209 protein-coding genes, 1 tRNA gene and 8 pseudogenes are annotated in these 230,686 nt (G+C 41.1%); 176 read left to right on the forward strand and 42 right to left on the reverse strand.

Annotation, left to right across the window (positions count from 1 at the left end; genetic code table 11):
* Positions 1–87: 87 nt before the first annotated feature.
* Positions 88–633 (reverse strand): DinB family protein, encoded by a 546-nt coding sequence (locus DESMER_RS09100; RefSeq protein ID WP_014902753.1) that lies wholly within the window; start codon positions 631–633, stop codon positions 88–90.
* A gap of 76 nt (positions 634–709) precedes the next feature.
* Positions 710–1,591 (reverse strand): M23 family metallopeptidase, encoded by an 882-nt coding sequence (locus DESMER_RS09105; protein WP_014902754.1) that lies wholly within the window; start codon positions 1,589–1,591, stop codon positions 710–712.
* Positions 1,592–1,968: 377 nt separating this feature from the next.
* Here DESMER_RS09105 and DESMER_RS09110 point away from each other — a divergent pair, with 377 nt between their 5' ends.
* Positions 1,969–3,729 carry a sigma-54 interaction domain-containing protein gene (locus DESMER_RS09110; protein ID WP_014902755.1) on the forward strand — a complete coding sequence of 587 codons (1,761 nt, stop codon included), beginning with the start codon at positions 1,969–1,971 and terminating at the stop codon, positions 3,727–3,729.
* A 137-nt stretch (positions 3,730–3,866) separates the two neighbouring features.
* Positions 3,867–4,261 (forward strand): annotated as a pseudogene (locus tag DESMER_RS22990) (undecaprenyl-diphosphate phosphatase).
* A 159-nt stretch (positions 4,262–4,420) separates the two neighbouring features.
* Here the strand turns inward: DESMER_RS22990 and DESMER_RS09115 are convergent.
* A complete protein-coding gene (locus DESMER_RS09115; protein ID WP_014902756.1) occupies positions 4,421–6,460 on the reverse strand; it encodes a heterodisulfide reductase-related iron-sulfur binding cluster in 2,040 nt (679 codons plus the stop codon).
* Between the two features lie 649 nt (positions 6,461–7,109).
* Between DESMER_RS09115 and DESMER_RS09120 the strand changes: the two genes are divergently transcribed.
* Positions 7,110–7,295, forward strand: a complete 186-nt coding sequence (locus tag DESMER_RS09120) for a hypothetical protein (protein ID WP_014902757.1) — start codon at positions 7,110–7,112, stop codon at positions 7,293–7,295.
* 380 nt (positions 7,296–7,675) lie between these two features.
* On the opposite strand, the gene DESMER_RS09125 is transcribed toward DESMER_RS09120, so the two are convergent.
* Both DESMER_RS09125 and DESMER_RS09130 read right to left on the reverse strand, forming a co-directional pair.
* On the reverse strand, positions 7,676–7,915 hold the full coding sequence (locus DESMER_RS09125) for a DUF2922 domain-containing protein (protein WP_014902759.1): 240 nt from the start codon (positions 7,913–7,915) through the stop codon (positions 7,676–7,678).
* Positions 7,916–7,957: 42 nt separating this feature from the next.
* Positions 7,958–8,182 (reverse strand): DUF1659 domain-containing protein, encoded by a 225-nt coding sequence (locus DESMER_RS09130; protein WP_014902760.1) that lies wholly within the window; start codon positions 8,180–8,182, stop codon positions 7,958–7,960.
* Between the two features lie 283 nt (positions 8,183–8,465).
* Between DESMER_RS09130 and DESMER_RS09135 the strand changes: the two genes are divergently transcribed.
* Positions 8,466–9,284 carry a DUF3102 domain-containing protein gene (locus DESMER_RS09135; RefSeq protein ID WP_014902761.1) on the forward strand — a complete coding sequence of 273 codons (819 nt, stop codon included), beginning with the start codon at positions 8,466–8,468 and terminating at the stop codon, positions 9,282–9,284.
* Here DESMER_RS09135 and DESMER_RS09140 read toward each other — a convergent pair.
* Complete coding sequence (locus DESMER_RS09140) at positions 9,253–9,672, reverse strand: LytR/AlgR family response regulator transcription factor (RefSeq protein ID WP_042333586.1); 420 nt, start codon at positions 9,670–9,672, stop codon at positions 9,253–9,255. The genes DESMER_RS09135 and DESMER_RS09140 overlap by 32 nt on opposite strands.
* Positions 9,673–9,777: 105 nt before the next feature.
* Between DESMER_RS09140 and DESMER_RS09145 the strand changes: the two genes are divergently transcribed.
* Positions 9,778–9,990: a helix-turn-helix domain-containing protein gene (locus DESMER_RS09145; protein ID WP_174278174.1), complete on the forward strand. Its 213-nt coding sequence runs from the start codon at positions 9,778–9,780 to the stop codon at positions 9,988–9,990.
* 251 nt (positions 9,991–10,241) lie between these two features.
* Here the strand turns inward: DESMER_RS09145 and DESMER_RS09155 are convergent, their stop codons facing one another.
* Complete coding sequence (locus DESMER_RS09155) at positions 10,242–10,841, reverse strand: hypothetical protein (RefSeq protein WP_014902765.1); 600 nt, start codon at positions 10,839–10,841, stop codon at positions 10,242–10,244.
* Between the two features lie 616 nt (positions 10,842–11,457).
* Between DESMER_RS09155 and DESMER_RS09160 the strand changes: the two genes are divergently transcribed.
* The 10 genes from DESMER_RS09160 to DESMER_RS09205 all read left to right on the forward strand — a co-directional run bounded on the left by DESMER_RS09160 (position 11,458) and on the right by DESMER_RS09205 (position 36,271).
* Entirely contained in the window at positions 11,458–12,468 is a 1,011-nt protein-coding gene (locus DESMER_RS09160; protein WP_014902767.1) for an AAA family ATPase, read from the forward strand.
* On the forward strand, positions 12,468–15,056 hold the full coding sequence (locus DESMER_RS09165) for a S8 family peptidase (protein WP_014902768.1): 2,589 nt from the start codon (positions 12,468–12,470) through the stop codon (positions 15,054–15,056). Before DESMER_RS09160 ends, DESMER_RS09165 begins: the two co-directional genes overlap by 1 nt.
* 115 nt (positions 15,057–15,171) lie before the next feature.
* The gene (locus DESMER_RS09170) at positions 15,172–16,212 is read left to right on the forward strand and encodes a ComEC/Rec2 family competence protein (RefSeq protein ID WP_014902769.1); all 1,041 of its coding nucleotides are present in this window, start codon (positions 15,172–15,174) and stop codon (positions 16,210–16,212) included.
* Positions 16,193–20,440: a hypothetical protein gene (locus DESMER_RS09175; RefSeq protein ID WP_014902770.1), complete on the forward strand. Its 4,248-nt coding sequence runs from the start codon at positions 16,193–16,195 to the stop codon at positions 20,438–20,440. Before DESMER_RS09170 ends, DESMER_RS09175 begins: the two co-directional genes overlap by 20 nt.
* Positions 20,441–21,911: 1,471 nt before the next feature.
* Entirely contained in the window at positions 21,912–26,009 is a 4,098-nt protein-coding gene (locus DESMER_RS09180) for a hypothetical protein (RefSeq protein ID WP_014902772.1), read from the forward strand.
* 206 nt (positions 26,010–26,215) lie between these two features.
* Positions 26,216–27,289 (forward strand): Wadjet anti-phage system protein JetD domain-containing protein, encoded by a 1,074-nt coding sequence (locus DESMER_RS09185; RefSeq protein WP_014902773.1) that lies wholly within the window; start codon positions 26,216–26,218, stop codon positions 27,287–27,289.
* A complete protein-coding gene (locus tag DESMER_RS09190; RefSeq protein ID WP_014902774.1) occupies positions 27,282–28,847 on the forward strand; it encodes a hypothetical protein in 1,566 nt (521 codons plus the stop codon). The genes DESMER_RS09185 and DESMER_RS09190 overlap by 8 nt, the downstream gene beginning before the upstream one ends.
* Positions 28,834–29,580, forward strand: a complete 747-nt coding sequence (locus DESMER_RS09195; RefSeq protein WP_014902775.1) for a DUF6063 family protein — start codon at positions 28,834–28,836, stop codon at positions 29,578–29,580. The genes DESMER_RS09190 and DESMER_RS09195 overlap by 14 nt, the downstream gene beginning before the upstream one ends.
* Before the next feature lies 1 nt (position 29,581).
* Entirely contained in the window at positions 29,582–33,958 is a 4,377-nt protein-coding gene (locus tag DESMER_RS09200) for a coiled-coil domain-containing protein (RefSeq protein WP_014902776.1), read from the forward strand.
* Between the two features lie 426 nt (positions 33,959–34,384).
* A complete protein-coding gene (locus DESMER_RS09205) occupies positions 34,385–36,271 on the forward strand; it encodes an aryl-sulfate sulfotransferase (protein ID WP_014902777.1) in 1,887 nt (628 codons plus the stop codon).
* Positions 36,272–36,437: 166 nt separating this feature from the next.
* Here DESMER_RS09205 and DESMER_RS22995 read toward each other — a convergent pair whose 3' ends face one another.
* Complete coding sequence (locus tag DESMER_RS22995; protein ID WP_282433072.1) at positions 36,438–36,599, reverse strand: DMT family transporter; 162 nt, start codon at positions 36,597–36,599, stop codon at positions 36,438–36,440.
* Between the two features lie 177 nt (positions 36,600–36,776).
* Positions 36,777–37,640, reverse strand: coding sequence for a DUF4085 family protein (locus tag DESMER_RS09210; RefSeq protein ID WP_014902778.1), 864 nt, complete (start codon positions 37,638–37,640; stop codon positions 36,777–36,779).
* A 365-nt stretch (positions 37,641–38,005) separates the two neighbouring features.
* Here DESMER_RS09210 and DESMER_RS09215 point away from each other — a divergent pair, with 365 nt between their 5' ends.
* The 18 genes from DESMER_RS09215 (at position 38,006) to lpdA (ending at position 57,654) form a co-directional block, all read left to right on the forward strand.
* Positions 38,006–38,845, forward strand: coding sequence for a pirin family protein (locus tag DESMER_RS09215; protein ID WP_014902779.1), 840 nt, complete (start codon positions 38,006–38,008; stop codon positions 38,843–38,845).
* Between the two features lie 287 nt (positions 38,846–39,132).
* Positions 39,133–40,086 carry a LysR family transcriptional regulator gene (locus DESMER_RS09220; RefSeq protein ID WP_014902780.1) on the forward strand — a complete coding sequence of 318 codons (954 nt, stop codon included), beginning with the start codon at positions 39,133–39,135 and terminating at the stop codon, positions 40,084–40,086.
* Positions 40,067–40,990 carry a LysR family transcriptional regulator gene (locus tag DESMER_RS09225; RefSeq protein ID WP_014902781.1) on the forward strand — a complete coding sequence of 308 codons (924 nt, stop codon included), beginning with the start codon at positions 40,067–40,069 and terminating at the stop codon, positions 40,988–40,990. The genes DESMER_RS09220 and DESMER_RS09225 overlap by 20 nt, the downstream gene beginning before the upstream one ends.
* A gap of 281 nt (positions 40,991–41,271) precedes the next feature.
* Entirely contained in the window at positions 41,272–42,717 is a 1,446-nt protein-coding gene (locus tag DESMER_RS09230) for an SLC13 family permease (protein ID WP_014902782.1), read from the forward strand.
* A gap of 118 nt (positions 42,718–42,835) precedes the next feature.
* The gene (locus DESMER_RS09235) at positions 42,836–44,260 is read left to right on the forward strand and encodes an aryl-sulfate sulfotransferase (protein ID WP_014902783.1); all 1,425 of its coding nucleotides are present in this window, start codon (positions 42,836–42,838) and stop codon (positions 44,258–44,260) included.
* A gap of 270 nt (positions 44,261–44,530) precedes the next feature.
* Entirely contained in the window at positions 44,531–44,854 is a 324-nt protein-coding gene (locus DESMER_RS09240) for a thioredoxin family protein (protein WP_014902784.1), read from the forward strand.
* A gap of 66 nt (positions 44,855–44,920) precedes the next feature.
* A complete protein-coding gene (locus DESMER_RS09245) occupies positions 44,921–46,141 on the forward strand; it encodes an FAD-dependent oxidoreductase (protein WP_014902785.1) in 1,221 nt (406 codons plus the stop codon).
* A 127-nt stretch (positions 46,142–46,268) separates the two neighbouring features.
* On the forward strand, positions 46,269–46,544 hold the full coding sequence (locus DESMER_RS09250) for a hypothetical protein (RefSeq protein ID WP_014902786.1): 276 nt from the start codon (positions 46,269–46,271) through the stop codon (positions 46,542–46,544).
* Positions 46,545–46,617: 73 nt separating this feature from the next.
* Positions 46,618–46,797, forward strand: a complete 180-nt coding sequence (locus DESMER_RS09255; RefSeq protein ID WP_014902787.1) for a hypothetical protein — start codon at positions 46,618–46,620, stop codon at positions 46,795–46,797.
* A gap of 290 nt (positions 46,798–47,087) precedes the next feature.
* Positions 47,088–47,834 carry an SDR family NAD(P)-dependent oxidoreductase gene (locus DESMER_RS09260; RefSeq protein ID WP_014902788.1) on the forward strand — a complete coding sequence of 249 codons (747 nt, stop codon included), beginning with the start codon at positions 47,088–47,090 and terminating at the stop codon, positions 47,832–47,834.
* A gap of 47 nt (positions 47,835–47,881) precedes the next feature.
* Positions 47,882–48,841, forward strand: coding sequence for a methylmalonyl Co-A mutase-associated GTPase MeaB (gene meaB / locus DESMER_RS09265; RefSeq protein WP_014902789.1), 960 nt, complete (start codon positions 47,882–47,884; stop codon positions 48,839–48,841).
* 2 nt (positions 48,842–48,843) lie between these two features.
* Positions 48,844–50,604, forward strand: a complete 1,761-nt coding sequence (locus tag DESMER_RS09270; RefSeq protein WP_014902790.1) for an acyl-CoA mutase large subunit family protein — start codon at positions 48,844–48,846, stop codon at positions 50,602–50,604.
* 19 nt (positions 50,605–50,623) lie between these two features.
* Positions 50,624–51,028: a cobalamin B12-binding domain-containing protein gene (locus tag DESMER_RS09275; protein WP_242831075.1), complete on the forward strand. Its 405-nt coding sequence runs from the start codon at positions 50,624–50,626 to the stop codon at positions 51,026–51,028.
* A 302-nt stretch (positions 51,029–51,330) separates the two neighbouring features.
* Positions 51,331–51,696: a glycine cleavage system protein GcvH gene (gene gcvH, locus DESMER_RS09280; protein ID WP_014902792.1), complete on the forward strand. Its 366-nt coding sequence runs from the start codon at positions 51,331–51,333 to the stop codon at positions 51,694–51,696.
* A 124-nt stretch (positions 51,697–51,820) separates the two neighbouring features.
* Positions 51,821–53,569: a sigma 54-interacting transcriptional regulator gene (locus DESMER_RS09285; protein WP_014902793.1), complete on the forward strand. Its 1,749-nt coding sequence runs from the start codon at positions 51,821–51,823 to the stop codon at positions 53,567–53,569.
* 402 nt (positions 53,570–53,971) lie between these two features.
* Entirely contained in the window at positions 53,972–54,409 is a 438-nt protein-coding gene (locus DESMER_RS09290) for an OsmC family protein (protein WP_014902794.1), read from the forward strand.
* A gap of 55 nt (positions 54,410–54,464) precedes the next feature.
* Positions 54,465–56,093: a sodium:solute symporter family protein gene (locus tag DESMER_RS09295; protein WP_014902795.1), complete on the forward strand. Its 1,629-nt coding sequence runs from the start codon at positions 54,465–54,467 to the stop codon at positions 56,091–56,093.
* Between the two features lie 163 nt (positions 56,094–56,256).
* On the forward strand, positions 56,257–57,654 hold the full coding sequence (gene lpdA / locus DESMER_RS09300) for a dihydrolipoyl dehydrogenase (RefSeq protein WP_014902796.1): 1,398 nt from the start codon (positions 56,257–56,259) through the stop codon (positions 57,652–57,654).
* A gap of 361 nt (positions 57,655–58,015) precedes the next feature.
* Here the strand turns inward: lpdA and DESMER_RS09305 are convergent, their stop codons facing one another.
* Positions 58,016–58,573 (reverse strand): GNAT family N-acetyltransferase, encoded by a 558-nt coding sequence (locus DESMER_RS09305; protein WP_014902797.1) that lies wholly within the window; start codon positions 58,571–58,573, stop codon positions 58,016–58,018.
* A gap of 444 nt (positions 58,574–59,017) precedes the next feature.
* On the opposite strand from DESMER_RS09305, the gene DESMER_RS09310 reads away from it, so the two are divergent.
* Positions 59,018–59,209 carry a hypothetical protein gene (locus DESMER_RS09310; protein ID WP_014902798.1) on the forward strand — a complete coding sequence of 64 codons (192 nt, stop codon included), beginning with the start codon at positions 59,018–59,020 and terminating at the stop codon, positions 59,207–59,209.
* A 380-nt stretch (positions 59,210–59,589) separates the two neighbouring features.
* On the forward strand, positions 59,590–61,041 hold the full coding sequence (locus DESMER_RS09320; RefSeq protein WP_014902799.1) for an SMI1/KNR4 family protein: 1,452 nt from the start codon (positions 59,590–59,592) through the stop codon (positions 61,039–61,041).
* 356 nt (positions 61,042–61,397) lie between these two features.
* Here the strand turns inward: DESMER_RS09320 and DESMER_RS09325 are convergent, their stop codons facing one another.
* Complete coding sequence (locus tag DESMER_RS09325) at positions 61,398–62,564, reverse strand: IS91 family transposase (protein WP_014902800.1); 1,167 nt, start codon at positions 62,562–62,564, stop codon at positions 61,398–61,400.
* Positions 62,557–63,420 carry a tyrosine-type recombinase/integrase gene (locus tag DESMER_RS09330; protein WP_014902801.1) on the reverse strand — a complete coding sequence of 288 codons (864 nt, stop codon included), beginning with the start codon at positions 63,418–63,420 and terminating at the stop codon, positions 62,557–62,559. Before DESMER_RS09330 ends, DESMER_RS09325 begins: the two co-directional genes overlap by 8 nt.
* A gap of 282 nt (positions 63,421–63,702) precedes the next feature.
* Here DESMER_RS09330 and DESMER_RS09335 point away from each other — a divergent pair, with 282 nt between their 5' ends.
* From DESMER_RS09335 to nudC, 13 genes are all read left to right on the forward strand, one after another.
* Complete coding sequence (locus tag DESMER_RS09335; RefSeq protein ID WP_014902802.1) at positions 63,703–64,521, forward strand: hypothetical protein; 819 nt, start codon at positions 63,703–63,705, stop codon at positions 64,519–64,521.
* A 109-nt stretch (positions 64,522–64,630) separates the two neighbouring features.
* Positions 64,631–64,975 carry a hypothetical protein gene (locus DESMER_RS09340; protein WP_014902803.1) on the forward strand — a complete coding sequence of 115 codons (345 nt, stop codon included), beginning with the start codon at positions 64,631–64,633 and terminating at the stop codon, positions 64,973–64,975.
* Positions 64,976–65,421: 446 nt separating this feature from the next.
* On the forward strand, positions 65,422–65,625 hold the full coding sequence (locus tag DESMER_RS09345) for a DNA-directed RNA polymerase subunit alpha C-terminal domain-containing protein (protein WP_042333594.1): 204 nt from the start codon (positions 65,422–65,424) through the stop codon (positions 65,623–65,625).
* Positions 65,626–65,963: 338 nt separating this feature from the next.
* Positions 65,964–67,451: a spore germination protein gene (locus DESMER_RS09350; RefSeq protein WP_007787644.1), complete on the forward strand. Its 1,488-nt coding sequence runs from the start codon at positions 65,964–65,966 to the stop codon at positions 67,449–67,451.
* 4 nt (positions 67,452–67,455) lie between these two features.
* Complete coding sequence (locus tag DESMER_RS09355) at positions 67,456–68,577, forward strand: GerAB/ArcD/ProY family transporter (protein WP_014902804.1); 1,122 nt, start codon at positions 67,456–67,458, stop codon at positions 68,575–68,577.
* Positions 68,574–69,662: a Ger(x)C family spore germination protein gene (locus DESMER_RS09360; protein ID WP_014902805.1), complete on the forward strand. Its 1,089-nt coding sequence runs from the start codon at positions 68,574–68,576 to the stop codon at positions 69,660–69,662. Before DESMER_RS09355 ends, DESMER_RS09360 begins: the two co-directional genes overlap by 4 nt.
* 162 nt (positions 69,663–69,824) lie before the next feature.
* Positions 69,825–70,130, forward strand: a complete 306-nt coding sequence (locus DESMER_RS09365; RefSeq protein ID WP_042333596.1) for a hypothetical protein — start codon at positions 69,825–69,827, stop codon at positions 70,128–70,130.
* Positions 70,131–70,529: 399 nt separating this feature from the next.
* Positions 70,530–71,138 carry a hypothetical protein gene (locus tag DESMER_RS09370; protein ID WP_014902806.1) on the forward strand — a complete coding sequence of 203 codons (609 nt, stop codon included), beginning with the start codon at positions 70,530–70,532 and terminating at the stop codon, positions 71,136–71,138.
* A gap of 317 nt (positions 71,139–71,455) precedes the next feature.
* Entirely contained in the window at positions 71,456–72,652 is a 1,197-nt protein-coding gene (locus DESMER_RS09375) for a TIGR04053 family radical SAM/SPASM domain-containing protein (protein ID WP_014902807.1), read from the forward strand.
* Between the two features lie 89 nt (positions 72,653–72,741).
* Positions 72,742–72,909 (forward strand): hypothetical protein, encoded by a 168-nt coding sequence (locus DESMER_RS23755; protein ID WP_158405962.1) that lies wholly within the window; start codon positions 72,742–72,744, stop codon positions 72,907–72,909.
* A 360-nt stretch (positions 72,910–73,269) separates the two neighbouring features.
* The gene (locus DESMER_RS09385) at positions 73,270–73,758 is read left to right on the forward strand and encodes an RNA polymerase sigma factor (protein ID WP_014902808.1); all 489 of its coding nucleotides are present in this window, start codon (positions 73,270–73,272) and stop codon (positions 73,756–73,758) included.
* The gene (locus DESMER_RS09390) at positions 73,755–74,207 is read left to right on the forward strand and encodes a zf-HC2 domain-containing protein (RefSeq protein WP_014902809.1); all 453 of its coding nucleotides are present in this window, start codon (positions 73,755–73,757) and stop codon (positions 74,205–74,207) included. The genes DESMER_RS09385 and DESMER_RS09390 overlap by 4 nt, the downstream gene beginning before the upstream one ends.
* 511 nt (positions 74,208–74,718) lie before the next feature.
* On the forward strand, positions 74,719–75,522 hold the full coding sequence (gene nudC, locus DESMER_RS09395; protein ID WP_014902810.1) for an NAD(+) diphosphatase: 804 nt from the start codon (positions 74,719–74,721) through the stop codon (positions 75,520–75,522).
* Positions 75,523–75,624: 102 nt separating this feature from the next.
* On the opposite strand, the gene DESMER_RS09400 is transcribed toward nudC, so the two are convergent.
* A complete protein-coding gene (locus tag DESMER_RS09400; protein ID WP_014902811.1) occupies positions 75,625–76,170 on the reverse strand; it encodes a MerR family transcriptional regulator in 546 nt (181 codons plus the stop codon).
* A gap of 140 nt (positions 76,171–76,310) precedes the next feature.
* Here DESMER_RS09400 and DESMER_RS09405 point away from each other — a divergent pair, with 140 nt between their 5' ends.
* The 3 genes from DESMER_RS09405 (at position 76,311) to DESMER_RS09415 (ending at position 78,935) form a co-directional block, all read left to right on the forward strand.
* Positions 76,311–76,790 carry a flavodoxin family protein gene (locus DESMER_RS09405; RefSeq protein WP_014902812.1) on the forward strand — a complete coding sequence of 160 codons (480 nt, stop codon included), beginning with the start codon at positions 76,311–76,313 and terminating at the stop codon, positions 76,788–76,790.
* 310 nt (positions 76,791–77,100) lie between these two features.
* Positions 77,101–77,577: a DUF6323 family protein gene (locus tag DESMER_RS09410; protein ID WP_014902813.1), complete on the forward strand. Its 477-nt coding sequence runs from the start codon at positions 77,101–77,103 to the stop codon at positions 77,575–77,577.
* Positions 77,574–78,935 (forward strand): DUF6179 domain-containing protein, encoded by a 1,362-nt coding sequence (locus DESMER_RS09415; protein ID WP_014902814.1) that lies wholly within the window; start codon positions 77,574–77,576, stop codon positions 78,933–78,935. The genes DESMER_RS09410 and DESMER_RS09415 overlap by 4 nt, the downstream gene beginning before the upstream one ends.
* Before the next feature lie 126 nt (positions 78,936–79,061).
* Here DESMER_RS09415 and DESMER_RS09420 read toward each other — a convergent pair.
* The 3 genes from DESMER_RS09420 to DESMER_RS09430 form a co-directional block, all read right to left on the reverse strand.
* Positions 79,062–79,135 (reverse strand) — tRNA-Thr (locus DESMER_RS09420).
* Positions 79,136–79,287: 152 nt separating this feature from the next.
* On the reverse strand, positions 79,288–79,674 hold the full coding sequence (locus DESMER_RS09425) for a response regulator (protein WP_014902815.1): 387 nt from the start codon (positions 79,672–79,674) through the stop codon (positions 79,288–79,290).
* 169 nt (positions 79,675–79,843) lie between these two features.
* Complete coding sequence (locus DESMER_RS09430; protein WP_014902816.1) at positions 79,844–82,531, reverse strand: LytS/YhcK type 5TM receptor domain-containing protein; 2,688 nt, start codon at positions 82,529–82,531, stop codon at positions 79,844–79,846.
* Positions 82,532–83,326: 795 nt separating this feature from the next.
* Here DESMER_RS09430 and DESMER_RS09440 point away from each other — a divergent pair.
* The 4 genes from DESMER_RS09440 (at position 83,327) to DESMER_RS09455 (ending at position 85,961) form a co-directional block, all read left to right on the forward strand.
* Entirely contained in the window at positions 83,327–83,515 is a 189-nt protein-coding gene (locus DESMER_RS09440) for a hypothetical protein (RefSeq protein ID WP_014902817.1), read from the forward strand.
* Between the two features lie 34 nt (positions 83,516–83,549).
* On the forward strand, positions 83,550–83,960 hold the full coding sequence (locus DESMER_RS09445; RefSeq protein WP_042333602.1) for a response regulator: 411 nt from the start codon (positions 83,550–83,552) through the stop codon (positions 83,958–83,960).
* 137 nt (positions 83,961–84,097) lie between these two features.
* Positions 84,098–84,571: a MarR family transcriptional regulator gene (locus tag DESMER_RS09450; protein ID WP_014902819.1), complete on the forward strand. Its 474-nt coding sequence runs from the start codon at positions 84,098–84,100 to the stop codon at positions 84,569–84,571.
* Between the two features lie 154 nt (positions 84,572–84,725).
* Positions 84,726–85,961 (forward strand): MFS transporter, encoded by a 1,236-nt coding sequence (locus DESMER_RS09455; RefSeq protein WP_014902820.1) that lies wholly within the window; start codon positions 84,726–84,728, stop codon positions 85,959–85,961.
* An 80-nt stretch (positions 85,962–86,041) separates the two neighbouring features.
* Here the strand turns inward: DESMER_RS09455 and DESMER_RS09460 are convergent, their stop codons facing one another.
* The 4 genes from DESMER_RS09460 to DESMER_RS09475 form a co-directional block, all read right to left on the reverse strand.
* On the reverse strand, positions 86,042–87,430 hold the full coding sequence (locus tag DESMER_RS09460; protein ID WP_014902821.1) for an MATE family efflux transporter: 1,389 nt from the start codon (positions 87,428–87,430) through the stop codon (positions 86,042–86,044).
* A 3-nt stretch (positions 87,431–87,433) separates the two neighbouring features.
* Positions 87,434–88,036, reverse strand: coding sequence for a class I SAM-dependent methyltransferase (locus DESMER_RS09465; RefSeq protein WP_014902822.1), 603 nt, complete (start codon positions 88,034–88,036; stop codon positions 87,434–87,436).
* Between the two features lie 94 nt (positions 88,037–88,130).
* Complete coding sequence (locus DESMER_RS09470) at positions 88,131–88,511, reverse strand: RrF2 family transcriptional regulator (protein ID WP_014902823.1); 381 nt, start codon at positions 88,509–88,511, stop codon at positions 88,131–88,133.
* A 212-nt stretch (positions 88,512–88,723) separates the two neighbouring features.
* Complete coding sequence (locus DESMER_RS09475) at positions 88,724–89,596, reverse strand: PhzF family phenazine biosynthesis protein (RefSeq protein WP_014902824.1); 873 nt, start codon at positions 89,594–89,596, stop codon at positions 88,724–88,726.
* 389 nt (positions 89,597–89,985) lie between these two features.
* Here DESMER_RS09475 and DESMER_RS09480 point away from each other — a divergent pair, with 389 nt between their 5' ends.
* The gene (locus tag DESMER_RS09480) at positions 89,986–90,399 is read left to right on the forward strand and encodes a MarR family winged helix-turn-helix transcriptional regulator (RefSeq protein ID WP_014902825.1); all 414 of its coding nucleotides are present in this window, start codon (positions 89,986–89,988) and stop codon (positions 90,397–90,399) included.
* 304 nt (positions 90,400–90,703) lie between these two features.
* Entirely contained in the window at positions 90,704–92,566 is a 1,863-nt protein-coding gene (locus DESMER_RS09485) for a heavy metal translocating P-type ATPase (protein ID WP_014902826.1), read from the forward strand.
* 267 nt (positions 92,567–92,833) lie between these two features.
* Here the strand turns inward: DESMER_RS09485 and DESMER_RS09490 are convergent, their stop codons facing one another.
* Positions 92,834–93,241, reverse strand: a complete 408-nt coding sequence (locus DESMER_RS09490; protein ID WP_042333604.1) for a LytR/AlgR family response regulator transcription factor — start codon at positions 93,239–93,241, stop codon at positions 92,834–92,836.
* A 152-nt stretch (positions 93,242–93,393) separates the two neighbouring features.
* Here DESMER_RS09490 and DESMER_RS09495 point away from each other — a divergent pair, with 152 nt between their 5' ends.
* A complete protein-coding gene (locus DESMER_RS09495; RefSeq protein WP_014902828.1) occupies positions 93,394–93,723 on the forward strand; it encodes a helix-turn-helix domain-containing protein in 330 nt (109 codons plus the stop codon).
* 493 nt (positions 93,724–94,216) lie between these two features.
* On the opposite strand, the gene acs is transcribed toward DESMER_RS09495, so the two are convergent.
* The 3 genes from acs to DESMER_RS09510 all read right to left on the reverse strand — a co-directional run bounded on the left by acs (position 94,217) and on the right by DESMER_RS09510 (position 97,000).
* Positions 94,217–96,538, reverse strand: a complete 2,322-nt coding sequence (gene acs / locus DESMER_RS09500) for an acetate--CoA ligase (RefSeq protein ID WP_014902829.1) — start codon at positions 96,536–96,538, stop codon at positions 94,217–94,219.
* Positions 96,539–96,714: 176 nt separating this feature from the next.
* A complete protein-coding gene (locus tag DESMER_RS24685) occupies positions 96,715–96,840 on the reverse strand; it encodes a hypothetical protein (protein WP_014902830.1) in 126 nt (41 codons plus the stop codon).
* Positions 96,827–97,000, reverse strand: coding sequence for a helix-turn-helix transcriptional regulator (locus DESMER_RS09510; protein ID WP_014902831.1), 174 nt, complete (start codon positions 96,998–97,000; stop codon positions 96,827–96,829). Before DESMER_RS09510 ends, DESMER_RS24685 begins: the two co-directional genes overlap by 14 nt.
* A 242-nt stretch (positions 97,001–97,242) precedes the next feature.
* Here DESMER_RS09510 and DESMER_RS09515 point away from each other — a divergent pair, with 242 nt between their 5' ends.
* The 10 genes from DESMER_RS09515 (at position 97,243) to DESMER_RS09560 (ending at position 106,695) form a co-directional block, all read left to right on the forward strand.
* On the forward strand, positions 97,243–98,115 hold the full coding sequence (locus tag DESMER_RS09515) for a radical SAM protein (RefSeq protein ID WP_014902832.1): 873 nt from the start codon (positions 97,243–97,245) through the stop codon (positions 98,113–98,115).
* A gap of 232 nt (positions 98,116–98,347) precedes the next feature.
* Positions 98,348–100,270 (forward strand): OPT/YSL family transporter, encoded by a 1,923-nt coding sequence (locus DESMER_RS09520; protein ID WP_014902833.1) that lies wholly within the window; start codon positions 98,348–98,350, stop codon positions 100,268–100,270.
* Between the two features lie 131 nt (positions 100,271–100,401).
* Positions 100,402–100,764, forward strand: coding sequence for a VOC family protein (locus DESMER_RS09525; protein ID WP_014902834.1), 363 nt, complete (start codon positions 100,402–100,404; stop codon positions 100,762–100,764).
* 351 nt (positions 100,765–101,115) lie between these two features.
* Positions 101,116–101,943: a hypothetical protein gene (locus tag DESMER_RS09530; RefSeq protein WP_014902835.1), complete on the forward strand. Its 828-nt coding sequence runs from the start codon at positions 101,116–101,118 to the stop codon at positions 101,941–101,943.
* A 481-nt stretch (positions 101,944–102,424) separates the two neighbouring features.
* A complete protein-coding gene (locus DESMER_RS09535; protein WP_014902836.1) occupies positions 102,425–102,868 on the forward strand; it encodes a hypothetical protein in 444 nt (147 codons plus the stop codon).
* Positions 102,840–103,334, forward strand: a complete 495-nt coding sequence (locus DESMER_RS09540; RefSeq protein WP_158405978.1) for a hypothetical protein — start codon at positions 102,840–102,842, stop codon at positions 103,332–103,334. Before DESMER_RS09535 ends, DESMER_RS09540 begins: the two co-directional genes overlap by 29 nt.
* A 300-nt stretch (positions 103,335–103,634) precedes the next feature.
* The gene (locus DESMER_RS09545; protein ID WP_042333607.1) at positions 103,635–104,291 is read left to right on the forward strand and encodes an RHS repeat-associated core domain-containing protein; all 657 of its coding nucleotides are present in this window, start codon (positions 103,635–103,637) and stop codon (positions 104,289–104,291) included.
* 37 nt (positions 104,292–104,328) lie between these two features.
* Complete coding sequence (locus tag DESMER_RS23760; protein ID WP_158405963.1) at positions 104,329–104,514, forward strand: hypothetical protein; 186 nt, start codon at positions 104,329–104,331, stop codon at positions 104,512–104,514.
* A gap of 157 nt (positions 104,515–104,671) precedes the next feature.
* Positions 104,672–104,953, forward strand: coding sequence for a hypothetical protein (locus tag DESMER_RS09550; protein ID WP_014902838.1), 282 nt, complete (start codon positions 104,672–104,674; stop codon positions 104,951–104,953).
* An 833-nt stretch (positions 104,954–105,786) separates the two neighbouring features.
* The gene (locus DESMER_RS09560; RefSeq protein ID WP_014902839.1) at positions 105,787–106,695 is read left to right on the forward strand and encodes a DMT family transporter; all 909 of its coding nucleotides are present in this window, start codon (positions 105,787–105,789) and stop codon (positions 106,693–106,695) included.
* 44 nt (positions 106,696–106,739) lie between these two features.
* Here DESMER_RS09560 and DESMER_RS23950 read toward each other — a convergent pair whose 3' ends face one another.
* Positions 106,740–106,877 (reverse strand): hypothetical protein, encoded by a 138-nt coding sequence (locus DESMER_RS23950; protein WP_014902840.1) that lies wholly within the window; start codon positions 106,875–106,877, stop codon positions 106,740–106,742.
* Between the two features lie 25 nt (positions 106,878–106,902).
* Complete coding sequence (locus DESMER_RS24690; protein WP_014902841.1) at positions 106,903–107,025, reverse strand: hypothetical protein; 123 nt, start codon at positions 107,023–107,025, stop codon at positions 106,903–106,905.
* A gap of 267 nt (positions 107,026–107,292) precedes the next feature.
* Here DESMER_RS24690 and DESMER_RS09570 point away from each other — a divergent pair, with 267 nt between their 5' ends.
* From DESMER_RS09570 to DESMER_RS09590, 5 genes are all read left to right on the forward strand, one after another.
* Complete coding sequence (locus DESMER_RS09570) at positions 107,293–107,577, forward strand: LysM peptidoglycan-binding domain-containing protein (RefSeq protein ID WP_014902842.1); 285 nt, start codon at positions 107,293–107,295, stop codon at positions 107,575–107,577.
* Positions 107,578–107,877: 300 nt separating this feature from the next.
* Positions 107,878–108,555, forward strand: coding sequence for a response regulator transcription factor (locus tag DESMER_RS09575; protein WP_014902843.1), 678 nt, complete (start codon positions 107,878–107,880; stop codon positions 108,553–108,555).
* Positions 108,552–109,589, forward strand: a complete 1,038-nt coding sequence (locus DESMER_RS09580; protein WP_014902844.1) for a sensor histidine kinase — start codon at positions 108,552–108,554, stop codon at positions 109,587–109,589. The genes DESMER_RS09575 and DESMER_RS09580 overlap by 4 nt, the downstream gene beginning before the upstream one ends.
* A gap of 256 nt (positions 109,590–109,845) precedes the next feature.
* Complete coding sequence (locus DESMER_RS09585) at positions 109,846–111,003, forward strand: efflux RND transporter periplasmic adaptor subunit (protein WP_014902845.1); 1,158 nt, start codon at positions 109,846–109,848, stop codon at positions 111,001–111,003.
* Positions 111,004–111,014: 11 nt separating this feature from the next.
* Positions 111,015–114,071 carry an efflux RND transporter permease subunit gene (locus DESMER_RS09590; protein WP_014902846.1) on the forward strand — a complete coding sequence of 1,019 codons (3,057 nt, stop codon included), beginning with the start codon at positions 111,015–111,017 and terminating at the stop codon, positions 114,069–114,071.
* A 71-nt stretch (positions 114,072–114,142) separates the two neighbouring features.
* On the opposite strand, the gene DESMER_RS23955 is transcribed toward DESMER_RS09590, so the two are convergent.
* Both DESMER_RS23955 and DESMER_RS24695 read right to left on the reverse strand, forming a co-directional pair.
* Positions 114,143–114,286 carry a hypothetical protein gene (locus DESMER_RS23955; protein ID WP_014902847.1) on the reverse strand — a complete coding sequence of 48 codons (144 nt, stop codon included), beginning with the start codon at positions 114,284–114,286 and terminating at the stop codon, positions 114,143–114,145.
* A 26-nt stretch (positions 114,287–114,312) separates the two neighbouring features.
* Positions 114,313–114,435 carry a hypothetical protein gene (locus DESMER_RS24695; protein WP_014902848.1) on the reverse strand — a complete coding sequence of 41 codons (123 nt, stop codon included), beginning with the start codon at positions 114,433–114,435 and terminating at the stop codon, positions 114,313–114,315.
* Between the two features lie 265 nt (positions 114,436–114,700).
* Here DESMER_RS24695 and DESMER_RS09600 point away from each other — a divergent pair, with 265 nt between their 5' ends.
* The 6 genes from DESMER_RS09600 (at position 114,701) to DESMER_RS09625 (ending at position 120,034) form a co-directional block, all read left to right on the forward strand.
* Positions 114,701–115,183: a MarR family winged helix-turn-helix transcriptional regulator gene (locus DESMER_RS09600; protein ID WP_014902849.1), complete on the forward strand. Its 483-nt coding sequence runs from the start codon at positions 114,701–114,703 to the stop codon at positions 115,181–115,183.
* Between the two features lie 185 nt (positions 115,184–115,368).
* A complete protein-coding gene (locus DESMER_RS09605; RefSeq protein WP_014902850.1) occupies positions 115,369–116,544 on the forward strand; it encodes an ArsA family ATPase in 1,176 nt (391 codons plus the stop codon).
* Positions 116,537–116,752 carry a hypothetical protein gene (locus DESMER_RS09610; protein ID WP_014902851.1) on the forward strand — a complete coding sequence of 72 codons (216 nt, stop codon included), beginning with the start codon at positions 116,537–116,539 and terminating at the stop codon, positions 116,750–116,752. Before DESMER_RS09605 ends, DESMER_RS09610 begins: the two co-directional genes overlap by 8 nt.
* A 376-nt stretch (positions 116,753–117,128) precedes the next feature.
* Positions 117,129–117,800: a TetR/AcrR family transcriptional regulator gene (locus tag DESMER_RS09615; protein WP_014902852.1), complete on the forward strand. Its 672-nt coding sequence runs from the start codon at positions 117,129–117,131 to the stop codon at positions 117,798–117,800.
* A complete protein-coding gene (locus tag DESMER_RS09620) occupies positions 117,797–118,834 on the forward strand; it encodes an HlyD family secretion protein (protein WP_014902853.1) in 1,038 nt (345 codons plus the stop codon). The genes DESMER_RS09615 and DESMER_RS09620 overlap by 4 nt, the downstream gene beginning before the upstream one ends.
* 18 nt (positions 118,835–118,852) lie before the next feature.
* Positions 118,853–120,034, forward strand: coding sequence for an ABC transporter permease (locus DESMER_RS09625; protein ID WP_014902854.1), 1,182 nt, complete (start codon positions 118,853–118,855; stop codon positions 120,032–120,034).
* 325 nt (positions 120,035–120,359) lie between these two features.
* Here the strand turns inward: DESMER_RS09625 and DESMER_RS09630 are convergent, their stop codons facing one another.
* Positions 120,360–120,944, reverse strand: a complete 585-nt coding sequence (locus tag DESMER_RS09630; RefSeq protein WP_014902855.1) for a Uma2 family endonuclease — start codon at positions 120,942–120,944, stop codon at positions 120,360–120,362.
* Between the two features lie 312 nt (positions 120,945–121,256).
* Here DESMER_RS09630 and DESMER_RS09635 point away from each other — a divergent pair, with 312 nt between their 5' ends.
* The 17 genes and pseudogenes from DESMER_RS09635 to DESMER_RS09715 all read left to right on the forward strand — a co-directional run bounded on the left by DESMER_RS09635 (position 121,257) and on the right by DESMER_RS09715 (position 136,805).
* The gene (locus tag DESMER_RS09635; protein WP_014902856.1) at positions 121,257–122,018 is read left to right on the forward strand and encodes a threonine/serine exporter family protein; all 762 of its coding nucleotides are present in this window, start codon (positions 121,257–121,259) and stop codon (positions 122,016–122,018) included.
* A complete protein-coding gene (locus DESMER_RS09640; RefSeq protein WP_014902857.1) occupies positions 122,015–122,470 on the forward strand; it encodes a threonine/serine exporter family protein in 456 nt (151 codons plus the stop codon). Before DESMER_RS09635 ends, DESMER_RS09640 begins: the two co-directional genes overlap by 4 nt.
* 225 nt (positions 122,471–122,695) lie before the next feature.
* A complete protein-coding gene (locus tag DESMER_RS24920) occupies positions 122,696–123,094 on the forward strand; it encodes a DUF1659 domain-containing protein (RefSeq protein WP_427854274.1) in 399 nt (132 codons plus the stop codon).
* A gap of 39 nt (positions 123,095–123,133) precedes the next feature.
* On the forward strand, positions 123,134–123,373 hold the full coding sequence (locus DESMER_RS09650) for a DUF2922 domain-containing protein (RefSeq protein ID WP_014902860.1): 240 nt from the start codon (positions 123,134–123,136) through the stop codon (positions 123,371–123,373).
* 209 nt (positions 123,374–123,582) lie between these two features.
* Entirely contained in the window at positions 123,583–124,659 is a 1,077-nt protein-coding gene (locus DESMER_RS09655) for a DUF3102 domain-containing protein (protein WP_014902861.1), read from the forward strand.
* Between the two features lie 419 nt (positions 124,660–125,078).
* Complete coding sequence (locus DESMER_RS09660) at positions 125,079–126,518, forward strand: MDR family MFS transporter (protein WP_014902862.1); 1,440 nt, start codon at positions 125,079–125,081, stop codon at positions 126,516–126,518.
* A gap of 355 nt (positions 126,519–126,873) precedes the next feature.
* Positions 126,874–127,278, forward strand: coding sequence for a hypothetical protein (locus DESMER_RS09665; protein ID WP_148275271.1), 405 nt, complete (start codon positions 126,874–126,876; stop codon positions 127,276–127,278).
* Positions 127,279–127,641: 363 nt separating this feature from the next.
* A pseudogene (locus DESMER_RS09670) lies at positions 127,642–128,456 on the forward strand (MerR family transcriptional regulator).
* Between the two features lie 124 nt (positions 128,457–128,580).
* The gene (locus tag DESMER_RS09675) at positions 128,581–129,057 is read left to right on the forward strand and encodes an SAM-dependent methyltransferase (RefSeq protein ID WP_014902865.1); all 477 of its coding nucleotides are present in this window, start codon (positions 128,581–128,583) and stop codon (positions 129,055–129,057) included.
* A 241-nt stretch (positions 129,058–129,298) separates the two neighbouring features.
* Positions 129,299–129,873: pseudogene (locus DESMER_RS09680) on the forward strand (Uma2 family endonuclease).
* Positions 129,874–130,392: 519 nt separating this feature from the next.
* The gene (locus tag DESMER_RS09685; protein WP_148275272.1) at positions 130,393–130,689 is read left to right on the forward strand and encodes a hypothetical protein; all 297 of its coding nucleotides are present in this window, start codon (positions 130,393–130,395) and stop codon (positions 130,687–130,689) included.
* A 306-nt stretch (positions 130,690–130,995) separates the two neighbouring features.
* Positions 130,996–131,553 carry a sigma-70 family RNA polymerase sigma factor gene (locus tag DESMER_RS09690; protein ID WP_014902868.1) on the forward strand — a complete coding sequence of 186 codons (558 nt, stop codon included), beginning with the start codon at positions 130,996–130,998 and terminating at the stop codon, positions 131,551–131,553.
* On the forward strand, positions 131,553–132,965 hold the full coding sequence (locus DESMER_RS09695; protein ID WP_014902869.1) for a DUF4179 domain-containing protein: 1,413 nt from the start codon (positions 131,553–131,555) through the stop codon (positions 132,963–132,965). Before DESMER_RS09690 ends, DESMER_RS09695 begins: the two co-directional genes overlap by 1 nt.
* A 133-nt stretch (positions 132,966–133,098) precedes the next feature.
* The gene (locus tag DESMER_RS09700; protein ID WP_014902870.1) at positions 133,099–133,773 is read left to right on the forward strand and encodes a response regulator transcription factor; all 675 of its coding nucleotides are present in this window, start codon (positions 133,099–133,101) and stop codon (positions 133,771–133,773) included.
* On the forward strand, positions 133,770–134,819 hold the full coding sequence (locus DESMER_RS09705; protein WP_014902871.1) for a HAMP domain-containing sensor histidine kinase: 1,050 nt from the start codon (positions 133,770–133,772) through the stop codon (positions 134,817–134,819). The genes DESMER_RS09700 and DESMER_RS09705 overlap by 4 nt, the downstream gene beginning before the upstream one ends.
* 322 nt (positions 134,820–135,141) lie before the next feature.
* Positions 135,142–136,092 (forward strand): ABC transporter ATP-binding protein, encoded by a 951-nt coding sequence (locus DESMER_RS09710; RefSeq protein WP_014902872.1) that lies wholly within the window; start codon positions 135,142–135,144, stop codon positions 136,090–136,092.
* Positions 136,092–136,805 (forward strand): ABC transporter permease, encoded by a 714-nt coding sequence (locus DESMER_RS09715; RefSeq protein WP_014902873.1) that lies wholly within the window; start codon positions 136,092–136,094, stop codon positions 136,803–136,805. The genes DESMER_RS09710 and DESMER_RS09715 overlap by 1 nt, the downstream gene beginning before the upstream one ends.
* Positions 136,806–137,039: 234 nt before the next feature.
* On the opposite strand, the gene DESMER_RS24845 is transcribed toward DESMER_RS09715, so the two are convergent.
* Both DESMER_RS24845 and DESMER_RS09725 read right to left on the reverse strand, forming a co-directional pair.
* Positions 137,040–137,198 (reverse strand): hypothetical protein, encoded by a 159-nt coding sequence (locus DESMER_RS24845; RefSeq protein ID WP_345787940.1) that lies wholly within the window; start codon positions 137,196–137,198, stop codon positions 137,040–137,042.
* A gap of 217 nt (positions 137,199–137,415) precedes the next feature.
* Entirely contained in the window at positions 137,416–137,619 is a 204-nt protein-coding gene (locus tag DESMER_RS09725) for a hypothetical protein (RefSeq protein ID WP_014902875.1), read from the reverse strand.
* A gap of 283 nt (positions 137,620–137,902) precedes the next feature.
* On the opposite strand from DESMER_RS09725, the gene DESMER_RS09730 reads away from it, so the two are divergent.
* Positions 137,903–139,009, forward strand: coding sequence for an NADH:flavin oxidoreductase (locus DESMER_RS09730; RefSeq protein WP_014902876.1), 1,107 nt, complete (start codon positions 137,903–137,905; stop codon positions 139,007–139,009).
* A gap of 75 nt (positions 139,010–139,084) precedes the next feature.
* Here the strand turns inward: DESMER_RS09730 and DESMER_RS09735 are convergent, their stop codons facing one another.
* Both DESMER_RS09735 and DESMER_RS09740 read right to left on the reverse strand, forming a co-directional pair.
* On the reverse strand, positions 139,085–140,095 hold the full coding sequence (locus tag DESMER_RS09735) for a uroporphyrinogen decarboxylase/cobalamine-independent methonine synthase family protein (RefSeq protein WP_042334427.1): 1,011 nt from the start codon (positions 140,093–140,095) through the stop codon (positions 139,085–139,087).
* A 346-nt stretch (positions 140,096–140,441) separates the two neighbouring features.
* Positions 140,442–141,092, reverse strand: coding sequence for a hypothetical protein (locus DESMER_RS09740; protein WP_014902878.1), 651 nt, complete (start codon positions 141,090–141,092; stop codon positions 140,442–140,444).
* Positions 141,093–141,533: 441 nt separating this feature from the next.
* Here DESMER_RS09740 and DESMER_RS09745 point away from each other — a divergent pair, with 441 nt between their 5' ends.
* The 6 genes from DESMER_RS09745 (at position 141,534) to DESMER_RS09775 (ending at position 147,987) form a co-directional block, all read left to right on the forward strand.
* Positions 141,534–142,448, forward strand: a complete 915-nt coding sequence (locus DESMER_RS09745; RefSeq protein WP_014902879.1) for a polyprenyl synthetase family protein — start codon at positions 141,534–141,536, stop codon at positions 142,446–142,448.
* Between the two features lie 107 nt (positions 142,449–142,555).
* Positions 142,556–142,720, forward strand: a complete 165-nt coding sequence (gene comX, locus DESMER_RS09750; protein WP_014902880.1) for a competence pheromone ComX — start codon at positions 142,556–142,558, stop codon at positions 142,718–142,720.
* A gap of 58 nt (positions 142,721–142,778) precedes the next feature.
* The gene (locus tag DESMER_RS09755; protein WP_014902881.1) at positions 142,779–145,118 is read left to right on the forward strand and encodes an ATP-binding protein; all 2,340 of its coding nucleotides are present in this window, start codon (positions 142,779–142,781) and stop codon (positions 145,116–145,118) included.
* A gap of 15 nt (positions 145,119–145,133) precedes the next feature.
* Entirely contained in the window at positions 145,134–145,790 is a 657-nt protein-coding gene (locus tag DESMER_RS09760; RefSeq protein WP_014902882.1) for a response regulator transcription factor, read from the forward strand.
* Between the two features lie 868 nt (positions 145,791–146,658).
* Complete coding sequence (locus tag DESMER_RS09770; RefSeq protein WP_042333625.1) at positions 146,659–147,414, forward strand: hypothetical protein; 756 nt, start codon at positions 146,659–146,661, stop codon at positions 147,412–147,414.
* 153 nt (positions 147,415–147,567) lie between these two features.
* The gene (locus DESMER_RS09775) at positions 147,568–147,987 is read left to right on the forward strand and encodes a hypothetical protein (RefSeq protein WP_014902884.1); all 420 of its coding nucleotides are present in this window, start codon (positions 147,568–147,570) and stop codon (positions 147,985–147,987) included.
* Positions 147,988–148,159: 172 nt separating this feature from the next.
* Here DESMER_RS09775 and DESMER_RS09780 read toward each other — a convergent pair whose 3' ends face one another.
* Positions 148,160–149,287, reverse strand: a complete 1,128-nt coding sequence (locus DESMER_RS09780; RefSeq protein WP_014902885.1) for a hypothetical protein — start codon at positions 149,285–149,287, stop codon at positions 148,160–148,162.
* Positions 149,288–149,876: 589 nt separating this feature from the next.
* Here DESMER_RS09780 and DESMER_RS23580 point away from each other — a divergent pair.
* From DESMER_RS23580 to DESMER_RS09835, 12 genes and pseudogenes are all read left to right on the forward strand, one after another.
* Positions 149,877–149,966, forward strand: a pseudogene (locus DESMER_RS23580) (GGGtGRT protein); the annotation flags it as partial.
* A gap of 493 nt (positions 149,967–150,459) precedes the next feature.
* Positions 150,460–150,774, forward strand: a complete 315-nt coding sequence (locus DESMER_RS09785; protein ID WP_014902887.1) for a hypothetical protein — start codon at positions 150,460–150,462, stop codon at positions 150,772–150,774.
* A gap of 70 nt (positions 150,775–150,844) precedes the next feature.
* The gene (locus DESMER_RS09790) at positions 150,845–151,303 is read left to right on the forward strand and encodes a hypothetical protein (RefSeq protein WP_014902888.1); all 459 of its coding nucleotides are present in this window, start codon (positions 150,845–150,847) and stop codon (positions 151,301–151,303) included.
* Positions 151,304–151,556: 253 nt separating this feature from the next.
* Positions 151,557–151,853, forward strand: coding sequence for a DUF4275 family protein (locus tag DESMER_RS09795; protein ID WP_052314842.1), 297 nt, complete (start codon positions 151,557–151,559; stop codon positions 151,851–151,853).
* Between the two features lie 750 nt (positions 151,854–152,603).
* Positions 152,604–155,039, forward strand: a complete 2,436-nt coding sequence (locus DESMER_RS09805; protein ID WP_014902889.1) for a phosphodiester glycosidase family protein — start codon at positions 152,604–152,606, stop codon at positions 155,037–155,039.
* 236 nt (positions 155,040–155,275) lie between these two features.
* Positions 155,276–155,653 carry a BlaI/MecI/CopY family transcriptional regulator gene (locus DESMER_RS09810; RefSeq protein ID WP_014902890.1) on the forward strand — a complete coding sequence of 126 codons (378 nt, stop codon included), beginning with the start codon at positions 155,276–155,278 and terminating at the stop codon, positions 155,651–155,653.
* A gap of 4 nt (positions 155,654–155,657) precedes the next feature.
* Positions 155,658–156,605 (forward strand): annotated as a pseudogene (locus tag DESMER_RS24405) (M56 family metallopeptidase); the annotation flags it as partial.
* A 222-nt stretch (positions 156,606–156,827) separates the two neighbouring features.
* A pseudogene (locus DESMER_RS24410) lies at positions 156,828–157,526 on the forward strand (phosphodiester glycosidase family protein); the annotation flags it as partial.
* A 38-nt stretch (positions 157,527–157,564) separates the two neighbouring features.
* Positions 157,565–158,521, forward strand: coding sequence for a phosphodiester glycosidase family protein (locus DESMER_RS09820; RefSeq protein ID WP_014902892.1), 957 nt, complete (start codon positions 157,565–157,567; stop codon positions 158,519–158,521).
* Between the two features lie 77 nt (positions 158,522–158,598).
* Complete coding sequence (locus tag DESMER_RS09825) at positions 158,599–159,864, forward strand: hypothetical protein (RefSeq protein ID WP_014902893.1); 1,266 nt, start codon at positions 158,599–158,601, stop codon at positions 159,862–159,864.
* Positions 159,865–159,983: 119 nt separating this feature from the next.
* Complete coding sequence (locus tag DESMER_RS09830) at positions 159,984–160,436, forward strand: DinB family protein (protein ID WP_014902894.1); 453 nt, start codon at positions 159,984–159,986, stop codon at positions 160,434–160,436.
* A gap of 138 nt (positions 160,437–160,574) precedes the next feature.
* Positions 160,575–161,051 carry a VanZ family protein gene (locus DESMER_RS09835; protein WP_014902895.1) on the forward strand — a complete coding sequence of 159 codons (477 nt, stop codon included), beginning with the start codon at positions 160,575–160,577 and terminating at the stop codon, positions 161,049–161,051.
* A 108-nt stretch (positions 161,052–161,159) separates the two neighbouring features.
* On the opposite strand, the gene DESMER_RS09840 is transcribed toward DESMER_RS09835, so the two are convergent.
* On the reverse strand, positions 161,160–161,579 hold the full coding sequence (locus tag DESMER_RS09840; protein WP_014902896.1) for a hypothetical protein: 420 nt from the start codon (positions 161,577–161,579) through the stop codon (positions 161,160–161,162).
* Positions 161,566–161,778 carry a helix-turn-helix transcriptional regulator gene (locus tag DESMER_RS09845; RefSeq protein WP_014902897.1) on the reverse strand — a complete coding sequence of 71 codons (213 nt, stop codon included), beginning with the start codon at positions 161,776–161,778 and terminating at the stop codon, positions 161,566–161,568. The genes DESMER_RS09840 and DESMER_RS09845 overlap by 14 nt, the downstream gene beginning before the upstream one ends.
* Positions 161,779–162,009: 231 nt before the next feature.
* On the opposite strand from DESMER_RS09845, the gene DESMER_RS09850 reads away from it, so the two are divergent.
* From DESMER_RS09850 to DESMER_RS09945, 21 genes and pseudogenes are all read left to right on the forward strand, one after another.
* Complete coding sequence (locus DESMER_RS09850) at positions 162,010–162,585, forward strand: sigma-70 family RNA polymerase sigma factor (RefSeq protein WP_014902898.1); 576 nt, start codon at positions 162,010–162,012, stop codon at positions 162,583–162,585.
* Positions 162,586–162,587: 2 nt separating this feature from the next.
* A complete protein-coding gene (locus DESMER_RS09855; RefSeq protein ID WP_014902899.1) occupies positions 162,588–163,739 on the forward strand; it encodes a DUF4179 domain-containing protein in 1,152 nt (383 codons plus the stop codon).
* 543 nt (positions 163,740–164,282) lie between these two features.
* On the forward strand, positions 164,283–165,449 hold the full coding sequence (locus tag DESMER_RS09860) for a UDP-N-acetylglucosamine--LPS N-acetylglucosamine transferase (protein ID WP_014902900.1): 1,167 nt from the start codon (positions 164,283–164,285) through the stop codon (positions 165,447–165,449).
* 8 nt (positions 165,450–165,457) lie between these two features.
* On the forward strand, positions 165,458–166,120 hold the full coding sequence (locus DESMER_RS09865) for a TVP38/TMEM64 family protein (RefSeq protein ID WP_014902901.1): 663 nt from the start codon (positions 165,458–165,460) through the stop codon (positions 166,118–166,120).
* 27 nt (positions 166,121–166,147) lie between these two features.
* Positions 166,148–167,395 (forward strand): polysaccharide deacetylase family protein, encoded by a 1,248-nt coding sequence (locus tag DESMER_RS09870; RefSeq protein WP_014902902.1) that lies wholly within the window; start codon positions 166,148–166,150, stop codon positions 167,393–167,395.
* A 337-nt stretch (positions 167,396–167,732) separates the two neighbouring features.
* Positions 167,733–168,143, forward strand: a complete 411-nt coding sequence (locus DESMER_RS09875) for a hypothetical protein (protein ID WP_014902903.1) — start codon at positions 167,733–167,735, stop codon at positions 168,141–168,143.
* Between the two features lie 538 nt (positions 168,144–168,681).
* Positions 168,682–168,861 (forward strand): annotated as a pseudogene (locus tag DESMER_RS09880) ((Fe-S)-binding protein); the annotation flags it as partial.
* A 64-nt stretch (positions 168,862–168,925) separates the two neighbouring features.
* A complete protein-coding gene (locus tag DESMER_RS09885; protein ID WP_042333633.1) occupies positions 168,926–170,860 on the forward strand; it encodes a DNRLRE domain-containing protein in 1,935 nt (644 codons plus the stop codon).
* Between the two features lie 24 nt (positions 170,861–170,884).
* The gene (locus DESMER_RS09890) at positions 170,885–174,457 is read left to right on the forward strand and encodes an RHS repeat-associated core domain-containing protein (protein WP_042333635.1); all 3,573 of its coding nucleotides are present in this window, start codon (positions 170,885–170,887) and stop codon (positions 174,455–174,457) included.
* Positions 174,458–174,471: 14 nt separating this feature from the next.
* The gene (locus tag DESMER_RS09895; protein WP_014902905.1) at positions 174,472–175,023 is read left to right on the forward strand and encodes a hypothetical protein; all 552 of its coding nucleotides are present in this window, start codon (positions 174,472–174,474) and stop codon (positions 175,021–175,023) included.
* Between the two features lie 308 nt (positions 175,024–175,331).
* On the forward strand, positions 175,332–175,904 hold the full coding sequence (locus DESMER_RS09900) for an RHS repeat-associated core domain-containing protein (RefSeq protein WP_052314843.1): 573 nt from the start codon (positions 175,332–175,334) through the stop codon (positions 175,902–175,904).
* Positions 175,905–176,085: 181 nt separating this feature from the next.
* Positions 176,086–176,247 carry a hypothetical protein gene (locus tag DESMER_RS23765; RefSeq protein ID WP_014902906.1) on the forward strand — a complete coding sequence of 54 codons (162 nt, stop codon included), beginning with the start codon at positions 176,086–176,088 and terminating at the stop codon, positions 176,245–176,247.
* A 1,047-nt stretch (positions 176,248–177,294) separates the two neighbouring features.
* Entirely contained in the window at positions 177,295–177,708 is a 414-nt protein-coding gene (locus DESMER_RS09905) for a hypothetical protein (RefSeq protein ID WP_042333636.1), read from the forward strand.
* Between the two features lie 183 nt (positions 177,709–177,891).
* The gene (locus DESMER_RS09910) at positions 177,892–178,509 is read left to right on the forward strand and encodes a hypothetical protein (RefSeq protein WP_014902908.1); all 618 of its coding nucleotides are present in this window, start codon (positions 177,892–177,894) and stop codon (positions 178,507–178,509) included.
* A complete protein-coding gene (locus tag DESMER_RS09915; RefSeq protein WP_014902909.1) occupies positions 178,500–181,325 on the forward strand; it encodes an RHS repeat domain-containing protein in 2,826 nt (941 codons plus the stop codon). The genes DESMER_RS09910 and DESMER_RS09915 overlap by 10 nt, the downstream gene beginning before the upstream one ends.
* 14 nt (positions 181,326–181,339) lie before the next feature.
* On the forward strand, positions 181,340–181,738 hold the full coding sequence (locus DESMER_RS09920; protein ID WP_014902910.1) for a hypothetical protein: 399 nt from the start codon (positions 181,340–181,342) through the stop codon (positions 181,736–181,738).
* A gap of 33 nt (positions 181,739–181,771) precedes the next feature.
* Positions 181,772–182,032 carry a hypothetical protein gene (locus DESMER_RS09925; protein ID WP_014902911.1) on the forward strand — a complete coding sequence of 87 codons (261 nt, stop codon included), beginning with the start codon at positions 181,772–181,774 and terminating at the stop codon, positions 182,030–182,032.
* Between the two features lie 419 nt (positions 182,033–182,451).
* A complete protein-coding gene (locus DESMER_RS23770; protein ID WP_158405964.1) occupies positions 182,452–182,613 on the forward strand; it encodes a hypothetical protein in 162 nt (53 codons plus the stop codon).
* A 284-nt stretch (positions 182,614–182,897) separates the two neighbouring features.
* Positions 182,898–183,605, forward strand: coding sequence for an RHS repeat-associated core domain-containing protein (locus DESMER_RS22575; protein ID WP_014902912.1), 708 nt, complete (start codon positions 182,898–182,900; stop codon positions 183,603–183,605).
* 125 nt (positions 183,606–183,730) lie between these two features.
* Positions 183,731–184,081, forward strand: coding sequence for a hypothetical protein (locus DESMER_RS09940; protein WP_014902913.1), 351 nt, complete (start codon positions 183,731–183,733; stop codon positions 184,079–184,081).
* A 440-nt stretch (positions 184,082–184,521) separates the two neighbouring features.
* A pseudogene (locus DESMER_RS09945) lies at positions 184,522–184,704 on the forward strand (DUF3102 domain-containing protein); the annotation flags it as partial.
* 63 nt (positions 184,705–184,767) lie between these two features.
* On the opposite strand, the gene DESMER_RS09950 reads toward DESMER_RS09945, so the two are convergent.
* Positions 184,768–185,301 carry a LysM peptidoglycan-binding domain-containing protein gene (locus DESMER_RS09950; RefSeq protein ID WP_014902915.1) on the reverse strand — a complete coding sequence of 178 codons (534 nt, stop codon included), beginning with the start codon at positions 185,299–185,301 and terminating at the stop codon, positions 184,768–184,770.
* 213 nt (positions 185,302–185,514) lie between these two features.
* Here DESMER_RS09950 and DESMER_RS09955 point away from each other — a divergent pair, with 213 nt between their 5' ends.
* From DESMER_RS09955 to DESMER_RS10055, 22 genes are all read left to right on the forward strand, one after another.
* A complete protein-coding gene (locus DESMER_RS09955) occupies positions 185,515–186,714 on the forward strand; it encodes a saccharopine dehydrogenase family protein (RefSeq protein ID WP_014902916.1) in 1,200 nt (399 codons plus the stop codon).
* A 9-nt stretch (positions 186,715–186,723) separates the two neighbouring features.
* Complete coding sequence (gene nspC, locus DESMER_RS09960) at positions 186,724–187,863, forward strand: carboxynorspermidine decarboxylase (RefSeq protein ID WP_014902917.1); 1,140 nt, start codon at positions 186,724–186,726, stop codon at positions 187,861–187,863.
* Positions 187,864–187,902: 39 nt separating this feature from the next.
* A complete protein-coding gene (locus DESMER_RS09965; RefSeq protein WP_014902918.1) occupies positions 187,903–188,175 on the forward strand; it encodes a hypothetical protein in 273 nt (90 codons plus the stop codon).
* A gap of 291 nt (positions 188,176–188,466) precedes the next feature.
* Positions 188,467–189,477, forward strand: coding sequence for a type I glyceraldehyde-3-phosphate dehydrogenase (gene gap / locus DESMER_RS09970; RefSeq protein WP_014902919.1), 1,011 nt, complete (start codon positions 188,467–188,469; stop codon positions 189,475–189,477).
* 15 nt (positions 189,478–189,492) lie between these two features.
* On the forward strand, positions 189,493–191,229 hold the full coding sequence (pyk, locus tag DESMER_RS09975) for a pyruvate kinase (protein ID WP_014902920.1): 1,737 nt from the start codon (positions 189,493–189,495) through the stop codon (positions 191,227–191,229).
* A 325-nt stretch (positions 191,230–191,554) separates the two neighbouring features.
* Positions 191,555–192,073, forward strand: a complete 519-nt coding sequence (locus tag DESMER_RS09980; protein ID WP_202949405.1) for a Uma2 family endonuclease — start codon at positions 191,555–191,557, stop codon at positions 192,071–192,073.
* A gap of 156 nt (positions 192,074–192,229) precedes the next feature.
* Positions 192,230–193,294 (forward strand): dual-specificity RNA methyltransferase RlmN, encoded by a 1,065-nt coding sequence (gene rlmN, locus DESMER_RS09985; protein WP_014902922.1) that lies wholly within the window; start codon positions 192,230–192,232, stop codon positions 193,292–193,294.
* A gap of 42 nt (positions 193,295–193,336) precedes the next feature.
* On the forward strand, positions 193,337–194,368 hold the full coding sequence (locus DESMER_RS09990; RefSeq protein WP_014902923.1) for a threonine aldolase family protein: 1,032 nt from the start codon (positions 193,337–193,339) through the stop codon (positions 194,366–194,368).
* A 172-nt stretch (positions 194,369–194,540) separates the two neighbouring features.
* A complete protein-coding gene (locus tag DESMER_RS09995; protein WP_014902924.1) occupies positions 194,541–194,813 on the forward strand; it encodes an autorepressor SdpR family transcription factor in 273 nt (90 codons plus the stop codon).
* Complete coding sequence (locus DESMER_RS10000; RefSeq protein ID WP_014902925.1) at positions 194,810–195,463, forward strand: SdpI family protein; 654 nt, start codon at positions 194,810–194,812, stop codon at positions 195,461–195,463. Before DESMER_RS09995 ends, DESMER_RS10000 begins: the two co-directional genes overlap by 4 nt.
* Before the next feature lie 242 nt (positions 195,464–195,705).
* Positions 195,706–197,079 (forward strand): hypothetical protein, encoded by a 1,374-nt coding sequence (locus tag DESMER_RS10005; protein WP_014902926.1) that lies wholly within the window; start codon positions 195,706–195,708, stop codon positions 197,077–197,079.
* 112 nt (positions 197,080–197,191) lie between these two features.
* Positions 197,192–197,557, forward strand: coding sequence for a hypothetical protein (locus DESMER_RS10010; protein ID WP_014902927.1), 366 nt, complete (start codon positions 197,192–197,194; stop codon positions 197,555–197,557).
* 586 nt (positions 197,558–198,143) lie between these two features.
* A complete protein-coding gene (hcp, locus tag DESMER_RS10015) occupies positions 198,144–199,787 on the forward strand; it encodes a hydroxylamine reductase (RefSeq protein WP_014902928.1) in 1,644 nt (547 codons plus the stop codon).
* Between the two features lie 119 nt (positions 199,788–199,906).
* Entirely contained in the window at positions 199,907–202,477 is a 2,571-nt protein-coding gene (locus DESMER_RS10020; RefSeq protein WP_014902929.1) for a molybdopterin-dependent oxidoreductase, read from the forward strand.
* Positions 202,474–203,160 carry a 4Fe-4S dicluster domain-containing protein gene (locus DESMER_RS10025; protein WP_014902930.1) on the forward strand — a complete coding sequence of 229 codons (687 nt, stop codon included), beginning with the start codon at positions 202,474–202,476 and terminating at the stop codon, positions 203,158–203,160. The genes DESMER_RS10020 and DESMER_RS10025 overlap by 4 nt, the downstream gene beginning before the upstream one ends.
* A gap of 15 nt (positions 203,161–203,175) precedes the next feature.
* A complete protein-coding gene (gene nrfD, locus DESMER_RS10030) occupies positions 203,176–204,420 on the forward strand; it encodes an NrfD/PsrC family molybdoenzyme membrane anchor subunit (protein WP_014902931.1) in 1,245 nt (414 codons plus the stop codon).
* Positions 204,421–204,491: 71 nt separating this feature from the next.
* Positions 204,492–204,665: a hypothetical protein gene (locus tag DESMER_RS23780; protein WP_158405966.1), complete on the forward strand. Its 174-nt coding sequence runs from the start codon at positions 204,492–204,494 to the stop codon at positions 204,663–204,665.
* Between the two features lie 63 nt (positions 204,666–204,728).
* Entirely contained in the window at positions 204,729–204,998 is a 270-nt protein-coding gene (locus tag DESMER_RS10035) for a hypothetical protein (protein WP_148275274.1), read from the forward strand.
* 24 nt (positions 204,999–205,022) lie between these two features.
* Positions 205,023–205,673: a superoxide dismutase gene (locus tag DESMER_RS10040; protein WP_014902932.1), complete on the forward strand. Its 651-nt coding sequence runs from the start codon at positions 205,023–205,025 to the stop codon at positions 205,671–205,673.
* A 229-nt stretch (positions 205,674–205,902) separates the two neighbouring features.
* Positions 205,903–206,082 carry a hypothetical protein gene (locus DESMER_RS10045; RefSeq protein WP_014902933.1) on the forward strand — a complete coding sequence of 60 codons (180 nt, stop codon included), beginning with the start codon at positions 205,903–205,905 and terminating at the stop codon, positions 206,080–206,082.
* A 104-nt stretch (positions 206,083–206,186) separates the two neighbouring features.
* The gene (locus tag DESMER_RS10050) at positions 206,187–206,474 is read left to right on the forward strand and encodes a transposase (protein WP_014902934.1); all 288 of its coding nucleotides are present in this window, start codon (positions 206,187–206,189) and stop codon (positions 206,472–206,474) included.
* A gap of 38 nt (positions 206,475–206,512) precedes the next feature.
* Positions 206,513–207,373, forward strand: a complete 861-nt coding sequence (locus tag DESMER_RS10055) for an IS3 family transposase (protein WP_083856473.1) — start codon at positions 206,513–206,515, stop codon at positions 207,371–207,373.
* 524 nt (positions 207,374–207,897) lie between these two features.
* Here the strand turns inward: DESMER_RS10055 and DESMER_RS10060 are convergent.
* Both DESMER_RS10060 and DESMER_RS10065 read right to left on the reverse strand, forming a co-directional pair.
* Complete coding sequence (locus tag DESMER_RS10060) at positions 207,898–209,649, reverse strand: aldehyde ferredoxin oxidoreductase C-terminal domain-containing protein (protein ID WP_014902935.1); 1,752 nt, start codon at positions 209,647–209,649, stop codon at positions 207,898–207,900.
* Positions 209,649–210,062 (reverse strand): 4Fe-4S binding protein, encoded by a 414-nt coding sequence (locus tag DESMER_RS10065; RefSeq protein WP_242831076.1) that lies wholly within the window; start codon positions 210,060–210,062, stop codon positions 209,649–209,651. The genes DESMER_RS10060 and DESMER_RS10065 overlap by 1 nt, the downstream gene beginning before the upstream one ends.
* 183 nt (positions 210,063–210,245) lie before the next feature.
* On the opposite strand from DESMER_RS10065, the gene DESMER_RS10070 reads away from it, so the two are divergent.
* The 4 genes from DESMER_RS10070 to DESMER_RS10085 all read left to right on the forward strand — a co-directional run bounded on the left by DESMER_RS10070 (position 210,246) and on the right by DESMER_RS10085 (position 212,780).
* Positions 210,246–210,566: a heavy metal-binding domain-containing protein gene (locus tag DESMER_RS10070; RefSeq protein WP_014902937.1), complete on the forward strand. Its 321-nt coding sequence runs from the start codon at positions 210,246–210,248 to the stop codon at positions 210,564–210,566.
* Positions 210,567–210,835: 269 nt separating this feature from the next.
* A complete protein-coding gene (locus tag DESMER_RS10075; protein WP_014902938.1) occupies positions 210,836–211,378 on the forward strand; it encodes an SGNH/GDSL hydrolase family protein in 543 nt (180 codons plus the stop codon).
* A gap of 94 nt (positions 211,379–211,472) precedes the next feature.
* Positions 211,473–212,378 carry an Fpg/Nei family DNA glycosylase gene (locus tag DESMER_RS10080; RefSeq protein ID WP_014902939.1) on the forward strand — a complete coding sequence of 302 codons (906 nt, stop codon included), beginning with the start codon at positions 211,473–211,475 and terminating at the stop codon, positions 212,376–212,378.
* Between the two features lie 60 nt (positions 212,379–212,438).
* Entirely contained in the window at positions 212,439–212,780 is a 342-nt protein-coding gene (locus tag DESMER_RS10085; RefSeq protein ID WP_014902940.1) for a cupin domain-containing protein, read from the forward strand.
* Between the two features lie 345 nt (positions 212,781–213,125).
* On the opposite strand, the gene DESMER_RS10090 is transcribed toward DESMER_RS10085, so the two are convergent.
* Positions 213,126–213,419 (reverse strand): LapA family protein, encoded by a 294-nt coding sequence (locus tag DESMER_RS10090; RefSeq protein WP_014902941.1) that lies wholly within the window; start codon positions 213,417–213,419, stop codon positions 213,126–213,128.
* A 224-nt stretch (positions 213,420–213,643) separates the two neighbouring features.
* On the opposite strand from DESMER_RS10090, the gene DESMER_RS10095 reads away from it, so the two are divergent.
* The 10 genes from DESMER_RS10095 (at position 213,644) to DESMER_RS10140 (ending at position 225,371) form a co-directional block, all read left to right on the forward strand.
* The gene (locus DESMER_RS10095; RefSeq protein ID WP_014902942.1) at positions 213,644–214,699 is read left to right on the forward strand and encodes a GerMN domain-containing protein; all 1,056 of its coding nucleotides are present in this window, start codon (positions 213,644–213,646) and stop codon (positions 214,697–214,699) included.
* Between the two features lie 31 nt (positions 214,700–214,730).
* A complete protein-coding gene (locus DESMER_RS10100; protein WP_014902943.1) occupies positions 214,731–215,891 on the forward strand; it encodes a metallophosphoesterase family protein in 1,161 nt (386 codons plus the stop codon).
* On the forward strand, positions 215,881–218,310 hold the full coding sequence (locus DESMER_RS10105; RefSeq protein ID WP_014902944.1) for a hypothetical protein: 2,430 nt from the start codon (positions 215,881–215,883) through the stop codon (positions 218,308–218,310). The genes DESMER_RS10100 and DESMER_RS10105 overlap by 11 nt, the downstream gene beginning before the upstream one ends.
* A 136-nt stretch (positions 218,311–218,446) precedes the next feature.
* Entirely contained in the window at positions 218,447–219,874 is a 1,428-nt protein-coding gene (locus tag DESMER_RS10110) for a M23 family metallopeptidase (protein WP_014902945.1), read from the forward strand.
* A gap of 316 nt (positions 219,875–220,190) precedes the next feature.
* Positions 220,191–221,078, forward strand: coding sequence for an ectoine/hydroxyectoine ABC transporter substrate-binding protein EhuB (gene ehuB / locus DESMER_RS10115; RefSeq protein WP_014902946.1), 888 nt, complete (start codon positions 220,191–220,193; stop codon positions 221,076–221,078).
* A 61-nt stretch (positions 221,079–221,139) separates the two neighbouring features.
* On the forward strand, positions 221,140–221,781 hold the full coding sequence (gene ehuC, locus DESMER_RS10120) for an ectoine/hydroxyectoine ABC transporter permease subunit EhuC (protein ID WP_014902947.1): 642 nt from the start codon (positions 221,140–221,142) through the stop codon (positions 221,779–221,781).
* Positions 221,782–221,783: 2 nt separating this feature from the next.
* Positions 221,784–222,434 (forward strand): ectoine/hydroxyectoine ABC transporter permease subunit EhuD, encoded by a 651-nt coding sequence (gene ehuD, locus DESMER_RS10125; RefSeq protein WP_014902948.1) that lies wholly within the window; start codon positions 221,784–221,786, stop codon positions 222,432–222,434.
* A gap of 85 nt (positions 222,435–222,519) precedes the next feature.
* Positions 222,520–223,317, forward strand: coding sequence for an ectoine/hydroxyectoine ABC transporter ATP-binding protein EhuA (gene ehuA / locus DESMER_RS10130; protein ID WP_427854281.1), 798 nt, complete (start codon positions 222,520–222,522; stop codon positions 223,315–223,317).
* 220 nt (positions 223,318–223,537) lie between these two features.
* On the forward strand, positions 223,538–224,626 hold the full coding sequence (locus DESMER_RS10135) for a 4Fe-4S dicluster domain-containing protein (RefSeq protein WP_014902950.1): 1,089 nt from the start codon (positions 223,538–223,540) through the stop codon (positions 224,624–224,626).
* Positions 224,607–225,371, forward strand: coding sequence for a formate dehydrogenase subunit gamma (locus DESMER_RS10140; protein ID WP_014902951.1), 765 nt, complete (start codon positions 224,607–224,609; stop codon positions 225,369–225,371). Before DESMER_RS10135 ends, DESMER_RS10140 begins: the two co-directional genes overlap by 20 nt.
* A 132-nt stretch (positions 225,372–225,503) precedes the next feature.
* Here DESMER_RS10140 and DESMER_RS10145 read toward each other — a convergent pair whose 3' ends face one another.
* On the reverse strand, positions 225,504–226,286 hold the full coding sequence (locus tag DESMER_RS10145) for an enoyl-CoA hydratase/isomerase family protein (protein WP_014902952.1): 783 nt from the start codon (positions 226,284–226,286) through the stop codon (positions 225,504–225,506).
* A 363-nt stretch (positions 226,287–226,649) separates the two neighbouring features.
* Between DESMER_RS10145 and DESMER_RS10150 the strand changes: the two genes are divergently transcribed.
* The 3 genes from DESMER_RS10150 (at position 226,650) to DESMER_RS10160 (ending at position 228,568) form a co-directional block, all read left to right on the forward strand.
* Positions 226,650–226,991 (forward strand): toprim domain-containing protein, encoded by a 342-nt coding sequence (locus DESMER_RS10150; RefSeq protein WP_202949406.1) that lies wholly within the window; start codon positions 226,650–226,652, stop codon positions 226,989–226,991.
* A 120-nt stretch (positions 226,992–227,111) separates the two neighbouring features.
* Entirely contained in the window at positions 227,112–227,561 is a 450-nt protein-coding gene (locus tag DESMER_RS10155) for a C-GCAxxG-C-C family (seleno)protein (protein WP_014902954.1), read from the forward strand.
* A gap of 284 nt (positions 227,562–227,845) precedes the next feature.
* Positions 227,846–228,568, forward strand: coding sequence for a nickel/cobalt transporter (locus tag DESMER_RS10160; RefSeq protein WP_242831109.1), 723 nt, complete (start codon positions 227,846–227,848; stop codon positions 228,566–228,568).
* 7 nt (positions 228,569–228,575) lie between these two features.
* Here DESMER_RS10160 and DESMER_RS10165 read toward each other — a convergent pair whose 3' ends face one another.
* Positions 228,576–229,058, reverse strand: a complete 483-nt coding sequence (locus DESMER_RS10165) for a cytochrome c3 family protein (protein ID WP_014902956.1) — start codon at positions 229,056–229,058, stop codon at positions 228,576–228,578.
* Between the two features lie 872 nt (positions 229,059–229,930).
* Here DESMER_RS10165 and DESMER_RS10170 point away from each other — a divergent pair.
* On the forward strand, positions 229,931–230,683 hold the full coding sequence (locus tag DESMER_RS10170) for a carbonic anhydrase (RefSeq protein ID WP_014902957.1): 753 nt from the start codon (positions 229,931–229,933) through the stop codon (positions 230,681–230,683).
* Positions 230,684–230,686 lie beyond the last annotated feature (3 nt).

Below are 230,686 nucleotides of genomic sequence, written 5' to 3' on the forward strand. Positions count from 1 at the left end.
CCGACAGCAACTCGTATCTGAGTGGTGTCGGCTTGAGTTATAAGTTTCCTTGGACGCAGTATGTAATTCAATTATTAAATTTCAGACTTATTGTTTTCGAGTAGCATATAGGAAACGACAGTAACCGATCTCTGCAGCATTCTTCATAAGTTCGAGATTAAGCCACCCCGCCAGGTCATAGAATGGTTTGTCTGTAAAAGGCCACCTTGTTCGTTCGCAGGAAAGGAAATCATCATCTGACAAAGATTCCACTGAACTTCTCCAAACATCTCTTAGCTGAATGATTCGTTCCTTTGTTGCTGTCATGTTACCAGGCCAAAGGATATTCTCACGACTTAGAGTTCCCTTGCTAAAAGAAAAATCAAGAACCATTGACCACCAAAATATAATATGCCATGTTATCCAAGCTAAACTAGCTGGTCCAATATCATAAGCCTCTGAATCTGGCCAATCTGCATGCCATGTTCCGGATTCATTGACAACATGAAGACCCTTTGTAGCAGGCCGCCATAGACTCTCTTCGGTTCCAAGATTGTTGAGGTGATATTCTAACATTTGCCATGAAATATCAAACTGAAAGTTTAATGATTTACGAATGCTTTCTGCTGAACTGACTATAATTTTGTCCGTCATATTTGCATGCTCCTTTTGTACATTGTTATAAGCATCTGGTCATCGACGAAATGCAGGATTACACGCCGATTGGATTCTACATTGAACTTTCCATATTCACCACGCAAGAGCCGCGTTGAATCGTTGATGTATCCCTTTCCTTTTGCTCATATACCTGACGCGGATCAAATTTTGCATAGTTTTCAGCGGGCTTCGTCTCAATTCCCGCAAAGGAAATGGGCAATCCTGCCGAGGCAAGGAAGCTTTGGCCATCCTGAATTTGAAAATGGATGTGCGGCTCAGTTGTATTGCCGGAGTTGCCGCATTGCGCGATGGGCTCGCCGCGCTTTACCTGCCGGCCCGCCTGGACCTTAATGCTGTGGGGCAGAAGGTGAGCCAGCAAGCTATACTCTTTTGCCGCGTGCCTGATTACGATGTAATTGCCACGAATATCTTTAGCGGCATGATCTACAGAACCGTTGCCATAGGTGCGGGAATCAGGGTATTTGTCGATTGCTTTTACAACAACTCCGTCAGCCGGAGCTAAGACATCCCTGCCGTAGCAATAGTAGTTAGGCAAAAGGGTTTTGTCGCTGGAACAGCTTTGACCGTTGTCATCCAAGATCAAAAAGTCATAGGCGTAGCGCTGGGTTAAAATGCTCCAGGAATGAGAGGTTTCCTTGTCCGGTCCACCATTGACCACTGTCCATTCCCCGCTGAATGGCAGGGAATAGCGTATGGCAGGCTGATAGTTATTTGGATCCGGCAGTCGGAAGCCATGGAAAAGATAGATATAGGGTATAGCAATCAATTGCTGTAAGGACTGCACAAAAATTGAGAGAGAGGCGAAAATCTCCACAAAAGCAAACAGCCAGAATAACCAAAGGTATTTCCAGATCGGCGCATCCGAAAAAAACATTGGCAGGCCCAAAAGACCTATATATTTTAGTTTGCCGGATATAGAAACAATTCGGTTCATATAAACCTCCCGATTGTATACTTTCTTTTCCAGTATAGCATAAGTTTGTGAATTTAGAGGCTGAATCGAGGCCAAAATGCCAGTGGCAATTGGTGTGCGCGGCGCGGTGCCTTGGCTGGCGTCCTTACCGTGCCGGCTTTTTGAACTAGGATTTACGGTTAACGTCGGTGTTTCCTCAAACAAGTTCCTGGCTAAAATGGGTTCTGCACACCCAGTATGTCAATTTCATGATAGAATAGTATCGTGAAAAGGAAAGGACTGCTTCATGAATGCTCGGAGTATGGAGCAGAACTGCGAACTGACCATGAACCTGATCTGAATTGAGCTGTTTTACAAGTTAACAGGGATTCCAGACTTTAGGATTGGGGGGACCTTTAATGGGCTATGAAAGTACAGAGAGCCAGAAGCCAGGAATTCTTATGAATGAACTTCGAGCTGTGCTTGACTCAATCTACAGTGGAATTATCGCTGTTGATATCAATGGAAAAATAACCTATATCAACGAAACTGCCAAGAAGTTTATGGTCTGCGGTGAAGAAATTATTGGGCGTGATGTTAATGAACTTATTCCTTTGTCTAGGATCAAAGATGTTTTACATAGTGCTAAGCCCCAATATGGGGTTAAGCTGCAGATTGGAGATAGAACAGTCTTAACCAATCGTACTCCCATTATAATTAATCGGCAAATAACCGGAGCAGTAAGTTCTTTTTTAGATATTACTGACCTGGAATTGGTCTCTCACCAAATACATTCTGTTCAAGAACTGAATAGCGAACTCAGCGCCTTGATCGATTCTTCGGCAGATGGTTTAGTAATTTCAGATGGTCAAGGCTGCATAATCCGCATGAACAAGGCCTACCGCTTAATGCTGGGTATTCCCCTGGACGAGAATTTCACAGGACTACCTGTCACGGAACTTGTCACAAGAGGTTACTTATCAGAACTTGTCACATCTAAAGTCCTCCAAACCCTTAACTCTGCTACTATGATTCAAGAAATTAAGGGCAGAGAAATTCTGTTCACAGGAACCCCCGTTTTTAATACTAAGGGAAAGGTAGTACGTGTCATTGCCAATATACGAGACCTCACTGAACTAAATTCCCTAAGACGAAGTCTTCATAGGTTTTCTCAAGAGATGGATAACTATCGCTCTGAACTATCCCGCTTAAAGATAAAAGCCCTGGAGGACGGCTTTATCTTTAATAGTCCTGAAATCCGAAAAGTTGTGGAATTATCCATTCGTGTGGCGCGAGTGGATACAAATGTACTAATCACTGGGGAATCTGGCGTAGGCAAGGAAATTATAACTCGGATGATTCGCGAAGCAAGCAACCGATCTACCGGACCTTTTATTAAGATTAATTGTGGAGCTCTCTCCCCGAGTCTGATAGAGTCTGAACTATTTGGCTATGAGGAAGGAGCCTTTACCGGGGCAGCCAAGAAGGGGAAGCCTGGAATCTTTGAACTTGCTTTAAAGGGAACCTTATTCCTCGATGAAGTGGGTGAACTTCCTCTTGACCTTCAAGTCAAGTTACTAAGAGTGATTCAAGAAAAGGAGATTACCCGCCTGGGTGGGACGCAGAGTATTTCTGTCGATGTACGCTTGATTACAGCGACAAATCGAAATTTAGAGCAAATGGTTAAAGAGGGGACGTTTCGCCAGGATCTTTTTTATCGCTTAAATGTTGTCAATATTTATGTCCCGCCTCTCCGTGAACGTGTAATCGATATTCCAATATTAGTGGAGTACTTCATGCGAAAATTCTCTAAGAAATATAACCTTAATCGCAAAATTTCTCCGGAAATCATGCAAGCCTTTACGGAACACGATTGGCCGGGAAACATTCGTGAACTCGAAAATACAATTGAACGAATGGTAATTTTAAGCCCTGATGAAGGGATCGATCCTTCTTTATTTAAGGGCAATGGCTCAAAAGAAACAACTGCGGATCCGCCTCGACTTTTAAAAGATGCCTTAGCTGAAACAGAGAAGAAAATGATCTTACAAGCCTATCATTTGACCCAAAGTACCAGGAAAGCTGCTTCAATGTTAGGCATTAATCAATCTACCGTAGTGCGCAAGCTGAAGCTTTATGGAAAGGAGACTTTAGTGATGCCAAGAAGCATCACTGATTAACTGGAGCATCAGGGATTGCCTGCAAAATGACCTAAAGCGATGCAGTGGATCAGATTCTCCAATCCTAGAAATGAAGAATATTCAATAAAGCAGTTAAAAAAACCGGCGGTTTTGTGTATTGCTAATCTGGATTAGTCATATCAAGAACGCCTATTTATGGTTCAACCAAGTCAGAATGGCTCCCCATCAGCAGCACAGGCCATATGCTTTTGGTTGATGAGTTTTTACAACTTAATATGAGGGAATCATTTAAAGAAATGTTTTTTGTTGTAATTCAGCTTGGTGCAATTTTAGCGGTGGTAGAGACATTCTGGAACAGAATGATTCCTATTACATTCAAAGAAAAAAGACAGTTTGGTTGTCTATAAGGATATTCTTGGTGATTGGAATGGCGGTAGCATTCTTCGTATCATTACTTGTAATCAAGTTTTTAATGAATTATATCAAAAAGCATAACTTTAATATATTTTGCTGGTATCGCATTGCACTTGGTATCCTTGTCTTAATCTACTTTTCTATTGAAAGAGGTTAGCATAAATTGATATCAAATCGATTATTGGGACAATTTGATTCCGATTTTTCACCCAGGCAGAATTGAGCAGGTTAAATGAGGAGATTAAAAGAGCAAGAAGCCCATTTGTTAGAGGGCTTCTTGCTCTTGAGAAATCTTACTCCGTCTTACAGATCGATATTATATACAACCTTCTAAAATTTCGGAAATATCGAGGGCTTTTAAGGCTTCTCCCGCTTCACGAGACGCTATTCCGTCGACAATCATGGTTAAGCAGAAAGGACATGCGGTTCCTACATAATCTGTCTTAGCGGCAATTGCTTCGTCGGTACGCATGACATTGATGCGGTTGCCTTCATGTTCTTCAAGCCACATTCGACCGCCACCGGCCCCGCAGCAGAAGCTTTTTTCACCTGTATGAGCCATTTCTTTGATTTCAAGGCCAACAACTTTGAGCAACTCACGGGGTTGAGCATAGATCTGATTATAGCGGCCTAAATAGCAAGAATCATGATAGGTAATTGATTTTCCGGAAATATTGTTCAGCTTAAGTTTTCCGGATTTCACCAGCTCAAGCAAGAAGGTTGAATGGTGCACAACTTCGAAATTCCCGTCTAATTGAGGATACTCATTTTTAAGAATGTTGAAGCAGTGAGGACATTGAGTGATAATTTTCTTAACCCCATATCCCTTCATGACTTCGATATTTTCGGAGGCCAATGTATAAAACAAGTATTCATTTCCTAATTTACGGGCAGAGTCACCACAGCATTTTTCTTCGTTGCCTAAGATTGCAAAATGAACACCAGCCCTTTGTAACAGTTTGACTAAGGCAGCGGAGACTTTCTGGTTACGTGCATCAAAGGCACCTGAACAGCCAGGCCAATATAAATATTCAGCTGCAGGATCTTCTGCAAAGGTTTTTACGCCTAACCCTTTTAAATAGTCGGCCCGTGTTGTCCAGCCGATGCCCCAGGGATTCCCGTTATTCTCCATATTTCTGAAGGCTAGCTGAGCCTCAGCAGGGAACCTGCTTTCCATTAAGACTAAATGTCGTCTCAGATCAATGGTTTTATCAACATGCTCGACGAAAACTGGGCATTGCTGTTCACAAGCACGGCAGGTAGTACAGGACCATAAGTCTTCCTCAGGAATAACTTCACCTATGAGAGAACGTACCGGCAGTTCGACGGTCTCTTCGGTTGCTGCAGTTTCAGCTTCCGCTGTTTGCTTGGCTAAAGCGTCTTTCTGTACGGCTTTAAGGGCCGTACCTGCTTCTTCCATCAAAACCCGCATATCCTGAATGATCTTTTTGGGATTTAAGTGTTTGCCGCTTAAATAAGCCGGACAATTATCCTGGCAGCGTCCGCAACGCAAGCATGCATCCGTGTTGAATAACATTTTCCAAGAAAACTCGCGCAGCTGACTTTTACCAAATGATTCCAGACTTTCATCTTCGAAATTTATAAGCTCCGGGATTCCCATGGGTCCTCTGTTACGGAAAAAAATATTTAATGGACCCAATAGCACATGGAACAGCTTCGAATAAGGGAAGTAAGCGATGAACATCATTGCCAAGAGCAGATGGAACCACCATAAAAATCTATGCAATGAAAGTAACTGGGCCTGGTTGAGATAGGCTTTGAGGGGAATTGATATCCATTGGCCAATAAATCCCCATCCCGCCCAGGGATCAGGTGCTGCCGCAATCCGAGCTCCTTCAATTAGGAAGCCGGTTAGCAGGATTACAAATATTAAGCCTAGTGTGATTGCATCATCCGTTTTATTGTCCAGGCGGTCGGGTCTTTGGATATAGCGACGATATGCTGCTATTAGGATACCGAGGATTGCCGCCAAGCCAAAGAGATTTGCTGTCAGCTTTATAAACAGATAAAGCCAGCCGCGGAATATTTGTAAGCCAAAATCAGCTTGCAAAGTAATTATTGCTGTGGCAAAGGCTAAGAATACAAAGCCCCAAAAAATACAAAGGTGCATGATTCCCGGATAAGAATCTTTGAGGATTCGCTTATGCCCGAATCCATAGACAATAATATCTTTTAGGCCTGGCCATAGATTCTTCCAGCGGTTCTCAGGCTGACCTAATTTCCAAAGTGACACTCGTTTGTACACTCCGTAGCCGAAGACAATAAGGGCAATGATGAAGAACAAATAGAGCCAATGCTCTCCTTCAATGTTCCAATACACTTGACGTGTGGCCATGTTCATCTCTCCTTATTTGATCTGCCCGCACCTGAATAAGTGCTTTGCCGATCGAATTTATGGTTTAGAAGCTTCTGTTTTTTGTTATAGCTAGGGTAAACATTTATTAAAATGATCACAAACGACTGAGATTTAGAGGGTATACTTTCCAATAGATGCTCCAGTGCTATTAATATTTCTGGGGAGTAAAACCATTGACGATGCGCTTATTTTCTTAATTTAACAACTCCTCTTCATAAATATTAGCTATGGTGATGACTACGCTTTTTACTTAACAACTATTAACTTTTTGAAAAATAGACGAAAAAAACCGCTGGCAAGCCCTGTTTCAAAGGATCATCCTACAATGAACTGATTATTCTAATAATTCATACTAGTTTTACTGCTCTTATTATACTCTTAGGCATAATAAACTTCAATGGTGTTTGGGGTTTTTGGAAAGATTCTACAAACGAAAATCCGTATTTGAATATTAAGAATACTAATAGCCATCGAGCATTGCTAAAGCTATTTGAGACGAAATTTATCGCATTGTATCCCCTCGGATGCTTTCAGCATGGGTGCACTATTAATTATAGAAGCCAACAAAAAAACAAACAATTCATAAGGTATACTGTAACATGAGAAGCAGACGGGGAGGAGGTATTCAATGAAACATTGCACAGTATTGGATAACCTTGGGTTTGGTCTGCATTTGCCCCAAACTATGCAAGATTTAAAATATAGTGGAAATTTTAATGTCTTATGTACCGATTATACCGCTTACATGTTTTATCTATCTGAGAAAGAAAAAATCATCAGCAAAGGAGGAAGTCAGGAAGAAATGGCTGATTGATGAAGAAAAATATGTTTCAGTGTTTTGCCATTGCCCGTATCCATTCTAATGATGAAAATGCCGAGATGGAATTGGAACACGTAAAACAAATGTATTTCAAAATTTGAAACCATTGGAGTTGTAGGAGATAACACTTATTACTTTGCCTATAATGATGACTGCTCCGCACTTGTCTTATCAGACACGGATAAAGCCAATATCAATAAGATTCTTTCGGAACGGGAGATGCAGAAAAGCGAGAAATATGGTTGGTAAACCACAGATTGGCGTTCCGGGCAGAGGAGAAAATGTTGCGCAGAATTATCTGCAGATGACAGTGATGGAATAAATACTGCCGGCAGCTCTGACCCTGCCGGCAGTTTCCTTTTCCCTTTGAAACGTTAAGCTTGGGGAGGGTCATAAAGATCATTTGTCGTCGTGTCGATGACCTTTATATCCCGTACTCCCGTCAGGGCTCCACTGGGAGTTAGAAATATATCACTTGAGATAAGGGAATTCATAGCAGCCATAGCCTCAGTCAGCTGCAGGTTCTCTTTGGGATTATCAATAGTAATGGCAAAGGTTTTGCCCCCTGCAGTAGTAAAGGTTAACCTGACAACCTTGGTTGATGATAGAGCCATTCTGTCCCAGCCTCCTTTTTTATTGATTTAGTTTCTGCCGCTTTATTCCTCAATCAGCTCGAAGGTCTTCCGATTGAGTACTTCGATCACCGGATTCTGGGACAAGCCGAATAAAGTATGAGCTGCATCGTGAAGAGCCTGATCCGAAGCGTCGAACCTCAGATAATTCAGGCTTTTTTGTTTTTTGATCGGTGCGCCCAAGGCCGTGAGTCCGGCCTGGTAGACAACAACCAGGGCCGAATTCGAAGGAATTGATTGAACTGACATTATACTCTTCTCCTTTCTCAAGATCGATAGGATGTCTGAAGTATGACCATTCTGTATAATGTATGAGTTGTCCTGTCAAATGGTTACACAAGCCTCTTGCTTGTCATGTCATAGATTAGGACTGGACTTGTTGGTATCCTGGGGGGGCGTAACAGGCAGGGCTTGTACCAAGAATCGTACGCGCGTACGATTCTTGGTACAAGCCCAGGAGAAGACGTTTCACCCTTAAGGGGATAATCCCATATTATGTCATAAATACAGAGAAAGGATCCGGTGAAATAAGATGGGGGAGATTATCCCGGAGCGTACGTCGTTAATCGCGGCTGAAATTAATATCATCAAACACCAGACGGAGAAAATGGTGCTTAACAACTTTATCGAAATCGGCCGGCGGCTGGCAGAGGCTAAGGGTCTGATCAAGTATGGGGAATGGGGCAAGTGGCTGAAAGAGGAAGTGGGCTTTTCCCAGAACCGGGCTGAAAAATTGATGCGTCTCTACGAAGAGTTTGGGAGAGAACAGTCCCCTTTAGGAGATGCCGGAGCCTTGGGCCGGGAACTGCCGAATGTGAGCTATACTCACGCCCTGATTCTGCTGGGGGTGCCGGAAGAGGACCGGGCGCAATTCATCCGTGACATAGATATTGAAAGTATGACCACCCGTGAGCTGGAGCAGGCAGTTAATGAGGTGAAACAGTCTCAGAAGGAAAAGACAGGTCTCCAGGAAGCCCTGGCTGAGGAAAAGGAGAAAAGCACCCGGCTGGCCCAGGAGCGGGATAACCTGAAAAAAGAAGCCGGAGATTTGCGGAAGTCTAAGCAAGAACTGAAGCAGGATGTTGAGAAAAAGATCCTGGAGATTAAGAAGCTGGCGGAAAATTCTAATTTTAAGAGCTACCAAAGGGTGAGCAATGAGCTGGCGGCTGCCCAGATCAAGCTGCTCACGTCAAAAATCGCTTTTCGCTTCGAAGGCTTGGAGAAAGCGTTTAAGGAACTGAGTTATGAGATGGATTTGCTGGCAAAGGTTGATGAACAGGTGTATGGGGAGTATGCGAAAAAGCTGAATGGGTTTTTGGTTAAGACGATGGAGGAGAGGATGAGGAAGTAGAGAGGGGGTTGGCCAGAACCTTCTCTAAGATAGCTTCAATGTATTCCTGGGTACAGGGTTTGCATAGGATTTGTAAAGGTTTGACCGTCATGAATTGATCGTGATCCTCTGCGAATGTCACAAATACTATATTGCAGGCTGACATGGAGGACTTAGATTGCCGTATTTGTCTGGCGGTTTCAAGACCGGTCAGCTTTTTCATGCTGTTGTCAAGAAAGAGGAGGTCAAAAACTAAGCCCTGTTTTTCGATTTCTGCGAGAAGCTCCTCGCCGCTGCTGAATTCGTAAATATTAAATAAAACATCTTTTCCTTCTTCATATAGATGAATTAATGCCTCTAATAAGCGACGGGACAACAGCCTGTCGTCGCAAATGCCGATAGTTAGCAAAACATCTCCTCCAACATTAGGGGTTTGTTGAATAATTTTAGGACAAATAGTCCAATATGTCAATAGGACTAAACGTCCTAAGATATACTTGCTTTGGTGATGATGATGCGCTTAAAAATACGTGATGTTCGAGAAGATCATGATTTAACTCAGCAGCAAGTTGCACAATATCTGATGTGTGATCAATCCTTGTACTCTAAATATGAGCGGGGAGAGCGTGATGTTCCGCTTAATATTATGATTAAACTCGCGAAGTATTATAAGACCAGTATTGACTATTTGGTGGGGTTGACCGAGAATAAGAAGCCATATAGGTGAGTGAGTGCTGAAGTTTGGTGAATCTGTGATAGGTGGCAAAGTTGGTCTCAGCATAGTGAATTTTTGGACCAACAAATGTGGAAAATGTTTGCTGATTTGCCGATAAATCAAGGATTTAAGCAACAAAAAGCTATTCATGGATTATTACCAACGGAAATTTTTGATATTGCAAACACATTTTTTCGTAGTAAAGCCCGGATGAGTTATGTTCATCCGGGCTTTGCCGTCTCAATATATATTTCAGGGTAGTATTATCCACTTAATTTATTTTTTAAAGAAATAAGCTTTAATTTAAACCATGCCGCAATATTATTTTTACCGAGTTTTCCCCATACGTATTCTATATAAATTGGTTTATTTTTAATTTCGTCTGCGTTAATGATTTTAATATATGTTTGTTTCTTTTTTATAAAATTATCGCTTATAATTACTGAATTACTTAAACGTGATTCGAAGATATATTGTCTGGTGGCTCCATTTTCTTCAGTTATAAAAAAAAATTTTTTATAGAATAGAAAACTAATAAGGAATGCTATCATAAAAGATAAAACAAAACAAATTACCATTACAATACCGGAAAGGATGCAAATGCCGAATAAGAATTCGGTAAGATTTATAGTTTTTGGATTTGTTTCTGACAAAAATAATAATGCAAAAAGTGCACAGTACATAAGGAAACTAATAAAAAATACACTAATTATCGAAAGGATTCTTTTTTCTTCAGAAATAAATAGACGTTCGAAAGAATTAAACCTAGTAAGAGAAATTGCTTTTATTATGATACCTAATAGCGGGATCATAATAAGGTAAGTATTATAAGAACTGTTTAAAAAATCTTTAATTTCCGCCATATACTATTCTCCTCTTTGTTTTCTATAAGGATACCAGAGTTAAGTGGCGAAATATGTCATGATATGTTATGTTTGGCAGCTATACATTTTAACTCAAAATATAGCCCCACGCTCTGCGTGGGAGAACTAAACAGGAAGTACTGTGAGGTTGTGATGTTAACCAGTCCTCCTTACTATAAGGAGAACTGGTTTCGCCAGCCGAGGGCATTATTTTCTAATATGCATATTGTGATTAGTAATTTGCCAAACGTTCAAATTTATAGAAGGTTTTCAAAAGTTTGTGGTGAATTATTGAATATATGGCTGTGCTACCATAAAGCGAAAAAGGAGTCGGCATTTAAGTATGAACTTCGAGGTTTTGTTCAATCCTTCGGAATATGAAGAACTGAATATGGCAGTTTGTTATATTTTGCCTCTATAAATGTTTATACTTTAATATGCTGTAGATTTTGAATTTTAGATGTCAACTTTGAGACAGCAGCAATGGCACAATTTTTGATTATAAGCTAGTCGAAAGGTAACCGGCAGTAAATGATGAAAAAATATCATGTATCGAGAGTAATTGTCAATTGATAGATATCAACTAATATCCTGGGCGAGAAAAGGTGTGTTAAAGATGGCAAGAGCAGATCTGCTCTATGAATTAATCAAATATGGTCTTAGCAACGACAACTTGAATTTTCGAAAAGTAGCAGAGACTATTTGTGCGGAAGAACGCGCAAAGCAACATGGAGTGTTGGCCAATAAGATTGAAGAGATACTTAAAACCTCAAATAGATCCTTGGCCCGGGATAATTCAATTCCTTCTGTCAGAAATGGTAATGGGGGACAGAATCTTTTCATTGAGAAAATCCCTGAAAGAAAATTAGATCAATTGCTGCTCCCACAGTCAGTATTGGTCAGCTGCCGGGACTTAATCGAAGAACAATCACGAGCTGATTTACTGCATTCCTATGGCTTAGAACCCCGCAATAAAATCCTTCTGGTGGGGCCTCCCGGAAATGGTAAAACCTCGTTGGCTGAAGCACTGGCCGAAGAGCTGATGCTTCCTTTTCTGACGGTAAAATATGAAAGCATTGTTGGCGCTTATCTCGGAGAGACGGCTTCACGGCTTGGAAAGCTATTTGATTACGCTAAGACAAGACAATGTGTCTTGTTCTTCGATGAGTTTGAAACTCTCGGCAAAGAGCGTGGCGATACCCATGAAACCGGGGAAATAAAAAGGGTTGTTAGTTCTTTACTGCTGCAAATTGACGCTTTGCCAAGTTATGTCATCGTCATTGCGGCAACGAATCACGATGCGCTGCTGGACAGAGCTGCTTGGAGGCGTTTTCAATTGCGCTTATCCCTGCCCCAACCTTCCCGCCGGGAGCTGGAAATGTGGTTTGTCCAGTTTAAAAAACGTACCGGCTTTGATTTTGGTTTAGAACCCTCTACCTTGGCCAAAAAATTTCTGGGCAAAAGTTATGCTGAAGCTGAGGAATTCGCTTTATCCGTTTACCGAAAGTATATTCTCAGAAGTCCGGAGGGCAATGCCAAGAATATTACGCAGGTTGAACTAAAACTTTATTTATCGGGACTCCAGGAAAATAGAGATAATAGCCAGGGAGGAGAAGGTGATGAATAATGTCCGAAAGACCGGAAAGGCCGATTATTTTATTTGGCACCCCCAACCCAGCCAACAGAAACACCAAAGGAGGCGGTGCGCCTAAAATAAGCTTTCCCTCACATCCCAGACAGGTTGCCCGTCTTGAACCTAAACTGGCAGCTCTTCAAGATGCAATCGATCATAATAGAATCCTGATTCAGCAGTCGCCCACAGGAATTCAGCCGGAGAAAACCCTAGTCTTTGAAGTTTCCGGTGATTTAACGTCATTTTATACGGCGGTTAAAAATCTTGGTGATGATGTGGAGTGGATATTTGATTCGTCAGCGGATATAGCTGTATCGGATGATTTTTTTGTTTATAAGGAAGATAAAAAGACAAAGAAGAGTTCCAGGGATGACAGGAAAACCGCTTTTTCCGGCAAGGTATATTGTGTATTGGCCAATAACCGCGCCCTTGAGGAAATGGTATCATTATGGAAGCAATTTGCCAAAAATCCCAATATGAGTTTCCCTAAAGGTAAAACTGGTTTTAAGGATGTTTTTAAGCAGCTGATCGATATCCACTTTTGGGGTTATAAAGAGCGTATCGAAGAAACCGGAATTTTAGAAGCCTGGCAGGATGATTTGCAGTTAGAGCCAGAATTAAGCACAGTAAAATGTGAAATTGAACTGTTTTACCGGAAATCAAAGGAAATCCAGACGCAACGCGAAGATAATTTGATTGCACTTATCCGTGAAGCAGGCGGCAGTATATTGGGACGCAGTGTGATTGACGGGATTCATTATCATGCACTATTGGCATCACTGCCGCGGCAAATCGTTGAGGACATTGTTGCCAGGCGTGAGGTAGCAGTTGCTGCCGCTGAACAAATTATGTTCTTTCAGGCTGTCGGACAAAGTGTGATTATCTCAGACGATAATATTAGAGACAGCACTCTGCAGGTTAACATGCCTGCCTCGATTAATGATGAACCGATGATTGCCTTATTTGACGGATTGCCTCAAGAAAACCATCCTTACCTGAACGGCTTATTGAACGTTGACGATCCTGACAATTTTGCTGCCCATTATACTGTATCGGCCCGAAAACACGGAACCTCTATGGCTTCGCTGATTGCCCATGGGGATCTGAATAATATACGTCATCAAGTTACCCATAAGATTTATGTTCGTCCCATTATGAAATCCGTTAATGCAGGCGGCGGAATTTGGGAAGAAATCCCCGGAGATATATTAATTGTAGATAAAATTCATGAAGCTGTACGTAGGCTTTTTGAACCACTTGCAGGGCGTGTCGCTCCCAGCGTGAGGGTTATCAATCTTTCCATCGGTTTTCCGAGCAAAATATTTGACAGATTGATGAGTCCTTTAGCTCGCCTGCTGGACTGGTTAAGCTATCAATACAGAGTCCTGTTTATCGTCAGCGCAGGAAATCATTTAGAGGACATCGATGTTTCAATGTCCTTTGCTGATTTTTCTGGCCTTTCAGAGGAAGAGCGGGATGCTGTTATCGTCCGGCATTTAAATGACAACGCTCGCATACACCGCTTGTTGGCACCGGCAGAAAGCGTCAATGCTTTAACTGTGGGCGCGGCCTTTGCTGATGAATCGTCTTTCACGCCGCCTGCCCGGCAAGTTCTTCCCTGCTCAGCCGGGATGGTCAGTCCCATCAGCGCCCTAGGCCGCGGTTTAAATAATTCAATTAAGCCTGACATCATTTTTGATGGGGGAAGAAATACCCTGCTTCAACCTCCCTTAGACGGAACAAAACTGCCGTGGCGGGGCTCGTTAACAAGAGCGCCGGGCACTGTTTCGGCAGCTCCCTTTAATATAGCAGGCGGCTCTGAAAAAATCATGTATTCCTATGGGACAAGCAATGCTGCCGCACTAACCTCTCATGAATCATCCCGCTGTTACGATACATTAGTGGATGTTTTTGATGGAGCGGGCGAATCATTGCCTCATGATTATGCCGCTTTGTTAATCAATGCCATGTTGGTGCATGGGGCGGAGTGGGGTGATTTATTTGAAAAATTCAATACGGCCCTCGGCGACCCTCCCAGGGCTACGGATTATATGTACAGATTTTTCGGATACGGAAAACCAAATATTGAAAAGGCAGTTGAGTGCGCCAAGAATCGTATCACATTGATCGGCTATGGCGAACTAAAGGATGGGCAGGCTCACCTTTTCGATTTACCGCTGCCATTCGAAGAATTCAGCCGCGAGAAAATATTGCGCCGCATGACGGCGACAATGGCGAGTTTTTGTCCAATCACGCCTGCGCGCCAGGCTTATCGTGCCGCCCAATTGTGGTTTTCGCTAGAAAGTGCCAAAAAGCACTTGATTGACAAACGCATTAATGCTGATTGGACAGCGGTAAGAAGAGGAAGTTTGCAGCATGAGATTTTTGAAAATGATCAGATCGTTGTTTGGGGCGATGAAGATAGAATTCAGCTTAAAGTGAATTGCGCCAATGCTGCTGATGATAATTTCACCGGTTCTGTTCCGTATGGATTGATGGTTTCCTTTGAAATTGACAATGCTGTTGATATTGATGTTTATACCCGAGTTGCGACAATGATTAGTCCGAAGGTTACTGCATAATTAAGCGTCAAGAAAGGAACGGAATGGTAAAAGCAAAAAAGAAGGGTGAAGAACAATCCGTCGAATTGACCCATACCCGGTTTGTCGGAATTTCCATCGGCAAAGGAGGCTGAACATGCCGCTACGGATTAGATTGTGCAAAGCACAAAATGGGGACTGCATTATTTTAGAATATGGCACGCAGTTGGAACATGCCATTTTAGTAGACGGTGGGATTGGGGCAAAATGTCAAAGACAGCTTCGGACATTCTTCCAACAGCGCATGAAGGAAAAAAGGAAGATTGATCTGCTAATTTTAACGCATGTTGATTCTGATCATATTTCAGGGATTCTGTCGCTTTTTTCGTGGGAATCATTTGATCCTTTGGGGATAAAAGAAATGTGGTTCAATTATAGAAACGGATTAATTGAGAAGTGGGAGGCAAAGGCTGAAGATCAAAATTGTACATACATAAGTATGAAGCAGGGAAACATGCTGAACCAGCTGTTACAGGAAAACTGTATCAAGTGGAAAAACAAAGTGTTATTTGGAGAAGCCTTTCAGAGCGAAAAGTTAATACTTCAGGTCTTATCTCCAGATTCAGAAATATGGGAAGAGTTTCTGAAAAAAGGGGAGGAAGAAACCCCAAAAAGCAGTAAAATTATCAGAAGCAACGATTATGCTCTGTCGGTGGAATATTTAGATGCATTAGATTTTAAAGGAAACGTTACGTTGGAAAATAAAAGCAGTATTGCTGTGTTGCTTGAATATGAGGGGGACAACGCTCTACTTCTTGGAGATGCATCGGCAGATACCATTGCGACGGCGTTAACGAAACGGGGATATAATAAAGCAAATCCGTTGGAAGCCGTTTGCTGTAAAATTGCTCATCATGCGAGTAAACATAACACGAGTGCAGAGTTGATCGAACTGATAAGATGTCATAACTATCTGATTAGTACAAATATGACTGCTTCTGGCAGACCAAGCAAGGAATGTCTTAGCCGAATTGTCTGTCATTCAGTGCCGCCGACTAATTTTTATTGCAATTATGAAATCAAAGCGGAACAGATTTTTTCAAGAGAGGAAATTGAAACATATCCGATTCGCTTTATCACCATGAAAGAAACAGGAATAGAACTAGGAGAGTTACGGAATGCTGGAAGAACAGATTGATGATTTGGTAGTTCAAATTGAATACGAAAGAAGAAAAGGATCGGGTGTGCTTTACCAACCGGATACAAAAGTATATTCCTACTTGATTACTGCCGCGCACTGTCTCTACGGAGATAAGTTGAAGGATCAGGAAATAGAGTTTTCAAATATCCGGGTTTATCGGCAGAAAACTGGAAAGATGGAAGAGGTAGCGGTTACAGTTTTGCAGGTGCTGCCTGTTTTGGAACGGGATTTGGTTCTACTGAAACTGAAATATCTTGCTGGAATTGCACCGTATGCAATCGAAACGGGAAGAAACGGCACAAGGGTGACAATGTTTGGATTTCCAAAAGCGTTTGAAGGGATAGAATGCCCTTATAAACGTTATAAATTAAACGGACTTCTAAATGAATGCCCTCAACCGGGCGTGATGCAGATTAATACAGAATCACCAATAGAAACAAATGAGACTGGGGCAGTTGATCTTATATCCGGAATGTCAGGAAGCGGTATTTTTGTTATAAAAGAGCCTGCTTTTTTGCTACTTGGAATCCTATCAGAGCTTTCTTCTAGAGATGGTGCATTCGCTGGATTGCTAGGAAACAGTGTTTTAGTTTTGCAAGAAAAATTAAAAGAAGGGGAGCTTTGTGGATTAAGAGTAGTATCAGGGCTAAAAGAAAAGCCACCAGAAAGCGGATTGTTTTCAATATCTTATACAATTTCAGATGAAATCATATCAAGTATTAAAGCTGTGGAATGTACGCTGACTTACCGTGAATGTGCCGAATGGATGGAACGGAAAGCAGTTTCCTGTATTCAGATTTTAGGAGAAGGAGGAACTGGAAAAACGTCGTTTCTGTTAAGACTTGCTGCATATCTGGAAGAGCAAGAAGGAAAAACTGCAATCTATATCCGGTTAAACGACTTGAACGATTTGCAACCAGATGAAAAAGAAACGTTTTTAGAAACCGAAATTAGGCGGCAGAACGCAGATAATCTATTGGAAGATAAGAGCATTTTTCTGCTGCTGGACGGGTTTAACGAAGTAAAAAATGAAGAAAAGCTGGGACTTTCCAATCAAATGAAAAAACTCCTAATTCCGGGAAAGGTGAAAATGATCCTGGCATCGAGACGAAAAATAGACGGCACGGTGGGAATTTACGGAATCAGCACCTTTACAATGGAGCATCTGCGAGAGGAACAAATAGAGAATTATTTAAAACGTCAGAATATTGAAGGAAAACAGGCAGAACCGTTTTGGGATCTGTTGAGAAACCCGATGATGCTGACCGTTTATACCAAAACTTGTGAAGAGTTAAATCATCATCAAGATATAGAGTATTTCAGATTTAATGAGGATTATCAGACCAAAGCCGAATTGATGAGCAACTATCTCGAAAGTCTTGCAGCAAAGCGTTTTAATCAAGTGATGGGGGGAACAGAAAGACAAAAAGAATTGACACAAGTGCTTTATGTAATTCACTTTGTTCTACCTTATCTCGCATACCGGATGGAGAGTCGAAACGAATTTGCAGTAGGATCAGACAAGGTTTATCAGGAAATCGAACAGTTGTTAATTTCTGAACATACAAACTCTCTTTATTTAAAAAACTGGTTTGGAAGGCGGGGGATTTCTGATGTTCAGTACTTAAACAGGCTGGATACCGTTGAGATCATTGAGTACCTTAAGAATTTTCCAACCGTGTTTTGTCAAGAAAAAAGCTGGCATTATACGCACCATCATTTTCGCGATGAGTTGTCGGCGCAGTTTTTGATCTCAGAGTGTGAAAAGGGAGTTTGGAAAAATGAGATTCCGCAGGTGCTTCATCATGTGTGGAGGGAAGAAATCATAGAGTTTGTCGGAGAATTATTGGGTGTGTATAGGAAGGATTGTGCAGGAAGAATGGAGGATGTCCTCCATCAGATACTCAATCTGCTACGGGGAAAATCAGCTGAAGAAATCAGGATACCGCTCTACAACATTCTCCAGGTCTGGAAGAGTGCTAAGGGAAATTTGGCGGGGGAAAATTTCAACGGTCTGGATTTAAAGGGGCAGATTTTAGAACCCTATTTAAACGGTAATGGAGGTATCCTCAAAACCGATTTTACGGATACAGTAGTCTATCCTGAAAACCTGCTTCCAGTCGGCCATAAAGGAGTGGTGTGTCAAGTCTGTTATTCGTCTGATGGACGATTGTTAGCAACTCTAGGGGATGAAGGAGATGTTTGTCTGTGGGATGCATCGATCGGTCAGTTGATCCGCAGAATGAAAATGGAACGACATTCGTTTGGATCTGGATTAGAATTTTCTGGAGATTGTCAGCTTCTGGCAGCCGCGTCTTTTGAAAATACCGTTGTCTGGGAGGTTGAAAGTGGAGAGCGGAAGTATTGTTTTGAAGGACATAACGGGTACATAGTAAGTCATATTGCGTTTCATCCGTCAGGAATGGAACTAGCTTCTGGTGGGCAAGATGGAAGAATTTGTGTTTGGGACATCAGGACTGGAATACAATGTTTATGTCTGGAAAACAGAGATCAAGAGTATATGGAGTATCATGGAAGAAATGAAATGTCTTTTTGTTATTCACCCGATGGAACATATCTGGCGGCAGGGTTTGAAAATGGCACGATGCAAGTATGGGAAGCACAGACCGGGCGTGAGGTTTACAATATCAAAGCACATCAGGGCGAAATACGGGACATCAAATTCAGTCCTGACGGTAAATATTTGGGAACTGCTAGCAGAGATAAGACTGCGGCAATCTGGGATGCTGGAACTGGCAGCAGAGTATCAAAATTAAAGGAACATTCGAGAGATCTTTTTGAACTGGATTTTAGTCCTGATAGTTCAAAAGTGGCGACGGCAGCTATGGACAATAGCGCTTGCATCTATGACGTAAAGACTGGAAAGTGTTTGAACTATTTGACGGGACATCATGACTTTGTTCAGCGAGTCAGATTTCATCCGGGAGGAGAATATCTGGCCACTGCTGCTTGCGATGGAACCTCTATTATCTGGGAAACCGATACTGGAAGAATACGGCATATGCTAAAAAAACATCGCGACATCGTAAGTTCAATTTCTTTCAGCTCGGACGGACGGTATCTTGCGACCTCTTCAGTGGATGAAAATGTTTATATCTGGAATACGGCGTCAGGAAAAATCTTGTATTCTTTGAAAAACAACGGAAAACGGATAGGTGAGTTTTGGATGGCATCAGAAACCAAATTGTTCACGATGGATTATCCGGAAAATAATGCAAGAATATGGGATGTTTGTTCTGGAAAGATTCTCTGGGAAAAAGAAAATACCGACGATAGGTCTAACTTCCATCCCAAAGGAACACAATTTTTAGACTGGGTTGAATACAAGCGGTTTGAGGTCTGGGATATCAGAAAGAATACGCTGCTTTGGGAGAAAAGTTCAGAGGATGGAATTAAAAAACTTTTGTACAGTCCGAATGGAGAACATGTCATCTGTGTGTTGAAAGATGGAACGACAGAAATTTTTGATTCCAAAGATGGCAGTGCAAGGGCGGTATTGAGTGAAAAAATAGATCATGTTACGTTTCGGTCAGATGGGGCGTATCTTGTCGGAGAGACGAAAAACGAGATATTTATCTGGGACTGTGAGTATTGGGAGCTGGTTGCAGCATATCAAAAAAGTGAGGAAAGGTTTTCATCACCTCGGTTTGTGTATGATGATCATTTTTTAGCGGTAGATGAATGGAACTACGGAATTTATTTTTTAGACTTGGAGTCTGACCGAGTTGTAAGAGCAAAAAGTAAGGAAAGAGAGCAGATCTTATCGCAGAAGGAGGATTTCTTTGTAACGATTTCTGAACAAAACGACTTAAAAACGTGGAACTATGAAACTGGAGAAGTGAAACAAAGCATCAAACTGCCTTCCGGTGAGATTAAAAAACTGACCTGCCATCTGCAATGCGGACTGGCAGCTGCGCTGTTTCGGAACGGTGAAATTGTGATAGTACATATCCCATCCGAACAGATTCTTGCACAGATTTCGGCAATAGATGAAAATATTTGGAATCTAAAGTTTTCACTGGACGGGACAAAATTGTTTGTAACGTCGGGGCCAATCTTATACGGTCTGGAATGGAAAACAAAGCAATGGAAAACTGTAATCGATCAGAGATATGAAGAACGACTGAAAGGGTGTAACTTGCAGAATGCCCGGTTTGATGAGGCATTGGCACTGACAGATATTGCATTATTGAAAAGATACTAATATCTGAATGACGTGATGAAAAAAGGCTGTCCTAGAAATTGATTTGTTAATACTTGACTTCCATTAGGCAGTAATATCAAGCACTCAACTAACCAATTGTTAGGTGATGGTAAAAAAATATTTGATCTGTTCGGTGATACTTAAGTTCAGGATATTCGCTAATTGTTATGAAACGGAAATTAGGAGCTAACCCAAAGTGGCATGTTTAATTCTAATTCAATATCATAAATGCTGGTATTCAGTTGAAATCAAGCCAAAAATAAATGAGGTAGCGGATCTTTTTAATGTTTCAAGGTTATCATTTGTGGAGACTACTCTTTGCATACGGAGCATAGCTCTATTGGTGGAGTATTGTGTATATATTTAAATGTCATTCCAATTATGAGACAAACAAGAAAGGAATACCAAAGCCGTGGTATTTCAAAGAGTAGCGGTTGAGTTTGTAGATGGAGATAACTCGAGGCTCTTTTGCCTCGAAGGAAATTGAAATCCAACCACCTTTTTCAAATTACTCAATTTTGACGGTTTTTTAGATATTCATAAGACTTTCGAAGATAAGTAAAAACTTTCCGGATGTAGTTCTTCTAATTGAAAATAGAAGCGGGACTCAGGTGGAGATTTTAGCATATCATATCCAGCATTGATCAACTAAAGGAGCTCTTATGGGCTATAGAACAATGCAATTTTACTTAAGAATCATAATGGACATTCCACAACCTTTTTACAACTCATCAAATTAGAAAACCAAGCAGGGGGTTAATGACAACTCTCTTTAAAGAGATTAAAATTATAAGGAATAACATCTTAGGGATTCGTCGGTGGGGAAAGTGTTCTACCAAACCATTTTGTCCAAAAGTTGACGGTGTAATATGACCTTAATTTGACGAAATACTTGTCCAAAGCCATGTTTATGCGCTTGTTGGCATATAATTTGACAAACTAAAATATCCCACGTTTTCACGTTTTCACGTTTTGGGACAAAAATGGCGTTGACGGACTGATTTGGCCATTTTGCTATACAATTCGGACATTGACGGTCGTCTTGCCGCAAGGAGCTATAGTCCCAAAACACAGCTATAACACATGCCACTATTCGGCGGAAAACTTTGAAGTTGTCATTTATTGTCGTTCCGCGTCGGGTCCAGGAACCTTTGCGGCGCGACAAGTTCAGCCGAGTAGTGTTAGGGTTACATACTTATTTTGCAAGTGTAAACCAAGAGTTTTTGAGACCAAATATTGGTTGAGGGTTGACCTGAACATATGTTTGGTCTAATAATATGTTGTGACATTAATTGACAAAAAGTTGTTTATAAATCGTATATTAAAAAATGCTTAGAGCCAAACGGTATAGAGAAGAGCTTTGCTTACTTTGAATTTAACAAATGTATGAATTTCTTGGATTAAATCGATTACGAAAATTAATATCGTGTTATAGAGATATTGAATAAGGGAAGGGCGAGGTAAATTATATATGCTCTTTATTAAATCAGATCTCGGTGCACAATCAGCTTGGAAGGGTTATTCGTCTCAGACCCTATATATTGCTTCAAGGATAATGGAGGATACAGCCAATGACGAGTACTATCCGGAACACCTTGAAGATCTGTTGATTAAACGTGATGGACAAGTTGTTGAAGCTGTACAGGTGAAAAACCTATCCGACCCTCTTGCTATCTCTGATTTAGCTTCAACCAAGGAGTCCAGGAGTGGAGAAGGTTTTTTTAAGAGGACATCAAGTTTACGCAATTCCGAACGTATGCTTCAAACACTACGAATTGTATATTTCGGGGAATTGGGACAGGAGTTGCAGGAACTTTCTAATGGGGATATTTTAACTCATAATAAAATCAAAGATAAACTCATAAACAAACATGGACTATCAAATGAGGATGCTTTATGGATTTTAGCCAAAATCCGTTTTCAAAAGGCTGATATTCAATTGTTGGAAGAACAAATACTTAGCCAGCTTCAATCTTATGTTCCCACGATGGCAGCTCCGGAACTGGCCCGCACTCTTTTAATTCAATATATCTCCGATCTGTCTAAAACCAAAGGTTATACCTCGTTGGCCCTGTGGAAGGAAAAAATATATAAAATCGGTACGGATATAGCTGCCATGGACGGATATTACAAAGAATATCAAAAATCCCTAATCCGGCTGTGCGACATGATCTCGGAAAAGCCACTGGAGATACTTAAGCAAGAATTTTCACAGGGTATTTCTACCCATCCTGCGCATATTCGGAATAATTTAGACTTTGTTCGTAAAGAATGGCTAGACAAACTCGACGCGGCACTGAGCAATTATAAAGCCGTAATTATCAAAGGGGTGTCTGGGCAGGGAAAAACCGCCTTATGTCATAGATTTCTTTTGAATAAGTATCCTGAACAGCTTGTGTTTTGCATCAGACATGTACAGTCGCCTCGCCAGGCTGAAAATCTGGTAAGTGCCATGCAAGGCATTCTTAAACATGCCCGGGATATTATTTTATATATTGATGTCAATCCGGGAGAGGTCAATTGGACCCTATTGCTTCAGGAACTGCAGGCGAGAGGGGTTTCGGTTCCGGTCTTGGTATCCATCCGGGAAGAAGATTTTAAATTAGCTAAAGCGGATGAAAGCGTTATCTCAATCGATGTGATCGAATTGCATTTTTCCAAGATAGAGGCGGAAAATATTTTTACGGCTTTTACATTGGAGAACCCGCATCCGATTTTCCGAAGCTTTGAGGAAACATGGCGGCAGTTTGGGGAAGAAGGTCCGTTCTTAGAATTTATTTATCTTCTCAACAATAATCAGACCTTGCGGCAGCGGCTGCTTATACAGATAGAACGCTTAATCAGCGAGAAGAATCCTGACTCCTGGCTTATGCTCCTGAATTTGGTTTGTTATGCCGGGAAGATAGGTTGTCCTGTTCTACATGAGGATGTTAAACGTGAATCTAACTGCGACACGGCCATTGCCGCTTTGGATAGAATGAGTAAGGAATATTTACTAAAAAGTTCCGATGACGGCCGATTTATTGAAGCGCTTCATCCTTTACGGGCGGCTATTCTTTACAATATCCTTCAGGAGAAAATTGCTTATAGTCCTGCCGAGCTGCTTATTACAGCGATAAAATGTGTCGAAGGCCACTATCCACAAATCATGTTAATGGATTATTTTACACATAATCCATTTAATCCGTCAGTAATAAGTGCGCTTACTGCTGTTTCATGCCGTGACTGGACTATGTACGCTTGTATACTGAAGACAATGCTTTGGCTTGACGTAAAATTGTATGCCGAACGCAATCAAGAGGTATATGACCAGCTTATCGCTGAAAAGGGCAATGGCTGGCTCGTTTTTTCACCCCTTGATATTTCCGGTCAATTTAGGCCAAATATATTTATCGCAGAAGGCATGGCGGATAATTTCCCTGAAAAGGCGGAAGCGATACGAAACAATATCGAATGGATGAAAAATTCACTGACCAGTACGGTTATTACTTATGAGACAGTAGATCTTTGGGTGAAAAATGCGAACGTCCCGCTCAACGCGCCTAAAGCGGATGCTGAATGCTCTGATTTTGGTTACGCTTTATTTTGGTTAGCCAAAAGAGGACAAATAATTCAATTGCCATTTCCACATGAGATACTCCAAGAAACGGCTAAAGACGGTGACATCCAGGCTAAGGCGGATATGGCGGCCGGCCTTTATTTTCAGGAGAAACAGGATGATTATGCGCTTTGCGTAGCGATTTTAAGAGCCCGTATTATACAACACTTTCGTGTAATTAAAATGACAGTCATGAAATCGGAAGTATGCTATGAGTTTGTCCCGCCATACTTTGCTGATGATGAGAATAGTCATTTGCCCAAGAATTTCAATCATTACTGGGTCATGAATATGGTGGATATCTTAAGCAAGCTATATCCGGATAAAGAATTTATCGGCGCCAAACTGATTGGGGTTGATTTGTTTCGTGATTTAGGGATACAAACAATGGATTATCAGAAACGAATTAATCGATCCGATTTACCGTATGAGTGGATAACAGAAATAAATTCTTGGTTTATAACTCGTATAAATTACGGAAAAAGACCTGCAGACTGGAAAGAATATGTTAAGCGGGTAGACACCATACGCCGGAATGCTTTGGATTTGATTTATATTGTTATTGAAACACTAGATTACCTCTATAAAAAATGTTCTATTGATCAAGCACGAATTGATAAATTGCTAAAAGCAATCGACCTATTTAAAAGCCTTATACACGATGAATTCCTTCTTCCTAAAAATGCAGTTGATTCCTATTGTTTGTATCGAGAGGGTATGTCTTCAAGCGATAATGAAAATGAAAAAAATAAGTTGATGAAAACAAAGCGAGCCCCTGTCTTTTCTGGATTTTCTTTGCATTTTTATCAGGATCTTAGAAAGAATTTTCATGATGTATATCAAAGTTTAGATAATTTCATAAATAATGGCTTTCCAAATATACTGGCTTCACGAATTAAAAGAGAAGAAATTGATCAATCGAAAAATCCAAGGCTCACACTTATTAACTTGTGCGATGCTTCTAAAGCGCTTTTGCGAATGCAGCAAGAATTTAACAGACTATTTTTTACCTATGTGGCAAAAGACTATCCTGCATTCGAACAAAATGAACAAGAAGAAATGCTTACGCTGCTGAATCTATGGCATCATGTATTAAGCAATCCACCCCGTGGATTTACACTGAGATATGAAGCCAGACAATATTACCGGAAAACAGGTAAGTTTGTTAAAGACGGCTTTGAAAAAGCTGTCTCCGCAACAGGAAGAGTTGTTATTATGGATAAATCAGCGGTTGAAGACAAAAAAACGGTATATTTGTTACAGGATTACGATCCTTTTCAGCAAATACCAATTGAAAACATGCTTAAGGATATATACTTAAATTTACGCAAGCAATGGAAAGACGCCGCAGAATTTCAGAGTATGCGATGGTACTTGGAGACCCAGTGGCCCAAGATGGTTTTCGTACCCTTGTACCAAGGATTGCCTATATTTGGCGGGTTCCAAATGCCCTTGTATAAAATTTTGGATACTGATGAGGATCAGCTTGTCACCTCTTTATTTGCGGCAGAAATTCCGGTGGAAATTTTTAATCAATTGGATATTGAGTATTTTAGAATAGAAACCTGGCAAAAGGCTGTCGGCAATATGGGGAAATTAAGACTGTTACTCATTCAGTATAACGATGTAGTAAAGCATATATCAGGTGAATCTGATGTTTGTGAACAAGGTCTTGTGATTTATTTGCAGGCATTGTTCAACGATATTGCCGAAACTATGATGAATATCATAAAGCTTATTGAACCGGGAACCAATATTCTAGCCAGTACAGGAGATGCTGACGTAGAGGAACTCTTTGCTCTCATGACTGCCCCTTTGAAAAAGGCTGAAGACATTGAAGACATCGTGAAGTCGCTTTGTCCCTTTGATGAATTGCCGGAGCAACTAAATAATGCGGTGCTTGCCATGGTGCTCTTAACGCCTTGGCTCATAAAGAACCGAAAAGCTTCTACACATAAAGATTTCTATTAAGCCAGGAGTTCTTAGACTTATTAAAACTTGAAATACCTTGAGTATGAGGTTTTTAGAAGGAACAAGACCGTCTATTTGAATCGGATTTTGACAAGTTTATCAAGCAAACCCTGGGGCCTGACCCAGGGGACTCCGGTACATAAGATGTTCCATGGACCAAGAGGATCAGACCTTCTCTGAGTTTGATAAGCAAAGGGGTGAAATCGGTGCAGATTTATCCAATACTATTAGGTTACGTGAAAAGCGAACAGCGCAGCGGAAAAGCGGTAATGAAACTTGAAGATATGATCAGTTTCATTAAACAGAATCATCCGGAGTTTAAAATAAAAATAGATCAACCGGATGGGTACAGGGAATTGTATGATGCCATTAACCGGTTAATTAATGAAGATATCCTCAAAAAGATGAGCCCCCGTAAAACTACGGTCGAGCAGCCTCCTTTGGCACTGAAATACAGAATTTGCAAAGAGGATGATGAAGATTCAACTGGGTTAAAAAAGGAAATTCTCAAGTTAAATCGTGCTTTCAGTTTAGAGTATTATCTCTCTAACCCCAAACAGTATCTTCAAGATAAACAGTATATTCAAATCCTTGGGGATTATCTTCATCAAGAAGAGAAACCTCTATTAAGCATTAATGAACTATCTTATCAGCTTTTTAATGACGAAAAGTTCTTTAAAGGAACAGATGAATCGCATGGGGAAGCAATATTAAGAAACTTAGGTCTTACTTACGCCGATTTGAATTGTTACTATGCCTATGAGCCCTTTATTTATCATCTTTTTTCACAAACCAACCAGACAAGAAAAACCGGACTGATTATCGAAAATAAAGACACATACTGGTCATTCGTCCAGTTGTTGTCTAACCACGCGGTATCCTTAGATATTGATTTTTTGATTTACGGTGAGGGTAAAAAAATTATCAGCAGCTTGCGCTATCTGGAATTTTTAAAGATTGATTTAGATTACCTTTGGTATTTTGGCGACATTGACCGAGAGGGGGTCCATATCTACTTTAATTTAAGGGAAGCTTATCCACGGCTTAATATCAAACCCTTTATTTCAGGCTACGAGAAGCTGGTCAATCATACTTTTGATAGAATATTGAATAGGACGCCTAAAGCACAGGCTTACAGAAAAGAGGATGCCAAAGACTTTTGTGACCATTTTTCGTCTCTTTACAGGGACAGAATTCGGAATGTTTTGGATAAAGGTCTCTATATCCCCCAGGAAGGGTTATCTCTCGCCGGTTTGATTCAGGAGTATGCCTATGTTTGATCTGATGGAGCATCTCAAAGATCTGGATACCCGAATCGATAATATTAAGAGCTATAACGCCTTTTTTGCAATTGCAAATTCGATCAGCAAGGACAAATGTCCTTATGATCCTTATGTAATGGTTTTCGGGTTACTCACTTTTTTATTCTATGAAGGAAAACTGGCTCTGAAAAAAATTGATGTTAGCAGTATTATTGATTTTTACAGGAAACTTATCGCTGAAACCATGGATGCTGAGCTAAGCCTTGACGATGCCCGGGACTTGACCTATTACCTCTTAGAAAAAATGCAAAACAAAGGCTCGGGATTTGATCTGAAGTTTTATAGCCTTAAATATAAAAGTGAACGAGAAAAGAAAACTAAGTTAATCGATATGAAACTGGATGAAAAAGCGGATAAAATTTATTACTATATCACCAATGAGGGATTAGATTTCTATTTAAAGACCAAAGAGTTTATTGATGAAAGCCAGGTAACCACCAGTCTATTGATCTTCCGAGCGCAAATCAGAAGCGGCTCGTTCGGTAATGCGCTTGAGACGGTCAGAGAACTTAAAATCCGCGTCCATCGCCGCCTTGACCAAAAGAATGAACTGTTGGATCTGCTTTTATATGGCCAAGGGGAAGAGAGCGAGAAGTACAGGAAGTATCATAACGAAGTCAGTCTTTTGTTTGATGAGGAAGCGGCGCTTTTTAATGATGTCAGTGAGCTGTTAACGAAAGTTCGGGAAGAGTATCTGGATAAAATAAACAAAAAAATGCTGACCAGAAAAGATGAGGATTCCCTGACAACACTGACGAAAATTGACCAGGAAATGAAAGAAACCGTATTTCTTCATAAAACATTGCTTAACGAAGCTGCAAGCCTTCCACGCGAAAAGGAAAGAATCCGTTTAATGCGTCTGAACTCCGCCTTTTCAGTCCGCTTTGGCTTTGAGCAAGAACTGGAAAAGCTGATCTCCCAAAACACTAATCCTGAAGGGCTGAAGTTCTTTTTTGAACCGCTGCTTATGCCCAATGTAAAAAAAACATTTAATATCCTCAAAGTTTTTGCCTCTCAGAAAGTTACAGCCGCCACAGAGGACGCTGATGATGAAATCGAAGACCTTGAAGAAAAACCCTATACAGAAAAATTTGATGATGTGGTCAATGCGAGAGTAGGAAGCAACTTTACGTTCTATGTGATGTCGCTTCTGAACCTTCTTGCAGAAACCTCTCACTTCGATTTAAACGACTGGGCGTTAAACCTGCATGAAATTCAGGGACCGGAAGCTGTGAAAAACGCGGACTTTATATCTTTTATCATTCAGCTTAACCAGTTCGAAAAACAAGGAAAAGAACGCGTCATTAATTTAAATGCTGTCAGGCTTAAGTCTAAAAGCGAAACCATTGAGGAGAAGTTTGACAACGCTTACCTAGAATCCCTGCTGAGTCAACTTGCCCCCCGAAGCTTGGCAGAGATCCGGATCCTGCCCGAGCCTGAGAATGATATTGAGTTGGGATATGGCATCAAGGTCACGAATCTGCTGTTTAGAGGTGTAAGCAATGATTACGAATAAAGCGACGCTCGAAAAGGCCCTGGAACTGCTCAAAACCTTGCTGACCAAGCAGGAAATCAGCAGGGAAGACGACAGGGATTTGTATGAGGATTATCTTTATAACAGCGAAGTTGAAGAAATTCTGAATTTAGTGGCCGAAAAACTGGAGCTAGATATCTATAGCTACAACGAAAAAATATTCCTGACACCCGGGATAAACAATAAATTATTTGGCTATACCCATGAAGACTTAAGAAAAGCGCTTCCTTATGTGACGCGGAATTCGGAACTTTTTATGGCCTATTTCATTATTCTGGTCGTCATTACCTTATTTTACAAACAATCCGGCGCGGACACCAACAGAGGATACGTCAATATGACCGAAATTGTGGAATCCACAACCCAAAAATTAGACGCCCTGGTTGAAGTGGAAAATTTAGAGGCTGTCAGCTCGGAGTATTCTTTTAACTTTGCCGATATTGCCAAACTTTGGGAGAACAAGTCTTTTGCCAAACAGACCAGGTTCGGGGAAATCAGCAATCTCGCTTCCACCACTAAAATGGGATTTGTCCATGGAGTCTGTAATTTTCTCCAGGGTCATAAGCTCATCAAAGTAGTTGATGAGCAGGGCCTGATCGTGCCAACCAACCGCTTTAAGGGGATCATCTATAACTTCTTTGAAGATAAAGAGAACAAATCCAAATTATTAACCTTCGTTGAAAACCTGGGACTGGTCAATAGGGAAGGGGAATAAGATGACACAGATTAACAGAATGAGGGTCGTCAATGTTGCGTTCAACGGGAACAGGTCTCATTTTAAAGACTTCAGGTTAAGTTATTTCGGAAAGTCAGGGACCTATGATTTATATAACGGCGGCGGAAAATCGGTATTGCTGCTGATGCTTCTGCAACCGACCCGCCCAGGCTCAACCCTCGACAAAGAACAGCCCTTGCGCAATATATTTATCAATACCGGTTCCAACCACACTTCTCACTCCCTGATTGAATGGGTCCTTGATGAAGGAAGCGCTTATAAATATCTTCTGACCGGTTTTTGCATCCGGGCGACCAAAGACACTAGCGGTAATTCTGCAGATCATGAAGATCCCAGCAGTGATATCGTTGGTGTGGATTATTTTAATTACTATCACCTTTACAATAATCCGAATGAATTTGATATTAATAACATTGAACTTGTCAGGGAAGCAGAGAATAAAACCACCTATATCGGCTTTGATTCTCTCAGAGATCTACTGGAAGAAAAACAGAAAACCAAAAACATCGACATTTACCCCATGAGAAAAACAAAGGACTACAAAAGATTCCTGCGCCACTATGGCATTTATGAAGCCGAGTGGAAAATGATCATGGACCTGAATCAGGATGAAAATTTTGTAGCCCGATATTTCCGTTCCAACAATACCTCGAGAAAACTGATCGAAAACCTGCTCATTATGTTTATCGAAAATATGGAACACAATACCCTTCAAAATGTTAGGGATTCTCAAACCTCCGGCATGCTGCTGGCCAAAGGGCTGATAGAAATCCGGGAAAATTTAGAACGACTGCATAAAGACAAACTGCAAATCAACGACTTTAAAAAGATTCGGGGTTATTATGAACAAGTAAAAGATCTGACTAAGACCTTAAGCCAGGACTTTGCGGATTATGAAGCGCTGCAAAAACAGTTTGTGATGGTAGCCAATAAGATCAACAGTGTTATTGATGAACTGGAATTGGAGGCCTCCCTTATTGGCCTGGATATTTCCGAAACTGACCAAAAACTACAAGCGCTTTATTATAAAAAAGACTGCTTGGAAGTGCAGGCCAAAGGATTGGCAAAAGAAAAGGTGGATTTTGAGATCAGTTTGCTTCTTGACGTTATAGAAGATTTCAAGAGAAAGATCGAAGATGCGGAACAGAAAATAAACGAGTCAATGGCTCAGAATAGTTATTGTGATTACAAAGATGTGGAAAGTGACATTGCAGTCGCGGAAACTGATCTGGAAAACTTAACGAAATCTGGGGAGGAAATCGATCAGGAGTGGAATAGTGCCGGCTATAACTATAAAAGAGAAGTTGAAAAACAAATCCAGGCCTTTAGCCTGAACCTAGAGGACGAAAACCATCAATTGAGTTCTCTGCTAAAAAAAGAAAAGGGCTTACGGGATGAGAAAGGGGGTCTTGCAGAATCACGAGCCAAAATAAGCAGTGATATCGAGAATAAGGAGTCGCAGTTGGAAGACATAAATAAAGAGCTGGCCAAAATAACGGCCTTTCTTAACGAAAGCGGCCGGATAAGTCAATTATTGCAGCCTTCGGAAGGAATCCGCAAACTATCTGGGGAAATCACGGACTGCCAGTTTGCACTAACAACAGCTGCGGACAATATCAGTGATTTTAACCTGGAGCTGGAAAAAATCAAAGACCTTTTGACAGAATCAAAGCACCAAGTCGCAATGATTGATCTTGAAATAGTCCCTTTTCAGAAGAAATTTGACGAGATTATCCAAAAAACCTCAGCGTATCAAGGAATAGCGCTGACGCATAGTTTTAAAGGAGAGCCTCCGGATCTTCAGCCTCTTCTTGAAAGAAACAAGGCAGAATTGGAAAGTCGAAAATATGATTTGAAAGCGCAAATAGAAATAACGGCTCAAAAACAGCACTTGTTAGCGGAGAAAGGTTACTATGTTCCCAACCAGGAAGTGATTCGTTTACAGGAGTATGTAAAGGCTAAATTGGGAGATGCCTTTCTGGGAGCCGAATGGCTGAGTGATGTGGAAGATAAAGAAGAACTTTTGCAGCAAAATCCGCTGCTTCCTTATTCGGTATTAGTCACGAATAAGGTATTTGAAAAGCTTAAGACAAACCTCGCAACCTATGGTGAGAGATTCGGAGATTATGCTATCCCTATCCAAAACCTTGATGCTGTAAGAAAAGGACAGGTCTCACCAAATGGAAACATGATTTTTAGTTCCGGGCGGACCGAACTCTACACGGATAAAAGCAAATTTACAGCTTATACCCATTCTTTAGCCCAGGAACAGGCTAAATTGGAACAAGAATTAAAAACAATCGTCGGTGATATTTCCATTCTTAAGGCTAGCCTGAAGTTTTTAGAAACCTATATTCCTCTGTTGAATCAAAAAGAGGAACTTGAAACTATATTAACAGCAAAAGAAGAGGAAAAGGAGCGGGTTGAGGCTTCGATCAAAGAGAACTCATGGCGGATGAAAGACCAAGAAAGGCTGCTTGGAAGAGAACAGAGAACCGAAAAGAAGTTGGAAGCCGATCTGGACCATCTTTTGAAAGTGATCCGGCGATTGGAAACTTATCAAGAAAAAGATGAACAGGCTTCCTTACTCCAGAAGGATATTAAATCTTTACGAGACCGGTTGTCAGACATTAATCAGGATATAGAATGGAAAGATCATGAGATAAATGAAATTGCCGCCAAAATAGAAACGAGCAGGCAGGCACTGCAGGATATACATCTTCAGTGGACTTTGTCGAGTTTGGAGCAGAAATCTTTGGCGCATTTTGAGTCTGGAATTTTCCTGGATTACGGATATGAGCAGGCCAAAAGCAGATTTGAAAGCCTAAATGCCAGAAAAAGCGGAATGGTTCAGCAGAGGGAAACTATCGAAAAAAAATTAAAGATTTGCCGGGGCAGAAAAGAAAACTTTGAAGATACGCTTCGAAATTTTGGCTTTGAAGCCGGCTATTTTCGTGGGCTTGAAGATGCCGGCCATCCTGTTAAGCGGATCAGTAACGAATCTATGGCTTTGCTCAAAAAACAAAAAGATGATCTTAACAGGGAGTTAAAGAAACAGGATAAATCTCAAAAGGAACTGGAAAAGAAAAGCATTGCGCTTGAGACCTCAATCAATGAAAAAATGGAGAGAATTTATGCATCCTACCGCCGAGCGTTTGAACCGGATGAGTCTCTGGGCCTAGAAGAAGAGATTGATCTAAAAATCAAAGAAACTCAAAATGCCATTGATGGGAATGAAATTCGAAAAAAAGAGTGTGTAACAAAGCAAAACTTGGCTATAGAAAAAAAGAATCGCCATCAGCAAGAATTCTTCAAATTCTCTGTACCAATTAGGGAATTTGGAATCGTAACCGATGAAATAGCCTCTGAGATTTTGGATTTTGAAGAACTGAACGGTCAGTATATTGGCAATAAAGATCGCATTAAACGCCATGGCGATCTGCTCATTACCAAGATTAAGATATTTATTGAAGATGCCAAAAATATGTCAGTCCAATATGCCGAGCCCCTCCAAAAGTTCAGGTTTCCCGGAAAACTGTCGGAGTCAGAGAAACAACTTGAGGAAATCGATTATTGTGTTGGGATTATCAGTGATAAAATCAGCGAAATTGATGAAGAGATAAGCACCTTGAAGGGGTATAAGGAAAACCATGTTAATCTGTGTTTGCAAAGAGCAGAGGAAATTATCCTTGAGTTAAAGAAAATCAATACCCTGCCCGCTATTCAAATCAATGGCCAGCTTGAGAACATGGTGAAAATTGAGTTTAAAGATTTTTCCGAAGAGGACAAGCGGGGGAGAATGGGTGAATATATCACAACCCTTGCGCAGCAGGAGTTTGAGATCAAAGCTTTAAGCCAGAAATTAGCGGCTAAATATCTTGTCGATCGGATTACGGATCTGGACCGGGCGAAGGTTAAACTTTTTAAAGTGGAAGCGGACTCAGAAGAATCCCGGTATCTCGAGTGGAAGAATGCCGTAGGTTCAACCGGTCAAAAATCCTCCTTATATATTGTCTTTTTGATTTCTTTGATTTCATTTATCCGGCTTATTGGAAACCAGGCCGATTTTGGGAAATCGAGCAAAGTTCTCTTTCTGGATAATCCTTTTGCAACGTTTGCCTCACCTTATCTTTGGGATCCCATCTTTAAAATACTTAAAGAAAACAATGTTCAGTTAATTGCTTTCGCGCATCAGATCAACAGCCGAATTGTCTCCGGTTTTGACATTAACTATATCCTGGGAGAAGAAATAGCGGCCAACAGGAAGAAAATAATCGTTAAAGAAGTTAAAACCGAGGTTGACATGCAACAAATGGACTTTGAAAGACTAAACTATGTACAAGAAACCTTTTATTAAAGAGATTGGTCAATAGAGCTCGGCTTGGTCTGAGGTCAATCATGTTTCGTAGTTTGCCAAACATTCAAATATGCAGAAGGAGACTGCCGTCAGCTGGGATGCCGCCGGAAGTCTCTTCTTTTAGTTGAGCACTTAGCCTTGGAGAGAGGCCCAAAGCTCATTGCTTGTACCAAGAATCTTACGCGCGTAAGATTCTTGGTACAAGCCCGGGAGCTGGCTCCCAACCATCCGACACCCGCTATCAAGAAGTAAAATAGTATTTTTCGCATATCAGCTATTACAAAACCTATATTACATCTTGTGAGTAGTTTTAGGCTACTATTGTAATAGCAGATAAAATGCACAGTTGTGATCCAATTGTAGGTCTTCCGCTCATCAAGGGGAAGTGGAACCGCGTATTAGCTTAAGTTTGAAAGGAGTTAAAACATGACAAAGCAGATTAAACACGAACAGATTGCGCATATTATCACAAAACAAAACAGCCTAGAGCAAGCAATGCTGGCGGAATTCGCAGCAGGCACTTATACCATTGCTAACCCTCTGGTTAAATTAAATCCCTATGGGGTTTGTCCTTTAACGGCTATGGTCTTATTTGAAACTCCGGTCATGACGGAAGCGACTATCGTTGTTAAAGGAAAAGAACACCCTGGAGATATTCGCCATACCTTCCCTGCCGGCACTAAGCATATCCTGCCTGTGTATGGCCTTTATGCTGATTATGAAAATACCGTTGAAATTGTCATGGCCAATGGTCAGAAAAACACAATTCATATTCAAACAGCTCCTATCCACCCCGATGTACCCTTACCAACCTCGATTAAGACAACACCTGAGTATATGGGACATAATCTGATGTTCCTGACAGCTGCTATGCGATCGATGCCTGTAGGCTATGACTATGCAGGGGATGTTCGCTGGTATTCTAATGAGAATTTTGCCTTCGATCTGAAGCGTATACCTAATGGACATATTTTAATTGGCACTGAGCGCTTGGTTAAAATGCCTTATTTTACAACCGGACTTTACGAAATGGCCTTTAGCGGTAAGATCTTTAAAGAATACCGTACACCCAGTGGTTATCACCACGACCAATTTGTTATGGAAGATGGCAATATCTTAGTGCTGTCCTTTGATTTTTATTCCGGGACCGTTGAAGACATGTGCTTACTCATCGATCCTAACACAGGGGAAGTCTTAAAGTCTTGGGATTACAAAAACGTCCTGCCTCAGAATGTGGCGGGATCGGGCAGCCAGGACGAGCATGACTGGTTCCATAATAATGCCGTCTGGTATGATAAGAAAACCCACAGCCTGACGTTCTCCGGACGTCATCAGGACGCCGTGATTAACCTTGATTTTGAAACCGGAAAGTTGAATTGGATCCTTGGTGACCCAGAGGGCTGGCCTCAGGAAATGGTTGATAAGTATTTCTTTACCCCCGTTGGCGATGGAGAGTTTGACTGGCAATATGAACAGCATGCCAGTGTTGTTTTGCCGGATGGGGATATTATGCTTTTTGACAACGGCCATTTCAGAGCAAAGAATAAGAAGAACTACTTGGCCAACAGCAAAAACTTCTCCCGTGGCGTCCGCTATCGCCTTGATACGGAGAAAATGACCATCCAACAAATTTGGCAATACGGTAAAGAGCGGGGGGCTGAATTCTTCTCTCCTTATATCTGTAATGTCGAGTACTATAATGAAGGACATTACATGGTTCATTCCGGAGGCATCGGCTACGAGAATGGTGAGACCTGCGAGGGAATGGCCGTAATGAAAGTCATGCAGCCGGAATTTAAGGATAGTATTACCTTCAACTCCATCACCTGTGAACTTAAAGATGATGTCCTGATGTATGAATTACAGGTACCCGCCAATTGCTATCGTGCAGAAAAGCTGCCCCTTTACTATGCTCATGAGACCGCTGAATTAGGTGCCGGAAAACTTCTCGGCAATTTAATTGAGACCGAAACTACGAAAATGAAGATCAAAGCTCAAGAAACCGGTGAATTAGTACCCGAACATTATGAGGCATCCATCATCGAGGAAGAGGACCGCCTGACCTTTAACGCCATTTTTGAAACCGGCGAAATGGCCCAATTGCTCTTAGTAGATGAGGCGGGTGAGGTAAGACGTTATCCTATAAATACCGTCGCTCAGAATTTCCAGGCTATGTGTGTAGGTACTTTCCAAAAGGCTGATCCTCGCAATGTTGACGTATTCATCAATAAAACCGGTCTATCCGGAAACTATCAAGTTATGCTGGTTGCCGAAGAAAAACTTTACGAAACCGGCGTAACGATCTCCGCCTAGGGTTTGGAGGGTGGCCGTTGTTGTGCGGTCAGTGCAGGGAAAGTCTTAAATCAGCTGAGTTGCCAGGATGCCTTTTGCTTGGCAGGAAAAAATCATATATTAGTGAAGGCAACTGTCGGCAGCTTTGACCCTGCCGGCAGTTGCCTTTTCCCTTCTTTGTCCAATATTAATGTGTCGTACCCTTCAAATTAAGTAGGGCAACGCCGATAATAATTAACACGATACCTAAGCCGTTATAGAGATTGAGTTGTTCTTTCCAATAGAGAATGCCGATCACGGCCGTTAACGCAGTTCCTACCCCGGCCCAAATCGCGTAGGCTATACTCAAAGGAATGAGTGAATGAGTCGGATTTTATCGATCCATATCCAAAGTATGGAAGACTGTATCGTGTTTGGGGAGTTATAGGTGATTTTGCAGATGTGAACTTTTTTTACTTATATGAAGATAGTGACGGATGGAAGGTTGATAAATGCGGAACAGGGCCTTAATAACGACTAATTCTCTTCATACTTTCTCAACAATGATATCCTGACAGCGGATAATCAGCTCAGGCATACCTTCCCTGCCAAACAGCATATGGGCTTCATAACCCTTTTCCCTGCGATACAGCTCCTGATAAAGCCAAGTGCTCCCTATAATAGGCTCTTCCCGCCTGATCATTTCAGCGGCGGTAAAGGTAATCCTGTTATAATCCGTGAATCCGCCCTGCGTGTCGAGATACATGATAACATCTTGATCAACGCTAAACGCTGTTACCAAGCAATCGTGAAAAGCGAATCTTTCCCGGATGATTTGAGGGATGTCCTCCACCTGCTGGGCCTTGGAATACTCGTTTGAAACCCGCTGTACAGTCATTCTGTTTTCTTCACTCAGGCTTTTTAATTGCTGCAGAATGTCTTTAGTGCAATAACCCAGGGAGAACACCCGCATATCGGCTATTTGCTCCAAAAGCTCGCGGGGAAGCCGGTGGGAGGTTTCTTTTCGGAATGTCTCCTGGAAAATGGGAAATTCCTCCTGGCATTGACGCATGTCGAAGGACGGGCGGGCATCGTAATCCGCTATCAGCTGTTGGATGCGCTCTTTTTCTTCGGGCGGCATAACGTGAACAATTTTATCTTCTTCTTTAATCCCTTCTCCGTTCATAAATTTAGCAGCCGGCACGAGGGTGCACCCGTCTTGCTTCAACATAAAACGAGGGTCAACATCGTAAACTTCGCGCCGACTTTTGATGAATTCTTGCTCTTTTCTTTTATAGAGCTCCAAATAGAGTGCTTCGTCATAAACAGCTGCGCCGTTGTGTACGCTCATGCCAAAATGCAGCCCTGTACGCTGGCACAACTCGTACCATTCCTTTGTAAGATACTTCATATGAACTCCTCTCGGCAAATACATGTGCGGCAGTTAGCCGCAATTACTTTGATAAATTCCATATTACATTTAGTTCGATGGTGTTCCAAAATATCCTTCTAAAGTCTCAATTCTACTACTGATGGATTAAGAAACTACAATTTGATTAGTCCACGCAAGGTGGCAGCACTATGGCAAGGGGAGAATCCCTGGGAATCTGGTACAGCAATCAGTGATAAAATGTGTGGACTCTTAACAATTTGCAAAGACTATTCTAGAATGTATATAAGTTGGAATTTATGAGAGGATTAACTGTAATATGCCCATATCAAAACAGAAATAGAGAAGGTACAGGCTGGGCTTGATTATTCTAGGGAGGAAAACAAATGAAAAGAAAAGTCAGTCAACAGGTTAGAGGTTATAGAACAAAGGACGGAGCCGGAGTGAGTTTGGTCAGGGTATTGGGAAACGGGACGGTTCAGGAATATGATCCGATTTTGATGCTCGATTCCTTTGACAGCACAAATCCGGAGGACTACACAGCGGGATTTCCAATGCATCCCCACAGAGGTATTGAAACAATTAGTTATGTGTACCGTGGATTTATGACTCATAAGGACAGCTTAGGAAATGAGGATACAATAGGTGATGGAGAAGTCCAATGGATGACAGCGGGTTCCGGGATTATGCATGAAGAAAAATTGCCGGCTGCCAAGCGGATGCTTGGTGTGCAGCTTTGGCTGAACCTTCCCGCTAAGAACAAAATGGCACCGCCAGCTTATCACTGTATTAAAAACTCCGAAATTGAGGAAATCAAGTTTGCTTGGGGCAAGCTTAGATTGTTGGCGGGCGAATTTGAGGGAAGAAAAGGATATATGGGCAAATATCTTCCGCTTAACTATTACGATTTGCACCTCAACTCCAATGCAGCGATTGTTTTGAATACAGAAAGTGAGCGCTCTGTCATGGTGTTTACTCTTTTAGGGGACGCCTATATCGGAGGTGCTCTGGTAAAGGAAAAGACGGCAGTAAAGCTTACTGCTGGAGATGAGGTAGAGATCAAGGCTACAGATGAAAAAGCCCAAGTTTTATTTATAAGTTCAAAGCGACTGGCTGAACCGGTGGCTTGGGGCGGTCCTATCGTAATGAACACAAAAGAAGAATTAAATGCAGCGTTCGCTGAATTAAGAAAAGGCACATTTATCCAAAATAAAATCTCTTACTGACAGTGTAATTGATAACCCTGCCGGGTAAACATCCGGCAGGGTATTTAATGTACTTGCCGTTTTAACAAACACCTCTGTCCGTTTAACAACAGCGAGTAATTAGCAGAAGCCAACAAGCTTTGTTTAATTCCATAGTATAAGCGAGAACTCTATCATAAATAGCAGACAAGTGAAAATTAAATAGGATGGCTGACTTCAATTGTAATCTGACTTATAATGGGTACAGATACAAAAGAATTTTGCAATCAATAACACAAAAAATTCAATAGAAATGTTTGAGGTGGGCAATGCGCATAGAACAGCTCCAGCATGTTATAGAAATTGACAACAAAAAATCCATATCTAAAGCGGCTAAAACCTTCTTTATGAGCCAGCCCCAGCTCAGTCACTCGGTTAAGACACTGGAAACGGAGCTGGGTTATAAAATTTTCCGGCGCAATAAAGAGGGTCTTATTCCTACCGCTCAAGGAAAAGAAGTTTTGAAATTAGCTCGGGAAATCATCAATAATGTGGAAGAAATGAAAACCATCGGCAGCAGGGAAGGAGACCTGGCGGGGAATTTGAGCTTGACACTTGAACCCGCTGTTTTTAATGCCTTTGCTTCTCAACTCGTTAAACGCTTTTATAATATGTATCACAATGCCAACCTGATGATTACCGAAGATATGCCTCTCTCAGTGATTGAGAACGTGGCAAACGGGACTTGCGCCTTGGGGGTTACCGGCTGGCCCGATGAACAGGATGAGACCAGGAAGCAGCTCCTCGATGCTCAAAATATTGCCTATCATGACGTGTTGAAGGACTATTTTGGCTTAATGGTCGGGGACAGGCATCCTTTATCCCAAAAAGAGGTCATCACCTTAAGGGATCTTGAAGATATGACCTTTGTGGATTATAACGGCTTCACGGAAAGCTATTTAAGAATGTTTGGGATAAAACCCAAGAAGCCATCCATTATTGTTTATAACCGTGAAGTTTTAAAATCAGTCATTGCTGCCAATGAAGGAATTGCTATTTTTCCGCGTTGCTTTTCATTTAATGATATTTATTTCCAGCAGGGATTAATTAAAATACGAGGGATAGAAAAGGTTACGGACCAGGTAAAAATGACCATGTATCTCCTCTATTACCGGGCCGGCCACTTATCCCCTTTAACCAAGCAGCTGATTAGAATGATTATTGAGATAACTCGAGAAAATATACTAAGGAGCCTGGCCTATCATGCGCATAGAACAGTTTAAACAAATTGTTAAGATTCAGGAGCAGCAATCCATCTCCAAAGCGGCCAGCGACCTGTTTATCAGCCAGCCTTCCTTAAGTATATCTGTCAATAACCTGGAAGAGGAACTGGGTCTGAAAATATTTGAACGAAGCAAAGCTGGAGTTGCCGCCACGGAACAAGGGAAAGAGATATTAAAGCTGGCAGAAAATATTCTCAACTTAAGTGACAAGATCATTGGAATCATGGAGGAGACTAATGTCTCTATCAGGAATCTGCAGATGGCACTACCGGCTGCCTTTGCCAATGTTATAGTGCCGGGACTCCTCAGGCAGTTCCGAGAACTCTACCCTAATGTAAACCTGCATATTCATGAGACGACTTATTATGAAATAGTCGATTTGATGGATAAAGGCATCTATTCCATAGGCATCGTCAGCTTCGGGAATGGTATGGAATACAATTTCTTTAACCAGCTCAAGGAGAAAAACATTGCCTGGGAAAAGGTTCCCGGTGGAGAGCATTTAAAACTTTCCCTTTTTATCAGCAGCAATAATCCTTTGGCTGAGCGGGAATGGGTCAGTGCTGCTGAGCTGAAGAACATACGGATGATTTCTTACAAAGAAAACTACGCCAGGATGTCCAAAGACCTGGAACGTTCACTCTACAAACCGGTAGTCGTCAGAGATATTGAACTGTTAAAGAAACTGATCAGCGATGACTTTGGTTTTTCGATTTTTCCGGAGACCCTGGCAGTTAATGATCTCTACGTAAAAAGCGGGAGAATCAAGGTTATTCCTATTAAAGGCATAGAGTTAAACGAACAAGCCAATATTTATATCCTCTACTCCAACAGGGAATCCTTATCCTTTATCGAACGGGAATTAATGGCAATTGTCAAAGAGTTGATTGCAGATCAGTTGTAACTAATCTTTGAGCTTATCTTATGTCTAAATATACTCCCAGGATGAATACCTGGAAGTATATTTTTTTTGACATATTAACTATAAGAAAACCTATATTATTCAATTTACTCATTTTAATCTACAATAAAAAATGATAAAGCTAACTATTAGTTTTGCTTATCGTTTTTGCGCAATTGTGCACAATCATGATTGGAAGTCACTAAATTGCAAGTTAAAGCAAAGGAAGGAAGGTCATCAGGCTAAATCACTCAGGTAAAATTAAATAGCTGGAGGGTTTTGACATGGCAGAAGAATTGGATGGCAACAAAGAATTACTCAAAGTCTTTGGATATCTTGTAATTGTTGGCTTAGGCTGGATTTTACCTGCTCCGGAACCAATTACTCCCATAGGAGTTAAAGTGTTTTTTGTTTTTCTGGCAGTGGTTTACGGCTGGACGGTAACCGGCCAGGTCTGGCCCAGCTTGCTGAGCTGTATAATGTTCCCGCTGACGGGTGTGGTTACAATGAAGGAATTTATCGCCATGGGCTGGGGCTCGGATGCTTTCTATTTCATGGTACTGGCCTTTGTTTTAATCAAGTTTCTGGAACAAGTGGGGGTAAGCCAATTCCTGGCTGCCTGGCTGATGAGCCGCAAGTTTATCCAGGGACATCCCTGGCGCTTGATTTTCATGATTATGCTGACAGCTTATGTTATATGCAGTTTAGTTAACATCTTTATTGGCATTTTCTTAGTTTGGGAAATTGTCTACAACATTACCAAGATTGTTAAGCTAAAACCTATGGATAAATTCCCAACCTTGATGGTCTTTGGGGTCGCTATGATGGGAGCTCTCAGCCTTTCGGCCATGCCCTGGGGCAGCAATGCCATTGTCAACTTGGCAGTTTACGCCAATTTGGCGGGCGAACCCGGCAACATGATCCGCTATATTATTTATACAGTACCGGTGGGTATCCTATCGATATTTGCTTATCTTGTCCTCTGTAAATATGTTTTCGGGCTGGATATAACTCCTCTCAAAGAAATAACCGGGGCCATGATTGACCCAAAAGATCTGGACATGACCAAGTCGAAAAAAATAGCCTTTCTCGCTCTAAGTGTCTTTATTGCTCTCTTACTTATCCCAAGTTTATTGCCTAAAGCCACGCTCATCTATCAGGTGCTCAATAATCTGGGGGTAGTCGGAGTTATTGTCTTCGTCTTTGCCGCTCTGTCCCTGATCAAGGTTGACGGTGAGAATATATTTGATTTTGCTGCTCTCGCCAGGGGGGGAGTACCCTGGAACATGGTGGTTATGACTGTGATTATTTTAGCCATCGGTGGTTGTTTAATGAACCCGGCTACGGGGATCAACGCTTATCTTCAGCAGAATCTGACCCCGCTGCTCACCAGTTTGTCCCCCTTTGTGTTCGTTATTGCTATCACAATAATCACCTTTGTCCTGACCAACTTCATGATTAACATGGTGGTTGTGGCGCTGCTTTTGCCCGTAGTGATCAATATGTCCTCAGTGCTGGGCATCCATCCGGAACAAATCTCTTACCTGATTATGGTGGTTAGTACTAATGCCATCTTAACCCCTGTCGCCTCAGCCGCTTCGGTGATCTTGTTCCCGAATACTAAGTGGATCCGAACCAAGGATATTTATCAGTACGGTGTGATCACGGCTATGGTCATCACAGTCATCGCCTTTGCCGTCAGCTACCTCTTCATGGGTATCTTCTATTAAACGATGCAATTCTGAAGCAGAAACTTGCTCATTATTCTCGATTAGGTGAAAGAATTCCCTTTCTCATAATCAGGAGATGAAGTTTAGTTAAAAATTAATTTTAAGGGAGGTTTTTTCAATGGGTCATCCATCAGTCCATCCAACAGGGGTTACAATTTATAATCCGGAAAAGTGTTTCAACGGTTATACTATTTTCCCGGCGAACGAGCATGGGGCAACCTTAATCGATATGAACGGCGGTGTAGTCAGCTTCTGGAAGGATCTCCAAGGCTTCCCCAGCAAGCTGTTAAAAGGCGGCTATGTCATGGGCAGTCTGGGAGAACGAACAATGTTATGTGGTTTCCAGGATCAGCTTGATTTGGTTCAAGTAGATTGGGACGGCAATATCGTCTGGAAATTTGACCGTTTAGAGTACATCGAAGATCCGGGCGAAGAGCCTCAATGGATGGCCAGACAGCATCACGATTATCAGAGGGAAGGCAATCCCGTCGGCTACTATGTACCGGGTATGGAATGCCAAACTGACAGCGGCAACACCTTGATTTTATGTCACCGCAACTTATACAATCACAAGATTACGGATAAAAAGCTCCACGATGATACGATTGTCGAAGTGGACTGGCAAGGAAATATTGTCTGGGAATGGGCCCTTAATGAGCATTTTGATGAACTTGGCTTTAATAATGCCGCTAAAAGCGCCTTATTCAGAGACCCGAACATGACAGCGGCCGGGGCAGACTGGATGCACGTCAACAGCATGAGCACTCTCGGTCCCAATAAATTCTACGATGCCGGGGACGAGCGCTTCCATCCGGATAACATCATCATTGACGGCCGGGAAACCAATATCATCGCCATTATTGCCAAAGAAACCGGTAAGATCGTCTGGAAACTCGGTCCTAATTATGATGAAAATGAACAAATCCGTAAGATCGGAGTGATCATCGGTCAGCACCACGCCCACATGATCCCTGCCGGTTTGCCTGGGGCAGGCAATATCCTGATCTTTGACAACGGCGGCTGGGCCGGCTATGACAACCCCAGCCAGATCACCGCCACAGGAAATAAAGCTGTGCGCAGGGATTATTCCCGGGTTTTAGAAATCGATCCTACAACCATGGAGATCGTCTGGCAGTTTTCCCCGGCGGAAATGGGGCATGGTATGCCTTTCCACGCCTCCCATTTCTACAGCCCCTTTATCAGCAGTGCCCAGAGGCTGCCTAACGGCAACACCCTGATTACGGAAGGTTCCGATGGCCGTTTAATTGAAGTTACCAGCGAGCATGAAGTCGTTTGGGAGTATATTTCTCCCTATTGGGGCTCAGAGGGGGGGATTCCTATCAATATGATCTACCGTGCCTACCGTTATCCTTATGATTATGTGCCCCAATTGGCAAAACCTGAAGAAGTAGCCATTGAGCGAATTGACAATAAGGACTACAGACTGCCGGGAGCCAAAGGTAAGGAACCCCAAAGAACCGTTGAAGTGGCGGGAACAAAGGGGTATGGAGAATCTGCCGGTTTCTGTGTGCAAAAAGAGTAGGGGCTCGCGAACCGTCCCTCTCTCTACCCAAGAGGCTTTTTCAGAGTTGTAGTAAAAGGTCGTTGCTGACGAACTGAATAAATCGTCAGCAACGGCCTCATTTTTTTATAGCTATACCGGCCTCCGAATACATTAATTTCATTTATAAGGAAAGTCGTCACCAATAAGGAATAGTATTTTTCACATATCAGCTATAACAAAACCTGTATTATGCCGGGCAGGGGTTTTGGAGCTAAAATAAAGGATAGAAGCACTGAAAGGGGTTTAATTATGTCTTTAAAGCAATTAAAAGCTACCGGTTTTGAAGAAGTTGTCTATCATAACGGCGAATCATGTCTGGTTATCTTCTCCAGGAAAGATTGTCACGTTTGTAAAGAAGTTGTTCCGGTCTTAGAACAGCTGCAGCCACAATATGAGAAAAAGTTCGGTTTTTATTATGTAGACGTTGAAGAAGATAAGGCCTTATTCCAACGGTTTTCTTTAAAAGGGGTACCCCAGATCCTCTACTTTAAGGGCGGTCAATACCAGGGAAAGCAAGCCGGTAAGGTTGAGGATGACCAAGTTGAAGAAAAAATAGCCGACATCCTGAAGTAAGGGGTCAGCGCTGAACCCAGGTAAGTACCCAGGGTAATTCTGATTTAAAAAAGGAATGTGAATCACATGGCAAACAGCTATGATTTAATAATCATTGGCGGCGGACCTGCCGGACTCTCTGCTGCCGTCTATGGCGGCAGGGCAAAACTCAAGACCTTGGTTATCGACAAGGGAGAGGTTGGCGGCTTAGTCAACACTACCCGGGAAATCGTCAATTATCCCGGCTACCCACAGATCAGCGGACCGGATCTCATGAAGGAGTTCAAGAAACATGCCGAAACCTTTGGGGTGGAATTTTTAAAAGGTGAGGTGGTCCGGACGGATTTTTCCCAGGCAGAGAAGAAAGTAGTGCTGAAAAAGGGCCGGGAGCTTTTCGGGAAAGCGGTGATCTTAGCCTGTGGCAGCGAGCCGAGGCTGCTGAATATTCCCGGGGAAAAACGGCTGCGGGGTATGGGCGTAGCCTATTGTGCCACCTGTGATGCGGAGTTCTTCGAAGGGGACGAGGTGGTGGTTGTGGGCAGCGGTGACCAGGCCATTGAAGAAGGCATGTTCATCGCCAAGTTCGCTCGTAAAGTAACGGTCATCGTTTTGCATGACGAGGGTATTCTTGACTGCAATAAAGTCAGTGCTGAACGGGCCTTTAATCACGAAAAAATGGCATTCATCTGGAATTCAACCGTCGAAGAAGTCCTGGGAGAAGAGAATGTTGAGGCAGTAAAAATCAGGAATTTGAAAACCGGTTTGACTTCAGAGCTTAGTTGTCAGGGCGTCTTTTTCTTTGTAGGAATGGTTCCCTCCACGGGCTATCTTCAAGACAGCGGTCTGGAGATGGATAAACGGGGGTATATCCCTGTTACAGAGCAAATGGAAACTAACTTGGCTGGGATTTATGCGGTGGGGGACAACCGGGTAAAATATCTCCGGCAAGTTGTCTCGGCTACCGGGGACGGGGCAACGGCGGCTGTTGCAGCCGAGCGGTATATCGAAGAACTGGATGCCTTTAACAGCAATGTGCTGCAAAGTGAGAAAAAAGTCCTGTTGCTATTCTTTAATGCTCAAGACAATGCCAGCCTGAGTTATCGCACAGTGTTAGAGGAAATAAACCGGAAAGACGGTCTGGACTGCAAAATCGTCAGCTTGGATACAGCAACGAAAAAAAATCTTGCTGAGAAATATGCGGTAAAGAATGTTCCCACAGTTCTGGTGCTGGATAAGGGGAGGGAAATCCACCGGCTTGAGGGCATGGAGGTCTTGACGTCCGCACACTGGAAAGTAATGGTGGGATAGTTTTAGCCTCTTTGAGACGGCGCGGTGTTGACCAGATGGTTCTGACGATTCTACGATCTTAGACAAAATAATGTTTGATGACTGTGTTATACTTAAAATTATAAAAAGGGTGGTGGGGGGTGGGCTGATGGATAATGAGAAGTTTCAAGAGTTAGTCTTAAAACATTTAGAAGACAACGCTAAACGTTTAGAGGGAATTAGTGAAAAGCTCGTTGAGCATGGTAGGCGCTTTGATGGCTATGATGAACGTTTTGATGGCTATGATAAACGTTTCGATAACCTTGAAACCTTGGGCAAACAGCATCACGATGAACTCGAAAAGGTCGCTTCTCAAGTGGAAAAATTAATTCGAAATGAAGACGAAATAACCGATTTCTTGCTCAAAAGACGTAGAAGGATATAGGCCAGCATTTATTATTTTTGTTCCCCCGACTAATTTTAGGGGGAACTTTTTTGTACTAATCAGCGGGAAGACAATGTCTGCAGGAAGAGTAATCCGTGTGCGAAAACAGTGTCTTCGTGTGAAACACCAGCCGGGTTTTCTGGAAGGAATGAATGTTATCATCGCCCTGAACCATACCCTGGAGGGGGGAAGGATATGGATAGAAATCGGCATCGAAGCTTTATGGAAAAGAAACTTTGGTGATGCCAAGTAGCATCACTGATTAACTGGAGCATCAGGGATTGCCTGCAAAATAACCTAAAGCGATGCAATAGAGCATCGCTTATTTTTATTGAGCTATAATTGTCTGAAAATCTCAATGAAAATGCCTCTTTTATTATCTGAATATTAAAAATATACTGGCATATGTTTTGCATTAAATCTAGATGAGCCCTCTAAAGGTCTAAAGGTCTAAAGCAACAGGCAGACTCGTAGCAGCAAGGTTGCAGTTGAAAATCCGCCAGCAGAGGGGATTTAAAGATCAGGACGAAAGGAAGGTAAGCCATGAAAATTAAAGACAGAGTTGCTCTGGTAACAGGCAGCGGTCAGGGATTAGGTAAAGCAATTGCTTTCGCCTTAGCCAATGAGGGGGCTAAACTGGCAATTAACGATCTCTCCCTGAATGAAGTAAAAGCCCGGGAGACCGTCTCAGAACTTCGTAAAATAGGAACAGAGGCTGAGGTTTTTCTGGCAGACGTGACTCAAGAAAGTGAAGTCAATAAGATGGTTGAGGAAATCCTGGCACGTTTCAGTCGTATCGATATCCTTGTTAACAATGCCGGTATTAATCGTGACGGTTTGATCCATAAAGGCAATTTACAGAATTGGAATGCGGTAATGAATGTAAATCTTACTGGGCCTTTCATCTGTACAAAAGCTGTATTGCCTGGTATGAGACAAAATAATTATGGCCGAATTGTCAATATCTCATCTCTTACGGCTAGACTAGGGGTCTCTGGGACAGGGTATTATGCGTCAACAAAATCGGGTTTAATCGGCTTAACTAAAGTTACAGCGGTTGAGAATATGGCCAAAGGAATTACCTGTAATGCCCTGGCCCCCGGTTATATTAAAACGGATATGATGATGAGATATCCTGAAGAACAACTTCAGGCACTCATTGCCAAGATTCCTGCCGGCCGTTTGGCAGAACCGGCTGAAATCGCCGATGTCGTGGTGTTTGTCGCGGCTGATTCTGCAGCCTACATGACAGGTGCGGTGATCGATATCAATGGAGGGTATTTTATTTAGAGATCATGCAAAAGCATATTTACAAAGTTGCTATTGGAGATGCAGAGATGGAAAAACTTATCGAAGGCTTAATCCAAAAAGATCGCATAGCTCTTAGTAAGCTAATCACGATGATCGAGAATGATAGCCCTAAATCCCTGGATATTATGAAGGCAATCTATCTCCTGACAGGTAAAGCATATGTTCTCGGGGTTACCGGTCCTCCCGGTGCCGGAAAAAGTACTTTAGTTGATAAGTTGATTCGTAATTTCAGAAGTAAAGATTATAGTGTCGGTGTGCTCTGTGTAGACCCCAGCAGTATTTTTAGCGGGGGAGCTTTTCTGGGTGATCGGGTGCGAATGGAGTGGGCTTATCAAGATGACGGTGTTTATTTGCGAAGTTTAGCCACCCGTGGTGCGCTGGGGGGGTTGGCTCCTAGGTTAAGTGAAATTATTAAACTGATGGATGCCTTTGGGCAAGAGGTTATCATCGTCGAAACCGTAGGAGTAGGTCAAATGGAAGCGGATATCATTCGTTATGCTGATACAAAAATTGTTGTATCTGTTCCGGGGTTGGGGGATCAAATGCAGGCCTTAAAAGCCGGGATCTTAGAAATTGCCGATGTATTAGTGGTCAATAAAGCTGATCTTCCAGGTGCTCGAGAGGTTGTTGATGACCTGCAAATGATGCTCTATTTGAGGAAAGACAGTGACTGGACTCCGGAAATTGTCTTGACGGAAGCCCTTAATGACCGAGGGATCTCAGACCTTGATGAAGCCATTCAAAGGCACAGAACATTTTTAGGTCAAGCGGGATTAAAAGAACGCCAGACCCGTCTGCAGCGTGAACATGCCTGCTATGGTGCTCTAGAAGAAAGATTGAAGATTTACTTGCGGGAAAGCTTTTTAGAAGTTGAGGAAGTTAAAAATATTTTAGTAAGAGTTCAAGAGGAGGGTTTAAATCCTTATCAGGCCGCGGATGAAATTCTGCAATTGTTTTTTACCAAGACACATGAGGAAGGTGACTAATTATGCAAATTGAGCAACAGCCAACAACCTTAGAGATACTTCAAGAGACTATGAAGAAAACTGAAAATTGTCAAGTCTATGACCCAACTTATCTGGCCAAAGTTCAAGAAGGGCTTAAGCAATGGAAAAAGGAAAGGGTTAAACCCCAGAATCTCGCCAATTGGGAAAATATTCCCCTAACAGTTCTGGGTTCTGAAATTCCCCGGGAAATGATCTATACGCCCTTAAATATTGCCGATACGGATTACTGTGATCAACTGGGAAATCCAGGCGAAGCTCCCTTTACTCGGGGAATTCATAGTAATATGTATCGCGGCCGTACCTTTACCCAACGTCAATTGGTGGGTTTTGGCGGTCCGGAGGACACGAACCTGCGCATAAAGTATTTGCTGAATCACGGAGCTACAGGAATTAATCTCCTTTTTGATATGCCAACGATTCAAATGTATGATTGTGACGACCCAATGGCCCAAGGTTCTGTCGGATCCTGCGGAGTCAGTGTCAACCATGTTCCTGACTGGGAATTGCTTTATGAAGGGATTGATCTTGCTAAAGAAACTTCTTCCATCGTTACCCACTACCCTTCCAATACTGCCTGTCTCTTTCCCATGTATTTGGTTATGGCCGAAAGAAGAGGGGTACCTTGGGATCAACTTAAAGGCAGTTCCCAAAATGATATGACCCTTGAAGAACTGGTTCGTAATTCTTCTGAATATATTCCACCTAAAGACTGTTTCCGGATTGAGTGTGACAATATTGAATTCATCCGCAAGAATGTGCCCAAATGGAATTTCATTACGCTTAATGGTTATAATTTCCGGGAATTTGGGACTTCCGGTGTCACAGAGATGGCTGTAGCAGCAACTCACGGGATGGCCATCCTGGATGAAATGATTCGTCGAGGTTACGAAGTGGATTGGGTCGCTGAGAGATTAGCCTTCTTCTGGTCCGGAGGGATGGATATCTTCGAGGAGGTCTCCAGACTGCGGGCCATGAGGAGACTTTGGTACAGAATCCTTAAGTATAAGTATAAGGCTAAGAAGGATCGGTCAACCTGGATGAGATGTCATCTTCAGACTTCCGGTATCAGCTTAGTAAGGGAAGAACCCTATAACAATGCTATTCGCTCGGCTTTTGAGGCGCTGGCTGCTGTTTTGGGCGGGGTTCAGTCTTTGCATGTCGATTCCTATGACGAGGCAATTTCGGTTCCTTCGGAGGAAGCATCCTTGCTTTCTTTACGGACCCAACAAATTATTGAACATGAAACAGGAGTTACCGCTGTTGTTGATCCCTTGGGTGGTTCTTATTACATTGAGGCTTTGACCAATCAGATGGAAGAGAAAATCTTAGCAGAGATTACCGAGATTGAGAACCAAGGGGGCTATGTGGAAGCTATTGCCAACGGTTATCTCAGCCGGAAAATATACAATTATATGTATAAAGAACAAATGCGGATTGAAAAAGGTGAAATTAAAATTGTCGGTCATAATTACCAAAAAAGTGGTGAAGGAAAAGATTTTGAAGCCTTCCATTATCCTGAGGAATGTGAGGCCAGACAATTACAACGCCTTGAGGATCACAGAACGACTAGAAATAGTGCCGAGGTTGAAAAAGCACTTAATGAATTACGAATAGCTTGCAGAGAGGGTAAGAACGTCATGGAATATACGGTGAATTGTGCTCGAGCAGGTTGTACGGTGGGTGAACAATGGAAGATTTTTAAAGAAGTTTTTGGGCTTTGGAAACGGCCGGGTGTATTTTAAAGGAAAGGGGTGGGCAACATTGGAAAATAGAAGAATTAAAGTTTTAATGTGTTGTCTCGGACCCGAGACACATAATCGCGGAATCATCGTCGTGAGTACTATTTTAAAAGAAGAAGGTATGGAAGTTGTCTATATGGGCAACACCACTGCAGAAAATGCCCTCAAAGCAGCCATGGAAGAAGACGTCCAAATTATTGGCGTCAGCTCACTATCAGGAGCTCATTTGCGTACAGGCAAACACCTTTTGGAATTAGCCAGAGAAAAAGGCCTTGATCAAAGTATGGCCTTTCTCATTGGCGGAGTCATTCCGCCCCAGGATGTTAAAATTCTTAAGGAAATGGGTTTTTATGATGTTTGCGTTAGCGGCACGAAAAGGGATGAATTAGTAACGGTGATAAAAAATGCCGCTAATATTTTATACTGATCCAGCCATTACAGATGTAAAGCAGTGTTTATATGAGCTTGGCGGGTGAAAAGGGAGGGGCTTTCATTTTTCAGGCTTTAATTTTTGACTCAATTGACGTGATTCATGGACAATTAACCTTCGGGCAGCGGACTTATTTACCATCTGTTTAGGTCAATTTATCTGGCCCATGCCGCTTGCTCCATATGCAAATTTTGCCTTAATTATAAGTTGTCCGTTGAATTGCTAGCTCCTGGAATGATAATTGCATTAGCAGTAATTGCAAAAGAAATTAATTTATCAAGAAGGGAAGAGCTAGAGTTATGAAAAAGTATAGCAGAGAACATCAATGGGTTGAGTCAAAGGGGGAGAAAGCTTATCTGGGGATAACAGAGTTTGCTGCCAAGCAACTAGGGGATATCGTCTTTGTAGAACTGCCGGCGATAAATGATCAATTTGCAGTTGGAGAAGTAATTGCAAGAGTTGAATCAGTCAAGTCTTCATCTGAAATATATTGTCCAGTGTCCGGAGAAGTATTGGCGATTAAGGAAGAACTGGAGGATGCTCCGGAAATGTTAAACGCTGACCCTGAGGGAGAGGTTTGGATTGCAGAAATACGGCTTGAAAACCCCAAGGAACTCGATGAATTGATGACCAAAGAAGAATATATAGCCGGCCTCTCCAACTAGCAAGCTCTAAGGGGCCCTGTGAGATAAGATCACAGGGCATTTTTAATGGACATATTTTTTGCCTTGGGTGAGATTGGGTATTATAATAATTAAGATTGTCGGATTTTACATTGGGGGAGACATCATGAAAGTTAAGCAAATAATGTTAGAGAATCCTCGGACTTTGCATTATAGTCAAACTATAAGGGATGCTTGTCATCTTTACAGGCAAACCAAGGTTAACTGTGCTCCGATTGTGAATGACCAGAATACCGTTGTGGGAATTCTAACAGTCTTTCGCTTACTTGAAGCAATTGAAGAGGGGGCAACGTTTGCCACCACTGTTGACCAGATAATGGAGAAACATTTACAAATAATTGATGAAAATACGGCTTTCCATGATATCCGGGAACAAACCATGGACCGCCTGCTGATTTATAACAACGAGCAGAAGCTTACTGGGGTATTAACTCGCATTGATCTAATAAATAAGGTACACGGGGCTCTGATGAACTCTGAGGACAGACTGGCTGAAGCCCATGAGATTAACAAGGAACTAAGAAGTGTTATTGAAGCATCTTATGATGGGATCATAGTTGTTGATAGTCAAGGCTCAGTGCAAATGGTCAATAAGAGCTTTTTCAGAGTACAAGGTTCTGACCACGACCCCATGGGAGGACCAATCGAGCAACTAACCATAGTATGCCGGGAATCTCTTATTCAGGTGTATCAGCGTGTTATGGCAGAGGGCAAGGTGATGTTTGAGCGGTATACTGGCAAACATTTAACTGAGTTAGTTATTACGGGAAGTCCTGTCTTTGATGAATTAGACGAGCTTGTTCGGGTAGTTATCAGTATTCGGGATTTAACCCAACTTAATCAATTAAAACTCCAGACTGAGCAATACTCTCATGAGCTGAAATCACTTAGGGTAAAAGAACAGAAAGATCTTATTTATCATAGTGCTGCTATGGAGCGTGTTGTCAACGAGGCTTTGCGAGTATCGGGAGTGGACTCCACCGTGCTGATTGTAGGCGAATCGGGAGTGGGGAAGGAAGTAATAGCTAAAACTATTCATCAAAATAGTCCCCGGGTAGAGGGGCCGTTTATACAAATAAACAGTGGAGCGATACCGGAAAATCTTCTGGAATCCGAGTTGTTCGGCTATGAGAGAGGATCCTTTACTGGGGCTAATAAAGAAGGCAAGCCTGGAATGATGGAACTGGCCAACGGGGGTACCTTGTTGTTGGATGAGGTTGGGGATATGCCCCTGAATCTTCAGGTGAAATTACTGCGGGCAATCCAAGAGCAGGAGATATACCGTATCGGCGGCCGTGTACCTATTAAGCTTAACATTCGCATTCTGTCAGCCACCAATAAAAATTTAGAGAAATTAGTTAAAGAAAGGAAATTTCGCGAAGATCTATTTTACCGTCTTAATGTTGTTTCCATTAAAGTTCCTGCGCTGCGGGAACGGAAAAGTGATATTTTACCCTTGGCTAAGCATTTCTTGAATAAGGTTAATGAACGGTATAAGATGCGAAAGTATTTTTCCTACGAGGTCTATAAATTCCTTGAAGAACATAATTGGCCCGGAAATATCAGAGAACTGGCTAATTTGGTGGAACGTCTGGTCATCATGTCCGAACAGGATACCATCTTCCCGGATCAGTTGCCCGAGGAGTTCTCGGTCAATCAGTCTTCAACTCCTCTCCGGGTAACGGTTGATCAGATTGTTCCGTTAAAAGAGGCCAGAGATATAGTGGAGACGGAGTTGATTATTAAGGCTTTAAAGGAATATAATAGCCTGCGTCGTGCCGGAGAGGTCTTAGGAGTAGCCCATTCTACGCTATTGAGGAAGGCTAGAGGATTAGGTATTTCTTACGCTGACTAAGAAGTGGTGCAAAAATGGAAAACGCGGTGCAAAAATAGAACGGGACGAAAAAGCCCTGTTGACTAGAGTGTTTTTCTCAAGTCATAGAGGAATGATTATTACGTGGTGCATTTAGACACCACGTTTTTTCTTGTTAAGCGCAAGGATAGTTTTCCAGTGCCTGCCTTCTAAAGCGTGCAGCCAGGGCAGCTGCCCATGCGGGCCAACTTTCCTGATAGGTCTTATATAAAAATTTTATAGCTTAGCTGATATGGCATGGTCCTTGCAATTGTAATCACAAGGACAAGGACATTGCGTGCTTAAAAAGGTGGTGAGAGTTAAAGACGAGGGTCGTGACAAAACTTAAATCGGCGGTCATCTGAATAGAGCTGCGAAGTAATTCATCAAAAGGAGAGATTAGTTATGTCGAAAGTAAACATTACCTGGGAAGGAAATATGAAATTTGTAGGGACAGATGAAGGTGGATTTAAGGTGCCTATGGATGCTTCCTCAATTTATGGCGGTAAAAATGAAGGTGTAAGGCCGATGGAACTAATGCTGATGTCCCTGGGCGGGTGCACAGGTATCGAGCTGGGTCACATTCTCAATAAAATGAGAGTCTGCTACGACCGCTTAGACATTGAAGTCAGCGGCAATAGAGCAGAAGAGCATCCCAAAGTGTTCAGCGATATTCAGGTTGTCTATCGGTTAAGTGGAGAGAATATCCCCGTAGAAAAGGTGAATAAAGCTCTGCAAATGGCCGAACAGGTCTATTGTTCAGCGTCGAATATGATTAAAAACGTTGCGGAAATTACCTATTCCATAGAAATTAACGGCACGATCCATCCCTACGAAGCTTAGTGCTATTCATTAGGGAATAAGATTCTTGATTAGGTAACATGAAGGAGGAGGGCTAATGAATTCATTCGGAGCTTGGATTGTAGGATTGTGGCTGACCTATACCGTTGTCCTTATAGTACTGAGCAGATATGCCAAAAAGAAAGCGGAATCCGGCGGCGGTGACAGCTTTTGGGTCGGAGGACGCAGCTTTAAACCCTGGATGGTCTTCGTATGCATTACGGGCTTATTTTCGGGATCGTCGTTCATTTCGGTTTTGGAATTATCCTATAAAGTAGGTATTTCGGCAGCTTGGTACGGTATAGCGGAAATGGTTCACGTCTTAATCATTGCGCTATTGTTAATTGCTAATTTGCGCAGACTGAAAATGGTGACGGTTTCCGGCTTAATCGGGGATAAATTCGGGCGTCTGGCCCTGGGTGTGAGCGGCGCGATTACTGCTTTTACCTTTCCCATGTGGTCCGTGGCAACCGCCCTTGCTTTTGCATCGGGCCTTCACGTTTATACCTCCTTATCCCTGCCTGTGTCTATCGCCATTACAAGTATAACCCTGCTGATTTTTCTGCAGTCAGGCGGAATGTGGTCCATTGTTGTGACTCAAACAGCGAATAGCTTAGCTTTCGCAGCCATGTTTATCGTGGGCGGTATTGCCTTCTTTATCGAACCGGGTTTTGACGGGTTAGTTCAATTAGCAGCCGTCAAACCCGCCATGTTTTCTGCAACCAATGCTGGTTTGCAGGTGATCATTGCCTGGTTTGCTACCTTTTTGATCAATGTGTTTGTAGCTCAGGCAGCTTTTCAGATGGCCTTATCCTGCCGTACTCCTGAGGAGGGCAGAAAAGGCTTGCTGATGGCTTTTGGGGCAAATGTTTTTTTCATTGTTTTCGGTGTATTATTTGGTTTGTCAGCTGCTATCGTGGTACCCGGCGGAGCCCGGGGGATGATTGCCATACCTCAATATTTGGCTCAAGTGCTGCCTGCCCCATTGGTAGGTGTGTTCTTTCTGGGAATTTGGGCTGCGGCCCTGGGCTGGGGTGCCCCTTGCCAGTTTTCCGGGGCCACAAGTCTTGGCCGTGACGTAATGGGTGCCATTAACCCGTCCTTAAGTGATCAACGCAAAGTCACTTACACCAAATATGCTTTGGCAGCCCTCACCGTTGAGATGATCTTATTAGGCCTCATGAGAAGTGAAAACGCTTCCTGGTGGAATGTACTGGCCTGGACTTTACGGAACGGATCGACCTTCGCCCCGGTACTTGTGGCCCTGGCATGGCCCTTGGCAACCCGGCGCGGGGCGATAGCTGCCCTGGTCGGAGGATTCATTTCTGGATTAACCTGGTATGCCTTGGGTGGTTGGGACCCGGTTAAGTTTTTCTATAATATACATCCGGTGTTTATTGGTATGACCTTTAATATCTTACTCATGGTACTGGTTTCCATGGCGGAGAAAGCCGGACAGTGGAAATTCAAATTTGATCAGTCCTCCGGCAGAAAGACTTTAGGGATTGTGTCAACAGCTGCCTTGGTTATATTTGTAATTACTGCGTTAACCCAATTTAACTGGCTCTTCCAGAAAGGCTTAATTGGCTTAAATCTCTTCTTGATTGTAACGGCAATCTTTGTGAATGTGATGGTCTTTATTGTTCCCATAAAATCAGAGACGGCCGCTGCCGAACAAGCAGCTTGAATTTCAAATAGAGAAACACCTTTGCACTCGGGAATTTGTGAGTAACTATGAATAATTTATTGTTTTAGGTGTCCCAGGGGTAAGCTGGCAATGGTTCAGGGCGTTGCCAGCTTAATTTTTTTAAAAAGATAGTTGTAGGATATAAAAGGAGGATCAAATTTTTATGCAAAATGAAAGGTTTGATGTTATTGTCATTGGCGGTGGACCCGGAGGATATACGGCCGCTGCCAAAGCCAGTGCTTTAGGTGGCAAGGTAGCGGTTGTGGAAAGAAGCGCTTTGGGGGGAACCTGCCTGAATCTGGGATGTATACCCACCAAAACCTTGCTGAAGTCCACTGAAGTACTGGAAAGCGTTAAAAAAGCCAAGGATTTTGGCGTGGATATCAGCGAAGCGACGGTGTCTCTGGAAAAGATCCTCAACCGGAAAGAGGGGATTATTAAACGTCTCAATACCGGTGTTGAATTTTTGATGAAGAGTAATAACATCACAATTATTCGGGGAGAAGGGAAAGTTACCGGAATCGATGAAGTAACGGTAACGACACCCTCCGAAGAAATTGTTCTGAAAACGCGAAACATTATTGTAGCCACCGGTTCACGGCCCGCTGCAATACCCGGCCTGGAGCCGGACGGACATTGGATTATGAACAGCGACCAGGCCTTAATGTTAGCAAGCATTCCCGAAAGACTCTTGATCATCGGCGGAGGGGCAATCGGTGTTGAATTCGCTAGCATCTACCAGAAACTTGGAGCGAAGGTTACCTTAGTTGAAGCAATGGACAGAATCTTACCCTTTTCGGACAGAGAGGTCAGCGATGCTTTAAAACAGTTAATGGCACGGGAGAAGATCGTTGTTTTAACGGAATCTAAGGTGGCCGGAATTCAAAAATCGGCAGAGGGTTTACTGGTTAAGGTAGAGACCCCTAAAGGATCTAAAGAGATTCAGACGGATAAAGTGTTGGTAGCAGTTGGCCGGTGTCCGGAATATGAAAATTTGGGTTTGCCGGAAATAGGCGTCACGGTGGAAAAGGGGAAGATCGCAGTTAATTCCAAGATGGAAACAAACATCCCCAACATTTATGCCATAGGGGACGTAATTGGGGGAATTTTGCTGGCCCATGTCGCATCCGCCGAAGGGACAGTGGCGGCAATAAATGCCATGGGCGGCCAAAAACACATGAATTATAGGGTTATACCCAGCTGTATTTATACCTCGCCGGAATTGGCCAGCGTAGGTCTTACGGAAGAAGAGGCTGTCAGCCGGGGCCTGAAGATTGTTGTCGGAAAGTCTCAATTCACAGGGAGCGGTAAAGCCCTGGCCATGGGAGAAAATAAAGGATTAGTTAAAATTGTTGCCGAGGCAGTGAGCGGCAAAATACTGGGCGTGCATATCCTTGGGCCCCAAGCAACAAGCCTGATCTCTGAGGCAGCATTGGCCATTAATTTGGGAGCTGTGGTTAACGATATTGCAGACACAATTCATGCCCACCCCTCACTTCCGGAAACTCTGTTGGAGGCAGCTGAAGAAGCAGTGAGATTAATTGAGAGCGGAAAAGAATGAGGCCTGGGAGGGAGCTATGGATAGATGTGGCCCGTGTCACTAAAGGAATGTATAAGTGATTTGTAAGTTTGTGCGAAGGCACCCTGCGTCGAAAACGTAGGGTGCTGATTTGGTTTTCTACTAGACGCTAAACTCAGCCCACAGCAAGCTGAAGAACCTGGGCCATTTTCGCTAAGTCTTGACTGGAAGCAGAGAATTGTTCTACAGAAGCACTTTGGTTCTTCAGTGGCCGCTGAAACCGTCTGGCTTTGGTCAAGATTTTGTTCGCTGAGTATGCTAAAGACCCACATTTTGAACGTATCTTTGAACACCGGATTCTGGGACCGTCCGGTGAGGGAGAAAGTGTTTAAGGAACTGAGTATTAAAGCAGAAACTCTTTTGTTTTGGAGTAGAGGAGATGCTCCATGTTTTTTCCGTTATAATGCTTTATAAAGGTTGTCTTTTTTTCAAAGCCTACTGATTCAGCAACAGCTATGGAAGGGGCGTTATTTGTTTTGATCTGAGCATAGACCTCAGGCAAACTTAATTCTCTAAAAGCATAATTTGTCAGTGCCCGGACACCCTCTAAAGCATAGCCGTAGTGCCAGTACCGGTGCTTGAGCATGTAACAAACTTCAAAAATACGTTGCTGATTGAATTCACAGCGATGGAGACCCATCTGGCCCACAAATGCCCCAGTTGTTTTCTCAATAGCAGCAAAATAGCCTGCGTTGTCTTGCCGGTAGTAGGATAATTGAGTTTGTATCCAATCATGAATTTGATCGTCAGTAAAGGTATGCTCCCAGGCGTACATGACCTTGGGGTCAGAGAGCATTTCTTTAAGGGAAGCAAAATCTTCGTGGGTTATTTGGCGAAACTTTAAGCGAGCGCTCTCTAGAATATATCCGGATGCGTCATGATTATTGGCTGTTTTCTTCATATTAAAGCCCTTTCGATAATTTTGTATGCGATATTTCCTTCTATAATATTATAAACACAAGACCTTTTCACCTACAGAAGGGCAAGTTTAACCAATGTATGTTTGCTGGTCCTTTGCAATATTGGCACTGTACGTAATGGGAGGACGGGGGTAAGCGGCCTGGCTTGTACCAAGAATCTTACGCGCGTAAGATTCTTGGTACAAGCCAAGGGGAAGGAGTTCGTGGAACTCAAATAATAATTATTTCAAGTTTACCTTTATACTTTCATAAATAGTCTCTCAGAGTATGACATATTTAAATGTCTAAGGGCATATAGGGTGCATGTGCGGAATGTCTGGGGTGGATTTTGCCTGATGGTTTGGAATCCCAGCTATTGGATCTTTAGCATAAAGTGCCCCCCATGGGGCATGTTTTAGGTATCAGTATTTTTAAAGGAGCCAATCATGTTTGTGGAAATTTTCGATAGTTTCAACGAAGTCCATAAGGCAGCTTTTATCTCAGCGTTGAATTTCTTGTTGGTAATTTTAGTGTCGTGGGGTTGTATGAAAGCACTTCGGAAAGGTGTTCAGACGAGGATTATTGCAATACCCTTTGGGCTGGCGCTTATTCCCATTTACAATCTTAGGGATGCTTGAGTTTTTCAAAGGTAATAGAGACTATTTTGGGTTAGTTATTCTAATCATTTCTCCAGCTTTGGTCTATTTTGGAACAGCTAGTAAGTTGGGAGATGTTCAAATACAAATCAAGAAGGAAAACAAAAGATTAGAGGCTAAGACTTCGAGAGAAAGGTTAATAAGGAATATCTTAATATACGGATTTTTAATTGCAGTTATGTTTCTATGCGCCCCGCTTCCTATGATTATACTGTAATACCATTAGTAGGATAATGTGCAGTAGGTAATAGAAAGATGCCCCATCAGACTAAGATGTAATAGAAGAATTATTTCGGGAAATCCTATATTGAGTTTATATGAACAAATAAGTCATTTTGGGATAGAATTTTGGGGTGGAGCTTTTGATCAAAGAAGAATTAACCTTTCGTATAGAAAGGTTTGAATGTAGCGAGAACGAAAAATATGCATTCTCCAAAGAGTTTATTCGTTCGTTAGGTTTGAGAGTAGAAAGTGGTGTCTGGAGTACGCTTAACTTAAGCTCACCAGTTTCAAATGATTTTATAACTAAATCGGAAGAACTAATCACAAATGGTATTGCAAAGCTTATAGGGATTTTAAAGCAAACAATAGTTGAAGACGAAGAAGATAAAGTAGAATGGTACAAGCTAATATCCAAGAATGAATTTTACTTTGAAAGTGTTAACGAAATTATAACTTGTAAGGCAGATAGGATACCACAGAATATTCATTTGGCTTCTGGGTTTTACTATAATCAATTTGTTTCCGAGGAATTCATAAAAACTGTTCAGGAATATGACTTAAAAGGACTGGAGTGGGTATGGATAAAAGACATAGGGCGGTATAAATCTAAACAGTGGTATCTCCCAGTTGCGATGGAAGCGATTGGGAGGGGGATTGATCATCCTTGGTGGGACCCAATTAATATTAGAGGGTCGCATATGCTTAGGCCGCAGCAATATAGACATGGGATTTGGGAGTTTTATAAAAAAGAGATGCACGAATTTATTAGGTTTGATAATAGCAATCAAAAAGGAGTATTAAGCTTATTTAACCCAAAGGAACTAGAAATTCGTTCTTACGAAAGATTCCTAAGTAAATTCATCCCTGATGCAGATTTTGCTTATATTTGGAGAGGAAAAGATCAAGGATGGGCAAGATGGAGAGGGCTCTACATAAGTAAAAAGGCAAAGGACATTTTATTAAAGCATAAACTAATTTCCCAGAGGGACATAGAGCCAATACAAATTTTAACAGAAGTTCCCGAAGGCTGTGACATTCTTGATGGGAAAGAAGATGTACCATTACCATTTTATAATTTACTTGAGTTACAAGAGATAAAACAGAAACTGGCAGTTGAATGGAACGAATATTCACTCAAATCTAAGCCTATTAAAGTAATTCAGATTATGGATTCTATTAAATTACTTCGTGTTTCAAAGAAAACAAGATCAGAAGATTTTAACAAGGCAATTACTAAATCTGAAATAGAAACCTTAAATGCACTAATACCAGGTTATTGGATTGATGTTTTAAAGGTTTCTAATGGTGGTTTCTTAAATTCTGAATGTACCTATGTAAATACTAGAGACTTAGTTGAATTTAATATCGAAACTCAAAAGTATTTAATGAATGTAAATGATGATTACCCCTTGACACATCTGCATTTTGCGCATTCGCCTGACGGTGATTGGTATTCATTTGATATTAGACAAACACCAATGCAAGATTGTATAGTCCACAGAATAAGTCATGAAACTTGCCATCCTATAGAAACTTGGGAATCTATTTCAGCGTTTTTAAACGATATGCTTACAGATTACGATATTGAATAAATCCCGTATGCCATGAAAGCGGAAGGGTGCTATAGGAACACACATAATTTGTATGAATGGACTTTCGTCAACTTCGCATTTTTCATAGGCAGTTATCCGAAGTTAGGTATAAAAAAATCAAGCTACATGGAGAGCTTGAGTATCTAAAAACCATATGCTAAGAGGATCAACGAACCTAACTTTGGATAACTAAAATAGCACGAAACCGCCGGCCCTCTCGCTATGGGGATTGAATATTTTGTTACCCATCGATTTTAACAAACAATAGCGAAAAACTCGTTTGCAAATGTATCAGCGTAGTACCCAATAACTTAAAAATGGACATAGCTTCCCCCTCCCCATATCAGGGCAATTTTTTAAACATATACAATTTCGTGAGTTATCGGTGGAGATTTACCAAGGTTCATAAATTGTTTAGGTTTATCTGAACCGCAGCTAGGACACTTAGATAAATCCATTCCGGTAATCTTCTGGATAAGTTGTAGAGTAGAGGTTTTTTCCTTGGTTAATAGAGGCGTATGGGTAAGCTGCTTGCACAGCTTCAGGTTGGTGGTCTTATTACGATTTCCAAGCAAACCGTAGTGTCTAATTTTCATAAATCTATCCGGGAGAATATGAATCAGAAATCGACGGATAAACTCGTCGGCAGAGAGTGTCATCAACTTTTGCTTACTGTCATCCTTGTAATCCCGCCATTTGAAGGTCACCGTATCTTTTTCAAGGCCGACGATGCGCTTGTTGGAAATAGCCACTCTGTGAGTATACCGGCCCAGGTATTCAACAATACAAGTAGCATTTTTAAACGGTGGTTTGCAGTAAACAACCCACTCTTTGTTATATAAAGAAGAGAGCAGCTCTTCAAAATCCGTATTGTTGGCAAGAACGGCTTGGCTACCGTGAAATTCTAACTTGTTTTGGTAGTAGAGTTGTTTAAGGTAATATAGAAATTTTCCTCTAAACTTCCGAGAGAGAACTTTAACCGGAATGAAGAATTTCTTTCGACTGTTTACCCATTTTCCGATTGAAGATAATCCGCCGCCAGGGACAATTGAGTGAACATGAGGGTGATGTATGAGATTCTGTCCCCAGGTATGCAGGACCGATGTAAAGCCGATTTTTGCGCCAAGATATTTTTTATCAGACGCTAATTCAGTAAGCGTTTCAGCAACGGTCTTAAATAAGAGAGTATAGATCGCTTTTTGATTCTGGTAGGTCATTGAATTAAGTGAATCGGGGATTGTAAAAACCACATGGAAGTACCCGACATCCAGCAGATTACTTTTCTGGTTGTCAATCCAGCGTTCTTTGGCAAGAGTTTGGCATTTGGGACAATGCCTGTTGCGGCAAGAATTGTAGGAAATTCGAGTATGCCCGCAACTGTCACAAACCTCCTTGTGACCGCCTAACTGTGAGGTTCTGCATTTTTGGATAGCAGACATCGCTTTATGCTGGACCAGCGTGAGCTTATGGTTGGTTCGATAAGTATTGCCATAGTTGAGGAAGATATCTTGAACCTCAACCATTAGCCTTATCCAATTCAACAAGCTCATCCAGAGGACTCTTCACGTTAAGTGATTCGATTTTAAGTAAATGTAAATAGAAACACGTTGATGCAATGTCCGTGTGTCCGAGCAATTGTTTAATGTGAAAAACACTGACACCCGATGCCAGTAGATGAGTTGCAAAACAGTGTCTCATGCTGTGTACCGTTACATTTTTGCTGATATTAGCTTTAATAACATATTTATGGAACAGATTTTGAATAGCTCTACTGGTCATCGGAGCACTATTGCGATTTCTGCCGTAAAAAAGCCATTCTTTAGGACGATAAGCCTTCCAGTAAGTTCTGAGAATATCGAGGTTGGCTTGTGAAAGCAGAGCATATCGATCTTTACTGCCTTTAGCATTACGGATGAACAACTGCATTTTGCTGCTATCGATATCTGAAACTTTAAGCGCAGCCACTTCACTAAGGCGAAGCCCTGCACCATAAAGAGTCATGAGAATGCATTTATCTCTTAAATTATCGCAGGCATCAAAAAGGGCCTGAATTTCCTCTTTGGTAAGAATTTCGGGGAATTTACGTTGTTTGCGGTGGCGGGGGATTTGCCTTAGATTCAACTTAATGTTAAATGTGACACCGTACAAAAAACGAAGAGCGCTGTTGTAAGTGTTTACCGAGCCAGAAGCTAACTTTTTTTCTGTCGTGAGATAGTGGAGGAACTGTCGAATATCCTCTTGGCCCAACTCGGTGGCAGGTTTATTGTAGTGTTCTTGAAAAAGTTTTACTTTGGTGTAATACTCGGCCTGGGTGTTTTTACTTAACCCTCTAAGTTCCACATCGAAAACTAATTTGGCTAAAACCTCTTCCTTTGTCATAGAAAAACATCTCCTTTAACGTAAAATCTCTAACATTTTACAGGAGATGCTAAAAGGCTTACAGTATATTTGATTAACCAGCAAAGACAAACTAACGAAAACCACCGCGCCAGCGGTTTAGTGCTATTCTTAAACCCATCAGTATAAAAAAATACCGTCCTACCTCGGTGTCGGATGCATCGACAGTACCAATGCTAAGCAGAAATATGGATAACTTGGTTTTGAATTATTGAAAGAAGAAAATAGAGGCACTGTAATTTAGCATAACGAGGGTGATAATGAATGGCAAAGAATCGGTTACACTGTAGCTTTAAGTCATTTGTCAGCTTAGGGAAAGAAGAAATCACTGATTTGATAACGCATCTGGAACTAAAAGACTTAGTGCCTATCAAATATGGTCTTTCGGCAACTAGACCAAAGTTTGAATATAATTCATTATTGAAAAGCGATGTTGCTGAAGTTTGTATTTCACAGGGGCGTATAGCTATAAAAGGCAAAGTCTTTGTTATTGAATTAAGTGTAAGTGAATACTTCGCTAAACCACTTCTCCAAACATTAATAATAGAGGTATCTAAGAAAACCGACCTGACGTTTATTACCACACTTGTTAATGACTTATTTGCTATGCTTAGGGCATGCTATGCGTTCGTAGATTTGGATTACAATGGGGATACCTACACGTCAGGCAGAAGTATAGAAGACTGCCTTGGAGGTTTTAGTTGGGTAAACATCTTCGGGAAACCATATATAAATTTATGGGGTAGGGATAAATTCTTAAATGCTCCCGCATTTGAAGTTCGGGATTACGATGATTTCATCACTGTGATGATTCAGGAGACTCCATTTCATACTTCCAAAGAGGTAGAAGCAAAGTCTTCAGAATTAAAGAGCTATTTTGGTTTAGACTGTTTTTATAAGTTTAACTTAGAGAAAAGAAAAACCTCTTTTAATTCAATTAAAGAAATAATTGAGTACGACTTAGAGAACAAAAAAAGTATTCGATATCTAGCCCCTGATTTCCACAGGTATTATAATTACCAATCAAATTCCAAGTGTATGTTTCTGGTTCAAAAAGAGGTTCTTGACAAACTAGACAATTAAATTAGTAACTTCTGCTAATTCTTATTCGCGACCCAAAGGCTTCCACATTATTAACTAGCAAGGAGCCTTTTAAATAAATGGACTTACTATATCCTGGAGGTGTATAGGAATGAATTTTGGTGAGATTTTTAAGGATATTTCTGCGGGACTTTTGGTTACAGATGCAGATTTCAATGTGATCTGGGCCAATAAATTCGAGGAAGAGTTCTATGGGAAAACCGTTATGGGTTTGTGGGCTTTAGATTGTCACAAAGAAGAAAATCGCCAAAAGATTGCCAACTTTATATCGCGGTTCAAATCCGGGGAATTAAAATCCTTTACAAAAATAGCCTTTGGGATGGTTATTACCTATAGTAGCTATTTTAAGGATGGGGAGTTTGCCGGAATGATTCGAACAAGAATTTATTTGCCCGAAGGGGCTGATGCAAAGGAGACAGCTCATTATCCAAAGTAAAACTATAAATAGAGTGATGTATTATGATGCTGCGGTAATCCCCAGAACGCTAGTGAAATGGAGCTTTAAGGAGGATTATGAAAGAAGAATTAATTATTAAAGCAGTAATTGATGAATTACTAACCTTACATTTGCAATTACAGAACAATACCTAGCTGTTAACAAAGTTGTATATTGAAAATGATTTATGGATATTAGAAATGAAGTGAAATCTGCCTCTTTTGTCGCTTCATATAAAGGTGATGATTCAACAGATGAAGTAAATCGCCGTTTTATAAATAAACTGCGTATTTGGTTAGGTACCTCTCAGTAAGACGTTCATAATTATAGTTAATACGCATTGTTCAATATACCTATCCTATAAATGCCGTCCCACCTCCTATGTAGTTGCACGGCATTTGTAGGATAGTACCAATGCGAAATTGAATTAACTAGGAGAGTGACATATGCAAATTGAAATTTTACTTAAGAAACTTGCCAAACCAGCACAAAGAGCAATTCAAAATGCAGGTATAACAACAATTGAGCAACTTTCATCATATAGTGAAAAAGAAATCTCTGAGTTACACGGAATAGGAAAAAATGCAATAAATGTTATTCGTCAAACTTTAAACGAGCATGGAATAATTTTTTCAAGTAAGAAAGAGTAAAGTTTTTTATCTCTTTTAGAAGGATTGGTCAATGATGCCACCTAACCTCAGTGTTGGGCGGCATTTGTAAATAACTAAATGATCACTAAATGGGAGTTTAGCGAACATCCCTGTCGGGGTAAAGACGCAATCACCGAAATTCTTTTCAATTCCTCAGCGATCTCCTCCAAATAAATTTATGCAGGTATCATTTAATTAGGCTATTGTATCTTTCAGGGCCTTTTTTGAATTTCTTGTCCAGTATAAAATGAAGCGGAACTAATCATAATAAATGCGAATAATAATATTCTATATTTTACCTTTATCGCTAAATTATTAATCTAAGGTGTTGACCGCTTATGTTTTGGAAAAAGAGGAAAAGTGGAAGCGACCGGAAACAAAATGACCCTAACAAGGAAGTTGAAAATACAACTTTAACACTAGATACTCTGAAAAACATTGTGGTGAACATGGATGATGCAGAAATCATTGAACGTCAAATTAATCCAGACCATAAGGTTACACTTCTGTATATAAGAACGTTGATTAATCAAGAACGTTTGAATGATGAAATTATTGAACCGTTGATCCATCATTCTCCAGCCCCTATTCACGAATGTATAAACGTTTGTAAAGCATCGAAAGTCAATGACTTAGATGAGGCTCAGAGGCAACTGATGGAGGGGGCGATACTTCTTCGTGATCGTAGTGAGGACCAATGGTTGGCCATTAAACTAGAAAATCCATTAAGCCGTTCCATTGAATCCTCTGAAACGGAAACCATTTTATTCGGTCCAAAAGATAGCTTTAGTGAACAAATAGAACAAAATGTTACACTGATTCGAAGGCGGCTACCACTGACGAAACTCAAAACGGAAAAGTTCACAGTCGGTTCTCTAACTAGAACACCGATTGTACTTATGTACATTGAGGGATTGACTAATCCTGAATTAATTACCATTGCGAAAAGTAAAATTCTTACTATTGATTATGATTTGTTTTTAGATTCATCTCAAGTTGCCGCGTTTATGGAGGATCACGTTCATAGTATCTTCCCCCAATTCCAACAGACAGACCGTCCGGACTCATGTGTTTATGCTTTGGGCGCCGGAAAACTCACGATTTTGGTTGGCAATACTCCATTTGCATTAATTGCCCCTATCACATTTTTTGATCTCTTTATCTCTCCCGACGATTATATCCATCGATGGCTGATTGGAAGTTTTTTGCGTGGCGTTCGCTTTGTAAGCTTTTTTCTTTCGCTGACCATGATCCCTCTCTATGTCGCTATAAACACACATCATTATCAGATGTTTCCCCTTCAAGTGCTATTCGTTTTATTAGAATCCAGAAGCAAATTGCCTTTTACCCCATTTTGGGAAGCATTTCTAATGTTAATCATAATCGAAATCATAATTGAAGCCAGTCTTCGAATGCCTACGAAGACTGGACAAACTTTAGGAGTAATTGGCGGGATTGTCATTGGGCAGGCTTCTGTTGAAGCCGGATTTGCAAGTAAAGTGTTAATTGTCACAGTAGGTATTTCCACAATTGCTTCGTTTTTAGTTCCCAATTATCTGATGGTCAAAGCTAACAGGCTACTTTTATTTGCTTTTATGCTACTTTCGTCAATTCTTGGAATATTTGGTATGGCACTTGGGTTCATTATAGTTCTCGTTCATTTGAATGGGCTTACATCACTGAAACAGCCTTACTTTGCCCCAATTGCTCCTTTACATATGAGCGATTGGAAGGATCTTTTTATTCGCGCACCCTTGCAGTGGATCAAGACGCGTCCTGTTTCTTTATATCCCCTGCAGAAATGGCGATCCAGCCGAAGGAGATGATCACTTGCCCTCACCTTCGTTATTTGAAAAATCGTCTCCCTTTAGCGGCGTTTATTTCATGTTGATGGTCAATCGAATGCAAATGCTTTACTATTTTATAATCATGCCGAGGCATTTAGTTCATCCTTATATGATTATGGGGATTATGGCCGTAGGAATCTTGTCGCAAGTTAATTTGATGCTGTTATCCAAGTGGTTTTCATCTGATTTTTCAGTGCAGGGTTATCAAGGATTCGTGCAGCTATTAGGTGAAAGGACGGTTAGAGTATTTGCTTTTCTTGGTTTGTTTCTAATCTCGCTCAGAATAACTGTAATGACACTGGGATTTGTGGAAATCGCGCACCAATATATATTTCCCTCGATGACTTCCAATTGGTTAATTCTTTCCATCTTTATAGTCTGCTTTTACCTAGCCTCTCAAGGGATGGAGAATACCATACGTTTTGTTGTGATCGCATTTCTAAGTACAATTTGGATGGTGATCATATATTATTCATTTTTCTTTCCGCCGATTGCTTCTATGCATGATTTATATCCTTTGATGCCGCCGGAATGGTCGGCAATTTCTTGGAAAGGGTTGTTATTGGTTTGGTCCTCACTGTCAGGAGTTGAATTTTTGGTATGTTTGACTCCTTGGCTAAGGCCAAAGCAAAAGATGCTAAAATACTTGACGATCGGCAATACGATCTCAGTCTTAGAATATCTAGTCTTATTTATATCATCGCTATTATTTTTTGGTTCCAATTACTTAGACAAAACGAAGTATCCTGTACTTGATATGGTTCGGTACCTGCAATTTCCTGCCTATGAACGAATTGATATAGTTTTGATCTCGGTCCATCTGTTTGTCCTTGTATTTGTTAACTCAATTTTCATTTTATTATTTTATGGGGCTATCCGAATCCTCTTGGGAAAAGGGGTGCGACAGACCACACGAATGGGTTTTGCGGCAAGTTTTATAATAATTCTTGTAAGTATCCTCGTAATCAATGAGTGGTTCTGGAAATCCGGCGAAGAACAGAACATTTGGCTGAACCTTCAGATTGGAGTAGGAGCATTCACCTACCTTTTAGTTCCGGCCTTCCTTCTGGTAGCCACTAAACTGAAGGGGCGTTTCAAAGTATGACGCATATAAAACGAGTAGTTTTATTGATGATAATAATAAATATCGTCTTTTTGAGCGGATGTTCTTCTTTTTTTGTGGAGAACAATACGGTCGAAGAAATCGCTCCTGTTATTTTCTGGTCTATCCAAGAAGGTGAGTCAGGTAAATTGAAAATAAGCACATTGTTGCCGCCATTGATCAATGAGAAGAAAAGTATGCTCACCCTTCAAGTTAATCTATTAAAACAGGGAAGAAAGGACTTTAATTTAGTTTATTATCGCGAATTGAAATTAGGACAACTCAGAATGTTGTTTATCAGCGAAGAGCTTGCCAAAAAAGGGATTCTTCCCCTTATCGACACCCTTCTCACAGATCCCGATATCTCCCAACGGCTCTATCTCGTGGTCATCAAAGGAAATTTTGATGATTACATCAGAAATCAAGTAGATAAACAAGAAAACCTAGATTATTTTCTTTATCGCATGCTTAAACATTATGAAACAAAAAATCAAGGGGATATCACTGTAATTAATTTGCATCAATTCTTGAAACGGTTGTACTCTCCATTTTCAGATCCCATACTGCCTGTTTTTAAAGTTAACAAAGAAAATTTCATCTACAATGGAACTGCCTTTTTCAAGGATGACAAATTAGTTGCAACCATCAGCGACATGAATGATCAAATTCTCCAACTCCTTAATAACGATTATTACCTCAAACTCTTACCGATTCCGTCCTTAGCCGTCTCTTTAGGTCAGATTCGTTCAAAGGTTATTATAAAATTAGCTCCAGACTACTCGTCAATTTCAATTAAGGTGAATTTGGTTGGCAGAATCGAGGAGTACCGGGGGGATAAAAATATAGTCGATAGTGACGAATTAGAGGACCTTAATCAAGAGATCAAATCCTATTTGGAAAAACAAACAACTGCGTTACTACAGAAAATGCAACAGTGGAAAGTTGATCCTTTACAAGTGGGGACACACTCGCTTACCCCCTTCTCGCAACCAATCAAGGACGAAGAGTGGTTAAGGAAATGGGGGAATATGGAATTACAGATCAATTATCAGCTTGATCTCCAAACAATGACGAATGTGAACAAATAAGTGATGGATGAATTAAGATTGGTCGTTGATTAGTGGACAATCACATCTCAAATACATCAAATAAAGTTACTCGACTAATCTAAACATTGCTATTAGCATCTCACAGTTAATCTGTGGTTTTTTGCACAGGATGCAACTCGCACGTATAGCGTTGTTCATATAGTGTTAGATATAGATGGATTTTTAAAAGAAGATGGTGTATGGGTTAAGGGATCTAGTATTGATTTTTTAACAACAAATTTCGGACTTTATGTAACCGCAAAAAAAGATGGAAAACGCAACACAAGAGGACCTCAGGCGATTTTTAAATTACTTAGCGCGATAGGAATTACTTGCAGAATTACATTCGCTAAAGACCCAAATTTTGAACGTATCTATAAAACTTTTGACTTCCAGTTGTTCTTAAACCCAGTAGTAAAAACAGCCGTCTCACCTATAGGTAGGTGGACGGCATCGCAGGAAGCGTGACATGAATTGGCTTATGGCGTGCGTCTTTTTAGTTCCTTGGTCAGTTGTTAGAGTTTTTGGATGTTTGAAGGTCAAAAACTATAGTCTGTTAATTAAGCTATCCTCATTATACGGAGGTTTGACTTTTATTAAATATTAAATTTTTCGGAAGTAATACTTCCTGTTGAATGGTTTACAAATTGGTTAAACCTTTTAAGGAGTAGTGATACATAGGCTCTGCTGAAGTTGCTATTTTTCTTATTCTGGACCCAATAGTGGATAATTAGTTTTTACTATAAGAAGAAATGTAATAGTTCATACTTGGAAATGCTAAACATAGTCATTCAGGAATACCCGAAACATCTTTTCGTGTTTGTTGTAAGGTGATTAGCGATTCAATCGTTCTCAAGGAGGTAAGTTATGATTTGGGGATATGGCATTTTCGATAACGAAATCGCTTCAAATATTAAAGACCAGTTCAGAGAGTTCCTCAGTAAAGGACTATCCAGAGAGGAAGCTCTATGCGAAACCGTGTCTATTTTTAATAACTACATGGAAGATGAATTAGCTTGTTTAGCACTAGCTTCTTTGCAAGTTCGTCATAATATATTGGTTTCACTGGATAATCTGGAAAAAGCCCTTAAACTAGCTAGTGGAAAAGGCAGATTAAAGTGGGAGAATGAAGAAGGACGAAGACTAGTCTTGGAGAAATTCGCTAAAGAACTAAAAGAGTTTATCTCGATGACTGGAGATGAAAATAAAAAAGAGGTAGACTGTAAAACCGATGAAATAACAGAAGATATGGATAATCTTTGGGAGCATACGCCTCAATGCCGTAAAAGATTACTTGCCGGTTATATCATACGAGAAATTGCGAGATTGACGATTACTGGTGGTACACTAAAAACTCTGAGTGAACAATTAAAACTAGATGATGAAGGTTATACCTTTTTACTTCGTTGTGGTGGCCTAGCTGTAACCAACGCAATTGAAGACTTACTTGAAACAAAGCAGATAAAATTAGTTTAGTTACTATCATAGTAGGTCAACGGTAAGCTTAAATAACTTGGTGGCTATGAAATGGCCAGATTATTGGATACGACAGTAGAAGAATTGTTTATATTAGAGTAACTTCTAGGTATTCATTAATAGCGTAACAAGGCAGCTTCAACAAATTCTTAATACGGTTCTGGTATGAGGAGGCTAGCATTTCCCACATTGCAGCGCTTATCGTAATCGTCGTATCGGACTTATGGAGTAACTGCGGTAAGTCCGTCAATGGACTTTCGCCAGATTTCTGTGTAAAATCTATATTTAGAAAACTAAAATGGATTGAGTGATTTTAGATGGAAAATAAAATGAAAATGGGTGGACATCATCACGGAATGGGAGGACATCCGCAGGGTAAAGGTGGTCATCCAAGTGGGCACCCAGGAATGAACGTTGACTACAATAAGAACCCGTTCATCGTAATCTGGGAAACTACTCGTGCATGTGGGCTTAAGTGCCAACACTGTCGTGCAGATGCGCAACCTGACCCGCATCCAGAGGAGTTAACCCACGAGCAAGGTATCGCGTTAATCGATGAAATCTACGAAATGGACAACCCGATGCTAGTTTTCACAGGTGGGGACTGCATGCTTCGAAAAGACCTTTTTGAATTAGCAGACTACGGTATTAAAAAAGGAATGCGTGTTTCGATGAGCCCAAGTGCTACTGTTGAAGTAACAAAAGAGCGCATGGACATGGCGAAAGAAGTTGGGATTTCTCGTTGGAGTTTCTCAATTGACGGTGCAGATGCTAAGACCCACGATGCTTTCCGTGGAATCGATGGAACCTTTGATTTAACAATCGAGAAACTTAAATATTTAAACGAAATTGGTATTTCTCACCAAATCAATACTTGCATTAACAAAGCAAACTTGCACCAACTTGAGCAAATGGCGGAATTGATGAAAGAGTTGAAGACTTCGGTTTGGTACATTTTAATGATGATTCCAACGGGACGTGCTTCACTGGATGATTGCATAACAGCTGCTCAGCATGAAGAAGTATTCAAGTGGCTTTACGAGTTAAGTAAAAACGCGCCTTATGATATAAAAACAACTGCTGGCCAGCACTATCGCCGTGTTGTATTCCAACAACGTGCTAAGGAAAACGGTACTACAGGTGAGGAAATCACTTTCGAAGGTACTAAGACACGTGACATGGCTCAATTCATTGACGGTCTGGCAAGAGCACCAAAAGCAGTTAACGATGGAAATGGTTTCATCTTCGTATCACACACTGGTGACGTTACACCAAGTGGATTTTTACCTTTAGTAGTTGGTAACGTTAAGGAAAATAGACTGCGCGACATCTACCGCGAAAGCCCTATTTTAAGAGACTTGCGTTCACCAGATAAGTATGAAGGTAAATGTGGTATCTGTGAGTACAACAAAGTTTGTGGTGGATCAAGAGCACGTGCCTACGGCGCAACTGGAAACTATATGGCCTCAGAGCCATTCTGCGTGTATATTCCAGAGAAGATTAGAAAGAAATAGAATTATATTGTGAACGCCTGCGATTTTTGTGGGCGTTTTTTGTTCTATCCCTACCAGCTCAAAGGCAGGGACGGAAAGGGGGCAAAGCATTGCTGAAAGCCAAACTTCAGGCACCGATTGTGAATCAAAGGATCATTAGCCGAGAACAACTGCTAAGGAAATTCCAGCGCGTCCTGGAATGGCTGGGTAAATGCGACCTGCCTTGGGCCTGGCTGTCGAACTCAGGGCATACACCTTTTGAACGTAAAATCCGATGAAGAAACGGGCAACGATATATATCCCTGCAGGAAAGGAATCCCAGTTCATTAAAAAAATTGAAGCGTATTCATCGGAAGTTACTGAAAAAGGAATCCCAAAACATAATGACTTAGTGCGCGCTATGGCTCCAACAGTGATTGCATTCCAAGATTGCCCTGGATTTTCAGCCCCATGAAGAATACTCGAATCAGGATAGCATTATTAGCTAGAAAATGATATCCAGATTTCTAAAAAATCTTGGTAAATGGTTATCTCCCCATCAATGTTTATGGTGTGGGGAAAATTGGCATGCTTAAATTTGTTAAACAGTGTAATATTTTTTATCTAAACGTGACTCATTATATGAAAGGGGGGTATTAATGAAACAAATTGAAACGCTGTATTTTGAATATAAACAAGATATCTATAGCTATCTGTTAAGCTTGACTCATGATCCTACCCTTTCGGAAGATTTGCTCTCAGAGACTTTTGTTAAGGCGATATTCTCTATGGGTAATTTTAAAGGTAATTCCTCTATTAAGACTTGGCTATTTGGGATTGCCCGCCACCTATGGCTGCAAAACCTGCGTAAAGCTAGACCTGCGGTGGAATATAGTGATCTTTTAGATGTCTATGTGGCAGACAGAAGCCTGGATCGTGTCATAACCAAGCAAATAGCCGATAGAGTCTATGAGTTGCTAAAAACCAAAGACGAGCGAACACAAAAAATAATCAATATGCGTGTAAATGGGATAAGTTACTTTGAAATCTCCGAGAGAATAGGTATTACGGAAAACTCAGCAAGAGTCATAGATTTTAGAACAAAAAAATGGCTTAAATCAGTTTTGGAAAAGGAGGGATTGATTTGAAGGCATCCTGTGAGATAATAAGGGATTTGATACCCCTTGTGAAAGATAATGTTGCCAGCCAAGAGAGTACTAATTTAGTTTCGGAACATCTAAAAAACTGTGAAAGCTGTAAACTTGAGTTTGGACATGAGGCATTGCCAATCCAAAAAGACGTTGATGATAAAAGAGTATTGGTTTCAATTAAGAAAAAACTTTTTCTTATCTCGTCGGCCCTATTACTCTTTGGAGCATTTATGGGCATGGCACTAAATAAAAATACGTCCTCAAACTTTATGCCCATAGTAGTAGTTGTCCTAAGTACTGTAATTGTGGGGATACTGATATTCAAGTTTAAATGGAAGGGGGATAAAAGTGTGAGTAGATTTTTTGTAGGAAAAGCTATTGGGACAATTATTGTCTTTGCAATACTAGGTATTTATCTATTGCTGAAATATCTGTTTCAGTTTTAAGAAGTTTAAACTTACTCTATGAGTGTGGTTGAAATGGCCCGTTCCAATTAATTGTGGCCCATTTAATCGGTGGCAGATGAAATTGAAGTCGCCCACAAAGTAATTCAGGGTGTCTATTTAGCGATAATTCTTGTGGTTTGTGTTATTTTAGCAGGCAGTCTGACTTTGGTCTTCCGTTGGCTTATGATGTCATTTCTCCTGAGGTACAGAGGTTAAAGAATGAGGAAAGCGGGTATGTCCTAAAACGCGACAGGTTGTCGTGTTTTGTGACATACCCGCTTTCCTGCTGATTTTAGTTCCAAATTGGGACTGTTTTATAGAAGGGAGCCTATTGTATAATATTTACTGGAAGGTGGGTGAATAGCTTGCCCAAAAAGGAACCCATCCAGAACGGTAAAACTGGACAAAATTCTGAAATTGGTTGGAATATAGCTGAAATTGGTAAGTTGAGTGATTTCTGAGGGGACAACACTTATCAGAGATAGCTTTTCATAAGAAAAGAGGATGCTTAGTGTTGAGCAAAATTGATGGGGATTCAACGGCATATTGGTTGTTGTTTAAAGGGAATAAAATACTCATTTCCGAAGATAAAGTGCTGGAATTTACTTTGCCGGAGATTGATTACTTTAAATTAAGCAAGAAGCTGGTTCGTAGTCAGTTACTGGGCCAGATGGAAGGACGTTCTTATTATGCCGCAGAACTTGCCCCGGATATCGTTGCTCCGGAAACTATGTTGTTTTGCAACTTGTATCGTTTATTTGGCAAGATCCCGGATGCTTTGTTTTTCTTAGCAGGTAAAGCCTATCAGATTTTACACTGGGATCGTACCCATCAGTACTGCAGCCAGTGCGGAGCTCGGACAGAAAACAAAATAGATGAAAGGGCTAAGCTTTGTCCAGCATGCGGGCGAGTAAACTATCCCAGGATTTCTCCGGCTATTATTGTGGCGATTACAAGAGAGCGCGAAATATTATTAGCGAGGGGGAGTCGCTTTCAAGCCGACTTCTATAGCGTTTTGGCTGGTTTTGTAGAACCGGGGGAAACATTTGAAGAGTGTGTGCAAAGGGAAGTCAGAGAAGAAGTTGGCCTGGAAGTTAAAAATATTAGATATTTTGGCAGCCAGCCTTGGCCCTTCCCAGATTCTCTGATGGTTGGCTTTACAGCGGAATATGCTGGCGGGGACATAAAGATTGATGAAAATGAAATCTTGAATGCCGGATGGTTTGATGTGGATCAGCTACCGCTGATACCAGGAACCGGAAGCATAGCCCGGAGTTTAATTGATTGGTTTATAGAACTAGCAAAAAATGAGTAACGACCCTACAAGGGCATTTTTAATATTGTGATAGAGCAAGTCGACGCTGACGCTGACAAAAACGGGCCGCATTTTCGGCCCGTTTTTGCTTTGCCTGGTGTGCTATTTTAAGATCATTTTCTGCAGAGCCTGTTTTTGTGTCTCATCTATGAGGGGCAGCATTTTTTTCAACTTTAACTTTTTTTCTTCCGGAAGGTCTTTGAGGAAAGCTCTCATTTTTTCGGCCAGCTCAGGTGTTATATAATTACTTTCATTCATGCGGATCAACTCCATTATTTTTATTAATTGGTCTGAACTTATAGTTTGGTTGAATGACAGCAGTGTTTGCAGTTGTTCAAGCTCAGAGCGCAGCTTTTCCTTTAATTTTATCTGTTCCTTGACGATTTCCAGTTGAGCTTGAACGACGAGGAGGGGATTAAAATCAGGATTTTCAATAAAGTTATGGATTTCTTCTAAGGAAAATTCCAGTTGTTTTAGAGATAATATCTGCTGAAGTTTTAATGCATCGGACTTGGTGTAAAGCCGATGGCCGGCTTCGGTAGTTTCAGAGGGGACTAATAGGCCTATTTGGTGATAATGGTGCAGTGTTCTTACTGTAATCCCACACTGGCTTGCAAGCTCACCGATTTTCCAAATAGTGTTTTCCATTCTTTCACCTCGTTTCCGTAGAATTTTTGTCGACAAGTAAATTATACAACCTGACGTTGCGTCAGGTGCAATAGACACAAATAAATATTTCCAAGCAATGGAAATGGTGTTAGAATAGTGTTCAAAAGGAGGGGGATTTTGTGAAAATAGCTATTGTATATTACAGTAAATCTGGTAATACCCAAAAGGTTGCAGATCTTGTAGCTGAAGGTGCAAAGAAAATTGATAAAGTCGAGGTCAAAACTATGTCCATCGAAGCAATCGACGATGAATTCTTGACGGAAGCCAAAGCAGTTATCTTTGGGTCGCCGACGATTGCGGGATCCTTTGCAGGGCAATTAAAACAATGGTTAGATACAGCTAAAAATGTCGGAGGAAAACTGGGAGCTGTTTTTGCTACAGCAAATTATGTTGGCGGTGGTGCAGAGGTGGCGGAAATCTCCATGATTGCTGAGATGTTGGTAAAAGGTATGTTGGTCTACTCTTCAGGAGTTGCTGAGGGACAGCCTTTTATTCATTATGGAGCTGTGTGCATTAAAGATGGGGATGATGGTCAAAAAGAGCGAGCAAAAGTATTTGGGGAAAGGATCGCTAGAAAAGCAGTGGAATTGTTTAACTAACATCAAAAGTCACTTTGAGTCAATTGCTAGATGACAAGGTCTGGATGATAAAAATTCGGCAGTTTTGAGATGACTAATCTTCTCAAAACTGCCGAATTTTTATGTATTGTTTTTCCTTTATCCCAAATGAGTCATGTATAATTTTGTGAAAAATAAAAAGCAAACCGTAAAATAGTCTGCTTCATCTTGACAAGGAGAAGTTATGATTGTATAATCCTTAATTACATTAACAATATTATATACATTTATATCATAACACATATAATTTAAATTGTCAACACTATTTTTCAAGGTAGGAGGATTATTTTTTATGGCCTTTGAATTATCCTTGTTTAGTGGCGCTCTGATAGAAAAGCAAGCTGTCAACGAAGTCATGAAATGCAATGACCTGACTGTGAAATTTGGTCTTGTTCTGACAGAGGCACAGGCTCTCGCTTTGGTTGAAACACGCGCTTTTGCATTAAAGGAAAATGGTAGGATTGAATTTGGTGGAGGCGTGATTGACAAGATAATTAAGGAATTTTGCAACTCACCTTATCTTTCAAGGCATAACTATGAAGAAACCATGCATGAGCTTTTAGGAATATTTTATTATTACAAGAATGAAACTCTCGATCTGATGTGTGATGACGACTTAATCCAATATATGAAAAATGCTTTTAATGGAATATGCCAAGGTTCTTTTGAACTGCTATCTGGGCGGGAACTATATAAGCTTGCCCGAAACTTGCGCTATGGTTATGCTCTGGATTATTCAGACGATGCTATCCAATTGGATGATGAATGATGGCAGATATTGAAAAGATCCGCAGAATCAAAAGAGAAACATTAAGCAGTGAATATTATTTCAAATCCTTACTTGAGCAAGCCTATATGTCGGGGATGTTGTCAGAGGCACAGCTTGAAAAAATTCAATTGGATTGCCTCTCACTTTTGGCCAAGCAAACTGAGAGGTATAACAGCGGGGGCAGCAGCTCGATCCTAGTAGAAGGAGCACAGAGTCTCCTAACCTCTATCATGTTCACCATTGGTGTAAGGTTAAAGACCTATCCTAACCCCGATGAAGCAGTGGCAGCAATACAAAAAGACGGTGTCTACGCTCTATATCAAGCCGGACGTGAGGGTATCGACAGACTGATAAAGTCAACCAAAATCCTGCACTCTTCAATTATTGCTAATTTGCTGCAAACCGAAAATGTGTTTTACCGCTCCACTATTGTGGACGGCATAAAGGGGTTTTTTAAGCTATATTACCCTGAATTTGCCGCCCAGGAAATTCATATCACTGCAGACTATCCAGTTCATCATCTAATGGAACGGTTGGTTGGGATTGAGTTTATACAGAAGTATTTAGAGTGCATCTACTACGAAAATCTGTTTTGCGCGCAATTCTCTGCAGAGAATGTTCATCATCTGCTTTGCGGATACGATGAAGATTATGAAGAGTTGCTCGTTAATATTTATGAGCCGGTGTTATCTGCGGCAATCGGATGCATCCTTTCCGGCAGGGATGTCCACAGGCTGGAGATGGCAGCTTCGTCCATCAAAATTCTGAGTGATTTATTTCGTGGCAAAAGAAGAACAGAAATCGTGGAAATTCTCAGGGAAGCCGTAAGTCAACTGAGCGGACTGATGGAGCTGACCGAGCCCTTAAAAAGGTATCTAAGGGGCAGTCTGCCTCAAATTGCTGCGGTAATAGAAAACGCAGTCCTGCTGCAAACATTGGATCGTGTGTTCATCCTCCCCAAATATCCGGAAAACAACAGGAAGCTCATCTTTTCCTTTGGAGAGAAGATGGACGATGAAAAATATCGTAAGGTATTAGAAGAAATTAGGCAATGCCGTTATCTGACTGACAAGAAAGCCCTGATCAAAGGTGAAATACACTCCCTTGCCGATTTAGAGGATATTTTACTGGATGCGGAACTTCACGAAGAAGAAATTCTCAGCATTATTAGGGAGTTAAACCCTGCTGAAATTGCAGCGCTGGCAAAAAAACATCCGATGTCCTCTGCCTTAGATCAATATGAGCTAAGGGAAAGCCAAATTGTGCTGGGCGAGTGTTTGCAAAAGTTCCTTGCTGAGCTTCCGGCGAAGGGTCGGGATTTGATAAAACAGGCAGCAGCTATGCTGGATAGGATATAGATATAGCATGAATATCAAGTGTTTTTCATCTCAGATTGTCTTGTTGACTTCTTCACAAGTGAAGGGTTATAGGAGAGTATGGCAATGAATTCAAACTGCCAAAATTTCAAGATACGTAGCATTAGATGGAGCTGGTGATGGGAATCGAACCCGCAAGCTGATAAACCAATCAACTACTCTTCCAATCGAGCTGCACCAGCGTGTATTATATCCAGAGTATTAGAAAAAATTCCTTCCTATTATATAGGGTAAATAATATTGGGCAAAACCTAACAGGTAGCAAGGCCTGCTTTCAATCAAGCAGGGCAATTTCAACTTTCAGAAGCTGCCCTGGTTTTTGACGAGTGGTGTTTTAATTTGAGGACTCCCAAGGATTACTCAGTAAGCTAGGTAATATCCGACGCAAATTATCTAGGTCAAAAGGTTTGGTTAAAAAGTGTTTAACAAGACCACTCTGGACAGCGGACGTCAAAGCATTATCTTGGGTATAGCCACTCATTACAACCACTTGCGTCTTTGGACGTATTTGTTGCAATTTGTTCAGAGTTTCCAATCCACTTAAACCAGGCATTTTCAAATCTAAGAATGTTAGTTTGGGTTTCTCTTCACTAGCCATTTGTAAAGCAGTATACCCATCGGCTGCTTCTTTAACGCGAAAACCTTCCCGAGATAAAAATTCACACATAAGTTGCCGTACACCAAAATGATCATCTACAACCAAAAGATAATCGTTACTCAAAGATAATCATCTCTTTTCTTTATATAATGAGAAAGACCTATGCTTAGAGCAGTAGCAAGATTTAAAGTGGAACCCAGTAGCTTACTGATAGTATACTTCGCTATATACCATGAATAATCCTCTAAAAATTCAGACTATTCGAACAAGTATTTTGAATACATGATGACGTTCAGGCGATTAATTGGCATTTTTCCTTTACCTTATCTGGAATAGGGAAATAAATAAAGAAAGTTGTACCTCTTGAGCTGGAATTGACACTGATCTTAGCTCCATGTGCTTCGACAATTTTGTAGCATGTAGCTAGACCTAACCCAGTACCGGTATCTTTAGTCGTAAAGAAGGGGGTTCCGAGTTTTTGGTTATTTTCAGGTGGAATACCACATCCTTCATCCGCAATTGCCAGCACAACCTTGTCATCCTGTAAATAACTTTCAATAGTTAGGCAGCCTCTTTCTTCCATTGCTTCGAGCCCATTGCGGGTCAGATTTAGAATGAGTTGAGTAATTTCTTTGGCATTTAATTCAAGATCGAAAATCTCTCCCAGAGTGAAGCGGATTTGTTTGTTTTGAGAAAAGGCATCGGCTTCTAAAAGCGGATATAGCTGATCAAGGATATCGTTAAGGTTTTGTTGTTTCAATTCGCTTTTTTTTGTTTGAGCCAGGGAAAGGAATTCCGTGATTATAGAATTTGCACGATCAACTTCCGAAATCATTAGGTCGAAGGTTGGCTTCAGAATTGTATAATCTGGTTTCACGCTAATCAATTGGAGATATCCCCGAATTGTTGTCAGAGGATTCCTTATTTCATGTCCGATTCCTGCAGCCAATTGCCCGACAAGATTAAGACGGTCGAGTCTGGCCATTTCATCTTGAGCTATCTTTCGGATTGTAATATCTCGAAAATAACAAGTTAGGCCGGTTCCTATAGGATAAGCACTTACCTCTAACCATTTATTACCTAAGGCTTCCGAAAGAATTTCAAAAGTAACCGACTTCTTTTCGCACATTACTTCATTAAACCGCTGAAGGGTGGTGTCATTAGCCTCAAAAACTTCAGTCAATTTCATGCCTACCAATTCTTCACGTGATTTTTCCATCACCATTTCTCCTGCGCGATTTACATAAGTGAAAAGCCAGTTGCTATCAATGGCAAAGAAACAATCTGTCATACTTTCAAGGATGTAAGTCATTTCTTCTTGAGATGTAACCAATTTTTCCTGTACTAGTTTTTGTTTGGTAATATCTCGATAATAAACGGTCAACCCAAATTTGGAAGGATAAGCAGTGACTTCATACCATGTGTCTTTATGTAAAAAGCTAAGGTATTCAAATGTTATGGGTAGGCAATCATTGATCGACTTTTGATAATTAAGTTCGAGCAGAGTTCCGCGGGCTTGGGGGATTGTTTCCCATAATACTTCACCTAAGAGCTCTTCTCGTGTTTTGAGCAATAACTCTGCGGCCTTTTTATTGATATAGGTAAAGCGCCATTGATCGTCTAATACGTAAAATCCATCCGGCATACTATTGATAATGTCTGCTATTAGTTGGTTACTTCGAGAAAGCTCCGCCTGTAATGTCAAATATTTGGATAGTTGATCAAGTCTTTCTGTTTGCAGTCGTTTCATCTCAGTAATATCATTATAGGCAAACATAATACATTCTTGATCGTCAATTTCTATCTTTTCTGCAGAAAGAATTACCGTACCCATCGAACCGAATTTCGTTACTAATGAACATTCAACATTTTGTATAGACCCCTGTAGATCGAGGATTTTCATGATTCGCCCAAATTCACTCTCAGGCACGCCCAACTCGATGGGTGTTTTACCGATTACATCTTCACGGTTGAAATTTCTTTCTTCAAGAAAACGATCGTTAACATCTATATATCGAAAGTCAGACATTTGAACTATAGCCATCATATGAGGACCTAACTGAAATGCTTTGGCAAATCGATTGGTTGCACCTCTGAGTTTTTCTTGTTCTTTCACCCGATCAGTAACCTCGTTAAGGATGGCTGCACAGGCAAATTCCCCGCAGGGCAGCTGAAAACTACACAAGTCAGCGACATAGTGTCTCTGATCATCTGTACAGATTTCTCGATGCTCCTGTTTTGTGGCATTCAAGAAGGTTCTTTTGCAATCCGGTGATCGAACAAAGGTTTCTGCAATTTGGGAAGTTTGATGTTGGATTTTTAGATTTTCACTTTGCAGAATTGGCCCATGTTCATCGAAAACCATTAAGTTAATTGGACTAACGTTAACAATTGCATTTAAGATTGAGGCTTTGCCAAAGAACTCGGAAATCAAGAAGTAGAAGTTGAATAATATGGTTGTGGCAATTGGATTGATGATTAAAACAGGGACAATAATGACACTAAGAACAACTGTCCTATTAGCCCCCCATGGGGATGTGAAAAAAACAATAAACAAAGAGATACAGGACATAATGAATCCGATGATAAACCAAAATAGAAGTTTTTTACCATTTTGACTACTCTTCACGTGTTTTCTTAAGATGCTTCCAAAACAAGCAAAAACGATAATACTGAAGACGCCGCCCATGGAGCCGTTTCCACCTACAAAATATCGATAAAGCCCACTAATGATAGCTGCAATTATAGCAGTGATTGGACCACCAATAAATCCTGCCATCGTCATAGTGATATTCCGGAAGTCATAAAAGTGATCTTCAAAAACTTCAATTCTGCCCTTAATAACAAAGATTGTTATAAGTCCGAATAGAATACCTAACAAAAAACGAGAATATTTACTTTTGAGAGATAAGTTAATCCAGATCAGAATACCACATAATAACATTACATCGAGTACATTGGATGCAAGGTCATAATACAAAATATATCCCTCCTTTATGTCACAATATTTTCTAATAATTAGATTGTACATCCAATGTTCCTAAAAATTTGTCGCATTTATTTGTCGTATAGGAGCTATAATTTGGTATATTAATCACTTCTGTATATAATAATTCAATATGTGTTGTTATATCATAATATTATGGTAAAATTAGCCTGAAAGAATTCAAACTGGCCGACAGATTTTAACATTGCAACCTGTGAAGCATTTACGGATAACAGGCCGTGTAGAGTTTGTTGAGGATATTGTTTTAAAGACTAAAGCTTTAGACGAAAGACCATTTCTAAAAGCCCTCGGAATAAATACGGCAGATGATCCTAACTTTATTCTTTTCCGAGTGGGCAACGGAGAGGCTCATTTTTGGACATGGGAAGATAATCTTAAGGAAGCGGACATACCCAGAATTAGATTCTAGCTGTAGTTTTATCCGTAAGAACCGGTATTGTACAAAACAGACAAATTTGTGCATCGTTTTTAACGGTGCTTTTTTATTTTCTTTGTTGTGATAAAGCTCCACTATGTATTTAGAGTCGGCGGCTATCAAAATAGCGTAACGGTGGTATGGGCCAAAATGAATTTATCACTTTGTGGATGTGAATTGCTTTAATAAGGCTCTGTCTCGTGGCACTTAAATTTCATCCTTGCTTGAATATGTAAATAAAAGAATATAGAATAAGGATTATATAAGAATTATGGTAGAAAAAGAAAATTATTTCTTAAAGTTTCTTTCCTCTTTCAAAAGGATTTTCCATTATTTATAGAGGCGGATTGAATATGAATAAAGATCAAATAGTTAGTATTTGTGACAATTTAATTGACCATTTAACAGTTCTTAAAGGATTTGTAGAACTGGGTAAGTTGAATAATAAAGTCAATCATTCACTAGTTATATTAGATGAAATAAATAGTATGGAAATAATGGTTACTGAACTGGTTAATAAATTACTATCGCTTGACGAATAACGATTACCATATTCTTATTTGCTGGCAAAGGAGGATGGAATTTTTGTTGGGGAATAATAGATATATTTTAGTGGTTGATGATAATTGTGGTATACGCCGACTTATGTGTGAGTTTTTAACTCAAGAAGGTTACTATGTTAAAGAAGCATCTGATGGATTAACGGCTTTAGGACTTGTTATGGAGGAGAAACCTAATCTTGTGTTGCTCGATTTGAGGATGCCTGGATTAGGTGGTTTACAAACTGCGGATAGATTGAGGGATTTAGTTCCAGAAACAATAGTAGTAATTATGAGTGCTTACTTCGATGCACAAGATTTACAAAAGGCAGTCAAAGAAGGAAAGATTAAACACTTTGTAATTAAACCGTTTGAATTGACAGAACTAGGGGTTCTTATAAAAGATTTATTAAATAATGTTAATATCAACCAAAGCATAATTTCATAACCCTCATTGTGTTAGGAAACATGTCAATAATTAATTTGATCATATCTTACAGCTAAATAAGAAGAGTTAGATTATTATGACTAAGATTCGCTCAGTTCTGATTAGAATACAGAACAATGATGGGTGGGAGGACAGGTATGAACAAAGAAGAACTGGTCATAGCGGGTTTCAGGGACTTATTTAACAAGCTGGTTTGGCTTAATAAGTCTAAGATGGAAGACAGTCTCAAGGGTTATAAGTCTTCTGAAGTACATTGCATCGAATACATTGGAAGAAATGAAGATTCCAACGGGACTAAACTTGTAGAGTCCTTTTATATGACTAGCGGTGCTATAAGCAAAATCACTAAGAAGCTCATAAAAAAAGGCATTATCGAAAGCTACCAAAAGCCGGATAACAAGAAAGAAATCTATTTTCGCTTGACTCCGCAAGGGAAAGCAATTTATGAAATCCACGAGGAACTGCACAAAGAGTTTCAAGAGCGGGATAAGGTCGTATTTGAGCAGGTAACCGAGGAACAATTTGACAGTATGCTTAACTTCGTAGAAAAGTATAGCAGGCATTTGGATGCAGAAATAAAAAAACTGGGTATAGATATTGAGTTGGAATAAATTTGAATAACGAAAAGCTACAGGCAGCCTATCACTCCATTGAGAACAGGCTGCTTTTTTCATTGCTATTATTTTGTTGACAAGGAAGGAAAATTATAATAGGATTAATATGTCTTCCAAGGAAGCAAAAATACGAATCTTGAAGGAGAATTTGATGTTCAAATTTAGATCACATAATGAACAGACCACAGAACCAACCGTCGATAAAAAGGCTTTAATATTCGGTCTTTTGTCTGTGTTTCTTTGCGGAATCGGCTTCACGATCATAGCACCTGTAGTTCCATTCTTAGTGCAGCCTTATATAAGCAATCCGGGAGATCAAGCTATAGTTGTCACGCTGCTGACCTCTGTTTATGCAGTCTGCGTGTTTTTTGCGGCTCCCGGACTTGGAGCTTTGAGCGACAGATATGGCCGTCGTCCGGTACTCTTAGTTTGCCTTTTGGGTTCCGCAATCGGGTACGTAGTTTTTGGCATAGGAGGAGCTCTATGGATACTATTTGTCGGGCGCATCATCGATGGGATAACAGGCGGAACTATAAGCACTATCTTCGCCTATTTTGCAGACATCATTCCTCCGGAACAGAGAACTAAATACTTTGGGTGGGTGAGTGCGGTTGTAGGTGTCGGCACCGTCATTGGCCCAACTCTAGGCGGATTACTTGCTAAGTTTGGCTATTCTGTACCTTTGTATTTTGGAGCAATAATAACTTTATTGAATGTTATTTATGGATTCTTTTATATGCCTGAGAGCCTTGACCAGAATAATAGACTGAAAAAGATTAGCTTTACAAGACTGAATCCATTTACACAGCTGGCAAACATACTTGCCATGAAAAACTTAAACAGGCTGCTTGTCTCAGCCTTCTTACTTTGGATACCCAACGGATCTTTACAGGCAGTTTTTTCACAATTTACAATCGATACTTTCAGTTGGAAGCCTGCCCTAATCGGACTCATGTTTTCAATTATGGGCATCCAAGACATTATCTCCCAAGGTTTGATAATGCCAAAGCTTCTGCTGAAACTTAGTGATGCACGCATTGCAATTCTTGGCATGGTTGCAGAGATCATAGGCTACAGTCTTATTGCAGCATCGGCTTTGTTTTCATTCTATCCTCTTTTAATAGCCGGAATGTTTATATTTGGTTTTGGTGATTCGATCTTTGGACCTTCATTCAATGGGATGCTCTCCAAGTCTGTCGATTCCAGTGAACAAGGAAGGATTCAAGGAGGCAGCCAATCTATTCAGGCTTTGGCAAGAATGATCGGGCCGATCATTGGAGGTCAAATCTATGTATCACTAGGTCATGCCGCACCAGCTTTTATGGGTATGATCCTTATAGCGGCGGCAATACCGGTTTTATACAAGAGAACGCCTGTAACAATATAAACTGCCTGCTTTCTTTAGGCAAGACGAAAGGCCAGCATTTTTGCAAGTTGCAAAGTGCTGACCCTTTATACCAGTGTACATTATTTCGCTGCAATTGACAAAAATCGGGGTTCTTCTGATCGATGCTCATTTTCGAGCTTGTTCAAGTGGTTAAATGCCGATCTTAAAGCCATAATGGCAATGAGGCTAGAGATCAGATCAGACAGAGCACCTGCTCCCCATACACCATTTAATCCTAAGAAATTAGGTAATATAAGCAGGAGAGGTATCAGAAAAAGCACTTGTCTTGAAAGTCCTAAAAAACTTGCCTTCTTTGCTTCGCCAATAGCTTGAAAGTAGTTTGCTCCAACTATCTGAGCACTTAAGAGAGGAAGCATTAATAAGAATAGACGCATTCCGGAACTTGCCTTTGAAATAAGATCCGGTTCATTCGTGAAGATACTTGAAAGCATTACAGGAAAAGCTTGAACAACTATAAAGGTTATTGTAAAGATTGATGAAACAGCAAGCAGTTCGAGTTTTAATATTTGTTTAACTCTGTCAAAGTGTTTAGCACCATAATTAAAGCCTATGATTGGTGCAGCGCCTTGTGTAACACCCATAGCCGACATAAGGAATAAGACCATCACAGAGTTGATTATTGTCATTGCCCCTATAGCAACATCACCTCCGTGTGTTTTGAGGGCATTGTTAGATATGATGCTGACGACAACGGAAGATAACTGCATTATGAAGGGAGCAAATCCAATACTTAGTATCGACTTTATAGTTACTAAGTGGAGCTTTAATTTACTCATTTCAATTTTCATTGGACTCTTTTCACTGATGAAATGTTGTATTACCATGATGGATGTTACGAGTTGGGCGATAATTGTTGCCCAAGCTGCACCAGCAATACCCATATCAAAAGTGAAAATGAGAATTGGATCCAGGATAATATTAATGAGCGTTCCAACAAGTACAATCACCATTGATTTGACAGGATGTCCTGTAGCCCTTACCACATTTAATAATCCTGTTCCAATGCCTTGGAATACAGCACCATAGAGAATGACAGTCATATAATCCACGGCATAAGGCATAGTTGCTTCACTGGCACCAAATGTTTCAAGTATAGGAGTCATAAAAATAAGTCCTAAAAGTGTCATTAAAAGCATTAAGCCTATGAGCAATGTTATGGCATTACCAAGTAACCCTTTTGCTTCGTCCTTATTATTTTCTCCCAACTTAATAGAAATAAGTGCTGAGGCTCCTATTCCTACCAACGAACTCACAGCGAATAGCATCATCATAAACGGTAAACTCAATCCTATTCCTGTCATGGCAAGACCACCAATTCTGCCGACAAATATTCTGTCCACCAAATTATATAAGGAATTTATAATCATACCGCCAATAGCGGGAAGTGAAAATTTGAGTAAAAGTCTACTGACTGGCATGGTAATGAGCGTATTATTATTATTTCCCATAATTTACCTCTCCTTCTTAACAGCTAAAACAGTATATATAGCATCGTTAATTTTAGTCTTCTTCACAATTTCAAAACCAATTAAGGACAATACTTTTTCGAGATCCTCTGAGCCAATACGAATGGACATTGGAGGTCCTTCTATTATCAAGTCGTCCTTTTCATACTCCAGACATAACAAGTGCCCTCCTGCTTTTAGTACCTCAAATATATTTGTGAGTGCTTCTGTCAGTGAACTTACTTCGTGGAGGATTAAGGATGCCATAACAAAATCAACACTGTTATTTTGAATGCTTAAGTTTTCGATATAATCTTGAATCAGTTCAATATTAGTAAGTCCTTTTTCCTTAGCCTTATCTTCTATGACGCTGAGCATACGTCTATCAGGATCCATAGCATACACTTTGCTAGATGTGTTTTCTGCCATAGGAATTGTAAAAAAACCGGAGCCGGCACCGACATCGAGTAAAGTATGATTTTTTTGAATTGGCATTTGGCTAATAAGTGCTTCCGGTGGTATGAGACGCTCCCTTTGTCTACTATCTAAAAAGGCAATTTTGTTTAAAAATTTTTGATCCAGTTGGTCGTGATGATGCATGTGATTCATAATAAGACCTCCTATAAAATATAATAGAGACTGCAATTATCTATAATTGTGGCAAAAAATGAGCAGCTGCAACTCCTATATTTCTAACTCATTTTTACACAATGTCATAAATACGTTTTTCTTTAAGGTGGTTCACCATTTTCTCTTCGGCGTCTCTCATAACCTTTTCTATGTGACAAGCACGATTCTCGTCCATTTCACAAGTGAAAAGAGCTCCGCTGCCTTCAATAGCTTGAATAACGTCATAAAAGCTTATTTCAGTCTTAGGTTTCCTAAGACTATAACCTCCATTTACTCCAGGGGTAGACTGAATAAGGTCAGCCTTGACTAATTGAGTTAGTATCTTGGACAGGTAGGTAGGGGATATATTCATGTGACTAGCTAAAGGCTGAAGACTTAAATTGTCTGTGCCTTCTTTCTTAACGAAATAGGCCATTATATGCAAAGCATAATTCGTTGCTTTCGTATACTTCATAGTAGACCCTCCTTAAAGATATTAAAGACTGTATTTGTCCTTAATAATACATGATGAGTTTTACTGTGTCAATAACAATTTTTAAGTGTTAATGAGTTATCTGGTTAGTGGTTGCTGTTACATATGTAATGTATCGCAATCTGTTAAAAAAGTGAAATGTTAGAATTGAACCGTTTTAGGGTGAAAAGCCGGTGAGTCTTGATAAGATTGAACTATTCTATGTCAACTATAATTGAAGTAAAATTTAATGCTTTACCGCCAACTTTGACTCCTTTGATTTCCGTCCCATCAACATCTAGGGAAACCAGTATTTCCGACGGTTTTTTCATAGAATAACCCTGTTCAATGATAATATGTGAAGCTAGATTAAAATCGAGCTTGCCGTATTTATAAAGGTAACAGCCAAGAGCGCCGTTAGATGTACCTGTAGCGGATTCTTCCGGGATATTAAACAAGGGGGCGAAGTTTCTGCAGCTGGCGGTGGAGTTGTTGATTGATTCAAGTGTAAATACATGATAACCGACTGCATTGTACTTCCTGCTGATTTCTCTGATTTTTTCAAAATCCGGTTTTATGGTGTCTAAAATATCTAAGCTTTTTATGGGCACTATGATATCCCTCAAACCTGTGGATACTATTTGAACCGGCAGATCTTCAAGAATACTGGCTGTTTCAATGTTTAGTGAATCGGCGATTTCGCTCTTTTTAACGGTTTCAAAAAAAGACGGGGGCGGCTGACACATCATAATCGACAAGTCTTTCGTTATTTCAACTCCCAAAATTCCTGCTTTGGTTTCCTGCAGATAGCTGCCCGGCTTTAGATAGCCTAGAGCTGCCAGAGTATAGAAGGTTCCTATTGTAGCATGTCCGCATAGATCGACTTCTTCCCTCGGGGCAAAGAATCTTACCCTGAAATCTGCCAGATTTGATTTCAGAACAAATGCGGTCTCACTGAATCTGAGGATGGCAGCTATTTTTTGCATTTGTACATCTGACAGAAAATCAGCATTTGGAACTACTCCTGCCGCGTTACCTCCTTCGGTAGTTTTGGCAAATGAATTAATTGCATACGCGTTCACTTTCATAGTTGTTCCTCTCAATCCTGCTGTCTTTTTAATCAGAAAATTGGAATGGGAAAGTTAAGATCGATCAACATTAATATTTCAGACTAAGTCGGAGAAAATTTTCACAAAAAATTTAATTAAACAACAATTAATCGATTTAAAACCACATATAGAAAAGGGAAATATTCCTGTTATTGATGAAAATTAATGATAAGAATTCAGGGATACTTTATCACATAACACCTATTAAATAAACTTAACCGGCAGGGGTTGAGTCAAAGAGTGTTACGAAAGTCACGTACTATTGAGAACTTATCCAGAGAATGTATTGTCAGAGCGAGATATTTTTAGTATAATACATCTTGAATATCAAACAATAAGATACTATAACTAAATATGGAGGATGGCTTATGAGAGAGGAATTAACCAATGAACTTTTATTTTTCTTTAACGGGTTTTCGTCTTGGGAAAATTCAATAGTACGTGCCAGTGATTTAACAATTTCAGAGGCCCATGCCTTAGAAGTATTAGGGGAACACGAAAAAATAAATATGAAATCTCTAGCTCAAAAACTGGGAGTTACTACGGGAACTACGACGGTTACAGTCGATAGGCTTGAGAAGAAAAATTTTGCAAAACGTGAATCAACTCAGGAAGATAGACGGGTTAACTTAATTGTATTAACAGAAAAAGGGAAGAAGGCTTTTGAAGAACACCATAACTACCACATACAATTAACGGAACAGATGGTCTCAGTTTTGAGCGAAGATGAAATAAAGCAATTTCATGATACCCTTAAAAAGATAAATATGGAGACTTTCTAATCTGAGCCAGTAAAGTATACTCTATTAAAATAAAACCATTCTAGTCGATTTTTCTTTTATATCTGCAAAATTTCTGAAACATGATTTTGGGGAGGGATTTTTTTTGCCATTATAGCTTGAGTTTCAAATAATAAGAAACTCTTACTAAAGTTGAGAGGCTAATGAATTCGGAACTAACTAATGAACTCTTATTGCTCATTATCAGAGAAAATTCAATAGAATCAACTCAGGAAGATAGAAGGATTAACTTAATTGCTCTAACTGAAAACGGTAAAAGAAATAGGTATCTGAAAGGATGATATAGATGATAAAACTATTGAAAGACGAGGAAAAAAGGACAGTCCTATTCCTTGGGATATCGTTCATTTCCGTGGTAATCAGCTTCTTAAATGTAGGGGATTTACCCTTTGATGTCGCATGGTTGGCAATTTTATTGTGCGGGATACCGATCATCAAGGGAGCTGTTGTCGGCCTCGTTACCGAATTCGATATTAAAGCCGACGTACTGGTATCCATCGCCTTAATAGCAGCGGTTATCATTGGCGAAATTTTTGCCGCTGGGGAAGTTGCCTTTATTATGGCAATCGGTGCATATCTGGAAGAACGAACTGTGGCAAAAGCCCGAGCAGGTATTGAAAAGTTGGTGCATCTAACTCCGACAACGGCAAGGGTCGCCAGGAATGGAGAAGAGGTTATTGTCTCTGCCGAGCAGGTCAAGGTTGGTGATATCCTCCGGGTGCTTGCCGGCGAAACCATTGCTGTAGACGGCATCATTATCAACGGTCAAACCTCGGTTAATCAGGCAGTGATGACCGGAGAGAGCCTACCGGTTGACAAGAGCGAGGGCGATGAGGTTTATAGCGGTACGGTCAATCAGTACGGCACATTTGAAATGAAGGCTACAAAAGTTGGCGAGGACAGCTCCCTGCAAAGAATGATAAGGCTGGTACAATCGGCGGACGCCGGCAAAGCGAAGATTGTCGGGATTGCGGACAGATGGGCTACTTGGATCGTAGTTATTGCCTTGCTTTCGGCCGGAGCCACCTGGTTAATGACAGGTGAAATAATCCGCGCTGTGACCATCTTAGTCGTATTTTGTCCTTGTGCTTTGGTGTTGGCAACACCAACAGCTATTATGGCCGGTATCGGCAATGCCACGAAATTTGGTATCCTGATCCGCGAAGGCGACGCCTTGGAAAGACTAGCTGCGGTAAAGCGAATTGCCTTTGACAAAACAGGCACCCTCACCTATGGAAAACCAGATGTCGCAGCCGTCGAGAGCTTTGCTCCCAGCCTGACTGTTGCTGAATTGCTGTCTCTGACGGCTTCCGCTGAGCTGCGTTCCGAGCATCCGTTAGGAAAATCCATTGTCGCTCATTACAAGCTTGCCTCAAATCCATCTCTACTAGAACCCAGCGATTTTCAGATGCTGGCTGGGCGCGGTGTTTCCGCCCTGGTAGACGGCCGCAGGATACTGGCCGGAAATGCAGAACTGCTGAGTGATAACTCTATCCTCTTACCCCCAACCATAGTGGACAAGGCGGATACATACAGAAATGACGGCTGCACCATCATCTTTGTATCTGTGGACGGCGAGCCTTCTGGTTTTATCGTCTTGTCTGACACTTTACGGCCCGATGCCGTGAATGTGGTTAGGAAGATTGAGAAATTAGGGGTTAAGAACGTCTTGTTAACGGGTGACAATCATCATGCCGCGTCCCATATGGCAAAGATCGCCGGAATTCAGGACATCCATACCGATTGCCTGCCCGAAAATAAACTGGCGATTATCGAAGAGTATCAAAGCCGCGGCGACTTGGTCTGCATGGTAGGCGATGGTGTAAACGATGCGCCTGCCCTAAAAAAAGCTCATGTAGGCATCGCTATGGGAGGTATCGGCAGTGATATCGCAGTGGAAGCGGCCGACATTGCCCTAGTCGGTGACGATATAAAGAGCATTCCCCATTTGCTTGCTTTAGCAAAACGAACGATGAATACTATCAAGTTCAATATGGCCATATCCATGGCCCTGAATTTTGTCGCAATTATTCTGGCCATGGCAGGGGTTCTCGGACCTGTTGTGGGCGCGCTGGTACATAATGCCGGTTCAGTCGTGGTGATTATTAATTCATCGTTATTATTACACTGGAAGGAGAATAAACAATGAGCCCGATGATTTTTGCCATCCATGGTTCCACATGAGTCTTCAAAGGGTAAAACAAAAAGGAGTCGTGGATAACTCTCAATCTTGAGAAATTTTAAAAGAACATGGAATAATGGTACACCCAGTAAAATGACTGAAAATTGCCTGTTTTAAGATGACTAATCTTGATTAGTCATCTTAAAACAGGCAATTTTTAAACAGTAGGCTGTGAAATTTCTCCATGTACGCTATTGTTGAATATAGAGTTCTTCCTAGTTCGAGTTACGAATATTACATAGACAAGGATCGATTGAAGATGAAGGAAGCCAGAACCTTATTCAATATTTCATCAATACTTTCCTGGGAACCTGGCTTGCATACTACCTGTAAAGGCTGAACCTGCGTGAATTGATCATAATCATCTGTAGATGTCACAAATACTATGTTGCAGGTTGACAGGGACTCAGATTGCCGGATTTGCTTTGCGGTTTCGAGACCCGTCAGCTTTTTCATACTATTGTCAAGAAAAAGCAGGTTGAAAATTATCCCATGTTTATTAACTTCTTCGAGAAGCTCTTCTCCACTGCCAAATTGAGAAATGTTGAACAACAGACCCCTTTTTTCTTCATATAAATGAATGTATGCCTCCAATAAATGACGACACAACGGCCTGTCATCGCAAATGCCGATAGTAAGCAAAGCATCTCCCTCCAAAGTCAAATTAATATACAACTGAAAAGGTATTTGAACCATTATATATCTGTAAAAATACAAATACAAGTGTATATATACCCTTATAGTTTGTTAAGAATAATATTTGTAATTGATAAAGTTAAAAAGGGTGATAAAATTTGGAGATTAATTACAAAGAATTAGGAGAACGGATTGCGAAAAGGCGTAAGGTATTGAACCTGACCCAGGATGATGTCGCAGAAGCCACGGGACTTAGCAACAACCACATTTCCAATATCGAAAACAATCATTCTATTCCCAGCATTGAAACATTGCTTAAAATATGTGAAGCCCTGGACGTTACGCCGGATTACCTCCTGCTGGGTATTTTCAGACAAGCGAAGGACAGCCTGCTTTCTCAAATTAATCAAAAACTCAAGCTGTGTGATGAGAAAAAGCAAGAACTGGTTGATCATTTTATAACCTGGCTAGTTGACGAAAAACTATAGTTTCAGAATTGGTATTTTCGGGGACGTTGGCACAGGATATAGGGATTCGTCAGAGCGAGGCGATTATCAAGAAGAGTTTAAAACACCCCATGATTCTGGGCAGGATTTTTTCAGGAATCATCAGTAGTTAAATAATGAAACGCTTAAAAATTCGGTGGTATTGAGATGGCTAATCTAGATTACTCATCTCAATACCACCGAATTTTTAAATTGGATATGCCAAAACAAGCGAGGGCAGTGAGTCCAGCCTGGTAGGATGTGATTTGTAATAATGGTGATACAAGCCATCGCCTTGGCATAGATTTCAGACTAATGGGTGTGGTTTTATGGATAAAGAATATAGTTGGATGAAGATATTCTAAATATTGTTTGAGGATGTGATGGAGGTTCCGGTTTAGGACTTGCCGTTGCTAAAAAAGCAGTAATTATTAACAATCTCTAGCGAGTAATGCAATAGGAAAATGTCTTATTAGAAGTGGGGCGGTATAGTCTGCTAGTCCTCTGAACCAAAAAAGCAAATTTGTCCTTCTTCTGACAAGTCATCCGTAATACTGCCTTCATTGATCACCGCATGGCTGAAATCCGGTGTCCCGTACGCGAAGATTGCTTCTACGGCAGCCTTGTTGTTTACCATTATATTTGTGATAGCCAACGCAACTTGCTCTACCAACTTCAGTCTTTCTACCCACTGAAAGAAATAAAAATGGGTATTTGGATGACGTGATCCATCTTGAGCTGGTGTAGCGAACCATATCGTATAACTGTACCCTTCATAAGACTCATCACTACAACGATTAAATACGGCAGTGTCAGGAATTGAAACCTTGTTCCTCCTAAATTTAAGCGAGGCATTCCGCGCATCAAGAACTTTCTGGGCATCAATATTCTTTTTCAGGAAATTAATAACCTCAGCATCGGCAAGGGTAGTGGTATCGCCTATTGTCCGACCCTCTGCAATGTCCTTTAGAAGACGCCTCATAATCTTTCCGCTTCGCGTCTTAGGTAATTCAGCCGTCAGGAAAATGTCATCAGGACGGGCAAGTGCTCCGATTTTCTGGACTACATGCGCTTTTAATTCAGCAATTAGCCCATCGTAAATTTCGATCCCTTCTTTTAAACTAACGAAGGCGAAAACCGCTTGACCCTTAACTTCGTGGGTTCTGCCCACACAGGCTGCTTCAGCAACTAAGAGATGATCAACCAAAGCACCTTCTACTTCCGCCGTCCCAATCCGATGCCCCGAGACATTGATCACATCATCTACCCGGCCGACCACCCAGAAATAACCATCTTCATCCCATTTCGCTTCGTCCCCGGTAAAATACACATCTGCAATCTCGCTCCAGTATGTGTCCTGATAGCGTTTGTCATCCCCATACACGGTTTTCAGCATCGCCGGCCATGGCTCACGAACCACTAAATATCCGCCCTCACCCTTCGGTACCGGGTTACCGGCATGATCCACGATTTCTATATGGACCCCGGGGAAGGGTATCGTGCAAGAGCCCGGCTTTAGAGGAGTAATCCCTGGAACGGGTGTCATCATAATCATCCCCGTTTCCGTTTGCCACCAGGTATCTACGATAGGGCAGTGCTCTCCTCCGATGAACTTGTTGTACCACATCCAAGCTTCTGGGTTAATCGGTTCTCCCACCGAACCCAAGAGCCGTAAACTTGAAAGATCTCTGCCTAAAGGATAGCTTTCCCCCCATTTCATAAACGTGCGAATAGCAGTGGGCGCAGTATATAAAATGGTGACCCTATAGTCCTCGATGATTTTCCAATAGCGATCCTTTTCTGGAAAATCCGGGGCTCCTTCATACATCAGGATCGTTGCACCATTCGACAATGGCCCATACACCAAATAACTATGCCCTGTTATCCAGCCCACATCCGCAGTACACCAATACACATCTTCCTCTTTGAGATCAAATACCCATTCATGGGTTGTTGATACCCCAACCATATAACCCCCAACAGTATGAACAACTCCTTTGGGTTTTCCCGTTGTTCCACTTGTGTAAAGAATAAACAGCATATCCTCCGCATCCATTGGTTCCGCCGGACATACGATAGAAACATTCTTCATGACCTCGTGATACCAAACATCTCGTCCTTCTAACATATCGACAGGCTGACCGGTCCGCTTGACGACGATAACACTTTCTACACAATTGTTGATACAAGTTACAGGCAGGGCAAGATCAACATTAGCCTTCAAAGGGATACTATTTCCACGTCGATAGCTCCCATCCGTTGTCACCACAACTTTTGACAGAGAGTTCTGAATCCTGTCCTTCAAAGCTTCTGCACTGAACCCACCAAATACAACACAGTGCACAGCGCCTATTCTGGCACAGGCCAGCATGGCGATCACAGTCTCCGGGATCAGGGGCATATAAATAGTCACCCGGTCTCCCTTTTCTACATCAAGAGACTTTAGCACGTTGGCAAACTGGGATACCTCACGATAAAGATCTTGATAGGTTAATACCCTGCGATCTCCCAGTTCTCCTTCAAATATTAGGGCCGCTTTATTCCGACGCGGGCCGGCTAAATGTCGATCTAAGCAATTATAGGCAGCATTCAATTTTCCGCCGACATACCACTTGGCAAATGGTGGATTCCATTCTAGAACTGTGTTCCATGGTTTAAACCAGTCCAACCGTCTCCCTTGTTCATTCCAAAACGTTGCCCGATCCGCCCCTAGTTCGTGAATGTTAGGGTTTTGAATGATGGCTTTCGCACTAAACTCTGTTGGAGGGAAAAAGAACCGTTTTTCCTCCAACAATCCTTCATTGTGTTTCTCTGTCATATAATGCCCCCCAATCTTTAATAAATTATACATCGTTCAGGTTAAGAAATTGGTCACTTGCAAGACAATTTAGAATATTTAATTTATTATAAAAATAATGACTCAAATCAAATTGCTTCCTTCACAGATCGTCCTGACAACTATCCCTAATACTCCCGTTGTGATGAATCCTCCGATTATACCGATATTATTCCTTCTCTGGCCCCCTCTGAGAAAGGGCTAAAAAGAGCATATAATAGTGCAATAATACCAACGGAAGTGTGTCCAATAAAATATAGCAGGGTTTTTTTAGCGTACTTCATGAATATCCTCCTCAAAAAGAAATACTTCTTCTATTGTCAAATGAAATATTTGAGCAATTTTGTGTGCGAGAAAAATAGAAGGGTTATAGCGGCCATTTTCTAATGAAATAATCGTTTGTCGAGTGACAGTGCATAATACGGCTAATTCTTCTTGCGTCATGCGTTTATCTCACTGGCATTGGTGCGATGTTGTATGCTTAAATCATAGAAGGGAGGATTAATATTGGATGGCCAAGTAAGAAGTAATATTCATGCTGAAATCACAGTAGATATTGAACCTTTTTATATTGGAGAGACATGGTTCCCCCTATTTCGCAGAAAATTTATGAGATGATTAGGATATAGAGCAATGTCGTAAGGAAGAAGCTACAAGCGAATAGACTTTGCGAGGAGAGTGATTTCATGCGTTATGAAGGAACGGTCTATCGTCCCCCCAGTGAAGCCGAAAGTTTGCTGATTCAAGCGACTATCGGTTGTCCTCATAATGATTGTACATTCTGTGGTATGTATCGGGACACAAAGTTTCGAATCCGATCCGTGGCCGATATAAAAGAAGACCTTCTCATGGCCCGAGATTTTTATGGCGATAAAGTAAGGTCGATTTTTTTCCCCGATGGGAACACTATTTTAATGAAAACAGATCAGCTTTTAGAGATTCTTTACTATGCTCGGGAAATGTTTCCCTACTTGAAACGTATGACCGTCTATGGCTCTGCGAAATTCATGAAGTTAAAAAAACTCAATGAGTTTCGCCTTCTAAGAGAAGCAGGCTTAACCCGTATACACTCGGGAATGGAAAGTGGGGATGACGAAGTTCTTCGTAGGATTAAAAAAGGCTTCACTGCAGCTGAAATGATCGAAGAAGGTCTCAAGGTGAGAGAAGCCGGTCTTGAACTGAGTGAATATATCCTTCTTGGGATCGGTGGACGTGAACGTACTCAAGAACATGCTTTAGAAAGTGCTCGGGTGCTTAATGCCTTTACCCCGGATTTTGTTCGGTTCCGCACTTATGTTCCTTGGAAAGGGACGCCCCTTTATGATGACTATCAACAAGGGCGATTTCACCTTCTCAGTCCCTACGAAGTATTAAGGGAAACCCGTCTTCTGATAGCTAACTTAGAAGATCCTTTCGAGCTGCTCAGTGATCATATGTCGAATTATGCTCCAATCAATGGGAATATACCTAAGGATAAGCCAGAGATGATTGAAACCATAGATAGACTTTTAGCGGTACCAGAAGATAACTTTAAACAAATGGATTCCGGTCTTCTTTAGGTGGGTTGAACAAGAACATTTAAAATGAGCATCAATTTTGATCACTCGACACTCTCTGAATTTCAGTAAATTAATGCTAAGAATCAATCATCTTGATTTTCGTGAAAATATCTCAATGGAATTCCAGGTATTCTGTCAAGAAGGGAAATTTCCCAACTGATATTTAACCTCACAACATATTTTTTAAATTAGGTGACAATACTACAAAGAAAAATATGTTGTGAGGTATATTATGGATAATAAGTTATCTAAAGATGCATATGGTGGCGTAGCTGGCAAAGACTATGTACCTTACATTTCCGGCGGTTCTAAAAAATCTGGTGGAAACGCGGCAGTATTAACGATCGGTATTGTTTTAGCAGCTTTGTTTGCAGCTTCTACGGCCTATTCAGGTATGAAATCGGGTCTTACAGTTGCAGCTGGTATTCCAGGTTCGATAATAGGCTCCGCACTTATAGCGGCCTTTGCCAAACAAAAGGGTATTCTTGGGAAAAGCCTAATTCAAGGGATGTCAAGTGGCGGGGAATCAATTGCCAGTGGGATGATATTCGTTTTACCGGCAATTATTTTAATAGGTTCAAAAGCTTCTTTTTTAGAAGGCTTTGTTGTTGGGGTAGGCGGCGTCTTATTCGGTATAGCCATAGCTTCCCTAGTTCATAATTACTTAATCGTCGAAGAACACGGTGAATTAATGTACCCTGAGTCAATGGCTATCTCTGAAACACTTGTAGCTTCAGAAGCCGCCGGAGAATCTCTTAAGTACATGGGAATAGGGTTTGGAATAAGTGGTGTCATAACTATTATAACGGGTTCATTTTTAAATGCCGTTAACAACGTTATAAGTTACGTCAACGAGTCCTTTTACAAGTGGAGATTTCAAGTTGAAGTTAATCCCTTATTATTAGGTATCGGATTCATAGTTGGCATGGAAGTTTCTTTAACGATGTTTGCTGGTTCGATTTTATCGAACTTCGGTATTTTGCCTCTAATAGGTTACTTCTCTGATCTGGCAAAAGGTGACGTAACCGTATGGAATAATCCAGGAGTTGCGATCAACGCTATGAAAGTTAGTGATATAGCCGGTAGTTATGTAAAATATATCGGCGCAGGTATGATGCTTTCCGGCGGTTTAATTGGTGCTGTAAAGTTAATACCTACTATAATATTTTCAATTAAAGAAACTCTCAACGCTAAGTCATCAAACAATGAGGATAGCTCATCTGTCACAAACTTAATACTACTTTGTGGTATAATCGTAGGTCTTATTGCCGGTTTCTTGGTATCCGGCGGTAACATACTAATGGCCGTAACTGCTTCTGTTTTATCATTATTCTTATCTTTATTATTTGTCATTGTTTCAGGTCGTTTAACAGGTACTATTGGAACTTCCAACCTTCCTGTATCTGGTATGACTATAGCTTCTTTAGTTCTTGTAACCTTTTTATTCGTTGTAATGAAATGGACAAATCCTGAAAGCAACCGATCTTTACTTCTATTTGGTACATTTATCGTTACTGCTATAGCAACAGCTGGCGGTTACTGCCAATCTCAAAAAGTTGCCTTCATAATAGGCGGAGACAAAAATGAAATGCAAAAATACTTCGCTATAGCAGGTATCGTTGGCGTCGTAGTTGTAACTGGTACTATATTATTACTTTCCAATCAACTTGCCATGACCGGTGATAACGTTCCCTTTGCCCTGCCTCAAGCAAACTTAATGGCAACCTTAACGGCTGGTATAATCTCAGGAAAATTACCTTGGGTCATGATTATTTTTGGTGTTATTATGGGAATCGTTTTATTCTTTCTAAACCTGCCTATCATGACAGTTGCTATAGGATTCTACTTACCAATTTCTACAACTTCCATAATTTTAGTAGGTGCCTTAATTCGTTCCCTCGTAGAAAGAACTTCCACATCTGAAAAGGAAAAAGAAGTTAAAGTATCGAATGGAATAAGCTTATCTTCGGGGCTAGTGGCTGGTGGTTCTATAATAGGACTTATTGGTATAATACTTCAAGTATCAGGTGTGATAAAAGGAAGTGAGCCAAGTGGCTTCGCTGCTTCTAACGGTATGGCAATTATGATATTAGTGATTCTGGTAGTTGCTACCATAATACCTATAATTACCAGTAAGGCGAAAGACGCTAATTAACAACGCAGGAAATTAAATATAATCTTTTAAAATTATGGCAAAGCATGGTGAGGTTTCTTCATCTTAAGAAAATGAGAGCAGTACCCGAATTACAGGGTAACAATTGCCTAATTAAAGGGAGGATTAGTACTATGAAATTCTGCTGGAGCACATTAAGGGTCGCAAATCTAGAGGAATCTTTAAAGTTTTATCAGGAAATAGTGGGCTTAAAATTAGTCAATAGGTTTCCTGCCGGACCGGGGGTCGAGATAGCCTTTTTAGGAGACGGAGAAACAAAGGTTGAATTGGTCTGTAACGCAGCCGATACGGAAATTAATTGTGGGACAGATATTTCTTGGGGATTCGAAGTAGAGTCTGTGGATGAATTTATGACATTCCTTAAACAAAGAGGAATAGAAATTCAAAGTGGACCGTTTCAGCCCAATCCTCACACAAAGTTTTTCTTCATTAATGATCCCAATGGATTCAAACTTCAATTTGTAGAGAATAAGTAATTTGGTCAATTCACCCCCTAATCATGGGATAGTCTTATTAAGTTTAAAGAATGTGGCTCACCTTCAGTATTCAAAAGTCAGCCGACAGGAATAGTTGCCGGAGAGTGGAAAATGAAATGGAACCGACATTTTGGGATATTGCAGGTCCTATCGCACTACTTAGCCTACCAATTAGTTTAGTTCTATCAATATATTTTTTTTTGCAAAAAGAGGATCGTATTTATTTTTATTTGCAGCATAGTCACAGTGATATGTCATTTATTACTTTGGTCAATGACTCAGTATTTGAACCCGCTTAAAGATTCTCTTATTACTGCTGGTAAAAATCTAAACTGGGGAGAATGGTAAACTGTGATTAGGAAAGTTTCAATAACGATAATAGGAAATAAAGACCTTCTTTATGAGCTATATGACCATGTTAAACAATATATTTATAAACCGGAAGCGAAAAAATGTGAATATACAGGTCGTGGAAATTTACATGTAATATTAGATAATGAATATTCAGGGTATCATTATTTGATGGAAATGTCGGAGAAGTTCCAATTGCATCCACATATAGCTCAGTGGGTAAGATACACAAAAGCAGAAGAAGAGAGTGCCAAGTTTTATGTTATGGGTATTTCGACCCCTTTAGAGTTAGAAGGAACAAAAGCAAGTGATTATGGAACGCAATATAGTGGCGGTTGTCCCCACTGCGGCCTTGGCGGGGAACCGGTGTCGGATGTGCTGGTGGACCGTAAGTTCATGAAAAAATACAAAATTGGAACACTGTATCCTGATATCTATGTTTCGGAAGAAATCAAGGAACTTATAGAGTTAAACAATCTGACAGGAGTTTCATTTGACCATGTAGTAAAAGACTATAAGGGACGAGAAATGTCAAGGTTTTTAACTCTTGACATCCATCACGTCTTACCCCCCATGAGAGATTCTGTATGGTTAATAAAGGATAAATACCCTGACAGACGTTATGATGCATGCGGGCATTCAGTGGTTTATCTACGCTCAGATATACAATATGAAAAAGAGAAACTGGATGAGGCACAGGATTTTAACCTTACAAGTGAGTATGTTGATAATTTTCGTTTAAGGCAAATTATTGTCAGCGCACGAGTGCGGAAATTATTTAAGCAAAACAAAGTTTATTCAGCTTTTTTCCCTGTAGCGATTCTCTGACGCTACTAAAGCTTGAGGTAGCTAATGACCTATTAGAAAAAATACAAGCTCTCAAAAATAGATAATAAAATATAGGCCACACACAGTTTTCCGCTGTGGTGGCCTATATTTTATACCAAACAGTATAAAAAGCAAAAGTAGAACAGCCCATCCCCTAACTGATTCCGGTAAAGACAATAGCTGTCAGCAAATCAGCCCGATTATTTAAAAACCCAAGTAAGATAATGATACAAAAAAACGCTTCGTAGTATTAGCTTACCGCTATAGCAAGTGATTTGAAAAGGCAGGAAGTCGGGTGTTCATCTTTTTCAAATCACTCCATGAGCGGTAAGCCAATAGACCCCTGAATTTTTTCTGAAACTCTATACGAACCTGTAAAAGATTGTCTTTACCGGCTGGCCCGGTGATTTGAAAAGCTGTATGATATTGCTGTAATATTTTCAAATCACCAATATTCAGCCGGTAAAGACAATGGCTGTAAATGGTGAAGAAACTAAAAACGGCACAAGCCATCAGCACAACCAATAACTACGGCAGGATAATTATTGCCCTCTACGATGTCTATGACAGCAATAACTACTGGCTGCGTACGCAAGGGATGAAGTATACCACCAGTGAGCCAACCATTCTCGGAGAGACAACCATAAACTCTGAAAAGTGGGTATTTACCGGCTATCTTCAATATGAGAACGGCACAGCCCTTTTAACCAGCGGCAGTATGACCAATTCTGCACGGGAAAAGAGCCTGCAATCAGCCGCAAGACACATAATGGGTGAAGGGTGGAGCCTCGATATCCCTTACCTGGAAGTTAACGGTGAAAACGTCTATGTAACCCTCCCCAATGGCCAGACGTATGAAGCGGACTTTAGTAAAATAACCACCGCCAACGATGAGGATGAGTGGATCATTACCGAATATGAGTAAGTTAACCCTAGTCAAGGACAACGAAAACGGTCGAAATTACCGCTATCAATACGATGCCCTGGGAAGAGTCGTTGAAGAAAACGACAATCTTACAGGTATTAAAACCGATTACAACTACAACAAATCTGGAACGATCAAACGCATGAGTCATCTATCTGGAGACACGATCCTAGATTCGTTTAATTATGATTACGACTTGAGGGGTAATCAGACTCAAAAAGAAGAGAACGGGACCGTAACCCAGTATTACTATGATCCGCTATCCAGGCTCAAGACCGTTTTGAGTCCCGATGACGAAGTGCTCGATTATAAGTATGATGACTTAAGCAACATCGCAGGTTCTGTAGAAATCAAGGGCAATAGAATTTCCGAAACCTTCTATTTATATGACAGAAACAGCCGACTTCTCTTAATGGAAACCCTACAGAGTGACCAGGATGTGGAGCAAAGATTTTCATATGACTAAGAAGGAAATCTTAAGACAAAGGAAGAAGTCATCAAGCAGAGCGGAAACCTGGCAGCCAGTCAAAAAACAGAGTATCTGTTTAATGGATACAACCAACTGGAGGCACTCATTAATTCCGACGACAGAATAGTAGAGTATACCTACAATGGTGATGGCTTAAGGACCGGAAAACGCCTTGAGGATCAAACCATCAACTATTACTATGACCGTGGGAATATTATCTTCGAAACAAGCAATGATGAAGTCACGGCGAAAAACATTCGAGGAAATCGTTTAATCTCCAGGGAAACAAGTTCCGGGGTGTATAATTATCTCCACAACGCTCATGGGGATGTCATCAAGCTACTTAACGAAAACGGGGATGTCGTTAAGGATTATACCTATAATCCCTATGGCGAGGAAGAAGTAAAGGGTAGTAATTCCTTCGGTAACAGTCGGTTCACGGGTGTATGGCAGCAGGAAGTCGAGCAGATAGACAACCCATTTAGGTATTCTGGAGAGTATTTGGATAATGAGAGTGGGCTGTATTATCTGAGGGCTAGGTATTATGACAGCGAGACGATGCGGTTTATTAGTGAAGATTCAGTTAAGGGAACCCTTGGAGATCCGTTGAGTCTGAATTTATATACGTACTGTCAAGGCAATCCCATTAAGTATACTGACCCAAGTGGACATTTGGCAGACGCAGGTGGAGGTAGTTATGGATTTCAGGGGATGAGTAAAGCTGGGACGTTAAATCTTGATGGGCTAATTGCTAGTACAGATCCATATTTCGGACTTGATGAGTATTTCAATGTACCGTCAGACTATTATACAAACCCTCCTGCTAAACAAATAACAAGTGCTTTTCAACAATGGGTAGATCAAGCATACGAAAAAAATCCGAATGATAGGAGCCTTTCTGAAGAAGTTGCAGTAAGATTATTCCCCAGTTCAAAAGAGCTAGAAGCAACTTAATAATGAAATTGAACAAGGGAATATCAGTTTAGGAATTATGCCTTTTGGAGTAGGAGGTATCGGGGCAGGTAGTTCGTTCATGAATGACTTGCTGAAAAAAGACTTAAAATATACGGAAAAGTATGGACTTGATGCGAGAAAAGTGCTGCCTGATGGAAGAATACGATACTACGGAGAAATGAACCAGCTTCCAAAACAGGCGAAATGGCTGGTAGAAGATTAGTCCAAGAACTTGACCCAACAAATGGGAATATTAGAACATGGCAGGAAACCTTAGATGGTTATGGAAACATACGACAGGTAAGACCGCAATTAGGTTCAGTTAAGATGCACTATATGTTTGATGAATATGGAAATTATACGGGGATGTGGTGATAAGCATGATAAAACCTACATTAGAGGATATTATTGAAAAACTGGAGCTGGTCGATGAAGGGAAGTTAAGTCGTGAGGAGATTTCTAATTGGGCCGAAAGAACCTCTCAGTTTTTTGAAAGTGAAGGTACATTGAGTGAAAAGGATATATCCATTTGGAAAAGCCTTGATGTAGTAATGGGTATTGACATTAAAGATTCACCAGAAGAATACCTTCATAATGAAATTGACATTAGGAACTGGATAACGAGGTTTAGAGCAATACTCAGGGATTCTGAAAAAGGTTAAATATCTAAAAAAACTTCTGCCACAACATTGTTGCGATGTCGAAACATATTTTCGAAACCTCAATTAAATAACATTGAATTAAGAAACTAACTACCATAATGATAATTCTGCGGTCAGATTCTGGGTACAACAATTCCGATCGTGGAACAAGGGTCCAGCGAAAAGTCGACTGGACCCTTGTTCTATTGCAGTGAATTTAGCCGCATTTTGTAGAGAGCGGTGATCCTTTCTCTAGCCTTTGTGATAAAATGGCGGTAGATGTTGGAAGGATATCTGCCACCACCTAAAAAGCAACTACAGTTTGACACCTTAGGGGACGGGTAAAGCTTATTCAATTCAATCATATTCGGAGGCGGGCAACAAGATCAAAATAACTTGCAGAACATTCCGGATGCTGCAAATTTTTATGAAGTAGATCCCAAAGTAGTAGCAGGTGTTATATACGCGGAACAGCCAAAATACAAATGGATAAGATTGGTATTGATGTTGTATAAAAAGGCTCTTTCGCTCTATCCAGCGGAAGTTTCGAAATATTTGGAACACCTTGAGAAACATTATCATGATATTAAAAGCATATAGAATAAGTAATCTTAGTCAATTCACCCCATAATCACTGCTTATTATCATTTGCTGCAATGTATCTTTTTCAAAAATGCAAAAAAGCTTCCTTTAGGGGAGCTTTTTTGCATTTTACTGTATGACAATCAATAAAAGGAATCGGAGATGCCTATACCCCGTATCGTTCTTAGGTATTTGACGAAAGTCGGTACCTTACTTATAATGAGGCTCGTGAATATTGTGTAATATGTAACAAGGAGAAGGGAAAAAATGAAATGCTAAATGGTTATCTATTAATAATTCTCGCAGCTATAGGCTATGGGGCTTTGCCCATATTCGTAAAATGGGGGTATAACCTGGGTTTAACCATGGATCTTATGTTATTCTCGCGATTTCTGATAGCCAGTAGTTTAATGGTTTTTATCCACTTGGTCAGTCGAAAAAAGGGCTTAAAAATATCCAAATCTTGTCTTTTACTACTAACCCTCCAGGGATTACTGTTTTTTGGCTGTTCATATTCCTACTTTCTATCTATTAAGTATATGTCAGCCACCATTACTAATATATTGCTTTATACCTATCCTCTGATGGTTGTACTTATGTCCGCCATGTTTTTTAAAGAGAAAATATCCTTGGTTAAGGGCGTAACTTTACTGATTGCCTTTTTCGGTTGCTTGCTGGTGGTAGATGTTGTAAATATATCAGGGCAAAAAATCAGCATGCCGGGCTTTTTTTATGGTGTTTTATCAGCGCTATTTTATGCGCTATACAATATCCTTGGACAGCATCTTTCCGAAAAGGCGGATCCATTTACCGTATCCGCTTCTACAAGCATCATTTGTTTGTTGGCTACTATGGCTGTTTATCCTCCGACCAATGTCTTTTCGGGTCACTCCCAGTCAGCCCTGTGGATCGTAGGTCTTGGAACAGCAATAATATGTACCGTTATCCCTCTTTTTTCTTATCAAAAAGGGCTAGCCCTTTTAGGAGCCAGCCAGGCTTCTATCTTAAGTACCATGGAACCTGCAATAACCATCGTATTAGCTGGCTTCATTCTGGGAGAAACACTGACAAGCAGCCAACTGCTAGGAGGCTTGCTTGTTATATGCGGAGTTTTGTTGCTTAAATTAGATAAATTGGAACGCCCCTATCCTTTCAAACGTCATTTGAGCCATAAAGCATAATAATTGGCTACCATTTCAAATGGTAGCCAATTCAACCTACACGTTTAGAATATGACTCCTAAAGCAATAAGAATCAAAATAGCAATCCCGATAATTGCTGCACCGACACCGACTCCGCCATACCCACAACCAGCGACTGGGGCAACGGGAGGAGGACAGCATACATTACCCATTCCGTACATATTGTTTCCACCTTTCTAACTTAAATTAGAATACAATTCCTAAAGCGATGAGAAGAAGAATTATTACTACAACAGCTGCAATGCCAGCTCCAAATCCTTTTCCATGATCACAACCGCAAGCGGCTCCATCCATGTTACCAAATGCCATTTAATTTACCCCCTTTAACTTTGACTTAATTCATAATATGGAAATAATACCCAATTGAAATTTGTCTAAGAAAAATTCTTTGGTATATGATGAATCGAAATCCTAACCGAAGATCTAAACTTGCTAGGTAAAAGTTATAACCAATGGTAGGTTACTTTAAAAAGCAAATGTAGGCGAGATATTGACATGAGCCGGTACATGCACAACAAATATTTGTCTCTCCATAAAATAAATAAGTAAAAATATGGAAATAGAGAGGTGTCTGTGATGTACTATACAACCCAACCGGGAGATTCTTTATACACTATTTCAATGCAGCATAAAACAACCCTTCAACATTTGATCAATATAAATCCTCAAATCAGCAATCCAAATATGATTCGTGTTGGCGAAAAAATTGAAGTTGGCAATCCATGGGTTCTCAATCCATGGCGGGGTAACGAATGGCGGATGGGCATGGAAGAGTATCAAAAAGGTATTGAAGAATACCGAAAGGGCCGTGCTGAGTATCGTAAGGGTCGTAAAGAACAGCTGAAATATAAAAAACGGTAAAAAAGAGGAAGACGGCGATAAAGTGGTTCCCATGTCAAGGACATTTTGAAAAAGGGGAATAATAAAATCAAAATATTTCATATACACTCCCAATAAGGTGGAGATATGACGAAAGCACTGGTTGTTGCATCCTTGTGGATTACAATTTCCAGTGCTTTTATTTGAAATCATAGCTATATAGCTTATGAAAATTTTAGAGTCAGAACAGCTTCTTTCGTCTAACATTGTTGGTCTGGTTTACACTCTGTTTAAAAACCTATATTATCGTAAATATGTGTTTTACGAAAATGAGGTGTGGCAATGATTAAAATATTGGTGGTTGATGACGATGCTTATATTCGCAGGCTGGTAAGTACCATATTGAAGGATGACGGTTTCGAGGTTTACGAAGCTGTAGACGGCCGGGACGCACTTCTGAAACTCGACGAAAAAAGAATAGATCTTTGCGTAGCTGATATAATGATGCCTAATATGGATGGCTTGGAGTTTTGCCGGAATGCCCGCAATTATTACAAAGATATGCCTATCCTTATGCTGACGGCGAAAAGTGAAATAGGCTCAAAAATTGAAAGCTATGGATCGGGTGCGGATGATTACCTGACAAAACCTTTTGAAGCGGAAGAATTGCTGCTGCGCAGCAGAGCGCTGCTGAAACGCTATAAAATCGCTTCCCAGCAAACCATTGCGATAGGCCTTCTTACCGTGGACAACACCAGTCATACAGTTTCAGCCAACGGAGAACGCCTAAGTATTCCCCTGCGGGAATTTGAACTTCTTTTTAAGCTCGGCAGCTTCCCGGGAAAAACCTTATCCCGCAATCAGCTGATTGAGGATATCTGGGGGTTCGATTTTGACGGCAATGAACGCACTTTGGATGTTCATGTCGGACGGCTGCGCGACCGATTTCCGCCCGCAGGATTCGGTTTTCAAATTCTCACCATCCGCAGCTTGGGTTATCGTCTGGAGGTGATTTCTTGAAAGAAAAGAGCTGGTTGCAAAATTTACTCTGGCTGTGTTTTGTTGCGTGCATGCTGGCGGCGTGTTTTGTGGCGAGCTATCTGCTGATGCTGCTGATTTACCGGTTCATAGGAAGACCGTCGGAACCGTGGTCGGATATGCTCTACGGTACTATCAATTTAGTCCTGATTGTCGGAAGTTTTATGTTAGTGGCTTTTATACATCAAGACGATCGGTCCCGCCTTGCGCAGAGAACCCTTGAAGCTTTGGAGAGAATAGCCCAGGGTAATTTTGATGTCTTTATTGAGCGGGATAAACATGGGCATTTTCTTGAAATCACTGACAGCATCAATAAGATGGCCAAAGAACTCGGCTCCATGGAGCAGCTGCGGCAGGATTTTATCTCTAACATATCTCATGAGTTTCAATCGCCGCTGACATCCATCAGTGGCTATGCCGCCCTGCTGCGCAAGGACGGAGCGACGCTTAAACAGCAGGAATATGCCGCGATCATCGAAGAGGAAAGTAAGAGATTATCCAAACTGGCAGATAATCTTTTGCGGCTGTCGGCCTTGGAAAGGTCGGGCAGATCTATCACGAAAGCCCCATTTCGCTTGGACAGACAACTCGAAAACGTTGTCTTACTCTTAGAACCGCAATGGAAAGCAAAAAATATTATTCCCGAAACAACCTTGCCAAAAATAACTGTCTATGGAAACGAGGATTTGTTAAAGCAGGTTTGGATCAACCTTTTGGTGAATGCTCTAAAATTTACTCCTGAAAATGGGGAGCTTAACGTCAGCTTAAAACAAGACGGCGAAACCGTGGTTTGTATCATTTCCGATAACGGTATCGGTATAGCGCCAGCTGAGCAAATGCATATTTTTGAGCGATTTTATAAAGTAGATAAATCCCGTGACCGCTCATTAGGTGGAAATGGGCTGGGACTAGCCCTGGTGAAAAAGATTATAAATTTACACCAGGGTAAGGTTACTGTGGAAAGTGAGTTAGGAAAGGGAACAGTATTCCAGGTTAAATTACCCACCAAGGAATAACAGAAAATCGGGCAAAAACGGCGTAGGAACTATCCTGCAGCCGTTTTTTTATTCAATTACAAACAAAAGTGCAACTAAGGCCGCTGCCTTTTCCGCCAAGTTTCTTAATGTTTAAAAGCTTTTCGAAAAATGGATTCCTGTTTACGCTCCGTTTAAATTCCTATTCTATGCTGAGTTCAGGAATGCGCCGATTTTCGAGGGGAGCGAGTTACGGTGCTCAAACTAGTGTGCAATTCATACAGGGAGGAATCAAACAATGCTAACGAAGAAAAAAGTGATTATTTCTATTGCTGTTTTAGTTGTCCTGATGACAGGTGTTATGTTGTTAGGCAATCAGGAGAGAGCAGCTGAAGCAGAAAATAAGCAAATTACTATTGAAGCTGTAAATAATAAGGTTTATGTCATGGTTCAGCAAGTGAATTTTATTGAAAAAGCAGCAGAAATTGAATTCAAGGCTTCCTTGGAGCCATCGGAGGAAGGTATCGTAAGTAGTAAAGTCGGAGGAAAGGTTGTACAAATTCTGTTTGAAGAGGGTGAGTACATACATCAGGGAGAGCCTCTGGTTAAACTTGAGGAAAAGGAGGCCAGAAATAATCTTAGAGCAGCAGAAAGTCAACTGTCTGCCGCTCAAGCAAGTTTGACAAGTGCTGAAGTGAATTTGGAATCGGAACAGGGTAATTTTGAGAGGCTGAAAGTACTTTTTGATCATAATGGAATTGCTAAGGTTGAGCTGGAAAAGGCAGAAATAGCTGTAAAAGTTGCGAAAGCAAACCTCGAGGCCTTAAAAGCAAATGTCCTTACTGCGCAGGTTAATGTGGAAAGTCTGGCGGATTCTTTAGCCTATACCACTATTAGTGCACCAATCAGCGGAATGATGGATGAAAAAAGTGTGAGTCTGGGTCAGAATGTGGATTCGGGAACCATACTTGGGAAAGTTAAAAACATTTCACCGATCAATGCTGTCATAGAAGTAGCGCAGACAAACCTGGAGGATATTAAAGTTGGGCAAAAGGCCCAAGTAACCATCGGAGAGAGCAACCCATTAGTCTATGAGGGAACGCTGAAAAGTATCAATGGGTCCGCTGACCCATCCTCACGGGTTTTCAAAGGCAAGATTCAATTGGATAACCCAGACCAGACCCTCAAGCCCGGAAGTTTTGCCAAGGCAGAAATAGTTAATGACCAAAAGGTTGAGATAGCTACCGTTCCCCTGGCAGCTTTAGCAGGCAATGGAGATAACTGCTACGTTTACGTAAATGACCAAGGGATTGCCCGTAAACGCAGTGTCATCATTGGCGAAACCGAGGAAAATGTGGTAGTCATTAAATCCGGTGTGCAAAAAGGCGAGAGCGTAATTTGTACTAATGTGAACACATTGCAGGATGGAGACGCTATAGCGGTAGTTGAGGAATAGGGGGGATAAGGATGATTTTAGCTGATGTCAGTATTAAGCGACCTGTTTTTATTACGGTTATTTTCGTAGTCCTCCTAGTAGTGGGTATTCTCTCCTACAATAGACTGACGGTCAATGATATGCCTCAGGCGGATATACCTTATGTTACAGTAACTGTTGAGCAAAGGGGAGCATCGCCGGAGCAACTCGAAACTAAGGTGACGAAGCTTGTCGAGGAAGCAGCAGGACAGATTTCCGGTGTAAAGCATATAAGTTCAACCATCACTGAGGGAGTGTCTAATACAGTTCTGGAGTTTTCTATGGATAAATCCGCAGATGTGGCGGTTCAAGAGGTGCGGGATAAAGTTGGCTCCATACGAGGGCAGCTGCCTCAAGAGGTTGAGGAGCCGGTTATTGCCAAATTTGATATGTCTGCCGAAGCTATTTTTTCTCTGGCAGTATCCGGGACAGGAGAAACTAAAGAGTTATCTCAATTAGTCGATGATGTTGTAAAAAAGGGTCTCTATACGGTTAAAGGCGTTGGTGCAGTAAACATCCAGGGTAATACAGGACGTGAAATACATATTCTGCTGGATAAGGAAAAGCTCGCTTCCTTTGGCTTAACTACGTCAGAAGTAGTTAATAGCCTGCAAAGTGATAATCTTGAGATGCAGGGCGGTAAGGTGACGGATGCCAGCACAGAAATTTCCCTTAGTACAACCAGTAATATCAATAAAGTTGAGGATTTTAGTAACGTTCTGATTGCCAAACGGGCAGGATCTGAGATCAGAGTGCGTGATGTAGCAGAAGTGAGGGATGGAATGAAGGATAGGGAATCTCTCTGCTTTTATCAAGGCAAGCCGGCCATAGGGATTGATATCATCAAACAATCAGGGGCCAATACAGTAAAGGTATCAGAAAACGTTAAAGAAGAATTGACGAGAATTGCAGGACTGCTGCCTGAAGGAGTAAAAGTTGACATTGTTCGTGATAATTCCCAGGCAGTAAAGGACACGGTCAACAATGTTAATAAAACTGTCCTGGAAGGGTGTATCCTGGCAGTTGCCATTATCTTTCTCTTCTTGAATAAATGGCAAAGCACCTTGACAAGTGCTATTTCTCTGCCTATCTCCATCATTACCACGTTTATTGCCATGAAGCTCATGAATTTTTCCATTAATACCATGTCAATGATGGCCATATCACTTTCCGTCGGACTGCTGATCGATGACGCAATTGTTGTCATAGAAAATATTGAGCGCCATCTGGGTATGGGTAAATCCCCCTTTCAAGCAGCCCAAGATGCTACTTCTGAAATTGGTCTGGCAGTACTTGCCACGTCCCTGTCCGTCGTAGCTGTCTTTCTCCCAGTTGCCCTGGTCAGCGGATTCATCGGGAAAATATTTATTGAGTTTGGCCTGACAGTTGTATTTAGTATGTTAGTTTCGTTGTTCGTTTCTTTTACTCTGGTACCCATGATGTCTGCTAAACTGCTCAAGGCAGAGGATAAAAGGGAAAAAGGGATTATTGGCAAGTTTTTAGGATGGTTTGACCAAAGGTTTGATAAACTTGCGGGAAATTATTCACAATTACTTAAGGTAGTCCTCCGCCACAGGGTGAAAACTCTGGTCTTGGTTTTCGCTATGTTTGCGGGAAGTATCGCTTTAGTTCCCGGGCTGGGCTTCACCTTTCTACCTGCCACAGACTTGGGGGAACTTACCATCGATGTGGGGCTGGACTCAGGTTTATCCCTGGAGGCGGCAGGACAAAAAGCTAAAAACTTGGAAAGTATTGCTTTAAAATATCCTGAAGTACGGAGTATGTATACTACAGTAGGCATGGATGAAGTATCAATTTACCTGAAGTTGTCTGATAAAAAGGAACGAAAGGACAGTGCCAAAGACATCGCTGAGAAAATGAGAAATGATTACGAAAAAGTTCCTGGGATAGAGTTTGCCATTTATACAGCTTCAATGGGATCGGGCACCGCAAAGGATGTCACCTTTAATATTAGGGGGAATGATTACGAGCAGATGCAAACTATTGCCCTGGCAGCAAAACAGATGTTGAGGGAAGATCCCAGTGCTCGGGATATAAGCATTAGTTATAAGGCAGGAAAGCCTAAGCTACAGCTGGAGGTGGATCGTGATCAGGCAGCAGATCTGGGAGTCAATTCGGCTGCGGTAGGAGAAACCCTAAATACGCTGTTTGACGGTGTCGTCGTGAGCAAGTTTAATGGAGCAAAAGACCGCTATGATGTGAGGGTTTCCCTGGAAGAAGATCAGCGCGTGGACTTAGGCAGCTTGAGCGGGATCTATGTCTCAGGCTCAAATGAGCGTATGGTTCCCCTGGACCAGGTGACCCGCAAGGCTTTTGCAACCACCTCTTCCACCCTGCAAAGGTACGACAGGGCAGGAGAAATTGAACTCTCAGCCAATGTTACAGGGATTTCTGCCGATGATTTTTCAGCGTTAAATTTGCAAAAGCTCAATCATGAACTACAGATGCCCAAGGGTATTTCTCTTGTACTGGCTGATGATCCAATGGGAGATGGCTTTATTGAGCTGGTAATAGCCTTGGGAATGGGCATTCTCTTTATATTCCTGGTTATGGCAGCCCAGTTTGAGAGCTATATTGACCCGGTAGCGATTATGTTTGCTCTGCCTTTGGCTATTATCGGAGCAATACTTGGCCTGTTTATTGCCGGCAGTCAGCTAAGCGTCATGTCTTTGATCGGGGTCATTTTGTTGATGGGCCTAGTTGCCAAGAATGCTATTTTGCTGGTTGACTATGCCAGACAGAAGAGAAGCGAAGGAGCAGAGATCTATAACGCCTTGGCGGAAGCTGGACTGGTAAGGCTGCGTCCCATCGTGATGACGTCTTTGGCTATGATTTTCGGCATGCTGCCTTCAGCATTTGCGCAAGCAACCGGCTCGGAGATGTATGCTCCAATGGCTCATGCGGTTATTGGGGGATTAATTACTTCAACGATTCTGACGTTATTTGTTGTACCGGTTATTTACACCTTGTTGGATGATTGCAAAAAAATGTTCAGAAGGCAATCCTCGGTAATCAGTGTCAAAGGATAAGTATAAAAATATACTGGATCTATATTTTTAAAGGCTACCATTTCAAATGGTAGCCAATTCAACGTACACTTTTAGAATATGACTCCTAAGGCAAGAAGAATTAAAATAGCAATCGCAATAATTCCTGCACCGATTCCTGCACCGACTCCGCCATACCCATAACCAGCGACTGGGGCAACCTGAGGAGGACAGCAGACATTACTCATTCCGTACATAATGTTTCCACCTTTCTAAATTAAAATTAGAACACAATTCCTAATGCGATGAGAAGAAGAATTATTATTACAATAGCAGCAATGCCAGCTCCAAATCCTTTTCCATGATCACAACCGCAAGCGGCTCCATCAACGTTACCAAATGCCATTTAACTTACCCCCTTTAACCTTGATCTAATCCATAATATGGAAAATATTGCAATTTGAAATTTGTCTAAGTGAAATTTTTTTTGGATCATGTCTGAAATCCTAAACGAAGATTTATACTTCCTCTGCATAAGTTTTAGTACGAACCGAGGTTACTCGACTCGAAAAGAATTAACTTGACAAAGCCAAATCAATGAGGTATTTTATTAGCAGAATAGTTCTTTCGACGAAGTATTCTCTTGAGGTAATAATATCTGGGGGACTATCATGGGGCAGGAGAAGGTTTTAGATTTCGTATTGGATAATTTAAAGAAAGTATTTTTCCCTGAAGAATGGATTCAGTTGGATCTGAGTGTTTCCAAGACCGAACTCTTAGCTATGCTGATTGTCGACAGGTATGGAGAGGTAATCATGAGTCAGATATCAGATTATCTTAATGCTCCACTTAGTACCACGACGGGGCTCGTCAATCGCTTAGTTAAAAACGGCTATCTGCAAAGAGAAAGGAGCGAGGAGGATCGGCGAATTGTAACGATCCAGCTTACGGATAAGGGTAAAACTATGATGAGAGAACTTAAAGCAACGATTGAGTCTTACCTGGAAAGATTCAATGCTCTTTTATCCGCTGAAGAGCGTCAACTTCTATTTAAGATTATCCTGAAGATCGTTAATGAGTTGAGCCGAAAAGATCCAGTCGCTGAGAACCATGAAAAGCAGGATCATTTCTTACGAAAAATACCGATTGAATAAGTTTTCATATTTCTTAATCCAGATGCTCACCCTAACTTCTTTAAAAAGTAGGTCAATGAGGTTGCAAATGGTGCAAATGGATTATAGAGATTTTTTTAAACAATACTTCGCACAAAGTACTATTCGTTAGAAATACAGTACTTTACGGGAAATAAAATGCCAATATAATGCAGGAGGGATTAACTATGAGAATTATTTTGTATACCGGAAAAGGCGGAGTGGGAAAGACCAGTATTGCCGCTTCAACCGCTTTGCAAAGCGCAAAAAAAGGCCAAAAAACTTTGGTTGTCAGTACGGACCGTGCCCACAGCTTGGGAGACTCTTTGGATATTAAGCTGTCTCCTGAGCCCCAAGAGATTCGTCCCAATCTCTGGGCCCAAGAAATTGATTCCGTGCACGAAGTTGAAAAAGGCTGGGGGCAGGTACAAAAGTATTTAACCACCTTATTTACGGCAAAAACCATTAAAGATATTACCACGGAAGAATTAACGGTCTTTCCCGGCATGGAGGATTTGCTGAGTCTCTTAAGAATCCTTAAGTATTATAAAGAAAAGACCTTTGAGGTGATTATCATTGATTGTGCGCCGACAGGGGAGACTTTAGCCCTGCTTAGCTTCCCGGAAATGCTTCGCTGGTGGATGGACAAACTCTTTCCTATTAAGAGAAAAGCTGTGAAATTTATGAGGCCGGTAGCGGAACCAATTCTCGGGATTCCCTTGCCCACTGATTCGGTAATGGAAGAGATAGAAAAAATCTACCACGAGCTTGATGAAATGCGCCAGGTGTTTTCCGACCGGGAGATTACAAGTATTCGTATTGTTGTCAATCCGGAAAAGATGGTTGTTAAAGAAGCTCAGCGCAGTTTCACCTATTTAAATATTTATGACTTTAATGTGGATGCCGTTGTCGTCAACAGAATTATACCCAGTAATATTTCGGATCAGTATTTTTCCCTCTGGAAAGATATCCAGAAAAAATATCAGGAAATGATTAGAGACAGCTTTTCCCCTGTCCCCATCTATTATGTGCCGCTCTTTGAACAAGAAATTGTGGGCTTAGAGATGCTGGAGAGAATGGGGGAAGAGATCTTTAAAGGAGAAGAGCCCACGGAAATTAAGTACAATGCCCGGACACAGAAAATAAGCAAAGAAAATAACGAGTATATTATGGAGATCTATATGCCTTTCACCACAAAAAGGGATCTTTCCCTTAACCAAAAAGGGGATGAGTTGATTATCAGGGTAGGAAATATTAAACGAACCATTACCTTACCCAGAACGTTGCAAAGTCTGTCTGTTCAAGGAGCCAAATTTGAAGATGAAATTCTGAAAGTTCACTTTGGAGGTGTCAGCAATGAATGACGAAATCCTTAAACAGCTGGTTAATTTCAAATTGTCTTTAGTTCATAAAACTGTGGAGAGATTGCCTGAGTCCGTGCAAAAACCTATCAAAGGTCTGGAAGCCCGAGTAATGCAAGCTCTTTATGATATCAGTAAAGAGTTCGTGGAAAAAACACCCGTTGGTGAAATTGATAGAACCGGTGGACTGAAGCAAATCAATGTGGAATGATTAGCGGGAGATTGAGTTTAAAGATGAAGAAAAGGATTTTAAAGGCTACTATTTTAAAAATGGTAGCCAATTCAATGTGCACTTTTCTTTTAGAATATGACCCCTAAGGCAATAAGAATTAATATAGCACTCGCGATAATTCCAGCACCGACCGGCACATACTGCGTCCAAATAAGAGTCCTATGTCCCTAGAAGGAACCATTGAAGAATCAATCAAAGAGAACTCCTTCTAATAATCCAGAGGCGTTGCTCTTGACAGACTAAGTTATAAGTTCTATATTATATCAAGTAACTAACTAGTTACTTACTTACTTGCTTGGACGTAAATCACTAAGCAAAAGCAATCTATCAACTAATGAAAGTGGTGACATGAAAAATGAAAGGTAACCCGACACATCCACTTAATAGCGAAAAAGGCGGTGACCTTACTCGTTCGGAGGAAAGTAAACAGCGAATACTTTTAGCCGGAACAGCTATTTTTGCTCTAAAAGGACTGGAAGGTTCAAGAGTAGATGAAATTGCTGATGAAGCAAAGATTAATAAGCGCATGATCTATCACTACTTCGAGAGCAAAGAAAACTTATATGTGGAAGTACTCCGTTACAATTATACTAAGCTCTATGCAAGAGGGTCGTCAGTAATCCAGTCAGGGGCCGACCCTGAAACAGTGATTAAGCAGGGGATTCGGGAATACTTTTATTATTTGGCAGAGCACGATGAGTTTGTGCGTCTAATGAGTTGGGAAGCTTTGAATCAGGAGAAATATGCTAACAGAGTCCTTCCCCAACTAATTGACCCTGCTGAGCCTGTGCTCCGCGAGTTTTTGCAAGAAGGCCAGCGAGCGGGTTTGATACGTAGGAATATTGATATCCGTCATCTTCTGGTGAGTGTTAATGCACTATGTCTAGTCTATTTTTCAAGACGGGAAATGCTTCAGACCTTCTGGAAGGAGGATATGATGGCTCCTGCTATGCTCGAAGAGCGCTTGACACATATCCAAGACATTATCTTTAATGGAATATTAAAACATGGGGAGGAAGAAATGTGAACTTGCAATACATCAAAAAGGTAACAAGAATAATCGGTTTGTTGACCTTGGCTACAACCCTAACAGGGTGTGCTTCCTATTTTCCGGTAGGAGTAGCAATTGCTAATCAACAACAACCCGCTACAGATTTCACTGGAAATGCAGAAGCACAAGAAGTTAGCCTTAATACCAAAATTCCCGGCCGAGTAGTCAAGTTAAATGTCCAAGAGGGTCAGCAGGTTAGGGCAGGAGACATAGTGGCCCAAATAGACGACAGTGATCTTAAAGCAAAGGAAGAAGCAGCACAGGCTGCGGTAAAGGTTGCTCAAGGAGACATTATCAAAGCAACAGCCGCAATGTCCGCTACAAACAGCGCAACCACTGCTGCCATCACTAAAGCACAAGTTGGAGTTGAGAAAGCTAAAACCGACGCGGAATTAGCGCTGAAGACATATCAACGGATGCTAGATCTACATAAAGCAAAGGTTATATCGGATCAAGATATGGATGGAGTGGAAAATAAATATAAGCTGTCATTAGTAGGGGTGGAAGCTGCTGAAGCCGACTTAGGAATGGCTCAGGCGGCTCGTGCACAACTCGACGTTTATGCTGCAGATATTCAAAGAGCACAGGCTTCCCAGGTTGCTGCCGAAGGGCAACTGAAAGAGATCGAAAATAACCTTGCGGAGGCTCAGATCAAAGCACCTTGTGATGGGACGGTTACTTCGCTTAATGTCAAAGAAGGGGAAATGGTCTCCCAGGGGCTGCCCCTTATGAGTGTCACGAATTATTTGGACAACTGGGTTAACGTGAAGGTAAGTGAGAGTGTGTTGACTGATCTAAAGTTAGAGCAGGAAGCTGCCATTCTGATCTCCAGCCAGGAGGATAAGAAACTTAGTGGGAAAATTATAGACATTAGCCGCAAACCAGAATTTGCCACCATCCGGGCTACCAATGACCGGGGGGAAAAGGATATCGTTTCTTATAATGTTAAAGTTCAGGTTAACTCGCCAGCCTTAAGGCCGGGTATGGAGGTTAGTGTAAAATTTAATTAAGGGTGAGGAGTCTGAACAATGGGTATTCTTAAAGTAGCCCTCCGTGAACTCAAGTATATTATCCGAAACAAACGAATGTTGGTAGTAATATTCATGATACCGCTGCTATATATGATACTATTTGGTCTGATGTATAGTACTCATGTGGTCAAGGACATCAAGACTGTAGTTCTGGATTATAATAACACGGCCACCAGCAGGGCTATCGCCCAGGGGTTTCGGGATTCTGAGAAGTTTGATGTTGTTGGCCAGGTGGCAAGCGAAGCTGAACTACGCAGCGAGATAGAGAATCGTAAAATCACTGCGGGCATCGTTATCCCAGCAGATCTGGACGCTAAGATAAAAACCGGGGAAGGCAGTACCGTTTTGGTGATTGTCAATGGAACGAACCTATTATTCAGTAATGCTGTACTTTCTGCGGCTAATGAAATAGTAGGAACTTTTTCCGCCGGAGCTAGTATCAAGGGTCTGGAGAGTGGAGCAGGACTGCTTCCGAACCAGGCAGCCTCAGCCGCCATGCCCGCGCGATTTGCTCTTAGAATATGGTATAATCCAACCTTCAACTATGCGAATTTTTTGCTGCTAGGCTTAGCAGGTACAGTGGCACAGCAGATTGCCTTGCTCTATGTAGCAAGTGCTTTGTCAAGAGAAAAGAGCCTTGGAACGATTAATGAACTGAGGCCTTATAATGCAATCGAAGTGGTCTTGGGGAAGTTAACTGTCCACTTTCTGCTTAATATGTTGAGCGCTAACTTAGTCTATTATCTCTGCATTAGTTATTTCCAAGTGCCCTATCACGGCAGCATATGGACCTTTGAGCTGCTGCTTTCCGTTTTTCTCCTGACCATCATGTCCTTAGGAGTGATGCTATCTATTATTTGTAAAAATGAACTTGAAGCCACACAATTAGCTATGCTTTTTGCGGTCCCTTCCTTTCTGATATCCGGCTTCACTTGGCCCCTTCAGGCAATGCCTGATTTTGTGCAGATGATTTCGAAAGTTCTTCCCCTTACCTATTTCGTTTCCGAAGTTAGGGATTTGGCCTTGATGGGAATTAGTTTGGAGCAGGTTCTACCTAACATCTGGACACTGCTAAAGATGACAGCGGTATTTCTGCCGGTAGCCATAGGATTAGTCCATCGTCAGCTTAAAAAGGAATTTCGGCAGGTAGAAGAAAAGTTCACAGAAATAGCGGGATAGATGCGAGGCCCTTGAAATATGTTGAAACAGCATATTTCAAGGGCCTTAATGTAGCATTGGCTAATACAATTATATAGAAATGGGAATATATCGGATAGTTGATGTTTGAAATATCCCGACTTGACTAGGGATAAGTCCTCCGGGCTTTTAACTATTGTCAGAGAGGGATATTTATACTATAATACAACCTTATTATCAAACAATAAGTTATTGTAACTGAATTTGGAGGATGGCTTATGCTTAAGGAATTACCAAATGATTTTGTTTTCTTTAACGGGTTTTCTTCTTGGGAAAATTCAAAATCAGGTGGGTAGGGATAACCTTGTCAATACTCTTTAAATACCTCTGATAAATCTATACGTATTGACCTTGATATCTCAAATTGTATTAGATCAGTTTCGCAATAGATGTCGGGGCGACCGAATTTTCCTTCTTTGTCCAATGTAAAAACTACGACAGTCTTTTGTTCGGGGTAGATAATCCAATATTGATTAACCCCTGCTTTTTCATAGAGATAAAACTTATCCTTAATGTCTTTACGTAGAGTTGATGGAGATGTTACCTCAATAACGAGATCAGGGCCACCAACACATCCATGATTATCCAGCTTATTTCGATCACAGATAATAGCTAGATCAGGTTGTACAACAGTGAAGATATCGTCACTGTTTTTTTCCTGTTCTGGCAATCTTACATCAAAGGGGGCACCAAAAACTTGGCAAGGACTGTCTTTAAGGGCGTTGTAAAATTGAGCTATGAGCGTAGTAACAATTTTTTGGTGTTGTGTCGATGGAGAGGGAGTCATATTATAAGGAATTCCGTTAAGGAGCTCCCACTGTTCTTTTTCCGACCAAGTTAGATAGTCTTTATAAGTGAATTTACGGTCAAAATTTTGTTCAGGTCGGCTCATCAAGGATCATCTCCTAAGAAGTTGATTAAAGAGTTCTATCTCTATTCTGTCAAGTTCCACATTTTCCCTTAATTAATCATAACATAGAGGTTACCTAGCGGCAAGCGCCAAAATTCGGGTTCATGCAACACAAGTGTATGTAGAAGTACCATAATTGCGCTTTATCAAAATCATTGATTATCCTTCTTATCGAAGAAAAGGGCAGACATAATGATCCAATCAAGTTAGAATTATACAATGGAATTTAAGAAGGTATTACCTTATACTTAACTCAAATTATTAAGCACCTTATGAGGAAGGGCCTTAAATGATATGCTTACAAAAGAATTACTAAGTTATATATTAGATATTGGAGAACTAATGCTTGTCAACGGTGCTGAAGTAAATCGTGTGGAGGACTCCATCAGTCGAATCTGCAAAGCATATGATGCAAAGCGGGTGGATGTATTTACTATCACGTCTAGCATCGTCGTATCTATTCAGTTGAAAAGCGGAAATACCCTCACTCAAACCAGGAGGATTTTAAGTTACTCAACGGATTTGGATAAGCTGGATAGGCTTAATAATCTTTCCTACTACGTTTGTAAACACACACCCGAGGCAGAATATATTAGAAATGAAATAGAAAAAATCCGAATTAGACGCAAATATGGTGCGGTTGTCCAATACTTGGTATATGGTATGATCGCTGGAACGTTCACGATTTTCTATGGAGGCGACGTGAATGATGCAGCTGTTTCTGCGGCTATCGGCATGATATTGAAATTAGCAATCACTTTTATCCAAAGAGTTGATAAGAATGTTTTTTTTGTAAATATACTATGCTCCTTCGTTGTAGGCATGCTGGGGTTTCTGCTAGTTAGAATGGGGATAGGTCATAGCTTCGAAATGATTGCAATCGGAAATATCATGCTTCTTATACCTGGATTGGCTCTCACGAACTCAATAAGGGATATTATAAGCGGAGATACGATAGCAGGACTACTGCGCCTTTGTGAAGCTATTCTTGTAGCTTTGTCCATCTCTTTTGGATTCGGTTTAGTATCAGTTTTTATTGGAGGCATGTTTAAATGATCCATACATATCAGATCATTACGGCTTTTATGGGTTCACTCGGTTTTTCGATTCTGTTTAATATTAAAGGAAGGAAATTAGGATATGCTGCTTTCGGTGGTATGTTAGCATGGGTGATATACTTACTGGGTGGTCTCTGGCTAAGCGGAGAAATGATGCAGTACTTCATATCTTCCATTATAGTAACCTTTTACTCGGAGATTTTCGCCCGCATCGAGAAAACGCCAGCTACTACTTTTTTAACAGCTGCTATAATTCCACTGGTTCCTGGTCGGTCCTTATACTACACAATGAGCTATGCGATCGATGGTAAGTTTGGAGATCTCGCCGAATATGGCTCTTATACGGTGAGTATTGCAGTTGCCATAGCAGCCGGGATTATGGTCGCATCTTCGCTGTCCAGAGTTTTTTTCGCATTACGTTCTTATGAATTCCGTCATAATTCAATGTAAAAAAGAAGGAACGTTAAGCTTGTCCTACTTCAGGTCATGGAGAAGTTCATGTCCAACGAAAGCGAGAGTATGGCATTGCGATCTTTAGCTAATTTTGAGATGATTGTTGACCGATTAGCTAACTATATGCATAATGGAACATATATAGCTAAAATGGAGGGAATATGTTGAATCAGCATATTTCAAGGGTCTGAAGGTAACATTGGCTGATATGTTTTTATAGAGATGGGAATCTCGGATAGTTTAGGTGTTGAGAAATCAGCACCTTTTTCTTTTGGTTTTGAGCTTGTCACCCTTTTCCACCCAGTTCATATGATAAAACATGGACTGGCTTTTACTCATAAGAGGTTGCCGCCGCTGGAAGAGACGATTATGCAGAGATGGAGAAAGGAGAAATTAATGTCTATCAATTCAACACACGCTGAAACGGCTATGGTGGTGCGCTATCAGACCGGATTGAATGCCGAGGGCCAGCCTCTTATCCGCCAGAAATCCCTGGCAAAAGTAAAAGAAAGCGCTGCTTTAGAAGATGTTTACGCCGTTGCCACAGCACTTTTCAGTTTACTGGAATATCCCATTGTCGAGATACGCCGCAACAGCAGTTATATTCTCACCGAAGAATAAGTGTGTCAATATTCAAGAATAAAAAGGAAGTGATTATCCATGCCAACGGCAACTCAGAAAGTTGTTCGCCTCGTCTTCACCGTCGCCGGCGGAGGTACGTTAACTGTGACACTGCCTTCGCCAAGGGCGGACCTGACCCAGGCGGAAGTTGAGCAGGTCATGGAGCTCCTTATCGAAAAGAATATTTTTGAGCTTCCCGACGGCGACCTCGTCGCCAAACGAGATGCTAAAATCATAGAAACAGTGACGGAAGATATTTTTGATCCACCTGTTGCTTAAAATGTTTTGATATCGGGGCAAACCCGGTAAAAGCTAGTCCACACCCAAATTGAATGAGTCAAATCAAAAATGACGGCCGGCTGAAGGAGTTTCAACCGGCCGCCATTTTAAAGAGCGGTGTTTCTTCCGGGGTTCATCCGACAAGTCCTCACCTTCATATGCCCTAGTACATATTGTGAAGAAAGTAATCAAGAAGGATGGATGCGCCAATGATTCCCACAGCTGAACGAACCCCGCGGATTATCGCGGCTGAAATAAACACAATCAACCATCAGACTGGAAGGACTTTGCTGACTAACGCCATTGAGATCGGCGGGCGGCTGAAAGAAGCTAAGGCTCTGGTCAGGCATGGAGAATGGGGAAAATGGCTGGTTGAGTCAGTCCGTTATTCCCAGCGTTCAGCCGGAAGGTTGATTCAGCTATATGAGGCCTATGGCTCATTCCCTGATCTTGAAACCGATCCGAATTGGTCAGCGCTGTCTAATTTGACCTACACCAACGCCCTCATCCTTCTCGACGTTCCGGAAGAACTGCGGGCGGACTTTATCGCCCACAACGATGTGGAGAACATGTCTTCCCGGGAGCTTAAGCGGGCTGTGGGATTTACCGGGGCTGACGGAGACGGGGAGCATGCCCTGTCTCTGCCGAAACTAGACCAGGCCTTGCGGAAGATCGACGAACTGGAAAAGGCACTGAACTCCATGATCGCCAAAATCAGTGTCCTTGCCGACCAGGTCTGGAGCCTGGAGCAGAGGGTAGAGGAGGCATCGTCAAAATTCCGGGCAGGACGGAAGAGTGCTGCGGGGAAAGAGGCGAATTCGGAGGACAGCCCAAAAGAAGCAGCGCCGGCTGAGGCCCAAAACCTCCCAGCCGAGGGTCCGCCCATACCCGTTCAAGGCGCTGAATTTCCCGGATCCCCTCAAGTCCCCGAAATGACGGAGTCAGCCGCTCCGGAAGCGGTTCCTGCCAAAATCCCCTCTGCCTCCTCGCGTTCCTCAGCTCCCGTGCTCGTTACTTCTAATTTAACGGTGCCCGAGTTTCCCAAGTTTACAGCATCAGGATTTGAAAACGCCGATCCTGAATACTATACCCGGCAAGCCGAATCGCTGTTTAAATTTCACCGCAGCAATATTCGAAACTCCTTTGAGCAGCTCACCCTGTTGTTGACCGTGCTGACCAGGAAGGACAAGGAGATGAAGGAGAGACTGCGTAAGCAGCTCAAAGCCTTCCTGGAGAACATGGCCAAAAGCATCAGTCAATGGCCTCCCGGGATTAAAATGTCATAATTGCAATGGGTTAACCCTTTATTTAATGGATAGTTATCAAAGTTTCCCAATTGGGCAAATAAAAATACATTTTTGGATTAACCAATCCTTCCTCTCAATCTGCTGATTTCTGCCAAAACCAGCAGATCGGATTTGGTCATAGGGTGGTCAAGTACCGACCATTGCTTGCTAAGATTAAATTTCTTCAAATTGACTTTTTCTAAAATTCAATGCTATAATTTAGTCGAACTCAAGATGAGTAAACTTGAGAGAGGTCATCGGAGGGCTTGTAATCGTAATTACAATGCTGGATAAGATGTCGGGTGCGCCCGGTGTTTTGTTTGGCATTTTTTCGTTTGGGAAGCAATTAAGTTTAACTATCCGAAGACAATGCGTGGGTGCCAACTAGGTTTATAGGAAGGAAAGGGGAGTACCTTCTTTTGAATTGGAAAAGAACAAATTTAGTGATAGCAATCATGCTGGTCATGTTTTTAGCGGCTGTTGAGGGAACAATTGTTACTATGGCAATGCCAACCATCGCCAAAGAATTGCAGGGATTTGAACTGATCAGCCTGGTCTTTTCGGTTTATCTGCTGACCTCAGCCGTATCGACCCCTATTTACGGTAAGCTGGCGGATTTATATGGCAGGAAACATGTGCTTTCAATCAGTATCCTCCTCTTTTTAGCCGGAAGCTTTTTATGCGGTTTATCTCAGAGTATGGTCATGCTCATCGCCTTTCGTGCAGTTCAAGGGCTGGGGGCAGGGGGGATCTTCACAGTCTCCTTCACCATTATCGGCGATGAGTTCCCCCTGGAGGAACGGGCTAAGATCCAAGGTGGTCTAAGTACGGTCTGGGGAGTCGCCACCCTTGTGGGACCCTTCTTGGGAGGGTTTTTAATTGACGTGCTTTCGTGGCACTGGATATTTTTTATTAATCTTCCCTTTGGTCTGGTTGCCGTTATTTTGCTGCAAAGGTCTTTGCGGGAAACCTTTTCGAGGGAAAAACAGAGCATTGATTATGGGGGAATTATTACTTTATCTTTGGCGGTAATTTCCTTCTTGAGTATATTTGTTGTTGATCAAAACGCCCATTCTCAAGGCTATTCCATTTTTATCGGAACTGCTCTAACGTCGGCGATTCTGCTGTTGGTGCTCTTTTACAAAATCGAAAAAAGGGCCAAAGAGCCAGTTTTACCTTTTGCTATTTTTACTAGGACAAGTGTGATCGTTAATTTGTTATCCTGCCTGATTTTTGCTGTATTGATGGGCATTGATGTTTATATTCCTTTATATTTGCAAACAGTTTTGGGATACAGCCCTACAATATCCGGACTGGCCATGCTGCCCATGTCGATTTCCTGGCTGATCTTGTCCATTACCCTTGGTAGAATCATGTCGAAATATGGCGGCAAAGCTGTCATAGTGGCTGCTAATGTAGTTATATTTATTAGTACATTATTGCTGACCACCCTGGGAACGGCTACACCCGTACAATTCGTGTTAATGTATTGCTTCATATTGGGTATTGGTTTTGGCGGAGCGTCCACGGCCTTGACAATCATTATCCAGGATTCTGTAGATTACCACCAAAGAGGCAGTGCGGTAGGCGCTAATTCTTTGCTCAGAACCTTGGGACAGACCATCGGCATTAGTGTTTTCGGAAATATTTTCAACTCCCATATCACCAATTATTTTATCAGGCATGGAATTGAGGGAGTCAATTCAGGCAACCTCTATCAGCTCTCGTCGTTTGGTCTAGCCCTTACTTCCGAACAGATATGTTTATCCTTGAATAGCGCCACTCATGTTTTGTTTATTGCCTTTGTCGTTATCTCCGGCTTATCTTTGATACTCTCCCTGGCAATGCCCGGGAGATGAGAATTTTATATAGATTATTAGTTTTAGAAAAGTGTGTATTAAAATGATAATCCGAAAAATATTACAGGGACCATGAGGTCCTTTTTGTATATCAGACAGAAACGGTTCATCTACTTAGCACATGATAAAAGAGATTAAGGATAAGCGCAAAAAATGCGGTACCTTGCAGTGCGATTTTCGGTGAAAAATTACTTGAATCGTTATAAAGTAATTACTAACAAAGAAGGAGACGAACAATTGTCTAAAAAAGACATGGAAAAGCGAAGGAGGAATAATTATTCTTAAAAAGAAATACATGTTTTTAATTTTCATATTCATGGTAGTAGTATGTTTATCAATATTTATGTTGTTAAAAATGGAAAATAAGTCAGTTAATCATCACGGTTATGAATTGAAATCAAAAGTTATATCAATTAAAAATCAAAATGAAAACGCATACGAAATTCCAAAATCCCAAATTGACAATGGCGAACTAGCGTTTTATAAAATCAAAGGAAGAAAGGGTATAAATCTTGAAAAAGGGGATGAGGTATTAATAGTATTAAATATTAAAACAGAAAATGTAGATAATTGTGTTTTAGGCTATTGCCTTAATGAAGAATATATAGATTTTTTTTCTGCCCCAATATCTGATACTTTGGAAGCTAGTTTTATTGCACAAAGGGGAGGTGAATATTATATATACAGTATAGGAGCATCGGCTGGTTTTACTAATATCACATCTGGGATAATACAGATTAATCCAAATAAAGGCGTTTAATTGCAGAGAGCCAGAGTAAAAAATGGTGAGAGTGAAAATTGCCCAATCCAATTCAGGCGCAGAGATTTAAGAATTAATGGAATTAAATACACGACGGATAAGTAAAAAATTGAGTATTTTCGCTGTCGTCGGTTTTGAATTTTATAATTTTGCGCTGATCGAGAATAAAACCGTGAAACAGATGAGTTGATCCTGCCGGCAGGAATGACTGACGGAGAGTGGACAATGAAGCAGGGGGTTAGGATAGATATTAGTTCCCTGCAGTGAAGATTATCACAGCGCATAAATGTCGGAACCTATTTCCAAGCTGCTCATTTTCTCAGCTGTGTGGTAAAATGTGGTTAGAAAATGAGGTGAGGGGATATGTTTAAGATAGGTGAATTTTCCAAACTGGCCCAAGTATCGATTCGAATGTTGCGATATTATGATGAAACAGGATTATTAAAACCTGCTGAAATCGATAAATTTACAAATTACAGGTTATACTCCATAGAGCAAATTCCTGTTTTGAATAAAATCATCTTTTTACGGGATTTAGGGTTTAATGTTTCTGAAATTGCGGTTGCGCTAAACCATTGGGAGGATGAATTTATAGCCAATCAACTTGACCATAAACGTCTGGAAATTGAGAACGGAATTAAAGCCGGGCAGGAAAAACTAGCTAAAATTGAACTGGCTAAGAGGGATATCCGGCAGGAAAAAATTAGGATACATTACAATGTTTCTCTTAAATCCATACCCAGTTATCAGGTGTTTTCTTTAAGGCGGGTTGTCTGTAATTATTATGCCGAGGGCCAACTGTGGAAGGAAATGTCGGCTTTTGCAGGTCAAAATAATATTCCCATTTCCAACAACACCTTTACCATTTATCACGACACGGATTATCGGGAAACAGATGTCGATATGGAAATATGTGCTCCTGTGGCCCGCATAGGCCAGGATAGGTGTGGTTTTACCTATCGGAATACGGAACCTGTACCCATTATGGCCTGTTCCATGGTTTATGGCCCTTTTGAAAACATTTCCGGGGCGTACCTTGCCTTCGCCAACTGGCTGCAGGGCATAGTCAATATAAAATGAGCGGGCAGAGCAGGCAAATCGTTCATCGCGGGCCGTGGAATGAGGAAAACCCTGACAAGTACTTAACAGAACTTCAAATACCGCTGGAAAAGATATAAGGAAAAGCGTTTTGCAGATTGCAAGACGCTTTTTAAGCTATCCTATCGGATTCTTGACTCTCACATGATGAGAGGGTCTACACTGAATTTGCAGATCAATCAAGTATTAATGGAGGTATGCACTATGCAGAATTTTGAGATCACTCCTATCGGCAAAATCAATCTAAACGACGACGGAATGTTCATTGAGCTTGAGCCGAGGTATATCCCGGCGTTACAAGGATTAGACGGATTTAGCCATATCAATGTTATCTGGTGGTTCAGTGACTTTGATAATGAGGAAACCAGAAACATATTTGAAACGCACCAACCCTATAAAAACGCTCCGCCTGTAATGGGCATTTTTGCCACCAGGTCACCGATTCGTCCAAATCCCTTGGCTTTAACTACGGCGCAGGTTATTGGCATTGACTACGCAAAAGGCATTCTGCAAATTGCCTATATTGATGCTAATAATGGAACACCGGTACTTGACATAAAGCCGTATACCCCAAGCCTTGACAGGGCGGAAATCCCGAGTGTACCGCAATGGTGCAGCCATTGGCCTAAAAGTTTAGAGGAATCGGAAGATTTTAATTGGGAGAATGAATTTAATTTTTAAAATCAAACAGATGTCACATGACAATAAAGTGTGGCATCTGTTTGATTTCTATCCATTGCAATGCTCGGAAGAAAGGATTATCTATTATAACCCCCTTACTGGTGCTCGCAGCGGGAGAACAATGACCCTGCCACAAAAAGAAAAAGGCGAAGCATTTGATCTGCGCTATAAGGTATTCAATTTTAAGATAATGATATTCATGCCAAGGATGTGTTATAATATGGGAAAAGGAGGTGTCTATATGCCACCTACTCCAAAAGAGTTATCAGCCTCTTACAGCTACGCAGACTATTTGACCTGGCCGGAAGACGAACGCTGGGAGCTAATTGACGGAGTTCCTTTTAATATGACTCCCGCCCCTACGCCAAAACATCAAGAAATTCTAGGAGAATTGTTTCGCATACTGGCAAATTGGCTCAAAGGAAATAGATGTAGAGCCTATATGGCCCCGTTTGATGTTCGACTAGCCGGATCCGATACACTTGATACGGAAATCGATAAAGTTGTTCAGCCAGATATTTCAGTGGTGTGTGATCCTCAGAAAATTGATGATCGTGGATGTTTGGGAGCACCGGACATGATTATTGAAATACTATCACCGTCAACGTTTAAAAAAGACCTAGGGATAAAGCTTACCTTTATGAAAGTTCCGGGGTTAAAGAATATTGGGTCGTCTACCCCCTGGATGAAATAGTTATGGTATTTATTCTTCAGAACGGCCAGTATGGAAAACCTACGGTATACTCAGTACCCGATGAGATCCCAGTAGAATTATTCGAAGATCTCACTATACCCTTGGAATCTGTTTTTCGATGATTCGGTTAGGGGGCATCATGAAACGCGATGCTCCGTTTAATCAAAAGTACAATTGTGGTACTGAAGATAGAACAGAAAGATTACCGAGTTAGGGAATATTATTGAACAAGATCAACTATATTTAAATTGATTCAAATAAGTAGCCAATAGCCCTCATCTAATTCTAGGTGGGGGCTATTTACGAACATACCCTTTGGATGATCGAGTAGGCGCTTTAGTTACTGGTCGATCAGCAAATGGTCATTATAATGACAATGCGAAAGCAAGCGATGTATACCCAGGGTATGCAAAAAGGATTTTATATTTGTATAACTATAAATGATCTTGCGGGGATCTGTGAAGGGGCAAACTAATCTCTACTCTAGGCGTATTGCCCGTTGGAGAAAAGTTTGCTTCTACTCGATTTCTTTGAAGGGGAGTTGCTAAGGAGTGAGGAGAATAATACATAGACTTCCAATAATGATATTGTTGTTGCTATTATTGACATCCTGCAATGTCAATGATAATAGAGTTAAAAAGTTGAATTTTGGATTAAAGGATATAGAATGGCATTTAAATGAGGGCTATGCATTCATTGATATGACTGTAGATGTTAAACAAGATGTTGGAGGGTTTGGAGAGTTACATCAATTTATTATAAGTAATAGAGAGGAAAAGCTATCCATTTCTGATTGGTATTCTAAAAGTGCAGGTAATGCAAGTTATCTTGATGGGATTGTTAGAGGAGAAATTAGCAAGATTGATGACCCTAATATTTGGAATGATAAAGAATGGGTCGATGTTATTTTTGCAATTATTGCCGAAAGACAACATTAATTTAAGAGGAAATAGAAATTCGGCTATTTGAATCTGGTGAATCTAGTGATTAATCAGACTCAAATAGCCGAATTTCTAATCACCTCATTGATAATTTCATATCGGGGAGTTTTTATTTTCGGAGCTTCGCAAGTTACTTGGCGAGACTGGGCGGAAAAATAGTAAAACTCTGATGTGTTACTATCCCTTTGATGATATGGCATGCTTTATTTTTCATTAGTTGAAAAATCTTGTCAGAAAAGCGGTTCCTCTTCGTATTAATTTATGAAGAGTTTTTGAGGATTGAAGAGGGTGGCGAAATAAAGGATGGATAACCTGAATTTTATTGCAAATATAAAAAAGAAGAATAAAAGAGCCCTGGAATTTGTTGTAGACCATTACAGCAACTTGGTTTGCAAAGTGATCCGAAGCGTGCTTCCTGCAAATAACTGTGAAGCAATGATTGAAGAGTGCATGAACGATGTCTTTTGGCTAGTGTGGTGCAACATCGATAGTTTTGATGAAACAAAAGGTGATTTTAAATCCTGGATCGCAGCTATATCAAAGTATAAGGCAATTGATTGCAGGAGAAAGCTGAACAAACAAAGTCAATGGGTAAGTTTCAGCGATGGAAATATGTATGAAAAGATCTCAACTGAAGAAATCGTTGTTACAAAGGAAAATAGAAAAGAACTTGTGAAGGCAATCAATGATCTGAAGGATGAAGATCGAGAAATTTTTATCCGGCGCTATTTTCTGGGTGAAGGAATTGAGAATATAGCGAGGGCTTTTTCAGTGGACAGGAATGTCGTGGATAAACGGCTTTCAAGGGGTCGTCAGTATTTAAAGGAAAAGCTGGTCTTTTTGAAAGGAGAAATGCTCTAATGTTTGATAAGAATCTGCTGCTGGAAGAAAAAGATATCTTAAAGCTGTTAAATTATTTCCGGTTGGATCAGGAAGGACTTAACCCCGCAGGGGATGAAGTGTCGGAATGGCAAAGAGAAAGAATCAAGAAAACCCTTAAGCGAAAAATTAGAAGTACCCGGTCTTTTAAAATCCTGCGCTTTGGTTCCATTGCGGCTGTTGTCCTGCTGGCTGCCGCTATTGCTCTTGAAACAACGTCTCCCGTTTGGGCCAGGAACATTCCTCTGGTTAATTCGGTTTTGCAGATGTTTAGTGACAAATTCGGCTATCGGGGGGATTATGCAGCTTATTCCCAGCTGGTGGATAAAAGTGTCACTGATCATGGCATTACAGTGACCATTAATGAAGCCTTGGCGGACGACACAAAAATTATCTTAGGATATACCCTGAAAAGTGACCGCAAAATTGAGGCTGATGATTTGTCCTTGGCGGATTTGTTTGAGGCTACGAAGGTTAACGGCAGTCCTTTAAATGGAGGCGGTGCCACAGGGGAGTTTACCGATGATTTTACCTACGTCGGAAGATGTGAGTTTAAATATGATCCATCTTTATTCTTTAATAAACTGAAGGTTGATATCAATGTCAAAGAACTATGGGGAGTAGAGGGGAATTGGGATTTTGCCTTTACCGTGTCGAAGGACGAGCTGATTGACAACAGCAAGGTCTTTAATACCAAGGTTAAAGTTGATCTGCCGGACCAGGTGATAACCATCGACAAAGTGGTTTTATCCCCCATTGACACGACGATATTTTATAGCGGAGTTTATAAGGATCAAGCAACAGTAAACATGATACCTCATTACACATGGATCGCCTTTGATAATCAGGGAGTAGAGCTTGTGCCTAAGGGCTCAAGCCAGCATGGCATAGGCCCCTTTACAGGCTCGATGCAGTTTGAAAAAACAAAGGGCATCCCGCCTTGTCTTACCGTCATTCCTTGCCTTCAGATTTTGCCCGAAGAAGTCAAGCTTGGAATGAAACCTGGTAATCAGAAAACTAGGGTTGCCCAAACCACAGAAATTCCCAGTGAAAGCAGAGTTTTAGACGGCAAATTCCCCCTTGAGCTTCCCCAGGGCAAGATAGGCAAACTGATTATCAGGGAGATTGCCAACGAGAAGGGAGAAACGATCATCCGCTATACGGCTGCAGGCAAAGCACCCTATCACCAGGGTAAAGCCCTATACATCAAAGATGCTGCCGGGGAAAGTGTGGCAGCCAAAAATTATGATATTCGAAGGGACGCGGCGCATCCCCAGGAATTCACGAAGGTATTCCCGCTTCTTGACCTCAGTAAAGGGTATACTGCCTGCACAAGCAGGTTTGAAGACGAGGAGCTCCTGGAGAATAGTCAGTTTACAATTGAACTCAAGTAGAATCCCGATTCATAATGGACGGTACATTGATGATATGGCAGTTGTTGATTTCTATCCATTGCAATGCCCGGAAGAAAGGATTATATTTCTAAGAGATAAGTGAGGTTCAAGACCATTACTGGGAGATGAATTAATGTTTAACATTTTGGTCGTCGAAGATGACGTGAATACCCAGAAGCTGATCTGCGCTGTCCTAAAACGGGGAGGGTACAATGCTTTTGGGGCAAAAGATGGTCTCGATGCTTTAAATAGGATGGAAAGACAGTATTTTGATTTAATAATCCTGGATCTGATGATGCCGGGAATGGACGGTTACCAGCTTTGTGAAGAATTGCGTGATGCAGGAGACAATATTCCTATATTGATGATCACGGCACAACAAGAAATTAGGAATAAACACAGGGGCTTCCTGGCAGGAACAGACGATTATATGACCAAGCCCTTTGACGAGCAGGAAATGCTGCTGCGCATCAAGGCTTTACTGCGCCGGGCACAAATTATCAATGAGCACAAACTAACCATCGGTACTACCACTTTGGACTATAATACTCTTACTGTTACCCGTGGCGGGGATAAAATGACCCTGCCTCAAAAAGAATTCTATTTACTCTTTAAATTGTTGAGTTATCCAAATGTGATTTTTACCCGTCTGCAATTAATGGATGAGATATGGGGCCCCGATACTGAAACCGATGAGCATACCCTGAATGTTCATATGGGCAGGCTGCGCGAAAAATTTAAAGATAACCCTGATTTTGAGCTGGTTACTGTGCGCGGACTGGGCTATAAGGCGGTAAAGCGGACATGAAAAAGAGAATGAGCCTGGCTGTTTCCTTGGTTGTCTTTGTCTTTTTGGTTATGGTTATGTCCGTTGTAATTGGCAGACTATGTACATATTTACTGGAATATTTTTTTGGCAGCAGCTTTTTGGCAAATGGTTATATAGGTTTTTTTGCCCTGCTGCTGACAAGTGTAACGATTGGAACGTCTGTCACCGCTCTCCTGAGCAGGTGGATGGTTAAGCCTGTTCGTAATCTGATTGAAGCTATTGAAGAGGTAGCCGAAGGGGATTTTACCGTTACGGTTCAAGGCAGTAACATCCCGGAGCTGGAGAGCCTGGCTGTGAGTTTTAATAAAATGGTCCGGGAACTTGCGGGAATTGAAATGCTGCGCAGGGATTTTGTTAACAATTTTTCCCATGAGTTTAAGACGCCCATTGTTTCGATTAAAGGTTTTGCCAAACTTTTGCAGCAAGGCGGTTTAAGCAGAGAAGAGGCAGCAGAATATTTAGATATAATCATTCAGGAATCCCAAAGATTGGTTGACCTTTCTACGAATGTACTGAATTTATCTAAGGTTGAAAGCACGGAGATCATTAGGGAAAAAGAAGCTTATCCTCTGGATGAACAAATTCGCAGGGCTATACTTATACTGGAACCCAAATGGAGTGCTAAAAATCTTTCCTTAGAGGTAGATTTGGAGAGTATTAATATTTATAACAATGTCCCTTTGCTCCAGCAAATCTGGATAAACCTACTGGATAATGCTGTGAAATTCGCCGATAACGACGGGAAATTAGAAGTCAGTTTAAGCAGCATTAATTCTTGGATACGCTTTAGTTTGCGGGATAATGGGCAGGGAATGGACGAGGAAACAAAACAACATATCTTTGACAAGTTCTATCAAGGGGACACCTCCCATGCCATGAGCGGGAATGGACTGGGACTGACATTGGTTGAAAAGATTGTTCGCCTCTGCAGCGGCCAGATCGAAGTTGAAAGCAGCCCGGGCAAAGGCAGCACTTTCACAGTTTTCTTGCCTTCGGGGCTGCCGGAGGATTATATCCGCAGTTAGATCTGTATTTAGCAAATTTCCTGGCCTTAAAGAAGGGCCTGCAAATGGATTGATTAGACCATTTGCAGGCCCTTCTTTTACTTGTACTACTTAGAAAGTATAACTTTCATGTATATACCTTACGATGGACAATAGATGTGAAGACAACTATGGCATTGACCTGCGCCAGCCAATTTTTCTAGCCATTAGGTAAGGAAACCTATAAAAATTGGGTAAAGGAGTGTTTAAGCTCCTTTATTAATTAGAAGAGGGCTGAAAGTTGACCTTGAGTTGAGATTGAATTGTTAATATGAAGCAACTAGAAAACAAGGAGCTGAAGATTATGAGTATATTCTCCAGGCAAAATTCCCAAGGATCAGCTGCAATCCAAATTCAAGGCCTGCACAAAAATTTTGGTGAATATAAGGTTTTGAACAATCTGTCTCTGGAGGTGAAACAAGGAGAGATTTTTGGATTTCTGGGGCTGAACGGCGCCGGAAAAACAACCACCATAAAAACCCTTTTAGCGCTGCTCAAGCCGACCTCCGGTCAGCTTTACATGCTGGGGGAAAAGATCCATGCCGGCAACTATAAATTATGGGATAAGGTAGGCTATTTAGAGGAAGCTGCTTTTTATCCTGATTTAACTGTCAGTGAAAATCTTGACATAGCCCGCCGAATGCAAGGAGTATCTGACGGGGAATCTGTAAAGCGGGTCATGGGTAAACTGGGGCTGGAGCCCCACAAAAAGAAAAAGGCGAAGCATCTTTCGTTAGGAAACAAGCAGCGTTTGGGACTCGCCAAAGCTATGATTCACAATCCGGAAATTCTGATCCTGGATGAACCGATCAATGGTCTTGATCCGGCAGGAGTTGCTGAGATCCGGAATATGTTAGATGATTTAGCTGGAAATTCCGGGGTAACTGTATTTTTATCCAGTCATTTGTTAGAAGAACTTTCGAAAGTTGCTACACGGATTGGAATTATTCACAAGGGTCACCTTATTCAAGAAATAGAAATGGGGAAGCTGGAAAAATCCTTACAGAAAAACCTGGTCTTGGCCGGACGGAACAAAATGGCCCTTAAGGGCGTACTTAAAGAACAGGGTTATGAATTTGAGGAAACAAAGGATGGGCAGCTTAAACTAACTGCTAGCCAAGCAGTTGAGAACCCTGAGCGATTAGCGGAACTCCTCGTTCAAGCAAATCAGCCGCCAACCATGCTTCGGGTGATTACGGAAGATCTGGAAGGCTACTTTCTGCGCACAATTGGTATGGTAAGGGGGACTAACTGATGACTATTTTTTCTATTCTCCATTGTGAAATTCGTAAGATTATCCGCTCCAATGTGTTTGGGCTGGTATTCCTTGTTTTTGCCTTTGGACCAATCATGATGGGAGTTGGGATCCTATCCGGTGACGGCGGTGATCTTAATTGGCAAATGTATTTAGAAGAATTGGTGAAAAATCTGGCTGCCCTGGGGCTTATCGGCTACACATTTATCGCGGCCTGGGTATTCGGCCGTGAGTTTACAGATAAAACCATGAAGGATTTGCTGGTCAAGCCCGTATCCAGATCGCGTATTGTCATGGCAAAATTACTGGTAGTATTAGCCTGGAATGTATTGCTTTCCGTCTATATGTTTGCAGTCAGCCTCGCCATCGGTGGTGTTTTAGGGCTTACAGGTTGGTCGGCTATTCTGATTGGGCATATTTTCTTGCGCTTTGTGGTAACATCCCTGTTGTTTATTGTTGTGACCACACCAGGGATCTTTCTGGCTAATGTCAGTAAAGGATACTTAGCGCCCTTAGCTCTAATCCTGGTAATTGTTATTTGCTCCAATGTACTGGCCTCAATGGGATTTGCCCCCTATTTCCCCTGGACAATCCCAGGGGTATTCCAAAGCACCGGTTTCCTTAATTTAAGCAGCATAATTATTCTTGCCCTGACGGGAATAGCGGGAGTTGTTGGAACATTTGCCTGGTGGAGATATGCTGAGCAGCCCTAATTTTTAGACAACAACACACAGCCGGTGTTAAAAGTTACGGCCAGGGTTACGGGGAAGAGAACAAATACCTCAAGCAGTTTTCGCGGCGGTGTTGATTTTTCGGGACGTACCCGAAATACGTGTATCTCTTTCCCGTCTGTGTGCCCCTCAATTCATTCAGATCGTAATTGAATGCTCGATAAATGTTTTGTAAAAAACGGAATAATAACAAAAAGACCCCCACTTTTATAGAGATCATTCAAATTCATGGATCAATTCAATTTGATGTACTAGATATTTTAAATCCCATTCATGCATTTTACCGATAAAGTCTTTATCCTTAATAGTTGTTTTAAAGTCTTCTCTAGTTACTTTTAATAATTTAAAGCCCAATCCCCATGATGGTTTTGCCAATCCCGATTTTCTCCAATTAGGAATAGGAATTTTATATCGATCAAAATACTTTGGTGACTTGTCTGGAGCTTGAGATGTGGTTGAGACCAAAATTAACAACTCATCGTCTTGCTTGCCTACTATTATTACTGGTCTTGTTTTAGATTCTCCAGGAATATCCTCGTAATTTACATCAGACCAAAAAATCTCACCTAAAGAAAAATCATACTTATTGATCTCAGTATTCTCCCTCTTCTACGATGTAGCGATGGTCTTTATTGTTTTTATCGAACAATAGTTTACCATCTTTAACAATGGGCTTTATAGTAATTTTTTCTAATTTTTCAGGGGATATAGATAATCCTTTATAGTCTTTTTCCTTAGGAACTGCTTGCATATCTTCCCCCCCTTTATTAATCTTATTGACATCTTCCTTGTCCATATAATATCACCTTCTAAATTGTTGTTCAAGAATATTATGCCCAATTTTACCAATTTAGAAGGGAAATATAGTAATATAGAGATAATTGGTGGAAGTCTTCCCCCACCTGCTCCGGAGGTTTTAGAAGAGATCAAGGATCGTTTTTTATATAATGCTGAATTAGTCGTAGAACTTAGTGACACGGATATTAAAAAGATCAATTTGTTATAAAGGGAATTAGCTATTTATGCAATCGACCTTAGCTTAAAGATAAAGTTGAAGGGGGTAAACGGAGGTGATTCCAATGAAAAAACTATTTGACCCAACGACCATAAACTACCTAGACCTTTCCAATCGATTTGTAAGATCCGCTACCTGGGAAGGGCTGGCAAGTAATGAGGGAGCCGTTACTTTCGAATTAATTGGGGCAATGGAAGAACTAGCCAAAGGTGGAGTAGGACTAATCATTACCGGTCATTCCTATGTTCGTAGAGATGGACAGGCGGGCCCCAATCAATTAGGTGCTTATAGCGACAGTCTGATTCCCGGCCTCAAAGAAATGACTGAGGCGGTTCATGCTGCAGGCGGCAGAATTATAATGCAGTTAGCCCATGCGGGAAGATTTGCCTCGCAGCAATTAACCGGGCAGACAGCCTTGGCTGTTTCCCTTGTGAAAGATTTGCCTAATACATCCGTCAGGGAAATGACGATTGAGGACATCCAGGAGCTGGCTGGGGCTTATGCTGAAGCTGCTGAAAGGGCTAAAGCAGCAGGTTTTGATGGCATTCAAATTCACTCGGCCCATGGTTATCTTCTAAGTCAATTCCTGTCTCCTGCTTTTAATCAGCGCCAGGATGAATACGGAGGAAGTATTTATAATCGTTCTAGAATACATCTCGATATTATTCAAGGGATACGAAGAACGGTTGGACAGGACTATCCTATCCTGGTAAAACTCAACTGTCAGGATTTTATTGAAAATGGCTTAAGTCTGGACGATTCTCTTCAAGTTGCATACAGACTCGCCAACGCTGGTGTCGATGCCATAGAATTGAGCGGTGGTGTGATCAAAACCGGCAGGTTGGAACCCAGCAGGACAGGGATTAATTCCCTTGAAAAAGAGGCCTATTTTAGAAATGAAGCCCGGGTCTTTAAACGTGAAATAGATATCCCGCTCATTCTGGTTGGGGGAATACGTTCCTATGAGTTAGCTGAAAAGCTCGTAGAGACCGGAGATGTAGATTATATCTCTATGTGTAGACCCTTTATTATGGAGCCTGGTCTTATTAACCGATGGGCATCAGGGGATCACAGCAAAGCGCTATGCAAATCGGACAATTCCTGTTTGGAATCAGGTAGAAAAGGAACTGGAGTACGTTGCTTAGCTAAATATTCAAGCCCAAAGAGGTAGCTTAGGATAGAACGGCGGACTGTAATGAATAGTTATATGAAATTATATAGATTGCCTTAAAGAAGAGGTAACATACTAAGAATTGATTACTTTTTGCGCTATATCTTTTAATACTTTATAAGATTGTTCCACACTATTTACTCCATCCGCATTAATTAAACAGCAACGGGAGGGAGCGAGCCAACAGCGATCATAGATTAAACTCTCTTCAAGGCCATGTTTCCCTAAGAACTCCCATAATTCCATCAGACGTTTATACAGTTTTTCCGCGGACTCTTCACTTAACTCTGTTGTTAGGGTAGGAGTAATTCCCCAGGTCAAAATTCCACCACCCTTAAGGAATTCTTTCACTTCATCTGTATAGCGAACTAAAATTTGACCCCAACTAAAGGCGTCCACGGATAGAATGTCTAAGTTTGCACCTAATAGAAACGACCAATCTGGATTGCCACATAGGTGAACACCCTTTGGTCCGGGTAATTGCGCTAAAAAGGATTGGTATTCACCTTGAGCCAACTCAGATGTGTAGGCACTAAAAGAATTAAATATCATTTCCAATCCAGGCTCGTCTAACCAGACAAACGGTTTTTTGTGGATTTTGCTTAATGCTTGATATTGCCATTCAATTTTTCGCACTAGAAAATTATATAGAATTTCCCGGACAAAATCGTTGTAGATCATCGGTTTTAGATCCTCGTCACAAATCTTCAGTCCGAAACTAATAGGGCCTACTGTTTGGCCTCTCACCATGGGATAATTAGAAAGATCCTGTTTTAAGAAAGCACGAAATGCAGTCGAAAAATCTGGAGTAAGCTCAAAATAATCATCCTTTTGACTTTCTTCAAGGTAAATATCAAGTTGCTCAGTAAAAAGTTGATGTGAAAAGCGCAAGATCTCATGTTCTTCATCAATGATCAATCCGGGAAAGTGCTGAGCAAACTGCGCATACATATCCTCTTTAAAGCGATACTTGGGTAGTTGAGGCCAAAATGGAATATCCACGGAAAGGGATAATCGTAAGGCATCCTCTAAGTTGACATGAGGTAAAATTCCCATTGCGGTTGTTAAAGCACGACCGGGTAACATTTCGTTTTTCACATAGCTTCCCTCCTCACGGTAATAGTGCTCAAATGACATTAAAAACGTTGACACTATATTAAATAGTATAATTTATTGAGTGGCTATTTATATTGATCATAATCACATTCGAAAGAATATAATTTAAATTTTAATTATTCATACAAATTACTACTTAGCTTAATTGCGGTGGGGGGGGAGGCAATAGAAAAAAAACAACCCCTGCGGATTAAAATAACTCCATCCCAATTCGGGAAAGGAGTTATTTTTATCATTGGTTGAACTTAAGCTAAATTACACTAAGTTGGGGAATTCCCTCGAATCCCCTTGTTACCATTAATACAAAATCGGTAAATCATTCTCTGAATTTTGAAACGGATCTTTCTCTTTGAACTTTCACTTGATTTTCAAAGGCGTTTTTATATTCTTTGTATTGCTTTGATGACAATATATCTTGTTTGTCAGAGGCATTCAATGGTATGTTTGAATTTGGTCCGGATATTATAATTGAACCATCATTTCCTGCACTGCCGGAAAAGATGTAGTATTTGTTTTCTGCTGGAAGTTCGTCATTTTCAAAAACATATACTGCTTTTTTATCTGCTGAAATACCACCATCTTTCCGGAATTCAATAGGAGTATTTATATTCAAGTTTCCCTTTATGTTGTCGATGACTTCAATTTCATAAATCGTGTAAGGTGCACTTGTCTCTTTAGTTCCAGCATATTGAGCCACCGTAGTCACTCGTTCTGAATAAACAGTTCCGTGATTCTTTACTACTTTACCCACAAAAACATAGTCAACAAATCCAACATTTGCATTGGGATTATCCAAATTAATTACAAAAGAACTCCTCATTGGATATATCGGCAATTCACTTACATCGACATTTGCTGCTGGAATTAAAACTTCCTTATCGTTATTTATAGCATAAGCGCCTAATGCCAGCCCTAAACCTAAAACAACTATGGCTATAGTATTAATTATTTTTTTCTTAATAATCATAAATCTAAAACCTCCATCCTACAATTACTTTACAATAATCAAAATATTTTTGCACCGAAAAACTCACTGCAAGATACCGCAATACTTTGCGGTTTTCGCAAATCGATTTTTAAAACATACTGTCAGACTTGGAGACCTTATCCATAAGAAGAAAATAGGCTTTCCTAAAAGACAAAAGAGGCACTCATTAACGTCTTATAGAGCTATCACTTAAGAAAATCATCATTGTGACTTCGTTCGCCAAATTTTGACTAAACGTTATGTCATAATGAAAGAGTATAAAACTAGATGAAGTTTCTTCATTAGCCGGGTACGTGACTGTAAATTGAAACCAAGTAGCTCGTATAGGATTCAGCCAATACATAAACCCTCTCAGGGGTCGGCACTACTTGCTGTAAAAAGATAGTTTACTTTTGGTTCGGAATAGGTGGTAACAAATTTATGCTAGAAGATTGGAAGCTTATCGGCCAGGTAATGTTAGAATTAGTCAATGACTATTTTCCGGTGAAGGAACTAAAAATAAACATGTCAGAATTCATTACCTTCAAAATGAACGGTCATTTCCCCTTCGGTCAGCTCGTTATTTTGCATTACCAAATGTTTGGCGGGCAGTCTAAAGACATCTTTAATACGGCAGCAGCAGTTGAACTAATGATTCTTTCTCTGGATATATTTGATGATTTGCAGGATCAGGATAATTTTTCCGTACCTTGGCAGAGAATGGATCACGCTCTAGTTTTGAACATAGCTATAGGTCTGCTGATGGTTAGTTCAAAAGCATTAGAACAAACATCGTTTGATCAAGATAGGAAGGTAATGGCCAACGACAGCTTAAATACCTGTGTGCTTAAAGCGATTAATGGCCAACACTCTGATCTTATGGGCAATATTGAATCTGAAGAAGATTACATCCAAATGGTTAGGGGGAAATCAGGTTCACTTATGGCTTCGGCATGTTTGCTAGGTACTATACTTACTTCTGACAAACATCATGAAATCGTCAGTAAATACGGAGAACATATTGGGATAATTGCCCAAATAAGGAATGATATCAAGGATACTTGCCGCTGGGATGAAAAAGATGACCTGATTAACAAAAGGAAAACTCTCCTCACATTGTATTTATTCAAGAATTCAAGACCCCAATATCAGTTTGTGAAGGACTATTTTAGCGGCAAGTTAAACAAGGAAGAATTAATCCAAAGTAAGGAAGAAATTCAAGAGTTAATTCAAAAATCTGGTGTTTTTGAATATACGCGGGTTATTATGAAAGTAAATCAACAAAAGGCGATTGAACTGATAGATAAAATAGGGATAGAAAATAAGTGGAAGGAAAAGCTATTGCAATTTATATAATGTAGTTGCCCCGCAATACAATTGCGGGAACCCGCAGTCCTGTTTGCGGGGCTATTTGATGGATTATATGATAGTATATTAAATAAATTAAAGGAGAGAAAAAGGGTATGTTACAAAATGTTGTCGAATACTTAATAGAAAACCCGGATGTAAAAGAGAAAGTTAAAGAAGGCTCTGCAAGCTTAGTAGGATTAACAAAGATGGAGCAGCAGGCAGTTATTGATAGCTTTGAAGATGAGCCCAGCGTCGTTGGGCCATTGCAGTATTGGTAAGAAATTAAAGAAAAGTCAGGATAAATCCTGACTTTTCTTTAATGAAGGAGATTTGTGAATGGGAGACCTGAAAAGACGTTGCATGTGGCTATCTTCTGCCGGAATAATTTTAATATTGATCTATTACCTGCCCTTTGTCAGCCTAAACGTTCCTTACATCGGCCTAAACGTGGTGGAAAATGAAGCAGGTAAATGGCAGATATCTAATGTCGATCATCTTGGTTGGGCCAATCAACAAGGAATCAAGGCTGGAGATACTGTAGCATTGATCAACCAAAATAAGCCTAGCGAGCATTTTACCGTCAGTCAATATGGTATCATTGAACAGGCAGAGACATTAACAATTAATAAAAGTGACGAATTGATTTTATATAAGGTGACCAATACTGCCACTCAAGATTTGATTTGGTATCACATTTTGATACCAGGACTAGTCTTTGGGATTCTCTTTATTTTTTCCCTGTTTCTATATATTAAGAAAAGGGATGATAAGGCTGCTCTTCTCCTCATTCTCTTTTTTATTGCCATAGGGTTTAGCTACTTAAGTTCTGGGGCTTCTGCTAGGATAGATATTCTCGGGATATACATCAATCGAATTACACTGTCTTTAATCCCCGTACTATTTTTGGAATTTTTACGAGTTTATTTTTTGCAACATGGACTTATTTTGTATAGTCGTAGGCTCTTGTTTGCATTGTATGGAATAAATGGGTTGCTGCTTGTTATTCTTTCATTGTTTCAGATCTTCGGCGGAAGGTTATCGATTATCAGGTATTCCTTTCTGGCTGTCTTTTCAGTAAGCATTCTTCTATGTTTTTACATTATTATCTCTCGGTATATGCGTTATAGAAATACCGTGCACAAACCTGTTTTTAAAATTATAATAGTAGGTTTTATACTGTCCTTTTTCCCCTTTGTCGTATTAGTGGGTCTACCAAGTATTCTATTCGGGGTTGAACTTATACCGGGGGCTTTAGGGGCGGTTTTCTTAGTATTTCTTCCGGTTGTTTTTTTATATCTAATTACAGCAAAAAGCTTGTTTGATATCGATTTTATCATTAGCCGTATACGATATTACTCCATAATCTGCCTCATACCTACTACGCTCTTTTTATTGATTGTAATCTATATTGTAAGAGAAATTACTTTTCTTCAGGGGATTCATGTTGGCCTTGTTGCTTATATAGGAATCATAGTGTTTCTGTATATCAAAGAAGAGCTTGATTTCAGTTTTCGTTCAAAATTATTTAGAGAAAAGTATAATTTCCAAGCCAGCTTAGACCGTTTCTCCCAGACTATTTCCAGGGTGATGAAGCCAGCTGAACTGGAAGAAGAATTAATCATAGAAGTCATGCAAGTCTTACCGGTGAAATCTATTTCTTTGTTCGCAATGGACCTGACAGACAATTCATTGGTAATAAAAAAAGGGGATCCGAATTATCCGACTGAAGAAAACATTAATTGGTTAAATAACAATATCAGATCGATTTCCGTTGGAGAATTAATCGATATAGATAGTGAAGTTTTGCTTATAGTAAGTAAGGCGGAGGACAAAATTCACCTGGTATGGATTAGAGAAAAGCAAAATCGAACTTCTTTTAATCAACATGAAAAAGTATGGCTTAGAACAATCGCTTCTTATGCCAGCCTAGTCTATGAAAACTTACGCTTAATTGAGGGATTAACCGTAAAATTAGAGGAAGCGGTTAGCAAAAAAGACCCAGAGCATCCTTGGGTAATGCGTCTTCTATTTAACTTATCGGAAAAAGAGAGACGACGTCTTGCCTTAGATTTACATGATTCAGCGCTGCAACATCAATTGCTGTGGTATCGAAAGCTGGAAATAATATTAGAAGATGAAAAAATCCCGGAAGATCTGAAGAAGCAATTGAATAATCTGGCAGAAGGAATGTTAGATGTAACACATCAAATTCGGGAAACCTGCAATGAATTATTTCCGCCTTTACTAAGGGAATCAGGGATTGTAGAAGCGTTAAAGAATTTGTTTGCCAATGCCCAATTGCGAACAAATTACGTTGTTAATTTCGATTCAAAAGATTTCAGTATGAATTTGGATTATGAACATGTATTAGCCCTTTACCGAATTGTCCAAGAGTTGTTGACAAATGCAGCAAAACACTCCAAAGCAACAGAAGTTAATATCTCGTTATCTAATAGTAATGATATTTTAGAATTTAGGTATCAAGATAACGGTATTGGTATAGATCTAAACAACTTAAAATCTTCACTTAGCCATATGGGGTTATCTGGAATCAAAGAACGAGTTTCAAGTCTTGGGGGTAATACAAGTCTTCATTCAAGTCTGGGTAAAGGATTGGAAGTTTCAATTTGCATGGTGGTAGAGATGATGTCCAGAGTAAGTGAACAAGTTGTTTAAGGGGGAAGGGACAAAGTGATTCAAATTTTATTAGTCGATGATCATCCCTCAGTTGGTGAAGGTACAAAAAGCATGATTGAGCAAGACGTGGAAATGCAAGTTACTGTGGTAACTTCCAGTATGGAGGCATTAGAATTAATAAATAACCAGACTTTTGATGTTCTGATGTTTGATTTGAATATGCCGGTAATCAATGGATTGGAATTAACTCGGAGAGTAATCACGACAAATTCGGATACCCCGATTATAATTTATTCAGGTTACGATATTGCTCCTCATTTTAATGTTCTAGTTGAATCCCGTGTTGCTGGGTTCGTAAGTAAAACAGCATCGCGAGAGCAGCTTATAACGGCGATCCGCTGTGCCTTGCATGGTGAGGCCGTTATACCCGTATCCCTATTACATCAGCTAAGGCGTAATGATGCTAGAGTTGCTGCCTCAGTGAATGAAGAAATAAAAGGTATTTCAATTGATGAAAGGGAGCAAGCGATTTTGAGAGAAGTCTCTAAAGGTAAGGGTAACAGGGAAATTGCAGATATTTTATTGATAAGTCAACGAACGGTTGAGTATAATTTGACGCGGATTTTTGGGAAGTTAAACGTACGCTCTAGGGCGGAGGCAATTGTTGAAGCTAAGCGCCTTGGGCTTATTCCTAGTGAGGATTTTATATAGTTATTAGTTTTGAAATTTGGGTTAAAATAGTAATCTGAAAAATGTTACAGGGCCGTGAGGTCCTTTTTTGGGTCGTATCTGGCATCTTTATAAATAGGTTTGCGGTTACATAAAGGAATTGCGGTATCTTGCAGTAAGATTTTCGGTGCATTAGTATTTAGATTATGGTAAAGTAAATTGTAATGGATGCGGTGTAATTTGCCAAAAAAACAATATCTTGGAATAATATCACTGGTGTACTGAAATAAATCCACCTTGATCATGAAGATCCAACTCTTGTGAAAACTAACCTTCAAGGCAAGAAACTCTTTGAAGTCGAGCCTTGACATGTGACCCCATGTCAAGGCCTGCTCTGGAGTGAAGTCGAGTGGTACTGTCGATGCACACTGTGGATCTTTTTTGTTTAAACAGTGGATCCAAAATATCACTCTAATGGATTAATTTGGATGATAATATTCAATCAAAGAGGTGAAGTCAAGGAGATTGGTGCTTATAAAGGAAGAAAAGGAAGAACTAGTTGAACTTGTATTCATTAAACTAGTATCCGGTGAGGAGTTGAGTAGACTTTATTGTATTTAAATGGTTTTCGCCATTTAAATAAAGATGCCCTCAGATCATCCATACCGGCAAAGTAACAAATGATCTGAAGGCGTTCGCCCCTACACAAAATAGTAGGTAATTTTTATACTACACCTACTGGGGATATTTGTGAAGGGAGCTTTAAATAAGGAGGAGAAAATTATTTTGATTTTTATCCCCAGGAAAATTTCTTCACGAGGGCTCAATTTTGATGTTCTTCAAAAAATTGTTTTGCTATCTAATTGGCGAATTCCAAAAGGCAATAAAAAATATTGGGGGGAAGTCTAAAGTGATAGGAAAAATTGGTAAACGACTACGGGCTGTTTTACTAACCACTCTCTCAGCGATTATGTTAATAACACCCATTTCAGGAGCTCTTGCTGCAACTCAATTAGTTCAAAAAAGTAGCCCCAGCTATGTTGAACTTAAAGGAGTAGAAGTTGAGAACATAACAAAACAGGCACTAGAGAGTGAAGAGGTAAAAAGTCTATTAACTGAAATGAACGTGAATAATTTAAAGATCGATAGCACTAGAGCTTTTCGATGGAACTACGATAACAAGCAAGGGGATGTCCTAATTTTGGGTTCCAAAAAACCAAAAGATATCCAGATAGTTTATACAAATGCAAACGGAATAATTAAAGCAGGGGCGGGACTCTTTGGAAGTACAGACGGTAATAAAACTATAGATGTATTTGATATTGTAGATGGAAAAGTCTATCAAACTTCTACTGTAGAATTGGTTGGCAAAGATACAAAAGTAAATTGGAAAGATGGTCCTCTAGCTACAAACGCCAAGAAAAATTCAGGAAGTGATGTGACGGCTTCCTCCACCAGTTACACCATATGTACCTTCGTCTGCGGAGTGATCGCCTATGGAGGTGGGTGTGGTCTTACTGGTTACTTCGCTTGTGTGGCAGCATGTGCACCCTTTGGCACCGCTACTTGTCCTATTATTTGTGGAGTTGTTTATGGTATCATATGTAGTGGTGCTGCATGGTATAACTGTGATTGGATGTGCCAAGACCTAGGTTTTTATCCATAATTACAAATCAACGATTTGGTTGGAGGTCTAATCTGATTTCCAACCAAACAATCGTAAAAGGAACATTCCTGTAATGAATTATTGGATGTGAATTTGGCTAGACAAAGGTAAACTTAAAACAATCAAAAATGTTAGACTCAGGGGGAAAACGTTATGAATAAACTAAGTTTGAGGATAGTTACTCTTCTTTCTGTGTTCAATGCTATATTGCTAAGTTACACCGCGTGGGAAAAACATTTTCTTAAAGGTTGTGCTGCATGTAACCAAGTGTTATTCTTTCCTATAAACAGTGTCACCTTGGCTTTATTAGGTGTTGCATCCTCGCTTACTTTGGCATTATTAAGTCTGTATATAATCCGCTCGGTCTATCTTAAGTACATGTCCATAATTATTGCCACTTTAAATGCTATATTTGCATCTTTTCTGCAAGTAGCCCAATTTGCTGAGGCAAAAAATTATTGTTATCTCTGTCTAACGGCGGCAATTGTATTTTACATAATTTTTTGTTTGCTATTGTATGAGATTGTAATCAAGTCAATCTGGGCTAGAATGCAGAATATTCCGGTACAATAGCCTATGGAAGAGGGCGTGCCTCACGGGTCACGTTTTGTGTGGACAGCCTGTGTACCCTTAAGCACCATAACATGTCCTGTTATTGAGCAGTTGTTTACAGTAATATTATGTAGCTGATTTATCTAAGTTAATTGCATAAAGATCCTAATATTGATCTGATGAGGATGATACCTTAGTTCATACCGATTCTCAAATTGTTGATTGGGGAATTACTAAATTTGCTGCTCCAAAGGCATGGAGTTTTCGTATACTGGACACGGAGTAAAAGTAGCCGTAATTGACACGGGAATAGCCGTTCATCCTGATTTACAAGTAGCAGTAGGCGGTAAATGGCATCGGCATCATGAGCAGCATCCAACAGCATTTTATACACCGTTCCCAAGGTAAAACGTTGCTCGAATTTAACTGAGCTGACGATGAGACTGACAGCATCATGCCTGGAAGCTGGCTGCAGCCTTGGATACAGTGGCAAATCGTAGTTACTGTCCGTTGCGGAAATCATGTAGAGATGGTAACCGTTGAAGTACTTCTCTCGGGCGCTGTCCCAACCCGCATTGCAGTCGGGTTGGGAGTAGATACGAGGATGGTTGCAATCAGCAAGGCCTTGGGCACGACAATCACAGGTTGATTTACTGCGAGCATAAACCGAAGTAACGATGGGTGTTCCATCACCAGCCACAGTAAGGGTATTCGTGTCTCCAAGTAAACCAAGATTAGCCGAAACGGTAAGGATTTGAGTCTGAAAAAAGTGGAACAATCGATCGCTTGGTAAGTTCGATTTCTTGTCAGCGTGACGAATCATCCAATCGACCAGACGTTTAACCTTTCCCGGCGTGGTCGTCGGAGCTTTTTCACCCTTTTTACCCTTCTTAGGTTTTCGCGTGCGCTTCGCTAGCTTTTTAGGTTTGAGATTGTTTCTGCTGGAACCCCAAAGGCGTTTGAAGAAGTCGTAGAAAGTACCGACACCGGGAAGATTACCAGGTTCGAAGCCGCTAAGGATAGCGTAGTAGGGAATCCGCCTCATTTCATTAACCCATTCAGTAAGACCGATTTCAGGTTTTGTCATGAGAAAGAGAAGATAAGAACGAAGCATGGAAGCAGGATCACGGGGTTCAGGGCCTTTAGCGTCATAGCCATCGTGAAGCAGTATGGTGATGTAAGACAAATCGGTTCGCCAGAATTTTGCAACCAAAGGCCAGTCTTTATTGACAACGACAAAGATCCCACTAGAATAATATCGGCGGAGACGAAGAAGAACGGAATCCTGATAGAGTTCATGAGAAATTAAAATAGGTTTCAACTAACCAACCCCAAATTTTGTAATCAAGGGAATAAAAACCCTCGTCAAGCGATTATGGAGTTGATTTGGAAAAGTCAAGTGTTTTTAAGGCGTTTTTGGTCAATTGAGTAAATTTTTATTACTCATGAATTTCCAGTTAAACGTGATGAAAAGCAAAATTCCTCCCACTAAAAGAGGGAGGAATGCTATAAGGTTGGTTCAGGAAAACACTTGTCCCAACCGCCTCGGCTAATGCCGAGTCTATTATCTTACGAGGGAGGTGTTAAAAAGTGAAGTTTAATCCCATTAAATTTGGTTTATACGGGGGAATTTCATTTGCACTAATACTAACAATTTTGCATTATATAAGTGATAGAAGACTAGGATTTTTGTGGTTATTTGGTGGGGTTGCATGGTTTTTAGTGTCAGTTTTTATTGGTCAGTTTCTGCGAGAAAAGTAGATTTAATTTTTTCATAACTGAGTAATTCCTAGACTATTGTAGTTCTGAAAATGCGTATCTGTAGGATGTTTCGGACTTATGTTTATGATTCCTTTTCTATTAATAGTGTTTATTATATTGGTTTCATATGGTTTGACCTTTGATGGAGGACCGGGCGTACACTTCATCCTGATAATATGGCAGCAGGCCCGACTTCTTATGGCTTCACCGATACACTAGGGTGGATGATTCCCGATGCATGAAGATTGTGGCCAGCTCCTTATTTCTGCAAACGTCATTACTCGGCGGAACATATTGAGCTGGCATTTATTGTTGTTCCGCCTATGTTCCATGACCCTTCGCAAAACGACAAAAGTTTCGCCGACCTCTGTAATCGAGCAAGCCTACTTGTTTTTTGTTTGACAATACCGTTGGTCAGGTTATTTTGAAACAGCGTTGTTGTTTCGTGAAGACTCTCAAATGATCGTGTAGCTTATCTTGGAGGGCTTAAGAGGGTTGAGTATTTTAATACAGAATATTAAATACCATGAACAGTACGGGAAACTACATTCATTATTGTTGGAGTTTATAATATTTCGCTAATGTGCGCTAATCTCCTAAATCTCTATGCTGATGGGTATTCAAAAAAGGTATAGCTGTCTCATACATTCTACTTAATTATCTAATGCTGTGCTTTTGACGCAATGGTATAAAAGCGTAAGCAGAATTTAAACGTAGAGGAGTGACACTATTATGGATGTATTGTCTGGTCTTGGAATCATTTTATTGGGATTGATTGCGTGGATATTTCCCATAGTAAATCTCGCAAGGCGTAAAAAATCAGAAAACAAAAGCTGGGTTGCCTTTTCCTTAACAAGCGTTAGCGCGTGTGCCATCACGTTGTTTATACAGATAGTATCGTTAAATCATCTGGTAGATATAGAGGATTGGTCTGCAATTATGGATACTACGAATGCGCTGGTACTTGTATCCTCGGTTTACCTATTCATTACGCTTGCATTAAATTTAATTGCGTTTTTGGTATATAGTATAATCCAAAAAAAATAAGCACAAAGTCTGCTATTTAGTTTTTAATATTAAATTGAAAACTTATATAACTTGGAGGAAAATCTAAAAAATGAAAATCTATAATAGAAAAGGTTTTTGGAGTGGTATATTCTTTCTGCTAGCAGCAGTTGCCTATATTATACTTTTGATAAATGATCCCCATGATATAAATACTGTAAGCAATGTTAAAAGCATCTTCTTCGCTATTTTATGTGTATTATTTGGTGTTAGTCAGGTATATAGAGGTTTAGATAGTAAGTGTACTAAAGAGGATGAACAAAATGACGATGAAAGAAGAAAATTAGTTACACTCAAGGCTGAAAGCAGTGCTTTCAAAATCACCTTTAATATATTTCTTGCCCTAACTGCGTTATTAATACTTGCCATAGGAGTTACAAAATATAAGGGCTTGATGGATTTAACGATATATAATGGCTTACTAGGGATTTTTGTAGGAGTGGCAATTGTGCCATCGATTATGTTTATTGCTATTATAGGTGCCGATATTTATCACGATAGACGCACTTAACAATAAATCAATCAAGGGCTTGCTCTGGGGTTGATGCCTTTAAAAATCATTAAATCCATGAATATCTAAAAACCTAGTTAGAAGTGATTTTTTACATTTATTTCTTTAAAGGGGAATTAAAGATGGGCGATAACTCAAGATTTACAGTTTTAAAACTAAATTCTTTTGAAACAACAAAGATAAAGAAAATATGGGAAGACTCTTTCGTGCCTATTGGGATAGATAGACAAAAGATCCCTTACGAAGACATGCTTTGGCATATATTCAGCTACAAAGCAAGGAGTGTGAAAGTGGTGAACAGGCAAGAAATTCCTTTAAAGATATTTTAAAAGATAACTTATATAGCTTCTATCTTTTCCATCAATATAAAGATACGGGATATATCATTGACAACAAGTTCAGAGCATTTTTATTTGATGATTTGAGCCAATTTATAACCGATCATGAAACAGCAGATATTTATATTACTGATGAAGAATTTAATTGGACATTTGTCGTAACACATGAAGATGGGTGGCTTGGTCCTTATTTTTGCAAACGTCATAAATAAGTAGATTAGTTAGGTTTTATAATAAGCTCTTCAATAAACCCAGAAACGAATCACATTTAAAATGTAGTGAGGCGATAATATCATTACTAAAAAGGTCATAACGGATATAATTCTGTTACTGCTATTAGGTGTTGGAATTATTGCATACTTCGCAATCAATACTGGTATTCCTAAAGAAGCACCAGTTCCAATCGTTAAATATAATAATTTAAAGATTCCGACCGTGGAGTCTATGTACAATTGGTTTGAAGAAAAAAAGGGCGGAAATAGTAATCTAAACCCCGCTCCCGAAGAAACAACAAAGAATATTGACGCTATTGCAGTTGAACCGAATAGTAACATAACGATCAGATTTGATACCAAATACCAACCAAAACAGATAGAAATAATACACTGGGACCAAGGAGAAATTGAGTCGAAAGTAATCCTAAATAATGAGAAATTTAGTACACCTACTATACCAGGTACATATGTTTACGAAATTATAGGTAGATGGGATGACACCCATGACTCTGCACATTCATTTCGGATAGAAGTAAAGTAAAAATAGAAGTAGAAATGCGTTAAAGTATTCAGTCTAGTCGCTTATCCAATAGGATAAGGGGCAGATTGAGGGACAGTCCTAGGAAACCCGGGGACTTTACTTTTGAATTCAAATAATCTTTACCCTGGGAGAGGATTATTTAGGAAGATGTGGAATGTATTGATAAGCTGAATCTTATTAGTGAAAAAATATCCGAGGAGAACTAAATGACTTATTTAAAAAAAGTACTTGTAAGCTTTCTGACAACAGTCTGCGCTGTCCTGACAATCTCTGGCACAGCGGTTGCCCAATCAAAAACTCTCTATGAGACTAGAGTTCAGCAGACCATAACCGCTGGAGCAACTCTGGAACATATTTCGCGGTTTACAGCAGACGGGTGGTTAAATATCAAAGTATTACGTATTGATACCACAAATCCTAACATCAAAATAGATACCTTGGCTAATAGCTGGATCACAGATCCACTTTCTACTGTACTTGCCTTAGCCCAGGAAAACAATGCCGTAGCTGCCGTGAACGCCAGTTTCTTCAATCCCATGGGTGGCGGTACCGGATATCCTGACGGACCCTTTGTACAAGGAGGAGACCTCGTAGCCACCACCGGTTGGTACAATCAAAACAATGATGAAATGGCTTCCCTCTCTCTGGATAATGCTGGTCAGATACTTTTTAATTATTGGAGAAACTCCCTTGCCTTGACCGGATTAAACAATGTTTCATTTGCGGTGACTCAGTACAACCAGCCTAGCCGTCAGCAATATAAGGATATTACCGTGTTGGATAATAAATGGGGACCCGCCACCCTCGGTGCCTCAGAAACCTATCCGGATTTAGTGGAGATTCTTGTCTCCCAAGGACGGGTGATAGAAATTCGCCAAGCTTTGCCTGCCGCAACAATACCTGCCAAAGGTTATGTGGTGATTTCCCGGGGAGAACAAGCTGCTAAACTTCTGGAAAGCTTCAAGATGGGAGATCCTGCACAATTCACTATTACCTCTAACCCAGACTGGTCTGATCTGCAAATGTCAGCAACCGGGTCTTCCTTGCTGGTCAAGGACGGTCAGATTCCTGAGACCTTTTCTTATAGCACCGGCAGTTTTGACAAGAAAAACCCCCGTACTTTAGCAGGGAGCTCTGAGGATAGGAAACAACTGATTTTGGTCACGATCGATGGCCGACAAGATAATAGTATCGGTCTTACCCAGAGTGAGTCCGCTCAACTCATGGAGGAATTGGGAGCCTACAATGCCCTGATTTTTGATGGCGGCGGATCTACTACCATGGTAGCCAGAAAGCCGGGAACTTCCACCTTAGACCTGGTCAACATACCTTCTGAAGGTTCTTTGCGTTCTGTTGCCAACGGAATCGGAATTTTTTCTCAGGCCTCTTCCGGTTCGCTGGCGAAGCTGATCTTAGAAACCGAGGATCCTAATGTTTTTGTTCATACTTCGAGAAACTATACACTTAGGGGAGTGGATAGTTTCGCTAATCCGGTCAAGATTAATCCTCAACAGATAAAATGGAGGGTGAGCGGGATTAAAGGGAGATTTAGAGATAACCAGTTTCAGCCCACTTCGGTAGGCAAGGGTAAAATAATTGCCCAAGTGGGGAAATTAACAGCCGAGTTGGATATCCGTTCTTTAAGTGCTCCTGTCAAGCTTAAGCTCAGTTCAGATAAGATAGACTTACCTCTTGGACAGAGCCAAACCATCCAGGTAACTGGCTACGACCAACAGGGCTTCCAAGGAAAAATTCAGCCGAAAGATGTTCAGTGGGCAGTAAGTGGGAAAATAGGAGATCTCAAGGAGGGAATCTTTAAAGCCACGGCAGTTGGTGCAGGCTATATCAAGTCCAGCGTAGGGGGCGTAAATGCCTATATTGCTGCAGAGGTCTATGAAAACGCTACAGATACAATTGATTCCTTCGATGACGACCTGCCTTCCCCGGTAATTGAGCAAAGGGAAATACCTCAGAATACAAGCCCCAAAGATGATGCCAACAGGAGAACAGATTTTAGATCAGGTCCGGAAAGTTTTAAGTTTTCCGTTTTTGCTAGCCGGCAGGCAAGCTATAATCCTATGGAAGAGCAATTGTTGAACAAAATGACCGGATATATTAATGAAAATTTAGACATGGCAGTATATACAGGAAGTCAAGCCCCAACTGCTGACAGAGACGTGTCCAAACCTGCCCTGATTTCTAAGAATGAATATAAAACCTATGCTTATAAGAACTCCAGCTTTATTCAGTTGGATGTCAGTCAGGGGGGACTGCGCAGAAGTGATCCTGAACAATGGCTATGGTTATTTGAGGAGTTAGACAACCTGACCGGCAGTAATGTATTTGTCGTCATGTCAGCTGCTCCCGTAACTTTCATTAATGCCAAAGAAAGTGAATTACTCAAGGATACCTTGGCCGAATATCGGGAGAAAACCGGAAAGAATGTCTGGGTCTTGTTTTCGGGAGATGTCAATCAAAGTGAGCTGGATAGGGGAGTGCGGTATATTTCCTGCGCTGGTTTTAGTACCCCGGAGTTTTCCCCGGAAAAGCCAACTGCAGCAAAATATCTTGAGGTAACGGTAATGGAGAATGATATTACCTATGAATTCAAAGATCTTTTAGGAGAGGGTATAACCCAATAGGTGATTTTCCAGAATTAACAGGACCCTTTCTCTGTCGTAGGAATGGGTCCTGTTTTAGTTTTAATAATCCAAGGGGAGGCAAGCTCAGTGATCCTGGGAGATCTTGTAAGGGTTAAGCAACGGTAACCGGACTGGAACGCCTAGAAAGTTCAGAAAATATGCTTGACAGTAATCGATTACAGTTGTAGTATACTATCAACTACATGTGTAAACTTAAACTGAGAGGAGATCCAACTTTGAAAAACATACCCAATATATCTGATGCAGAATGGGAAGTTATGAAGATCTGTTGGTTGAAGTCGGCACCATGTACCGCAAATGAAATTGTTAAGGCTTTAGAAGAACCGACAGATTGGAAACCAAACACGATTAAGACTTTAATTGGGAGACTCGTGAAAAAAGGGGCTCTCGGTTTCAAAGAAGAGGGCAGGGTTTATATCTACTATCCGTTGGTGACCGAGCAAGAGTGTATCCAAGCAGAGAGTAAGTCTTTTCTCACTCGAGTTTTTGGCGGAGCTCTAAAGCCCATGCTGGTTAACTTTCTTAAAGATGAAAAACTCTCTCAGGACGACATTGAAGAACTAAAACGACTCCTTGAAGACAGGAAGGAGTAAAGAGATGCTAACGCTTTCACAGGCAAATTATCTAAGCTTCTTCAACTGGGTTTTGATAACATCAGCCAAGGCAAGCATTTTTATCATTTTTCTTCTCGGAGTAAAATTTGTACTTAGACATAAAATCAGAGCAGGATTTCAGTATGTGTTATGGTCAGTATTAATCATTGGTTTAGTGTTGCCATGGACACCCAATAGCCCGATAAGTGTTTATAATTACCTCGACTTTTTCCACCTCCAGCAAAAGGTGGCGTCGATCATTGACCGAACCATACCATCATCCTCAGCAAACCTTGCCGACCAACAATCTGCCTTAGAATTAGCAGCTGTCGGGGATGGCAATTCTCAGAAGGCTGATGTAAGCGCAGAAACCCTGGGCCCAAGTGAGGAAAAATCAAATACATGGATTTCTTTCCCGTTCGTTTATAGACTAATGTCTTACATATGGTTATCAGGGGTCTTGATACTGACCATTCTCACAGTGATCGTTAACAAACGATTTTCTAAAAACATTGGACATGCATTGGTGACTGATCAAGGTTTGCTTTCGGAGTTCAACAAGCTCAAAGTAGATTTAAAGATAAAAACGGAGATTCCTCTCTTAAAGTCGAGGCAGGTAAACAGCCCATCATTATTAGGCTTGAGCCGCCCCAGGTTGCTATTACCCATTGGAATTGAGGAAAGGTTTAGTTTGGAACAGTTAAATCATATCTTTTTACATGAGCTTATCCATTTTAAACGTAAGGACGTTTGGATAAATTGCTTAACCCAGCTGTTGATTATCTGTCACTGGTTTAACCCACTAATTTGGTACGCTTTTTACCGGATGCGGGAAGACCAGGAGATATCCTGTGATGCTCTAGCGACAGCCCGGATAGATGCGGAGCATTGCAGCGACTACGCTTATACACTTCTCAAGCTGGCAGAGACATATTCTGCAGCCCCTCGCCTGGCAGGTATGGCAAGTTTGTGTGGCTCAAATTCACAAATCAAGAAGAGACTAATCATGATTAAAAGCAGAGAGGATCATCGATCTTCAGCTAAATGGTCATTGCTGGGAGTTGTGGCAATAGGAGTACTAGCCTTAACGTCATTTGCCAGTCCTCAAGTGATGGCCAACCCCCCTTTATATGAAAAAGAACCGGAACAAGCAATCGGACTACCCAAAGAGTTTAGCGATATAAGCTCGGGAGTCATAGTGGAGGATATCTCAGGTGAAAATTTCAAAGGCAAAGTGATGTTGATCAAGGATCCTACCCGAATAAAATTAGCCGTTACTAAAGATATTGGGGTTATGGGAGAGCGGGTTAGCGAGCTCGTCAAAGCTAGGGGAGCCATCGCCGGAATTAATGCCGGAGGGTTTTATGACCCAAATGGTAAAGGGAACGGAGCTTTTCCCGACGGGTTAACTGTGCAGAACGGGAAACTGGTCGACAATAATGTGGGAGAAGACGAAGTCAATATTGTGGGATTTGATGACCAGGGAAAACTGGTTCTGGGCAAGATGAGGGCCAATCAATTGGAAGCTCGACACATTCGAGAAGCTGTATCCTTTGCACCTAATCTTATTGTAGGGGGCAAATCTGTAATTTTAGAAGATGATGGCTGGGGAATTGCCCCGCGCACCGGTATCGGTCAGAGGGCGGATGGTACTGTGATTTTCGTTGTTATCGACGGACGCCAGCCTACTTGGAGTATCGGGGCGACTTTAAGTGACCTTACGAAAGTTTTTGAGGATTATCACGCCGTTAATGCGGTCAATCTCGATGGCGGTTCTTCCTCAGAAATGGTCTTTCAAGGTAAAGTTCAGAATAAACTTCCGAACGTTTTTGGGGAACGCTATGTTTCCACAGCCTTTGTAGTTACCCCTTAGAGTGAGGTTTCATTGATCATGATCTTAAGGGAGGCAGCATGAGGAAAAATCGAAAAATACGGCCCAAAATGATGCTTGTTTTTATGATCTTTAATCTGGTTTTCTCCGTAATCTTGTTTCCCTTTACCGTTTTGTGGGGGCCATTTGAAGCAACGAAAACTTTAGCGGTTGGATCTATTCTCTCTTCTAGACATCCACAGGTTGTTAAGGCGTTTCTCTCGGATGAGGAAATTAGCGAGATTGTTAACAAATATGACAGCGCAGCAACGCCCTGTCCAACCTGGCATACTGTTTCAGATGCATCCACTGGTATCACGATTGAAGATATTAACGCTAAGGCATTTAAAGGTAAAGTAATGCTCATAAAGGATCCCAAACGGATAAAAGTGGCTGTGACAAAAGAATTGGAGGTTAGAGGTGAACGGGTAAGTGACTTCGTTAAAGACACTGGGGCTATTGCGGGAATAAATGGCGGAGGGTTTTATGACCCCAATGGTGCAGGAAATGGAGGGTTTCCTGACGGATTAACCATTCATAATGGAGAAATCGTCCATAACAGTATTGGCGACAAGAGTACAGACATTGTGGCCCTTGATAAAGAGGGTAAACTGATCGTTGGACAAATAAAGGCTGATGACGTTAAAAAGAAAAATATTCAGGAAGGGGTATCGTTCTGGCCAGCCTTAATAAAAGACGGAAAACGAGGGGAATTTCAAGACTCTTTTTGGGGCGTTGCACCACGAACTGCCATCGGACAGAAAGCAGATGGCACGATTATTCTCGTCGTAATTGATGGTCGCCAACCAACTTGGAGTTGGGGAGCAAAAATGAGCGACCTCTATAACCTTTTCAGGGATTATGATGCAGTGGATGCGGCCAATCTGGATGGCGGTTCTTCTACAGAACTCTTTTATAACGGAAAAGTGATTAATAAACTTTGGAACTGGGCTGGTGAACGCTACCTGCCAACGGCATTTGTGGTCATGCCAGAATAGTAGCACCGAATGTAGGAAGCCTTGCAGCTCTCTCTTAAAGGATCAAAGTAATTACCGTTATAGAAGGAGAAGTATAGATGAAGAAGAAACTTCGGATCTTGTTAGTTTGGATATTAGTGTCACTGGTTTTTCAATTTGGAGGGCACACGCTTTTGAACATCCAAATTCAAAAAGTTATGGGACTGACTCCCCTAGCAAATGAGCCGCCGATCACACTCCAGCTTCAAGCAACCATCCCTGGTTCTGAGCTTACTAATATTCAAGTTTCTTACGCCAAGGACTACTTGGCTTATATGGAGAAGGGTACACTTAAAATTTTTAACTTAAAAAAAGAAAAGATTGTCTTTGAAAAAACATCTCCGTCTGCCACGGATCAAACCCTGGGAGTTTTAAGGTATCAATGGTTGCCGGATCGAAATATCTTACTCTATTTTTATGCCAAGAAAAACCCAAATGAGGTGACAACTGTCAAAGTATACCCCCCTCAGACTAGAGCCACTAACCCTGCAGTTGTGGAGAAAACAGAAGACCCAAACCAAGGGGGAATTGAGCCCCAAAAGTTCCCGACTGAACCAAGGTATGAAAAACGGTATGGAAGTCCACAACTTACTGAACTCTATTCCCTGGAACTTCCGGATAGTGATGAAGATAGCGCTCCAGAAGATCGTTTGAATTCCTTTGATCCACCGAGTTGCAGTGAAGAGATTTCCGCAGGCGGAAAACTCGAGAAGTTTGTTGTCGCAGCAGCTACTAATTTAATGTACTTAACTGTCACGAATGGCTCTACCCAACAGCTCATGAAAATTAACGTTATGAAAAACTTAAGCACCCTAAACAAACCAAGAGAGCTTATCAATAATATGGCCACCTCTGATCGCTTCTCGACACTTTATCTTGATAGTAAAGTGGGGACTATCCAGCAAGTTGCGGCAATTCAATATGTTGAAGCCTTAAAAAAAGATAAGCGTCTGATCATCTCAGAAAATACCAATGATAGAATTATTGGGGTTAGAAACGGAAGAGTGTATATCGGAGAAGTAGTTGATAATCAACTCGTAAAGATTAAAACTACAGCTGACCTTGAAGTGATGAAGGATAACCCTGCGCTAAAAACTGAATGGGAAGGATCAATTCCTTATAATAAAAATATTAGTGCCCTGGTTGGAGGGAAGGGGCAGATAATTGTCTACGATAATCATACAGCCTATATTATTACTGAGGGTCATCTTAGGGAGGTTAAATTGCAGGGCGATGAAAATTATATCTCCGCCGATGGGGCTGAGTTGGTTCAATTCACCAAGTCAGGAACATCCACCCAGGTGGAATTACAACCCCTCATTTAAAAGGCTATCTCTTAATCTGCTCGCGAACATTATTGAAAACAGAGAGTTATCAACAGAAATGGTATCCATTAGTAATCGATTGCTTACCAAGAATATTGAGAAGAAAGAAGAGTGAGGATATGAGAGATATTAACGAAAGGCTTAACTACTTAATTCAATCAGTACCTGCCAAGGTCAAACAATATTCAGAACAAGAATTTTCAGTCCGCATAGAAGACAGGTGGTCGAAAAAGGAGATACTGGGCCATTTATGTGATTCCGCTACTAACAATCATCATAGGTTTATAAAAATTCAATTTGAGAAGCAGCCTTTTGTGATAGTGCCTTATGACCAAAACAATTGGGTTCTGATTCAGGATTATCAAAATATGCCGCTGGATGAGATAATCACCCTCTGGACGGTTTTAAATAGGCATATCCTTAGAATCATCTCAAAAATACCGGAAGAGAAACTGGGTTATGTGTGTGATATAGGTGATAATAAATCCATGACCTTCTTTGAGTTGGTTCAGGATTACCTGAGACACCTGGAGCATCACTTAAAACAAATCTTTGGTACATCGGAACTTTAAGGGGAGGAAATCGGTTGGGTTTTGCCATGAATTAAGGTGCAAAATCTTCAGGTTTACGTCATCATATGGTGCTTGAGGATCTCCGGAAGGTATATGAATATGGGAATAATAAGAAATGAGAAAGTGAGGAGCATTTATATGCCTTCCAGATTAAATAAGCTGGTGCGAAAAATCCCAGGGGTGCTTTTCCTTATTTATTTTACCTATTTGCTCTATAGACTTTTCTTTTTTGCCTACAGTGAATACTTTAGATTTTCCGTGGAGGACCTGCGGTTTAATCTAATTCCCTTTAAAACAATCCTTACCTATATAAGTTGGGTCAATGATGATAATATTGATGTTTGGTTTTATAACTTGTTTGGCAATGTCTTAGCGTTTATGCCCATGGGTTTTCTGCTGCCCCTTGTTTTTACTAAGCTCAAAAGTGCAAAAGCTATTATGATTACTATCTTTATAACAAGTTCTGTCCTGGAAGGAATACAGCTAATCTCAAAACTCGGGACGGCGGATATTGATGATGTTATTTTAAATACACTCGGTGGATTCTTGGGCTATCTCTTGCTGATGAAGAGCCGAAGGCTGTTGAGAAAATCAGTGCGACTGGAAGAGGATTAAAATTCTGCATGTGCGAAATATTTCAATGGGGAAAGGGCCTGCTCTTCAGGTTTGACATCTAGAGGTAAAACCTTCGGACTTACCTTGTGGGGCGGGGAAAATTTCAGATTAGTACTTCTTGGAATAGTAAGAAGCAAATCCTATATATAGAATTACTTTGATAATTAGTATAGTCGCAAGGGTAAGGCATATTTCTCTGAACCCGAGAAGTCCTGTTACTAGAATTCCGGCACTTTCAGCATATATCATGACAGAAAAAATAGCAGCACTAGTTTTCATCCTGAGGAATTGAGTTCTTTCCTCATTTTTGACCATTTCGACTTCCGCGGCCCTTTTGGGGTTTTTCATTAATCGTAAGCTAAAGAATATCCCTAATACTCCTGTTGTGATGAATCCTCCAATTATTCCTGATATCATCCCTTCTCTGTATCCCCCTGAGAAAGAGCTAAAAACGGCATACAATAGTGCAATAATACCAACGGAAGTGTGTCCGATAAAATATAGCAAGGTTTTTTTAGCGTAGTTCATGAGTATCCTCCTCAAAAAGAAATACTTCTTCAATTGTTAAATGAAATACTTGAGCAATTTTGTGTGCAAGAAAAATCGAAGGGTTATAACGGCCATTTTCTAAGGAAATAATTGTTTGTCTAGTGACATTACATAAAACAGCTAGCTCTTCTTGCGTGATGCGCTTCTCTTTACGCAATTCTTGAATACGGTTTCTCACTTGTGGCTCCTCCAATTGAAGTAAAGTTAACTTTACATAAGAGTATAGGTGACTTTACATTTGATGTCAAGTCTGTTTTACATTCCATTTGAGATTAGGAAACTATCAATACATAGCAAGTACTCGACGGAGCTTTCCGTCATTTTTTTATTTTCTTTGCGAAAAATCGCTTCCTGCTTCGTTATATAGAGTGTAAAAGCTTTTACAATAAGGGAGAGAAAAGGGGAAACCATGAAGACGGATCAAAACAATTACATACGGCGCTTGAAAGATAAAAAGGAAGAAGCCCTAGAATTTGTTATGGATGAATACTTCCCTTTAGTGAAGGGGATTGTCACTCATATATTACTCCCCTTAGAAAGACGGGAACTGGCAGAGGAATGCATAAGCGATGTTTTTCTTTCTGTATGGCTTAATGCCCAAAAATTCAGGGGTGAGAGCGAGGCGGATTTTCGCAAATGGCTCTGTGCTATAGCGAAATACAGGGCCATTGATTTTTATCGTCGCGAAAAAAAGCGGCTGGAAATTCCTTCATCCGATAATGAAAGCATGGACATCTGCCTGCCAGAGGAATCCGCAGAGGAGCAAGTTCTTTTTAAGGAGAGTACCCGGGAGATGGAAAAAATGTTGAGTTTATTTTCTCCTACGGATCGAAGGATATTTATTATGAAATTTTTCTGGGGTATGCCCTCCGAAGAAATTTCCAAGAAACTGGGCTTGACAAAATCGGCGGTGGATAACCGTATTTACAGAGGCAAAAAACAACTTGTGAAAGGCGTCATAAGTTTAGGAGATGGAGGCAAATAAAGATGAAGGATATATATGAACTTTTTAACGACATGGATATGGATATGAATGAGTTTGAAGAGGTCGAAGCAGATGAACTGGAAAGAGCCAGAGTTAAAAAAATGGTGAGAGAGAGGATTGCCCAATCCGGCAATTCAGGAGGCCTGGAAAAAAGGGGGAAAAGTAGGGCTCGGGCGGCGGCAGTCGCAATAGTGATTATGGCGGCTGGTATCGGTGGCTTGGGACTGGCTTTTCCTGCTTATGCCAAAGAAGTTCCTGTTGTAGGGGATATTTTCCGGTTTTTAGATGGAGGGCGCAGGGGAGTTTATGATCTATATGCGGAAAGCGCTCTGGATATCGATATGGTAAAGGCGGACAACGGTATTGAAGTAGCGCTGAATCAAGGCGTCTATGACGGAAAAACTTTAGTCCTAACTTATACCATAAAGACTACCAAGGATTATGGCGAAAATCCACACCTAGATAGTGCAATTGAGGTCAACTTCGCTCAGGGAACCGCAGGGAGCGAGGGGTTGAAAAAGGTCAGCCCCGGGGTCTATGTGGGGCAGAGCAACTACACTTTTTTCAGTGAGAAGGAAAACAGGGATGCTATTTCTTTCCGCTGGAGTGTTTCCGGTCTGACTGATATGGATGAAGGATTAAAGGAAGAAGAGAATATGACGACAGCTTGCCGGCTGAATTTCAACGTATCTTTAAAAACACTGGATTATAAAGTGCTGGACATTGCTGAAAACCAGTCTATAGCTCAGAGGGTGGCGGTCAGCTTAAAGCGCCTCTCGGCAACCCCGATTAATACAATTCTGTATTACGCTGAGGAAGTTCCCAGCAATCTGGTCAACTCGGTGCAGATAGCTTGGGAAATCAAGGATGATTTAGGTAATGTATATGCCTATAATGAGAATGGAGGACAGGGCAAAATCAACGGAGAAATGCTTAAAATGGAATATGTCCTGACCTTTAAGCGCCTTGATCCCCAGGCGAAAACCCTATTTATCACACCGACTTTGAAACTGGCTCATTCCCAGGGAGGTGGTGTAGAAATCTCTGAAAACGGAAAGGAAACAACCTCAATGTACAAAGAGCTGCCGGCAGGAATTGCGGCCGGAGAGTGGACAATGAAGCAGGTTACTATAGATATCAGTTCTCTGAAGTAAACATTGAAGAAACCCTGGTCGCCAAAGCTGTCTATTAGCAACTCGAGAGGTCAGTTTTAACGGCCACAATTTTCATATTAGCTTCTAAAACAAATGCGAAATATAGAAAGAAAAATAAAAGAGTTATTTCAGCAATCTTAGAATTACTGAAATAACTCTTTAGTTGTTCCTTTAGCAAGAACTCGCTATCTAAATAAGTAGATTCGCTATATTAACTGAATGCTCCAGGGACTTCCTTATTCGTGCGATGGAAAGAATCTGATGAGCTTTGGAAGTTGGAGAGGAAGAGTGCAGGCGAAAGGACACATGATAGCCCAACATAGTGATTTTTTCTTAACTTAGTCTGCCCTTAACGATTAATTAGGGGGTTATTCTAGCGTAATAAGGGGAAAAGTAGATCCATTAATAAATTGAAAAGACGTGCAGAATTGAATTTTAAGGAGAATTAAAGATTTGTGGTTTACTTAAGAGGCGAAAATTAACAAAAGAGTGTTAAAGAAACTTCTTATAGAACTTTATTATCGATATTTGGGAGGTGCTAAAATGAGGTCAATGCGTGTACTAGTATTTTCTGCAACGTATGGAGCGGGTCATATTATGGCTGCAGAAGCATTAATACAGGCCCTTAAAGATATAAAACCTTCAGTAGAAGTCATTCATGAGGATTTCATGGGGCTATACAACAATGCAGTCAATCGAATGATTAGGATTTCGTATATTAGTATGATTAAATGTGCACCAAAACTTTGGGGTGCTTTCTACCAAAGCACTAAAGACCTCACGCACGATTCTATATTTCAGACACTTATTAATAACATTGGCCGGAAACAATTAATTAAATACATTTATAGTTTGCAGCCTGACCTTATTATTTGCACTTACCCAACCATATCTGGACTGCTTGCTCAGCTCAGAAGCATAGGTAAACTAAATATTCCATTAGTAACCGTAATAACTGACTATACGACTCATTGTCAATGGATTCACCCAGGCGTTGATTTGTATATTGTTGGCAGCCCACAGGTACGGGATGGTCTTGTTGAAAGAGGAATTAACTCAAAATCTATTAAAGTTACAGGAATCCCTGTGAGTCCTAATTTTGACCGTATCTTAAATCCTTCTGAGGCACGGCAAAGTTTAGGGCTCAAAAATGATCGATTTACCTTTTTAATTATGGGGGGCGCTTACGGTGTTCTTAGTAACGTAAAGTGGATGTGTAAATATATTGCCAACACTGATGCACCTATTCAAGGGATTGTCGTCTGCGGCAAAGATCAGCGGCTTTATCGCTCACTAGATTCAGTAATAGAAGAGGCTAGTAATCCCATTGTACGCCTTGATTTCGTTAATAACATAGATGTATTAATGACAGCATCAGATGTGATAATTACAAAGGCTGGTGGACTAACTGTGTCTGAAGCCTTAACGAAGCATCTACCCATGATTATATTTAAACCTATTCCTGGGCAAGAAGAAAATAATGCAAACTATATCGAAGCTATCGGAGCTGGGAAAATCGCTTATACCCAGCAAGAGTTACTAAATTTTATTAAGGAACTCATTGAAAATCGACATATTATTGAGCGAATGAGGTCCTCTTCAGCACACGCCTTTCCAGGGCACTCAGCCGAACGTGCTGTCAAAGCCATTCTTAATCTAATCTATGAGATGCCATCAACTCGTTCTGCAGGTGCAAATCCTGCTGTTTAGGAGAAAATATGAAACAAAGGATTTCTAACAAAACTTATTGCTCTAAAAAACCCAGTTGGGTTCTTATGGTAATAGTAGCTGTCTTTATCTTCTTTATCGTGGCCTTCTTTTATCTAGATCGGCATAATGCTATTTCTTCCTTGATAAAAAGTCTTGGCCCGTTAGGGGTATTACTCGCTATCTTTCTTATGGCCTTACTCTGTATGACACCAATTCCCTCAGAAGGGTTGGTGTTAATGTATCTTAAAATCTACGGAGTATTTTGGGGAACACTTTTGGCTTGGGTTGGCTCAAACGTCGGCTCTCTTATTATTTTTTTTATCCTTAAGCATTATGGTCAATTTCTTCTCGATAAGCTTATTAGCAAAGAGCGTTTCGAGACGGTTAATCAATGGGTAAAACGCCGAGGAACCTATGGATTGCTTATTGCACGTCTCCTACCTATTCCCGCGTTCGCTGTTAATTATATTGCAAGCCTAATTCCCTCAATTAAATTGTGGCCCTATCTTTGGACCCAGATGGTCACCATTATTCCTTACTATGTTGGAACAGCTTTAGTATTCTTGGGAGTTGCTAAGGACACCTGGTATTGGTTAATAATTGGAGGCCTTGCCATTGCAGCTTTTTGGAGTATCAGCTACTTCTTAAATCGAAAGAAAATACCTAATTGAGTTGTTAAAATTTTGAGGTGAACAAAAATGAGTTGGTGGCTTTGGCTCCCATTTGGAATCCTACTCTGTATCTTTGTGTATGCCATTCTTCCTGACTTATTTCTCCATCGTCTTGGTATAGGAAGTTGGAAGAGACAATATTCTTCGGGTGTAGCCCTTACTTTTGATGACGGGCCAGACCCTGTCTACACTCCCCAATTGCTGAATATTTTAGGATCCAATAATATTCCTGCTGCATTTTTCGTGGTCGGAGAAAAAGCTCAACAAAATCCCAATCTTCTGAAGGCTATCTTAGCCCAAGGTCACCAAATTGGTGTTCATAGTTTGAAGCATCGGTATGCTTGGTTTCAGTCTCCTTGGACAACTTGGCATCATTGGGATGAAGCTGTTGCAGCGGTTGAACAAATTACCGAAAAACCAGTGCAATGGATACGGCCACCTTGGGGAACTTTTAATTTGGCATTATGGTTTTGGATCATTATACGTAAGAAGAAAGCTGTGCTTTGGACAAGTGAGGGTCATGATTGGAAAGTTTGTAATAAACCAGATCAAATTGCCAACCGTGTTCTTGAGCATATAAATGAAGGATCTATCATTGTCTTACACGACTCAGGAGGGCAAATGAAAGCGCCAGAAAATACTCTTAAAGCTGTAGAAATTCTATGCCGACGTATTGGGGAAGAGCAAAAACTGCCCATTATAAAGTTAGAGATTCCAACATGGTCAATGACACGGCGTTTAACTTATCGATTTTGGGAAATGTGGGAGAACGGTTTTGCAAAACTATATAAAATTGAGAGGATTAGTGCCAATAATCTCCTGCGTCTTTCTCAAAAAAGATACAAAGGACCAACCCTTTATTCCTCAGAAGGGCGGTTATTGGCTAAGGATGGTGACATAGTCGGGGAAATACACTTTGATAATGCCCGCTTTATGGGTAAAGAGACCGATAGCCAGTTAATTGCTCTGAAAGCTTTGCGTGAAATTAGATCTTCTCTTTCAGAGGTTGCTGCATATATCAAGCAAAATCCAAATTATGCTGAAATCAAAGTGTTCCTAGGTTTAACCCTAATCCATCGTGGAGTTAAAGGACTGGGCTTTGAAGTAAATGATGTGCCTATTACCCTTAATACTCGTCTAATAGCATTTCTTCAGAGGTTTATTTTGAAAATCTACCACCCAGGTGGTAAAGTAAGAGCTCAAAAAATGAATAAGACCTATCCAAAACTCGTTTTTATTACTAGAGACGAACTCATTTATAGATGGTTAAATTAAAAGGCTGACAGTAGAACGGATAATCATAAAACCTGCCCTGATTTCTGAGAATGAATATAAGACCTATGATTAAAAGAACTCTAGCTTTATTCCGTTGGATGTTAGTCAGGGGGGACTGCCCAATAGGCCATTACTTAGCTAATTTGTCGACAAGGAAGATCGAGCAGGAAGAATATAAGGGTTGGAAGATTTGACCAAGCCATTGAAAGAATTGGGTTGGATTTGCTGAATTTCTTTGCTAAGATAAAGGTAAGAAATTAGCTTTAATTACACAAATAGTGTAATCCAGTAATTGAGGGTTAAAAGACTAACAATTACGAAAGAGGAATGAATAAAGATGGAAGAACAAGAAGTTTTGAAAATGTTAAACGAACTAATGGGCGAAATCAAAAAAACGCGAACTGATCTATCAAGCGAAATATCACAAACGCGAGCTGACCTATCAACTGAAATATCGCTAACGCGAGCTGATCTATTAGGCGAAATTAGTACGATAAAATCTGAAGTTGATAGCAACCGCATACTATTGGAGGAGGTACAAAAGCAGATAAAAACGGTTGCCGAGGGAGTAACCTCATTGAGGGAACAAACTGCGCAGCAATTCGAAACACTTACCCACTATGTAAATGAAAAAACGAGTATACTAGAGAAGGTTATCCGAAATGATGTTGATGAAGCGAAACACATAAAAGGTATCTTAGGCGAACATGAGGTTTCGATAAGGCATTTGAAAAGCAAAAGTTTATAAGGACAAAGGTGAGCCACAGAAAAAGGTGGGCGCTGTCAAAGTTCCCTAAACAATTCCATCATAGTTGTCATAACAACTAGCTTTAAGGGCATAATTTCACATTAGCTTCCTAATACAAATGCGTAATAAGCAGAAAAGAAATCAAAGAGTTATTTCAGCAATCTAAGAATTACTGAAATAACTCTTTAGTTGTTTCAATTTAATCATTTTGAGATAAATTCTGAATTTTAGTTATTGACATATGTCTTTAATGGAGTATTATTGTTTATAAGGACATATGTCAATAACTAATGGGATTTTCTTGTTCATATTAAAGCGTTTGAGACACTGTATTTTCCCAAAACTTGCAGTGAGCCTTGAAAGTCACCTCTTCTAACTTTCTTAGTTAGATTGTTAATTTTTTAACATAGATTTTGAGCTCATATGGACTGCAGCAAGGAAAATCTCCAAGGGCTCTTGTTAAGGGAGTGAGGTGAAAAACGGTCTAATATTCCATGTACGCTTGAACTATTAAATTAATGTTGGAGGTGCAGTAAGATTGCGGGAACCAATAAGAGTTAAAAATTTAGATCCAACTTTACGTGAAGAAATAGCAGGATTATTAAATGGCTACGATTTCTCTAATTGCCTTACTTGCGGTATGTGTACTGCCGGTTGTATTTATAGTGATCTTCATAAAGATCAGGATCCGCGCAAGTTTATACGTAAAGTAGCTCTGGTATCGCAATGAAACAACTAAAGTATTCGGTAATCCCGATGGAACCTTATCTGCAGAAGTTTATATGGAACCTATTCATTACCTGTACGAAGATCGCTGGGTGGATATCAATAATACCCTTGAAGTGGCTGCTGATGGTCAGTCATTTACCAACAGAGCCAACAAGTTTAAAGTATCCTTCCCTAAGAACCCTAAAGCGAAAGAGTTAACTAGCCTTTTTCATTATTCTATCGATGGTAAAGACATTACGTTTGGTTTGTCAAATGCCCAAAGTAATAATTCTAAACTTATTTCTAATCCTCAGGATACAGTGGGGAAATTCCAAGACAATACTGCAAAGTTTGTTAATCTCTATCCTGGAGTAACCTTTGACTACTCTGTTGATGGTTCAAAAGTAAAGGAAAATATTATCCTGGAATCTTACCAAGGGAAAAATACGTTTGAATTTGTAATCAGGGGATCCGGGCTAAAAGCCAGCAAGAAATCGAATGGCTCCATAGAGTTCCTAGATAAATCAAGTGGAAAATATCTCTTTAACATTCCTCGTCCATATATGTTTGATTCCAATAAACAAGCCGGGCCAGAAGGGGTAATATCTCAAGAAGTCACTCAAGATATAACTCCAACCAAAGACGGATTTATTCTAACCATCACAGCCGACGAAGCTTTTCTGACAAACAAGGCAACGGTTTATCCAGTCACTATAGACCCGTGGATCGATTACTTTAATGCCCAGGATACCTACGTTGCCAGTGCATACTCTGACACGAATTACTATAATACCAGTTATCTCTATGTCGGTCACGATGCCACAATTGGGGCGACACGCTCCTTGGTTAAATGGCCCGAGTTACCGGATATTCCTAATGCAGAAGTACTCGGTGGTCAAATAGGACTTTATCAATACCACGCTTATTCCCAGGTTGCTCCGGTGGAGATGCATAAGGTGACAACAAGTGGATGGGCTCATGACAAAGTAACGTGGAATGCACTGCCAAGCTTTAATTACTCTGCCGAATCTACATTAGGAAGTTTAGTTACAGGCTATAATTATTTTGAAGCTACTAGTCTTATTAAAGAATGGTACGCTAACCCTCAAGCCAATAATGGGGTGATTTTTAAATATGCCGACAGCCAGGAAAACTCGAATACAAGAAGGAGCTTCTATTCCTCGGATTGGATTAATCCGGATGGAACTCCCCTTGGTAAACCAAAACTTGTCATCTCCTTTAGATCTAAAGAATTTCTTGGTTTAGCGGATTATTGGAAATTTACCCCTGACATATTTCAGGGCGAAGGGACCGGCGTCGTTAACGTCATCAATGGGAACTTTGTTTATGATATTCCCGTTTTGGATCTAAACAGCAGGGTAAACGCTTTTAATCTTAAAATGGTCTACAACAGCCGGTCCTCCTATCAGGATGCTTGGGGCTATGGCTGGACGTTCAGCCCCCAAAAACGGCTGATATTTAATAGTGACAAAAGCATTATTGAATATCTCGATGAAGATGGAACAAGAAACCATTTTGCGAAATTGCAAACAGATACATCGACCAGTTATACCGCTCCCGAGGGTAACTATCTCGAATTAACGGCTGTCGGCAGCGAATACACCATTAAACAGCCGGATGAAACGGTCTTGTACTTTGATCAGTATGGCCGGAATTATAAAATCGTTGACGAAAAAGGAAACACAGTAAAATATGTCTTCGATTCTTCTGCACCCGATTCCCGGCGCATTGTCAAAATTCAAGAACGCTATGGCAGTGAAACGACGGGCCGCGAGATTATTCTTGCTTACCGCCCCGATGGTTTGCTCGATGGACTCACTGATTTGAAAGGAACTCAGACGAAATTCAATTATGAAATCAGTGGCTTAAGCAAGCTCAGTTCAATCACCTATGCTTACGGAACCACGGATGCCAAATCAATTAACTTTAATTATGATGCCAATAATCGCTTATTTACCGTATCGGATGCTAAAGGGAACGTTGGCTAGATCGAGTATAATGCGGCTAACAAGGTGTCTAAAGTTACTGATCCCAGGTCAACCCAACAACTCCCCATGTTTGCTCAGCTCACTTATCCGAGTGCCACTGAAACGGTTTTCACGGATGCTAAGGGTTTCAAGACCTATTACAAAAATAATTCTAACCTTAACCTGCCGACCATAAATGTTGTTCAAATGGTCGAGGATTACCAAGGAACTCAACCGGCAACGACGAATTATGAATGGAACAAAAATACCCTGACGAAAGTCATCGAACCGAATAAAGACACCGGTGCGGCCAGCGGTTCTACTCACACTGGTGACTATGACGGCAACGCGAACCTCACTCAGGCAGCTTCCCCCAATAATTTAGGGGTCAGTAACACCTACGATGGCAAATCCAATCCCACCAAGGTAGAGACCAATGGGACAACTTATCACAACCTCTATGATGCTAAGAGTAACCTCCGCTCCTCCACAAATAACCTCGGTCTGACCGACTATAACACCTATGATAAGTATGGTAACACTTTAACCAGCACAAGCCCTACCAGGGCAACCCACAACCGTATCCCGAATTCTAATTTTGAAATAGTACAAAGCGGACTGCCAGTCTCCTGGAATAATCGGGACGTTGGGCAATACAGTGTGAGTACCCAGGAAAAGGTTTTTGGCAAGAGCTCAGGAAAAATCTATCTATCTCCTACGGACGGAGGCGGGTATTTTACACAACTGGTGCCTGTAGCAGCAGATGAGACAGATAAAGATTATACCCTATCTGTCTATGCCAAGACTTCAGGCGTAACAGGTACTGGCGCTAATTTTCGAGTCTATTTTAAAGATGCTAGCGGAAATTATATTTATAACGGTGCAGACTTGGTAATCTATGATTCTAAGACTGTTGGCGGTACAACGGATTGGACCAGATTATCCACTTACTTTAAAGCTCCTGCTAATACGGCCGCGATTCAAATAGACTTGCGCATTCTCGGAGCCGGAACGGTCTACTTTGATGGAGCAGAACTGGTCTATGGAAGGGTGCTGGATAACTACTATTCCAATGAAAATGCCAGTCTGGAGTGGGGGAACCTTGAAAACTGGACCATGTCTTCCTTGGGAACGGGAGACGGCAAAAGTTCAGAAATGGCTAAACGAGGAAGCTATTCCTTAAAACTCAATGGAACCACGGCCAGTAAAAATCTAGGCCAGTATGTCGAAGTGCAGGGTAATGCCAATGATCCCCTAACCATATCCGGCTGGGCCTACTCAACGAATCCCAATCCCTCCGGAGGATACTTCGCGCTGGATGTCGTCTTGAGGTATAACGATGGAACGGAAGAGGTCTTCATCCAGGAATTTGACAAATCAAGAGCCAATCAGTGGCAGATGCTCAAAAGCACGATCCGCGCCCAGAAAGCTTTTTACCAGGCTAAGGTCTATGTCCTTTACTACAACCAGACAGGAGCCGTTTATTTTGACAACATCAAACTGGAAGAGCGGAGTTCCCTGTCGCAAAAGGCCTATGATTCATCCGGGAACTTTGTCACAGCAACAACGGATGAATTAAACAACCGTTCCAGCTCCAATTATGATTCCAACGGTAATCTGCTGGATTCTACGGATGCCAGTGGTAAGAAGGCCAGCTTTGTCTATAATCTCCTGAATAAATTCAAGAGTGCCACCTTAAAAGGCCCGACCCTCGCTGAAGATATTCAGACCAGCTATAATTACGATGCACAGGGAAATTTACTGTCCAGAACGGACCCCAATGGGCGTGTTACTAATTTTGATTACAACGCAATTAATAAGGCTGTAACTGAGACAGACCCCTTAGCTAAATTTATCACTTACGATTACGATGAGAACGGCAACCTAAAATCCAGTACCAGGGGTAAAGGGGCGAATATCGTCCAATCGGAGAGCTACACTTATGACCGGAAAAACCGGCTGCTGGAAACGTATGTCGGAGGCGTAAAACAATTTACCAATGTCTATAATTTTGCTGATGACAAAACACAAGTGACGTTGGCAGACGGTGTGACAAAATACACCTACTCTTACGATGCCAACCATCGCGTCTTGACAGCGGCAGAGCCAGGTAACAGCTTTACGTTGACCAATGAATACGGACAAACACCCGGAAACTCCAACGGCATGCGGGTTAAGTATACGGAAGCTATGGGCGGGATGAGTCAAATAACCTCCTTTTCCTACGATGAACTGCGCAGAATGACCACAGCCACAGGACCTAGAGGTGGATTAACCGAGTTCTTCTACAATGAGCAGGGAGCTCAAAGCCGGATCAAGAACGGGGCTACGGAAATCTATCAGGACTTTGATAATGCCGGCAGATTAACCGGTCAAACGGTGATCGGCAGCAGCAAGCTTGATCTTAAGAACAGCTATTATGCCAATGGACAGGTCAACACTTATAAAGAAGATGGAACCACTCATACCTTCCTTTACGACTTTGCCAAAAGGCTTACCTCCTGGAATAACGGTACCAGCACAGTAACTTATAATTATGATAAAGCCGGAAATCTTAAGAATCCCCATGGCATGAACCTGACTTTCAATGAAGCGAATGAAGTTATTGGCTATCTCTACGATGATGCAGGAAATCTGACCCAGGATAACAAATATAAATATACCTGGGATCAGCAAGGACAGCTGACGACTGTTAAGAATCTCAGCGATACAGTTCTGGCCAGCTACACGTATCATCCGAATGGTCTGCGCAAAACTAAGACAGTAGGAAGCACGACGAACTATCATTATGATGAGACGAACTTGATCCGGATAACCAATGGCAGTGGGGCAACTGTTTGGACCTTCACCTGGGCTGACGGAAAACCGGTGAGCATGACTAATGCCAGCGGAACGACATTCTATTATGTCACCAACTTCCGCGGTGATGTCATCCGCATCATGGATGGAAACGGTAATTCCGTTGCAAGCTATAGTTATGATCCTTGGGGTAAGGTTCTGTCTGTATCCGAGAACTCCGCAGTGGCGGGGCAACCGATTCGCTATGCGAGTTACGCCTATGATACCGAGACGCAGTTGTATTATTTGCAAGCACGGTATTATGATCCCGAGACTGCAAGGTTTATTTCTAGGGATCCTGATGGTGGGGATCAGGACAATCCCATAAGCCAGAATCTTTATGCTTATGCCAATGATGATCCGGTAAATAATGTGGATCCGGATGGGGAATGGGCATTTTTAATTGGTGCAGCTGTGGGTACAGCTATTTACCACTTTACAACACCGGCTTCAGAACGGACCACATGGGGATACGCAAAGGCTGGTTTATTGGGGGCTCTCCCTGCTGGTGGACTTAAGATAGCTGGCAAAGTAGGAGGGAACTTAGCAAGAAGAATTTTATTTAATGGGAATAATGGATATGGATATAAAATAGGCAAAAATATTGAATTAATGTATAAGACTCCCAATACAAATGGAGGGACATTAATTAGTGTGAGAAAACGATTTAGAATAGATTATGATGAACCCAAAGGGTTGCATGGCCATTGGGGAAAAGGCAAGGCAGCACGGAAAATCCATAGAAGTTTAAACCCCTTGAGATGGGGAAAACCTAAGTAAAAAGGATGTAAAATATGAGAGTATTCAAAGAAAACTATAATAATATCAATATACTAACGATAAGAGACATTGATATAGACAATGATTCTATAGCTGAAGAACTAAAATATATAATAAAAAAGCTTACGAAGGGTAATGAATATTATTTTGAGTTTTTTAAAGAAAATTACTTCCTTGAGGATGAAGAGGTTCAAAGGTATAGAATTGAAGTGCCTGAATTTATTAAGCAAAATGGACTATACTCATTAAAAAAGCAACGTGGCGAAGAACATCTAGAAAGTATAGGCTTAATAAAAGTCACAGATAAAATATTTGACCAAATTATCAAGATGTGGAAGTTTTTTGAGGGGCTTTTATTTTATAATCCAACAAATACGTTAAATTGGCAAAAGTTTGAGAGAACTTATTATAGTATAAAACCTGAACTGTATGGAATTGGTATTATTGAGAAAAATTATGCTAACTCTGTATTTATAAAAGGGCATGATGGTGATAATTTAATTTTCTCATACGGATCCAGCTTTGATCATTCTTTAGTAAATGACGTAGTAAAATCATGTAATTAATAATATTTTAAGGTAACTGGTTTGATGGCAATTCCATTTTATCTCAATTATGTTTTAGGTAGAACTGACTGTTATTTGTGCCTTCATACGAAAACTAGAAACTATTCATAAGCTATAGCAGTAAGGGATACAAGGGGGAGTAATCAAAACAGCAATAATTACTCCCCCACATTTTTTTGCGCAAAACTAAGACAGTAGGAAGCACGACGAATAACTACCATTATGATGAGATGAACTTGATCCGTATAACTAATGGCAGTGGGGGGACGGTTTGAACCTTCACCTGGGCTGACGGAAAACCGGTGAGCATGACTAATGCCAGCGGAACGACCTTTTATTATGTTACAAACTTCCGCGGCGATGTCATCCGCATTATGGATGGAAACGGTAATTCTGTTGCAAGCTATAGTTATGATCCTTGGGGTAAGGTGCTGTCAGTCACTGAAAATGCTGCTGTTGCAGGACAACCGATTCGCTATGCGAGTTACGCCTATGATACCGAGACTCAGTTGTATTATCTGCAAGCTCGGTATTATGATCCAGAGACTGCAAGATTTATTTCTAGAGATCCTGATGGTGGGGATCAGGACAATCCGATAAGCCAGAATCTCTATGCTTATGCCAATGATGATCCGGTGAACAATGTGGATCCGGATGGACAATGGGCATGGTTAATTGGAGCTGCTGTTAGTGCAACGATTTCAGGAGCTTTATATGGATTAGAAGTTAGAAATGGTCTAAGAGACTTTTCAGGAAGGGACTTAGCTATTACTATGGGCACAGCAGCCTTAATGGGGGGGCTATCTGCTGGAGTTTTTGGGAATAGTCTAAAGTTCCAGGACTATTTAAATATCATAAACCTGGTTTTCTGGAGCCAATAACCCGAGCAGAAAAAGCATTAAAATATTCATATCAGGCCAAATCGATAGTGGTTAATGGTTTGGTAAATGCTGCAACTAGAAAAAAATCTAAACGATGGTACCCTTATACAAGTAAAATTAACTGGGTCAAAAGTAAGTACAAAAAGTATCGATCCAAGTAATAAAAAGGAGGCAACCAAAATTGGGGTTTCTCGATATATTATTGGAACTTGCTATGTCGATATTTTCAACGGGAGTATCCGTTGGAACGAGTAAGAAGTGGTATGTTAACTTAATTCAATACGTGCTATTATTACTATTTGTTGTTGCCGTTATTTATGGGTTGATTATTCTTTTTATATAACATTTTTCAAAAAACACAATGTCATACCGTTTTATAAATATAGACATTAGAGATGGGTAGAGATGGGTAAAAATGCGTTAGTTACAGAAGAAGGGCAAACTATAACTATAAGGTTAATTCATACGAAAACTAAAGACTAATCATAAGACAGAGCAGTGAGGGATACAAGGGGGAGTAATCTAAACAGCAATAATTACTCTCCCACATTTTTTTGCGCAAATAGAAGAAGGTGATTAATATAACTAAGATTTTACTTAAACTATTAGTGTTTTTGGTACTCTCTTTCTTACAGGCATAATATTTATTTATATCTTTGGTAATTACTTGGAAAAATCAAGACTTTAATGTTGTACTAAGAATTACTTTTGTATTTTTAGTTATTTTTGCTTTAGGATTGTACTCTTCTCCCAATACTTAGAGGTAATTAAAGTAATCTAACTAATTAGATCACTCTTAGAACAATGTAGATCCGGATGGGGAATTGGTAAATATATAGTGTGAAAAGATACTTCAAATAAATTGGAGCAAGTTAATTTATTCGCGAAGTTAAATCTATGGGAGTGATGTAATTTTGTTAGATTTCTTATTTGAGTTATTTTCTTATTTAACAACTGATATTCCAGAGGAAAGATCAAAAAAACGTAAGCTGTATATATTATTGTCTGTTATAATCGGTTTTATCTTGATTGGAGCTGTGATTATAAGTATAGTTAATTGGCTTTGATAATGATACAACAAATTAAATTATAATAGTTATAGGGGGCGTTACGAAACTTGATGCGTTACGTCCCCTATAGATTTGTCCGGTACTGACAGAGCATGGGCTGCTGTCTCATTAACTGTTGGAGTTATCGGTGGTAAAGCTGAAACCCTATACCCTATACTTATCTTACTAGGGTATAACGTTGATCATGTTAAAGCCCTGTCAGCTGGCGGAAAAGATGTTCCTTCAAATATGAGATTAAGAACAATTAGGGATCATAAAAATCCATAAGCATTATCATCCATGGAGGTAAAGTATTTTCAAGTACTTGTGGGGGTGTTGATTTGAATTATTCAAAGATATTAACAGCAAAAAATAGTAAAAAAAATCATTGTTACTCTGATAGCGGAGAGCTTTTAGTGTTTTCCTCTCCTCATGATCTTGTACCGAAATGGGTTAAAAAAGATGATAGTTTTTTTGTGTCAATTAAGGGTAGAGTCCCATCAAAGTACGGATGGGTAAAAAATGTAAAACCGTATACCTTAGAGGACTTTATCAAAAAGGATCTTGAATCTCTCGGGATGGATTATGGTGAAATTTCCGATGATCTAAAAATTAAGTACAAAATATTTCTTGATTCGGTCAATAAGTATAATGAGGGAACTCCAATACAAACCTATTTCGCAGAATATGGAATCCTAGAGAAAAAAATAGTCCAACGTTTTACAAAAGTTTTCTTTTATAATGTTGAAGAGTAAAAACTAAACTTTTTCCCTACATCCGTGTTTGGTAGGAAATGGCCTCATTGGTCTCACAGAACTCTGTTCGAGTGTGGGGTTTGCCTCAAAATGGGATCGTACCATCCAAGGATTTGACCGGATTAACAGAATCCGGTCAAATCCTTATTACTTATCCAAGTGCTACTGAAACGGTTTTCACGGATGCTAAAGGTTTCAAAACCTATTACAAAAAATAACTCTAACCTGAACCTGCCGACAATAAATGTTGTTCAAATGATTGAGGATTACCAAGGAACCCAACCGGCAACGACGAATTATGAATGGAACAAAAATACCCTGACCAAAGTTATCGAGCCGAATAAAGACACCGGTGCGGCCAGCGGTTCTACTCATACTGGGGCCTATGATGGCAACGCAAACCTCACTCAGGCAGCTTCCCCCAATAATTTAGGGGTCAGTAACACCTACGATGCCAAATCCAATCCTACCAAGGTAGAGACCAATGGCACAACCTACGACAACCTTTATGATGCTAAGAGTAACCTTCGCTCCTCCACAAATAACCTTGGTCTGACCGACTACAACACCTATGATAAGTATGGTAACACTTTAACCAGCATAAGCCCTACCAGGGCAACCCACAACCGTATCCCGAATTCTAATTTTGAAATAGTACAAAGCGGACTGCCAGTCTCCTGGAATAATCGGGACGTTGGACAATACAGTGTGCCGCGGAAAAGGTCTTTGGCAAGAGTTCAGGAAAAATCTATCTATCTCCTACGGACGGAGGCGGGTATTTTACGCAACAGGTGCCTGTAGCCGCTGATGAGACAGATAAAGATTATACCTTATCCGTCTATGCCAAGACTTCAGGCGTAACAGGTACTGGCGCTAATTTTCGAGTCTATTTTAAAGATGCTAGCGGAAATTATATTTATAACGGTGCAGACTTGGTAATCTATGATTCTAAGACTATTGGCGGTACAACGGATTGGACCAGATTATCCACTTACTTCAAAGCCCCGGCTAATACGGCCGCGATTCAAATAGACTTGCGCATTCTCGGAGCCGGAACGGTCTACTTTGATGGAGCAGAACTGGTCTACGGAAGGGTGCTGGATAACTACTATTCCAATGAAAATGCCAGTCTGGAGTGGGGGAACCTTGAAAACTGGACCATGTCTTCCTTGGGAACGGGAGACGGCAAAAGTTCAGAAATAGCTAAACGAGGAAGCTATTCCTTAAAACTCAACGGAAACACTGCCAGTAAAAATCTAGGCCAGTATGTCGAAGTGCAGGGTAATGCCAATGATCCCCTAACCATATCCGGCTGGGCCTACTCAACCAATCCCAATCCCTCCGGAGGATACTTCGCGCTGGATGTGGTTTTGAGGTATAACGATGGAACGGAAGACGTCTTCATCCAGGAATTTGACAAATCCAGAGCCAATCAGTGGCAGATGCTCAAAAGCACGATCCGCGCCCAGAAAGCTTTTTACCAGGCTAAGGTCTATGTCCTTTACTACAACCAGACAGGAGCCGTTTATTTTGACAACATCAAACTGGAAGAGCGGAGTTCCCTGTCGCAAAAGGCCTATGATTCATCCGGAAACTTTGTCACAGCAACAACGGATGAATTAAACAACCGTTCCAGCTTCAATTTCGATTCCAACGGTAATCTGCTGGATTCTACCGATGCCAGCAGCAAGAAGGCCAGCTTTGTCTATGATCTCTTGAATAAACTCAAGAGTGCCACTTTAAAAGGCCCGACCCTCGCTGAAGATATTCAGACCAGTTATATTTATGATGCTCAAGGAAACTTAAAGTCCAGAACGGACCCCAATGGGCGTGTTACTAATTTTGATTACAACGCAATTAATAAGGCTGTAACTGAGACAGATCCTTTAGGGAAATTTATCACTTACGATTACGATGAGAACGGCAACCTAAAATCCAGTATCAGGGGTAAAGGGGCGAATACCGTCCAATCGGAGAGCTACACTTATGACCGGAAAAACCGGCTGCTGGAAACGTATGTCGGAGGCGTAAAACAATTTACCAATGTCTATAATTTTGCTGATGACAAAACGCAAATGACGTTGGCAGACGGTGTGACAAAATACACCTACTCTTACGATGCCAACCATCGCGTCTTGACAGCGGCAGAGCCAGGCAACAGCTTTACGTTGACCAATGAATACGGACAAACACCCGGAAACTCCAACGGCATGCGGGTTAAGTACACGGAAACTATGGGCGGGATGAGTCAAATAACCTCCTTTTCCTACGATGAACTGCGCAGAATGACCACAGCCACAGGACCTAGAGGTGGATTAACCGAGTTCTTCTACAATGAGCAGGGAGCTCAAAGCCGGATCAAGAACGGGGCTACCGAAATCTATCAGGACTTTGATAATGCCGGCAGATTAACAGGTCAAACGGTAATCGGCAGCAGTAAGCTTGATCTCAAGAACAGCTATTATGCCAATGGTCAGGTCAACACTTATAAAGAAGACGGCACTACTCACACGTTTGTTTACGACTTTGCCAAAAGGCTTGCCTCCTGGAATAACGGTACCAACACTGTAACCTATAATTATGACAAAGCCGGAAACCTTAAAAATCCCCATGGTTTGAACCTTACTTTCAATGAAGTGAATGAAGTTATCGGATATCTCTACGATGATGCAGGGAATCTGACCCAGGATAACAAATATAAATATACCTGGGATCAGCAAGGACAGCTGACGACTGTTAAAAATCTCAGCGATACTGTTCTGGCCAGTTATACGTATCATCCGAATGGTCTGCGCAAAACTAAGACCGTAGGAAGCACGATGAACTATCATTATGATGAGACGAACTTGATCCGGATAACCAATGGCAGTGGGGCGACTGTTTGGACCTTCACCTGGGCCGACGGAAAACCGGTGAGCATGACTAATGCCAGCGGAACGACCTTCTATTATGTCACCAACTTCCGCGGTGATGTCATCCGGATTATGGATGGAAACGGTAATTTTGTTGCAAGCTATAGTTATGATCCTTGGGGTAAGGTGCTGTCAGTCACTGAAAACGCTGCAGTGGCGGGGCAACCGATACGTTATGCGAGTTATGCCTATGATACCGAGACTCAGTTGTATTATCTGCAAGCTCGGTATTATGATCCGGAGACTGCAAGGTTTGTTTCTAGGGATCCTGATGGTGGGGATCAGGACAATCCGATAAGTCAGAACCTTTATGCTTATGGTAATGATGATCCTGTGAACAATGTTGATCCGGATGGGCAATGGGCCATTACTCTCGGAGCTATTGGACCAGCTGGTTGGTTCTTGCTTGGAGCTCTCACTATTTATTCAGTTGTTCTTAGTTATAGATACTATGCGGAACACAGGGAGGCGACACTTCCTGATGAAGGAGGAGTTATATTAGGACGGAAAGTATCGCGAGAACGCGCGGCTGAATTGCTTAGAAGAGGTAAAAATGTCATAAGTGGTAGTAAGAAAGCTGCGAAAAAGATTGCAAAAAAAGCATGGAGAAAGGTTTATAAAGATCAAGCTCATAAAAAACCAGGATCAAGACCTCACTGGCATGGAAAAGGAAAACAGAAGCCACCGGGTCATTCTCTTTGGTAAAGGGGAATTTCTAAATGTGTATGTTTATTGCAGTCGGTTTTGGTGTTAAAAATAAGCCGAATGAAGAAATTAGTTTAATAGCACCATTGGATTTATATATAGAGCCTTTGGAAAATGAGTCATTAAAAGTGGTTTTAAATTCGCACAAATATCGTACCTTTTGGTTAACTAAGGGAGGGTGTTCTTGTAAGCTGCTCAGCGCCAGTTATAAAGAAAGTGTAGTGGCATTCCTTAATGCAGCAATTGAAAATGATTGTTTAGTTACAGTTCTTATGTTAGATATTCCAGGAGATATAAGCAGTTACTGTGTTAAGCCAGAAAAAGTAAATAAGGAGAAAATCAGTTTTATAGACTTCAAAACTTTGTATCCAAATATTTTAATTAATACTCGATATATTATTTCTAAGATCTAAGTGAAATGTTTTAAGTAAAAAGAGGTGTAAAAAATGGATATAGATAATGCGGAACAGATAGGAATTCAGTTGTGGGAAGTCTTAATCCACACAGATGCCCCTAATAACCCTTATTATCAGAGTTTAATTATTGGATCTAAAAACTTTTTTGATCTTGCAAAGTGGCTTGAACTGGAGATAAAAAACAAATTTCCAGTTAATACAGACGTTGTCGAGGTTAGTCAATTTGATGAGATTGGATCGAAAATAGGGCTTATCAAGATTTCAGGTAAATCTTTTTATCAGAAAGAATAAATGTTTTAAAGCAAAAAATGGTTCTGTAGCAACCTCAAACTAATCCTTGATTTATATATAGTAGGATATCTCTCTAAGTCGAATAAAAACCTAATAAGCCCATGAAAAAGCATACTCCCGGAAAGGGACATAGAAAATATGAACCTAAGTAAGGAGATTGAAATGAAACAAATGAGATCAGGCTTAAGAATACGATGCTTAGGTATTAACGAAGAAGTTAGAACTGCTATCCTGAATTTAGCATGCTTTTTGCGGCAACAAGTTCACTTCCCAAGAGTAGTGGTCTACGTTAGAAAGACTAACCGGTAAAGAATATATATGGAGAACTAGTATATGGGACGTTCTTTGCACCATACGATAAATTAGTAGAACCGTATATTCGTTTAGCAACAGGTGATTTCTATAAACTTAAAGAGGAATTGGGAAGAGATGATGCTTTAGCAGCAATTTTGCACACATTTGCTCATGAGGTGGTTCATTATGAGCAATGGGTAAAAGATGAGCTATTTAATGAAAGAAGAGCTAACTATAGAGCTACAAGGTTAGTTCATAAATATGCGGAAACAAGAGATCATCCTTAAGATAAGAAATGTTCATTATGTAAAATGAACTGAAATCTAAATGAATACCCAATTAATTAGACCACTCTATATGGTATGCTCCTCTAAAAGTAGTCAGGTTAAATAATAAAACCTACTACATGAAAGGGGAGCATTTCTTCTGTCTAAAAGATGCTAAATAGCTCACGACTGTTAAGAATCTCAGCGATACAGTACTGGCCAGTTACACGTATCATCCGAATGGTTTGCGCAAAGCTAAGACTGTAGGAAGCACGACGAATAACTACCATTATGATGAGACGAACTTGGTCAGGATAACCAATGGCAGTGGGGGGACAGTTTGGACCTTCACCTGGGCTGACGGAAAACCGGTGAGCATGACTAATGCCAGCGGAACGACATTCTATTACGTCACTAACTTCCGCGGCGATGTCATCCGTATTATGGATGGAAACGGTAATTCCGTTGCAAGCTACAGTTATGATCCTTGGGGTAAGGTGCTGTCAGTATCCGAGAATGCCGCTGTTGCAGGACAACCTCTGAGATATGCAAGTTACGTCTATGATACTGAAACTAAGCTTTACTATTTGCAGACTCGATATTATGATACGGAAACGGCGAGGTTTGTTTCGAGAGATAACAATTTTGGTTCGTTTGATAATCCTATAAGCCAGAATTTATATCAATACGGATTCGATGACCCTGTAAATTTTGTTGATGTAGATGGTAAGAATCCAGTCCTAATAAGATTCGCCTTATCGTTACTTGGACGATATCTTGTGAGATACAGTTTAAGTTTTAATGCAGCTTGGCATATTGGTGAAAAAATGATTAAGATTGGAATTGCTCCAATTCAGGTTATTAATACATTGAGATTTGGTCAAAGGTTTTACGATATTACAGAAGGTTCAGATGTTTTGTGGCATAAAGGAATTGTTGTTGTTCTTAGGGGAAGGCAGATGATTACAGTGTACGATGGACCAATAAAATGGTGGCGATGGCTTCCATATTGATAGACTCTTGCACAGATAGCCCCCTCTATAAGGGATTCTGTTCTTTCGACTAGCATAGTATTGTGAGTATATGTAATCTTAAAGAATTTAACTTCTATTAATTATCATTGGAGGTTTTATTTAAAATGTATGAAACAGGATGTAAATGTAAGGAACAAACTAGATTTCTTAAAGTTGAAGCGGATTTTTGTGCGGATTCGATATGGTGTAACAATTGTCAATCCAACTTAGATTTATCTAGACTGGCATTATCTAATAAGTTGAAAAGGGAATTATCCGAGTGGGCATTAGAATTCGGGAAATGGCTAAAATTAGATACTGATGAATTAGTTTCTAATGCCAAGGAACTTGAAGATGCACACAATGTCATGGGGGCTATACTATGCGAGAAAGTCAAAGAGGAATTAGGCAATTCCTACATGGTTTTTTTTACTCCCTCTAGTTTAGTTCGTTCCTACTCTCAAAAACTGTTATAATTCAACTGAAACCCAACTACTGTAAGTGCATGAACAAACTGAAACTTTCACCATAATCCGTAAATAATTTTGATTTTCGGTATCCAAACCTTATGGTGAAAAACTAATAAAATTAACTCAAGACTATTTTTGTTATCAGTATCGAATCCAAAGTTATCTCTGTCACAGCCATGGTTTATCCCTCTCTTCAGCAGTATTGACAAGCTGAGCTTGTTCACTCTTGTCCTAATAAATTATGAGAATGATTGACAGCCTGCGTCAGGCATGGGGGCATTAAAAGATTCTGAAAAGGGAAGTACCCTGCTATCTCGACCAACAGCGGGGTACTTCTCTAGATTAAAAAGCCTGACAACTGAGGTTGTCACACTCTTAAGCCTGGCCACATATCCTATGAGTGAAATTAGCACCAAGGAGTGTGGATATCATGACTGATACAGTAACTGATGCGTATCTTCAAAGAGTACGGAGACGGACAACCTACCTCCTCAAATTTGGATCCGGATCCGAATTTGAACTACAGCCAGGCAGTGCTTTTTTTAGGTATCTCAAAGGAAGAACGGGCGCAATTCATCCTCGATATGGATATCGAGGGAATGACTAATCAGGAACTTAGGCAAGCGGTCCTGTATGCGTATGCCAATGATACCTGTTAACCCTGTACATCCGGATGGGAAGTTACCGGAGATTTAACCCGGAGGAATATCTATAACCTGACCAATAGATAAAACATTGGGGTTTGTTATTTGAGGATTAATGGCTAATATACTCTCAATAGTTACATCAAATCGGGTAGCAATAATATACAAGGAATCACCGGGTCTAACTATATATGTAGTAACCTCCGGCCTGGGCTCGCATTCAGCACCTAAGGCAACCCAAGTTTCCTCATCAGCGATACCTGTTCTTTCAAGCTCTCTTTGGCTTCCTTGGAAGGCAATGAGAGCTGCTTCAGTTCTTTGACCAAAGATACTGTCTATTGGACCAGGGTTAAATCGGGCAAACATAAGAAGTTTTTGTAATCTGCTAACTGCCGAACCACGATCTCCACGGCGTAAGAGCGGGCATTTTATGTTGCTGGTTGGGATGATAATAATCTGTCCTGGATAAATTAAATCTGGATTAGTGATTTGAGGGTTGATGGCGAGAATGGCCTCAACAGAAGTATTATAGGTTTGAGCAATTGCAAATAGGGTATCACCCGCTTGAACAATATAATTCATATAAGCCTCCCAATGTTTTATACTTATGTATTCTTGAAGGCTTTAGGGTGTGTATTAGTTCTGAATTTTTCATTGGTGATTTAAAAGATCACTGATTGGTACGGCAATTTCTAGGGAAAGAAAAATATTGCGGCATTATGGGATTTAATTGATTATTTATAGTGTATTATGTATAATTTGCATTGTTGTAAAAGTGATTGGAGGGTACTGAATATGGGAAAAGCGTTAATTATCGGCGCTGGAGGAGTAGCCAGTGTTGCTATTCATAAATGCTGCCAAAATCCAGATGTTTTTGAAGAGATTTGTATTGCCAGCAGAACAAAAGAAAAGTGCGACGCCATCAAAAACAAATTGGAAGGAAGCCAAACGATTATACATACCGCTCAGCTCGATGCTGATAATACCGAGGCGGTTATTGAGTTAATTAAAAGCTTTAAGCCTGATATTGTGATAAATCTGGCGCTCCCATATCAAGATTTGACGATAATGGATGCCTGTTTGGCTACCGGAGTGGATTACTTAGATACTGCGAATTATGAACCCCCCGATATTCCGAAATTCGAGTATAAATGGCAGTGGGCCTATCGGGAGAAATTTGCCCAAGCTGGAATTACAGCTTTGCTGGGCAGTGGTTTTGACCCTGGAGTTACCGGGATCTTCTGTGCCTACGCTCAAAAGCACTATTTTGACGAGATCCATACCATTGATATCGTCGATGCCAATGCTGGGGATCACGGTTATCCTTTTGCCACCAATTTTAACCCTGAGATTAATATCCGAGAAATCACGGCCAACGGCAGATACTATGAAAATGGGTCCTGGATTGAGACTGAACCTCTGGCAGTGAAAAAAGAATATGATCTGCCCCAGATAGGCCCCAAGAACATTTACCTGTTATATCATGAAGAACTTGAATCCCTGGCCATCAATATCAAGGGAATCAAAAAGATTAGATTCTGGATGACATTCTCGGACAATTACATCAATCATCTGCGGGTTCTGGAGAATGTGGGTATGACCTCCATTGAACCAATAAATTTTGAGGGGCAACAAATTATTCCCTTGCAGTTTTTAAAAGCAGTGCTGCCTGATCCGGCTTCCCTGGGCCCCAGAACTAAAGGGAAGACGAATATCGGTTGCATTATTCAAGGAACTAAAGACGGTAAGCCCAGAACTTACTATGTTTATAACGTCTGTGATCATCAGGAGTGTTATGCTGAGGTTGGTTCTCAAGCCATCTCCTACACAACCGGGGTTCCGGCCATGATCGGGGCAATGCTGATGCTCAAAGGAATTTGGAAAAAACCCGGCGTCTTTAATGTAGAAGAATTTGATCCGGATCCCTTCATGGAAGCTTTAAATAAATGTGGTCTGCCCTGGCAGGAAGATTTCTCGCCAACCTTGCTAGATTGAGGTGAATTAATGGACATCGACATCAAGGCCCTGCCCACACCCTGCTATATAGTCGATGAAAGACTATTCTTAAGGAATCTGGAAATCTTAAATTCTGTGCAAGAACGAACCGGCTGCAAGATTCTGCTGGCTCAAAAAGGTTTTTCCATGTATTCCTTGTTTCCTCTGGCTAGTAAATATCTGACGGGTGTAACTTCTAGCTCGTTATTTGAAGCCAGACTGGGCTATGAAGAAATGGGGAAAGAAGTTCATATTTATGCCCCGGCTTATATAGAAGAAGAATTCGAGGAAATCATGAGTTATTGTGATCACATTTCCTTTAATTCTTTCGATCAATGGAATAGATTTAAGGCTAAAGTAAAAAACCAACCCACTAAACTTATAAGCTGTGGAATACGTATCAATCCGGAATACTCGGAAATAGAGACCCCGATCTACGATCCTTGTTATCAAAATTCCAGACTGGGTGTGACCTTAGCTAATTTCCGGCCTGACGAATTAGAGGGCATTGAGGGACTTCATTTTCATACCATGTGTGAGCAGAATTCCGATACCCTGGAGCGAACCATTCGGGTGGTTGACCAGAAATTTGGAGAGTATATCAAAAAAATGAAGTGGTTGAATTTCGGTGGAGGTCATCATATTACCAGGTCTGATTATGATATTGAAACCTTAATCCGCTCAATAAAGTACTTTCAGGAGAAATATGGCGTAGAAGTTTACTTGGAACCTGGTGAAGCCGTTGCCTTAAACACCGGATTTTTGGTCGCCAAAGTTCTGGACATCGTAGACAACGGAATGAAAATCGCCATTTTAGATACCTCTGCCGCTTGTCATATGCCCGATGTGTTGGAAATGCCCTACAGACCTAAGATTATTGATGCCGGAAAGCCAGAGGAGTATTCTTATACTTATAGACTTGGTGGACATACTTGCCTAGCTGGTGATATCATTGGTGATTATTCATTCAAACAGCCATTAAAATCTGGGGATAGGCTTGTTTTTTGTGACATGGCACACTATACTATGGTGAAGAATAATATGTTCAATGGGGTTAATCTGCCTTCGATTGTATTATATAATGAAGAAGAAGGAATTAAAGTCGTTAAGCAATTTGGCTATGAAGACTTTAAGAATCGTCTTTCCTAAGGAAAGGTTGCAGATTATCAACCGCTGGTGAGGTATTGTATGAAGGACTTAGCTGATTATCAAAGAAGTGGAAATAACAAGAAGAAGTATGTTCGGGATTTTCCGGAAGGAATTTTGGATGTTATTGAAAAGGATTATCCCGAGCGATATTCTATGATTGTGGAGGGGCTAACCTCCATAGCTGTCTTATTTTCCGCGGAAGAATGGATTGAGATCCTAACGAAGTCCAGAAATTCCTTCAGAAGCCACATACAACGAACTAATTTAACAAAAATATATCCTCTGCAAGGAAATAAAGCTAGATTCGGGTGAGTCGATACTTATCTGCATCAATCGATGAATTTCCTGTTGCTTCAAGTGGGTATGCTTAAGTTTACTTCGGTGGGGTTTAACTTCCGCACCGAAGTCTTTATGCTCAACTTTAGTCAAAGGTATCAATTTGTATTTAGCATAGCAAAGTAGAAATTCAGGCTAAGCTTGACCGTTGTCTGAATTTTTTAAATTTTGTTGGATAGAAGGAATTTGTCCCTTTACACAGAATTATAGAATGTTGTATATAAATATATTGTTCTATTATACGGTATGATTAAGAGGAGGTTAACCATGAGTTTCCGCGTAGCAATTACAGGTTTTGGTCGAATAGGTCGTCTTACACTGCGTTCAGCCCTGAATCAATCACTGCCCTTTGAAGTGGTGGCAATTAATGATATGGGCAGTCCGGATATGCTGGCCCATTTGCTCAAGTACGATTCCGTTCACGGAACCCTTCCGAATAAAGTGGAAGTTGATGGACGAGCATTGGTTATTGATGGCAAGCGAATTGAAATTGTTTCAGACAGAAATCCTTTAAACTTACCCTGGGCCGAACTGGGGATAGACATAGTCGTGGAATGTACCGGTAAATTTAAGAAACGTGATGACGCTGCCCAACATATTACAGCAGGAGCGAAAAAGGTGCTCATCTCCTCTCCAGCCAAAGATGAAGATATCACCATTGTCATGGGAGTTAATGATGATAAATATGATCCCTTGAAACACCATGTGATTTCCAATGGTTCTTGTACCACTAACTGTCTGGCCCCCGTTGCCAAGGTATTGCTTGATTCATTTGGAATTGAGCAGGGGATGATGACTACAATCCATTCAGTTACTAACGATCAACGAACCGTCGATGTAAAGCACAAGGATTGGCGCAGATCGAGAGCCGCCTATCAATCAATGATTCCGACAACTACAGGAGCTGCTAAAGCAGTAACCCTTGTTATACCGGAGTTAACCGGGAAAATGAACGGACTATCTGTTAGAGTGCCAACCCCGAATGTTTCTTTAATTGATTTTGTGGCCAACTTGTCAAAACCTGCAACTAAAGAAGAAGTTAATAATGCCTTACGTGAGGCTGCCAATGGCCCCATGAGCGGCTATCTGGAATACTCAGAATTACCCCTTGTTTCACATGACTTCAACGGCCATCCGGCCAGCTCTATCGTCGATGGCTTATCTACCATGATGATGGGTGATAACATGGTCAAAGTGTTGGCTTGGTATGATAACGAATGGGGCTATTCCTGCCGCATTGTTGATATGGTTAAACTAATGGTTACAAAAGGATTGTAAGTTGGGGGAGGTACCATGAGAAGGACTAAAATTGTCTGTACTATTGGTCCGGCAAGTGAGTCAGGGGAAAAGGTTCAAGCTCTGCTGGCAGCGGGAATGGATGTTGCTCGTCTTAATTTTTCCCATGGAACCCATGAAGAACATGGTCGCAGAATCGCAACTTTGAAAGAGGAAGCGGCGAAGGCGGGAAAACACTTAGGTATTCTGCTGGATACCAAAGGGCCTGAAATACGGACAGGTAAAGTTCCTGAAGCTGGTGTGGTTCTGGCCAATGGGTTAACCTTTATTCTAGACACGGATTTGAACAGAGTTGGTAATCAGGAACGGGTGGGAATTACTTACCAGGATTTATGGCGTAAAGTAAAACCAGGCAGCCGTATTCTTATAGACGATGGACAAATCGAACTGGAAGTTACAGCCGCTGAGAAGGAAATAATTACCACCACGATTCTTAATGGTGGTGTTTTAAAATCTCAAAAAGGGGTTAATATTCCCAGTGCCCTGATTGATTTGCCGGCTGTGACGGAAAGAGACATTGAGGATATTCGCTTCGGAATTTCTCAAGGAATTGATTTTATCGCTGCTTCTTTTACTCGGAAGGCCTTAAATATTTTGGACGTGCGCAGGATTTGTGAGGAGATGAATGCGGATGTACATATCATAGCCAAAATCGAAAGCCGGGAAGGGATCGATAACTTAGATTCTATTCTTGAAGTCGCTGATGGTCTCATGGTAGCCCGAGGGGATCTGGGGGTAGAGATACCCGTAGAAGAAGTTCCGATTCGGCAGAAGGAAATGATCCGCAAGTGTAATTTGTTGGGGAAACCCGTTATCGTAGCAACTCAGATGTTAGATTCTATGATACGTCAACCGCGACCAACACGGGCGGAAGCTAGTGATGTAGCCAATGCTATCTTAGATGGTACGGATGCCATTATGCTGTCCGGGGAAACAGCAGCAGGGCTATTCCCTATTGAAGCCGTCCGAATGATGGATAGAATATCTCAGCGCACAGAACTAACTTGCTTGGACAATAAGGCAGCTCAACATCCTCAAGTCAATGTTGCCGAGGCCATTAGTTTTGCCAGCTTTACCATTGCTAAAGATCTGCAAGCAGCGGCAGTTCTGACACCCACCCATTCGGGTTTGACCGCTTGTATGATTTCCAAGTACCGTCCCCTGGCCTTGATTGTGGCAGCTACTCCATTTCCTGAAACAGCCAGGAAGTTAGCCCTGAAATGGGGGGTAGAGTCAATCGTTGTGCCTCAGAGTTCGGGAACGGATGAAATGGTTTCGGTTGCCGTGAATACTTCCTTAAATAAAAACTATATCAAGTCCGGAGATATAGTCGTCATTACAGCAGGTGTTCCCATCGGCAAGGTAGGTTCTACCAATATGATCAAAGTCCAAATAATGGGGAATATCATTGCCAAAGGAATGGGGATTGGACGCAAATCCTATTCCGGTACCGCCCGCAGAGTTCAAGTACCGGGTAAGGACACTTTTAATGACGGAGAAATTCTAATTGCCCAATCTACGGATGCAGAATTTGTTCCTTTAATTGCTCGCGCAGGAGCGTTAGTCGTTGAGGAAGGTGGTCTGACGTCACATGCCGCTATAGTAGCAGTACAGTTCGGTATTCCGACGATTGTCGGTGCTGTTGAGGCTTTTTCTAAGGTTTCAGATGGTCAGACTTTAACCGTTGATGCCATGACGGGCTTGATGTATGAGGGTTCTGTCAGCATTTTATAAGGATTTATAGGATCCAGAATCTCCAAACAGCAGTGAAGGCCAGTCAGTCACGAGCATTATTCCGTGATTAAGCCTGAAGAAATATGGAATATGGTTAACTAATGAATAGAAGGATGGCTCTGCCATCCTTCTATTTTACCTTGGCGGAAAGATCTATCACTATTTTATTATATTAAATCTTAGGCGGCGAAAGTTGAATAGCTTGATTTGGAGGCTGTCTTCAGGAATACTACCACAGGTAGATAGTGATTCCCTAGTTATGGTATAATTAACCTAGAGTCTATCCTTCCTCATTATTAAGGTAAGATAAGGGGGGGAACTTTAGGTGGGAAAACGACCAATGGAGTCTGAATTTGAACGCTGGGAAAAAATCGATGGTGTGATTTATGATATGACGCCACCCCCATCCTCCCAACACCAAGCGATTGTGGGGAGTTTATTCGGGGAGTTTTATAACTATTTTAAAGGTAAACAGTGTAAAGCTTTTCCTGCCCCCTTTGGAGTCTGGTTAGATGAAGAAAACGATATTTATGTTGAACCGGACATAACCGTGATATGTGATCGAACAAAGATACACAAAAAAGGTTGCGTAGGTGTACCTGATTTAGTAGTGGAGGTCTTGAGTCCGTCCACAGCTTTAAAGGATAAAAGGATAAAGTTAAAGCGCTATAGACTCTCAGGAGTCCATGAATACTGGATAGTTGATCCCTTCAATCAGATAATGGAAGTATACAGTTTTTCCGAGAACCTCTTCGCCGAACCTCAAATCTACGGAAAAGAAGAGAATGTAAGAGTAGCTTTGTTCCCGGATATGGAAATAAACTTGGGAGAAATATTTAACTAGTTATAGTTAAATAAGCCTAGTTTAGGAGTTAAATTTGATAATCCGCCAGAGACTTAACCATAAGTTAAGGGCTCTGGCATTGTTATAGAGCTTTAGCAAAAAGCCGTTAGGCAAAAATTAATATTCGCAAATCTGACGAATAATAGCGAGGTTAGCATGAAAAAAGAATCCATCTATGGATTAACCCTGGAACAATTGATTGAGTGGCTGCAAGATCATGGGCAAAAAAAGTCCCGAGCTTTGAGAGTCTGGGACTGGCTTTATAGAAAGCGCGTTGCAACTTTTTCGGAAATGACGGATCTCAATCCTGAGTGTCTGGAATTATTAACAGATCACTTTACACTGCAATCTTTAAGAGAACATACAAGCCAAGAATCCGTGGATGGAACGATTAAATTCTTGTTCAAATTACCGGATGAGAACCTGATTGAAACAGTCTTAATGAGACATAAATTTGGTTCATCCGTTTGTGTAACAACTCAGGTTGGGTGTAATATTGGCTGCAGTTTTTGTGCCAGCGGTTTATTGACCAAACATCGTGACTTGTCCGGCAGTGAAATCGTGGAGCAAATCATGAAAGTTCAAGAATACATGGATAATGCTCACCAGGGTGAGAAAGTGAGTCACGTAGTCGTCATGGGAATCGGCGAGCCTTTTGATAATTATATAAATGTTATGGACGCTTTACGCATCATAATAGACCACAAAGGACTTGCCATCCCCGGCAGGGGTATCACAATATCTACCAGCGGTTTGGCGGACAAGATTTATGAGTTTGCGGACAGTGATTTAAAGGTAAATCTGGCCATCTCCTTACATGCCCCAACCAACGAACTCCGTGAGCAGATTATGAAAATCAACCGGGTTTACCCCCTGGAAAAGATAATCCCAGCTGTTGAATACTATCTTGCAAAAACCAAACGGCGGGTAACCTTAGAATATATTCTGCTCAAGGATCTGAACGATCAGCGTGAACATGCTCTTCAGCTGGCAAGTTTAATAAAAAATATCCAACAGCTTATCAATATCAATTTAATTCCCTATAACCCGGTGGATGAACATCCACAATATCAGAGAAGTGACCATGAAACCATGCTCGCTTTTTATGATGTTCTTAAAAAGCATGGAATTAATTGCAGTATCCGTCTGGAGCATGGCAGAGATATCGAAGCCGCCTGCGGACAATTAAGGAGCAAGCAAGTTAAAGCAAACCAGGGATGAGATTAGTTAACTGGTTCAACTAGAGATAAGGAGAGTCACAGAATGTACAGTTTTAAAGATGATTATAGTGAAGGGGCACACCCCAGGATCTTAGAGGCCTTAATCCAGACTAATCTTCAGCAGATGAAAGGGTATGGTGAGGATGAGTATACAAGAGAAGCAATCGAGCTGATCAAAAAAAAGCTCAAGCACAGGGATGTAGATGTTCATCTTCTTTCAGGAGGAACCCAAACTAATCTTACGGTGATTTCAGCATTTCTAAGGCCTCACGAGGCGGCCATTGCAGCTAGTACCGGGCATATTCTTATTCATGAGACCGGGGCTATCGAAGCGACAGGGCATAAAGTACTCTCTTGCGAAGTTAGGGATGGAAAGCTGGCCCCGAATCATATCCAAGCTGTTCTGGATGCCCACACGGATGAACATATGGTCAAGCCGAGGTTAGTTTACATCTCAAATCCCACAGAAATCGGCTCGATTTATTCCAAGGGTGAACTCGAAGAATTGAGCCGGTATTGCCGGAGCCATGGTTTGATATTATACCTGGATGGAGCACGCTTAGGTTCTGCTCTATGTTCTGAAGAAAATGACCTCGAACTTAGTGACCTGGGAACTCTGGTTGATGCCTTTTATATTGGAGGTACTAAAAATGGAGCCCTCTTAGGAGAGGCCTTAGTGATCTGCAAGGATTCCCTGAAAGACGATTTTCGGTTTCATATTAAGCAAAAGGGAGGGCTCTTGGCTAAAGGCCGAGTGCTGGGCCTGCAGTTCCTGGAGCTTTTCCGAGATGATCTCTATTTTGAACTAGCCAGACATGCCAATGCAATGGCCAAGCTGATCAAGACGGAAATTGGTGCAGCCGGATATCGATTTTTCACCCATTCTCCATCTAATCAGATCTTTCCCATACTGCCTAATTGGCTGATTGCTAAGCTTCAAGAAGAGTATGCTTTTTATGTTTGGGCAAAAATCGATGAAGATCACTCGGCTATTCGGCTTGTAACTTCCTGGGCAACAAGTGAGGAAGTTGTAAGCGCTTTGAGAGAAGAGATTAGAAAGGCCGCCAGAAACTAACAAAGTTAGAGAAATAATGGGCAGGAAGTAATTTGCTGATTTGGAAAAAAGGGAAAATATACCACATCATCAACAATATACATTTAGAAATTTATCTAAATGTATATTGTTTTTTTGTTAATAGAAGGGTAAAATACATTTAGATGATCTTCTAAATGAAAGGGGGAGGGACATGGGGTTTCAGGAATCTTTAAAAGCAATGTCCGATAAAACTCGACGAGAAATTTTAAATTTGCTGAAGAATGGTGATATGACAGCAGGAGATATTGCGGCTCATTTTTCAATGACCCAGGCCACTGTGTCACACCATCTTTCGGTATTAAAGGACGGGGGATTAGTTACGGATCGACGGGATGGCAAATATATATTCTACGAGCTGAATACTTCGGTCATTGAAGAAATCATGGCTTGGTTAATAGAGCTGAAAGGGGTCGATAAACAATGAAAAACGAGAAAGTAATGATGAGATTAATGTGGGCCATGGCCTTGATTCCTCTGGTAATTACAGTCTTCATCTTTAATAATTTGCCTGCAGAAATTCCTATGCACTGGAATATTCATGGCGAAATTGATGCCTGGTATCCAAAATTCCCAGGGGCGTTTATGGCTCCGCTAATCGGAATAGCAGTAACCCTGCTGGTAGCCATATTACCAAAAATTGATCCTAAAAAAGCAAACTACGACAGATTTAAGGATCAGTACTTTCTAATTAGATTTATCCTAGTCGCTTTCTTTGCCGTTCTGCAATTTGTAACAATGTCAATTAGTTTGGGAGCGACCTTTATTAAAGTTGATATGATTATTAAACTAATGTTGGGTATTCTTTTAATAGTTCTGGGAAATTTGATGCCTAAGTTTAAACAAAACTATTTTATGGGCATTAAGACACCTTGGACTCTGGATAATGAAGTGGTGTGGGCCAAGACCCATCGTCATGGGGGCTTTGTTTGGTTTATTGCTGGACTCATTATGAGTGTATTGGCATTCTTCCCCGGGAGTGGCAGTGCCTTTGTCTATTTTGCTGTAATATTTGTTTCTGCCCTTGAACCTATCTTGTATTCTTGGGTTCAACATCGCAAGCAAAAGTTGCAATGAGTAATATCTAACTATTAAGATCAGCATTAGTGAAGAGAACAAAGCAAGAGGGAGTATGAAAACTGGGTCTAAATCAAAGTGATTATTTCTATAGGATAGCGGTCTGCTTCCACAGGTGAAGAGACCGCTTTTGCTCTAATCCTCTTTTCTTTAATCCTAGAGAAAGCAATTGTAAAGAATATGCTATAATAAAAAGCGGTGAAGATTTTAGTAAGAAGTGACCGTTGCAAGGAGTTTAGTTTATGAAAGATCTTTTTACTCGTATCCGCTGTATACTCACTTTAGGTATTGCCTTTGTTTTCTTAAGCAACCTTTTTATCAAATCAACCTTAATGGATGATTTTAATCTGCTGATGATGATTGTTGTCGTTGGGCTAAGTTTTTGGGAGGTTAGGGGTACGACTTTGGTAATTGGCTTTATGCTATTTGCCCTAAGCATCCTTCTTTTTCTTTTCTACCATGCGCCTCTTAATGTTTGGCAGCAAGCCTTGCAAGAAAATATTTATCTTGTCGTAATGTTTACCTTGGTACCACTCTTAGGTATTCCCATCAAGCATGGAGGATACTTTGAAGCCTTACAAGGGGTCTTTAAGCGTTATGTTTATAATGATAGCCGTTTTTATCTGCTGGTAAGCTTTGTGTCTGCCTTTGTAGGAGTATTGGTAAATTTGGCCGTGGTTTCTCTTGTCCTTCAGATAAGCCAGGCCAGTACTAGAAGCTCTAACAGGAAGCTCTTAAGTTCTGCCATTGTTCGAGGTTTTGCAACTTGTACGATTTGGGCTCCTACCACTGCAGCCATAGCTTTGATCGTGCATCTAAGCGGAGCAAGCTGGCTTCTTTTTTCTCCTTATGCCATCTTATGTGGTGTAATAGCAGGCTTAGTAGGTTACTTTATGACCATGTATGAGGAAAAAAGGGCTGGGATGAGCGCTGCTTCTGCATTTGAGGAGCCTGATGTTAAATATGATGGGAAGAAAGTATTCGAGCTGAGTGTTTTTAGTATAATTTTAATTACCGCTATTGCTGTCATCTCCTTAGTTACAGGAATACATACGGTTATTGTGGTTTCCTTGGCATCACTGATCTTCCCATTTGTTTGGATGGGGATAATTGGTCGTTTAGGGATCCTGATTAGGGAGTTTAGAGGTTATTTTCAGGAAAGTGTTCCAAAGCTTAAGAACGAAATAATCCTTTTTGTTGGTGCCGGACTTTTTGCTACCAGTATCAATTACTCTCATTTAGGTAATTATCTATCTGTGATTTTATCCCTCTTTGTCGGACAAAATGCTGTATTGCTTGCTATCGTAATTATCGTTAGTATTCTGATACTCTCTGCCTTAGGCATTCACCCTATAATTCCGGTGACTATTATTGGCGGCACGGTCCAAGCTGCAGCTTATGGCGTAACTCCAACCTATGTGGCCCTTATTTTAGCAATTAGCTGGGCTATGGGAATATCCATTTCACCCTCATCGGCAACAGTTATCGCCTTATCCGGCCTGACAGGCCAGTCTCCCATGAATGTGGGTCCCCGTTGGAATAGCTTATATGTGATTATTGCCTCCACTTTAATGATCCTTATTTTAACGGTCTTTCGACTAATAGGGTGGCTTTAGCTTTTTTGAATTTTTTTACTCCGGCCCCTCTAAAAAAGAACTGAGGATCGTATTTACATAAGAGGCTTTCTAAGCCGAATTATATATGTGACTGACTGCCGGAGGAGAAATAATGAAACCTTTACAAACAAGTAATGCTAATGAAGCCATTATGAGCGATTACCAGGAATCAAAGGATTTATGCTTGGTTCCATGCCATGTGACCTTCGTGTCGAGAAACAAGGTCAAGTTTTATCGAGAGTTTGATCTTGAACAATACAGTAATGTAATTCCGTATTTAGAGAAAGAAGCTCTCTTAACAATTTCAAAGCTTAAAACCTCTTTGCTATTTGGCAAAGGTATTATAGAGAAGGTGACCTGGGATATAGATACGTCTGAGCAAATTATCTATTTTGATATAATTCTGGCTTCAGGAGCCTTCCATACATCTTTTGTAGAGCTTTTAGGATACTTAAGTACTGTTTTTATGGATTCATGATGTTTAAGTCTAAGATCCTTTCATTCTAAACTTTTTAGATAATTAAAAGACATGGACTGATAACCGTCCATGTCTTTTAATATTATTAAATAAGAGATACTCACTTAAAAGGGAAATACTTGTATTTTCTCAATCATTTCGATAGATTGCAGAGTAATGGATTTAATAATAGTTTAGCTTGATTATAAAGAGAACGGACGTTTATTTAACGTCCGTTGCTGTTTGCTCCTCATAAGGCCAAAGCCAAGTTCCGAAGAAAACTAAGAAATCCCAAAAAGATCTTAAAACCCGCATATCGTCATCTCCTTTCAAGGGCAATAAATAGTTAGGAGGGATGTAGTTTGACAATTCAGAAATTATATTTCTTATAATTTATAATACTCCGCTAAAGAAAATCTGTCAATTTAAGAACAGGCAAAATCATCATAATTGCAAACTATTATTACTATTGTTTCGGATTCCGGTGTGATTTTTATCACACTAAAACAAACTGTAAGATCACGGTATGATACGTTTAATTGATATAAACTAACCTTAGTCAAAACGAGTTACAAAAACAATTTAAATAAAATTAGGGGGAAGAAATATGAGTATGTTTTGTTATCAATGTCAGGAAACCGCCAAAGGAACCGGGTGCACGATTAAGGGTGTCTGTGGGAAGAACGAAAACGTCGCTAATTTACAAGACCTTCTGATCTATACATTGAAGGGAATTGCCGTTTACGCGGTTCAAGCGCGGGAACGTTATCTTATTCGCAAAGATGTAGAAAAATTTATCATGGAAAGCCTTTTTAGCACAATTACTAATGCCAACTTTGATAAGGCTCGTTTCGTTGAACGAATTCAAGAGGCACTCTTACTCCGCGAAGATCTTAAACAAGCTCTCCTTAGAGTGGGCGGCGTAATTCCAGAGAACTTACACGACGCGGCAACTTGGACGGCACCTGCCGAAGAGTTTGAAAAGAAAGCTGCAGTGGTTGGAATCTTAGCCACAGAAAACGAGGATATTCGTTCCCTCAGAGAGCTGCTCACTTACGGGCTAAAAGGGATGGCGGCTTATGCAGAGCATGCTTATACTCTAGAGCATAAAGAAAGCGGAATCTTCGCCTTTATTGAAAAAGCCTTGGCAGCGACTATTGATGATACATTAGAAGTCGGCGATTTAGTGGGTCTGGTCTTAGAGGCCGGAAAATATGGTGTGGATGTAATGGCTCTTTTAGATAAGGCTAATACCTCCACTTACGGAAACCCTGAAATCACGAAAGTGAACATCGGAGTCAGGAACAACCCGGCCATTCTCGTCAGCGGTCATGATTTGAAAGACCTTGAAGAATTACTCGTACAAACCGAAGGAACAGGTGTCGATGTTTATACTCACGGTGAAATGCTCCCGGCTCATTACTATCCGGCTTTCAAAAAGTATGACCATTTTGTAGGGAACTACGGAAATGCTTGGTATAAGCAAGACAAAGAGTTTGATTCCTTTAACGGTCCCGTTTTCTTAACCACTAACTGCCTTGTTCCTCCGAAAGATTCCTACAAAGACCGAGTCTACACAACAGGAGTTGTAGGATTTGAGGGAGTTAAACACATCGCCGACCGGGCAGACGGAAAGGCCAAAGATTTTTCTGCTTTGATTGCCCATGCTAAGAGCTGCCCAGCTCCGACGGAGATCGAAACCGGTGAAATCATTGGGGGATTTGCTCATAATCAAGTAATGGCCCTGGCAGATAAAGTGGTTGACGCCGTAAAATCCGGAGCCATTAAGCGATTCTTCGTAATGGCAGGTTGTGATGGTCGCATGAAGAGTCGGGACTATTACACTGATTTTGCCAAAGCACTCCCTCAAGACACTGTAATCTTAACCGCCGGCTGTGCAAAATATAAATACAATAAGCTTAACCTAGGTGATATCGGCGGTATTCCAAGAGTCCTTGATGCAGGACAATGCAATGACTCCTATTCTTTAGCAGTCATCGCCTTGAAACTTAAGGAAGTATTCGGCCTCGATGATATTAATCAACTGCCGATTTCCTACAACATTGCCTGGTATGAGCAAAAGGCAGTCATCGTACTGTTAGCCTTACTCCACTTAGGTGTGAAAAACATTCACCTCGGACCAACCTTACCGGGCTTCCTGTCTCCGAATGTGGTTAAAGTTTTAGTTGAAAACTTCGGTATAGCTGGCATTTCCAATGTTGAAGATGACGTCAAAATGTTTATGTCATAATGCCCACTAAGTAATTTAGTGAATGGACTGCCTTCCACATGAAGGCAGTCATTTTTCTAAGGCGGCATGTTATATGGTATGAGAATTAATTCACATAACCAATAGGAGGTGTTCATACAATGGGAACGCAGAATCTGAAACTCACTCGTAGGCATTTTCTTAAATTGACTGCTGCTACCGGTGTCGTGGCAGGAACAATAGGCACAGCTTCCGTAATTCGTCAAGCAGGTGCGGCGCCTAAGCAAGGTGACTCGAAAATCAACTATGTGAGAACAACCTGTTCACCGAACTGTACAGGGGCGTGTGGAATGAATGCCCTTGTCGAAGACGGTCAGATCAAGTCAATTATTCAAGCTGCTGATTATCCCGAAGCAGACTACAATCCCCGTGGTTGCCTGAAAGGGCTATCTATGACTAATTTAATTTATGGTCCTGACCGCCTGCAGAAACCTCTTATCTTAACGGGAAAGCCCGGTTCAGGAGATTTTAAAGAAGCTTCCTGGAATGAAACCTTGGATTATACAGCAGGACGACTGAAGGAAATTGCCGAGAAATACGGGCCGGAATCAATCGGGGTGGTCTTTCAGGTAGGAGGAACCGGATACGTTCAAAAAGGGGCGGTCAGCCGTTTAGCGACCTTAGCTGGCTGGACAATGCATCATGCTTACGATCAAAACGGAGACTTGCCCATGTTTTGGCCAATGACCTTTGGAGTTCAAAGTGAGGAAATTGAGCCAAGAGAATGGCATAATTCTCGTTACGTTATGGTTTTTGGCTCCAATATCTTGGCGACTCGAATTCCAGATGCCCATTTTCTCTTAGAAGCGAGAAATCGGGGGGCCAAGATCATGGTTTTTGATCCTAACTTTAGTCCTACTGCCGCAAAAGCCGATGAATGGTTTTCGATTAAACCAAGCAGTGACGCAGCAGTTGCCTTGGGTTTAGCACGGGTATTAATTGAAGAGACTCTTTACGACTCTGACTTCATTAAAACCTTTACAGATCTGCCCCTCCTGGTACGTGTTGATAATGGCAAACGACTTAAGGCTGATGAGGTAAAAGGCCTGACTAAACCGTCAGATATTCCGGCCTATCGAGAAGCTTATGTTGCCTACAATGGGCAGTTTAGGGCGGTACATCCGGAAAAACTCGATCTGCCATCAGATGTGGTGATCGAAGGGGAAGTGGATGTGACCTTAAAAACAGGTGAAACCGTCAAGGTCAAACCAGCCTTTCAATTACTAAAAGAATGTTTAAGCCAATACACACCTGAAGAGATTGAAAAAACTGCAGGGATACCTAAAGATGATCTGCTGCGGATTGCCCGAGAAATGGCTGGCACTAAACCTCTGCATGTCATCTATGGAGCAGGAAATTATCAGTGGTATCACGGTGATCTGAAAGGAAGGGCTTTAGCCTTGTTGCCGGTTCTTACCGGAAATATTGGCAAGCCAGGTGCCGGAATATCTACATATGCCGGCCAATATCGAATTCGTTTTAAGGTTGCAGAATGGTGGGTTCCGGAAGGGAAAAAACAAAACTGGCTGCCCTTTCTCTATGTTCTTCACGGTCCCACTAAAACCATGAAAGCCAAGTGGCCCAAAAACGGGATAAAGGCCCTTATTGTGGGCTGGGGTAACCCCTTTGATCAGCACAACATGTCCAACAGACTGCGGGAAATGGTGGAAAAAGAGGATTTAGAATTTGTCGTCACCACTGATTTCCAGATGACTACCTCCTGCCAGTACAGTCATGCTGTATTACCGGCTGTGTCCTGGTATGAAAAGACAGATCTGGTGGCCACTCCGGTACATCCTTATCTCCAACTCCAGCAACGGTTGGTAGATCCTCTTTATGAGGGAAAACCGGAGTTTTGGATTGTGCGAGAATTAGCCAAGCGGCTTAACCCGGACTTTGAAAAATATTTTTATCCTGACTTGGAGCCTAATCAGGCCGCAGAAAAAGTTATCGAACTCCTGCTGGAAACCGGTGGACCTGAAGTGGCTGGGATTACTCTGGAACACCTCAGAAAAGGCCCGGTTCGCCTGAAGTCCGAGGTCCCCGGAGGCAGGCAGATTCCCTTTTATGAACAAGTCCAGCATAAAAAGCCTTTTCCGCCAGTCAGCCTGCCGGCTAAACTTGAACAAACTGCTCAGTTTGTGAAGAGTGGAAGGATAGAATTTTACAAAGATGAAGATCTCATGCTCCAAGCAGGCGAGGCCCTGCCCGTGCATAAACCTCCTTTTGAGGAAAGTGAATATGCCTTAAATCCCTTAGCTAAGGAAAAGTATCAATTTTGTTATGTCACTCGCAATGCTATTTATCGTGTCCACTCTACCCATTCAAATAATGTTTGGATGAACGAGCTTCAAGAAGGAAAGCCGAGAGTATGGCTTAGCCCTGAAGATGGCCAAGAAAAAGGGATTAAGGAAGGGGACGAAGTTGAAATCTATAATGATCGCGGTAAACTGACAGCTTATGCGATTATCGATCCGGGGGTTGGGCGAAAACAGGCTGTCTTTGAACAAGGGTGGTGGAGCCGTTATCTAAAAGGAGCATCCTATAATTCTTTAACCTATCCCTTTATTAAACCCACTCATGAAATATACTTTGTTCCGGGAATGTGGTCTCCCAACACGGCCTGGAATGAATGCCTCTGTGATGTGAGAAAGGTTGGTGATAGTTTATGAGACTTGGGATGGTGATTGATTTAGATCGCTGCATCGGCTGCCGTTCTTGTGCTGTTGCCTGTAAATCCCATAATGCCCAGCCACCCGGAACTTGGTGGAATAGAGTGTTTACTCCCGGGGCCTCTTTTCATCAAGCAGCCGTGGGTAAAGACGGAGCTCTGTCCATGGAATACCTGCCCGTATCCTGTCAAATGTGCGATAATCCCGCCTGTCAAAAAGTTTGTCCATCAGGGGCTACCTATACGAATGAACGGGGAGTGGTTCTCATCGATTATGAGCGCTGCATAGGCTGTCGATATTGTATAGCTGCCTGTCCTTATGGAGTTCGTCAGTATAATTGGGAAGATCCGAAAAAGGCCAAAGATCGGGTTGGGTATGAAAAAGGCTATGAGTATGGCTATCCTGAGGATTTTCGAGATAAAGACGGCAGGCTGGTGTTCACTCCCAATCGCCCCGTGGGGGTGGTGGAAAAATGCACCTTCTGTGCCCAATACACCTCTCAAGGGGAAGAACCTGCTTGTGTCCGGGGCTGTCCGGGGAAGGTTCGGATTTTTGGAGATCTGGATGATCCTAACTCTGAAGTCAGTAAACTGCTTAAAAAGCGGCAGTCCTTTCGCCTAAAAGAAGAGTTGGGTACTTCGCCCAAGGTATTCTATCTGGCCCCGGCGAAGCCGATACGCTAAAGGAGGTGGATTGACATGAAAAAAAATAATTTACTCATGGTTCTGGCAGGTGTTTTGATTCTGATTAGTTTAATTGCTTGGGGATACCAAATAAACCAGGGCTTGATCGTCACTAATATGCGAAATCCATTTAGTTGGGGCTTATATATTGCAACCTTTGCCTTTTTTGTAGGGGTGGCAGCCGGGGGATTGATTATTTCCTCTTCAGTGTATCTTTTCAACATTGAAAAGCTGAAGCCTTTTACCAGAATTGCGTCTCTCTCGGCCTTTGCCAGCATCTTAGGGGCTGGAGCCATGATCTTTCCGGATATGGGCCGGGTAGATCGGGTTTGGAATATCTTTGTTTATCCTAATTTTAAATCTCCTTTGGTTTGGGATGTTATTGTTATATCTGCTTACCTTCTAATCACCTTCTTAAGCGTCTATGTTCAACTATTGCCGGATTGGAAAAAGGAAGGACGGGGGTTTTTAAATGGGTGGACTAAGGAGCGCCCTCAAGAATATGTAGAGGCCTTTTCGAAAAAATGGTCTAAACGGGTTGCCTTGGTAGGGTTACCGGTAGCTATTTTAATTCACACTGTGACAGCCTTGATTTTTGCCACTCAGGAATCCCGAGGGTGGTGGAATACGGCTGTGCTGCCGCCGGACTTTGTTTCTGTGGCAATTGCCTCGGGGACTGCTCTTGTCATGGTTATAGCTTTGTTCGCTGTGGGTAAGGAGCGATTTGAACAGTATAAGGGGGCATTTCAAACCATGGCCCTAATTGTTGCAGGTTCTTTAGTTGTTCATTTCTTCTTTGTCTCCGTAGATTTGCTGATCCATGGCTGGTGGGGAAGCCCTGAAGGTAAGGAGGTATTATCCCTTATTTTCAGTCACTATGGCTTCCTCTATGGGACAGAACTATTGCTTCCTGCTTTCACAATGGTATTCTTTTTAACCAAGAAAGGAAAAAATAGTTTTAATGCCTTGATAATTGGGAGTTTGCTTCTTTTTGTCGGAGTATTTGCTCATCGTTTAATGCTGATGTATCCTGCTTTTAATTCGATTCCCCTTTCCTTGGCTATTCCAAGTGCGGGCATTGAAAGTTGGGCTTATCCAGTGGCAATTGGACAGCTTCAGGAGGGTGTGCCGGTCTTTGTCAGTTCATGGGCCTATATGCCAACACTTATTGAGTGTGCTGTTGCTCTTTTACCCTTTGGACTGCTACTCTTTGTGGTTACCTTGGCGTTAAGAATGTATAATTTTGTGCCGCAAAAGTAGGAGTGTGAAAGTAAGGGGACAATGCCCGTTCACACACGTTACGTTCACTGGCTCGCTGGATGCTGAAGGAATTGCGCCAACCACTGGGCGGCGCAGGAAGTGAACCTGGGCGCAATTGGCCCTTCAGCATCGGCGCTCGCTTTACCGTGAACTTCACTAAAGTGTTCACTAAGCAAAATGTCCCCTTAGTTTCTGGTCGCCTGGGGCTGGGGGACGGAAGGTGTGGAAGTAGTGAAGTATGGTGAAAGTAAGGGGACAATGCCCGTTCACACACGTTGAGTTCACTGGCTCGCTGGATGCTGAAGGAATTGCGCCAACCTTTGGGCGGCTCAAGATGTGAACCTGGGCGCAATTGCCCCTTCAGCATCGGCGCTCGCTTTATCGAGAACTCCACTAAAGTGTTCACTAAGCAAAATGTCCCCTTAGTTTCTGGTCGGCGGGGCTGGGGGACGGCGGGTGTGAAAGTAGTAAAGTATGGTGAAAGTAAGGGGACAATGTCCGTTCACACCTCTGCTAATGTTCCTTTAGTTTTTGTGGTGCAAAAAAAATTAATGATGAATATATTAGGTTTAAACTGACTTCACAAAAAGGAAGGGATACTTATGCAGTACTTAACAGTGCCGCTGGGGCAACATAGATTGCCGCCGTTACCTTATTCCTATCATGCCCTTGAGCCGGTTGTTAGCGGAAAATTGCTGGAAATTCATCATAGTCAACATCATAAAGCTTATGTGGAAGGTTTGAATAAGGCAGAGCTTAAAATGGCTGAAGCGCGGGGTAAGAGGGATTACAGTCTTGTTAAACATTGGGAGCGGGAAATTGCTTTTCATGGTTCCGGTCATATTTTGCATAGCATTTATTGGACTTCGATGGCCCCTATTGGGAATCGGTGGGAAACTCCCGGTACTCAAATTCATAATTTAATGGCTAATTATTTTGGTAGTTTTCTTGCGTTCCAAGAACAGTTTAGTGAGGCTGCAATTAATGTGGAAGGGTCTGGCTGGGCTGCGTTAGTATGGCAACCCGGATGGGGACGCTTAGAAATCCTAGCAATCGAGAAACATCAGAATTTCTTTCAGGTTGGAGGCATTCCGCTGCTTGTAATGGATGTATGGGAGCATGCCTATTATCTGGATTATCTATCGAAACGCAAGGAATATGTTAGGTCCTGGTGGCAGATCGTTAATTGGGCTGCTGTTGAAAAGAGACTGAATCTAGCTTTGGTAGGTCAGATGCCGCTAGTAATTAACTAGAGTATTAAGAACCCCGGAGCTTTGTCCCGCTATTTCTATAGTTAGGTTATATGACAAAATCAGTATTATTTAAACCGAGGACTACTAAGGTGTTCGGTTTAAGTTATACTGATTTTGTCATTAAAGAATTGATTATGTTTAAAAAAATAAGGGCAAATACATAAAAATTTGTAGAACTCAAAAGCTACAAAGCAGGTCGCTGTTTTAACAAAATAGGAGGGTGTTAATAATGAGAAAATGGGAAGATTTAACCAGAGATGAAAAAGAGATTATCAATACAATGAAAATGCAGGGGATTGGTCCTGATGATCTAATCGAAAGGATGAAAAATTCAGGACGAATGAGCGAGGAAGCTCTTCAGAATTTAAGGAAAGCCCTTGACGATGTAAGGCAGTTTTTGGTGCATTAATTTAGGGGTGTGAAAGTAAGGGGACAATGGAGCAGTATCATTTTAGTTGAGTCAGAAAACTCGTAAATCTGGAAAGAATGGTTGTGAAAGGATGGATATTCCAGATGCGAGATTATGACGATGACTTTAAAGAAGAAGCTATCAAATTGTCCTATGAATTAGGACCCACCAAAGCCTCCAGACAATTAGGCATACCTTCAACGACATTACGTACATGGCGCGACAAATTAAATAAACATGGCGATCAAGCCTTTGTAGGTAGTGGTCACCCGCGTATCGACCCTAAAACTGCAGATATAGCTGCATTGGAAAAGAAGATCAAAGAACTGGAATCAGCTAACGATATTTTGAAAAAAGCATTAGGTTTTTTCGCCGAGAGCCAAAAGAGATAGCTGCACGAGAACTATTCAGATTTATACGGGTACAAAAGATTAAAGAACCAACTAAGCATAGTATCAAAGAATTTTGTAAGGTACTAAAAGTTAGTGAGGCCGGTTATTACAAATGGCTACGCCTCCAAAATCGCCCCTATAAATATAATGACCTTTTGGCTAAAATCCTTGAGATTCGTGCAGAAAATCCGGACTATGGACCCTATCGAATTTATTTGGAGTTGAAGCTTTTTCACAATTACACCCAAAGCTATTATCTGATCCTGAAACTTTGCAAAGAGCATAAGCTTAGACTCAAGAAGAAGTTCTATGCCAAAGGGATTACCAAGGCAGATCCATCAGCACAAGCCAGTGAAAACTTGATTCAACAAGATTTTAGTGCCTCGTTACCTAATCAGAAGTGGCTGGGGGACATCACAGAAATCCCAACTTCTGACGGAAAGCTCTATCTTGCTGCAATACTAGACTGTTTTGACGGAAGCATTGTCGGGTTTAAAATGGCTGATAACATGAGAGCTGAGCTTTGCGTCGATGCCTTCTTATCTGCCGTCAAAAAATATCCAGCTACTGGAATGATCTTTCATAGCGACAGAGGAAGTCAATATACCAGTAAACTTTACCGAGAAACTTTGGCCCGGTATGAGGCAGTCCAAAGTATGAGCAATACCGGGAAATGTTTTGATAATGCTAGAATGGAATCGTTTTTTGCTACACTAAAGAAAGAGAAAATCTATAAGTACAAAACAGAAACCATGAGCATGAATGTTGTTAAAAGCATGATCTTTAGGTTTATAGAAGTCTACTATAATCGTAAAAGAATTTACACGACTAATGACGGCTATCCTCCTCTGATCAAGCGTTTAAACTATTACAAAGAGCAGTTAATAAAAGCATCTTAAAAAATGGGTAGTCAAGGTCTTGCTCCTCAAAATTGTCGCAAGACCCATCTCAATTATTTTATGGTGAAGTTCGTCAAGGTCAGGTTGTATTTTCCAGAGAAAAGATTTCTGGAAAATCTCCACCTTACCCTTGACTTCACACCAACTACCGGATATCAACAAGGGCAATTTTATGCCAGAATTACGAGTTTAGGGACTAAACTAAATTTGACAATTCCACAATGCCCGTTCACACACGTTGCGTTCACTAGCTCGCTGGATGCTGAAGGAATTGCGCCAACCTCTGGGCGGCGCAAGATGTGAACCTGGGCGCAATTAGCCCTTCAGCATCGGCGCTCGCTTTATCGTGAACTTCACTAAAGTGTTCACTAAGCAAAATGTCCCCTTAGTTTCTGGTCGGTGGGGGCTGGGGGACGGAGGGTGTGAAAGTAGTGAAGTATAGAGAAAGTAAGGGGCAATGCCCCTTACTTTCACCCATAGCAAAAAGGAACGAGTGTCTTTCAAGACTTTCGTTCCTTTTTGATTTAGATTTTTTCGGCGAGTAAGGCTTCGCATTTTTCTACATACTGACTTATCATGCGTTCTACCATTGTTGAATCCAGGATTCCTTGCATGCTTGGAGTCTTAAAGAAGCGTTTAGGTAACTCAACTTGGCGCGGGTCGAAGCCTAGTTTTTCTTTAAGGCGCAGCTTTGTGGAGTATATTCGCTTGGCAATTAATGTGAGCTCAGCATCGGTTAAAGGATAGCCTGCCGCTCTAAGAGCTTTTAGCACTGTCTCCCGATTGTATAATTTTCGAGCGAAGAGACAGATAACGAGGGAATTTAAGAGACAGCGTTCAAGTTCCTCGTCAAAGAGTTTATTGACAGCTTTTTGTTCGTCAAAGTCTTTTAAGGACTGGTCAACTGAGTAACCTGCATTGCATAGATGGGAGTGTCGTGCACCTACGGTAAGACCCACTAAATTGGCATAGCCCGTGTGATAGCCGGGTATTTCATTGCCCGCAACTTGGAGAGCGTGGTCTTTGCCGCCGAACTTTGCACCGGCAGAACGGGTTCCTTCTCCGAGAGCTTCATAAAAGGAATTCTTTCGACTGGCTAAATAGCGGATGGCCTTAGAGTAGTTTTCCGAATTGCCAAAGGTTAGGGGGACAATAGTATCCTCTTCGGAGACAATGCCGTGCATTAGGCTTTCAGTGGCCCAGGCTAAGGCAACACCGGCAGAGATGGCATCCATACCTGTTTTTTCCACAACCTCGATCAGATGTAATACTTCATCCGTTTTAGGGATACCCAGTAGGCTCCCAAGAGAATAGATTAATTCATAGTCATAGGCTACGCTAACGGATTCGTAGTCATAACCCTCGTCAAACTTACGACGGAATTGCCCAATATGAATGCAGCCAACTGGGCAGCCGGTGCAGGCCATCTTTCGTACTAAGCTTTTTTCGGCAAAGGCTTCACCACTAATCTCCTCGGCTTCGTCGAAGTGATTTTCGGTCAAGTTTCGCGTGGGCAGAGCCCCTAAAGCGCTTACTGACTCAACATTGATGGCTGTCCCTAGGTCGTGATATTTAGACATTAAATCAGTCTCTGTGACAGATTTGAAAATTTCTTGGTAAGAGCGGAAATAGTCTTTGAAGTTTTGAATTTTGGTCGTATTATCTCCGGAGATAATTATCGCTTTGACCAGTTTACTGCCCATGGTTGCCCCTAAGCCAAGGCGACCAAAATGCCGATAGGTATCCACACATACGCTGGCAAACTTGACCATCTTTTCACCGGCTGGTCCGATCCGCAAAATGCTGCGTCTGCCTCGGCCTTCTTCTGAATCACGCAGGAATTGTCCGACAACATCCGAGTCCATCCCCCAAATGGGACGGGCATCCTTGATTTGGACAGTATCTCCTTCAATAGCTATGTAAGAAGGTCGGGACGCTTTTCCGGAAATCACAACAGCGTCATAGCCGGCCATTGATAATGCTAATGCAAGTCTGCCTCCTGCGTAGCTTTCTCCCATTTCTCCTGTAAGGGGGGAAAGGAACATGGCAACTGTTTTAGTAACCAATGGATAGATACCTGATATTGCCCCAATCGCCAAGATAATAGGTTGTTCGGGGGCTAGAGGAGGAAGTTCAGGTTTAACGGTTTCTTCGAGTAATTTTGTGGCTATGCCGACTCCCCCGAGATATTCGCTCAAATCTGTTCGCTGCTTGACTTCGACTTTACCTACAGCAAGATCTATGTACAAAACCTTAATGGTTTTTTCGTATAACATTACTGAACCTCCTCAACTAACTCTAAACAGCCGTGGGGGCAAAAGCGAACACAGACACCACAATGCTTACAGACAATAGGCTTTTTGGCCTCTTGGTCAAAATAAATTGCCTCGACAGTGCAGGCACCAACGCAAAGTTCACAGCCTATACAGTTATCTTTATCTAATAAAACTCCTCCGGCTGGACGTTTTTTAAGTGCCCCTGTCGGACAGATTTCAGCACAGGGTACATCATCTTTACATGCTTGACAGACAATCGCCACAAACTTGCCAGTTAGTCCACCACTGGTTTTAATCCGAATAGCACTTTTTAAGATGGAATGGTCTTGTTGGTTAACGGCGCTGCAGGTTATCATACATGATAAACAGCCAATACAGCGGTTCATTTCAACTGCTTTAAATACTTTCATCATTAGCCTCCAGATGTTCCTTTTAAATCTAATAAATCCAAGTATACTACAATAAACCAGTTGAAATATAATATTTTTAGCATATTTTTATTAATTATTGAGAGATTAATGACAAGTGCGATTTATTGTTAATACATGGTATATCGTCTATAATTAAAAGAAACCAGATGAATAGGAGGCAAAAACATGATTCTGACAACTACACCATCTATCGAGGGTCATAAAATCACAGCATATTTTGGCATAATTACCGGTGAGGCTATTATGGGTGCTAACATAATGCGAGATCTCTTCGCAAGCATAACAGATGTCATTGGCGGGCGTTCCGGGGCCTATGAAGAAAAACTTCAAGACGCCAGACAAATTGCTTTGCGAGAATTAGAAGAGCGTGCCTCAAGATTAGGAGCCAATGCAGTTGTTGGAGTTGACCTGGACTATGAAGTAGTTGGTCAAAGTGGCAGCATGCTGATGGTTAGCGCTTCGGGGACAGCTGTACGTGTCGAGTAGACTTTTATGCCGCTATCCCAGCCAGCTGAGGACGAAAAATGCTTAATACGTCCCTGTAAAAATATACCGGTTAAGGTATGCAAATACATCTTAACCGGTATATTGTGTTTTTAGACTGAAAGTGAACTGTGCTTAATCACCATTTCATAAGGGTTCATAGCAGAGCCGTAGGTAAAGATCCGAAAGAAAGTTCCTGGATTTTACTCGAGAGATCATTAACGGTAATACTAATTCTGAATCAACATCTAGGGAAGGAGACCGAAAAAGCAATGAAAGTCGTTGCAATTGGTGATTCAATTACCGAAGGCTATCCTTATACTCCCCAAGAATCTTGGGTGACTTATTTAGCCCAAGAACTTCAATGTGAAGTTCTCAACAAAGGGATTAACGGGAATCTAACTCAAGAAATGAATGCTAGATTCGAGGGTGATGTTCTGGCAAATAATCCGACCCACGTGATTATTCTTGGCGGCACCAATGATGCCTATGCCAAATATCCCTTAAAAAATGTAACTCCCCATTTCTCAGCAATGGTGAAAATGAGCCGGGAACATGGAATCATCCCCATACTTGGCTTGCCTACCCCTTCCTTAGTAGAGGATGATGAGCTTTATCTTCGCCAATATCGAAAGTGGTTAATAGAGTGCTCTAAAATCAACTGTTTGCCATTGATTGACTTTTACACTCCTTACTCTATGCGCCTGGAGGCCGGTGAAGAAGCCAAGCTTTTTGTCGATGAAGTCCATCCTAGTCGGGATGGGTACAAGTTTATGGCCGAAATAGCTATACATAGTTTAAAACCTTTGAAATGATTGTAGAGGAAAGTTGGAATATCTCAACCCCATTGCATTAATCTTTGGACTGGTGGAATTATAACTACAGGTGCCGAAAGGGGATTGAGAATCCATGCCTGAAGTTCCTGAAATGGAGATCTATAAAAATTACTTAAATCAATGGGTCAAAGGGAAGGAAATTAGTGAGCTAAATATCTTACGAGCCAAAAGCATTAACCTGGAGTTATCAGAATTCCGCGCTAAGGTACAGGGCAAGAGAATTAAAGAAATTAGGCGGCGGGGTAAATATTTAATTTTTGATTTTGAGGAAGGCGATTTTTTACTGACCCATATGATGCTTGATGGCCGGCTATTTCTCTTGCAACTTGACTCCGAAACCCTCAAAAAGACCGATAGCCCAAAAGCGGAAGATTTACAGTCTGTGATCATGGGGAGCAGCGCAGAAGAGTTGAAGAACATCGTTAAGGATCTTCCGGGAAGAGCCAGTGTCATTTTTGGACTATCCGGTGGTTTGATACTCTTTTTTTGTAATCTGACCCTGGGCTATTTGCACTACCTTGATCAAGTTCATCTGGATACGAAATTGCAGGAATTAGGAAAGGATCCTTTAGACCCGGATTTCAACAGCCGGGACTTTTCTAAATTGCTGAAAGGGAAAAGGGGAATGATCAAACCTTGGTTGATGAACCCTAAAAACATCTCCGGCGTAGGAAATGCTTATTCTAATGAAGCTTTATTCAGTGCAGGTATACTGCCAACCCGAGGAGTTTCGACATTAGATGATGCTGAAAAAGAGAACCTATTTGATTCCTTGGTCAGAATTATTAGAGATTCTATTCGCCTTGGAGGAGACATGGAGGAACCCTTTGCCGCTTGGGATGACTTTACAGGGGGATATAATCCTTACTTTAAAGTTTATGATCGCACAGGGAAACCCTGCTTAGTATGTGGGGAGGATATTCAAAAGTCGGAAGTAGGGGGGCGGAATGCCTTTTTTTGCCCTCACTGTCAGAAGTAGTTTTAAGCGCTGCTAATAAGATTGATCTAAAAACACAAATAATAAGTATGGAGGTAGATTATGAAGATTGAAAAAATCGCCGATAAAATTGTCTATAAAGATGATAATCTTACCAAAAAGATACTTTTTAATGAATCTCGAGTTCTGAACTTCGTTCTAAACTTTAGACCAGGACAAGGAGTCCCGCCCCACCACCATGAACAAAGTGACCTAATTATCCACGTGCTTGTCGGGCAAGGGGAAATGGGGGTAGATGGTACCATACACGAGATAACCGAAGGAGATGTTATCCACTGTAAAGGGTCTGAGGTTTTCAGCCTGAAAAACACAGGTGATAAAGACATGTCCTGTTTTGTAATATTAGCTCCTAATCCCTCAGCTGCCTATTCTATAGAAGTATAACCACCAATAAAAACCGAGACAGAACCTTTGTTAGGTATCTGTCTCGGTTTTTAAATTTATTGAAAGCCCCAAAACATTCTTGAGAATAATAGACCCAAAAGACAGGGCGGCTTCGATCCACAGGAGCGAACCCATTGCATGGAGAGGCGGTAAAGCCCACAAGCTGACCTGGGGAAGCGGAGCCACGGGTTCACCTCAGGTATTACCCAGAGGTTTGGCGTAGCTCCCAGGACAGCGCGTGGGCCAGCCTCGGAATGCTGAGTGAGCGGATGTGGGCGAAGTCGCCCTGCCCCGAGCGACCCCATTTTCATTCTCTGCTGGTGCTTCATAGCGCCATGGGGCTAATTATTCTGCCCCATCTGTCGGCTTCAAAGGGGAAATAGCCTGTTGACCAGAAGGGTCGCTCTTTTGACTCTGCTCTATTGAGTTTTGTTTGGATCTTAACTTAAGGCGCAGTTCCCGCCAGATTGCTAAGAGGAGCATTACTAAAGCTCCCGCAAATGTGGAACCTAAGATTACTAAGACTAAGGGCACATCCCTAGTAACCCAGAAGAGCTGAATAGTCACTAAACCAGCATTTTGAATGGCAAACACCGCAATGAGCAACGAACAGATAAGGGATAAGATAAGTACAAACATATGTTGCATTGTCTCCTCTCTTTTGGTTAATAGTAAATTCGACCTGCAGCGTCTAATTCCTGCAATAATTTGTCATAACCCGCATATTGATATTTTTAGCTTTAGGAACCCTACGCTATGCGAAGAATTAGTTTTTGAAACAAGTTCAGTAACTCGGTTGATCTTAACTGTGTAATTAGACCGAGAAGTGCTATACTAACATCAAACCACCGAGGAGGGAGAAAATGAAGAAACTAGTATACCTAATTAGTATATTGCTCACCCTGGCTCTACTTAACGGATGTGCCAATAAGGGTGGCTCTGCGCCCAGTAATTCGGATGATAAACCCCAAGAAACTAAGACACTAAGCATCCAAGATTACTGTTCTTTCAAAGAAAATACAAACTACATTTATGAGGGCAAAGGAATTGAGTATGCCTCATATAACGTTATGGTAGATTATATCGAAGGAAACCGGATTCAGACTCGTTCAAATAATGGAGGAACAGAGACGGTAAAAGTGCTGGAATTGGACAATGGAAAGCTGACCTTGCGGTTAGCCAGAGGGGAAAGCTACTTTAGAGAAAACTTACTCCAAAGCCCAAGTAACAGTGAAGAAATTCTGTTGCAAGAACCACTTGTCGTGGGAACATCATGGGTCTTGGCGGATGGAAGAAAACGTTCGATAACTAATATAGAAGCTGATATAACCACGCCTTCAGGTACTTACAAAACTCTAGAGGTGACTACCGAGGGCAAAGCGGATAAAACTCAGGACTATTATGCCCCGAATGTTGGGCTTGTAAAATCAGTTTTTACATCAGATGACTTTGTGGTCACTTCAACTTTAAGCAAACTGGAAAGTGATGTAGCTCTGAACCAAACAGTCAAATTCTATTATCCCAATAATAATGTTGATAAGCTTTATTTTGTCAGCAAAAAACTATCCTTTAAAACCAATGATTTGACGAAAGCTTCTTTTGAGAGGGCATTCAAAGAGTTGCCTAAAGGGGATGTTGCTCCAGTATTAGGTCCTAATGCTAAGATAAAGAGTCTTTACTTAAATAAAGACAACGCAGTCTATGTTGATTTTAGTAAAGAACTAAGAGGCGAAATGATTGCCGGATCTAGTTATGAGGGTTTAATCTTGCAGAGCATCACTAATACCCTAGGAAATTATTACGGGGTGGACAAGGTTTATATTACAGTTGAAGGAAATCCCTATGCGTCTGGGCATTATGCCATGAATAAAGGTGAGTCCTTTTCCGTCGATTTAAGTAACAGTACAGAACTTAAATAACGATTGTTTGTACCAGATGAGGTGAGAATAAATGGCTGCAAGTGTACGTTTCATACAGTGTGCTGGTTTTCGATTTGATAGCCCCGCTTGGGATGGACCGGAGAGGTGGGCAACAGCAAGGAATCAAGATTTGTGGCAGACATTTCAGGCTCTACTATCTCTTTGCCAAGCGGAAAAAGTCGAATTTCTTTTTCTAACCGGTGATCTATTTGAACAGCAGTATGTGCGCCAGGAGACCGTCGAGGGGGTCGCAGAATTACTTGGAAAATTGGAAGGAACCAGAGTTTTCATCACTCCGGGCAGAAGAGACCCCCTTACAATATCCTCTGCTTATCGCTTGACAGTGTGGCCAAGGAATGTCCATATATTCTCAAGTGGAATTAAAAGTGTCAAACTCCCATCCCATAATCTAACAATATATGGGGCAGGCTGGACTGCATATCATCAAGAGAAGTCATTTCTGGATGATTTCACTCCTATTAATGATACGACACTAAAGATTATGCTTCTTCACGCTGTTGTTGATTCACTCGGGACTAGCCAAGGACTTATACCCATTAAGCAAGACCAAATATCTGCCAGTGGGGTAAACTATTTAGCCCTCGGACATCTGGAAGGATGGAGCGGAATACAGCAGGCTGGAAAGACTATCTGGGCAGACTGTGGTGTGATAGAGGCTAGAAGTTTTGCAGACAAAGGATCTCATGGTGTGATCTTGGGAGAAATTCGAGAAGAATCCACCTGTATTGAATTTAGAGAACTGGGACAACGCTGTTACTATGAAATAAATTTAACAGTTCAGTCTCAAGAATCTCTTGCAGAAATAGCTGAAAGAGTACTCAAAGAGCTAAGCCCTGATGAACGTCAAAGAAATTTATATAGGATTAATATCTCTGGAGACCAATTAGAGATTGAAAGGTTAGTATCTCCTTTACAGAAGCTGCTTATGGCAGAGCTTCCTTTCGTTGAAGTTATTGCTCACGAAGAACCAGACCCAACCTATGTGGATTTGCCTAGGCCCTCTAAAGTAAATATTCAGGAAGGCTTTCCTACTCTTGCCCACATCTTTTCCGGCAAACTCCAAACAAGGTTGTCAGAAGCAGATGAATCGGAAAACAAAGAGTATTGGGGAGTCGTACAAAAAATCGGAATGACAGCACTGGGGCAGGGGCGGATAATAGATGAAGATTGAACGGATTAGACTTAGTAATTTCAGAGATCTCAAGGATATCGACTGGATATTCCCCTCAGGTCCAACTCTGATAATTAATCGAGATATCAATGATCAGAAACTATTAGATGATTTGCTGATGAAACTATTCTATGAACAGGAATCTCAATTGTTGGAGAAGCAAAAAGATAATGCAGCAGCTGAGGTATGGATATCTGAGGATAATCATCACTTTGTGGTTCGTTATGAAAACATCCAAATAGACGGCCAAATAACCCAACAATTTACCTTCTTAGATGGAAATGGGTACAAAGTTAATCTGCCAGAAAAGATGACCATTGGAGAATACTTATTTCAGGCTCGCTTGCAAGCTTTTCTGCAAGGTGGCAGAATTACTTGGCCGGAAAAAGACAGCCAGGATAACTTGTTTTTGCGAATTAATAACCTTAGCCAAGGTGGAGATGAGGATTTCTCTTTAACTAAAGTGCGAGCTTCTCTGATCGGTGCTCAAAAAAGAGTTAAAGATCAAAGAGAGAGTATGGAGTTGGTAAAGGCTGAATACGATGCCTTGCGAAATGAATGGGAGGATGCCCATCGGCAACAAGAAGCCAATCGACTGCTCCTGATTGAGATTAAGAATTTGCAAGAAAATGAAGCCATCTTAACTGAAAAAATTGCTCTCACTCAAAAAATTCATCAACGCCTTGAATGTCTTGCTCAAAACTCAGATTATCGTGAGCTGCGCCAACTTCAAGATAAGATATGCAGAATGGAAGAACGCCAACAACGTTTAGATGAAGGTCTTAGGGCGATTTCCAGTGATGGTGCAGTTGATTGGGAGATCATAGAGAACTTTCGAGAAGAATGTATGGAATGGGCCTGCCTTCAGAAAGATGTGAGAAATTTCACTGCAGAAATAGAAGCCCGAATAAAACTAATTGAGCAGACTCAAAGACTACTCCTTTCGTCAGGCTATCAGGGATATAGAGAAGATGAAGAACAGCAGCTCCGGAGGGTGATGGAGGAGAGAGATTCAGCTCGAGACAGGCTTGATAAACTTATCCTGCTAAGAGAAGAGTTAGATGAGCGTAAATTAGAGTATGAAGAGGAAATCACTAAGTTATCAAAATTAATAGTTATGTCCGATGTAACTGAGGATGCTATTAACCGGATCACTAGAAAAGAAAAACAATTAAACCGCTGGCAAAGCTACAAAATATGTAATATTACGGATCAACTTTTAACTAAGCCCTTAAAGATAAAGAGTATTAATGAACGGTTATCAGCGCATCTGCTTGATTATTACCAAAGGTATCATGTAGCAAACTATCGGGAATTCACAAGTCGGCTAGAGGAATATCAACAACAGCAAAGACAGGTAGAAAACCTAAAAAAGAGAATTGAGGAGCTGCAGGAAAAAGTCAATAAAGAACCAAAGTTGCTCAGAATCATCGATTCACGCAATGAAATCATAAAACTTGCTCTTTCGAAAGTTCAAGCGGCAGATTTTAGCGAATGGTTGAATGGCTGGTTAGCCTATCAGCAAATGAAGAAACACCGCTCAGAAGAAACAGATCAATTAAACAAGGACTTAGAACAAAAGTTAGACCTGGAAAAAAAGCTAGCAATCTGTGCTGAAGGGATGAGTGAAAATTTAAAGAACTGGGGTATTCCCTTGGGGGATCGGGAGGAAGTCCTATCAGCTATTTTAAATGTAGCCGGTCAGCTGCAAGAAAGAGATGAAGTTAAAGAGGAAGTGGCCAAGTATTTGGAGATTTTTGTCAAAAAGCTTGGGAATCGGGATCTAGAACGACTCTCAAGAATACTTGAACCTTTAGCTGAACTCGAACGTGAACAGCGTCTTTCTAATCAGGAAAGGCTGGCAGAAATGTCCTCCTGGGAAAAAGAGCGAGTAGAAATACTCCAGCATTTAGAAGAACTTAACACACGTCTTCAGGGGGAGGAACAGGCTGCTTCTTTGTCTGTCCTTGAGAAAAGAATAGAAGTTAAAAAACGTCAATGGATAGCCTATGAAGATTTGCGCCATGCCTTAAATGATGCCCAAGCTATCTTGGATTTGTCTTGGCAAGAATGGCAAACTAAGTATGAAAAAAATCTTAGTGAAGAAAAACAATGGATTTATGAGCACTTCTTCTCCCCAAAAGGTAAATACACTGAGAATGAAACAGTGGTTAAAAGAAATTATTTTTCCTATCGCTTGGCACTTGCTCAATTAGCCCTTCCTATAACTACTGAGGTTCCTCTATTCTTCTCAGTCGGAAAAATCTCCGAAGGAGATCAAACCTTTTGGACAGATGCTGCAAAATATCTAAATAAGTTGGGATTAGGCAGACAAGTTTTTTTAAATACAGAGGATCCCCTGCTTGCGGAAATACTTTTAGATCAGGGATGGTCTCCTTTTAGCTTTGCGCAAGATTAAAATCCATGTGAAAATTAGAAAGTGGCAACTTTCCTCTATTACATTAAGTTGACAATCGAGGCAGAATAATAGAAAATAATATAGGAAGAGGTCATTTTAACGAATATAATGACTAAAATAAATTAAAGGGGGTTCTATGAAAAAGGCCAGTGATTTACCATTTAAACAATACATTGATGTTTTAAAAGCTAAGATTTTCACATTACAGAATATCTCATGGAAGTCTCCAAAAGTTATAGGAGGTTCAATCCTTCTGCTGCTCTTAATGGGAAGTGGAATTGTATACCTGAACTCTACAACCTCTGCAGTTTACGTTGTTGTCAATGGAGAAAAGGTAGGTCTTCTTGAAAGTCAGCAGCAAGCGGGAGCAATGATCGATGAAATCCTCTCTGAAAAGGGAGCTCCCATAGGCGTTGCAGCTAAAACTCATGATAGTATTACCTTTTCATCTGTTAGAATAAAAAATTCCGAATATAGGGCTTTATCTAAGTCAACCTTAGAGGCAGACATCGCTTACTATGTTGACGGAGCAGCAGTAAAGGTAAATAATGAGCCTATTTTTGTTCTGGCAAAAGCTGAAGATGGAGAAAGATTGCTAAAAGAATTTCAAGAGTATTATGCTAAGCCAAGTGAAAAAAACCAAGTTGCCTCAGTCTCTTTTGAAGAAGAGGTTGAGACTGAGCCTGTGGAGGTGCCTTTAGACCAAGCACTTTCTTATGAGCAAGCTCTTGAAAAACTTAAACAGGGTAATCTGCAAAAGATCGAATATACAATTCAGGAAAACGATTCTTGGTGGCTCATAGCGCGAAAAAACGATATGAAAACTAAAGAAGTCTTGGCAAGTAACCCCGGTGCCAACGAAGATACTATCTTAAAACTTGGCAAGAAAATAACCTTAGAAAAAGTTGCTCCTTACATAACAGTGGTTTGTGAAGGAGTTCGTACGGATATAGAAACAATTCCCTTTGATGTGGTTACCAAAACTGACTCCAGTCTCTCCAGTGGACAAACAAACGTAAAACAAGCTGGAAGTGACGGAGAAAAAGAAGTGCAGTACGCTTACGTTCAAAAGAATGATAAAGTGGTTACCCAAACCGTCAAGGATGAAAAAGTACTAAAAACCGCAGTTTCTCAAATCATTGAAAAAGGCCCCCAACAAGTCACAGTTGCTTATTCTCGTGGTAGCGGGAGTACTGTTTCCGGGGTATCCTGGCCATTAAGAGGGCCGATAACCTCCTACTATGGTTATCGCCATTCTGAGTTTCATACAGGAATTGACATCGATGGAGATCAAGGGGATCCCTATACTGCAGCTGCTGCCGGTAAGGTTGTAAGTGCCGGCTGGAGCGGTAATTATGGTAATACCATTCTTATTGATCACGGCAATGGAGTGATGACACGCTATGCTCATTCCAGCAAACTACTAGTTTCTGCAGGAGCGAGGGTAACTAAAGGTCAGACCATTGGTTTAGTTGGATCCACGGGTCGATCGACTGGTTCACATCTCCACTTTGAAGTAATCATCAATGGAGATACAACAAATCCTCTTAATTCATTGCGCTAAATCATTAAAAGAAGAGAGTTTATAAAGAGTTTTAGACACTTTTTTAGAGTGGCTAAGACTCTTTTTGATTTTAAAGCCAATCCTCATAACTAGAAGAGGGATAAGCATAACCCTTGACAAACCAACAACTTACCTGTTATCATAGGGTTGTCAGTGGTCAAGGAGAAAACGAATTGTCACGGTAAAACGTTGAAAAGCGTTAAATAGTTATGCGTTTTCTCATTTGGGAACCTGACTGGTTCTTTTTATTTTATACATTTATTTAGGTATAGTTTATGAAGAGAGAACCAACTTCTATTTGGAAAGGGGATATTACATGAAACGATTCAGAAAATTACTCGCCGCTGCGCTCGCTTTGTCCCTTTTGGGATTAGCAGGATGTGGGACAACCGATTCCGGTAGTAAAGCTAAGTCCACATTAGAGACCGCGAAGGAAAGAGGATATGTTGTTGTAGGATTTGCCAACGAGAAACCATATGCCTATCAAACCCCAGACGGTAAACTTACGGGGGAAGCGGTAGAGGTTGCTAGAACCGCCCTTAAAAATATGGGTATTAGCGAAATGAAAGGGGAGTTAACAGAATTTGCTTCCCTTATTCCCGGGCTGAATGCCAAGCGCTTTGACATGATCACAGCAGGGATGTTTATTAATCCTGAACGTGCCAAGGAAGTAGATTTTGCTAATCCTGAGTACAGTATCGGAGAAGCGATTGCTGTTAAAAAAGGAAATCCTTTAAATCTTCACAGTTACAAGGATATTGCTGCTAATCCTGAGGTAAAAATCGCCGTTCCGGGAGGAGCCATTGAATATGATTACCTTCTGAAATCCGGAGTACCCCTCAAGCAGATTATGACCGTACCGGATATGCCGGCAGCATTATCAGCTCTTCAATCAGGTCGTGCAGATGCATTAACCGCTACTGGACCCTCCGTACAGGCGACACTTGAAACTGCTAATAATCCTGATTTAGAAAGAGTCATGGATTTTATACAGCCGGTTATTGATGGTAAAGAAGTTAAAGGCTATGGTGCAACAGCCTTCCGTAAAGATGACCAAGATTTTCGCGAAGCTTTTAACAGTGAAATCCAGAAACTTAAGGAATCAGGAGAGTTATTAAAAATTATCTCTCAATTTGGATTTACCGAACAAGAATTGCCTGGAGATAAAACAGCTGAAGAGTTAAGTGCTCCAACGGATAACTAAGTTTTTAATTCCATAAAATCAGACAAAAACTTACCTTTCTGAAAGGAGTCGATGTGAACCTATGTGGTTTGATATTCTCCCTTCTTTCTGGGAGGGAACTAAAATAACAATTCAATTAACACTTTTTTCAGCAGTAATTGCCTTTTTCTTAGCATTTTTGGCGGGGTTTGGGCGGCTCTCGAAAATCAAAGCCATCCGTTTCTTAGCCGCAACTTATGTGGAGATATTTAGAGGAACGTCTTTGTTCGTACAGCTCTTTTGGATTTACTTTGCCTTACCGCTATTAGGTATAATGCTGCCAAAGATGCTGGCCGGGGTATTGGCCCTATCACTTAACGCTGGGGCTTATGGGTCTGAGATTGTCCGGAGTACCATTATTTCTGTGCCAAAAGGTCAGACTGAAGCTGCAATTGCCCTCAACATGACCCCTTGGCAAAGAACCTGGCTGGTTATTTTGCCCCAAGCCTTAGTGATGATGTTACCTGCCTTTGGAAATCTGCTCATTGAAATGCTTAAAGGAACTGCACTGGTATCCCTAGTGACACTTGCTGATTTGACCTTTGTAGCGACGGTTCTCAATTCCTCTATTATGCGTCCAACGGAAATTTTTTCTGTGCTGTTGGTAATCTATTTTGTGATATCCTTGCCATTTACAAGGGGAATTCGATGGATTGAGCATAGGTTATCTGGGGGGAGGTATTAATTATGTGGAGCTGGGACTATACACTATTAATTTTACCCCAGATTTTAGAGGCCTTAAAAATAACAGTTTCGGCTACATTTGTTGCATTTGCAGTAGCGCTGGTTGGAGGTTTGATTCTGACGCTGGCGCGCAGATCAGACTTTAAGCCATTATCACTATTTGCCCAAGGATTTATCGAGTTTGTTAGAAGCACACCGCTACTAGTGCAACTTTATTTTATATTTTACGTTTTGCCGGAACATGGACTTTCTCTTTCACCGTTTATTGCCGGAGTTATCGGATTAGGCCTTCACTATAGTACCTATCTTTCAGAGGTATACCGTGGTGGAATCGAGTCAATACCGCCGGGCCAATGGGAAGCGGCTAAAGCCCTGAACTTTACTCCGCTTGAGACATGGCGAAAGATTATTCTCCCTCAATCTATTCCGCCGGTAATACCGGTTATGGGGAATTATCTGATAACTATGTTTAAAGAAACCCCTGTACTCTCAGCGATCACCCTAGTTGAGATAATGCAGACAGCAAAGATGCTGGGGTCGCACTCATTTCGTTATCTGGAGGCATTTACGATTGTTGGAGTGCTGTTCTTAGTATTGAGTTACTCATCTTCGCTGATGGTGAGGCGCTTGGAAGTCCGTCTAAATCTCAGATAGACTTAATTAAAAAAATTATTCTAAGGAGGTTGATCGCGTGAGTGTACCATTAAAAGTTATTTATAACGAAGAATCAACTAAAAGTATAGGGAACGATCTACGGAAAGTTGCTGTTCAACCGATTGTGAACTATAGTAATATCAGTAAGTCATATGGTGATCTTCAAGTTTTAAGGAATATTGACTTGGACATTGCGCCGGGTGAAAAGGTAGCCCTTATTGGTCCAAGCGGATCAGGAAAGACGACTTTAGCCCGACTGCTCATGACTTTGGAAGAACCAACCTCAGGAACCATCGAAGTCGATGGAGAAATGTTGTGGCATCAAAAAACAAACGGGAAACTGGTTAAAGCTAACGAGAAGCACCTTCATAAAGTTCGAGGCAATATTGGCATGGTCTTTCAGCACTTTAATCTTTTTCCCCATATGACAATTTTACGCAATGTCATGGAGGCCCCTCGGAATGTACTTGGACTAAGTAAAGAAGAGGCAATGGAACGTGCTGTTACAATGCTGAAACAAGTAGGGCTTGCCAATAAAATAGATGTCTATCCGGCGCAGCTTTCGGGAGGTCAGAAGCAGCGTGTTGCAATTGCTCGTGCCCTAGTTATGCGGCCAAAGGTTATGATTTTTGATGAACCGACCTCCGCGCTAGATCCCGAGTTAGTTGGTGAAGTTTTAGAAGTTATCAAAGCTATTGCCGCTGAAGGAGAAATGGCAATGCTTCTGATAACTCACGAAATGGATTTTGCTCGTGATGTGGCGGATCGAATTTTGTTCTTTGATCAAGGGCGTATTATTGAACAAGGACCACCTAAAAGGATTTTTAATAATCCCGAAAGCGAACGTTTGCAGACGTTCCTAAGTCGTTTTAACAGACATTAATGAATATGTTGTTTAAAGCAGGCCAATCTGAGGCCTGCTTTTTTTCGCGCTCAAGTCTAGGTACATATCACTGGTAAATGAAACTCTGTTGGCGGACACACTTTTCTTCCAGTATATACTATGGAAATATCGCTAAATTTCTCCTTGCCAATCTCACAATTCTATGATAGAAATAATACAATAAATAAAATACACAGGGGGGGTATAGGGGGGTATGAAAATGGATAATAACCGGAATAGGAACGATGCTATCTCTCGCAGGACTTTTTTTAAGAGAACTACTGCAGCTGGGTTACTCAGTGCCTTAGCAGTTACAGGACTCGATAAATCTGTTCAGGCTTCGGAATTAGGCGCGGGCGAGTTAGGTACCCTAATTGATTTGACCAAGTGTGACGGGTGTAAAAACTATGCCACACCACTTTGCGTCGAGGCATGTGGCAAGCATAATCAGGAGCGATTCCCTGAACCTCAAAAGCCTCTGAAAAAATATTGGCCCCAAGATAAAGTGGAGGACTGGTCAAACAAGAGAGACTTAAAAAGTCGTTTAACTCCCTATAATTGGACGTTTGTGGATCATGTTAAGGTTTTATACAATGGTGCTGAGCAAGAAGTCTATGTTCCAAGAAGGTGTATGCATTGCGACCATCCAACCTGTTCAAAACTATGCCCTTTTAGCGCCATCACTAAGGATCAAACTGGAGCAGTATCCATTGATGATGAGATATGCTTTGGCGGTGCTAAATGTCGTGATGTTTGCCCATGGGGTATTCCACAGCGTCAAGCAGGTGTTGGAATATACATGGAAGTTGCTCCGGACTTAGCCGGTGGAGGAGTTATGTATAAGTGCGATATGTGTGTTGATCTTTTGCATGAGGGCAAAAAGCCAGCTTGTGTCAGCGCTTGCCCTAAAAACGCCATCTTAATAGGGAAGAAAGAGGAGATCAAGAACATCGCTTATAAAAAAGCAGAAGATATTAACGGTTTTATCTATGGGGACAAAGAAAATGGGGGAACATCTACCTATTATGTCTCTGCAGTTCCGTTTGCAGCAATTGATGCGGCCATTAAAGAGGATAAGGTCAGTAAGAAGGATACAGCACCGGGACGTCCTGGAATGCCGGTAAATGTTGAAAACTATCTATCCACAGGCAAAGGTATGTTTCTCAGTACAGTAATCGCTCCCTTTGCGGGAGCAGCGGCAGCTGGAATAACTGCCTATCGAACTTTAAAAGGGGATAAGGTCAAGGGTGCCCAAATTAATCAGAAGGAGCAAAGAGAGGAGAATAGCGATGGTACAGAAAACAAATAATTCAAAGCAAAGTCAGATCTTGCGTCAAAGTCTTATCAATAGATTTGTCCACTGGACAACGGCCCTCTCCGTGATTTTGCTGATTATTACAGGGTTAGGCCAACTGCCTTTGTATACACGCTATAATGTCACAAAGCTCCCCGGCGCAGCATGGCTCGGAGATTACTTTATAACCATAAAATTACATTATCTGGGGGCACTAGGGCTCATATTTGTCGCAGCCTTTCATATTGTGTATGCATTTGCCCGGCGTGAGTTTGATATTTTCCCTCGAAAAGGTGACCTGAAAGAATCCTATCAGATCATTAAAGCTATGTTGACCAAGGGGCAAGAGCCCGCTTCAGATAAATACCTGGCAGAACAACGGGTTGCTTATTTATTTATCGGTTTAAGCCTGATCCTGTTGATTGTTACCGGCTTGATTAAGACTTTAAAGAATGTTCCGGGCGTTGACCTTTCCCATTCTCTCTTATACTGGAACACCTCCTTGCATAACATCGGTACGGGCTTGATTATTTTTGGGATAATCGGACACTTGGCGGCATTTCTGCTCAAGGATAACCGTCCATTAATCCCCGGGATGTTCACCGGGTTTATTAATCGGGAGTATGTCAAACATCGTCATAGTCTTTGGTACGCAAAACTACTGAACAGGGGAGAAATCAGCGAAAGCAGCTTGGAGGCAGCTGAGAATTTGAAAAGTGACGGCAATGATCGAGCGAATACCCAAACTCACTCATTTTAATATGAAATCAACTAAGTAAACCTCCCCCGCCTCTGAAGTGGGAGTCTTGTCGCTGCACATAATAGTAATAGTAAAAAAGTAAAACTCTCCACAAACAATTCGTGGAGAGTTTTACTTTGTGAATTCTCTGAATTATCGGCCTTTAAAAACCGGTTTTCGCTTTTCCAGAAAGGCGCTAACTGCTTCGCGCAAATCTTCTGTCCCACAACAAAAGGTTGACTGAGACTGCTCAAAAAGCAATCCGGCCTGAACACCGCTTTCATTGGCTATATTAATTCCTTTTTTCGCAAAACCAACCCCAGAGGGAGGGAAGGCGGCCATTTTCTTAGCAAGTTTCATAGCCCTTTGGTTGAGATCCTCTTTTTTAACCAAGATTTCTACTAAACCAATTCGCAATGCTTCTTCCGCATCAATTTCTTCACAGCCTAGAATCAAGCGTTTAGCTTGGCCAATCCCAACGAGATGAGTTAAACGGGTAGTTCCTCCCATATCTGGTGCTAAGCCAAAGCGTACTTCAGGAATAGAGAATTTAGCGTCATCAGCGGCTATTCGTATGTCACAGCCTAGGATTAGTTCTGTAGCAGAACCATAGCAAAGGCCATTAATGGCTGCGATCACCGGAATGGGTAGATCTTGCCAAAAAGAATAAAGATTTTGCAGCCATACTAGGTTGGCCATGATAAACTCAGAACTAACCTCCTTTAAAAACTTTAGATCAATTCCTGCCGAAAAGTTATCACCATCAGCGTTTATTACAATTGCACCAAGGTCGCCGTCAGCAGTAATCTCTTTTTGTATTTCCTCTAATTCTTTGAGAAAATCAGAACCCACTAAATTAAAACCTCTTGCGTTATCCAGGGTAATAACTCCGATTCTGCCATCCTTATTAAAGGCCAAATGTTTACCATAGCTCATTTTTGTTTTCCCCCAATTCTTTTGCATTAAGTACTACTTGTACTGTAATATATTTGTATTGGAAAATCTATACTATTTAGAATGTTTGGACTCAAAAAATGAATTCATATTCATATTTTCTAACGTATGTCATTCATATTTCTGAGTATCAATTGGATTAGTGCTTGGTATATTTCTTTTGTAAAGGGTAGAGTCTATTAATAGCATTATTGTAAAGGATACTTACTTGATACCATAGCTATTGTATTGCCAGGCACAGTAGGTTAGCTTATAGAAGTATTAATACAAGTAGTTATCTTAAAAAAGTAGTCAGCTATTCATAACAAGTACGAATGGTAAGCCTATAGAAAGAATTGGTGGATTATGAGAGTGATTATTGTAGAGGGAAAAACAGATAAACAACGTTTGCTCCAGATCTTAGATGAACCTGTAGAGATCGTGTGTACTAATGGAACATTAGGTGTCGATAAATTAGAAGAATTAATTGCTAATTACAGCGATGATGAAGTATGTGTTTTGCTAGATGCTGATGATGCCGGAGATAAGGCCCGGCGGTTATTTAAACAAGAATTTCCCAATGTAAGACACTTATATACTCATCGTATGTATAGAGAGGTGGCAACAACACCCCTTAGTGTTCTGGCAAGAATTCTGGAGGGGGCTTATTTTACTGTTAAAGACACCGAGGACGAGGAATTATTTTAGAAAACCTGCCTTATAATTGAAACTCCCCCCAAAAATGGATAATTTATTTACTTACAAGTAGGAGTACAGTCGTTAATGTAGAATACTAATAGTAAATAATTATAAGAGGGGGATAAGAACATGGAAGACATAGCCTTGGAAGCTCGTTCCCGTGCCGGAAATATGTTTAAAGATGGCCTGAATTGTTCCGAATCTATTGTTCATACATTTAACAAAATCCTCAACAATCCTTTAAACGAAGAAGCCCTAAAAATGGCTACAGGCTTTGGTGGGGGATTGGGGCACGCTGGTTGTATGTGTGGAGCCTTGACAGGTTCGGTTATGGTTTTAGGACTTTTAAAGGGACGTTTTGATCCCAGCGAAGCCAGAGAACCAGCCTACAATCTGGCCCATGACTTTCACGATCGCTTCCTCAAAGAATACGAGGCGACCTGCTGTAGGGCCTTAAACCCTCATGAATTTGACTCGCCTGAGCATTTACGTCGATGTCTAAAGCTGACGGGAGGAACCGCCAAGCTTCTGATGGAGTTCATCCAAGAGAAGGGGCTGCTAAAGCCTGAAGTTTCATAAATCTTAGATGACTAGGTATATCTAGACCGATAAAGAGTTCACTCCCACTTGTGATTAATGGGGGTGAGCTCTTTATTAGTTGCAGGTAATGAGATCATTATAATATGAACAATTATTTGCTTAGCCTTCACCCTGACAGTGTCGATTAGGAAGGAGTCCATTATTAGACCTTAGAATACCCTTGAAAATTCTCTCGAGATTAGTGGCATAGGTGTAGCAAGTAAGGAGACAGGCTTGCATATATACTATTAAGCTTAAAATGGGAGGAATCTATTTTGGAATTAATGTATACTTTTCCAGTGGTGATAGGTTTAGGGGCTCTTCATTCATTAGAACCGGGGCATGGTAAGGGAGTGATCACAGCATACTTAATTTCTTCCGGTGCTAAGGTTAAAGAGGCTGTGATGATTGGTCTAATTTCCGCATTGGCACATACTCTCTCGATTGTTCTGCTGGCAGTCTCAGCTTCAACGGCCGTTAAGGTATTTGTTCCAGAAAATTTGATTCATTGGCTTCAACTTATTTCTGGAATAGTTGTGATCTACATAGGTCTCAATATAATTACTCAAAGAATCTTTGAGTATCGGGAAAAGAAGCAGAAGCACCTAAAAACTGTTAGCCATAATTGCAGCAGTCATTGCAATTGCCATCATGGTCATAGTCATTCAAGCATGACGACTCCCTCGACGCCATTAAATTTATTCTTAACAGGATTTTTCACGGGTATTGTTCCCTGTCCAAGTGCCTTAGCCATCTTGCTAGCGGCGGTTTCAGCGGATAAAATCCCTTTGGGATTAGGATTAGTTGGGGCCTTCTCAATTGGAGGAGCTATTACTATGGTAGCTATAGCCTTATTTGTGGTTCGGGCTAGTCATACAATGAAGAAGTTAGAAAAATGGCAGGTTGTTAATCGTTTGGCTTTAGTTTCCTCATGCTTAATCATATTTTTAGGTGGCGCTGTTATCTTTCAATCAATCAATCATATGGGAGTTTCGGCCATGTTTTAGATATCACCTAGAGTTCTTTAGCGCCTTTGAGGTCTGGGGTCACGTACATATCTACTTCATGCCCTGCGGATCTATGACAATCTAAACAAGATTGGGAGTTTTGGATGGTTTCATAGTGGTTTACCTTAGATGTATTTGTTAGGCGTACTGTATTAGGATAACGATCCCTGTCTCCTAGATGACATATTAAACAATTATGATCCGACATAATGGCTCGAGTGGGAACGGTGAAGTCGCCGCTAAAATGTTGGAACACATAATTTAAGCCCCGGGCCTTAGCATGGATTTTGCCCAACTCACCTGGAGGTTGATGACATTCTAAACAATTTAAGTTGTTATGAGGAGACTTCTGCCAGGAGATAACATATTTTTCAACCTCATGGCACTTGGCGCAAAAAAAAGGCCCCGAGGTGGCAACATAACCTATTTGGAATAGTATGTATGAAGCGACGAATGTTATTAGGCCACCCAAAATAGCCTTCTTCCACACAAAGAAAACCTCCCCAAGAATAGAAAAATAATGAATAGTATGTGTAAAAGAGCAGCTTTTATCCAATTATTAGAAAGTACATATAGGGATTTTCAACTAGAAGGGATTCATTATGCATTAAATAACTCTCCACATTGAAAAATTTAGTGTGGAGAGTTATTTTTTCTGAATTTGGGCTTGCTAATTTATCGAAAAGTCTAGACTTCGCAAGGGATTACGGGTTGCGCCTAATTAAATAATATGTGCATGGAAAAACAGTCTTTGGTGTCACAAACCGTCCTCATGGAGTTGAAACCAAATGGTGCATCGATGCACCATTTGGTTTCTCTTCGCCGACGTCCTGTTGGAAATTAAAGTGGAAAAATCGTAAGATGCTGGTTGCCTAAAAGGAAAAAAAGTGGTTGGTTAGCAAGCCTGAGTTAGTTTTAACTTAGAAAGTTATAATTGACTTAGAGATATTTATTATTTATAGAAATATCTAGAAGTCGGGGTTGGTTTATAGGAATTAGATATAAATTACGGTGGTTTTAGAGGCGGATTTATACAAGTCTTATGGCGCGAAAATTGCATATTACTGTTGAGATATGAAAAAGTATATGAGAGGTGTATTGGTTTGAATAATGGTATTAGGCGATTAATGCCTCCACTGGTTTTTGCAGTCATCATAATCTCAATGGGCCTAGCTTTTAGATAAGGATTTTTCCTTTTTATTGCTGCTTGTGAGTTTAGTTGGAATGCTTAAATCTTTGACTTAATTGCTAAACATCGAGAGTTATGAAGGTAATTCAAGAATAGTTGATTATAATTATCCTTATTATGGCAAAAATAAAGATAGAATTGTTTTGCAACTTGATATAATAAGGAGAGATTTTGTGAGTAAACCATCAACATATCTTAGCTGCGCCATGTTAAGTTTAGCTATCCTGCTCTCAGGCTGTGATAGACCTTTTCCGGCAGGTGAGCAACAAACTAATGAATCAGATAGCTCCTCGGCTCGGGAAGTGCTGGCTGCCCCAGTCTACATGCGTTCAGACATAATTGCCACTCCCGAAGAGGCTCAAAAACTCCTAATGGAGGGTAATGAACGTTTTAGGACTGGTCAACCTTTAAGTAAAGATTTGAGTCTCAGCAAACGAAGTGAGCTGATGGAAAAAGGGCAGCATCCTTTTGCCGTCATAGTAAGTTGTTCGGATTCGAGGGTTCCGCCTGAGCTTTTATTTGACCAAGCCCTTGGAGATCTGTTCATAATTCGTATAGCAGGTAATATCATTACTCCTCCGGAGTTGGGAAGTGTGGAGTATGCTGTAGAGCACCTAAACACTCCCTTAGTCGTTGTTCTAGGGCATGAGAACTGTGGGGCGGTTACAGCCGCTGTACAGGGAGGGGAAGCCCATGGCAATATCTCCTCGATTCTCAGCAAGATAACCCCTGCCCTGGAAAAGGCTAAATCTGAAGGCACCAGTGCAGAAAATCTAATCTCTAAGACTACGGAATTAAACGTTGAAAATGCCAAGCTGGATATTTTGCAAAGTCCGATTATTAAAGAACGTTTGGCAGGAGATCAGGTTAGTGTTTTGGGGATGATGTATGATCTGGACGAGGGTAAAGTAACAATAGTGAATTAAGAC

This window comes from Desulfosporosinus meridiei DSM 13257, from assembly GCF_000231385.2.
Classification (GTDB): Bacteria; Bacillota; Desulfitobacteriia; order Desulfitobacteriales; family Desulfitobacteriaceae; genus Desulfosporosinus; species Desulfosporosinus meridiei.

What these genes read in the sequence shown, in the direction of transcription:
- DESMER_RS09100 (WP_014902753.1), bottom strand. Translation starts at nt 633, where the DNA reads ATGACGGACAAAATTATAGTCAGTTCAGCAGAAAGCATTCGTAAATCA.
- DESMER_RS09105 (WP_014902754.1), bottom strand. Translation starts at nt 1,591, where the DNA reads ATGAACCGAATTGTTTCTATATCCGGCAAACTAAAATATATAGGTCTT.
- DESMER_RS09110 (WP_014902755.1), top strand. Translation starts at nt 1,969, where the DNA reads ATGGGCTATGAAAGTACAGAGAGCCAGAAGCCAGGAATTCTTATGAAT.
- DESMER_RS09115 (WP_014902756.1), bottom strand. Translation starts at nt 6,460, where the DNA reads ATGGCCACACGTCAAGTGTATTGGAACATTGAAGGAGAGCATTGGCTC.
- DESMER_RS09120 (WP_014902757.1), top strand. Translation starts at nt 7,110, where the DNA reads ATGAAACATTGCACAGTATTGGATAACCTTGGGTTTGGTCTGCATTTG.
- DESMER_RS09125 (WP_014902759.1), bottom strand. Translation starts at nt 7,915, where the DNA reads ATGGCTCTATCATCAACCAAGGTTGTCAGGTTAACCTTTACTACTGCA.
- DESMER_RS09130 (WP_014902760.1), bottom strand. Translation starts at nt 8,182, where the DNA reads ATGTCAGTTCAATCAATTCCTTCGAATTCGGCCCTGGTTGTTGTCTAC.
- DESMER_RS09135 (WP_014902761.1), top strand. Translation starts at nt 8,466, where the DNA reads ATGGGGGAGATTATCCCGGAGCGTACGTCGTTAATCGCGGCTGAAATT.
- DESMER_RS09145 (WP_174278174.1), top strand. Translation starts at nt 9,778, where the DNA reads ATGCGCTTAAAAATACGTGATGTTCGAGAAGATCATGATTTAACTCAG.
- DESMER_RS09155 (WP_014902765.1), bottom strand. Translation starts at nt 10,841, where the DNA reads ATGGCGGAAATTAAAGATTTTTTAAACAGTTCTTATAATACTTACCTT.
- DESMER_RS09160 (WP_014902767.1), top strand. Translation starts at nt 11,458, where the DNA reads ATGGCAAGAGCAGATCTGCTCTATGAATTAATCAAATATGGTCTTAGC.
- DESMER_RS09165 (WP_014902768.1), top strand. Translation starts at nt 12,468, where the DNA reads ATGTCCGAAAGACCGGAAAGGCCGATTATTTTATTTGGCACCCCCAAC.
- DESMER_RS09170 (WP_014902769.1), top strand. Translation starts at nt 15,172, where the DNA reads ATGCCGCTACGGATTAGATTGTGCAAAGCACAAAATGGGGACTGCATT.
- DESMER_RS09175 (WP_014902770.1), top strand. Translation starts at nt 16,193, where the DNA reads ATGCTGGAAGAACAGATTGATGATTTGGTAGTTCAAATTGAATACGAA.
- DESMER_RS09180 (WP_014902772.1), top strand. Translation starts at nt 21,912, where the DNA reads ATGCTCTTTATTAAATCAGATCTCGGTGCACAATCAGCTTGGAAGGGT.
- DESMER_RS09190 (WP_014902774.1), top strand. Translation starts at nt 27,282, where the DNA reads ATGTTTGATCTGATGGAGCATCTCAAAGATCTGGATACCCGAATCGAT.
- DESMER_RS09195 (WP_014902775.1), top strand. Translation starts at nt 28,834, where the DNA reads ATGATTACGAATAAAGCGACGCTCGAAAAGGCCCTGGAACTGCTCAAA.
- DESMER_RS09200 (WP_014902776.1), top strand. Translation starts at nt 29,582, where the DNA reads ATGACACAGATTAACAGAATGAGGGTCGTCAATGTTGCGTTCAACGGG.
- DESMER_RS09205 (WP_014902777.1), top strand. Translation starts at nt 34,385, where the DNA reads ATGACAAAGCAGATTAAACACGAACAGATTGCGCATATTATCACAAAA.
- DESMER_RS09210 (WP_014902778.1), bottom strand. Translation starts at nt 37,640, where the DNA reads ATGAAGTATCTTACAAAGGAATGGTACGAGTTGTGCCAGCGTACAGGG.
- DESMER_RS09215 (WP_014902779.1), top strand. Translation starts at nt 38,006, where the DNA reads ATGAAAAGAAAAGTCAGTCAACAGGTTAGAGGTTATAGAACAAAGGAC.
- DESMER_RS09220 (WP_014902780.1), top strand. Translation starts at nt 39,133, where the DNA reads ATGCGCATAGAACAGCTCCAGCATGTTATAGAAATTGACAACAAAAAA.
- DESMER_RS09225 (WP_014902781.1), top strand. Translation starts at nt 40,067, where the DNA reads ATGCGCATAGAACAGTTTAAACAAATTGTTAAGATTCAGGAGCAGCAA.
- DESMER_RS09230 (WP_014902782.1), top strand. Translation starts at nt 41,272, where the DNA reads ATGGCAGAAGAATTGGATGGCAACAAAGAATTACTCAAAGTCTTTGGA.
- DESMER_RS09235 (WP_014902783.1), top strand. Translation starts at nt 42,836, where the DNA reads ATGGGTCATCCATCAGTCCATCCAACAGGGGTTACAATTTATAATCCG.
- DESMER_RS09240 (WP_014902784.1), top strand. Translation starts at nt 44,531, where the DNA reads ATGTCTTTAAAGCAATTAAAAGCTACCGGTTTTGAAGAAGTTGTCTAT.
- DESMER_RS09245 (WP_014902785.1), top strand. Translation starts at nt 44,921, where the DNA reads ATGGCAAACAGCTATGATTTAATAATCATTGGCGGCGGACCTGCCGGA.
- DESMER_RS09250 (WP_014902786.1), top strand. Translation starts at nt 46,269, where the DNA reads ATGGATAATGAGAAGTTTCAAGAGTTAGTCTTAAAACATTTAGAAGAC.
- DESMER_RS09255 (WP_014902787.1), top strand. Translation starts at nt 46,618, where the DNA reads ATGTCTGCAGGAAGAGTAATCCGTGTGCGAAAACAGTGTCTTCGTGTG.
- DESMER_RS09260 (WP_014902788.1), top strand. Translation starts at nt 47,088, where the DNA reads ATGAAAATTAAAGACAGAGTTGCTCTGGTAACAGGCAGCGGTCAGGGA.
- meaB (WP_014902789.1), top strand. Translation starts at nt 47,882, where the DNA reads ATGGAAAAACTTATCGAAGGCTTAATCCAAAAAGATCGCATAGCTCTT.
- DESMER_RS09270 (WP_014902790.1), top strand. Translation starts at nt 48,844, where the DNA reads ATGCAAATTGAGCAACAGCCAACAACCTTAGAGATACTTCAAGAGACT.
- gcvH (WP_014902792.1), top strand. Translation starts at nt 51,331, where the DNA reads ATGAAAAAGTATAGCAGAGAACATCAATGGGTTGAGTCAAAGGGGGAG.
- DESMER_RS09285 (WP_014902793.1), top strand. Translation starts at nt 51,821, where the DNA reads ATGAAAGTTAAGCAAATAATGTTAGAGAATCCTCGGACTTTGCATTAT.
- DESMER_RS09290 (WP_014902794.1), top strand. Translation starts at nt 53,972, where the DNA reads ATGTCGAAAGTAAACATTACCTGGGAAGGAAATATGAAATTTGTAGGG.
- DESMER_RS09295 (WP_014902795.1), top strand. Translation starts at nt 54,465, where the DNA reads ATGAATTCATTCGGAGCTTGGATTGTAGGATTGTGGCTGACCTATACC.
- lpdA (WP_014902796.1), top strand. Translation starts at nt 56,257, where the DNA reads ATGCAAAATGAAAGGTTTGATGTTATTGTCATTGGCGGTGGACCCGGA.
- DESMER_RS09305 (WP_014902797.1), bottom strand. Translation starts at nt 58,573, where the DNA reads ATGAAGAAAACAGCCAATAATCATGACGCATCCGGATATATTCTAGAG.
- DESMER_RS09310 (WP_014902798.1), top strand. Translation starts at nt 59,018, where the DNA reads ATGTTTGTGGAAATTTTCGATAGTTTCAACGAAGTCCATAAGGCAGCT.
- DESMER_RS09325 (WP_014902800.1), bottom strand. Translation starts at nt 62,564, where the DNA reads ATGGTTGAGGTTCAAGATATCTTCCTCAACTATGGCAATACTTATCGA.
- DESMER_RS09330 (WP_014902801.1), bottom strand. Translation starts at nt 63,420, where the DNA reads ATGACAAAGGAAGAGGTTTTAGCCAAATTAGTTTTCGATGTGGAACTT.
- DESMER_RS09335 (WP_014902802.1), top strand. Translation starts at nt 63,703, where the DNA reads ATGGCAAAGAATCGGTTACACTGTAGCTTTAAGTCATTTGTCAGCTTA.
- DESMER_RS09340 (WP_014902803.1), top strand. Translation starts at nt 64,631, where the DNA reads ATGAATTTTGGTGAGATTTTTAAGGATATTTCTGCGGGACTTTTGGTT.
- DESMER_RS09345 (WP_042333594.1), top strand. Translation starts at nt 65,422, where the DNA reads ATGCAAATTGAAATTTTACTTAAGAAACTTGCCAAACCAGCACAAAGA.
- DESMER_RS09350 (WP_007787644.1), top strand. Translation starts at nt 65,964, where the DNA reads ATGTTTTGGAAAAAGAGGAAAAGTGGAAGCGACCGGAAACAAAATGAC.
- DESMER_RS09360 (WP_014902805.1), top strand. Translation starts at nt 68,574, where the DNA reads ATGACGCATATAAAACGAGTAGTTTTATTGATGATAATAATAAATATC.
- DESMER_RS09370 (WP_014902806.1), top strand. Translation starts at nt 70,530, where the DNA reads ATGATTTGGGGATATGGCATTTTCGATAACGAAATCGCTTCAAATATT.
- DESMER_RS09375 (WP_014902807.1), top strand. Translation starts at nt 71,456, where the DNA reads ATGGAAAATAAAATGAAAATGGGTGGACATCATCACGGAATGGGAGGA.
- DESMER_RS09385 (WP_014902808.1), top strand. Translation starts at nt 73,270, where the DNA reads ATGAAACAAATTGAAACGCTGTATTTTGAATATAAACAAGATATCTAT.
- DESMER_RS09400 (WP_014902811.1), bottom strand. Translation starts at nt 76,170, where the DNA reads ATGGAAAACACTATTTGGAAAATCGGTGAGCTTGCAAGCCAGTGTGGG.
- DESMER_RS09410 (WP_014902813.1), top strand. Translation starts at nt 77,101, where the DNA reads ATGGCCTTTGAATTATCCTTGTTTAGTGGCGCTCTGATAGAAAAGCAA.
- DESMER_RS09415 (WP_014902814.1), top strand. Translation starts at nt 77,574, where the DNA reads ATGATGGCAGATATTGAAAAGATCCGCAGAATCAAAAGAGAAACATTA.
- DESMER_RS09440 (WP_014902817.1), top strand. Translation starts at nt 83,327, where the DNA reads ATGAATAAAGATCAAATAGTTAGTATTTGTGACAATTTAATTGACCAT.
- DESMER_RS09445 (WP_042333602.1), top strand. Translation starts at nt 83,550, where the DNA reads ATGGAATTTTTGTTGGGGAATAATAGATATATTTTAGTGGTTGATGAT.
- DESMER_RS09450 (WP_014902819.1), top strand. Translation starts at nt 84,098, where the DNA reads ATGAACAAAGAAGAACTGGTCATAGCGGGTTTCAGGGACTTATTTAAC.
- DESMER_RS09455 (WP_014902820.1), top strand. Translation starts at nt 84,726, where the DNA reads ATGTTCAAATTTAGATCACATAATGAACAGACCACAGAACCAACCGTC.
- DESMER_RS09460 (WP_014902821.1), bottom strand. Translation starts at nt 87,430, where the DNA reads ATGGGAAATAATAATAATACGCTCATTACCATGCCAGTCAGTAGACTT.
- DESMER_RS09465 (WP_014902822.1), bottom strand. Translation starts at nt 88,036, where the DNA reads ATGAATCACATGCATCATCACGACCAACTGGATCAAAAATTTTTAAAC.
- DESMER_RS09470 (WP_014902823.1), bottom strand. Translation starts at nt 88,511, where the DNA reads ATGAAGTATACGAAAGCAACGAATTATGCTTTGCATATAATGGCCTAT.
- DESMER_RS09475 (WP_014902824.1), bottom strand. Translation starts at nt 89,596, where the DNA reads ATGAAAGTGAACGCGTATGCAATTAATTCATTTGCCAAAACTACCGAA.
- DESMER_RS09480 (WP_014902825.1), top strand. Translation starts at nt 89,986, where the DNA reads ATGAGAGAGGAATTAACCAATGAACTTTTATTTTTCTTTAACGGGTTT.
- DESMER_RS09485 (WP_014902826.1), top strand. Translation starts at nt 90,704, where the DNA reads ATGATAAAACTATTGAAAGACGAGGAAAAAAGGACAGTCCTATTCCTT.
- acs (WP_014902829.1), bottom strand. Translation starts at nt 96,538, where the DNA reads ATGACAGAGAAACACAATGAAGGATTGTTGGAGGAAAAACGGTTCTTT.
- DESMER_RS24685 (WP_014902830.1), bottom strand. Translation starts at nt 96,840, where the DNA reads ATGAAGTACGCTAAAAAAACCCTGCTATATTTTATTGGACACACTTCC.
- DESMER_RS09510 (WP_014902831.1), bottom strand. Translation starts at nt 97,000, where the DNA reads ATGACGCAAGAAGAATTAGCCGTATTATGCACTGTCACTCGACAAACG.
- DESMER_RS09515 (WP_014902832.1), top strand. Translation starts at nt 97,243, where the DNA reads ATGCGTTATGAAGGAACGGTCTATCGTCCCCCCAGTGAAGCCGAAAGT.
- DESMER_RS09520 (WP_014902833.1), top strand. Translation starts at nt 98,348, where the DNA reads ATGGATAATAAGTTATCTAAAGATGCATATGGTGGCGTAGCTGGCAAA.
- DESMER_RS09525 (WP_014902834.1), top strand. Translation starts at nt 100,402, where the DNA reads ATGAAATTCTGCTGGAGCACATTAAGGGTCGCAAATCTAGAGGAATCT.
- DESMER_RS09535 (WP_014902836.1), top strand. Translation starts at nt 102,425, where the DNA reads ATGGTGAAGAAACTAAAAACGGCACAAGCCATCAGCACAACCAATAAC.
- DESMER_RS09540 (WP_158405978.1), top strand. Translation starts at nt 102,840, where the DNA reads ATGAGTGGATCATTACCGAATATGAGTAAGTTAACCCTAGTCAAGGAC.
- DESMER_RS23760 (WP_158405963.1), top strand. Translation starts at nt 104,329, where the DNA reads ATGCCTTTTGGAGTAGGAGGTATCGGGGCAGGTAGTTCGTTCATGAAT.
- DESMER_RS09550 (WP_014902838.1), top strand. Translation starts at nt 104,672, where the DNA reads ATGATAAAACCTACATTAGAGGATATTATTGAAAAACTGGAGCTGGTC.
- DESMER_RS09560 (WP_014902839.1), top strand. Translation starts at nt 105,787, where the DNA reads ATGCTAAATGGTTATCTATTAATAATTCTCGCAGCTATAGGCTATGGG.
- DESMER_RS23950 (WP_014902840.1), bottom strand. Translation starts at nt 106,877, where the DNA reads ATGTACGGAATGGGTAATGTATGCTGTCCTCCTCCCGTTGCCCCAGTC.
- DESMER_RS24690 (WP_014902841.1), bottom strand. Translation starts at nt 107,025, where the DNA reads ATGGCATTTGGTAACATGGATGGAGCCGCTTGCGGTTGTGATCATGGA.
- DESMER_RS09570 (WP_014902842.1), top strand. Translation starts at nt 107,293, where the DNA reads ATGTACTATACAACCCAACCGGGAGATTCTTTATACACTATTTCAATG.
- DESMER_RS09575 (WP_014902843.1), top strand. Translation starts at nt 107,878, where the DNA reads ATGATTAAAATATTGGTGGTTGATGACGATGCTTATATTCGCAGGCTG.
- DESMER_RS09585 (WP_014902845.1), top strand. Translation starts at nt 109,846, where the DNA reads ATGCTAACGAAGAAAAAAGTGATTATTTCTATTGCTGTTTTAGTTGTC.
- DESMER_RS09590 (WP_014902846.1), top strand. Translation starts at nt 111,015, where the DNA reads ATGATTTTAGCTGATGTCAGTATTAAGCGACCTGTTTTTATTACGGTT.
- DESMER_RS23955 (WP_014902847.1), bottom strand. Translation starts at nt 114,286, where the DNA reads ATGTACGGAATGAGTAATGTCTGCTGTCCTCCTCAGGTTGCCCCAGTC.
- DESMER_RS24695 (WP_014902848.1), bottom strand. Translation starts at nt 114,435, where the DNA reads ATGGCATTTGGTAACGTTGATGGAGCCGCTTGCGGTTGTGATCATGGA.
- DESMER_RS09600 (WP_014902849.1), top strand. Translation starts at nt 114,701, where the DNA reads ATGGGGCAGGAGAAGGTTTTAGATTTCGTATTGGATAATTTAAAGAAA.
- DESMER_RS09605 (WP_014902850.1), top strand. Translation starts at nt 115,369, where the DNA reads ATGAGAATTATTTTGTATACCGGAAAAGGCGGAGTGGGAAAGACCAGT.
- DESMER_RS09610 (WP_014902851.1), top strand. Translation starts at nt 116,537, where the DNA reads ATGAATGACGAAATCCTTAAACAGCTGGTTAATTTCAAATTGTCTTTA.
- DESMER_RS09615 (WP_014902852.1), top strand. Translation starts at nt 117,129, where the DNA reads ATGAAAGGTAACCCGACACATCCACTTAATAGCGAAAAAGGCGGTGAC.
- DESMER_RS09625 (WP_014902854.1), top strand. Translation starts at nt 118,853, where the DNA reads ATGGGTATTCTTAAAGTAGCCCTCCGTGAACTCAAGTATATTATCCGA.
- DESMER_RS09630 (WP_014902855.1), bottom strand. Translation starts at nt 120,944, where the DNA reads ATGAGCCGACCTGAACAAAATTTTGACCGTAAATTCACTTATAAAGAC.
- DESMER_RS09635 (WP_014902856.1), top strand. Translation starts at nt 121,257, where the DNA reads ATGCTTACAAAAGAATTACTAAGTTATATATTAGATATTGGAGAACTA.
- DESMER_RS09640 (WP_014902857.1), top strand. Translation starts at nt 122,015, where the DNA reads ATGATCCATACATATCAGATCATTACGGCTTTTATGGGTTCACTCGGT.
- DESMER_RS24920 (WP_427854274.1), top strand. Translation starts at nt 122,696, where the DNA reads ATGGGAATCTCGGATAGTTTAGGTGTTGAGAAATCAGCACCTTTTTCT.
- DESMER_RS09650 (WP_014902860.1), top strand. Translation starts at nt 123,134, where the DNA reads ATGCCAACGGCAACTCAGAAAGTTGTTCGCCTCGTCTTCACCGTCGCC.
- DESMER_RS09655 (WP_014902861.1), top strand. Translation starts at nt 123,583, where the DNA reads ATGATTCCCACAGCTGAACGAACCCCGCGGATTATCGCGGCTGAAATA.
- DESMER_RS09665 (WP_148275271.1), top strand. Translation starts at nt 126,874, where the DNA reads ATGGAAAATAAGTCAGTTAATCATCACGGTTATGAATTGAAATCAAAA.
- DESMER_RS09675 (WP_014902865.1), top strand. Translation starts at nt 128,581, where the DNA reads ATGCAGAATTTTGAGATCACTCCTATCGGCAAAATCAATCTAAACGAC.
- DESMER_RS09690 (WP_014902868.1), top strand. Translation starts at nt 130,996, where the DNA reads ATGGATAACCTGAATTTTATTGCAAATATAAAAAAGAAGAATAAAAGA.
- DESMER_RS09695 (WP_014902869.1), top strand. Translation starts at nt 131,553, where the DNA reads ATGTTTGATAAGAATCTGCTGCTGGAAGAAAAAGATATCTTAAAGCTG.
- DESMER_RS09700 (WP_014902870.1), top strand. Translation starts at nt 133,099, where the DNA reads ATGTTTAACATTTTGGTCGTCGAAGATGACGTGAATACCCAGAAGCTG.
- DESMER_RS09705 (WP_014902871.1), top strand. Translation starts at nt 133,770, where the DNA reads ATGAAAAAGAGAATGAGCCTGGCTGTTTCCTTGGTTGTCTTTGTCTTT.
- DESMER_RS09710 (WP_014902872.1), top strand. Translation starts at nt 135,142, where the DNA reads ATGAGTATATTCTCCAGGCAAAATTCCCAAGGATCAGCTGCAATCCAA.
- DESMER_RS09715 (WP_014902873.1), top strand. Translation starts at nt 136,092, where the DNA reads ATGACTATTTTTTCTATTCTCCATTGTGAAATTCGTAAGATTATCCGC.
- DESMER_RS09725 (WP_014902875.1), bottom strand. Translation starts at nt 137,619, where the DNA reads ATGGACAAGGAAGATGTCAATAAGATTAATAAAGGGGGGGAAGATATG.
- DESMER_RS09730 (WP_014902876.1), top strand. Translation starts at nt 137,903, where the DNA reads ATGAAAAAACTATTTGACCCAACGACCATAAACTACCTAGACCTTTCC.
- DESMER_RS09735 (WP_042334427.1), bottom strand. Translation starts at nt 140,095, where the DNA reads ATGTTACCCGGTCGTGCTTTAACAACCGCAATGGGAATTTTACCTCAT.
- DESMER_RS09740 (WP_014902878.1), bottom strand. Translation starts at nt 141,092, where the DNA reads ATGATTATTAAGAAAAAAATAATTAATACTATAGCCATAGTTGTTTTA.
- DESMER_RS09745 (WP_014902879.1), top strand. Translation starts at nt 141,534, where the DNA reads ATGCTAGAAGATTGGAAGCTTATCGGCCAGGTAATGTTAGAATTAGTC.
- comX (WP_014902880.1), top strand. Translation starts at nt 142,556, where the DNA reads ATGTTACAAAATGTTGTCGAATACTTAATAGAAAACCCGGATGTAAAA.
- DESMER_RS09755 (WP_014902881.1), top strand. Translation starts at nt 142,779, where the DNA reads ATGGGAGACCTGAAAAGACGTTGCATGTGGCTATCTTCTGCCGGAATA.
- DESMER_RS09775 (WP_014902884.1), top strand. Translation starts at nt 147,568, where the DNA reads ATGAATAAACTAAGTTTGAGGATAGTTACTCTTCTTTCTGTGTTCAAT.
- DESMER_RS09785 (WP_014902887.1), top strand. Translation starts at nt 150,460, where the DNA reads ATGGATGTATTGTCTGGTCTTGGAATCATTTTATTGGGATTGATTGCG.
- DESMER_RS09790 (WP_014902888.1), top strand. Translation starts at nt 150,845, where the DNA reads ATGAAAATCTATAATAGAAAAGGTTTTTGGAGTGGTATATTCTTTCTG.
- DESMER_RS09805 (WP_014902889.1), top strand. Translation starts at nt 152,604, where the DNA reads ATGACTTATTTAAAAAAAGTACTTGTAAGCTTTCTGACAACAGTCTGC.
- DESMER_RS09820 (WP_014902892.1), top strand. Translation starts at nt 157,565, where the DNA reads ATGAGGAAAAATCGAAAAATACGGCCCAAAATGATGCTTGTTTTTATG.
- DESMER_RS09825 (WP_014902893.1), top strand. Translation starts at nt 158,599, where the DNA reads ATGAAGAAGAAACTTCGGATCTTGTTAGTTTGGATATTAGTGTCACTG.
- DESMER_RS09830 (WP_014902894.1), top strand. Translation starts at nt 159,984, where the DNA reads ATGAGAGATATTAACGAAAGGCTTAACTACTTAATTCAATCAGTACCT.
- DESMER_RS09835 (WP_014902895.1), top strand. Translation starts at nt 160,575, where the DNA reads ATGCCTTCCAGATTAAATAAGCTGGTGCGAAAAATCCCAGGGGTGCTT.
- DESMER_RS09840 (WP_014902896.1), bottom strand. Translation starts at nt 161,579, where the DNA reads ATGAACTACGCTAAAAAAACCTTGCTATATTTTATCGGACACACTTCC.
- DESMER_RS09850 (WP_014902898.1), top strand. Translation starts at nt 162,010, where the DNA reads ATGAAGACGGATCAAAACAATTACATACGGCGCTTGAAAGATAAAAAG.
- DESMER_RS09855 (WP_014902899.1), top strand. Translation starts at nt 162,588, where the DNA reads ATGAAGGATATATATGAACTTTTTAACGACATGGATATGGATATGAAT.
- DESMER_RS09860 (WP_014902900.1), top strand. Translation starts at nt 164,283, where the DNA reads ATGAGGTCAATGCGTGTACTAGTATTTTCTGCAACGTATGGAGCGGGT.
- DESMER_RS09865 (WP_014902901.1), top strand. Translation starts at nt 165,458, where the DNA reads ATGAAACAAAGGATTTCTAACAAAACTTATTGCTCTAAAAAACCCAGT.
- DESMER_RS09870 (WP_014902902.1), top strand. Translation starts at nt 166,148, where the DNA reads ATGAGTTGGTGGCTTTGGCTCCCATTTGGAATCCTACTCTGTATCTTT.
- DESMER_RS09875 (WP_014902903.1), top strand. Translation starts at nt 167,733, where the DNA reads ATGGAAGAACAAGAAGTTTTGAAAATGTTAAACGAACTAATGGGCGAA.
- DESMER_RS09885 (WP_042333633.1), top strand. Translation starts at nt 168,926, where the DNA reads ATGGAACCTATTCATTACCTGTACGAAGATCGCTGGGTGGATATCAAT.
- DESMER_RS09895 (WP_014902905.1), top strand. Translation starts at nt 174,472, where the DNA reads ATGAGAGTATTCAAAGAAAACTATAATAATATCAATATACTAACGATA.
- DESMER_RS09900 (WP_052314843.1), top strand. Translation starts at nt 175,332, where the DNA reads ATGACTAATGCCAGCGGAACGACCTTTTATTATGTTACAAACTTCCGC.
- DESMER_RS09910 (WP_014902908.1), top strand. Translation starts at nt 177,892, where the DNA reads ATGCTAAAGGTTTCAAAACCTATTACAAAAAATAACTCTAACCTGAAC.
- DESMER_RS09920 (WP_014902910.1), top strand. Translation starts at nt 181,340, where the DNA reads ATGTGTATGTTTATTGCAGTCGGTTTTGGTGTTAAAAATAAGCCGAAT.
- DESMER_RS09925 (WP_014902911.1), top strand. Translation starts at nt 181,772, where the DNA reads ATGGATATAGATAATGCGGAACAGATAGGAATTCAGTTGTGGGAAGTC.
- DESMER_RS09940 (WP_014902913.1), top strand. Translation starts at nt 183,731, where the DNA reads ATGTATGAAACAGGATGTAAATGTAAGGAACAAACTAGATTTCTTAAA.
- DESMER_RS09950 (WP_014902915.1), bottom strand. Translation starts at nt 185,301, where the DNA reads ATGAATTATATTGTTCAAGCGGGTGATACCCTATTTGCAATTGCTCAA.
- DESMER_RS09955 (WP_014902916.1), top strand. Translation starts at nt 185,515, where the DNA reads ATGGGAAAAGCGTTAATTATCGGCGCTGGAGGAGTAGCCAGTGTTGCT.
- nspC (WP_014902917.1), top strand. Translation starts at nt 186,724, where the DNA reads ATGGACATCGACATCAAGGCCCTGCCCACACCCTGCTATATAGTCGAT.
- DESMER_RS09965 (WP_014902918.1), top strand. Translation starts at nt 187,903, where the DNA reads ATGAAGGACTTAGCTGATTATCAAAGAAGTGGAAATAACAAGAAGAAG.
- gap (WP_014902919.1), top strand. Translation starts at nt 188,467, where the DNA reads ATGAGTTTCCGCGTAGCAATTACAGGTTTTGGTCGAATAGGTCGTCTT.
- pyk (WP_014902920.1), top strand. Translation starts at nt 189,493, where the DNA reads ATGAGAAGGACTAAAATTGTCTGTACTATTGGTCCGGCAAGTGAGTCA.
- rlmN (WP_014902922.1), top strand. Translation starts at nt 192,230, where the DNA reads ATGAAAAAAGAATCCATCTATGGATTAACCCTGGAACAATTGATTGAG.
- DESMER_RS09990 (WP_014902923.1), top strand. Translation starts at nt 193,337, where the DNA reads ATGTACAGTTTTAAAGATGATTATAGTGAAGGGGCACACCCCAGGATC.
- DESMER_RS09995 (WP_014902924.1), top strand. Translation starts at nt 194,541, where the DNA reads ATGGGGTTTCAGGAATCTTTAAAAGCAATGTCCGATAAAACTCGACGA.
- DESMER_RS10000 (WP_014902925.1), top strand. Translation starts at nt 194,810, where the DNA reads ATGAAAAACGAGAAAGTAATGATGAGATTAATGTGGGCCATGGCCTTG.
- DESMER_RS10005 (WP_014902926.1), top strand. Translation starts at nt 195,706, where the DNA reads ATGAAAGATCTTTTTACTCGTATCCGCTGTATACTCACTTTAGGTATT.
- DESMER_RS10010 (WP_014902927.1), top strand. Translation starts at nt 197,192, where the DNA reads ATGAAACCTTTACAAACAAGTAATGCTAATGAAGCCATTATGAGCGAT.
- hcp (WP_014902928.1), top strand. Translation starts at nt 198,144, where the DNA reads ATGAGTATGTTTTGTTATCAATGTCAGGAAACCGCCAAAGGAACCGGG.
- DESMER_RS10020 (WP_014902929.1), top strand. Translation starts at nt 199,907, where the DNA reads ATGGGAACGCAGAATCTGAAACTCACTCGTAGGCATTTTCTTAAATTG.
- DESMER_RS10025 (WP_014902930.1), top strand. Translation starts at nt 202,474, where the DNA reads ATGAGACTTGGGATGGTGATTGATTTAGATCGCTGCATCGGCTGCCGT.
- nrfD (WP_014902931.1), top strand. Translation starts at nt 203,176, where the DNA reads ATGAAAAAAAATAATTTACTCATGGTTCTGGCAGGTGTTTTGATTCTG.
- DESMER_RS10040 (WP_014902932.1), top strand. Translation starts at nt 205,023, where the DNA reads ATGCAGTACTTAACAGTGCCGCTGGGGCAACATAGATTGCCGCCGTTA.
- DESMER_RS10045 (WP_014902933.1), top strand. Translation starts at nt 205,903, where the DNA reads ATGAGAAAATGGGAAGATTTAACCAGAGATGAAAAAGAGATTATCAAT.
- DESMER_RS10050 (WP_014902934.1), top strand. Translation starts at nt 206,187, where the DNA reads ATGCGAGATTATGACGATGACTTTAAAGAAGAAGCTATCAAATTGTCC.
- DESMER_RS10060 (WP_014902935.1), bottom strand. Translation starts at nt 209,649, where the DNA reads ATGTTATACGAAAAAACCATTAAGGTTTTGTACATAGATCTTGCTGTA.
- DESMER_RS10065 (WP_242831076.1), bottom strand. Translation starts at nt 210,062, where the DNA reads ATGATGAAAGTATTTAAAGCAGTTGAAATGAACCGCTGTATTGGCTGT.
- DESMER_RS10070 (WP_014902937.1), top strand. Translation starts at nt 210,246, where the DNA reads ATGATTCTGACAACTACACCATCTATCGAGGGTCATAAAATCACAGCA.
- DESMER_RS10075 (WP_014902938.1), top strand. Translation starts at nt 210,836, where the DNA reads ATGAAAGTCGTTGCAATTGGTGATTCAATTACCGAAGGCTATCCTTAT.
- DESMER_RS10080 (WP_014902939.1), top strand. Translation starts at nt 211,473, where the DNA reads ATGCCTGAAGTTCCTGAAATGGAGATCTATAAAAATTACTTAAATCAA.
- DESMER_RS10085 (WP_014902940.1), top strand. Translation starts at nt 212,439, where the DNA reads ATGAAGATTGAAAAAATCGCCGATAAAATTGTCTATAAAGATGATAAT.
- DESMER_RS10090 (WP_014902941.1), bottom strand. Translation starts at nt 213,419, where the DNA reads ATGTTTGTACTTATCTTATCCCTTATCTGTTCGTTGCTCATTGCGGTG.
- DESMER_RS10095 (WP_014902942.1), top strand. Translation starts at nt 213,644, where the DNA reads ATGAAGAAACTAGTATACCTAATTAGTATATTGCTCACCCTGGCTCTA.
- DESMER_RS10100 (WP_014902943.1), top strand. Translation starts at nt 214,731, where the DNA reads ATGGCTGCAAGTGTACGTTTCATACAGTGTGCTGGTTTTCGATTTGAT.
- DESMER_RS10105 (WP_014902944.1), top strand. Translation starts at nt 215,881, where the DNA reads ATGAAGATTGAACGGATTAGACTTAGTAATTTCAGAGATCTCAAGGAT.
- DESMER_RS10110 (WP_014902945.1), top strand. Translation starts at nt 218,447, where the DNA reads ATGAAAAAGGCCAGTGATTTACCATTTAAACAATACATTGATGTTTTA.
- ehuB (WP_014902946.1), top strand. Translation starts at nt 220,191, where the DNA reads ATGAAACGATTCAGAAAATTACTCGCCGCTGCGCTCGCTTTGTCCCTT.
- ehuC (WP_014902947.1), top strand. Translation starts at nt 221,140, where the DNA reads ATGTGGTTTGATATTCTCCCTTCTTTCTGGGAGGGAACTAAAATAACA.
- ehuD (WP_014902948.1), top strand. Translation starts at nt 221,784, where the DNA reads ATGTGGAGCTGGGACTATACACTATTAATTTTACCCCAGATTTTAGAG.
- DESMER_RS10135 (WP_014902950.1), top strand. Translation starts at nt 223,538, where the DNA reads ATGGATAATAACCGGAATAGGAACGATGCTATCTCTCGCAGGACTTTT.
- DESMER_RS10140 (WP_014902951.1), top strand. Translation starts at nt 224,607, where the DNA reads ATGGTACAGAAAACAAATAATTCAAAGCAAAGTCAGATCTTGCGTCAA.
- DESMER_RS10145 (WP_014902952.1), bottom strand. Translation starts at nt 226,286, where the DNA reads ATGAGCTATGGTAAACATTTGGCCTTTAATAAGGATGGCAGAATCGGA.
- DESMER_RS10150 (WP_202949406.1), top strand. Translation starts at nt 226,650, where the DNA reads ATGAGAGTGATTATTGTAGAGGGAAAAACAGATAAACAACGTTTGCTC.
- DESMER_RS10155 (WP_014902954.1), top strand. Translation starts at nt 227,112, where the DNA reads ATGGAAGACATAGCCTTGGAAGCTCGTTCCCGTGCCGGAAATATGTTT.
- DESMER_RS10160 (WP_242831109.1), top strand. Translation starts at nt 227,846, where the DNA reads ATGTATACTTTTCCAGTGGTGATAGGTTTAGGGGCTCTTCATTCATTA.